The sequence below is a fragment of the Snodgrassella alvi genome, from assembly GCF_002777745.1.
GTDB lineage: Bacteria > Pseudomonadota > Gammaproteobacteria > Burkholderiales > Neisseriaceae > Snodgrassella > Snodgrassella alvi_D.
Genome location: NZ_MEIO01000055.1, coordinates 1 through 230,686, shown reverse-complemented (window position 1 = coordinate 230,686; position 230,686 = coordinate 1). Strand labels below are relative to the sequence as shown.

The following is a 230,686-nucleotide window of genomic DNA, read 5'->3' as shown; positions in this document are numbered from 1 at the left end:
AATTGATTGCCCTTCATGCAACATGTGTTCAATACGCAGAGGGTGCTCGGGTTTCTGACGCTGCTCCATAACATCCACTATATGCAGAAAAGCAGCACGTTCCAGACCAATATCAATAAAGGCGCTTTGCATGCCGGGCAGTACACGCCGGACAACACCCAGATAAATATTACCTACCAGACCATGGCCGCTGTTGCGTTCTATGTGAATTTCACACAGCCTGTTTTCTTCCATCACGGCCACTCTGGTTTCTTGCGGGGTAATATTTATTAATACCGTTTCTGCTGGCCGCTGAATATCCTTCGGCAGCGATATGTCGCTGTTATGCATGATGTGGCTTTCAATTTAATCAAATTACTTTGTGTAGTTTTTGTTTGTACATATAAAAAACTGAACAAAGTAATCTGGGCAGATATTTATATGATGACTGATATCATAGCGCAGGCGTGAGCTTACTGCCAAACGCATTCGCATAAAGTTGTACACCAGAAAATGGAAAGTAGGAAAACTGGCAAAATTAACTGATAGTAACGGAGAAAGTTGTCAAATTTTGTACTGAGTCAGGATGATGTATGATTAGTAAGAATACAATAATTTTGCTGTAAATTGTTGATATTTATTTATTATTTAAGGATGTTGTTTGAGTTGGCTACAGCTGTTGATGCACTCTTTAATTAACTGAGGACCGCGAAAGATCAGACCTGAATACAGTTGAATTGCAGTGGCACCAAGGCGAATTTTTTCGGCAGCATCAGTGCCAGACGTAATTCCGCCAACACCAATAAGTGGAATCTGCGAATTAAGGAGGGTAGATAGTTGGTGCAGTACATGGTTACTTTGTGTCTGTACTGGTAAACCAGATAGCCCGCCGACTTCCTGTGCCAATTTATGGTTACCCAGAACAGTTTTATCAATGGTGGTATTTGTGGCAATAATTCCGTCTATCTGTGTATTCAGGGCGACATCAGCAATAGCTGCAATTTGCTCTTCGTGCAAATCAGGTGCAATTTTAATGGCAATCGGTACATAACGGCTTTGCTGGGTTGCCAGCTGCGCCTGTCGGTTCTTCAGATGATTTAATAATCTGTCCAGTTCACTGGCACTTTGCAAACTGCGTAAATTACGCGTATTCGGTGAGGAAATGTTGATAGTGATGTAACTGGCATAAGGATAGGCTTTTTCCAAGCAAATCAGATAGTCATCTACTGCTTTTTCCATTGGAGTGGCAGCATTTTTGCCAATATTAATACCGAGTATCCCACGATACTGGCTGTTGGTGATATTGTTAATCAGGGTATCAATACCATAGTTATTAAAACCCATACGATTAATAATTGCCTGTTGTGCCGGTAATCTGAATAAACGTGGTTTTGGGTTGCCAGCTTGTGGTAAGGGGGTTACGGTTCCTACTTCTATAAAACCAAAACCAAGCATGGCTAGTGCATCAATATATTCACCGTTTTTATCCAGCCCTGCGGCTAAACCAACTGGGTTGGGTAAAGTCAGCCCCATCAGCGATATTGTACGGCTGCTGTCACTTTCAGACTGAGTACTGGCATGATTGTGTTTGCCTTTAAGTAAAAAACCGCAATGATAGCGATGCAGTAACTGCAAACATTTTAATGCCAGATGATGGGTAGTTTCTGGATCCAGTTTGAATAACAATGGTTTAATGATTGGATACATGATATTGAGGCTGGATGAGGAGGAAATATTATAACCAACAAATTTATCAAATCGAATGGAAAAACAATTAAATTCAGTATGTGTTGGTGAAATAAATCATTTGAGTAAAGGCAAGATAGCTTTGATAAATTCTTGCAGCTCAGTAATGCAGGCAGAAAAGCATATTTAATTTTGCGCGAGTAGTGATACTGAAGTATATAGCAATATGCCCATTTTTAATCCGCAACAGATTGTGGATAGATAAATGGGCATAATAGTCAGAAAATCAGGTTGATGATTGTAGGCAAGACCGGAAGTTACCAAGGCTTGCTTGCTATGCCCTGAATATTTTGTTGCAATGTACTGCCAATACTTTTGCCAAGGCGTTTACCCCAGCCGGTTTCGGCGGTGTAATCCACCAGCTCCGGTGCACCAATAACATCGCGTGCAACAGTGTAGATATTACCAAAATCATCTATTAAACCAACTGCCTTGGCTTCTTCACCTGTATAGGCACGACCGCTAAAGATGTCAGGATTGTCCGCAATTTTCAAACGCTTGCCACGTCCCTGTTGTACTGCCTGAATAAACTGCTTGTGAATACTGCTTAACATTTGTTGCCAGATTTCTGCCTGTTCCGGTGTTTCTGGTACAAACGGATCGCCCATATCTTTATTACTGCCAGCAATTTTTACCCGGCGCTTAATGCCCAGTTTGTCTATCAGCCCGGTAAAATCAAAGCTGCTGCCAATAACGCCAATACTGCCAACAAGACTGGACGGATCTGCATAAATTTTATCAGCGGCACTGGCAATGTAATAGCAGCCAGAAGCGCACATATCTTCGGTAACAACATACAGTGGTATACGTGGATGCTTTGCTTTCAGGTGGCGGATTTCTTCATAAGCGATACTGGAAATGACAGGCGATCCTCCGGGACTATTGGCACGAATAATAATACCCTTGACGTCGCTGTTTTTATAGGCTTCCTTCAGGCTCTTGCGTAATAAATCTGCCTGATTGTCGTCACTACTGATAACACCATTCAGATCTATAACCGCAGTGTGGGCACCGCTTGGTTTTGTGCTGTTAAGAGAGGTAAAGGCGATGATAATAATCAAAAGCCAGAACAGCCGCCTAAACCAGCGCCAGATTCGATTGCGCCGTTGCTCGCGATAGACTTCAAATAACAGCTTTTCCAACATATTGCGTTCCCAGTTGTTGTGTTCCCCAGAACTGCCATCTGTCAGGCCTGATCCTTTAATTTTCATTTTCATCTGGTTTATTCTCTGGTTTTAGTGTTGATATTTATGTATTAGCTGACTTATCAGGCAAATCTGTTTAGCTGAATTTTATCAGCAAAATAAGTCAGTCATGCTTAAAATTATATCTGAATTTGATTATATTGATGTAGCTGTTATTGTGGTGAAATTTCTAGTCAAACTTTATCCACTTTGGTGTCTACATTATAATAGTGCTGTTATCACCTTGCTAGCGCAAGCCAATCAGGCTGGCCGGATGTAAAAAATAATATCAGATAACGGGAATTATTAATGTATTACAGCCTATGTTGAGTACTGAAGAACAGGCTGTTTCTGCTGTAATGTTTAGCTAGTGATGTATACATAATCTTTTGTATTAATTATAACTTTGGAAAATCATGTCCAGATTCTTTTTTAATGACCGTAAGCAATTGGTTAATGAAGCTATTGAAGGTTTAGTGATTTCTGCGCCTCAGGGTAATCTTGTTAAACTAGATACTGACCCAGCGATACGAGTAGTTGTACGTAGTGATTGGGATAAAGGCCGGGTAGCAATTATTTCTGGTGGTGGTTCTGGGCATGAGCCTGCACATGCAGGTTTTGTAGGTAAAGGCATGCTAACTGCGGCCGTATGCGGAGACTTGTTTGCTTCACCTAGTGTTGATGCGGTATTTAACGCTATTGTTGCGGTGACTGGAGAGCATGGCTGTTTGTTGATTGTTAAGAATTACACTGGAGACAGGCTTAATTTTGGACTGGCAGCAGAAAAGGCAAAAAGTCATGGTCTGAATGTTGAAATGGTTATAGTTGCAGACGATATTGCGCTGCCAGATAACCGACAACCTCGTGGTATTGCTGGTACAGTGCTGGTGCACAAAATAGCCGGTTATGCTGCTGAAGAAGGCAAATCATTGATTCAGGTACGTGATCTGGCGCAGCAGGCGTGTGATAATCTGTGGAGCTTGGGCGTAGCCATGCAAACCTGTAATTTGCCTGACTATGAGGAAGAAAAGCGTATTAAAGATGGGCAGGTAGAGCTGGGTTTGGGTATTCATGGTGAGCCCGGTGCTTCGGTAGTGAGTACGCAAAATAGCAAGATACTTATTGATACTCTGGTTAATACATTGCAACAGTCAGCCGGGGAAGGTTGTTTTGCTGTTCTGATTAATAACCTCGGTGGTGTTTCTGCATTGGAAATGGCTTTATTAACCCGTGAATTGGCATATTCTGCCTTAAGTAAGCAGATTGAATGGCTGATTGGTCCTGCACCGTTAGTTACATCGCTGGATATGAAAGGCTTTTCACTGTCATTACTTAAGCTGAATGACTATTTCGAACAGGCGCTTAATGCTCCAGTCGAAACACAGGGATGGCAGAGACCGGTAGCATTAAAACCATTAAAAACACTTGCCTGTAAACTTATACAAAAACAGTCAGATTACGTTCCATCTGAAAATTCTCAGGTGGCTGCTTATATTACCGCTATAACAAATACCCTTATGGCGCAGGAAAGTCGCCTGAATGCGCTGGATGCAAAAGTGGGTGATGGTGATACCGGTACCACTTTTGCTCATGGAGCTCATGCTGTTGCTCAGCAACTGGCACAGCAGCAGTTGCCTCTGAATGATCTGCCGCAGTTATTACTGTGTATTGGAGAGCGGCTGGCTGTTGTGATGGGAGGTTCAAGTGGTGTACTGATGTCGATTTTCTTTACTGCGGCAGGCCAGAAGTTGCAGGCAGGAGAAACTACTCTGGTGGAGGCTTTGTTAAATGGGCTGGCGCAAATGAAGCATTATGGTGGTGCTGATTTGGGTGACCGTACTCTGATTGACGCTTTGCAACCGGCATTGCATGCATGGCAGAAACAGGGGATTCAGGCTATGGCAATCGCAGCCAGAGAAGGTGCAGAAAAAACGGCCACTATGCATAAAGCCGGAGCAGGGAGATCATCGTATATCAATGAACACAATCTGGCTGGAGTAGCTGATCCGGGAGCAGTTGCTGTCGCTGAGGTATTCGCCGCATTGAGCAGACTGGAAAATAAGCAGGCAGATTAAGTTTGTCTGATGTTGTTAAATAAAATTTTCATCATTCAGTAGAAAGAAATAGCTATGCCTGATAAGGCATATGTTGAATTGAGCTATGATTTGTTTTGATATTGTATTTATATATAAATCATATGGGTGCTTGAATAATCATTTTATCGGAACGAAACAAATTAAATGAAAGCTGTTATTCCTGTAGCTGGTTTTGGTACACGTATGTTGCCGGCAACAAAAGCTATCCCTAAAGAAATGTTAACTGTTGCCGATAAACCACTCATTCAGTACATCGTGCAGGAGTGTGCAGCAGCAGGTATTAATGAAATTGTTCTGGTTAACCATGCTTCTAAAACGGCGATAGAAAACCATTTTGATACCGCATTTGAACTGGAAGCACAGTTAATGAACAAGGGCAAAATTGATTTGCTCGCTGATACTCGTGCTGTTTTACCACCTGAAATGAAAATTATTCAAGTACGCCAAAGCGAAGCTAAGGGGCTGGGGCATGCAATGCTATGCGCACATTCTGTGATCGGTGATGAACCATTTGCCGTCCTGCTACCAGATGTATTGATAGATGACAGTACCTGTAGTCTGGCTACAGATAATCTGGCAGCAATGTTGAGGTATTTTGAAAAAACACAGCGTAGTCAAATTATGGTTGAACGCGTGCCGATGAGTGAAGTCAATAAGTACGGCATTGTAGACTGTAATAATCAGCAAGCTATTTCAGGCAGCAGTATTGCCATCCGCGCTATTGTTGAAAAGCCTCAGCTGGAACAAGCACCATCAGATATGGCGGTAGTTGGTCGATATGTGCTTTCAGCCAGTATCTGGCCTCTGCTGGAGAAAACATCGCCCGGTGCGGGGGGGGAGATTCAGCTTACAGATGCCATTGGGGCACTGATGCAACAGGAAGCCGTAGATGCTTTTGTTATTCAGGGCTATTCACATGATTGTGGAGATAAACTAGGTTATATGAAAACCTTTATTGAATATAGCCTGCGTCATGATAAATGTGGCGCTCAGCTCAAACAATGGCTACAGCAACAATCGTTTTAATTTTGAGTCCAACTGCATTCAGATTTAATTCTGTTGTGAAGAATTGTCTGCCATAACCGGCAAATTATGTAGAAACTGCTGTAATTCATCCGGTAAAGGGGCGGTAAGCTGTAAAATATCGCCACTAACCGGATGCGGTAATGTTAATTCTGCTGCATGTAAAAACATTCGTTTCAAACCGTTTTTGTGCAGGCGCCTGTTTATCTTGTAATCACCATAACGTTCATCTCCAGCAATCGGACATAGCTGTGATTGCATGTGCACGCGTATCTGGTGAGTACGGCCTGTTTTAAGTGTAGCTTCTATCAGGGTTAATGCTTTTATGCCTGCTGCGTGTAACCGATCACCTGCATACTGTTGCAGTACTCGAAACTGTGTATGTGCTCGTTGTCCTTCCTGAGCATTACTGGCAATGCGTACCATTTTTTCTCCCTGAGTACCAGTATATTTCAATAGTGGCAGCTTAACTTGATGTACTTTTTCCGGCCATGTGCCAACGGCCAGAGCCAGATACACTTTGTGTGGATGATTCTGGCGAATTGATTCATGCAGTTTAACCAAAGCACTGCGTTTTTTGGCAATCATAAGCAAACCGCTGGTGTCTTTATCCAGCCGGTGCACCAGTTCCAGATAACGTGCTTCAGGACGGGCACGACGCAACTGTTCAATAACACCGAAACTGACACCACTGCCACCATGGACTGCGACACCTGATGGCTTGTTAATCACCAGTAATACATCGTCCTCATATACAACAGCAAATTCCTGCGCAGGAATGACTGGAGTAGTTGCAGATGCATGTTTAGTGGCAACACGAATGGGCGGTAAACGAATCTGGTCATTGACTGCAATACGGTCTGTTCCTTTACAGCGTTTCTTGTTCAGACGTACTTCTCCACTACGGATAATGCGCTGAATATGACTTTTTGGCACCCCTTTCAACTCTCGTATCAGATAATTATCCAGTCGTTGACCGGCACTTTCCGCGCAGACAGATAAAAACTGCACTGAATCTTTGCTTAAAACCGTCATATTGCTTATAATCCGTAAGCTTTTATAAATAAATAGAAGTCATCAGTTATCATAGCCAGAAGCAATAGTGGCAGAGGATACTGAACCGAAAAAGGGCGCATTTTGCCCGGAGCTGAAGAAGCGCCTGAAAGCGCATTTTAGCTGCAAATAATGAAATGTTAACGTATTTACTGGAAAAACGCACTGTTGCAGGCGTATTTCCCCATGTTGTTGACCGGCCGTCAACAGCAAGGGTTAGTGATTAAGTTTGACTCCATCAGGTGGCAAGCCACGGCTTCAGACGTGATCTGGCAAGACAAAACCGGATAACGCAGCCGCAACTGAGCCCAAGCACCTGACAGAATACAGAAGAATGGCTACCCCAATTAAGTGCTGTGATTGTCTTTATATCAGAGATGGAGCACACGTTATTCAGCAGACATTGCGATGCTGAATAGCGAATATGATCTTTACACCTTCTTTATGATGAAAGCCTGCTTAATTTGCCGTGAATAATTCAATCTGGCAAGGCTGCGGGTGTCAAATACTAATTACAACGCCTCGTCAGTGCATATAACGAGGTTTTCATGAAACGAATGTTATTCAATGCCACGCAGGCGGAAGAATTGCGCGTGGCAATTGTGGATGGACAAAGTCTGCTCGACCTAGACATCGAAACACTGGGTAAAGAACAGCGCAAAGGTAACATCTATAAAGGTGTTATTACCCGCATCGAGCCTTCACTGGAAGCGTGTTTTGTTGACTATGGTACTGATCGCCATGGTTTCTTGCCATTTAAGGAAATATCCCGCAGTTATTTTCAGAATTATGAAGGTGGTCGTGTACGTATTCAGGATGTACTTTCAGAAGGCATAGAAGTCATTGTGCAGGTGGAAAAAGATGAACGTGGTAACAAGGGTGCAGCCCTAACCACTTTTATCAGTCTGGCCGGGCGCTATCTGGTACTGATGCCGAACAACCCCCGTGGCGGAGGTGTTTCCCGCCGTATTGAGGGTGAGGACCGGCAGGAGCTCAAGCAGGCCATGAGTGAGCTTGATACACCACGTGGAATGAGCTTGATTGCACGTACTGCCGGCATTGGTCGCAGTACAGAAGAATTGCAATGGGATCTGAATTATCTGGTACAGCTATGGCGCGCAATTGAGCAGGCGGCACACCAGCACAATGAACCTTATCTGCTGTTTATGGAAAGTTCGCTGCTTATTCGTGCCATTCGTGACTATTTTCAGCCAGATATTGGAGAAATTCTGATTGATTCGCAGGAAGTTTATAATCAAATCCGCGAATTCATGTCTTATGTTATGCCGGCCTATATCAATCGCTTGCGGCATTATACTGACCATACTCCGCTTTTTTCCCGTTTCCAGATTGAGCAACAGATTGAATCTGCCTTTTCCCGTGAAGTTGCCTTGCCATCCGGTGGTGCTATCGTCATCGATCACACTGAAGCACTGGTATCTATTGACGTTAACTCAGCCCGGGCAACGCGTGGAGCAGATATCGAAGATACTGCATTCAAAACCAATATGGAAGCTGCTGAGGAAGTTGCGCGACAGATGCGTGTGCGTGATCTGGGCGGACTGGTAGTTATTGACTTCATTGATATGGAGAACAGCAAAAATCAGCGCGATGTTGAAACCACTTTGCGTGAAGCCTTGAAAAAAGACCGTGCACGGGTACAAATGGCCAAACTGTCCCGATTCGGTTTAATGGAGTTGTCGAGACAGCGCCTGAAGCCATCCCTTGGAGAAAGCAGCCATACTATTTGCCCGCGTTGTGCAGGCACCGGTTTTATTCGCAGCATTGAATCAACGGCATTACATATCTTGCGCATCATTCAGGAAGAATCGATGAAAGACAATACTGCTGAAGTGAAGGTGCAAGTGCCTGTAGATGTTGCCACTTTTCTATTGAATGAGAAGCGTGCCGAATTGTTCGGGCTGGAAGAGCGGCTGGATGTTTGTGTATTGCTGATTCCCAATATTCATTTGGAAAATCCACATTATAGCGTTACCCGTGTACGTACAGATAATGTAGAAGAAAAAACTGTTCCCAGCTACCATCAAGTACAGGAACCTGAAAATATTGGCGAATTACCATTTTCTATTGGTCAGAACAAACCTGTTAAGCCTGAAGCGGCAGTTAAAGGTATTCATCATACCCAACCTGCTCCTGTAATTGAAAAGTTATCCACAGGCAAAACTGAACCAGCGCCAAGTATATGGAAAAAACTGGCTGGCTGGCTGGGTAACCTGTTAGGTAGTAAAACTGTCGAATCTGCTATAGAAAGCACCGCCATACCGGAAAAGGCAGTTAAAACCGTACCGCAGAAAAAAAATCAGAAAACCCAAACACACGAACGACGTCAATCGCGTGCTAACCGGTTGGCTAAAAATGCCGATTTTGCTAAAAAAGGTGAAGTTACTGAAAATAAAGCACCAGCTGATGCTGCAATGGCCATCCGGCCGGTAAATGAGCAACGTAACCGGCGTGAAGAAAAACGTACCGACAAATATGCGGCTGCACAAACAGATACAGCAACCGATACCAGTCAGGAGCAAGGCAGCCTCAAACAAGAACAAAATGCGACTCGTCGTCGCCGTCAACGGGCATCAGACAGAAATGAGATGCCAGTACAGCAGACAGACTTTATCAACTCGATTGAAGAAACTCAGGCTGGTGATCCACTGATTATTACTTTGTCTGGTGGTGAAGGAAAAAATGAGCGCCATAAAAATCGACATGATAAAAACAACCGTCGCCAAAATGGCAAGAAAAAGCGTAATTACATTATATCTGCCAGAAAGATCAGTCGGAATATTGATATCCACGCTATTGCCACACAGGTACAGCGGACTACTGAACATGTACTCAATCCGATACAGAACATCAACTGTGTTAATACTACCCAGTTAAATGCAACTCATGATGACATAGTGCAGCATGCAGTAATGCAGGCACAAATTGTCATTACCCATGTTCTGGGACAGTCAGAGCATAATCAGCAGATATCGACTGGTGATAAACCGGTTGCAATTAACCCTGAAACGACAGTACAAACTCAACCGATGGTTGTCACTCAGGTAGAATCAGTAACGACGGATACAGCAGCAGGTGCCAATCTGTGCCATATAGCTGAGCAAGGTGGAATGATATTGGTTGAAACCAATGCAGATAAAACAGTATCAAGCAGTGATACTACTGAGGTTGTACCAGAGCAACCTAAATTGCGGCGCAAGGATAAAGTATCTATCCAACCAGCTAGTGCAATAGTAGCGCCAGCAGCAATGGAACAAGTGGAAACAAGAATATAGAAATATCTATTCTATTAGTTAATATTTTCATTGTCAGCACTCTGCCCATATCCGTGAAATCTTTATTTCTGATACAGGCAGAGTGCTGAATTAAAGAGGATATTTACGAATTACTCATTACTATTGCAAAACGACATATGTATGGTAATAATATACAAAATTATTAATTGCACCTTGTATAGTAGATGTGTAGTAACCATATTGCAGTAACTGCTCAATATAATTATTTAATTCAGTTATTGTGTTGAAAAACTACAACACTTTTAAATACTGAAAATATTTTATTTTAATGTATTATTTTTTATATAATGCATTGAGTTTATTGATTAATATTGTTTTTTGGCTGTTGTTTGTTATAGTGGGGTTTGTCAAAAGTGTTGTGTGTTTGCAAATGAATTTGTTTTTTTGCAACTAAAGCATTATATTAACAGCCATGAAATCGCTAATGCGGCGATTAATGCAAAACTTTAAAAGCTCTTCATTAGGTTTTTGAAGTTTGTTTTTTCGACATAGAAAAGGAATACAGCAATGAAAAAAACCCTGATTGCTTTGGCTTTGACCACTTTGCCGGTTGCCGCTATGGCTGAGGTTGTTTTGTATGGCCAAATGAAAGCAGGCTATGAAGTTAATTCATCAAAAGTTACTGGCGATGATCGTTCTCCATACTTAAACGGTATTGCTGATTATGGTTCTCGTATCGGTTTCAAAGGTTCTGAAGACTTAGGTAATGGCCTGAAAGCTATTTGGCAGGTTGAATCTCGTATTCATTTGGGTCACAGCAATGGTGGATCTGATGGTTGGGCTGATCGTGATTCATTCATCGGTTTACAGCATGACCAATTCGGTACCGTACGTGCCGGTCGTATCAGCAATGCTATCAATGCTAACATGGACGTTGTTGATGCTTGGGAATACAGCAGCGAAACATTGGGTCTGGGTAAATTCACCCGTACCGACGCTCGTTATGTAGGTGTTGCCTATGACTCTCCAGAATGGGCTGGTTTCAATTTCAACGTATTGTACTCTCCACGTGATAACGTGAACGGTCTTGATCGTGAGGGTGAATACAATCGTGGTATCGGTGCTGGCGACAAATACAGTGTTGGTCTGAACTACCATAATTCTGGCTTCTATGCTAAATACGGTTTTGATTACCTGAAAAACTCTGCTATCAAATATGATGTTAATAACTTGGGTGTTGTGACCAAAGATCATAAAGATGGTCAAGTACATCGTGTTGAAGGTGGCTACGATGCTAACAACCTGTTTGTAGGTGTGGGTTATCAATACACCAAAAATACCTCTTCTTATAACCGTGCAGCAAATGATTATGCTGGTGCAGTTTTGAACCACTTTGGTGATGCTGGTGTGGGCGATCACAGCTTGACTTTGGATAACCAAGGTCAGGAAGCTGCGCTGACTGTTGGCTACCACTTTGGTAACATCTTCCCGAAAATTTCCTATGCTCATGGCTGGGATGTAAAAATTGAAGGTACCAAAGAGAAAAACACCAAATACGATCAGGTTGTGTTAGGTGCTGACTATGACTTCTCTAAACGCACTACTGCTAACGTACAAGCTGGCTGGTTGCGTGAAGGCTTAGGCGAAGACAATGGTAAAATTAAAACCACTGCCTTTGGTGTTGGCTTGAAACACACTTTCTAATTAGTGTTTAATCATTACTAATTAGTATTAGAAACTAATCCCAGCCTGAAGAATAGCTAGCCTATTCTTCAGGCTGGGATTGCTTTATATTGCGAATATCATTGAATTATATTAATAAAATCTTTGAGACAGAGAACCCTGCACATAACAGTAAGAACATAAATATTATTACTTATAAACATATTTTCTATTATTATAAATTCAGCTTTAAAAGCTGACCTGTACTGGAAAATAGATTAGTCAGAATCATTGAAAAATGACGAAACAGATTACAAGTAAGAAAGCATGTTTAATAACCTACTAAATATATCTATTTGATATTTATTAATACAATTATTTTATCGATAGTTGAAAACCATATAAACAAGCAACATCATAGGCACAGACAGCATCTATAATCATTATTTGAAGATGGTTTTGGTGTTATTGATTTATATATTGACAACACAGTTGCATGAAAATTTTTATTTTTTGGAAATATTCTTGTCTTGGTTGTTGTATACGACCATTCTGAATAATATTTTGCCTATATATAAAAATGTATTTCTAATAGTGGTTAATGTGAAAATACTGTGGCAAAAAGCCAGTCTAACGATAAAAAAAGTGACTTTTTTCGTCTTTTGAATACATTTCTGATGTTTATTTAACTTGTTCTTTAACATCAGAAATTATAAAAATCTGATATTCATAATCAGTGGTTTGCTTTTTTATAACCCGACCAGTATATTCCGCAGGCTCGTCGTGATGGCGATTGATGTAAAACTTCAAAAGCTCTTCATTTGGTTTTTGAAGTTTGTATTTTTGATGTTGAAACTAGGAATACTGTAATGAAAAAAACCCTGATTGCTTTGGCTTTGACTACTTTGCCAGTTGCTGCTATGGCAGAGGTTATCTTATACGGCCAAATGAAAGCAGGCTATGAAGTATCTTCTACTAAAACCAGTGGTGATAGCCATGGTCCGTACCAGAATGGTATAGCTGATTATGGTTCGCGGATTGGTTTTAAAGGTTCTGAAGATTTGGGTAACGGTCTGAAAGCCATCTGGCAGGTAGAATCTGCCATTCATCTCGGCAACAGTAATGGTAAGGCAGATGGTTGGGCTAACCGTGATTCTTTTATCGGTTTGCAAACTGATTTCGGTACGATTCGTGCTGGTCGCATCAGCAATGCCATGAAAGCCAATATGGACGTTGTTGATCCATGGGAATACAACAATGAAGTTTTGGGTTTAGGTAAATTTACCCGTACTGGTGAGCGTTATGTAGGTATTGCCTATGATTCACCAGAATGGGCAGGTTTCAAATTTAATGCGCTGTACTCTCCACGTGATAATGTAAATGGTGGCAATCGTAATAGTGAGTATGATTATGGTATGGGTGCTGGCGACAAGTATAGCGTTGGTCTGAATTACCATAATGCCGGTTATTATGCAAAATATGGCTTTGATTACCTGAAAAATTCAGCTGCCATGATTTCTGAATCTGGTTATACTAAACTTAAAGATGGTCAGGTACATCGTCTTGAAGGTGGCTATGATGCCAATAACCTGTTTGTAGGTGTGGGCTATCAATATAGCAAAAATACCAGCTCCTATTTCCGTGGACTGAAAGGTGCATCAATTTCCGTAGGCGAGCAGGGTACCATGAATGTTGGTGATCATAATGTGACCTGGGATAATCAGGGACAGGAAGCTGCTTTGACTCTTGGCTACCACTTCAACAATATTTTCCCGAAAATCTCTTATGCTCATGGCTGGAATGTAAAAATTAACGGTACCAAAGAGCAAAATACCAAATATGATCAGGTTGTATTAGGTACAGATTACGATTTCTCTAAACACACTACTGCTAATATACAGGCGGGCTGGTTGCGTGAAGGTAATGGCTATGATGAACTGAATCAAAGCAAAGGTAAAAACAAAACTACTGCCTTTGGTGTTGGTTTGAAACATAGTTTCTGATCAGGTTAAGTTAGCTGATTTTAGAAAACAATAAATCCCGCTTTGGCGGGATTTATTGTTTTTGTCTGTTTGTAAAACAAATCAGACTATTATTGAAGTTACCGCATTTATTAAAAACAAATATTTCTGTTTTGCTCTAAAAAATCAATTCAGGTATTGGCAATTAATTAATCACAGATATTGATCAGGGCAAGCTTTTCATTTTATCTGTTACGGCGGTGTTTGATATACCAGTATATGGACAATGTAATCACAGCTATCAGCAGAAGAATGACAAAAAGTAGTTTTGTATATTGTTGAAACTGTGCAAACAACCATTGCGCCGATTGTCCGAACAAGTAGCCAAAACTAATAATGATGGTGGCCCAGAATAAAGCGCCCAGAGTGTTCAGCACAAGAAAACGCGGGAAGGTTACTTTACTCATACCGATGGCAATAGGACCAGCAATCCGCAGACCATACATAAAGCGCACACCAATAATAATGATTGAGCTATGCCTGCACAGTAAGCGGTCGGTTTTTTCTACCAGCGGATCCAGTTTGGGAAAATGTTGCAACAGGCGTGTACCATAGTAACGACCAAGAAAAAAACAGACCTGATCACCAAACATTCCGCCAACAGCAGCACACAGAATGGATGGGATAAATAGCAGATAGCCTTTATGCACAAAAAAACCAGCCAGAGTGAGGATGGTTTCGCCTTCTAAAATACTGCCGATAAAGATGGCCAGATAGCCATAGTGATTAAGTAGCTGTTCAATATCCATCTGGTGCATACTAGGTAAAGGTAATTAATTCATAAACATAAGATTACCTGAAGCATTAAGGCAATCATTTTTGCCAGAACCGGACAAACTTTACACACCATATTGCTGGCGATAATCTGCTACCGGTTGATGATAGCTGGCCAGTGTCGGATCATTTTCCAGCAGGCGCAGTAAATCCTCTAGTGTGGCTATTGCGGTTACTGGTATGTGATATTGCTGTTGCACTTCCTGTACTGCTGATTGTGTTCCCTGACCTTTTTCCATGCGGTCAAGCGCAATGGCCACACCCGCAGTAATCGCGCCTTCTCGCTGAATAATGGATACTGATTCCTGCACAGAAGTACCGGCTGAAATGACATCATCAATAATCAATACACGTCCTTGTAGAGGTGCACCCACCAGTACTCCACCTTCACCATGATCTTTTGCTTCTTTACGATTGTAGGCGTATGGCACATTATGTCCTTCTTCGGCCAGCATCATTGCCGTGGCAGCGGCCAGAATAATACCTTTGTAGGCAGGTCCGAACAGCATATCAAATTCTATATTGCTGGCCAGAATGGAACGGGCATAGAAGCGGGCCAGCTGTAGAATACTGTAGCCGTCATTAAACAAGCCGGCATTAAAGAAATAGGGCGATTGTCTGCCAGCTTTAGTGGTGAACTGACCAAACTTTAAAACCTTCTGTTGCAGGGCAAATTGGAGAAAGTCCTGACGAAAATCAGACATAAATATCCTTGATGATAAAATGAAGTGTTAAAGAAATTAAGCTTTAAATTTTATCATTAAACGAAAGGACATGCGGATGCGCATTATCTCAGCCAATGTAAATGGTATACGTTCAGCCACCAGTAAGGGTTTTATTGATTATCTGGCACAGGCACAGGCTGATATTGTATGTGTACAGGAATTAAAAGCTCAGGAAGCTGATATGACTGATGAGATGAAGCGTCCGCAGGGCATGTATGGTGTGTGGCATACAGCAGTTAAACGTGGCTACAGTGGCGTGGCAATATACAGTAAACGACAGCCCGATGCTATTCAGATTGGGCTGGGCTGGGAAGATTTTGATCATGAAGGGCGCTATGTGCGTGCTGATTTTGATAAGCTGACGGTTATTTCAGTATATCTACCATCGGGTAGCAGCTCGGAAGAGCGGCAGCAGGCCAAGTTTTGTTTTCTGGACAAATTTCTGCCAGTGTTACGTGAGTTGCAGGCATTGCAGCGGGATGTGGTGATTTGTGGTGACTGGAATATCGCTCACCAGAATATTGATTTGAAAAACTGGCGCGGTAATCTGAAAAATTCCGGTTTTTTGCCCGAAGAACGACAGTGGCTAAGTCAGGTAATTGATGAACTGGGTTGGGTGGATATTTGGCGTACCTTGTATCCGGAAATACCTGGTTATACATGGTGGAGTAATCGCGGGCAGGCTTATACAAAAGATGTAGGCTGGCGCATTGATTATCAACTGGCAACACCTGATCTTGCCGCCTGCGCACAAACCGCATCTATCTATAAGGATGAAAAATTTTCTGATCATGCCCCTTTAATTGTTGATTATGCTTATGCATAACTTTTGATAAGTTATAAGGTGGTGCTTGCAGGTAGGCCTGCTCTTTAGCACCACACGCGTATATGACGATTAACTCAGATTATCGATTAGTGGCTGAGGCATTGTATGCGCGTTACAGTTGGGAGCCTTTGCTTTATTTCTGGTAGCTGAGATAAAGCAAACTGGCAAGTAAATCTGTCATACGTTATCAGATCGGTAAAGATATTTTCTTGCCGTTGGTTTTATTGTGTTTAATTAATGGTTTCTACAATTTCGTATTCCTGCATTTTATATAATAATGTTCTTTTACTGATGCCGAGTGAACGGGCGGTATTTTCCCGATGTCCGTGGTTGATTTTTAATTCATTAATAATTAGTTCTTTTTCATAAAATTTGACCTTTTCCTTTAGAGTAGCACCATGCTGCTCATCTTCGTCAAAACCGGGATTGAAATCAGGTGTTTTTTTATGGGCAACAATATGCGCAGGCAAATCTTGTGGATAAATAAACAGTCCATTGGACATCACCACGGCATGCTCAATAGCATTGGATAACTCACGTACATTGCCCGGCCATGCATATTGGTTAAGTACTTCTACGGCACTGATACTGAAATCGAGTAATTCCTTATTATTTTCATGACAAAACTGATTAGCAAAATAGCGAGCCAGCAGCATTACGTCATTTTTTCTGTTACGTAGTGGTGGTAAGCTTAGTTCCATCACATTAAGACGGTAAAATAAATCTTCCCGGAATTCACCAGTACTGATCATATCTTGCAGGCTACGATTGGTGGCAGCAATCAATCTGAAATCGGTTTTGATTAATCTGCTACCACCGAGTGGTTCAAATTCTCTTTCCTGAATTACCCGCAGAAGTTTTACTTGCAGGTTAGTCGACATTTCTGCTACTTCATCCAGAAAAAGTGTGCCCCGATGTGCACGTTCAAATAAGCCAATCTGGCGTTGATAAGCGCCGGTAAATGATCCTTTTTCATGTCCAAATAGCGTACTTTCCAGTAAGGTTTCCGGTAGTGCACCACAATTTACTTTGATAAAGGGGCCGGTTGAGCGGGTACTGTAGTAATGAATGGTTTTCGCCACTAATTCTTTACCGGTACCGCTTTCACCCGTGATTAATACGGTGGTTTTGGTTTGTGAGATTTTGGCGATATTGCGGCACAGTTCCATCATGTTCGGGCTGTTAGTGAGAATATGCCCTTGATTATCAGAATTCGATAATTGAATTTTGGGAGACAAATCAATTCCTTGTTTTTTCGCTTTGCTTAGCTCTAATGTGCGTTTTATCAGTGCTTTAAGTTCATTGAGATCAAAGGGTTTAACAATGTAATCAATAGCCCCCAGTTTTAATGCTTCAACAGCTGTATCAACACCAGCATAAGCTGTCATCAGTATGATAAACATCTCTGGATGAATTTCTTTAATTATTTTCAGTGCTTCCAGCCCTGTCATCTGTGGCAAACGGTTATCCATTAAAATTAAATCAATGGGCTGCTGCGCTAATAGTTCAATAGCTTCTTCCGCATTATCAACAGCAATAATCTGATACTGTTGTTGGGTTAAAAAAATGGATAATAATTTGCGCAGATTTAATTCATCTTCGACAATTAAGATTTTTTCCGACATAAGTCCCCGATTATTTGTTCAGTTGACAGGAAGTGCTATTTCAACCGTAACACCGCTGCTGTACTCATTATTTTTAATGCTGATTTGCCCTTTATGGGAAGAAACTATTTTCTGTACCATTGCTAGTCCAAGACCTGTACCAGAAATTTTAGTAGTAAAAAATGGTGTGAAGATTTTATCCATTAGTTCCTTTTTGATACCTTCACCATTATCTTTTATCCGAATTAACTGATACTTCTGGTTTGCTGACAATGATGTAGATATTTCAATTTTGCCGTGATCGCTGATTGCCTGAATAGCATTGATTAGTAAATTCAGTAATGCTTGTTTGATTAGCTCTTTATCCAGATACAATGGTGGCAATTGGCTGGCCAATGCAAGAATCAGGCTAATATTATTTGACCGGTGAGATGAGTTAATCAATACCAGTACTTCTTCAATCAGAGTATTTAGCTCCACAGAAACATAGTAGTTTTTGGAGGGTACCGAAAAGTCCAGGAGCTGCTGGATAACCTGATTGATTGAATCCACTTCTTTTAGAATAATTTCAATATATTCGTTCTGTTCTGTGTGTGGTAAATCATTTTGCAGGTACTGGACAAAACCGCGTACCGCTGCCAGAGGGTTGCGGATTTCATGTGCTATGCCAGCCATCAGCTCACCCAGTGCAACCAGACGTTCTGTCTGCTGGATTAACTTTTCTACTTCTTTGCGTTCAGTGATATCTTTAAAAATAACAACTGCACCAATTATCTGGCCTTGATGATTTTTCAGGTGGCTGGTGCTCGCAGAGATTCTGATAATCCGTCCGGTAACCGGAAAATCTACTTCAACCCCGACATGATCGATACCATTGTATAAGGTATCCAGTAACGGACTATGAAAATTTTTATCATCTACGATTGTTGAATAAGGCTGACCAAGGATTTGTTCAAGTTGATAACCGGTTATTTTTTCTGCTGCCGGATTTAACATGGTTATGGAGCCATTATTATCTACAGTAATAACACCATCCAGGGTATTTTCCAAAATCAATTCGTTCATGGTTTTGGTTTTTCTGAGCTTTTCAGCCAGACTGTTAATTCCATTCACAATTTCATTCAGTTCTCCGCGAATCAGTGGCAGACGAAAGTCAAGCGAATAGGGTAGCTTTTCCAGACCCTGCTTGATTATATTAATATCAGTATTCAGTTTTCTGGATAAAAAAGAAGCAATGCAGATACAGCTCAGCATACAGATCAGGCTGATGATTATGACATTTTTGTCAAATACAAATGCCTGCTTTTCAATATCATCCAGTGTTTCATTAGCCCAGATATAACCAAGTATCTGGTTATTGCGCACAATGGGAATCATAGCATTCATGATATTGCCTCTGACCTGTTCACCAGTATCAATCATGTGCCGGCCGCTATGCATCACTTCATGCCCTTTGTGTGTGGCTGCAATCGATTTACCCACATTCACACCATAGGCAGATTGTGGCGCATAGACTACGATAGCATCTAATTTTTTATGATAATAACCAGCAGCAATATCCGGCATATCCTTAAGTAACGGTTCAATTCTGGGAGACAGATACTGATTGAGTTGTGCGATCTGCTGTGTTCTGGACAAATTTTCATCAACTTGCTGATAGGCATCTCCTAACAGCAAATCCAGTGTTTTGGTAATAGCGTAAAGTTTTTGGCTTTTTTCCTGCCTGAGTAGTTCACGTCCTTCTTTATCAATTAATACAGCACATACACAAATTGAAAAACAGGACAGAAATGTTACCAGCAAGAAAATACGGGCACTGATCCTGTCTGGATATAGGCGCTGAAGAAAACGGGCGTTCATAAGTGCTCAGATATCCATAATTATCAATAAACTAATGTTGTGACATAAGTTCCGTTATCAGCCAGAATATCTATCTGAATTATTTTGAATAATCGGGTAAGATATGCAGATTAACAAGGCAGGCAATATCAGACAAATCTAATACCGCCTGACTGTACAACCTAATAACATACCCGATAATTAAATATAACAATTAATATTATTGGGTGAGTGTTAACAGCGTTCTAGAATTACTGTTGTACCTTGTCCGCCACCGATACATAATGTTGCCAGTCCCAGTTGTTTATCACGATGAAGCATGGAATAAAGCAGGGTAACCAGAATACGCGTGCCGCTGGCTCCAATAGGGTGACCCAATGCAATGGCTCCGCCATGAATATTGGTTTTGTCCATATCAAAATTCAGTTCGCGCCCGACACCGATAAACTGAGCAGCAAAAGCCTCATTTGCTTCAATTAAATCAATATCAGGCAATTCCAGTGCTGCTTTTTGCAAAGCCAGTCGGGTTGCCGGTACCGGTCCCAGCCCCATTACGCTCGGATCTACACCACCTGAGGCATAGCTGCGAATATACGCCAGTGGTTTTAAGCCTAACTCTTTGGCTTTGGTTTCCGACATCAGTACTATAGCTGCTGCACCATCATTAATGCCTGAAGAATTACCGGCTGTGACTGTGCCATCTTTTTTAAAGGCAGGTCGAAGTTTGGTCAGACCTTCCAGACTGGTATCTGCTTTAGGATATTCGTCCTGTTTAAAGATAATATCGCCCTTACGTGAACTGATGGTCACCGGCACAATTTCTTCGATGAATTCGCCATTATTAATGGCCTGAGTGGCAAGCTGCTGGGAACGCAGTGCCAGCTCATCCTGTTCCTGCCGGCTGATAGCATACTGTTCGGCAATATTTTCCGCCGTAATTCCCATATGATAATGATTGGTGGCACAAGTTAAACCATCATTCACCATTGTGTCATATAATTCTGCATTCCCCATTTTCAGTCCCCACCGTGCTTTGCTGCCAAGCAGATAGGGAGCCTGAGACATGTTTTCCATTCCACCGGCCACAACAATATCATTATCGCCAGTTAAAATGCTTTGTGTGGCCAGTACAACGGATTTAAGGCCACTACCACATACCTTATTAATGGTAAATGCGGGTACTGTACTGGGAATACCTGCACCTAGGGCAGCCTGACGGGCAGGGCTCTGCCCCAGTCCGGCCTGTAGCACATTACCCATAATAACTTCATTCACCAAACCGGCATCAAGTGCCGCACGTTTCAATGCTTCATCAATAACGGTTTTGCCTAAATCAATCGCACTCACCGTGGCAAGTGCACCATTAAAATTGCCGATGGCTGTGCGGGCAGCACTAACTATTACGGTTTTTGTCATCATAAACTCCCTTTTTATTTAGAAAAAGTACAGGCCAATCAGGAATATGGGCGTAGTGAAAATTAATGCCGTCATGCAATAACCCATAATGTCCCGCACCCCGAGCCCAGCAATGGCCAGTGCAGGTAATGCCCAGAATGGCTGCAACATATTCATCCACTGCTCGCCATAGGCAATTGCCATTGTGGATTTACCTAAATCAGCACCCAGAGCCTGCGCAGCAGGAATGACAAAGGGTCCTTGAATAACCCAGTGACCGCCGCCTGAAGGTACGGCAAAGTTGATAATGCCGGAGCTGAAGAATGTCCAGATAGGGAAAGTATCTTTACTGGCAATATTGATAAAGAATTCAGTAATCAGACCACCCAGACCGGAATGCTCCATCATTAATTGAATGCCCGCATAAAACGGGAACTGAATAATAATACCGGCTGTGCTTCTGGCTGCATTGGATACGGCACGCATATAGGCCATGGGCGTACGATGCAATAAAACACCAGCAGTCAGGAAAATCAGATTAACGGTATTAATCGTAATATTAAAACCACTGTGATAGAAGTAAATCAGCAGATAACTGATACCCAATGCACCTACCAGTAAAGAGAGCAGTTTACTTTCTTCCAGCTTTTCAGCTACGGTGGCCGTTTTCCGGTCAAGTTTACGTTGAAAATCAGGTTCTGGTGCCAGTAACTCAGGATCAACCACATTTACTTTACCATCGGTTCTGACCATAAAACGCACCAGCAGAGGTAAGCAGATAATCAGCATGGTGGTAATAAAAATATTACTGGCAGAAAACATCGTTTGTGAAATCGGCACAATGCCCTGTGGATTAGACTCACTAACCATAAGGTGTGCAACCGGATTGCCGGGAGTTGCAGCCATTAAAGGCATTGAACCGGACAAACCACCACCCCATGTCATAAAGGCAATATAAGCGCAGGCAATCAGTAAGCCATAATCAACATTTTTAACCTGTCGGGCGACTTCCTTGGCCAGCATCGCGCCTACAACCAGCCCGAAGCCCCAGTTTAGAATACAGGCAATACAACCCACAAAAGTTACCAGCATCGCTGCCTGAGTAGGTGTTTTGGCTAGTGAGGCAATAGAAACCAAAACAGATTTAACTGGTGGTGAGCTGGCTAAAGCATGGCCGGTAACCACAATCAACGCCATCTGCATGCCAAAGGCCAATAAGTTCCAGAAGCCATCCCCCCACATTTTTACCAGACCGAGCGGTTGTGAATCGGTTAAACCCCAGGCCATAAAAAAAATGATAAAGGTAAGCAGTAAAGCAAAAATCAAAGGATCGGGCAGGTATTTACTCACCAGATTGGTAGTATGTCTGGATAAACGTGAAATCATAAAGTCTGTGCCTCTGTTGCAATGGACATCGTTTGCAGATCATCCGCGACAATAAATTCTGCTGTGGTATGTGCTTTCACTGTATCAACATCCACTTCTTCAGCTGTTTCAATCAGATACAGTTGCTGATTTCTGAATTCAAATACTGCTAACTCAGTAATAATCATGCTCACTTTACCTTTAGCCGTAAGCGGCAAACTGCATTCAGGTAAGATTTTAGGCTCGCCGGTTTTAGTGCAATGTTCCATGGCAATAATGACCTTTTTTGCCCCCGTAACCAGATCCATTGCGCCGCCCATGCCCGGTACCATTTTGCCCGGTACCATCCAGTTTGCCAGATTGGCATGCTGATCAACTTCCAGTCCCCCGAGTACGCAGGCATCCACATGTCCGCCCCGAATCAGCGCAAAAGAAAATGCACTATCAAACATGGCTGCGCCGGGAACAACACCACATGGCTGTCCACCCGCATTGACAATATTGGGTTCATCCACGGTTTTCGGCCCTAACCCGAGAAAGCCATTTTCTGATTGCAGCGTAATATTGATACCTTCTGGCAAATAGTTAACCACCTGTGTTGGCAGACCAATCCCCAGATTAACAACATCACCATCACGCAGTTCCTGAGCAACACGGCGAGCAATTAATTCTTTTTTATCCATTGTCTTTTCCCTTAATCGTTAGTGCTAACCATAAAATCAACTAATGCTGCTGGTGTCATCACGGCATCAGGATGAATCTGACCAATTTCTACCAGCTCATCAACCTGAGCAATCACGGTATCGGCAGCAGTAGCAATCAGGGGGTTGAAATTACGGGCGGCATATTGATAAACCAGATTACCGTTATAATCAGCCTGATGAGCATGTATGATGGCTAAATCAGCCCGCAGCGGCAGCTCAAGCAAATATTCACGTCCATTAACCGATAAAACTTGCTTACCTTCAGCAACAATCGTACCGACACCGGTAGGTGTTAAAACACCACCCAATCCGGCACCGCCGCAACGAATGCGTTCAGCCAGCGTACCTTGAGGTACCAGCTCAACCTCAATCTCTCCGGCAATCATTTTTCTGCCTGTTTCACGATTGGTGCCAATATGGGAAGTAATCACTTTCTTCACTTGATTATTAGTAATCAGCGGGCCAACACCAGTATCAACAAAAGCTGTATCGTTACCGATAAGTGTTATGTCTTTAATACCTGATTCCAGAATCGCATTAACAATTTTTGACGGCGTACCACACCCCATAAAGCCGCCAAACATAATCGTCATACTGTCTTTAAGAAAATCCCGGATTTTATCGGTAGTGATTAATTTTTTTTGCATAACGACTCCTGGTTACATGTTAAAAATTCATCTTTACTTAAAAGTAAGCTGCTTTACTATTGCAATTCATGTACCAGTTTTTTTTATAAAAATAAAAATATAGTATATTGATTTTTAAATATAAATTTAATCTGTTAAATAGATTTGTTCTGTAGATAGTGCAGAAATCTGCACTTGAGCGCAAAAAAAATTGCATAAAGAAAACAAGATAATAATTATCAATCATTGATGAATAAGTGCGGTAGCCATAGCCCGCCATTCTAAGAAGCAAAATAAAATATTTTGCTGTCTGAGCTGTATCGGCTATTAATCATTTTTATAGTTACTGAAAAGCATTGCTGTTAATCTGAATAAACCCATCCACTATGCACTTGAGGTTAATGAATCGGGCAGTATGGTTCCAGACTGGCAGCAAACGGGCACAGCAGCAGAAGCAGATAATAGGGCAAATACGATATATCCAGCCGTGCAATTAATAAAGCAAAGCAATAATTGAAATTAAATATCTATAACTACCAAATATTTGCATTATTTATGGCCTGTTTTAGCATAGAAGTAGCCAAAAATGCTTGACGAGTTTAATAATGCTCCCTATAATGCGCTCTTCCTTTCCCTGATAGCTCAGTCGGTAGAGCGACGGACTGTTAATCCGCAGGTCCCAGGTTCGAGCCCTGGTCGGGGAGCCAAAGGGTCGTTAGCTCAGTCGGTAGAGCAGCGGACTTTTAATCCGTTGGTCGAGCGTTCGAATCGCTCACGACCCACCAAAAATCCTTACTTTTTATGGTAAGGTGAATTAAACCTCACATTGGTGAGGTTTTTTTGTATCTGCACTAATCTTAAATAATCTGGCTGTTTGTTGTTTTATAGTATTTGATGAGCTAATCAGAACTATCAGATTATGGTTGCCCCTAATGTATTTTGAAAATGATTTAAAGCCCATTTATGTCCAACCGGATCAAAGCTAGCTACTGCTTTTTGGTGGATAACAATTTTGTAACTCAGGTTATAGGCATCCACTGCGGTATGTAATATACAAATGTCGGTACATACACCGGTCAAATGTAGTTCTGTGATGTTTCTTTCACGCAGGCGTAAATCCAGATCAGTACCGCTGAATGCTGAATAATGCCGTTTATTTAGCCAGTAAACCTGTGGATTAGTTTGATTTATTGTGTACAGTTGTTTCAGTGAACCATATAAATCCTGCCCCTCTGTGCCGATGACATTATGTGATGGAAATAATTTATTTTCTGGATGGTATTTATCATCTGGTTCATGTGCATCAATGGCAAATACCACAAAATCGCCTTGTTCAATAAATGTTCTGGCCACATTCACTATTTCTTGCTCAATTAATTGTCCGGCTGATCCGGTTGTTAGCGCACCATCTGTGGCGATAAAGTCATTGGTGTAATCAATTGAAATTAGTGCTTTCATATTCCATCCACAAAGTAGTTTTGGTAGTTTGATCTTAATTAAGTTTTAATTTGTTGAATAATTTGTTTATATTTTAGCTTTAATTCATTGCTTATTATTCAGAGCCATGTACTAAGAGCTATTTAAAGGTTTCAGATGAAAATTGAGCTTTAGGGATCAATACCGGATAACTATAAGTATAGACTATGTTTTTAAATATATGTGGTTATTTATTTCGTTATAACTACTTAGATTTTAATAGGCAAGGAGGCTAAATTTATCGCTAAGCGAGATTTTTTTAGTCTTGCTGAAGCAAATTTAAAGGCTCTTTGGGTGGGAAATAAAATTTGAAAATATTTTTTATTTAAGCCAATTATATATGTATGTTTGTGTGTATGTATGACATAGCTTCGTCTGACTGATTAGAGTATTCAGTATGCTAAAGATGCCTTATCGTTAATTGCTGAATTTTTCTGGTGTTTCAGGGCGATTTGATTTTTAAAGCAGTATTTTATGGTTAAGTAGTTAGATGGTTAATAGTTCTGGCCATTGGGTGGTATAGCACGGGCTGAGCTGGGTACGGGTCATGTGCCAGTGGCTGGATTGCAGTTCGCTGCCAAGCTGGATGCTGTTGCGGCCGTAACGGCTGGTGATGTTGTCCCATGCATTCATGAGTTCGGGGCGGTGGTTGCGTTCGCTGGGGCAGAGTAAGTCCGGTTGCTGGAAAGTCTGTGCTGGTTCGATGCCGCTTAGTTCGATGCCACATTTTTTGTATTCATAGCCTGAGCGGTAGATGCTGCGTAGCAGATTCTGGGCGATATGGTTAAGGGTGAGGGTGTCGGCACTGGGCTGTGGCAGTTTGATAAACTGGTAGCCGTTATATTGGGATTGGTCGTGACGAAAGCGGTTGGTGTAGATAAAAACACCAAGGATATGCGCGTGGCTGTTTTGGTCGCGCAGTTTGGCTGCACCAGAGGTGATGTGGTGGCTGATGGCGGCTTGCAGGCCATCGAGACTGGTAATTATGTTGCCAAAGCTGCGGCTGCGCACGATGTGCTGGCGGCTGGCTTCGTTGATGATGAGTTCGCTACAGGGGATGCCCTGCATTTCGCGTTGGGTGCGTTCGAGTACAACGCCGAACTGTTTTCTTAGGGTGGGGGTATGGGCGTTGGTGAAGTCAAGGGCGGTGCGGATGCCCTGAGCAGCGAGTTTCTGGCCGATTCTGCGGCCGATACCCCAGATGTCGGTTATGGGTGAGCTGGCCAGGGCGCGTTGCTGGATGTTACGGTTCCAGTTTGTCCAGACAACGACGCCATTAAAGTGGTGGCGGTGGCGTTTGGCCAGATGGTTGCAGAATTTGGCTAGGGTGCGGGTGGGAGCGATGCCGACGCAGGTGGGGATGCCTACCCATTGCTGAATGCGGTTGCGGATGTTATGGCCGAGTGGGTGCAGGTTATTCAGGCCGTGCAGGTCGGCAAAGCATTCGTCGATGGAGTAGATTTCGATGGCGGGCACGAGGGAAGCGATGGTGTTCATCATACGTCGTGACAGGTCGGCATACAGTTCGTAATTGGAGGAAAAAACGGTTAATTTGCCCTGTTGAACGAAATGCTGAATCTGGAAATAGGGGACACCCATTTTGATACCGATATCTTTGGCTTCACTGGAACGGGAGATGACGCAGCCATCATTGTTACTCAGGACGATGATGGGCTGCTGTTTGAGTTCAGGGCGATACACTCTTTCACAGGAGCAATAGAAGTTATTGCCGTCAATCAGGGCAAACATGGGCAGGGTTCAGGGCTTGTAGTTGGTGTTTGTGTTGCTGGATGATTTGGTAGACATCGCGATCCAGTTGGCCTTGTGGCTGGCTGAGGATGGTGTGCAGTTCATCGCTGTTACTGGCGCTGCCCAGATAAATCCAATGGTGGAAGATGTGGTATTTTTGCCGTTCTTTGACGTAGGCATAGCTGTTAAATGGCCATGCAGCCAGTTTGATTTTTTGTAATGCCAGTGCTAGTTTCAGGTTGTGGGTGGCGGCGGTGATTTTGTTGATGCAGGCACCGCTGCACTGGTGTAGCTGGTGGCGGAAGCAGGGGCGGTTGCTGCTGCCTTTTTCGATACCGAGAGTTTGCAGGCATAAATCAGTATTATTGATGGTGTTTTTGATGGCTTTCTGGGCATCGCTTTTGCTGTGAAACAGGCCGTAGTAGCGCTGTTGCTGATTGAACTGGACATGGCGCATGGGCACGATATTCAGGGTGTCGTAGCCGTGTGTATTGGTACTGAGCTGGAAGCTGAACAAGTCTTTCTGACGGCGCAGGCGGCGGTTAAGGATAGGCTGGCGCTGTTTGATTTGTGCGGATTCGGTGAGCAGGGCATCCAGTTCGCCGCTACAGGGGATTACGTCGATTTTTTTGGCTTGTTGCGACAGGCTCATTTCTTTGCTGTTGTGTACATCCTGACCGAAATGGCTCAGCAGACGGGTTTTGACTTGTTTGCTTTTGCCGATATACAGAGGAAGGTCATTATCGCCGTATATAAGGTACACGCCATAATCATCGTTGATGTTTTTCAGGGCATCGTTATTGAGATGGGCAGGCAGGCTGGGGCGTTGCATGATGGTTTTGCAGGCATGATGCAGGGTGTCGGCTGGAAAGTTGTGTTTAAGTTGCTGCCAAAAATCGTAGATGGCACGTGCATCGGCAAAGGCTCTGTGGCGGTTGTGCATGTCGATGTGGTGACGGGCGATGATTTTGTCCAGTCCGTGGTGTTTGTGCTCAGGATAGAGCTGGCGTGATAGTTTGACGGTGCATAGCTGTTGTGGGTTGAATGTTCTGCCCAGACGTTTGAAGGCGGCTTTGATGAAACCATAATCAAAGCGTACGTTGTGGGCAATGAAAATACGCTCTTTGAAAATAGCGCTGAGCTGGTCGGCAATTTCGTCGTTGAAATACGGTGCCTGTTCTACCATCTGATTGCTGATACCGGTGAGTGCCTGAATGAAAGGGGGAATGCTGGTATCGGGGTTAAGTAGGGTATGGAAAACCTGTGGTTGTTGCTGGCCGGCCTCGGTGTAGACTACGGCGATTTCGGTAATGCGGTCAACGGTGGCGCGGCCACCGGTGGTTTCGATATCGATAAAGGCAAGTTGCTGGTCTGAGAACATGATTTCTGGGTTAGCGGATGTGTTTGATCACGTAGGTTACTACGCCAACGATGGCGAGGGTGTCGCCTTCTTTAAAGCTGAAATTGGGATAGGACTGGCTGCTGTTTTCGGAATGCAGTTCGATACGGTGGTTATCCAGTTTATGCAGGCGTTTGATGGTGAATTCATTCCCTAAATCAGCCATAACGATGTCACGGTGTTTGGGGATAAGTGAGCGGTCAATGATGAGCAGGTCGTTGCGGCTGATTCCCGCGTCGTGCATGGAATCTCCGCCGCAGCGTACGGCAATGGTGGCTGCCTGATTTTTTATCAGATACTGGTTGAAATCCAGATAGTCGCTGATGTAGGGCTCTGCCGGGCTGGGAAAACCAGCGGGAATGGTTTCTATAGCTAAGGGGATGTTTAGCTGGCTGAGATTGTCGGCTATTTTCCAGCAATCGGCAGGCAGATTTTGTGCAGGGCGCAGCGGGGTATTAGCTAGCTGGCTGATCAGGTGTTCTACTGCGGGTATCAGGCTTACGGGTATGCGTTTGACTATTTTCGGTCCGGCAATTTTGGCTTTGCGACCGGCACCAGCTCTGGCACCACCGTGTCCGCTGGATTTTGCTGCTGTATCAACCACTAGTATGCTCATCTTGATTAAGTTATTTAATCAAGAATGGTAGGATTTTGATTTTGCTGCGTCAATTATGCTGGCTGTGGATGGCTGGTAATGGTTTGTTTTTTTGTGCTTTATGCCGTTAGATATTACTTGTGTTGATGCAAGTTAACTTATTCTGTAATTAATTGTTTATTTTAAATAATTGTTATTTATTGTTGTTATGTAGGCAGGGTGTGGTTAAGCTGTGTATTTATTATTTATGCAAGAATAATTTGTTGCTGATAAATTAATATTCCAGATAATGGGCTTACTACTGTTGCAGGTGTGCTGAAGAAGCAGGTTGGGCTGAATGGCTGTGTGAAGCTGGTGTGCTGTTGGCCGAGGCTATGTGATCCGCAATCTGGTCGAGGGTAGTGGTGGCTTCCAGATGGGCTTTTTGTATGTCTGAAGCGGTGATGGCTGCGGCTTCACTGGCACTGAGATGATTTTCGTGATGTGAGCAGGCGGCTATGCAGGTGATGAAAACAGGCAGTAAAGATGAGATTTTCATGATTTTGTGCTGTTATGGGGCTGATTTATTATTTTATTATGTTTGCTTGAGTGGTGTACAGTTGCACTGGCTGAGCAGTTGGGTGGTTTCATATACGGGCAAACCCATGATGCCGGTAAAGCTGCCGCTGATGTGTTCGACTAACATTCCACCCAGTCCCTGAATGCCATAGGCTCCTGCTTTATCCAGTGGTTCGCCAGTGGCAATGTAGGCGGCAATCTGTTCATTTTGTAAGGGGGCAAATTGAACGGTGCTGGTTTGCAGGGTATGTCTGGTTTGGTTGTGCCAGTAAATGCAAACTGCGGTGTGAACCTGATGCTGGCGGCCTGAAAGTAGTTTGAGCATACGGAATGCATCGTTGGTACTGGCTGGTTTGCCCAGAATCAGGTTATTCAGGCTGACAGTAGTGTCGGCGCTGATAAGGGGAAATTCTGGTGGCTGCTGTTGGGTTTGTTGCCATGTGGTAAGTGCCGCGCTGTTTTTCATGCGTGCCATGCGCTGAACGTAATCTGTTGCGTTCTCGTCCGGATAGGGTGTTTCATCAATCTCTGCGGGTAAGCGCAGGACATGGTAGCCAAGATTGGTGAGGATTTCATGTCGGCGTGGGCTGCCTGAGGCCAGATAGATGGTTGGCGGATTCATGGATTATGGTGCGGATAATTGTGTGTTGTTGGGGGCTTGCTATGGTTATTTTAACATTACTTTAAGTTATGTTGTTTTCTATTGATAATGGGTTGCGGTAGGCATTTTATGTTTGCTGTATTGGTATATATGTTGTTAGGTTAACGATTAACGTCGACAATAAATCGGCCTTTGATTTTCCCCTTGATGATTTCTTGTGCAATTTCAGGACACTCATTCAGGGAAATGGTTTGAGCAATGTGTTGTAGTTGGTTGGTGTTCAGATGCTTCGCCAGAAAATTCCATGCGGCTATGCGTTTTGGATATGCAGCCATAACGCTGTCGATACCAGCCAGTGTGATGCCTCTGAGGATAAAGGGGGCAACTGTTGCCGGAAAGTCCATACCTTGTGCTAGACCACAGGCAGTGACAATGCCGCCGTACTGGATTTGAGCACAAATATTAGCCAGACTGTGTGAACCGAGTACATCTATGGCTGCTGCCCATTGTTCTTTTTGCAATGGTTTGCCTGCGCTGGCCAGCGTTTTGCTGTCGATGAAATGCTGTACGCCTAGTTGTTGCAGGTAATCTGTATTGTTGGTTTTGCTGGTGGCCGCGGTAATGGTGTAACCAAGTTGGGTGAGTAACATGATGGCGACTGAACCCACGCCGCCGGTTGCACCGGTGATGAGGATGTTGCCCTGTTCTGGGGTGATACCATGTTCGATTATGCGTTGAACACATAGGGCGGCTGTATAGCCGGCGGTGCCGATAGTCATAGCCTGTAGGGTGCTGATACCTGTCGGTAAAGGGATGAGCCATTCTGACTTGAGGTGGGTATACTGGCTCAGGCAGCCCCAATGTGTTTCGCCGCAGCCCCAGCCATTCAAAATAACGTTGTCACCAATTTGATATTGTTGGCTGTTACTGTGAATAACCGTCCCAACGCCGTCTATGCCGGGTACCATCGGCCACTGTCGCACTACAGGGCCGGTATTGGTGATGGCCAGTGCATCTTTGTAGTTTAAACTGGAATACTGTATCTGAATTAGGGTATCACCTGTTTGTTGTAACAGATCTTCTTCTGTGATGTTCTGGATGCTACAGGAAAATCCGGTTTGGTTTTTTTCTAATAATATGGCTCTGGATAACATGGTTGTATTCCTGTTGTTAATAACTAGACGGACAGTCTAATTTTTAGTATAGACTGGTTGTCTAGTTGTAGTTAATAGAAAGCTAAATAGCTGTTTAGATAGAGTTTAGCTAAATTTAAAGGAGGAGAGAAGTTGAGAGGTTATGCTGGTCTGTAAACTGTAGTAAGACTTATTTAACTGGGTTTTATTAAGCTAAAAATTTGTTCGGTGAACGTATCCAGCGGCGCTGAGTTTTTGATTAATTTGGCATGACTTACTGCACCCTTCCAACCAAGCCAGAAGAAGTTGGCTAGTTTTGCGCAGTCTAGTTGTGGATTTATTTCGTGCTGCTGTTGTGCTTGTTGTAAACAGTTAGCTATCTGGTTTTGCCAGTGGTGTAAGATGTTGTTGAGTAGTGAGGGATAATCAGGGGGTAGGTGTGATTCATTCTGCATTAGTTTGCCAACCAGACAGCCTCTGTTGAAATTGTATTTGGCCATGTTGGTTTTGGCTTCTGTACAGAATGCATGGATTCTCTCTAATGCTGAGGAGATATTTTCGTTTGATAGGTGTTGTTTTGGTTTTTCTGTAAAAAAATGGTTGTAGTATTCGAGTATGGTTTTACCGAATTCTTCTTTGCTTTTGAAGTAGTAGTAAAAGGAACGTTTTAGATAGTCAAATGGGATTTTGTGCAGCTGTTCCATAACGATACCCGTTGCCTTGATGCCTCAAATAAACTCACCAATTTTTCTTTTCACAGATTTTACCCATGATTCTAATTAGGATGTAAGTGGGGGCCAACAATACCTTGTGCTGAAGTAGCCATGCTGTGGCAAAATCAAACAGCAGATCACGACATTCATAACTGTGCTAGGTTCGGATATACAGCAAAGGACTTTTTTATAAAAAAGTGGCGGAAAAAACAGGAATATCTCCGGCCACGTACTATAGACTGAGAAAAGTTAACTTTTGCTACCCAGATCGCTGTCTTCAGATGGCCCTGTAATCATTCTTGTGAGTTCTTCACAGCAGATAATTTTTTCAGATGACAAAGTAAAGCAGGCAAAAACTTCAAACTTACTCTTCTCCTCCTGATTTTTTTCCACATTCACATAGTGATGAGTGAACACCGTATCATTTTCGGATACGACACTTTTAATAGAAATGCTCATTCGTTTAGTATGCGATTTAATGGCCTTCATATGCCTGACAAACCCATTGTAGTCTAATTGCTTACCATCCACCCTTTGTTGATAATCAGGAGCAAAAAATAGTGCAATTTTACTTTCGTCATGTAAGGGATCGGTGATTAGTGTTTGTAATGCTGCAATGACTGTTTGCTTAATACTTTGCATTTTGATTATTCTTTATGAATGATGGTAGGGAGTCTATTTTAGAGCCTGATTAGTATAATATCGATATCAGAATAACCTATACGGTTAGTCGGCCATGCAGATCAAAGCATCCAAAATTTAATATGACACTACGTATTCAATGGAGTGACATAAGTGCGTATCAGGCCAGTTATTCTGGCTCAACCAGGGAATTATAATAACTGAAATGTAATTTATTCAATTGGTTGTCACTATGGGGTGGTAGGGTGGTTTCTGGCGAATCTTTACCAAAGAGGCAGTAATGTAGGGAGGGTAAGCGGTAAATATCTTTACCTTAGACCATCATTCAGTATTCATTTACCCTCTGCTGTGGAAGGAGCAAAAAGATATTGCTGTATTGAATCAGAAGGGTGGCAGTGGCAAGACAACCATTGCCACATATTTAGCACGAGTGCTGCAATTAGAGGGTCATCAGGTTTTGCTGGTGGATTCTGACCCGTAGGGCCGTGCCAGAGACTGGGCAGCGGTCAGGGAAGACCATCCGTTGACGGTGGTGGTGGTCGGCATTGACCGGCCAACGATAGACAGGGATATAAAAAATCTGGTGGCCAAGATGGATTTTGTGGTGATTGATGGTGCGCCTCAAGCTGCTGATTTGGCGGTCTCTGCGATTAAAACAGCGGATATTATATTAATTCCGGTACAACCCTCACCTTATGACATTTGGGCGACATCTGATCTGGTCGAACTAGTAAAGACCAGATAAGAAATAACTGATGGTCGTTTATAAGCCGCTTTTGTGGTATCTAGAATAATCAAAGGAACCAGAATCAGTGAGGAGGTTGTAGAGGCATTGGCCGGTTATGATTTGCCCATTCTGGAAACCCGTATTACCCAACGTGTTGGTTATCCAGGCAGTGCAGCATCAGGCACAACGGTTCTTGAATCAGAACCGTCAGGCGAAGCAGCTACCGAGATACGCAACCTAGTCAATGAAATAAAAAAGAAATTTATTTGAGTAAATGAGTATTTGAATAAAAACAGAAATAAGTTAAGTGCAGGTAGGCCAAGCGAGCGAAATAAAGCCCTGACTTTTGCTCAGCTTTCAGATGATGCGCCAGACATGAAACGAGTAAATTTTCAGATATCTGCTGAATTACATGCAAAGCTGAAAGTTTATTCAGCAAAGACCGGAAAGAGCGTGAAGGAATTATTGACCGATTATATTGTTACATTACCGGACTAATGCTTAAATACTGTTTTGAGTAAATATGTTTATGAGTAAAGCAGTTTTTAAGTATTTATTAATAGCTGTTTGCAGAATTATAACTATGCAGACAGCTGTTGTTGTAGACGACCTTTCTGCAACCTTTCTGCAACCTTTCTACAACCTTTCTACAACCTTTCTACAACCTTTCTACAACCTTTCTACAACCTTTCTACAACCTTTCTACAACCTTTCTACAACCTTTCTACAACCTTTCTACAACCTTTCTACAACCTTTCTACAACCTTTCTACAACCTTTTTCCAATATTTCGAGAATCATTTTTATGGTTTTCTCTTTTCATGGCTTTTAACATGGCTTGGAATGGATAAAAAGACTGACTAAATTTGATGAAAAAGCTATTGGCCGGATAGCCTGCCGGCGTAAAAAGGTAGACCTTATGTTAAAAGAGTTAGTTGTCGGATAGCCTGTAGGTGTAAAAAAAGTTAATCTTTGGACCTACTTTTTTCAGTATGCTTTCAATATTGGCGCTGATGTAGCCATGTGTGGTCATTGCTTCTACACCGCTGCGGATAAGGGCAATTCTGGTGTTATGCTCTTTACGGGATAGGTGTTGTGTATCAGGTGATTCTGTCATTGCTCTTGGTTTTTTGTTTATAGGTAAGAGGATTAATGAGTTTGGGTTATTTTCCCTGCTTGCTTACGGCAATACGGCACAGCCAGTCCAGCCAGCTAATGGGTAAGAGTTTTTTTAAATACCAGAATAGATGTGCCGGTACGGTAACGGGATAGCGCGCTTTGGGTTTGCGAGCATTCAGGGCGCGCATACAGACGCTGGCACATTGTTCGGCAGTTAAGGTAAATGGTGCTACAGCACCAGCAGTTTGCAGGCGGTTGAGCTGTGCCTGATAGGCAGCACGATGTACGCTGTTTTCAACATCTATATACTGTTTGAATTTAACTAGGGCATTGGGGCGGAAGCGGGTGGCAATTGGACCGGGTTCGAGCAGACTGATGTGGATACCGCTGGCATGGATTTCTTGCCGCAGGGTATCGCATAATCCTTCTAGCGCAAATTTGCTGCTGGTGTAGGCACTGCGCCATGGCATGGCTGCATAACCGAGTATGCTGGAGTTGACCAGAATGCGGCCATATTGCTGGCGGCGAAAGATTTTCATTGCTGCATTGATGCATTGCCAAGTACCAAAGACATTGGTGTTGAACTGCTCCTGCAAGGCTTCCCGGCTGATGTCTTCTGCGGCACCAGTCTGGCCATAGCCAGCATTGCAGAATAAGGCATCCAATCGACCAAATTCGGTGATTACGGTATTGATAGCAGTCTGTATTTGTTCATCATTGGTGATGTCTAATTGCAGACTATGAAAACCTTCTGAACGCAAGCGTGCTACATCTTCTGCTCGCCGGCAGCTTGTATAGACACGCCAGTTGTCTTGTCGCAGAAGTTGTGCTGTGGCATAACCAATACCACTGGAACAGCCGGTAATCAGAATGGTTTTTTGCATGTTTGTACCTGATTGAGATCCGTTTAGGCGGTTGTAGTTTAACATGCTGGATGGCATGTATTTTCTAAGGTTATATATATAGCCTGTTTATATTTATAAATGATAAAAATGTTGTTTTCTTCATCATAAGAGATATATAAGCGTTCAAATATTGCTCTGAATGCATTGGCTTTATCGGTATAGTATTCGCAATTAACCTACCTCTGTACTAGCTGAGTCGTTACTGGGCTTGCGGATTTTAGATCATTAAATCCATTGAGTTTTTTTAAATTTCCATTTAAAGCTCAGAGGGATGGTAATTAAGTAATCCAATTATTTAGGTTAAATATTCGGGTTGTTTCGATAAACAATATTTAAAATTATTGTTCTTTTTCGGCCGCAGTATCATAAGCATCAACAATTTTCTGCACCAAAGGATGACGTACTACATCTTCGCTGGTGAAAACGTGAAAATAGATGCCATCAATGTTGTTGAGCTTTTCGCGTGCGTCTTTCAAGCCGCTTTTGATGTTTTTGGGTAAGTCAATCTGGCTGGTATCTCCGGTGATAACTGCTTTGGCTCCAAAGCCAATACGGGTAAGGAACATTTTCATTTGCTCTGGTGTGGTATTTTGTGCTTCGTCCAGAATGATATAAGCACCGTTAAGTGTGCGCCCGCGCATATAGGCTAAAGGGGCGATTTCAATCAGCCCTTTTTCCAGCAGCTTGGTTACGCGGTCAAAACCCATCAGGTCGTAGAGGGCGTCATATAAGGGGCGCAGGTAAGGATCGACTTTCTGTGCCAGATCACCGGGCAGAAAGCCCAGTTTTTCACCGGCTTCAACGGCAGGGCGTACCAGTACAATGCGTTCCACTTGATGTTTTTCGATAGCATCTACAGCCGCTGCTACAGCTAGATAGGTTTTACCAGTACCGGCAGGACCCAGACCGAATACGACATCATGTTTTAATAGTGCCTGTATATAGCCGTTCTGTCGTGGCGTACGGCCACCGATATTGCCGCGGCGAGTGCGCAGCGTCCAGACTTTGGGTTCGTGATGTTCTGTATCCTGATGAATGCTGGTTCTGGCTTCTACAGCGGCAAGCTGAATGTCGTTATCGTTCAACTCCCGCTCCCGTGCTATGCTGGCCAGATTTTCCAGTGCTTTGATTCCTTGTCTGATTTGTTCTCCAGTCAGAGTGAAATGGTCAAAGCGACGGGTAATTTCAAGATTCAGAGCTTTACCCAGACTGGTAATGTGCTGATCTAATACGCCGCATAGGCGTTGCAGAGCTGTGTTGTCTATTTGTTCTAGCTGATAATGATTGGTTTGGTTCATGGTTAGGTTGAATGAAATTAAATAAATATTGATATTATGTAGTCAAGCTGGTCGAAAGCAAGGGTAAATTTTCAGATTTATGTTATGTCTGGCTGTGGTGCTTTTTTAAGTCTATATGATGAGAAATGGTTGGGCTGTCTTGTCGGCAGGCATGAGTTGGTATAGATTGTGGCTGTAAATAGAGGAATGCTGCTGGCAGTTTACGCCAATAAGCATGTAAATGATTTTGTAAATGGATAAGGGCATGCGAACTGCAAAGATTACACGTAATACCAGTGAAACAAAGATACAGATAAGTATTAATCTGGATGGCACCGGCGTGGGAAATTTTGATACTGGGGTGCCTTTTCTGGAACATATGCTGGATCAGATTGCTCGCCATGGACTGATTGATCTGGATATCCGCTGTCGCGGAGATGTGCATATCGATGACCATCACACGGTTGAAGATATAGGTATTGCGCTGGGGCAGGCGCTGAGACAAGCTTTGGGCGATAAATGCGGGATTACACGTTATGGTCATAGTTATGTACCGCTAGATGAGTCGTTAAGCCGGGTGGTGATAGATTTATCTGGGCGGCCGGGGCTGGTGTATAACGTTGAGTTTACCCGTGCTTTAATCGGACGCTTTGATGTTGATTTGTTCAGTGAGTTTTTTCATGGTTTGGTGAATCATGCGATGATGACGCTGCATATTGATAACTTACGTGGGTTGAATGCGCATCATCAGGCTGAAACAGTTTTTAAGGCGTTTGGTCGCGCGTTGCGGATGGCCGTGGCTGTGGATGAACGTATGGCGGGGATGATGCCATCAACCAAGGGTACGCTGACTGCTTAATGTTTTAGGGTAAATTGACTATCCGTTAACTAGGTAAACGTTAACGGATAATTTTATTTTTACTGACGATAATGGCATGGTAGATATTGCTGTTGACTTTAGTCTGTATGGCTATGACTGATATGCGGATTGTTGCAAAAAAAATAAGTTATTCATGATTAACATAGATAAATAATATTTTTATTTATGTATTTATTTGTTTGTTTGTGATAATGTTCAATTTTGAAATTTGATGACTATATGAATATTCTTCATTATCAGTCTGACTGGTCTGGATAAGAAAAGCTGATTGAGAAATTTGAATACCTGATCTAGGTCAAGAGAAGCATATGAGTGATGATGTAATAGAATTTTGATGTTGAGTCTGTTCATGGCCGGCAATATGGCATCTTCACCTGAATATTTTAAATATCATTCTTTTTGCCAAGGTAATGCGGGTAGGATACACAATCATGTTTAATTGAGATGAAACAGCACTGGCAAGGCAGTGTTTGTGCTGCGCAGGTGCGTCTTGATGGAAAAATACTCAGGTAGTCATGTATGCAAATTTGTGGGCTGTTTCCCTATTTTTATCGATAATTTGACGTTGGTTGAGGTTGTTACGACTGGTGCGTGAAGAAGTACGAAACAGGATGATGGATTATCTGGTACAGGTGGTTTTGGGTGAGTAGACATTTACTGTCTGGCTGATTATACGGTAGCCAGCAATTACTGGTGGCTGTGGCGCGTACTGTATTGCATGCGGTCACAGGTAATAATATTTGATAGGCGTTGTAGAAGTAGGTAAAAGAAGATTTGCTGATAGGTTTCCTACAGGTTCAGGAATCATTACTAATGGATGGGTTGGTACTGTGGTAAGTGAGCTTGTATCACTTTCAGAGTCATAGCCAGATATAATGAGAATTCATTTGTTTTTGATTCTCAGTTGATTTTAATAAAGATGTGAAGATGAAAGTAGCCATTGTCAATTATGGTATGGGTAATCTGCACTCGGTTCTGCACTCGGTACAGGCAGCAAATCAGTTACAGCAGAAACCGGCGGAAATTATTCTGACGGCAGAACCGGACGAGGTGTATGCGGCCGATAAAATTATTTTTCCCGGTCAAGGAGCAATGCCGGATTGTATGTCTGCTTTACTTCAAAGCGGGCTGGCAGAGGCACTGACGGATGGTTTACGGCGTAAACCGTTTTTTGGTATTTGTGTTGGTGCTCAATTGCTTTTTGAATTCAGTGAGGAAGGTGATACTGCCGGATTGGGCTGGTTTCAGGGAACTGTATTGCGTTTTCAGTCTACTTCAGGTGCAGATGGACGGCCACTGAAAATACCGCATATGGGCTGGAATCGGGTACATCAGACTCAAAATCATCCTTTGTTTGCTGGAGTTGCACAGAATGAGTGGTTCTATTTTGTGCATAGCTATTATCTGTTACCGCACGATTCGTCCATTGTTATGGGTAAGGCGGACTATGGCAATGATTTTGCCTGTATAGTGGGTAGGGATAATGTTTTTGCTACCCAGTTTCATACTGAAAAAAGTCATATGGCCGGTTTGCAGTTGCTGGGTAATTTTTTGCGGTGGGATGGTACGCTTTAGTCTAATTTAATGGTATTGGTGTTTAACGCGTTAATGTAATGCGAATTTGATATGTTATTGATTCCTGCGATTGATTTAAAAGGCGGGCAGTGTGTGCGCCTGCAACAAGGGCTGATGGACAGAGCCACGGTATTTTCTGATGAACCGGCAAAGATGGCTATGCATTGGTGTCAACAGGGAGCCCGCCGTTTACATCTGGTGGATCTGGATGGTGCTTTTGCCGGTAAGCCTGAGAATATGATTTCCATCAAAGCGATACTGGAACAGGTGGCGGATAATGTGCCGGTACAGATCGGAGGCGGTATTCGTGATCTGCATACTATTGAACAGTATTTGCAGCTAGGGCTGAGTTACGTCATTATCGGCACGGCGGCGGTAAATAATCCACGATTGGTTCAGCAGGCATGTGCTGCCTTTCCTGGGAAGATTATTGTTGGACTGGATGCTAAAGATGGTATGGTTGCGGTCGACGGCTGGGCAACGGTGACTGATTTTCATGTGACCGAACTGGCTAAACGGTTTGCAGATGATGGTGTTAATAGCATTATCTATACTGATATTGGTCGTGACGGAATGATGAGCGGTGTTAATGTAGAGGCTACAGTGAGGCTGGCTCAGGAAACTTCTGTGCCAGTGATTGCATCCGGTGGTGTGACCAGTATGGCGGATGTGGAAGCGCTATGCGCGGTAGCTGAACAAGGAGTTATCGGTGCTATTGTTGGACGGGCTATTTATGAAGGCTCACTTGATCTGGCAGCAGCACAGCGCATGGCTGATCAAAATAAATGTTAATTTCTGATTTTTATGCATCCGGTAAGGTTCCTAATAATCTGATTATGGCAAAAATTATTGATAATAATGATGATGCTTGATAACTGGGATTTTCGGAAAGCTAGTGTGATTTATTTACTTAATAAGTACAGTAATTTTAGGGAGGTAGTGTGATGATTAGTGTATTTGGTTCGCTGATGCTGGCGTTATGGCTATTGTTAACGATGAATCGCTCACGGCAGATTTTTTTTGAGGCCAGTATATTTATTATCGTGATGATGGGGGTAAGTTGCATCATAGAACATGCATGGCCCAATGTGAACAATGCTTGGTTAGTGGAATGGATTGTTCAGTGGATTTATATTTTTATTATCATGTGGTTATTTGATATTGTTTGCCTCAGTAGCGTCAGTGCTGTGATTTATTCGATAATAGTAGGTGTTGCCTACTATTATTTACAGCTGAATGTATCTGCTCTGGTTGGGCATTGGCTGAAATAATTACCGCTATTGCATAGCTGAGAAAGATAGCATCATGGCTTTAGCCAAACGTATTATTCCCTGTCTGGATGTTGATAATGGACGTGTAGTCAAAGGCGTTAATTTTGTTTCCCTGCGTGATGCCGGTAATCCTGTGGAAATAGCCCAACGTTATAATGATGAAGGCGCAGACGAGCTTACTTTTCTGGATATTACAGCCAGTTCAGATAATCGTGATACGATTTTACATGTTATTGAGGCAGTAGCCAGCCGGGTGTTTATTCCTCTGACCGTGGGCGGTGGGGTGCGCAGTATTGAAGATATACGCCGATTACTCAATGCGGGTGCAGATAAAGTATCGATTAATACGGCCGCAGTGACAAATCCAGAGCTGGTTAACGAAGCCAGTGCATTTTTTGGCAATCAGGCGATTGTTGTTGCTGTAGATGCCAAGGCTGTAGATGCAGAAAATACGTGCTGGGAAGTTTTTACTCATGGCGGACGCAGGCAGACTGGTCTGGATGCAGTAGAATGGGCACGGAATATGGCGTTGCGTGGAGCTGGTGAGATTCTGTTAACCAGTATGGATCGTGATGGTACTAAAGCCGGTTTCAATTTATTCCTTACTCGGGCTGTAAGTGATGCTGTTACCGTACCGGTAATTGCATCTGGTGGTGTGGGTAATATTGAGCACCTGATTGAAGGAGTGCAGGTAGGTCATGCTGATGCTGTGCTGGCGGCCAGCATTTTTCACTTCGGCGAGGTACGTATTCAGGATGCCAAAATGGCCATGAAGCATGCAGGTATTGAAATGCGTGTATAGTTCAGGCTTGATGGTGGTTGTATGTTTACCTGAAAATAAGGACAATTGCTGTGGTGAATACACTTCTGGATGCGGTAAAGTGGGATGATAATGGTCTGGCTTGTGCCGTGGTGCAGGACAGACATACTTTGCGTGTGTTAATGGTAGCATGGATGAATGCAGAAGCCTTGCGCCAGACTATAACTACGGGCTTCGCTCATTATTATAGTCGTTCGCGTCAGCAGCAGTGGATGAAAGGTGAGCAGTCTGGTCATACGCAAAAAGTATATGAACTGCGTCTGGATTGTGATGGTGATGCTTTAGTGTTGCTGGTTGAACAGTATGGCGGTATTGCCTGTCATACTGGGCATGCCAGTTGCTTTTATCAGATTTACCAGAATGGTGGCTGGGAAAGTGTTGAACCAGTTATCAAAGATGAAAATGAAATTTATATCCGTTCTGCCCAGAAGCAGACGCATAATGATTAAAGAGGGAACGGGATGACACAGACGCCGGAAGCAGCAGATGTGGCTATGGTATTAAGTGAGTTGGCTGATGTGCTGGACGCCAGACGACAAGCCTCACCTCAAACTTCTTACGTTGCACAGTTATTGCATAGCGGTGAAGATAAAATCCTGAAAAAGGTTATAGAAGAGGCAGGTGAAGTGCTGATGGCATCTAAGGATGGTGACAAGCAGCATTTGGTTAAAGAAGTAGCTGATGTCTGGTTCCATATCATGGTGTTATTGACTTATCATCAGATACGGGTTGAGGATGTGTTACAGGAGTTGCAACAGCGACAGCATATTTCTGGTTTGACCGAAAAAGCCAGTCGTTAGCCGCTTTAATTACAACGTATTATAAATATGCGCTGCTGTGGATAAACAGCAGGCGCATGTTTTTTTTAGGCAGTTCAAGTAAAGGATAGTATTATGGGCAGTTTTTCAATTTGGCATTGGCTTGTAGTATTGCTGATTGTTGTACTGATTTTCGGTACCAAAAAGTTACGCAATGTTGGTAAAGATGTGGGCGGTGCAGTACATGATTTTAAGCAGGGACTGAAAGAAAGTGATCGGGAAAATGCAAAAAAGGATGCTGTAATCGAACATAATCAAGATGACAATAAAGCATAGAAGACGATTATGTTTGGTTTGGGTTTTGGTGAAATTTTACTGATTGCCGTAGTGGCACTGGTGGTACTTGGGCCGGAACGATTACCCAAGGTGGCGCGTAGTGCTGGTCTGTGGGTTGGGCGCATTCAGAATTTCATTAATAATGTTAAAACGGAACTGAACCAACAGGCCGGTGTGGCTGAATTCAGGCAGGCACGTGACAGTATTGAGGCGACCGCCCGTTCGTTTGAACGTGATGTTAACACTTATGTGCGCAATATTCGTGGTGAGGCGGATGCACTTAAGCACCAGCTTACTCAAGATAAACCGCAAGAGGATACAGACAATATGTCTGTATTAGAACCGTTGCATGACTATCGCACACAGATAGCGGAAGCACCATTGCTGCATCGGGTTTCATTACACCGGCAGGCTTTACAGCGCCGACGGGATATGCGGCCACGGCGTAGCATAACCCCGAAATTACGCGTTCGCCGACATTAATGGATGAGTGATTATGATGCCGGTTGATGAAAATACTGAATTGACATTAATTGATCACCTGCTGGAATTGCGTCGTCGTCTGATGTGGATTCTGGGTATTCTGTTGCTGTGTTTTGCGCTGATGGTGCCTTTCGCGCAGAAAATTTATACTTTTGTGGCTGAACCTTTAATGGCGAACTTACCGGCCGGGCAGCATATGATTGCTACCGAGGTAATTGCGCCGTTTTTTGTACCGTTGAAAGTGACATTAATGGCAGCATTTTTGCTCACGTTGCCACATACACTGTATCAAATCTGGGCTTTTGTTGCCCCCGGGTTATACAGGCATGAAAAACGCCTGATTTTACCTTTGTTAATTGCTAGTGTATTGCTGTTTGCTCTAGGAATGGCATTTGCCTACTATCTGGTTTTTCCGGTTATTTTCCGTTTCCTAACCGGTATTACCCCTGTTGGGGTCAGCATGGCAACCGATATTGATAAATATTTGTCTTTTATTCTAGGTATGTTTGTGGCATTTGGCGTAACATTTGAGGTACCGGTACTGGTAATTCTGCTCAACAGAATCGGGCTGGTATCAGTTATACAGTTGAAAAAAGCTCGAGCCTATGTCGTAGTAGGGGCTTTCGTAGTGGCAGCTGTGGTAACTCCACCGGATGTTTTGTCACAAACTTTGTTGGCCATTCCGCTGATCCTTCTTTATGAGGTTGGGATTTTGATATGTCGTTGTTTGGGGGGAGATAGAAAAGAGACAGCCTTATCTGTCCAGTCGCCGAGACAATAGATTTTTTATTACTTAATACTGAAATAAACAGGCTGCCTGAAAATTTTCAGGCAGCCTGTTTATAAATAAATGCGAAGCCAGTTAACGATATTGTTTATTGGAGAATTGTATGAATCAGCTGCAAATTGATTCGTGTCCAAATATTTACCGTTCATCTACTCTGGTCTGGTGGCTGGGGATGCTGACACTATGTATCGTGCCATTTATGTCGAGCTGGCGTGTTGGTACGCTGTCGAGTTTTTATCTGGAAGCAGGAACTTTATTTTTTACACTCTGTCTGTTTGGGCTAACGATGCTGACACGCACAACGCGATGTTCACTTCCTGCTACCAGTATCGGATTGTTATTACTTGCCGCTTTGCTGATGCTACAAGCACGAGTAATGCACCTTCCTTATGCCAGCCAGTCTGACTTGACGGCACTGGTGTTTGCAGTGCTTGCTATGTTGGCTTGGGCTGTACGTGACTGGGTAGTTCGCATTGGACAGACTCCGGCTGTGACGATTCTGGCGCTGGCTCTGGTTCTGGGGGTATTGTTGCAGTCAATGGTCTGTGTGATGCAGTTTACCGGTGTGACTAGCTGGATTCCGGGAGTATTGCGCGGCCCAGGTAACCATTACATTTATGGACAATTGGCGCAGCGCAATCATCTGGGGCATTACCTGATGTGGGGCGTGCTGGCTCTGTGTTTTTTATGGCAGCAGCGGCGCCTGCCTAACTGGCTGATATGGCCATTATTAATCTGGTTTACCGGTGTAATGGGGCTGATTGGTTCACGTACTATTATTGTGTATGTGTTGGTAATTGGCTTGTCACTATTTTTCTGGCGTTGGCGTGCAGGTGCCGCGGCGAACCGTTTGCTGCTGATGCTGGCTACAGCCATCGGACTGGTATTACTGTTTCAGTTGATATTAAGTCCTTTGTTTGAAATGTTATTGCATATCAATTTCCAGTCGGGTACAGCGCGGCTGGAGCAAGGTGGTTTTTCTCAGTCTGGACGCCAAATGGAATGGCATAAGGCATGGCTGATATTTAAAAGTGCGCCTTGGTTTGGCTATGGTTGGGGCAGTTATGCTTATCAGGGTTTTGCCATTGCAGATGTTTATCCAAATGGATTTCGACAATATGAAAATACAGTGCTGTTTACACATTGTCATAATCTGGTGCTACAGTTACTGGCTGAAACAGGAATAATAGGATTCTTAATTGCCAGTATCTGTTTTATATGGGCAATCAGGCCACATTTTTATAAGGGATTTAATCCAGCATCGATTGTACTGGTGAGTATGATTCTGGTGTCTTTATGTCACAGCATGCTGGAATATCCGTTGTGGTATAGTTATTTTCTCGCTGTATTTGTGCTGTTTATAGCATTGACACCACTACCACAGAAGCAGCAGGCAGAAGTTGGTCAGCCAGCTTCTACTTGGGTAAACCAGTTCTGGGCAGTGATGACGTTGCTATGTATGATATTGATATTATGGCAAATGTTGGCTTACCAACGTTTTTTAAAAGTTCGTGCTGATCGTAATCTGCCACAGGCTGAGCAAATAAATCATATACGCGATTTACGTAAGCATATGTACTTTATGCGTTATTATATTGATATGGCAGTTATCGAAAAACTTAATGTGACTGAATCTTTTTTACCTTTATGGGGGAAACAGGCTGCATTGCTCTCAGGTCGGTATCGACCATATAGCAACACTTTTATACGTGGCCTTTACTTAGAGCAGGAGCATCAGAGTGTGGCTGCGAAGCTGTGGTTTAGTCAGGTAAGTCATTATTATCCGGGATTGGTGCCTAATTTTATAAGCAGAATCAAGCAGCAACCTCAGGCAGTGGCAGTGATACCACAGTTACAGCAGGATTGTCTGAAATATCAGCAGCAAAGCGCTCAGAAAATGAAATGTTTATAGGGTTTAGACACATATTTAACATAGTGGTTTTTAATGAAAAAGTGAGCAAAAGCCTTGCCACTGTAAAGATAATTTCAACCTACATGTTAAGATACAAAGTGTAAATAAAGTAAATACGTTTGTAGTCAATACAAACTGTGCACTTCCATTTAGGAGGATTATATGAATCGTGTATTATTAATTGATGACGATAATTTGTTGACTGAGTTACTCACTGAATATCTGACAGCAGAAGGGCTGGAAGTGAGTCGTGTCGCCGATGGCGAGGCTGGTGTTAAAGAAATTTTAACAGGTCAGTACAATGTAGTGGTACTGGATTCCATGATGCCGAAAATGAACGGTCTGGATGTTTTAAAAACAGTTCGCGTACAAAGCAAGATACCGATTATCATGCTGACAGCCAAAGGTGATGATATTGATCGCATTATTGGTTTGGAAATGGGTGCGGACGATTACGTACCAAAACCTTGTCAGCCACGTGAGTTGCTGGCGCGTATTAATGCGATTTTACGCCGGACACACCAGAGTCATGATAACGACCAGAATGGCATTCCGAACAGCATTGCAGCCAGTGGTGTCGTACTTTATCCAGCCAAGCGTCAGGTTACCATCGAAGAAGAACCTCTCGAGCTGACCAGTACGGAATTTAATCTACTTGAAGTATTGATGCGCCATGCCGGTCAGGTAGTAAGCAAAGAAACCTTGTCATTGGAAGCGCTGGAACGTAAATTGGCCAAATTTGACCGCAGTATTGACGTTCATATTTCAAGTATCCGGCATAAGCTTGGCAATGCCAGTCTGATTCAGACCGTGCGTGGTCTGGGTTATTTGTTTGTTAAAAACTGAACCAGAATACAGGCTGTTAACAAACAGCCTGTTCTATCATATGAAACTGTTTCCCCGTATATTTGCTACGTTTCTCGCAGTAATCGTTTGTGCCATTTTTGTGGCCAGCTCTTCTTTCTGGCTGGTGCAAAACACACTTGCTGAAACCCGGTTCAAGCAACAGCGTAATTTTGAAGAAAATCTGCTCAGTAGTACCATGAATGCGTTTCAGGCGCGTGGCGATGCCGGTATACGAGAACAGTTAATAGAATGGGGTAATAGTCCTGGTGGTGAAAATCTGTATGTAATCACCGGTGACAACAAAAACGATATTCTCGGACGTCCTATTGACCCAGAAGACATCGACAAAGCACATGAATTTGCCCTGTCACATCCAAACTCAAAACTGGTACAGATTTCCTACAACTCACTTGGGGAAGAGTATCTGTTTATGATTCGGGGCTGGAGTCATGAGCGCACACCTCGTCCGCCAAGTCCTTTTTTTATTCCCGGCCTGCCGATTGCACCAGTCTGGCATGAATTTATTATTCTCAGTTTCATTATTATCGTTGGTTTACTCACTGCTTATATTCTGGCCAACAACATTACCCAGCCGATTCGTGTTTTGTGGCGAGGTATGGATCGTTTGGCACATGGAAATTTGCAGACCCGAGTATCCCATCAGCTATCAGAACGACGTGATGAACTGTATTCTCTGGCTGTACAATTCGATAATATGGCAGATAAATTGCAGAAGCTGGTTGAAAAGGAACGTCATTTATTGCATCACGTTTCTCATGAAATGCGTTCGCCGTTGGCACGTATGCAGGCCATTATCGGTTTGATTCATGTGCAACCACAAAAGCAGGAACAGCACCTGCAACGTTTGGAAAGTGAACTGGGACGCATGGATTTATTGGTAGGTGAACTGCTTACCTTATCGCGACTGGAAACCTCAGATTTACCAATTACGCTGGAACCGCTGGCACTGGTACCGCTAATCAAGCAGATTGTTGACGATAATCAGGCAGTAGCAATGCAGCACCAGCAAACTTTATTGTGGCAGTGTGACATTCCAGAAACTGCGATGGTAAAAGCCAATGAAAGCTATTTGTATCGCGCTTTTGACAACGTGGTGCGTAATGCAATTAACTATAGCCCTGAGGGCAGTGAAATCAAAGTTCATCTTTACGAGGGTGGCAGGCAGCAATGGCAGGTTGATATCAGCGACAATGGACCCGGTGTGGCAGAAAATCAGTTGCCGCATATTTTTACGGCCTTTTATCGTGCAGACAGCAGTGCCAATAAACCGGGTACTGGCTTGGGTTTGGCTTTAACCAAACATATTATTGATCGCCATCATGGCAAGATTTATGCAGATAATCAAGAACCTAAGGGGTTGAGTATGCATTTCTTGCTGCCTAAATTTACCCCGAGCAGGAACAGGAATCGCCAGAAAAACCAGAATTAAGCGCTATTCATCTGCTGGATAAAGTTATTGTCTTGATCCAGTTTTTCCAGTTCTGATTACAGACTAGCGTACCCGTAATGGGCACAAAACTGTTTGATTTAAAATCTGCATAGTCTGTAAATCACTCAGACCTGTAATAATAGCTACTGCTATAGCTGGAAAATTAATCGACGGTTTTCAGCTCTGGTATATCTGTTTCTATTACAGGTAGGGCAGTGTGTTGAGCGAACCAGTTAGCTACAATCTGATTTACTTCGTCTATACCGAGTTTTTTCAGACTGGAGAATAGCTGAACGGTGACTTGCTGCCGAGCAAAATATGGCTGAAGAGCTTTTTTAACATTAGCCAATGTTTTAATTTGTTCGTTCTTGGATAATTTGTCCGCTTTGGATAGCAAGATATGAACAGGTTGATTAGTTACCGCGAAAAAATCGAGCATCTGCCTGTCTAATTCCTTAAGCGGATGGCGTGCATCCATAATCAAAATCAGCCCGATTAATTGTGCTCTTGTTTGCAGATAATCCCCCAGTAAAGTTACCCAGTGTCTGCGTATTGCTTCAGGTACCTGTGCATAACCATAACCGGGTAAATCGACCATAAACCCGCCGTTCGTCAGTTCGAAAAAATTAATATGCTGGGTACGGCCAGGAGTTTTGGATACATAGGCCAAACGGGTGTGATTGGTTAAAGTATTAATGGCACTTGATTTACCTGCATTACTGCGGCCTACAAAAGCAATTTCTGCAGTTGTTGCAGGCAGGTCTTTCAAGTGATTAACAGTAGTATAAAAACGGGCGTGACGAAACAGATTCATGAGTAACTAAAAAAGATAATATAAGGTAGTAGCATACCATGTTTTCAAGCACAATCCTGATTTAGGAATATATGTTAACGCTAGTTTTAACGCATAGCACTTGATTTTTTGCTTCATGCTGCTAAACTGAAAAAAGGCTTATTTTAAGGAAACAGTCAGATGAAAGACGAGGTCTCGGGCAGTTGTATCGTGCATGTAGACATGTTTTTCACTGACTTCAGGCAGCTTTGCTCGCGTAGCAGGCTGCCTATTTTTGTTTAACGCATAGGAAAAGAAAATGGATTTAAGCTGGTTGGGAGAACCGGCCACATGGGTGGGGCTGATTACCCTGGTGATTCTAGAAATCGTTTTGGGTATCGACAATCTTGTATTTGTAGCTATTTTAGCGAATAAAGCCAGTCCGAAACAGCGCGATCATGCTCGTATAGTCGGCCTAACTCTGGCAGTACTCATTCGTATAGTAATGCTCGCACTGATGTCTTTTATCATTACCCTAACCAAACCGTTTGTACATATCAGTGGTTTTGCAATCTCAGTTAAAGACATGATTATGTTCGGTGGCGGACTGTTTTTACTCTATAAGGCCACCACAGAATTACATGAGCGCCTTGAAGGCCATACTGCCATGGCTTCAATTACCAATGTGGCTGTATATGCCAGTTTCTGGAGTGTGGTATTGCAAATCGTGGTATTGGATGCAGTATTTTCACTTGATTCAGTGATTACTGCAGTGGCCATGGTGCAACATATTACAGTGGCCATGCTGGCTGTGATTATTGCTATGGCACTGATGATCTGGGCCAGCGGACCGCTGACCGAATTCGTGAACCGGCATCCCACAGTGGTAATGTTGTGTCTGGGCTTTTTACTGATGATAGGGTTCAGTCTGATTGCCGAAGGATTGCATTTTGAAATACCCAAGGGGTATCTGTATGCAGCCATTGCTTTTTCAATTCTCATTGAAATTTTTAACCAGATTTCTACCCATAATACTCGTCGTAACGACATGATTGGCCGTTCATGGCGGTATCGTACTGCAGACAGCGTACTGGGTATGATGGGTCTGCGCGAAAAAGAGCTGGCCAAAAATGGTACACAAACTGAAGACGATGAACATTTTGAAGAAAATGAAAAATCCATGATACGTAGTGTATTAACTCTGGCAGAACGGCCAATAATGGGCGTAATGACACCGCGTAGCGACATTGAACGGTTGGATTTATCGCAATCACGGCAACAGCAGCATCAGCAATTACAAAACACACCCTTTTCCCGGCTGGTGGTAGTAGGTAAGGCCGGTATTGATGAGCCATTAGGGTTTGTTAATAAAAAAGACTTATTAAACCAACTATTAAAAGGCGAATCGTTAAATATTCAGGCAGCACTGCGGCAACCGCTGGTTTTACCTGACAGCAGTACTGTGCTTGATGCCATGGAGTTGTTTCGTTCACGAAGCGCGGATATTGCATTAGTTGTAGATGAGTTTGGTGCTGTACTCGGCTTGGTCAGCATGAAAGACTTAATGGAAACCATCGCTGGTGATTTCCCAGAAGAATATGAGCGCGCGGACGCACCCAGTATTCAGCAGAATGCCGACCATAGTGTTACCGTAGATGGCAGTCTGGAGTATGCTGTTCTCGCTCAGCATCTGCGTTTGCCTACACTGCCGGAAGATGCAGAATATCATACCGTAGCAGGATTAATCATGGAGGAAATGCAGGATATTCCCGATGTAGGTGATACTATTGATTATGCTGGTTATCGCTTTGAAGTATTAAGCAAAGAGGGCCATCGTCTGGAGCGTGTACGTATCAGCGAAATTGCACAGCCAGAAGCTGAATAACTCCATATAGTTAGCAAGCCAAAAAAAGCCTGCTGTTAGCAGCAGGCTTTTTTACATCTAATGGCTTAATTATCTAATCTGGCTGCCAATAACACCACCCAGTGCAGCGCCACCTAAAGTAGCACCAGTATCTTTACCAAGCAGATTACCGGCCACACCACCCACTACAACACCTGTCGCAGTATTGCGTTGAGCTGGAGTCATATCTGCACAGGCAGAGAGAGATGTAGCTATTACGGCTATTAATGCTAATGTTTTTATACTTGATTTCATGTTAATGCCTCTTTCAAATGTAATAGTGCAAAAGATTGATTGCGTTGTATCAACTTATATTTGCATTGCTAATAAACCGTCCAATAGCAAACATAGTATTGTTTCATAGTAATTATATACCTGTAGTAAACCAGTTTAGCAAAAAAACTGCAATTACAGCCATAAAGGCATTTATACAGGTGTAATTAAAATTTCTGCCAGTTATTCAGCTTCAGTTGTAATATCAGCCGGTATCTCCAGTGTTTGGCGTGAAGGTTGCTTTTTTTCCTTGTATTTAATCACAGCGCGATCTAGTTTATCCATCAGACAGTCAATCGCCGCATACATATCATTATCAACACAATCAATATGAATGTCTTTACCCGAAAGATGTAAATCAATTTCCACTTTTTTCTGAACTTTCAATACTGAAAAAGTAACAGTTGCATTGATTACCTGATCCACGTGTCGAATAATACGTTCCAGCTTACTCAGTGTATAGTCCTTTAAAGCTGCGGTAACATCAAGATTCTGTCCGACAAATTTCAGATTCATAGCCTAATTCCTTTTTTAATTTAAAGGGTTTTGGGAAAGATAGAATTAAAATTTATATAAGCTAACTGAAAATTAATTATTGTTGTGTTGTACTTTACGTTGGTGCGCCGGTGGAATTTTCAAGGCCTCACGATATTTTGCAACCGTGCGCCGCGCCAGATTGATACCCTGCTTGGCTAGCTGGCTGACCAGATATGCATCAGAGTAGGGGTGTTGCGGGTCTTCTTCGTTAATCATACTTTGCAGCAATGATTTAATTGCTGTCTGGCTGTTACCTGTACCATCATCCGTGGCGGCAACAGACTGGCTGAAAAAGTAGCGCAGAGGAAAAACACCTTGTGAACAGGTCAGATATTTCTGATTAATGGCGCGTGAAATAGTGCTTTCTGCCAGTTCAAGTACCTGTGCAGTTTCCTTAATTGTTAAAGGCGCCAGTGCTAACGAACCAAAACTGAAAAAATCCTGCTGTTGCTGCAAAATCCATTCACCTAGACGTTGCAAAGTAGTTTTACGCATCTGCAAGCTGTGAAGACAAGTATGCGCTTCCTGCCATTTACTTTTGCACATTGCATCCATTTCGGCGTTTTGTTGCTGTACCCAATCTTCAACACTAGGCTCTATTCTCAATTGTGGAAAAGCATCGCGCATGGTACGGACTTGCCAGCAACCACTATCATCAGCATATACCTCCAGATCTGGACGAATAGTCAGAATGCCATTGCGATCAGGTAAGCCATAACAGGGAAAAGGATTCAGTGTGCCAATCAATGTACAGGCATCTTCAATAATGGAGGCAGAAAACTGAGGAAGCTTCCGACACAGTTGCTTGAACTGATGAGTGCTGAGCCACTGACCAAAATATTCACTAATCAGCTGGCGCGCGCAGGTAAGAACCCTGTCACTATTTATAGTTAATGGCAGTGATAAATTATCCAGTTGCAGTAGCAGCGATTCCTGCAAATTGCGTGCACCAACACCGGTTGGTTCAAACTGTTGCAGAATAGTCAGCGCACGAGCCAGCTCTGTTTCATCTAGCCGCCATTCCAGCGGCACATTTTCTACCAGATCAGTTAAACTGCTATCCAGATAACCCTGTTCATTTAAATTATCAATCAGAAAATAAATCAGAGACGCCGTAGTATCGTCCAAATCGTATTCACATACCTGCTGGCGCAATAATGCATACATATCAGGGGCATCGGCCAGCGTATCCCAGATATCGCTTTCCCCTTGCAGAATGCCATGCTGTGGTGGTTGCACATACTGAGTGAAAGCCGTAGCATCCTCAGCTGCATTTTCTACTTCCTCGAGAAAAGGATTATCAGCCAGCCAGCCAGAAACCAATTCCTGTAATTCTAGCGTGGAGAGCTGCAACACTTGTAAAGATTGTTGCAGCTTAGGGCTGAGACGTGTTGTAAGATTGAGTTTGAGATGAGTAGCAGGTTTTTGCATACGCACTTAATACTCGAAATGCTCACCCAGATAAACAGCGCGTACCTGTTCATTATTAACCAGTTCCTCCGGTATACCAGAAGCCAGAACACTACCCTGATTAATAATATAAGCACGATCACAAATACGCAGAGTTTCACGTACATTATGATCAGTAATCAATGTGCCGATCCCACGTTGTTTCAGGAATGAAATCAGATTTTGAATATCAATCAGCGCAATCGGGTCAACACCGGCAAAAGGTTCATCCAGCAGAATAAAACGAGGATTCATTGCCAGTACTCGCGCAATTTCGGCGCGACGACGTTCACCACCAGACAGTGCTATCGCAGTATTATTGCGTATATGTTCGATATGCAGATCAGCCAGCAGTAACTCCAGCTGTTCAGCACGTTTTTCCGGTGGATAGCTGATTTCCAGAATAGCATTGATGTTCTGAGCTACTGTCATTTTCCGGAAAATCGAAGCTTCCTGTGGCAGATAGCCCAAACCCAGACGAGCGCGCTCATATATAGGAAGGTGGGTTATTTCCTGACCATCCAGCATGATGCAGCCACCATCGGCAGCAATCAGCCCCACAATCATATAGAAACTGGTGGTTTTACCAGCACCATTCGGCCCAAGTAAGCCGATTACCTCTCCACTATTTACTTCCAGAGCAACATCATTGACAACCTGACGCTGCTTAAAACTTTTTTGCAGGCCGCTGACACGTAGCTGGCTTTGCGGCGCAGTAGACATTCCATTCATGAGCTTGGCTTATTTCTTTTTCTGTTGTGGTTGGATGATGACATGTACCCGCCCTTTAGGCGCACTCTTAACCGTATAAACTTCAGTATTAGTGTTATATACAATCACAGCACCACGGGCCATATCGCCACCACGGTTTACCTGAGCATTACCAGTAATAGTAACAATGCCACTCAGACTTTCATAGTGTACATTATCACCCTGACCAAATACCATACCGTCTTTTTCCAGTTGCTGACCAAACTTAGCTGGTTTGCCGTCAGCAATAATTGTCTGATTGCCGGCATTATCCTTATGTGCAGTCACACGGGCAGCATTCATATACATAGAGCCTTGCCGCATTTTAACATTACCAGTAAACACTGTGGTCTGATTCTGCTTATCCAGTGAACCCTGATCAGCCTCAATCTGAATCGGCTGCTGCCGGTCACTATCCAGTGCCCATGCATGCACGCTGCCAGCAAGCAGTAACATGGCTACAAAAACTTTACCATTAGTGCGAATGCGGATCATAAATAATAGCCTTTACACGCGCGGGTAAATTCAGAAAACCGCGCTGTTTGTCATATTCAAAACCTTGCGAAGTACCACGCGATATACCATACTGGTATATGACCGGTGCATCCGTTTTAATTACCTGAGTCTGCGTATCTACATGTAAAATGCTGGTTTGCAGCTCACCTGCCGGCTCATGGCCCACCGGATTTTTAAACCATCTTACCTGCCCAAGCAAATCTACCTTACGGCTGTCAGTATAATACTGGCCGGTATTGGCCTTAATACGATACAGTTCAGCGCCATTTCTGTACAACCTCATATCAGGATTATCTATATAGATAACAGTTTGCTGCGGAAACTGCCGTGCAGCAGATGCATGGATAGCTTCACTTAACTGTCCATGCTCATCAAAGCGTTCACCATTAATCGTATTAATTACATATTTCGGCTCTTTCGGATTCAGCGGGATTTCTACCGTTTTCACTTCAGTAATACGATCGAGCCAGAAACTCACACCACCAAGTGCCACCGCCAGAACCAGTGGAAACGCCCAGTTACTGCGACTGCGTAACACATTCATGCCAGATACTCCGCCATTTCCGCAGCCAGAAAACCCTGTGCATCCAGTAACAAATCACATACCTCGCGTACCGCACCGGCTCCGCCCGGTGCCCGAGTAACATAATCAGCATGCTGTAATACCAGCGCATGCGCATTGGGCACCGCGACCGCCAGCCCGCAACGTTTCATTACCGGTAAATCTACCACATCATCGCCGATATAAGCACATTGCTGTTCACTCAGTTTCAGTTGTTTGAGCAATTGACAGTAACAGCTGCGCTTATCCGTAATACCTTTAAAATAATGTTGAATACCAAGCTGCTGAACACGAATTCCAACAGAAGGTGCATCACGTCCTGTAATAATTGCCGTTTGAATGCCATGACGATGTAGCATTTTCAAACCGTGCCCGTCCAAGGTATGGAATGCCTTGATTTCCTCACCATTATCACGGATAAAGATACGGCCATCAGTCAGCACACCATCTACATCCATAATAAACAGCCTGATTTGCTGTGCAGCCTGTAATAGCGCAGTAGCAGATATCATTGCATTCATCATCATACCTTTAAAATAACTTACCAACCCGTCTAAACAATACGTGCCTGTAATAAATCGTGCATATTCAGCGCACCAACCGGACGGTTATCTTCATCAATAACCACCAGACCATTTACCTTATTGGCCTGCATAGTTTTCAAAGCTTCCGTAGCCAGCCGCTCTGGGGTAATCGTTTTAGGCGCATGTCCCATCACATCAGCCAGAACCCAGTCTTTCAACTGCTGATTACTCTGAAACAGGCGGCGTAAATCACCGTCCGTAAACAAACCACTTAACCGCCCGTTACCATCTACCACTATCAGCATGCCCAAGCCTTTTTCGCTCATGGTCACAATGGCCTGACGCAATAGCGTATCTTCCTGTACCAGCGGCATATCCTGACCGCTATGCATCACATCGGCCACCGTTAACAGCAAACGCTTACCCAGACTACCAGCAGGATGGCTCAATGCAAAATCTTCCGGTGTAAACTGGCGTGCCCGCAACAAAGCAACTGTTAGCGCATCACCTAGTACCAGTACCGCAGTAGTACTGGATGTTGGCGCCAGACCTAATGGGCATGCCTCATGTGATACATGGGCGCATAAATGAATATCCGCATGTTTAGCCATACTGGAACTGGTTTTACCAGTGATACAAATTAGCTGAACATGTTTGCGCTTGATGGCTGGTATCAATGCCAGAATTTCCTCACTCTCACCAGAGTTGGACAGTGCAATCAATACATCACCATCAACAATCATACCCAGATCGCCATGTCCTGCTTCAGCAGGATGAACAAAATAAGCCGGTGTACCGGTGGAGGCCATCGAAGCAGCAATCTTGCGCCCGATATGGCCACTTTTACCCATACCAGTAACAATCACACGCCCGCGGCAATCCAGAATAGTAGCCACAGCCGCAGCAAAATGCCCATCCAGACTGGCAGCAACCTCGCGTACAGCCTGTTCTTCAATAGCAAAAACTTCCTTGCCCCAGTCCAAATATTTATCCTGTACGTTCATAGCACCATCAGTAGCAGTAATAAGCAAACAAAGACACAATAAATTTAACCCGATTATAACCTGATAACAGCCATTTTGTTTGTTTAAGGATCTTGTCAAAATACCCAAGCCTCGTTAGAGTAAACCATAACGCATGAGTAACCGGTTTAATTAATTGATTAACCTAAACAAAACATATCTAACATATATTTACCACAAGGAAATAACATGGCCGTATTATCACAAGTCAACACACTGGGACAGCAAATCTGGCTAGACAACCTCTCCAGAAGTCTGATTCAGTCGGGAGAGCTGGCACAAATGCTGGATGCTGGCATCAGTGGCGTGACTTCTAATCCGGCCATTTTTCAGAAAGCCTTTGCCAGCGATAGCTTGTATCAAAGCGATATCACCCGCCTAAAACAGCAGGTACTGACTCCGAAACAGCGTTACGAACAACTGGCCGTAGCGGATGTGCAGGCTGCATGTGATGTTTGCCTGCCATTATATGAACGCAGTCAAAGTAAAGCAGGCTTTGTCAGCCTCGAAGTTGCTCCCGATCTGGCTGACGATACACAGGCTACCATTACCGAGGCTGTACGCCTGTGGCACCTGCTTGACCGTCCGAATGTCATGATAAAAATACCCGCTACCGACAGCGGCATACAAGCCTTAACCACACTCGTGGCACAAGGCATCAACGTAAACCTTACCCTGCTATTTTCCAAAGCACAGCTACAAAAATCATGGCAGGCACATGCAGAGGGCATACGTCAGCGTCTGGCACAGAATCTGCCAGTTAACCGCATTCAGGTAGTAGCCAGCTTCTTTCTATCACGAATTGACAGCGCATTAGATATTACCCTGCCAGCTTCCTTACAAGGCAAAACCGCCATAGCATTGGCCAAGACCGCTTATGCTGACTGGCAGGAGTTTACCCAAAACCGCGAATTTACCGACTTGGCTGCGCAGCAGGCCGCACCGCTGCGTTTGCTCTGGGCTTCCACCGGCACCAAAAATCCTGCTTATTCCGATGTATGCTACATAGAAAACATTATTGGTGCAGATACCATCAATACCATACCAGCCAATACCCTCAACGCCTTTATAGACCACGGCAAAGCCGCTGCCACCTTAACTCAGGACGTACAACAGGCCAAAAGCGTACTGATTGAAATCGAACAACTGGGTATCAATCTTGAATCGCTAGCCAGCCGCCTGCAACAAGAAGGATTACAACAATTTGTAGATGCCTTTGATGCCTTATTACAGCCTTTAGCTTAACCAAGTTAGATTAAAACAATAACAGGTATGGATTGTATTACAATTAAAGCATACCTGTTATTTGTAATATTAAAATATAAAACGTATATCAAATTTAATTAACATCTATATTTTTCAAGTATAAATCTATTTTGAAATTAGAGTATACATCTTAAAATTATAAATTTAAATTACAATAAGAATTAATTAAATATAAACTATACATTATAAAAGTAGATTTTATTTAAGTTTAAAATTTAAATATATATTTAAAGGTTAAATATTAAAGATTTTTATAAATTTAAAACTAAATTTATACATAAATAGCTTAAATTTATACCTGAAAATTTAAATTTTACTTTATATAATCTACCAACCACGCTTCCTGCTCATTATAGTCAAATACAGTTACTGCTATATTTCTGTATATCATCTGTAGAGTTAGCCCTTCCACAGCATGAAATAGCAAATAAAAAAGCCACAGTAATATAACAAACCACTGTGGCTTTTCAGTATGCGTTAACACCAATTCCGATTAACAGCGCTAAGACAAAGACTAATGCAAGCCGACAATATTACCCTCAGCATCAACATCAATCTGCCGGTAAGCAGGTAAAGTACTCAGCCCCGGCATCGTCATCACATTACCAGCATACACCCGAATAAAACCGGCACCTGCCGATAATTGCAGACGCGTGATTTCAATATCAAAATCAGTAGGCACATTTTTCAGATTAGGGTCGGCACTGATAGACAACGGCGTTTTCACCATACACAAAGGCAGATGGTCGAGCTTAAGCTGCTGGATTTCCGCCAGATTCTGCTCAGCCTGTGCCGACAGATTAGCCTGACGCGCGCCATATTTTTTCGCCATCGTCTGAATCTTTTCCGCCAGCGGCATATTATCCGCATAGGGCAGAATAACCGCATTATCCTGAGCACATGCAGCTACTACATGCTGTGCCAGCGCTTGCGTACCCGCACCGCCCTGAGTAAATGCATCACTGATTTCACAGGCACAGGCACCATGTTCCAAAGCATATTGTTTAACAAAATCCAGCTCTTCCTGATGGTCGTAAGGGAAGCGGTTAATTGCCACAATCACCGGCAAACCATAACTTTTCGCATTCTGGATATGCCAGCCCAGATTGGCACTGCCTTCAGCAAGCAGTGCCACATTGCATTGCGTAACCTCCGCCGGTAACGCCTGCCCGGGCTTAATATTGAAGCGGCCACTGTTGGATTTCAAACTGCGTACCGTAGCCACCAGCACCACACAGGATGGCGCAACACCAGTCTGGCGATATTTAATATTAAAGAACTTCTCCATGCCCATATCCGAACCAAAACCAGCTTCAGTAACCACATAATCAGCCAGTTGCAAACCCACCTTATCCGCCAGCACCGAAGAATTGCCATGGGCAATATTGGCAAACGGGCCGGCATGAATCAGCACCGGTGTCTGTTCTGCCGTCTGCATCAGATTGGGATTAATCGCCTCTTTCAGCAAAACCGTCATCGCACCGGCTACTTCAAGCTGTTCCGCAGTAATCGGCTTACCCTGAGTATCATAAGCCAGAATAATCCGCCCGATACGCTGGCGCATATCCTGTAAATCAGTAGCCAGAGCCAGAATCGCCATCAGCTCCGAAGCTGCGGAAATCTCAAAACCATCTTCCCGTTCCACTCCATTAGCACCACCGCCCACGCCCACTTTAATCCGGCGCAGCGCACGGTCGTTATGGTCGATGACCCGTTTCCATACAATCCGGTTTTTATCAATATTCAGCCGTGGCAACTGCGTTTGCGCCGTAAACTCCTCACCCAGATGCTCCTCATGATATAAGCGCGCATCCAGTGCCGCAGAGGCCAGATCATGTGCTGCCGTAATCGCATGAATATCACCGGTTAAATGCAGATTAAGCTTCTCCATCGGCAACACTTGCGCCTTACCACCGCCAGCTGCACCACCTTTCACCCCAAACACCGGCCCCAGACTGGGCTGGCGAATACAGGCAATCGCTTTCTGCCCGATAAAATTCAGCCCCTGACTCAGCCCGATTGTCGTAACCGTTTTACCTTCACCCAGTGGTGTAGGCGTAATGGCTGAGACCAGCACCAGCTTGCCCTGTTTTGCATCCGGCCGAATCACCTGTAAATCTACCTTTGCTACTTCACGACCATAAGGAATAAGGTATTGTTCAGGGATGCCGCAGTTGCGGGCGATTTCTGTAATGGGCAGTAGTGTGGTGCTGGCTGTCATATAGAATTTCCTTATATATGGGATCTAAAGTATGGTTGTTAAATCATGATAATTGTAGAAGTATTTATATAAACCTAAAAGGTAAATTAGTTAATGCAGTTACTAAGATAAATCTCGTTACCTGATCAATAATAAAATTAATAAATTGTATAAAATTGTATGAAAAGACAAACTTTTAAAAAGTGTCGTTTCCATAATACATTTAAACATTATGCTAATGAATAAGGTAAAGCAATTATTTATAAAAAGATTTTGATTGAAATATATTTTTTTTACTATAAAAAAAAATAATTTTAGGACTTTAAAATAGATATCTATATACAAATAGATAAAAAATAATAAAATAATTAACATTTAGTAGATGTTTATGTTGTAAATAAGTCATTTTTGCATTTATTGATATCTTAATTATGAATACAAGTATCCACACTGAGAATAGAAATTTTGAAGGTCAAAAGTTAATAGGATTTGATTATCAATTTTATTATTTTACTTTGCTTGCTTTACAATTAAAAAAAGATGAAAGCATTGGTTATGAGGATAAAGATGATGTCCAGCTAGACAAAGGAGATGGTAGTACGATATTGTTTCAATTAAAACACTCATCTCAACGAAAAAAAAATGGGGAAATTATAAATTTATCTAGTTTGGATGATGATTTATGGCATACGCTTTATAACTGGGCGAAGCAAGTAAAATCGACAAAGAATTTTTTGGATAAACATCATTTTGTATTAGTCAGTAATAAGAATCATACTGATAATCAATTTATTAGTTTATATGACGATTTTAATAATGATAATGATTTAGACAATGTTAAGAATAGATTGAGCTTAATATTAAGCTCTACTAATTCAAAAACTATTTCAAAAAAGATTGAGGAAGTAATTAGTTTAAATGATGATAAGCTTAGTTTATTTTTGAAGAATATGAAAATCTTTCTTAATAAAGATGATATTGTTACCGAAATCAAAAGGTCTTTATATGATAATTTTCATATACCAGAGCAATTTATAGATAGATTTTTTAATGATTTATATGCACAGCTAAAAATTGCCTCATATGAAGCAATTAAGTCAGAAAAAAAATATATACTCACTAAAAATGAATTTGCTAAAATATATAATAGTTGTTTTAATGCTACTGTGAATAAAACAAGACTTCCTATAAGAACTTTCGAAGAAATAACTCCCCCAGCGAATTTAGAGCAATTGAATTTTGCTAGACAATTAATTGATATTAGAGCTGTGATGAGTGATTCTCAAAGAAAAGATAAGAGACTAATAAGATACTGTATTGAAATGTTGAAGGCAGATAAATATATAAAGTATTGGTTAAAGGAAACAGCAATTACAAGTGTTGATTTAAAATCTTATGAAAAGGATTGCTATGATAGGTGGAATAACATATTTGACAGTGTTTATAGAAAAATTGAAAATAAATTGTATAGTGGAGTGAAGATTGATGAATTGGAAGAGGAAATTATTGAGAATAGTATACAAGTTGTAGATAAAGTACGTGAAATAAATTCTTCTATGCCAGATTATGGTTCACAATTAGGAATAGAATTCAATAATGGTTTTTTTTGGTTGCTTTCAAATGAATTAAAAATTGGATGGCATTATGATTGGGAAAGGATGTATAAAAAACAATGAAAGAATTCTATTATATATATAACAATGAAGCTTTAGCGTGTTGCGTGTTTATTGCAGCATTACATCATTGTCAAACCATGGATATAGCACGGATTTGCTTAATATTGCCATTTGTTTTTGATGAAAGGACAGTTAATTACTTCACAAGAAAACAAAGAGACATATTTACATTACAGCAATTAATAGATGAAAAGCAAAAAATATTTTTATCTTTTAGTTCAAGATATGACATGTTACTGCCGGTATGTATAAATGCATTGCATATATTGTCAAAAAATAACTTGATTGAATTAGATATAAAAGTTACAAAAAAAAAAGAGATTACATTTGAAGATGAAGATTTGGGTAAACGTTTTGATAAAATCTATAAGGTGATTCCAAAACTTGTTCAAATGATGAATTATTACTCTACAGATGAATTATATAGGATTTTGAAAATAAAATTATGAAATTTACTCTTCATGAAATTAAATTATGGTTTAAAAATAAAAGTTTTGAGCCAAAGGCATATTATTTTTTACCAAATAAAGTAAATGTAATTACTGGTGATTCTAATACAGGTAAAAGCAGTTTTTTTAACATTATAGACTATTGTCTAATTTCTGATCAGGTAAAAATTGCAACGCCTATTACTAATGCCGTTGAATGGTTTGGTATAAAAATTTCTATTAATAATGAAAATTTGTTTATAGCACGTAAAAGCGCAAATAATGGTGCGCCATCATTTGATTTATTTTTAGACAAAACTTCTTTTCCAGAACTACCTTATAAAAATTCAAACCCGACTGAAATAATAAATTTATTAAACGAAGCACTTGATATAACTCAGGAATTAAAGAATGATTTTAATATTTCCTATAGAGATTTTTTATTATTTAATTCTTTAACGGAGAATATAATCGCATCTCAAGAAGTTTATTTTGATACTTCTTATTTTGAACGGGAGTACCCTAAAGGTAGTTATATAGATAAATTAAAAAAAATATTTAATCTTATGACTGGCATTACCACTTTTGAAGATCTAAAAACTCAATCAAAATTAAAGAAAACTCAAAAATATATAGAGAATACTGAAGAGAAAAAAAGGAAAAATGACGAAAATAATGTTAGATACAAAGAGAGTTTAAAAAAACTTTTGGATGAATGTAAAAACAATAAACTTTTGGATGAGTCTATTTCATTTGATTCAGCAGAAGAAATTGTTAATATTATTGAGAATATTATTCCTGATGTTAATAATATTGAAGATAGTAATGTTTTACAAGAAATAAATAGGTTAAAAAATCGAAGGAGTAATCTACAAAATAAGTTATTTTTAATTCGCAAATATGAAAAAGAATGTAATAATTATCACACTAGTTTGATTAAATTGGCGGATAGTATTCAACCTATTAATTTTTTATATAGAAATTTGCAAGATCAAATAATGTATCCATTAGAAGCTAATGAATTTTTGCAAAATTTAGAATATTCTTTAAAAAATATAAAAAATAAAACATATATAAAGAATGCTATTCCTGATAGCATAAAAAGCGAGATTAGTTTTATTCAAGAACAAATAAAATTAATAGATGAGGAAATAGCCCAGAGAAGTAATGTTACTTTATTAGAGAATAGAAATAATTGTTTTATTTTGGGTGAAATAAAGGAGAAATTAGAAAATATTAAAAAATCTTATAATCCTAAGACTATTAATGAAAAAAAATTGGCAGGTAATAAGGAACTAAAACAAGAATTATTAGATACTTTGGCATCAGTAAAAACAGTGCGACAAGACATAATTAACCAAATAAATAGTTCTATTCAGTCCTTTTATTGTTTAATTAATTCAATTCCTGTTTATAAGAATTATGCTATTAAATTTGACCTTGATGAAATGTCCTTGAGACTTTACCCACCAAATGATATGTTCCCGATTGGCAATTTAGGTAGCAAGTCGAATTTTATGTTTATGCATTTGTATCTTTATCTTGGGCTACATGCTTATTTATTTAGTGTTGTAAAATCTTATGTGCCACAATTTTTATTTATTGACCAGCCTAGTATTCCGTACTATCAAGGAGGAAATGATGATTTAAAGCTTACCGATGCTTTTCATTTGCTCAATGAATTTATTGATTTGATGGTGGGTGAAAAAAAAATTGATTTTCAGATATTTATGGTTGAGCATGCATCAATAGATAATTGGGAAAATACTCTTGAACATTTCCATACTGTTGAAGAGTTTATAAATGGTAATGCTTTAATTCCTCAACAATTGATTAAAGAATGATTGAATCAATGCATAATATTCATTTAGGTAAAATTGAACAACTAGTTATACATTATATTGGCAATAAAAATTGCTCAGACGGTGTACGCTTGTGTGATGAGTTAAGCAATTATACGAATGTGGAAGATACTCTTAATAAGTTAATCACTTCTAATTTCAAATTTGATGAATTGTATCAGTTTCATTGTTTTCCCGATTTGGAGCTTAATCCAGTTTATACCATTATCAATGCCATGTTTGAGAACACTGATATTGATAGTTTCATCAATCAGTCTAAAAATATGGGGCGCTATCTGTATGATAAAAGTAATCACCCGCAAATCAAGGCTGGGGAATTGGGGGTATTTTATCTTACTGATTGTACAGTTGATGATGAATTAGTGGATTGTATTGGTATCTTTAAATCAGAAAACAAGCAAAAAATTCTTAAAGTTGAAGACAAGCAAACCGGTTACGATTTGGCCGATATTGAAGGTTTAAGTATTCAGAAGCTGGATAAAGGTTGTTTGATTTTCAATCAGCATAGGGAGCAGGGCTATCTGGTTGCTGTTGTGGATAATACAAACAGACGTGCGGAAGCTAAGTACTGGACAGATGATTTTCTGAGTATTAAACCAATTAATAATGAATATCATCGGACAACACATATTATGGAAACGGCTAAGCAATTTATAGCTCAATCCATGGATGCTGATGATGAAGCCAGTAAGTCGGAAAAAATAGGTTTACTTAATCGTTCTGTGGATTATTTTAAAAATAATGAACAGTTTGATTTACAGGAATTTGAGCAGCAGGTATTTGCCAAAGATGACTTAATCAGAAAATATCAAGATTTTAGTCAGAATTATGCACAGGAAAATCAATTAGAACCGATTAACAATTTTGATATTTCTCCAAAAGCAGTAAAAAAACAAGAGAGGTATTTTAAGAGTGTAGTGAAGCTGGATAAAAATTTTCATATCTATATTCATGGTGGCAAAGATATGATTGAAAAGGGTAGAGATGGTGATGGGCGTAAGTTTTATAAGATTTATTATCAGGAAGAAAACTGATTATTCAGCGTTTAGTAACCAAGTCTGGTGAGATGGTCCCGCCGACAGGAATCGAACCTGTATCACACGCTTAGGAGGCATGTGTTCTATCCGTTGAACTACGGCGAGACTTTGAAAACAGGGCTATGGCTGATTTCAGCCATAGCCCTCTATTTTAAGAGATTCGGGCTAAAGATGCCAATGCTAAATCACGCATTGCTTGTGTGGCTTCATTATCTGGTAAATCATTCAGGCAGTTAACAGCCGCGTCTACCGCTTTTTTGGCCTGTGCGGTGCAGTAGGCCAGTGCATCTGAGTGGATAACGTGGTCGTGGATCTTATCGAAGTAGCTGCGGTCGGCATGTTCCAACGCATGGCGCACATCGGCTGCGGCAGTAGGGCTACCCTGATTAAGCAGGTAGATCAGTGGCAGAGTGGGTTTGCCTTCGGCCAGATCATCGCCAACATTTTTACCAATGGTGTCTACATCGCCGGCATAGTCCAGTACATCATCGATAATCTGGAATGCTGTGCCCAGATAGGTACCGTAGTTTTTCAATGCCAGCTCCTGCTTTTCGGTAGCCTTGGCCAGTATGGCTCCCACCTGTGCCGCGGCCTGAAACAGTTTGGCGGTTTTGTATTCGATTACTTGTATATACTGTTCTTCGGTTATATCGATGTTGCCAATGTTCATCAGCTGCATTACTTCACCTTCAGCGATGATATTGGTGGCTTCAGCCATTACTTCCAGAATACGTAAGCTGCCGGAACCTACCATCAACTGAAAGGCGCGGGTATAGAGAAAGTCACCTACCAGTACGGCTGCGGCATTGCCAAAAAGGTTATTGGCAGTTTCACGGCCGCGGCGCAGGTCGCTTTCATCTACTACATCATCATGCAGCAGGGTAGAGGTATGGATAAATTCCACCATGGCCGCCAGTGAAAACAGTGGATCCTCATTGTAACTCAGTGCCTTGCCGGCAAGTATGGTGATTATCGGGCGCAGGCGCTTGCCACCAGCACTGATAATATACTGGCCAATTTGTGAAATCAGGACAACTTCAGATTCGACAGCTCGGTTGATTACTGCATCAACTCGGCTTAGGTCTTCAGGCAGGTGTTTTTGGAAATAAGGCAGGTTTTCAAGCATGTGTTTAGCGTTTCTGCAATCGGTACAGGTGATGTGTTTTAATCGATATGTGCTCGTAACTGCTGAGCGCATTTGCGTATTATTATACTTGAAATCAATTTAGGAAAGAGAAAAGTTAGATTGGGTTAATGCAGATATGTTGTGGAATCTGTGATATGAGTAAAAGTAGTAGGAGCAGAATTCGCAGCAGAATTTTATGTCTGTGGCTGTGTGCTAATCAGTTAATTTATTAGATTGCAGTTTTTTGTATAAATAAACTCCTGCTTTTGCAGGGTATGCGGTTGCGGGATGGACGATTGCTGGACTTGCTGATTTTAATAAGTCAAAGCTGTGTGTATTTTTGCTGATAGGCTAAGGAATTTTAATGATGGATTTGGTATTACATCAGTCTGTGGTAACTGAAAACAGCATTTTTAGGGCAATGGATGATAATGCTTGCTATGGTTTTGAAACGGGCTGCTGTAATACTCTGTTTACTATGGGAATGATGAGTTGTGATTACTTCAATCTTTCTGTAAGCGAAGATGTTGTAGCTATATGGAGCAGGTTTACATTATGACTATGTTTCTGCCAGCGATGAATAGAAATTTCTGTTTACTGAAACATATACGGATTGGGGCGCGGGCAGGTGAGTGAGAATGTTGCTATGGATCTGTTACAAGCTGATATATCTGTGCTGATAAGTTGATTACTTGAATACCTGCATGTGTTTGGAGTTGTGGTGCTAAGTTATAGCTGTGTTGGATAATGGAGGAAACCGCCTCGACGGGCTGGAAAAGAGCACTTGGGCTGCGAGATGTTGCGAAAGTATTACGTGCTGGTTTGAATTCTGTGCAAATCTTCCTGAGCAAGCATGACGACTAAAAAGGGTTAGTTAGAGTTTAAAAGTCACTGTTACGAAAGAGGGAAATTAAATATGTTGGAAACGAATAAAGGTGTTGAGGGGACCTGGTTTGACGATCCGAGGAAGGGAAGCATCCCTATTCAACTTACCGATATCATAAACGATGTGTTATTGCCGGCAGGCCTCTGCATATCGCAACCCCGACGAGAAGCTGAGAGCGGTGAGTATGGTGCTTGTCAATTTGAGGTGGAAGGTAAACGAGTATTGTTCCGCGTCGCCAATACTACTCCAACTAAGATCGGACAATTTGTAGCCATTTGGAAAAGACCGAGTGCACAGGATGAAATCATGCCCATAGATTTTGATGATGGCTTTGAGTTCATATTGGTGAGCGTTTTTGACCACACTCATAGAGGGTTCTTTTTATTTAATAGACATGTGTTAGCGGAAAAAGGTGTAATGTCGATTAAATAAAGACTACTACAGATTAAGGGGAAAAATGGGAAAAGAGCTATTCGGGTATATGCTCCCTGGGTTAAAACTATTGAAAAACAGGAAATTACAACACAAAAATGGCAATTACAGCACTTTGTTTCTGCAATTGCAAATGAGGTCAATGTCAACAAACTCAAAGCACTTCTAACAATGAATAGACTTTTTTAATCTATTTGTTGGAATAGATTGTGGATTTTGGTTGTTGAAATCAAAAGCAGACAAATTTCGCACAAAGTAAATAATTTCGATGCTGCGATAGCACGTGATAACAATGGCGAATTACAACATAACATCTGTTGGCAACTGAAATATATGTTTACTTTTGAACAATACATCACTATATACGGTTTTATTAGCCAGCAGAGCTCTGGTTTTGTAAATTGTATGTGTATAACTATATAAATAGCTTTTGGCTGCAAAGTATGTTTTCAATTTTCCGTTACTGGATAAGTTGATGCCTGATTATCTGACTGTTTTTTATCAATAGAACATAGCGGTCTGGTACTTTGAGGATAAAAAAACTCCTTACGAATAAGGAGTTAAAGTGGAGGGTTTAGTTGTTGATTAGTTTTTGGGTCTGGTATAGATACAGCTTCCAATACCAAGATGTCTTTGTTTCTCGGTTTTGGTGGTGCCATCAATGCTAATGGTACTACGCTGCCAAGTACAAACGTACAGAATATGCAGAATAGGTTTTGACTCGACTAATAACCAAGGAGTGGTGATCTCAACTGGTTTCGTAATAATTGAATTACCATCACCAATAGGATGAGCTATGCCATTACCGGCAAAGCTGCTGGCAGGAAGGGTCAAAAGTAAAGAAGTAAAAAGTACGGCTAATTTTTTCATTTTATTTCCTAAATTTTATTGCTGAAGGAAAATTTATGTTATCACAGATAAAGTTAAAATTTTTCAATCAGTTGTTCTATTGCCGATAGTTTATAAGCTGTGATTGAAACTTAGATTGATACTAAAAGGTACTATATTGCTATTTTGTTAATATATTAATTTATTGTATTTATGTTTTTGTATTTTATGAATATTGATTGTTTATTTATTTTATCCTTTTACTAAGCTGTTTTTGGAATTACCTGATAATTTTATTATTTCACATTCTTTTATGAATGTTATTCAGATTGATAACTTATAATCAATACCTATTTACCATAAATGCTGATTGGCTGGTATGTTTATAATATTCTGTTTTGGATGGGTTATTTGTTGTTTTGTTGCCTGAATATGCTTTTGGTGATAATTGTTTAGTATTTTATGCTTTTTTTCTGGTATTAAATGGTTTTTTGTTGATTGGCACATTTATGTGTAGCCTAAAAATTTTTTTTGTGGTTTTTGTGTGTATTTATTGTGTGTTTATGTTTATTAAATTCTTAAAAATCTATATTAATTATTGATATAGTGATTTAAATGCTGTCTTAGATATTGTTGTTGTGGGGATATTTGATTAGGCGGGCTAGGGAATGATGCTGCGGATGTATACCCATTAAAACGTCTATCTGTATGGGGATTATTCTGGTACAGCAGGGTATTTATTTATTGTTTTGACAGTGAAATCAGTGATTGTTATAATTACAGATTCCGTTTTTGTGCGGAAATTTAATTTTTGTTTTTAATTGAATTCCTATTGGAGTTGAGTATGTACGCGGTCGTAAAAACCGGCGGTAAACAGTATAAAGTTGCCGTTGGCGAAAAATTAAAAGTAGAACAGATACCAGCAGAACTCGACAGCCAGATCGAACTGAATGAAGTTTTGATGATTGCTGACGGTGAAGCGGTGAAAGTGGGTACGCCTTTTGTTGAAGGCGCGAAAGTAACTGCTAAAGTGGTTGCTCATGGCCGTCATGATAAAGTACGCATTTTCAAAATGCGTCGTCGTAAACACTACCAGAAACGTCAGGGTCATCGCCAGAATTTTACCCAGATTGAAATCGTGGCGATTGCCTAATTGAGTGAAGGAATAACAGAATGGCACACAAAAAAGCAGGCGGTAGCTCCCGCAATGGTCGTGATTCAGAAGCCAAACGTTTGGGCGTTAAAGCCTTTGGTAATGAGTTGATTCCGGCTGGTTCAATTATTGTTCGTCAACGCGGTACTCGTTTTCACGCTGGTGAAAATGTAGGTATGGGTAAAGATCACACTCTGTTCGCTAAAGTGGATGGTTATGTGGAATTTGCAGTAAAAGGCGCGTTGAACCGTAAAACGGTAAGTGTGCGTCCGTACACTGGCGCTGACGAGTAAGTTTTTACTGATTTAAGCCCTGCCTGTCTGGCAGGGCTTTTTTGTTGTAAAGGCGGTTGTGGTGAATAGGCAGCACTATTATGCTGTAGTTTAGCTATAATCACGCTATGACGCTTTCACGTGGGCAGGATGGTTTTTGTCTGTCCGGGCATAAATATTGCAGACTGAGAATGATATGAAGTTTATTGATGAAGCAAAAATCGAGGTAGTTGCCGGCCGCGGCGGCAATGGTGCGGCCAGCTTCCGCCGCGAAAAATTTGTGCCCAAGGGGGGGCCGGATGGCGGTGATGGTGGCAAGGGCGGTAGTGTGTGGGCAGTAGCTGATGAAAACATCAATACTTTGGTGGAATATCGTTTTGTTAAACGCTATCAGGCCAAAAATGGTGAAAAAGGCCATGGCTCCGACCGCTATGGGCGTGGTGCTGATGATATTGAGTTGAGAATGCCGGTGGGCACGCTGATTCGTGATGTGGATACGGAGCAGGTGGTAGCTGATTTAACGCATCATGGTCAGCGGGTATGCTTGGCTAAAGGTGGTAAGGGCGGCTTGGGTAATATTCACTTTAAATCATCGATTAACCGTGCACCGAAGCAGGCTACTCCCGGTGAGGAAGGTGAGGCACGCAGTTTGCTGCTGGAGTTGAAGGTGCTGGCTGATGTGGGTCTGCTAGGTATGCCGAATGCCGGTAAATCTACGCTTATTAGTGCAGTTTCAGCAGCACGACCGAAGGTAGCTGATTATCCGTTTACTACTTTGCATCCTAATCTGGGCGTAGTACGTAGTGATGATAATCATAGTTTTGTGATGGCTGATATTCCGGGGTTGATTGAAGGTGCAGCAGAGGGTGCCGGTTTGGGGCACCGATTTCTGAAACATTTGTCGCGTACGGGATTGTTGTTACATGTGGTGGATTTAGCACCTTTTGATGAGGGTGTGAATCCGGCTGCTGAAGCTCTGGCGATTATTGAAGAATTGCGCCGCTTTGATGAGGCGTTACATGATAAGCCGCGCTGGCTGGTATTGAATAAAATTGATATGCTGGCTGATGATGAGCGTGCTGCGCGTGTGGCTCAGTTTCTTGACGATATTGGCTGGGATTATCCGCAGCCGAATGATGAGTTTGAATTTGACCTGACAACACCACGGGTTTTTGAAATCAGTGCACTGGCACATCAGGGCACGCAAGAGCTGATGCAGACTATTCAGCGTTATCTGGATGCACGGCATAAATTACTGGCACAACAGCAGGACGCAGAACAGGCTATACCGGAGGTATCGACGACAAACGGGTTGATTCAGCCTGAATGAATTTGGTTGTTGGTATTGTTTGTTTGGCCACCTGTTGCAGGTGGCTTTTTTGTGTCTGGATAAGTCAGGGTGCAGGGGTAAAAGAAATTTTACTTTGTTTTCTGGTGAGAATAGCGACGGCGCAGAAATCGATATAAAAATTGTAGGGATAGTACGCTGATTAGGGCTAGTACTGCTGCCATGGATATTTGGTCTACGGCATAGGCTGTGGATTTGATGGGTGTAACAGTGCTGGCTGTTGCCTGATATGTGGCTACTGTAATGCTGTGGGATGTGCGCAGGCTGGTCTGTATCAGTTGCTGTTGTGCTGTTTGTTGTACAACTTTGTAGCTAAAGGTGTCGCTGTCATTCTTCTGTTTGCTGCCGTTTGGATTTTTTGCCAGAAAAGTGATATTGGCCAGTGAGTGCTGCTGGACATATGAATAGGGTAAGGCTAGAAAGGAACCATTTGGTTCGAATGTTGCAATCGTGAAATCTGTATGCCAAGGTTTGTGGTTATCGGCCGTTCTGCTGTCCAGTCTGGCCAGCAGGAAGATAAATAGAATCAGAAAACCACAGAATAATACCAGTTTGAGTAGTCGCTGTTTAAATTGCCGAGGGCGTGTTTGAGGCTGGGTTGCTGCCGGATTATGCTGATTGTGCATGATGCTGTACCGCTGTTGATTAGTTGAGTTGATTTTAAATGTTGCTGATGATTTTACCCAAATTTTTCGGTTGTCGATGGTTAATATGTTTTTTATTGCCTCTGTAATGGGGGCTGACAGAAGCAGGTTGTATTGATTTGGGTCAGGTATTTGTATTTGTTTCTGATTAATAATGATTTTTTTTAGCCAGATGCTGACGGTTGTGCTGGTTACGATTGGAAATGTGGATTATAAATGGTATTTGAGTTTTCAGATGAAAATTATTATCATTAATTTTTGTGATGATTAATCTGATTTAGGAATGAATATATGAGCGAGCAACATGATGTAGCAGAACTTCAGGCAGCTGTAACACGATTACAGCAATTAAATTCTTTGGTTCTGGCTACGGTGGGGCAGGATGGAACGCCTCTGGCGAGCTATGCACCATTTGCTGAGCATGATGGCTGTCTGTATGTTTTGTTGTCTGGTTTGTCGTTACATACGCAGAATTTGCAGCGACAGCAGCAGGCAAATGTAATGTTGATTGAAGATGAGGCTTCTGCCCGCAATATATTTGCTCGTGCGCGGCTGAATTACACTGCGTTGGTATCGGCTATTGAAAAGGACACAACTGATGGTACGGCTGCATTGCAGGCAATGAAAGCCAAGCTGGGGAATACGGTGGATGTGCTCAGCGGGCTGCCGGATTTTATGCTGTTTCGTTTGCAGTTGGAAAAAGCGCGTCTGGTAACTGGTTTTGGGCGTGCTTATGTGTTTGTGCCTGATGATGTGGCTGGTGCTGTACAGTTAACGGAAAAGAATGCTAAATCAGTATGATACCGCTGTACGCAGCTATTGCTCGGTAAAAGGGAATAAAATCCCGTACAATAACTGCTTTATTCGGTAAACCGGAGCTGTGTGCATGTGGTGTTGGCCTAAACGAATTTGGGTGATTATCCATACGGTCTATGTGTATGGTCTGCTGGATTTGGTACAGGTGCATATACAGCCTTTATGGCTGCAAAGACTTATACGCCTGTTACCGCGTGGTCGCAAATACCGGCAGTTGGCAGTGGCAGTACGCTTGCGTCTGGCGCTGGAAAGTTTGGGACCGATTTTTGTTAAGTTTGGGCAGGTTTTATCCACGCGACCGGATTTAATACCAGCAGATTATGCCAGTGAACTGGCTATGTTACAGGATCGGGTACCTCCGTTTGACAGTGATGTGGCAATCAAGGTTATTGAAAGTGAGCTTGGTAAACCGCTGGAGGCAATTTATGCCCGTTTTAATCCGCAACCGGTAGCCAGTGCTTCTATTGCTCAGGTGCATGAGGCTTATCTGTTTGATGCTAATGGTGGCATTGGTCAGAAAGTGGCGGTGAAAGTGTTACGTCCGGATATTGCTCCGGTGATTGACCAGGATTTGGCACTGATGGCTGTGGGTGCGCGCTGGGTGGCATGGCTGTTTGCTGATGGTAAGCGGCTGAAACCACGGGAGGTGGTAGCGGAATTCAAGAATTATCTGCATGATGAGCTGGATTTGATGAGAGAGGCGGCTAATGCCAGTTTGCTCGGGCGTCAGTTCAGTAATAGTTCGATGCTGATTATTCCAGCAGTTTATTATGACTATTGTGCGCGTCGGGTGCTGACGATTGAGTGGATGGATGGTACGCCTATTGCCAGTCTGGACAAGCTGCGTGAGAAAAATATTGATTTACACCAGTTGGCTCGCTATGGGGTAGAGATTTTCTTTACTCAGGTGTTTGATAATGGATTTTTTCATGCAGATATGCACCCCGGTAATATTATGGTAGCGGATGATGGTCGCTATATTGCATTGGATTTTGGTATTGTAGGTACGTTGACTGATTATGATAAGCGCTATCTGGCGATTAATTTTCTGGCTTTTTTCAATCGCGATTATCATCGTGTGGCAACGGCGCATGTTGAGTCTGGCTGGGTACCGGCAGACACAAGGGTAGAGGAGCTGGAAGCAGCGGTGCGTGCGGTATGTGAACCGATTTTTAATAAGCCGCTGGCAGAGATTTCTTTTGGCATGGTGCTGATGCGTTTATTTGAAACCAGTCGCCGCTTTAATGTGGAAATTCAGCCGCAGCTGGTGCTGTTACAAAAGACATTGTTGAATATTGAAGGACTGGGACGGCAATTGGATCCCGAGCTGGATTTATGGGCAACGGCAAAACCGTTTCTGACTCGCTGGATGCATAATCAGATTGGTTTGAAGGCTTTGTGGAAAACGGTACGGCAAGAAGCACCGGACTGGGCGCAAATGTTGCCGGCACTGCCGCGGAAGCTGAATGCTTTGGTAGATGAAAAACGGCAGTTGGAATGGCGTGATGCTTATGTACATTTGCTACGTACGCAGAGGCAGCAGAATTTCTGGCTGGCGGTGATTGCGCTGGTGATGCTGGCTGTTTTGCTGTTTAAATGATTTTTGTTGTATACACAGTCTAAAGTTGTTGTGGGTTTTTATTTTAATATTGTTCGTATTGTGAAATCTGCTTATAGTTATATACAGTCTATTAAACTGCGGATTTCAGGTTATAATTTTGTCATTGTTTTTGCTAGCGGCCTGTCCGCAGTATCTCATCTGTAAAGGAGTAGCCTTGTGTCGCGTGTATATCCTTATCCATTGATTGCAAAGGAAGGATGGCCGTTTATTATCGGCAGTCTGGTGCTGAGCGTATTAACTGTTATCTGGTGCGGATGGTGGTCGCTGCCGTTATGGGTATTGACGGTATTTGTAGTGCAGTTTTTCCGGGATCCGGCGCGTGATATTCCTGCGGCTCCGGAAGATGTACTGAGCCCGGCAGACGGGCGTATTGTGGTGGTGGAAAAAACCACTGACCCGTATCGTGGTGTTAATGCTCTGAAAATCAGTGTGTTTATGAATGTGTTTAATGTTCATTCCAATCGCAGTCCGATTGATGGTAAGGTGGAACGGGTAGATTATTTTAAGGGCAGTTTTCTGAACGCTGCGTTGGACAAGGCCAGTGTGCAAAATGAACGAAATGCGGTACTGGCAGTAACAAAAACTGGCCGACCAGTGACTTTTGTACAGGTAGCAGGGTTGGTGGCACGGCGTATTTTATGTTATGTCAATGCGCATGATTTGTTGCACCGTGGTGACCGTTATGGTTTTATCCGTTTTGGTTCGCGCGTGGATGTTTATCTGCCTGAAGATGCCACTCCGCTGGTAGCAATTGGTGATAAGGTAAGTGCCAGCAGTACAGTATTAGCTACTTTGCCATTACATGCACCAACTGCCGGTTCTGCACCAGTGGAAAACAGCGCTGTAGAACAGTCTGATATGGTGCAAGAGGCCACTAATCGGGCAGCCGAAGCAGCGCAGCATGTTTTGTCTCAGGAATAAATATTATTTTTTGTTATACAGGCTGTTTGTCCCTTTTACGGGGCAGGCAGCCTGTTGTTATTCAATCCGGTAGTTTATGAGTGGATTTGCTAAAACCAATTTGTCTGCGCAACAAGTACCTGAGCGGGTGTTGCTGGTAGGCGTAATGCTGGATAAGGATTTTTCGGTTGCGGCCGAACGTCGTACTTCTCTGTTTCAATCTGCTCTGGCTGAAGCTCAGGAGCTGGTGCGTGCCAGTGGAGCCGAGCTGGTGGACGTGGTGACATGTAAACGTCAGCAGCCGGATAGTGCATTATTTGTGGGTAAGGGTAAAGCGGAAGAGCTGGCACAACAGGTGGTGGAGGTTGGGGTTGATCTGGTGGTATTCAATCATGCGCTAACGCCAACGCAGGAGCGCAATCTGGAACGTCTGTTACAATGTCGGGTATTGGATCGGGTTGGCCTGATTCTGGCTATTTTTGCCCGACGCGCACATAGTCAGGAAGGACGTTTGCAGGTGGAGCTGGCACAACTGGTGCATTTGTCCAGCCGGCTGGTGCGTGGTTATAGACATTTGCAAAGCCAGCGCGGTGGGATAGGCTTACGCGGGCCGGGTGAGACTCGTCTGGAAACGGACCGCCGCCTTATCAAGCAGAAAATCACTCGTTTACGCCAGCAGTTGCAACAGGTTCGGCGGCAGCGGATAACACAGCGCAAAAGCAGGAATCAGGGCATGCTGCCTGCTTTTGCGCTGGTGGGCTATACTAATGTGGGTAAGTCCAGCTTGTTTAACCGTTTAACTAAAGCACAGGTACTGGCAGAAGACCAATTGTTTGCTACGCTGGATAATACGGTACGTCGTCTGTATCTGAATGACGATACCAGTATATTGCTGTCGGATACTGTGGGCTTTGTGCGTGATTTGCCGCATGGTCTGGTGGCAGCTTTTGCCGCAACGCTGGAGGAAACGGCTCTGGCTGATGTGTTACTGCACGTGGTGGATGTTACTCATCCCGAATTTGAACGGCAGATCGATGATGTGAATGCGGTGCTGCGGGAAATTGACGCAGCAAATATACCACAATTGATTATTTATAATAAAATTGACAAACTGGCTGCTTCACAGCGACCACATGGTGTCATACGTGATATACAGGGCTGTCCTCAGGCTGTTTATATTTCAGTACAGGATGGTAGCGGTCTGGCTGATTTGCGTACGGCCATGATTGAGTTGGCTCAGATGAAGCATGCAATACATCATAAATAGGATAGTTGTTGATACTGCTATCGAGGATTTGACTAAAGATGATACAAGAACAAACTGATATAACTAAACATAACCGTCCTAATCGCCCGACCCGGCGGCGCCGGCTGCGGGACAATAGTATTTATCTCCTACCTAATGCGTTTACGCTGGCGGCTCTGTTTGCTGCTTTTTATGCGATTACTCAGTCCATGCATGGTCATTATGAAATTGCTGCAATTGCGGTATTTATTTCTATGCTGCTGGACGGGATGGACGGACGAGTTGCGCGTCTGACCAATAGCCAGAGTGCATTTGGCGAACAGTTGGATAGTCTGGCGGATATGGTAAGTTTTGGGGTAGCGCCGGCGTTGATTGCGTATAAATGGCAGTTATTTCATTTCGGTAAAATTGGCTATTCAGTGGCATTTATTTATTGTGCCTGTGCTGCTTTGCGGTTGGCACTTTTCAATACGCTGATTGGTAAGATGAGCAAAAAATGGTTTATTGGTATTCCCAGCCCTACGGCCGCTGCTCTGGTGATTGGTCTGATCTGGGTAAGCCATACATTTCAGGGCTTACCTCATTTAGATTGGCTTTGCCTGATTATTACTCTGTTTGGTGGTTTATCTATGGTGGTTCAGATACCTTTCTGGTCGTTCAAGGAAATCAATGCTTACCGTAAAGTCCCGTTTTTTGTGATGATTCTGGCTGTTATTGCTCTGCTGGTGGTGACATGGGAGCCATCGGTGGTATTGTTTGCCTTCTTCCTGCTTTATAGTTTGTCGGGTTATGTAATGTTTATCTGGCGTGTATTGACTAAACGTAAGTTTCAGCCAGAATAGTCTTGTAAAAAAATAAACTGATGTATTTATATAGATGTATTTATATAAAGGAGAATAGTTATGGCGGTTAATTTGTCTGTACCAAGTGATAAGCAGGTTTTAGCCATTGACGGAGTGCAGGTATTCGTTGGTCAGGCCGGAATCAAAAAAACAAATCATGATGATTTGACGCTGGTTGTGCTCAATGGTGTAAACAGTGTTGGCGCTGTATTCACACAGAACCGCTTTTGTGCAGCGCCAGTACAGATTGCCAAACAGCATCTGGCGACGAATGCTGGAGTGCGTGCACTGGTAATTAATACAGGAAATGCCAATGCAGGTACTGGACAGCAGGGGCAGGAAGATGCCGAGTATATTTGTGAAAAGGTCGCACAACAGATTGGCTGTAGTAGTTCAGAAGTACTGCCATTTTCCACGGGTGTGATTCTTGAACCATTGCCAGTAGATAAGATTGTGGCAGCATTGCCAAAAGTTAAGGTTGTGCACTGGCCGCAGGCTGCGGCTGCAATCATGACTACTGATACGGTACCCAAAATGGCCAGCCGAACTGTATATATTGATGGGCATAAAGTGCACTTTACCGGGATTGCTAAAGGTTCGGGCATGATTCATCCGAACATGGCCACCATGCTCGGATTTATATTTACCGATGTGGCCATTGCTCAGCCACTATTGCAGCGGATGGTAGCTGAAGTGGCCGCTACATCTTTTAATGCAATTACTGTGGATGGAGATACTTCTACTAATGACAGTTTTGTAGTGGTGGCTACTGGTAAATCTCAGTTAAACCGAATAGATTCTGTGGATAGTAAGGATTATGTTGCAGTGAAAACGGCGCTGGCTGATTTGGCGCTGGAGTTGGCACAAGCCATCGTACGAGATGGTGAGGGAGCCAGTAAATTTATTACTATTGATGTACGCAATGCGTTGACGCAAGCTGAGGCAAGACAAGTGGGTTATGCCGTTGCCCGTTCACCATTGGTAAAAACTGCTTTTTATGCCAGTGATCCGAATCTGGGGCGTATTCTGTGTGCAATTGGCTATGCGGGAATTGCTGACCTTGATGTAGCAGCCATTAAAGTGTATCTGGATGATGTTTTGGTGGTAGAAAAAGGCGGTCGTGCTGACAGCTATACTGAAGAGGCTGGTAAGCAGGTAATGACACAGGATGAAATAACGGTGACCATCGATTTGGCACGTGCCGAGGCGCAGGCAAAAATTTATACCTGTGATTTATCCAGAGAATATGTGGCGATTAATGCTGATTACCGTAGTTAAACTGTATTCCATTTAAACCAATAAACCCGCTGTTATGGCGGGTTTATGGTTTTAAACGGATTATTTCTGTACTGCGGTCAGTTTGATTTCCACTTTCCATTTCGGATTGGCCAAAGCAGCCTGAACACAGGCTCTTGCTGGGGCATTACCTGATGTAACCCAACTGTCCCAGGCCTGATTCATACCTGCATAGTCTTGCATATCGCTCAAGTATATAACTGCTTCGCAGATATGCTGCCTGTCACTACCACAGGCGGCAAGAATGGTATCTATCTGTGCAAGAACGTTGACAGTTTGTGCTGTGATGTCGGCATCTTCATTGGTGGGTACCTGTCCGGCGAGAAATATCAGGCCGTTGGCAATGGTGGCTTCTGCAAGGCGAGTGCCGCTCTGGTAAAATTCGATACTCATGTACTGGTTCTTGATAATAGTAAAACAATGATGTTAGCACAGTTGTCTTTACTTGAAGTGATGAGGTGAGTTGATGAGTAAAAGTAAATTTCCAGTAACACCTGCTATCCGTTTTTTGCGCGCCCATCAGATACCGTTTGAACCACGTGAATACGCTTATATTGAGCATGGAGGAACGGCGCAATCGGCATCAGCGCTAGGAGTGGATGAGCATGCTGTGATTAAAACCATTGTGCTGCAAAATGAGCACAAACAGGGCTTGATTGTACTGATGCATGGTGACAGGCATATTTCCACGCGCCAGCTGGCACGGGAGCTGGGTATGAAGCATATAGAACCAGCCAGCCCGCAGCAAGCCAGTAAATGGACGGGCTATCTGGTGGGTGGTACTAGTCCGTTTGGTAATAAGGCAGGGCTACCGGTATATGTTGAGGAAAGTATCTATGCTTTGCCGTTGATTTATATTAATGGCGGTAAGCGCGGTTTTCTGGTACAGATACAGCCACAGTATCTGGCTTGTTTACAGCCAGAATCAGTGCAGGTAGCAACTGAAACAGAGTAGTTAAGAGTATTTACTGTTGTTAAACAGACTGGATGATTTTATTTCAGTTGCCCGCGCTGATAAGAATTATTGAAAGGCTGATAATGATGGTCGTGCAACTGCTGAGCTGCATCGGCCAGCCAGTTGGTATTACGTAATAATACCCGTCCTTCTAGAATCAGGTCGGCCTGTTCTGTTTGCAGGATATATTCAGCCAAATCAGGACTATCCAGTAAGCCTACTGTAGCTACTGGAATTTTAACAGCCTGTTTCATGGCAGTAGCAAATGGTGTCTGATAACCGCCATGTATTGGCAAATCGGGGGCGTAATCCATGACACCGCCAGTGGATACATCAATGACATCAATACCATCACGTTCAAGCCACTGACACACTTGCTGCCAGTCGGCAATGCTGTTTTGCTGGCCGCTTTTATCGTAATCAGATAAAGACAGGCGTACCCATAGTGAGCCGGAAAAATGTGCGCGGATATCGGTAGTAATTTCATGCAGTAAACGATATCGATTGCTTAGTGCACCGCCATACTCATCATTGCGCTGATTACTCAGCGGTGACAGAAATTCACTGATTAGATATCCATGTGCACCGTGAATTTCAATAACATCCACACCAGCTTGCTGTGCACGCTTGCTTGCAGCCACGAAATCTGCCCGAATCTGTTTGATTTCGTCCACACTGAGTGCTTTTGGCATTTTAAAACTGGCGTTGAACGCAATAGCACTGGGTGCTACTGGTTGATGTGCATCTATGGCCTTACGTCCGGCATGTGCCAACTGTACGCCAACTTTGCTGCCTAAATAATGTAATGAATCTACCAGTTGGCTAAATTTCTCGGTCTGTTTATCGTTCCATAAACCTAAGTCATGTTTAGTAATGCGCCCGTCCGGTTGTACAGCAGTGGCTTCGATGATAATCAGGCCGACATTGGCAATGGCTCGTGCGCCATAATGAGCAAAATGAAACGGCGTAACAATTCCATCTTCCTTTTTTACTTCATACATACACATGGGAGCCATAACGACACGGTTTTTCAGCGAAAGGCTGCCAATGGTGATGGGTGATAAGAGTAATGACACGTTTTTTCCTTTTTATCTATTAAGCAATCTCGAAAATTTACTTAATTATCAGTATATTTTAAGGATTAGTCACGCCAAATGGAATATGTACCGAGGGAAGTATTTGTGCCACTTTTTCCAGATGAATCATCTGGTCATCGAAAAAAATGTGTGGCCGCATAATTTCTAATACTTTATTTTTTTCTACTCCACCAAGAAAAAAAGCTTCATTAATTTCTATTCCTAGTTTTCTTAAAGTATTAATAGCTCTTGTATGCGATGGTGCGTTTCTTGCTGTGACGAGCGCTGTTTTAAGAATTGGTCGATATTTAGGATTTTGAGAGAGCTCTAAATGCTCAATTTTCTGAATATGCGCTAGTCTGCAAATAAATTTATTTAACGGCCCTGGATTATGGAGAATATTTCGTTTTGAGTTTTCATTGTCATGAAAACTTTTTAAATCTTTGTTTTGCTGGTAGATTGCTTCAGCCTCATCATCAATGATTACACCATCAAAATCGAAAGCGATTCTTAGCTCATGGTCGTGAATATCGTCTTTTATATTTCCTTTCATCACCATACCAGCAGGATAGCCAGCTACTGTCGCTTGACGCACATCAACTTTGTTAGCTGATAGAAATAACTCAATATCGAAAGCAGGTATGTAAGGTAAAGGTGACTTTCCCTGCAAAAAAACAGCTCTGGTAATGTTCAATTTATAATACTCTATTGAGTTCATAACTCTCAGGCCAGTATCTGGATCATTCCTTGACAATAATATTACCTCTACAAGAGGCCCATTTTCATCATTTAGTGAATTTAATGACAAAAGTCTCTTTATAAAAGGGAATGCCACTCCTCTTTTGAGTGGTTCATTTTCATATGTCCTCTGGTGATTTCGGTAACTCTGTTCTCCCTTAGTTCTGAAAATTTGATCTGATTCTTCTAAATCAAATAATGCACTTGAAGCCAATCCTATTACAAGTCTTTTGGTTAAATCATAGGCCATTCTTTTCTATATACTCCTGCTGTTAGAATTAATTGTAGTTTGTAGATAATAAGGGTTTATAATATATGCATATTCTATATTATAAAAATAATCGTTTTTTATATGCTTGTAAGTAAAATTTATTTGTAATTAAGCTGTCTATAATTTGTGACACAAATCTCCATGAATGAATCCTTGCCAGTCAACATTAATGTCTTTGCCAAATGCGATAACTTTAAATAATTCGCCCATTTCATGTGCGTCTAGCAGGGTATGGCATGCTGAAGCTGCTTGAATATAGGCTGTATCTGCTGGCTGTCCGGTTTGTGCCAGTAATTCGGTTATACCCAGATTGAGCATAAATGTTGCCTGATTGGTGTAGCCAATTAAATCCAGATTATTATCGATACCGGCATCAGCAATGCGGGTGAAGTTGACGTGGGCGGTTAGGTCTGTTAAGCCCGGGTAATAAAAGGGGTTATGAATGGTGTGATGGCGGTAATGCCCGATTAACGTACCCTGCTGGCGCTGTGGGTGATAATACTGTGCTGCATCAAAACCATAATCAATCCAGATCATGGCTCCACGTTGCATTTTCTGTGCCAGTGTGGCGACAAATGCATATTGCTGAGGATGTAGCTCCGACTGATAGTATTCTGCTGTCGCCGGAAAAATATCCAGTACTTGCTGTTGTACAGCCGGATTGTAAACAGGACGAGGCTGCCAGTTTAATTGGCCGTCCAGCCAGCTGACCCCCATTTCTGTTACTTGATTTCCCTGACGCTGATAAACGGGTACGGCCATGGCATCCAGAATTTCATTGCCCAGCAGTATGCCATCAAATTGTGCTGGTAGCTGGGTTAAGTGGATAACTTTGTTTGCCTGAGCAGGGGCATGGGTGTGAATGTATTCGCGCTGGCGTTGTGCTAGTTCTGCTGATAATTCGATGATGTAGTAGTGCTGAAGCTGACTGCTGTGCAATGCTGGCAGAATAGATGCAGCCAGCTGACCGGTGCCGGCACCAAATTCGTAAATATTACCCGCAGTTTGTGGTAATAGTGCATTTAGTTGTTGCGCCAGTGTCTGTCCGAACAACGGTGTCAGCACTGGTGCGGTAATAAAGTCACCATCTTTTCCAAATTTTTGTGCCCCGCCGGTGTAATAACCATAACCAGGGGTATAAAGCGCCATCTGCATGTAATCGGCAAAAGACAGCCAGTTATCCTGTTGTCGGATTCTCTGCAAAATGAGCTCAGTTAGTGTCTGAGAGCTGGCCAGTGCGGCTTTTTCAGGACGAGGTATATTATCCATGGAACAGATGGGGAAAAATTGTTAAGAGGAAGTCATTATAAACGCTGATTTTCGCTTGTGCCTGTCTGGTTACAGTAGCTCAAAAGGTACAAATATGCTTATTTGGATAAATGATTAATTAATATATTGAATTATATGTTTTTTTATGCTTATGGTTGCTTTTCTTCGTGGGTAAAATTTGACTGGATTACATTGACCCTGCGTGCAAAATTGCCTTATAGTGTGAATAAGTGTGTAAAGGTGTGGCAGAGTGGGGGATAATCCCGTTACGGCGAATCGGAGCTGAAGATGTTTGGCGGCGCGTATGAATTAAGTATAGACAGTAAAGGGCGACTGGCCATTCCGGCCAAGTTTCGCGATTTGCTGGCGCGTCATTTCACTCCGGTACTGGTGGCTACACTGGAAAAACGCACACATTTATTGTTGTATCCCGAGTCATCATGGCGCTGTGTGGAAGCGCAGTTGTTGCAGCTTCCTGTGGCTGGTAACAGGGTATTGCAGGCATATCAGAATTTACTGTTGCATAACGCTGATACTATGGAGCTGGATGGTGCTGGCAGGGTATTGTTGCCGGCACATTTGCGTCGCTTGGTGAATTTTGAACGTGAGGTTTATGTGGTAGGTAGAGCCAATCGTATCGAGGTATGGGGTAGGGCACTATGGGAAGAACAGAATAATGCAGCATTGGATATGGATGAAGACATGCTGACAGCAGAGTTGGGCAAGACTCAACTGCAATTATGAGTGAACAGATTAGTAATAGCGGCCATGTGACCGTTCTTTTGAATGAAGCAGTTGCCGGTTTGCAGGTACAGCCTGCCGGCGTGTATGTAGACGGAACTTTTGGCCGTGGTGGTCATTCACGTCTGATTCTGTCGCAGTTGGGAAATGATGGTCGGCTGGTTGTTTTTGATAAGGACCCTCAGGCGATAGCTGTAGCACAGGAGCTGGCGCGGCAGGACAGGCGGGTGCAGGTGGTGCATGAAGGTTTTTCTGCATTAACCCGCTCGCTGCAACAGTTGGATATCAAACAGATAAATGGTGCACTGTTTGATTTGGGTATTTCATCCCCTCAGATTGATGAAGCGGCGCGCGGTTTCAGTTTTCGTTTTGATGCGCCACTGGATATGCGTATGGATACCACACGCGGACAGTCTGCATCCGAATGGCTGGCGATAGCTGAAGAACAAGCTATACACGAGGTGATTAGAAATTATGGTGAAGAGCGGTTTAGTCGCCAGATTGCACGGGCAATTGTGGCTCAGCGAGAAGAAATGCCGATTACCACAACCGGCCAGCTGGCGCGCCTCGTGGCGCAAGTCGTCCGTACTCGTGAGCGGGGGCAGGATCCGGCCACACGTACCTTCCAGGCCATTCGTATCTTTATTAACCGTGAACTGGAAGAAATAACAGGTGTGCTTCCGCAAGTGATGAACAGCCTAGTTGTTGGCGGTCGGCTGGCAGTGATTTCGTTTCATTCACTTGAAGACCGGATTGTTAAGCGTTTTATGCAGCAGCACAGTCGGCCAGCACCTTTACCGCGTTGGGCTGTGGTTAAGGAAACCGAGCGTGAGCAGCCGCCCCTGCGTCTGATAGGTAAGGCGCAAAAGCCTGGTTCTGCGGAAATTGAAGCTAATCCGCGTGCTCGTTCGGCGGTGCTGCGTGTGGCAGAACGCAGTTGTTAGATAAAGATTAATGGTTGATTAATTATGAATAAAATCAACATTATTTTGCTTTTGTGTGTGCTTGCTTCAGCTTTTGCTGTGGTCACGGTACAGGATCGTTCGCGCCAGTTTTTTATCGCATTAAGTAAGGCGCAAAAAGGGGAAAATCTTCTGAATGAAGATTTCAGTCGTTTGAAGTTAGCGCAGGCGCGGTTATCCAATCATCAATTGATTCAGGATGCTTCAGCCCGGCAGAGTCTGCATTCGCCATCACTGGCTGAAACGCAGATGCTGGCCGCACCCCGACCAGTTAAATGATGATATGAATCGGCAGAGAATAATGGAATGCTGCTTTCGGGCAGTAATATCCGGCAGTGGAACCAAGTTACTATGTTAATTAAAAACGATTATAAGCCGCGCATGCTGCCACGTGAGGTGAAACAGGCAAAGCCTGTGACAACCAACGGACGGATAGTGTTAGTGCTGGGCACTCTGGCTGTGGCATTTGCCATGCTAATCGGACGTGGTATTTATTTACAGACTGAAAAACACGAATTTCTGAAAGAGCAAGGTGATCAGCGCTTTGTCCGTACTCTGCCATTGGTTGCTACTCGCGGCACCATTACTGATCGTAATGGTGCGGCGCTGGCAATCAGTGCGCCAGCTGATTCTTTATATGCCGTGCCCTCAGCCATGGATCAGATGCCTGCTGATGCCCAGCTGCAAGAGTTGTCTGAGTTGATTGATGTACCTGTAGCAACGATTAAAAGCCGTCTTAGTCGCAATAAAGACTTCATTTATCTGAAACGGCAATTGCCGCCAGAGATTGCCGAGAAAGTGGCTGCACTGAATATTAAGGGTCTTGCTTTTCAGCATGAAAGTAAGCGTCATTATCCGATGGGACCGGTTTTTTCTCATATTATTGGTTTTACCAATATTGATGGTAAAGGACAAGAAGGGCTGGAACTGTCACGCGAGAATATTCTGCATGGGGTTGATGGGGGTAAGGTTGTGCTGCGCGACAATAAAGGTAATATTGTTGACAGTTTGGATTCGCCTCGTAATCAGTCACCGAAGAATGGCACCAATATGGTGTTGTCTATAGATCAGCGTATTCAGTCTATTGCGTATGAATCTTTGAATAAAGCGATGCAGTTTCATACTGCTTCGGCTGGTTCGGTAGTGGTGCTGGATGGTAAAACCGGTGAAATTCTCGCACTGGTCAATTCACCGGGTTATGATCCCAATAATCCGGGCGCTTCTGAAAGTGATGCTCGCCGTAACCGTGCTGTTACCGATATGATTGAACCGGGTAGTGCGATGAAGCCATTTACTATAGCTAAAGGGCTGGATAGTGGCAAAATCAGGCCGGGCAGCGGTTTCAATACTTTGCCGTATAAGATCGGGTCGGCTACGGTACGGGACACGCATAATTATCCTTATCTTGATGTACGCGGCATTATCCAGAAGTCATCTAATGTAGGTACAAGTAAAATTTCTGCTATGTTTACTCCGGAAGAAATGTACAACATGTATACTTCTATCGGTTTCGGTCACCGGATGCATTCTGGTTTTCCGGGAGAAACGCCGGGTGTAGTACGTGATTGGCATAACTGGCGACCAATTGAACAGGCTACTATGTCTTTTGGTTATGGTATTCAGATGAGCTTACTACAGCTAGCACGGGCGTATACTATTTTCACTAATAATGGAGAATTGTTGCCGGTTAGCTTTCTCAAGCTGAACAAAGCTCCGCAGGGCGAACGGATTATTAAGCCTCAAACCGCGCGCGAAGTACGCCATATGATGATTGCTGTTACTCAGTCTGGTGGTACTGGTTTGCAGGGGGCAATTGAGGGATATGATGTTGCGGCTAAAACAGGTACGGCACGAATGCTGGTAGACGGGCGTTATTCTGATTCTAAGCATATGGCCACATTTATTGGTTTTGCACCAGCGGATGATCCGCGTGTTATTGTGGCTGTCAATATCCAGAATCCTACTACTAATGGTTATTATGGTGGTCCGGTTTCTGGTCCGGTATTTCATGATGTCATGGCGGGTACGCTGAATGTGCTGGGTGTTGCACCTACAAAACCGGTGAAGACTGGTTTGCATATCGAAAGGCATTAATCTTCAGACAATCTGTGCTTGCACAGATTGTCTGTCTGTTTGTATCTGATGGAAATGTTTGAAACGGCTGTATTATGTTTTCCCTGAAAAATCCTTTACCTGAATATCATTTAAGTGCTCAAACGCGTGCACTGGTTGCAGGTCGTACCTTGCGGGTTGACAGCAGACAGGTACAGCCGGGAGATGTATTTGTAGCCTGTCAGGGTGAATATACTGATGGTCGTGATTTTATTCAGGCTGCTATCGATAATGGAGCAGCATTTGTGTTCTGGGATGACGACGGTCGCTTCAGATGGCAGGCCGGCTGGTCAGTAGCAAATGAGGCGGTAGTGGATTTGCGTCAGCGTGCTGGAATGGTGGCTGCGGCCTGCTATGATTATCCGGGCAGAGAGCTAGCCATCTGGGGTGTAACTGGAACTAATGGTAAAACTTCGGTTTCACAGTGGCTGGCACAGGCTGCTGATAGTCTAGGTAAAAAATGCGCCATTATGGGTACAGTAGGTAATGGTTTCTGGCAACAGCTACATGACAGTATCAATACTACTATGGATGCAGTTGCTAATCAGACATGGCTGTGCCGGTTTGTGAAAGAGAATGCGACTGCGGTGTCCATGGAAGTATCCAGCCATGGTTTAGATCAGAGCCGTGTAGTCGGTGTGCCTTTTACGAGTGCTGTATTCACTAATCTTACCCGTGATCATCTGGATTATCATCATAGTATGCGGAACTATGGGGCATGTAAAGCTTCATTGTTTTACTGGTTTGGCCTGCAACATGCTGTTATCAATATCGATGATGAATTCGGCTATGAGTTGTGGCAGGATTTGCGCCGTGCTCGTTCACATTTAACTATACTGGCTTATGGCTTTCATGCACAGGCCGATATTCATATTTATCAGTTTCAGGCCTCTGCCAGCGGCATGCAGGTACATTTGCGCACACCATGGGGCGAGGGCGTAGTGCATACTCGTTTACTGGGGCGCTTCAATGCTCAGAATCTGGCTGCCTGTGTTGGTGTATTGTGTGCCAACGGTTTTGCTTTTGATGATGTGCTTGCTGTTTGGCCGCAGATTCGTCCGGCTACCGGACGTATGGATTGCCTGATGGGGGATAAGCAACCGCTGGTGGTAGTTGATTATGCACATACACCGGATGCTCTGGAAAAGGCATTGGCTACCTTGCAGGAAATCAAACCCACCGGTGCACATTTGTGGTGTGTTTTTGGCTGTGGTGGCGATCGCGACGCAGGTAAGCGGCCTTTAATGGGTGCAGCTGCGGCCGCTGGGGCAGATTATGTGGTGGTAACCAGTGATAATCCGCGTACGGAGAATCCGCAGGCAATTATTGCCGATATTTTACCGGCTATTGCTGAACCGGTACTGGTTGAGGCAGACCGCAGTCGTGCGATTAATTATGCTGTGAGTCACGCAGCAATTGGCGATATTGTTCTGATTGCGGGTAAAGGTCATGAAACCTATCAGGATATTGATGGTCACAAGCAGCATTTTTCTGATTTTGAAGTAGCGCAGGCAGCTTTACGTCAACGCACCTGATGTCTATGTAACTGTTGGTAGAACATGCTGAATTTAGATTTAAATTTTATTTATCAAACTTTTGGACAAGTATTGTCTGACTATAATCAGCCGGTGAAACGGGTGGTTATTGATAGCCGTCAGATCCAACCGGGTGATGTGTTTGTGGCCATTCAGGGTGAACGCTTTGATGGTCATGATTTTATTGATGAAGTACTGGATCGTGGTGCTCAGTTGTGTATTGTCAGCCGAAATGACTGGCAAAATAAGGCACATTGTCTGGTAGTGGCAGATACAGAGAAGGCATTAGGAAAGCTGGCACATGCTTGGCGCATGGCGGTTAATCCGGCACTGCAGGTTTTTGGTATTACTGGTTCGGCCGGTAAAACCACTGTGAAGGAAATGCTGGCAGCAATTTTGCGTCATCATGCAGGTAATGATGCTGTTCTGGCGACTACAGGCAATTTCAACAATCATATTGGTTTACCATTAACGCTGTTGCAGCTAAAGCCACAACATCGCTATGCGGTGATTGAAATGGGTATGAATCATGCCGGTGAGCTGAAATATTTAACTGGTTTGGCCTGTCCGCATTTTGCGCTGGTTAATAATACCTTGCGTGCTCATATTGGTTGTGGTTTCGAGGATGTGTCCGATATTGCTTGCGCCAAAAGCGAAATTTATCAGGGGTTGAGCGCGGGGGGAATCGGTTTTATTCCTGCCGATGATAGTCAATCAGATGTTTATGCCGCGGCTTTGCAGGGTAAACGTTATATCCGTTTTGGCACAGAGCAGGGTGATGTGCATGCAGAAAATATTGTATTGCAACCTTTAGGTATCAGTTTTGATTTGCACAGTCCGCAAGGCGTAATTGATTTACGGATACCGGTGCCGGGTTTGCATATGGTGCACAATACGGTGGCTGCCTGTGCTCTGGCGCTGGCAGCCGGGGTGCCTTTAACGGCGTTGCGTGGATTGAATGGGTTTGAAAATGCCAAAGGTCGGTTGCAACAGAAACGCAGTGTTCATGGCGCTCTGGTGATTGATGACACTTATAATGCCAATCCGGATGCATTCAAGGCTGCTATTGATGTTTTGGCGGCATTTCCGGCTCCACGGATTATTGTTATGGGTGCCATCGGTGAACTGGGTGATAATGCTCCTGCTCTGCATGCTGAAGTTGGTGCTTATATGAGGGCGCGTGGCATAGATGCTGCATTTTTTATCGGTGACAATAGCCAGTATGCAGCAGAAGCCTATGGGGCAGCGGAAGCATTTTATCAGGACAGAAACAGGCTAATTGAAGATTTAAGTGCATGGGATCAGCAGACTGCTACTATTCTGGTAAAGGGTTCACGTTTCATGCATATGGAAGATGTGGTACAGGCATTAACGCAAAAATAAACTGGATATAACTATCGTTAAGCTGGGTTGAACGACTTAGAATAGCCGTTTTTATTCAGTTCAGGCTGTCTGAATGGCTGTTTTCATTCTGGTAGCAGTGATTATTTGATTAACCGTCATGGCTGTGGCTGTGGCAAGGGAAAACAACCATGCTGTTGTGGTTAGCAGAACTTTTTCATAACTGGGTAAATGGGTTCCATTTATTTCAATACACTACTTTTCGTGCAGTAATGGCGGCACTTACTTCCATGGGGTTTAGTTTGGCATTCGGACCGTGGATGATTCGTAAGTTAACTCAGCTTAAGGTGGGGCAGGCCGTACGTGATGATGGCCCTAAAACCCATCTGGTAAAAACCGGTACGCCGACGATGGGCGGAACACTGATTTTGCTGGCTATTACTGTTACAACTTTATTGTGGGCTAATCTGGCCAATCCTTATATCTGGGTATTGTTGTTAGTGATGCTAAGTACCGGCGCATTGGGTTTTTATGATGACTGGAAAAAAGTAGTCTATAAAGACCCTCATGGGGTTTCGGCCAAATTTAAAATGGTATGGCAATCTGCTGTGGCACTGATTGCCGGTCTGGTGCTGTTTTATGCCGCGCATTTAAGTTCAACAACTGCCTTTATAGTGCCGTTTTTTAAGGAAATTACTTATCCGCTGGGTGGCATTGGCTTTGTGGTTCTGACTTATTTTGTGATTGTCGGTACTTCCAATGCAGTCAATCTGACTGACGGTCTGGATGGACTGGCTGCTTTTCCAATAGTTTTGGTGGCGGCTGGTCTGTCAATTTTTGCTTATGTTAGCGGCCATGCTGAGTTTGCGCATTATTTGCAGTTACCCCATGTGCCCGGTGCTAATGAAGTGATGATTTTCTGTGCTGCAATTTGCGGCTCCTGTCTGGGATTCCTGTGGTTTAACGCTTATCCGGCGCAGGTGTTTATGGGAGACGTTGGCGCGCTGGCTCTAGGTGCGGCACTGGGTACAATTGCTGTGATTGTGCGTCAGGAAATTGTACTGGTGATTATGGGCGGATTATTTGTAGTTGAGGCACTTTCTGTCATGCTACAGGTTGGGTCGTATAAAATGCGGCGCAAGCGTATTTTTTTGATGGCACCGATTCACCATCATTTTGAACAAAAAGGCTGGAAAGAAACACAGGTTGTGGTACGTTTCTGGATTATTACTATGATTCTGGTACTGGTAGGTTTGTCTTCTCTGAAAATTCGTTAATGGTAGTAAGATAAACGGTGTTTTGCCATGATTGTGTAATTGAAAAATAAATGTAGGACTAAGCCATGATTGACTGGCGTAATAAAAAAGTTTTGGTTGGGGGATTGGGACGTACTGGTGTTTCAATGCTGGCATTTCTGACACAGGCGGGTGCTGATGTGGTCGTTTATGATGCACAGCCGGACGAAGAAACACGGCAGTCAGTCTCCGAGCACTATCAGGTTGATATACATACTGGTGAATTAGCTGCTGTGCTTGACCAGAATCAGTTTGATATTCTGGCTTTAAGCCCCGGAATCAGTCAGCGTCATGCTGCCATCGTTGCCTTTAAACGTGCCGGTGGTGTGGTGCTGGGTGATGTGGCGATTCTGGCTGATTTGCTTTCAGGTAGCGGTAGTAAAATTATTGCTATTACTGGTTCAAATGGTAAAACCACTACTACCAGTCTGGTGGGTTTTTTATGTGCACAGTGTGGGCTGGATACGGTAGTGGCTGGCAATATTGGTATGCCGGTACTTGAAGCCTATATGGAGCGCGCAGGAGGTAAAGCAGCCGATGTATGGGTACTGGAATTGTCGAGCTTTCAGCTGGAAACCACACCCTTTCTGAATGCAACTGCAGCCACAGTGCTGAATGTGTCAGAAGACCATCTGGATCGCTATGATGATTTGCTGGATTATGCCCATAGTAAAGACCGGATTTTTCGTGGGCAGACCATTCAGGTATTAAATATTGATGATGTATTCTGTCGTGCCATGCTGCGGCATGACCGTCCGGTAAAATGGTTTTCTTTACAGCAGGCTACTGATTTTTGGTTAAATAACGGTGTGCTATGCTCGGGTAAAGAACCATTACTGACCTGTGATGCACTGTCTTTACAGGGTAAACATAATGCGGCCAATGTATTGGCTGCATTTGCTTTATGCGAGGCAATAGGTTTGCCTCGGGCACAACTGCTCCAGCATGTGCGTGAATTTAAAGGTTTGCCTCATCGGGTAGAGAAAGTAGCTGAAATTAATGGTGTAACATTTATTGATGATTCCAAAGGAACAAATGTTGGTGCTACGTGTGCAGCTTTACTCGGACTGGATAAACCGATTGTGTTGATTGCCGGAGGGCAGGGCAAAGGGCAGGATTTTACTCCACTACAGGCAGCATTGCGTAATAAGGCACGTGCTGTTTTGCTGATTGGGGTAGATGGACATCAACTGGGGGCTGCTCTGACAGGGGCTGCATATCCGGTAGAATTCTGTAGTGATTTGCCGCAGGCCACTCAACAGGCCTTTGCGCTGGCTCAGCCGGGTGATATTGTGCTGCTAAGTCCTGCTTGTGCCAGTTATGATATGTTTAAAGGCTATGTACACCGCAGTGAAGTATTTATTGCTAGTGTTCAGCAATTGCAGGATAGCGCAGCATGATTACTGAATCACGTCTGCTGGATCGTAATCTGCTGCGACGCGGTGATACTTTTGACCAGTCATTGCTGTGGATGGTGGTATTGATGGCGAGTTTTAGCCTGATTATGGTGTACTCGGCGTCAGTTGCCTATGCAAAGCATGATGGTGGCAGTACCTATTTTTACCTGATTCGCCAGACAGTATTTCTCTTGTGTGGTGGTATACTTGCCTGTGTGGCAGCCCGTATCCCTTTGCGTACTTGGAAAAAACTGACACCTCTGGTGTTGCTGTTCAGTATTTTTTTGCTGATTCTGGTACTGGTAATGGGACGGGAGATTAATGGTGCCAAACGCTGGATTAATGTGGGGATGATCAATATTCAGCCTACTGAAGTCTTCAAGCTGGCCATTATTTTATATTTATCGAGTTTTTTTACTCGGCGCGCTGAAATACTAAAAGAATTCAGAAAAGTCTGGTTTGCCGGTATTCCGATAGGGCTCGGGCTCGGGCTGATTATGCTGGAACCAGATTTCGGTTCATTTGTGGTTGTTTCCGTTATTGCTGTTGGTCTGCTGTTTCTGGCCGGTTTGCCATTTCGGTGGTTTATGGCCGTAGTCGGATTTGGTTTGCTGGCCATGATTATGCTGGTGCTGTTTGAACCTTACCGTGTAGCTCGTATTGCTGGTTTTCTTGATCCGTGGGCAGATCCGCTGGGTAAAGGATATCAGTTGACGCATTCGTTAATGGCAATCGGGCGTGGTGGCTGGTTTGGGGTGGGGCTGGGTGCCAGTCTGGAAAAACGTTTTTATTTACCTGAGGCGCATACAGATTTTATTCTGGCAGTTATTGGGGAAGAATTCGGTTTCGCCGGTATTCTGGTATTGATGTTCTGTTATATCTGGCTGGTGATCCGTGCCTTTTCTATTGGTAAACAAGCGCGTGATCTGGAACTGTTTTATGGTTCTTTTGTAGCTAAAGGCATTGGTATCTGGCTGGGTATTCAAAGCTTTTTTAATATTGGGGTGAATATTGGCCTTTTGCCGACTAAAGGTTTAACCCTACCTTTACTGTCATATGGTGGGTCGGCCGCTATGATTATTTTAATCTGTGTGGGTTTGCTGTTACGGGTCGATTATGAGAATCGGCGGGTAATGCGTGGTTTTAAAGTTTAAATAATCACAGAATATTTTTAGCTTGGCGGAAAAATAATGATTGCAAAAACCTTTATGGTCATGGCTGGCGGCACGGGTGGGCATATTTTTCCTGCGCTCGCCGTTGCTCAGGCTTTGCAGGCGCAGGGACATCATGTTGTCTGGCTGGGGAGTGTTGGTGCGATGGAAACTCGTCTGGTTCCTCAATACAACATACCGCTGGAAACGCTGGCAATCAAAGGAATTCGTGGCAATGGGCTAAAACGTAAGCTGCTATTGCCATTTACTTTGTTAAAGACCATTGCAGCAGCACGGCAGATTATTCGTAAACATCATATAGACGCGGCCATTGGTTTTGGTGGTTTTGTCACTTTCCCGGGAGGGATAGCAGCCAAGTTATGTGGTTTGCCACTGCTTGTGCATGAACAGAATGCTATTGCCGGTTTATCTAATAAGGTATTGTCCCGTTTTGCCAATCAGGTAATGTATGCATTTCCGCAGGTATTTGCGAATCAGAACGGATTGGTTGGTAATCCGGTACGGGCGGATATTGCCGCTTTGCCAACGCCTCAACAACGATTTGCTGACAGGCAGGGTGTGCTGAATATTCTGGTGGTTGGTGGCAGTCTGGGCGCGGATGTTTTAAATCAGGTGGTACCGCAGGCAGTGGCTTTATTGCCGGCATCACAGCGCCCGCGGCTTATACACCAGTCAGGACGTAATAAATTGACACAATTGCAGCATAATTATGCCGAGTGTGGTGTAAAAGCTGAATGTGTTGAATTCATCACAGATATGGTTTCCGCTTACCGTGATGCTGATCTGGTGATTTGCCGTGCCGGTGCTTTGACTATTGCTGAGTTAACTACAGCCGGAGTAGGGGCAGTTCTTGTGCCTTATCCGCATGCTGTAGATGACCATCAAACAGCTAATGCGCAGTTTATGGTTAAAGATGGCGCTGCTGTGTTATTGCCGCAGAGCAGTCTGAATGCACAGGCGCTAATGAATGTACTGACAGGTTTATCGCGCGAACAATGTTTGCAGATGGCGATTAAAGCTCGTGTACTTGCACAGCCGGATAGTGCGGCTAAGGTAGCAGCGGCGGCAGTAGCCAGTGTCCATTAGATTATGATTGAGTCGGCAGAATGGCATCTGACTGATATTCAGCCGGAAGTCGGGGTTGGCAGAAAAGTTATACAGTATGAAAGAAAATATGAAAGATCGTATCCGACATATCCATTTTGTGGGTATTGGGGGTACTGGTATGTGTGGTATTGCCGAGGTGCTACACAATGAAGGTTATCAGATCAGCGGTTCTGATCTGGCTGATAATGCAGCTACCCGGCATTTACAGGCAATCGGTGTGCATATCTGCTCTGGTCACAGTGCAGAGAACATTACTGGTGCCGATGTGGTGGTTACCTCAACGGCAGTTAAAAAAGACAATCCGGAAGTTGTGGCGGCACTGGCACAGAAAATTCCAGTGATTCCGCGTGCCATGATGCTGGCAGAAATCATGCGTTTTGGCCGTGGTATTGCGATTGCTGGTACTCATGGGAAAACCACTACAACCAGTTTGACTGCTTCAGTACTGGCGGCAGCCGGATTGGATCCGACTTTTGTGATTGGTGGCCGGTTAACTGCTGCGGGAACTAATGCCAAGCTGGGTAAGGGAGAATATATCGTAGCCGAAGCGGATGAATCAGATGCGTCATTTCTGTATCTGACGCCTTTGTTTACAGTAGTTACTAATATTGATACTGATCACATGGATACCTATGACCACGATGTGGAGAAACTGCATCAGGCCTTTGTGGACTTTGTGCATCGAATGCCATTTTATGGTAAAGCCTTTCTGTGCATTGACAGCGAACATGTACGCCAGATTCTGCCGCAGATTCAGAAACCTTTTGTGACTTATGGGCTGGATGACAGTGCTGATTTGTATGCAACTAATATTGTTGCTTGTGGTGCGCAGATGCGCTTTGATGTGCACACCCGAAAAAAAGGTATTGAGCCGTTTAGCGTAACGGTTAATATGCCGGGACAGCATAATGTTCTTAATGCGTTAGCAGTGATTGGTCTAGCGTTGGAAATTGGTGTATCTGTACCGGCGATTCAGCTTGGGCTGGAAAGTTTTGCTGGTGTTGGACGCCGTTTTCAGCAATATGGCGATATTTCATTGCCGGAAGGAGGCAAGGCGTTGCTGATTGATGATTATGGTCATCATCCGGTAGAAATGTCTGCAACCATAGCAGCGGCACGTGGTGCTTATCCTGAACGTCGTTTGGTGGTGGCATTTCAGCCTCATCGCTATACACGCACACGAGACCTTTTTGAAGATTTTGTCCAGGTATTAAGTAAAGCCGATGGTGTAGTGTTAACTGAGGTGTATGCTGCAGGTGAAGACCCAATAGTGGCGGCAGACAGTAAAGCATTAATGCGTGCAATTAGAGTATTGGGCAAGGTTGAGCCAATTTATGTGGCAAATGTGGATGAAATAGCATCTACTTTATTAAATGTGTTGCAAGATGGTGATGTTTTGCTCAATATGGGTGCAGGCAGTATTAATAAAGTACCGGCTATGCTTACCGGTATGGCCGCTACGGTAGCGCGCTGAAAAACTACTTTTTATCTAGACTGTAGTCGCAAAAAGAAAAACAGGATTAATTACAGTAATGAATGATTTTGGTAAAGTTGCCGTGCTGATGGGTGGCTTCTCCAGTGAACGTAAAGTTTCACTTGCAAGTGGAGCGGCAATTCTGACTGCTCTGAAAAGTCGTGGTATCGATGCTCATGCTTTTGATCCGTCTGAGCGGCCATTGTCTGAGCTGGTCAGTGCTGGATTTACTCGGGCTTTTAATATTCTGCATGGTTCTTATGGTGAAGACGGAGTAGTGCAGGGTGCATTAGAAGCTTTGGGGATTCCTTATACTGGTTGCGGTGTGGCAGCCAGTGCTCTGGGTATAGACAAATTTCGCAGCCGTCTGGTCTGGCAGGGAGTTGGTTTGCCTTGTGTGCCGTTTATCGTATTACAGGATGACAGTAATTTTGCAGCAGTAGAAGAAGAACTGGGTTTGCCATTGTTTGTTAAACCTGCGGCAGAGGGCAGCAGTGTTGGTGTGATTAAAATTCGGCAGACTGGTGAACTGGCACAGGTTTATCAGCAGCTGAAACAGTATCATGGTGAAATTTTGGCAGAACGAGCAATTGAAGGTGGTGAATATACTTGTGGTATTCTTGGTGAACAGGTATTACCCAGTATACGTATCGTACCGGCAACAGAATTTTATGATTATGAAGCGAAATATCACCGTGATGATACTGAGTATCTGTGCCCATCAGACCTGACTCCGTCAGACGAGCAGTATATGCGTGATTTAACAGCTCGTGCCTTTAAAGCTCTGGGTGGTCGCGGTTGGGGACGTGTTGATTTTCTGCGTGATGTTGATGGTACTATCTATATTTTGGAAGTGAATACTCTGCCCGGCATGACCGGACACAGTCTGGTACCTAAGGCTGCACGTGAAATTGGCTTGAGTTTTGAAGATTTGTGTGTTGAAATTTTAAGTCATGCGACTTTGGGATAATGCGCAAGCCTTAAAACGGCTCTATCGTTGGTTGTATGTGTGTGTGTTCTTCTGTCTGCTGGCTGCGGGCGGGACTTGGCTGGTGCACTCACCTTACTTTCCGGTACGGCAGATTCAGGTAGTACAGCCATTGAAACATTTGCAGTCGGCTGAAATTGAAAAAATCAGCCGTCAGTATTTACAAGGTAATATTTTTACAGTGAATGTCAGTGCAGCGCATGCGGCACTGGTCAAACTGCCATGGGTAGCAAAAGTTCAGGTGAAACGAATATGGCCGGATACTGTACAGCTGGATATTCAAGAACGGGTACCGGTAGCGCGCTGGAATTCACAGCAGCTGGTCGATATGGACGGGCAGATATTTAATGCCTCAGCTCAAGAACAGCTTCCTTTGCTTGTTGGACCCAATAGTTCTGCTCGCTACATGACTGTACATTTGTTAACATTCGAGAGTTTGTTGCAACCGACTGGTTTGCATATTCAAAAATTGCAGTTAAGTGATCGTTCTGCTTGGCAGTTAAGATTAACTAACGGTATTACCCTGCGGCTAGGACGGGAAAAAGCGGAGCAGCGTCTGATTAATTTTGTCTGGGCATGGCAACAAGTTTTGCGAAATCAGGGCAGAAGTATTGATTATGTGGATTTGCGCTATCCGGATGGTTTTGCATTACGATACAGAAATAGAACTGTTTCAGCTCCTGCTGGCGTTAACGCAACAGATGCTGCCACAGCGATGGATCAGCATGAAGCTCCTTTGGATTGATCCAGAACGACCGATTGATTATTTGAATTTAAAGTGATGAGCATGGTTAAAGGAAAAAAATACATCAGTGCACTGGATATCGGCACGTCGAAAGTAATCGCCCTTATTGGAGAGTTACAAGAAGACAATCAGGTCCACATTGTTGGTTTGGGGCAGGCGACATCGCGTGGCTTGAAAGCAGGTATGGTGACCAATATTGAAACTACGGCACAAGCAATCAAACAGGCTATGGAAGAAGCGCAGATGATGGCTGATGTGCCGGTGGGCTGTGTCACAACTGGTATTGCTGGCAATCATATTCGCAGTTTTAATTCGCAGGGTGTGGTAAAGATCAAGGATGGTGAAGTCAGTCAGGCCGATATAGACCGTGCAATTGAGACTGCTAAGGCAGTGAATATTCCGCCAGATCACGATATTCTACACACAGTGGTACAGGAATTTATCATTGACAACCAGCCGGGGGTGCGTGAACCAATTGGTATGAGTGGTGTGCGTCTGGATACGCGTATTCACATTATTACTGGTGCGGTAACCGCCATGCAAAACATTCAGAAATGCGTCAATCGCTGCGGTTTGGAAATCAGTAAAATGATTTTGCAGCCGTTGGCCAGCGGTCAGGCAGTATTGACTGAGGATGAAAAAGATCTTGGCGTGTGTGTGATAGACATTGGCGGAGGCACAACAGATATTGCTGTGTATACTAATGGTGCTATCAGGCATACCGCAGTCATTCCTGTGGCCGGTGATTTAATTACTAAAGATTTAGCTCAGGCGCTGCGTACTCCTCATAGTGCTGCTGAATACATCAAAATCAATCATGGTGTGGCATTGGCCACCATGGATGGTTTAGATGACATGATTGAAGTGCCTAGTGTGGGTGATCGCAATCCACGCCAGATTTCGCGTCGTACATTGGCTAGTGTGATTGGTCCACGTGTGGAAGAAATTCTGGAACTGACATTGAATGAATTGCGTCGTTCCGGTTTCCCTGAAGACGTTCTGACTTCAGGAGTGGTTCTGACAGGGGGCGCATCATTATTGCCGGGTATGGTGGAATTGGCAGAGGATGTGTTTAATCTGCCAGCACGTATCGGTGTACCACAGGAAATGGGTGGTGTGTCAGAGAGGATCCGCAATCCCCGTTATGCTACGGCAATTGGTCTCTTGCAGGCAGCCTGTGAAGATGAAAACAAAACAGATATGCCGGTAGCTGCTGCTACCGAACCTAAAGAGTCATGGATTGGTAAATTACAGGCCTGGTTTAAGAACAATTTTTAACTTAACTCAAATATTAAATGACAGAATTTTTGCGCATTGTATATAAATGTCTATATAATGATAGTTATACAAAGGTCGATGACGTTTATGCACAGATTTTGTCAGGAGACATAAATGCAATTGGTATATGATGTTGTGGAGACAGTAGTCGGTGCTGCAGTTATCAAAGTAATTGGTATCGGTGGCGGTGGCTGTAATGCAATTAATAATATGGTTGAAAATGCAGTTGCCGGTATAGAATTTATCAGTGCTAATACTGACGCACAGTCTTTACAAAATAGTAAAGCTTCAAAACGCATTCAGCTGGGTAATAATTTGACTCGTGGTCTTGGGGCAGGTGCAGATCCAGAAATTGGTCGTAATGCAGCCATGGAAGACCGTGAAGCACTGTCGGATGCTATCCGCGGTGCCAATATGCTATTTATCACCACAGGTATGGGTGGCGGTACCGGTACGGGAGCAGCGCCAGTAGTGGCAGAACTGGCCAAGGAAATGGGCATTTTGACTGTTGCTGTTGTTACCCGTCCATTTGAATATGAAGGTAAACGCATTCAGGTAGCCAGTAACGGAATTGAAGTTCTGAAAAATACCGTTGACTCACTGATTGTGATTCCAAATGATAAACTGATGTCAGCACTGGGTGAAGACGTTAGTATGCGTGAAGCTTTCCGCGCCGCGGATAATGTATTGCGCAATGCTGTAGCAGGTATTTCTGAAGTCATTACTAATCCGGGTATTATCAATCTGGATTTTGCCGATGTGAAAAATGTGATGAGCATTATGGGCATGGCAATGATGGGTTCAGGTTGTGCACATGGTGTTGACCGTGCGCGTATTGCTACCGAGCAGGCTATTGCCAGTCCACTTCTGGATGACGTGACTCTGGATGGAGCGCAGGGTGTGCTGGTTAACATTACTACTGCACCGGGTTGCCTGAAAATGTCTGAATATAAGGAAGTCATGTGCATGATTGATGAATATGCACATGCTGACGCAGCTCTGAAATATGGAACATCTGAAGATGCAAGTATGGAAGAGGGTGAAATTCGGGTAACCATTATAGCTACCGGTCTGCAGGAGCAGAAGGTGTTACACCATCAGCAGCCAAGTAGTTTGCGTGTGTTGCAAACTGTACAGTCTACTGGTACAGAAGATGCTTATCCAGATATTGGTAGTGTGGTGCGTTCTGGACGCAGTGCGCGAAGCATGAATCTGGCTGCTGCTGATTTTTCCAATCAGTCTGTATTGGATGATTTTGAAATTCCGGCAGTTATCCGTCGACAGGCTGATTAATATTCCGATGGTATCAGGGCTGTCCAGAATAAATTCTGGACAGCTTTTTTCATTGTCTGAAAATAAAAACATTTTTTTCAGGCGATATACTATTTTTAAGAATCGAAAAAATATCTGTAACAATTAGAAAATTGTGCCTGTTACTCACATGCATAATCAGACTGTTTACAGAGTCTGTATGGCATAAATTTTGCCTGTAGTTTTAATGTATTAATATCCGCTTTTGGTGTTGCTGATGCCCAGACGCTACCATCTAGTCAAATCAGAAACAGGCAGTTGGGGAATAAGACGAAAATCCCTTACAATAGATTGCCTGAGTAATCTGTTTTAGATAAAAATTTAGTGAAGTCAGAATGATATGAGTGAAGTAATCCAACAATCAGACCGTGGTGACGATTATCTGTTATTGGGGCAGTATGCCGAACGTGCTTACCTTGCCTATGCCATGAGTGTGGTAAAAGGGCGGGCATTGCCTAATGTGGCTGATGGACAGAAACCAGTGCAGCGGCGCATTCTGTACGCAATGAAAGACATGGGACTGGCACATGGAACCAAGCCAGTGAAATCAGCGCGTGTTGTAGGTGAGATTCTGGGTAAATATCATCCACATGGTGACGCGTCTGCCTATGATGCTATGGTACGGATGGCTCAGGATTTTACTTTGCGCTATCCCCTGATTGACGGGATTGGCAATTTTGGTTCACGTGATGGCGATAGTGCTGCCGCAATGCGCTATACCGAGGCGCGGTTAACGCCAATTGCTGAATTAATGTTGTCGGAAATAGACTTGGGTACGGTTGATTTTATGCCCAATTACGATGGTTCTTTTGTTGAACCTACTGTATTGCCAGCGCGATTACCAATGATATTGCTCAATGGCGCTTCTGGTATTGCAGTGGGGTTGGCAACTGAAATTCCTTCACATAATTTACGTGAAGTCAGTGCTGCTGCTGTAGCGTTGTTGAAGCAGCCAGCTCTGGATACAGCTGCACTAATGCAGTATTTGCCTGGCCCAGATTTTGCTGGTGGTGGGCAGATCATTACTTCACCGGAAGATATTCGGGCAATTTATACTCAGGGTAAGGGCAGTATCAGAGTACGTGCACGTTACGAAATTGAAAAACTCGCACGCGGACATTGGCGTGCTATTATCACTGAGCTGCCGCCAGGCATTTCCGCACAGAAAATTCTGGCAGAGATAGAAGAACAAACCAATCCTAAACCCAAAACCGGCAAAAAAAATCTGACGCAGGAGCAGCAAAATACACGTACCTTAATGTTATCACTGCTGGAACGCGTACGTGATGAATCAGATGGACAGGCACCAGTGCGCTTGGTATTTGAACCTAAATCCAGTCGTATGCAACCAGAAGAGTTTATGAATACGTTACTGGCACAAACCAGCCTCGAAAATAACGTGCCGATAAATCTGGTTATGATGGGGCAGGATAATAAACCGGCACAAAAAAATCTATACCAGATTCTGCGCGAATGGCTGGATTTTCGTATCCTGACTGTTACCCGGCGCTTGCAATATCGATTGCAGCAGGTAGAAAAACGCATTCATATTCTGCAAGGTAGGCAGAAAGTTTTCTTGCATATTGATGAAGTGATTCAGGTTATCCGTGAGTCAGATGAACCAAAACATGAGTTGATGTCTACGTTTGGTTTGAGCGAAGTACAGGCGGATGATATTCTGGAAATCCGTTTACGCCAGCTAGCCAGACTGGAATGGATTAAGCTGGAAACAGAGCTGAACAAGTTACAACAGGAGCATGAGCAGCTAACTATATTGTTGCAGGACGAAAAAGCCAAAAAACGTCTGATTGTCAAGGAAATTGAAGCAGATACTAAAGTTTATGGTGATGACAGGCGTACTCTTATTCAACCTGCTGAACGAGCCACATTGACGCAGACTACTGCTGACGAACCTGTGACGCTGGTATTATCTCAGAAAGGCTGGTTGAAAACGCGAGTTGGGCATAATCTGGATCTAAGCCAGACTACTTTTAAGGAAGGTGATGCTCTATTGCAGGCGGTGGAAGGACGTACAGTATGGTCGGTCATATTACTTGATTCACATGGACGTGCTTACAGCGTGGATGCAGCCAGTATTCCCGGTGGACGTGGTGATGGTGTGCCAGCCAGTTCGTTGGTGGAACTGGGTAAAGGAGCGAAAATAGTGGCTATGATCAGTGCGTTACCTCAACAACACTATGTACTTGCCAATAGCGGCGGATATGGTTTTGTGGTTGCATTCAAGGATCTGGTTAGTCGCACTAAAAACGGTAAGGTAGTAATGACCATCAATGATGGTGAAACATTGTTGCCACCACTTCCAGTACTGGCCGACTGTCTGGCTACCACGAGTAATACACAGCTTATAGCCGTTTCCAGCGCTAAGCGTTTGCTGGCTTTTCCGCTGCATGAACTAAAAATTATGGCCAAAGGCCGTGGTTTGCAGATTATGAGTTTGCCTGCTGATGAAAGTCTGCATTATTTTGTGCTGACAGATTCAGCAGAATTTATGCTGGAAACACAGGGTAAACGCGGCGGGCGCTATCAGGAAATTTTACGCGTGCAGGATATCAGCAATAAGCGTGGACATAAAGGCAAAGAATTAAGCGTTACTGGTGATATTGTTGCTGTATATGGCAACTTGAATAACGGAAATTAAGCTGGTATGAATGCCCGCATAAATGGTTGGCCGCAATATCTGGACAGGCTTTCAGCCCTGCTCAATATTGCCCGCGTGAGCCTGCTGTTTTCCATCATGACGTTTTACGTGCTGACCCGAAGTATGGATGATCCGGATCTGGCCGTACCGATATTCAATAAAATTGAACTTTATAGCTGGGCAATACTGTATGGATTGCTGATATTGTTTTCCATGCTGGTGCCGCGCTGGCAGAACCAACCGGATGCGCTGCCAAATGTTAATGCGGTTGTAGACATCACTATGATTGCTTGGCTGATGAGCATGGGTGGCGGTGTTGATAGTGGTTTTGGTATTTTGCTGTTGCCATTTGTAGGTTCCGCCTGTTTATTCAGCCGTGGCCGTTATCCGATGATTTATGCAGGCTATGTAACTTTATTGATTATTATCATCACATGGTTGCAGATAAGTCGCGATGATTTTGAAAACATCAGTATGCGGGTATGTACCATCGCCATCATGCTGATAGCTGCTGTCTATTTTGTGGCCGGACTGACTGCTTATGTTGCTACTTCACTGGCGCGTTCGCAAGTCTTGCAATATCAGCAATCGCAAATGCTGGACAGTTACCGCCACTTGCTTGATCGTGCTTTTAATTATGTACAGGAGGGTGTGGTAGTACTGGATGAAAGTGGTCTGGTGTGGTTAATTAACCGTAAAGCGCAAAATTATTTCCCGATGCTGGTAGTGGATGCACGCACTGCATTATTTCGTCAGGTGATGCATTACTGGCACACGGAGCAGAAAAATATTTTTGAGATGAACTGTACGCTGAATGGATGGCCGATGCGGATACATGCGCGACTGCTACAGGAGGCCAATACTCCTTTATTGATGCTGTCGATGCGCTCACGTACGGAAATCGATCAGGAATCTATGGCAATCAAACTGGCGTCATTAGGACAATTAACTGCTAATCTGGCACATGAAATCCGTAACCCGATGTCTGCGGTACGTCAGGCCAATGAATTGTTGCAGGAAGAAGAACGCGATCCGGTACGATTGAAACTGTTTCATATTGTGGATAATAACATCAGCCGTATTGATAAAATGCTTGAAGATATCAACATGCTGAATAAGCGTGATAAAAAGAATAAACAGGCAATTGATTTGCATGTTTTCTGGTCTGCATTTGTGCAGGAATTTGTGCTGATTAAGCCACAGGCTGTAAATTGTATTCAGTTACAAGCTGACAGTGGTCATTTGATTGTCTGGTGTGACTCAGTACATTTACAACAGATTATGTGGAATTTGATGAATAATGCTTGGCGCCACAGCTTGAAAGATAAACAGGCTATTCGGGTTGTAATACACAAGCATGAGCAGCAGAAAATTTCGATTACGGTAATAGATAATGGTGCTGGTGTAAGTGCTGAAAACCAATTGCACCTATTTGAGCCGTTTTTTACAACTGAAGCCAGCGGTACTGGGCTGGGGCTATATGTAGCACGTGAACTTGCTCAGGCCAATCATGGCCAATTAAATTATCGCTCGCAGTTGAATGGATTTGAGCTGACATTACCAAGGATGGTTGATGAATAGTCACATTGATTTAAAAAAGCCGGTACTGGTGATAGACGACGAAGCTGATATTCGTGATTTAATGGAATTAACTCTGGTTAAAATGGGTTTATCCGTACAAACTGCTGCGGGTGTGGCTGAAGCCAAAAAGGCTTTACGTAACCATGCTTTTTCACTGGTACTCACGGATATGCGTATGCCCGATGGTTCAGGTCTGGAGATTGTTGATTATATTACAGCCCAGAATCTGGATATTCCGATTGCTGTGATCACGGCTTATGGCAATGCTGAACAGGCTGTAGAGGCACTGAAAAATGGTGCTTTCGATTATTTGCAAAAACCGATTACTCTGGCACAACTGCGTACTTTGGTTAAGTCTGTGCTTACAATTAATAATGAAGTTGCAGAAATCGAACCAACCAGCAAAATGGCAACGGCTCCAAAGCAGTCTGAGAAAAAACTGAAAAATGAAACAGTTTCTGACAAAATCTGCGAAACACCAGTATGTGAGCGCTTACTGGGTAATTCGCCCTTAATCGCTGAAGTGCGGCAACTTATCGGTAAACTGGCTAAAAGTAATGTACCGGTATATATCGCGGGGGAATCCGGCAGTGGTAAAGAACAGGCAGCACGTAGTATTCATGAGCAGTCGGAACGCAGAGATAAAGCGTTTGTTGCAGTAAATTGTGGAGCAATACCGGAAGCTCTGATGGAGAGTGAATTTTTTGGCTATAAAAAAGGCAGCTTTACCGGTGCCGATGCCGATAGAGTAGGTTTTTTTCAGCATGCTGATGGTGGTACCTTATTTCTGGACGAGGTAGCTGATTTGCCATTATCGATGCAGGTTAAACTGTTGCGTGCCATTCAGGAACGTGCAGTGCGCCGGATTGGCGAGATGGAAGAAAAGCATGTTGATGTCCGTATTATCTGTGCAACACATAAAGATTTAAATGCTTTGGTGGAGTCGGGGCAGTTTCGTCAGGACTTGTTTTACCGTCTGAATGTGGTATCAATTATCATGCCGCCTTTACGTGAATTACGTGATGATTTACCGCAGTTGATTCATGTTTTGTTACAACGGATTTTGCACGATGAAACCATGATATTGACTGCTGCTGCTGAAAAAGCACTGTTGCAATATAGCTATCCCGGCAATTTTAGAGAGCTGGAAAATATTCTGGAACGAGCCATTGCCCTATCAAAAAACCATGTTATAGAGGTTGATGATCTACAGATTCATAGCCACCAGCTGGATGCACAGTGTACTGCATCTATAGACAGTACCAGCAACTTATTGTCAGATAGTCATGGATTGTCACAGGATTTTCAGTTTGGACATACGCAGATACAGGATTATCTGGACGACGTGGAACGACAAATTTTACAGCAGGCATTAGTAAAAACCCGCTATAACCGCACGCAGGCAGCCAAATTGCTCGGTATCAGCTTTCGGTCTATGCGTTACCGGATGGAACGATTGGGTGTTGCCTGATGACACAACCACTGGTTTTAACTGGTCAGATAGCAAACATGGCGAATCTGCACATTTCCTTGAGAAACTTGTTTACTACTGAAAAGCTACAGTATCAACCGCAGCCACCTGCTCAGGGATTGTATCTGCTGTACGAAGACAACGGTCTTGCTCTGGCTAAAGCGGGACATAAGGGTGTGGTTCGTGTGGATTTTGTACAGGGTACGGCACGGCATCGGCGCCTGTTTGGCGGGGGGGAGTTATTGGCACGTGCGATTCAGGCTAAAAGTCAGCCAGTTGTATGGGATGCAACCGGCGGCTTAGGACGTGATGCGTTTGTAATGGCATCATTGGGCTTAGAGATTGTGGTGTTTGAACACAATCCCTATGTCCATGCCTTGCTGGCAGATGGTTTGCAGCGCGCACTGGCAGATGAGCAGACAGCACAGATAGCTCAGCGGATTAGTTTGCATTATGGCAATATTGTTTTGTTGGAAAAGGAGCAAAAGCAGATACCATTACCGGATGTGGTGTATCTGGACCCGATGTATCCGCAAAAGCAGAAATCGGCAGCAGTAAAAAAGGAAATGGTCTATTTTCATGATTTGCTTGGCACTGCTGATGCGCATAATGATCAAGCTTTACTGCTAGCCGCACAAAAATTTGCCCGAAAGCGGGTTGTGGTTAAACGGCCGGCTAATGGTGTAGTTCTGGCAGAAAAAACACCAGCATTTCAGTATTTAGGCAAAACCACGCGATTTGATGGGTATTTGCCTTTATAAATTAAGAAAAAATACTTTTTTGAATATCAGAATTATTTATCTGGCAATATATTTTGCGTGGGGAACAATTACAGATGGCTAGAAAAGTATGGGCATACGCTAAAGATAAGAATCATCAATTTATCTATGAAAAGCAATCAGAGCAGCTGAAAATCTTTTATATCTGGGATATTCTCAGATTAAAAGAACGAAATCCAGAGGAATATAAAGAACTTAAGTTTTATTCTACTGAATTTGATGAAATCAACCGACTAGAGTTAACTGTATCTGAACACGGTTTTTTTAGGTATAAATCTGAACAAATTGATGAAGAGACTAAAGAATCAATTTATCATTCTACAGCTATGCTGATATTAATGGAAATGTCTCAAATCAATTTCACTATTGATAATGATAACTATTATTTTACTTTCTCAAAATTTTTAGTTGAACCATGTCTGCGGTTTAAACATTTTGATAAGGATGAAGAAAAGTACTATCCGGATCTTGTTGGTTATTTTTCTGCTGATTGTGAATTATATGATAAATGGCATGGATGTTTGGCAATAGAAGTTGTTTTTACAAATAATTGTTATTCTAAAAAAATAAATTCATTTGAAAAAAATCATATTCCTATCATTGAAGTAAGTATGTCCAAAAAATTAAAGCTTGAAACGGAATTTTGTGGCGAAATAAAATTCTGCGTGGCAGATGTTGAAGCATATTATTATGCACTGAAAAAAATATTTGCTAAAAAAGTTTTTGGAAAAATTCGTTCTGATCCAGTATCAAATAAATTTTATAAAGATAAAGTAGCCAGTTTAGAAAATTCATTTGCACAGGAATTACTTGCACTGGAGAGTAGACAAGAATTATATAAAGAAGAAAAGCTGAAATTAGAAGGGCAGTTTAATCATTTAAATTTAAAATATGAAAAAATGAAAGCTGAAATGTCTAACCTGCAAAGCTTGCTGGAACAAATGAAACAAAGAGAATGGAGTTTGAATAATAAGTTAAATTTTTATAAAACAATGGGATTTTGGCAGAAGTTAAAACAGTTGTTTCAAATCTCAGTTGATTAAATGATAAGGCCGCTTACAGATAAAGCAGCCTTAATGATTTCTGATATATCAGACATGATTATATTATTCAAAAAGTGTAACCTATTTGAACTTCTTCTGCACCAATCAATTCAGTGATTAATTGCAGTAACGGGCGCAATTGATGATAACGGCGGCTGGTCTTACGCAAGTATTTCAGGAAACGATGAATTTCACCGCGGTATTTGTCTTTACCATCACGGTAATACAAGCGGGCAAAGATACCGGCTACTTTCAGATGACGCTGAACACCCATCCATTCAAAGTCACGGTAAAACTGGTCAAAATCAGTATGTACCGGCAGTCCGGCAGCCCGTGCTTTTTCCCAGTAGCGGATAACTATATCAAGGACGAATTCTTCGTCCCATTCGATAAAGGCGTCGCGTAATAACGATACCAGATCATAAGTGATCGGGCCATATAATGCATCCTGGAAATCCAGAATACCGGGACGGTCACGGGTGAGCATAATGTTGCGTACAATGTAATCGCGATGCACATAAACCTGTGGCTGCGCCAGAATAACAGGTAGAATGGCAGTAACTGTCTGTTGCCATAGTTGTTGCTGCTTTTCACTTAAAGACAAACCAAGTTCTTTCTGAACATACCACTCAGGAAAGAGTTGCATTTCACGCTTTAACACAGCTTCATCATACACAGGAAGCTGATCAGGAAGACTGGCTATTTGCAGTTTGATGAGTTCATCAATCGCTTCCAGCAATAATACTTTATGTACTTCAGGACGTTTATCAGCTTGTAATGCAGTCAGATAGGGGATATTGCCAAAGTCTTCCAGTACCATAAATCCCTGTTGTTCATCTGCATGATAAATTTCCGGAACATTGATGGCCTGAAAAAGCTTCTGTACTTTCATATAAGGTTGGATATTCATTTTGTCCGGCGGTGCATCCATACAGATTACTGTACGGCCATCGTTAAACTCGGCGCGGAAATAACGACGGAAATCGGCATCGGCGGCAGCGAAACTTAGAATAAAATTCTGTTGCGGATAGCAGGCATATAACCATTTTTTTAGTTCGAATTCTCGTTGCATGGCATTTTTCAGGTTAAAATAAACGCTATTTTAACTGGCAAAGCCGTTAAGGTGATACATTGTCCTACTTATTCTCTCCCAAACCATTGGTTCTGGCATTAACAACGGTTTTTTGTGTCTTACCCGGACTTGCTTTTGCAGCTTCTCCTTTGTCTATGGGCGAAGGCAATGTCTGTACAGCACCGCAGCGTCCTAAAAATTTTGTCAAACCAGTTAAGAACAGTGGCGAAGCCTACCCTGGCACCGATGTTACACGGGTAGTAGCTGATGATGTCAACGGCCAGTCACAGGTTCAGGTACATGCCAAAGGCAATGTCATTATCGAGCGTAATGATGTTACTCTGAATTCAGACTGGGCTGATTATGATCAGCAAACCCAAATTATTAAAGCCGGCGATCACTTTACGCTGGATAATGGTCAGGGGCGTGTTACCGGCGAGCATGTGACTTATGACATGGGTAAAAGTACAGGTGTTGGTGACGCTGGCCGCTTTGAGATGGAAAAGGATAACCGACGTCTGCAGGGTGTTGGTGATGAGATACAGATGGGGGGTAAAAATCGCTACCGTCTGCAAAGTGCTAAATTCAATACCTGTAATCCGGGTGACGACAGCTGGTATATCCGTTCTGGCAGTATTGATCTGGATTACGATAAAAATGTTGGTGTGGCGCGTAATGCAACGCTGGTATTTGGCGGGGTACCTCTGTTTTATACACCGTGGATTGATTTTCCGTTAAACGGCAGTCGTAAAAGTGGTTTTCTGGCACCTACCATCAAGGGTGGTTCTGATGGTTTTGAATTGATGACACCCTACTACTTGAATCTGGCACCGAACTATGATGCGACTATTCGTCCACATTTTATCAGTAGTCGTGGCATGCAGCTGGGTGGTGATTTTCGCTATCTTCAATCTAAATATCAGGGGCAGCTCAGTGCCGATTGGGTGCCGAGTGATCAGAAAAGCAGCCATAAAAATCGTGCAGAAGTTGATTTCACTCATACCCAGCAACTGGCAAAGGGTTTAACCGGAGGTATCGATTACCATCAGGTTTCGGATGATGATTATCGGCGTGATTTCTGGCATGGTGACAGTGGTAGCGTTAATCTGAACCGGCAGGCATGGCTGAATTATCAGCAGGATTTATGGGGTGGTATTTTTGATGGCAATTTAATGGTACAGAAATACCAAACTCTGGCTTCTACCAGTGGCTATAAAGATCAGCCCTATTCGCGTTTACCTCGCCTGTCTGCTAACTGGAGCCGTTATTTTGGCAATCATTACGCAGTTAATGTATATGCAGAGGCAACCCGTTTTGAAGGTCGAGAAACTGGTCATCAAGACTGGATGTTTAAATATCCCAACGGCACTCGTCTGGTATTATTGCCAACATTTACGGCCGACTATGCCAACAACTGGGGCTTCGTTCGGCCAAAACTGAGTTTTCATGCCACTCATTATGATATAAGCAGGCAAAATAATCAGGATAGTCGCAGTATGGATCGGGCTGTGCCAGTACTCAGTGTAGACTCGGGTATGACGTTTGAACGTTTGTGGAAAACCCACCGTTTGCATAAAGGCTTTATCCAGACACTGGAACCACGCCTGTTTTATACCTATATTCCAGAACGGAATCAGAACGATATACCGCTGTTTGATACTGCAGAAAACAGTTTTACTTACGACCAGCTATTCCGTGAAAACCGCTATTCCGGTCAGGACAGAATCAATGCGGCCAACTTTCTGACTACTGCACTGCAATCACGTGTGTACGACAGTACCAATGGTATTGAACGCTTTGCTGCCGGTATTGGTCAGCGTTTTTATTTCCATGATGATAATGTTAAACTGAATGACAATACCCCAAAAAATAAAGAACGTAAACGTTCGGATATAGTGGCTTTTGGTCGTGCTGCACTAAGTAATCACATTACGGCTGAATCCAATTGGCATTACAATCAGGATCTGAAAACATCTGAAAGTTATAATTTTGGTATCCGCTATACACCAAAACCGGGTAAAACCGTTAGCGTACGCTACAAATATGGTCGTGATGAAAATTTATATGATGATGTTTATGGCAAAATACGTGCAATTGATGTAGGCATGCAGTGGCCTTTAACCCATAATTACTATCTGGTTGCCAGACAAAACTACGATTTTAATCACAGTATCACCTTGAACCAAACAGTTGGTTTTGAATACCAGAGTCCATGTCAGTGCTGGAGTGCTGGTCTGGTTGGTACACGTTATACTGATGATTACAAGAAACGCAAAACCGCCGTATTATTTCAATTACAGCTGCGCGACCTGACAGGAGTAGGTAACGGGCCACTCAATCAGCTCAGCTCGCAAATTCCCGGTTACAGCAATACTTATGAGGTAAAACATTAATGAAACCCATACATTCCTGGCTGACAGCAACTATGCTGGCTGTAGCCTTACCATCAGCATTTGCGCTGGATATCAAACCAGTTGATCACATTATTGCTGTTGTCAATGATGATGTGATTACACGACAGGAGCTGGATCTGGTTACTGCCCAGATGCGTTCACAATTGCCAGCAGATAAAAATATCAACACTGCTAATTTGCAACAGCAGGCATTAGCACAGTTGATACGTAAAGATTTATTGGTGCAGGCAGCCAAACGTGCCAATATCCGCCTGAGTGACGCTGATATAAACGAAGCAATTGAACAGTTTGCAACACAACGGAACATGAGTGTTAAAGAGCTGATTCAGCGTATTGCTAAAGAAGGTATAAACGAAAATCAGTTACGTCGTACCATGACTGAAAACCTGCTGGCACAGAAAATTGAACAGAGTGAAGTAATGGGTAAAAGTCAGGTAAGTGATGCAGAAATTGATGATGCCATTGCCCGGGCACAGCAGGAAGGTCGGCAATTGCCGCCGCCAGTTACTGCCTATTCCTATCATGTACAACATATTTTGTTGAAAAACGATAACGATATCACGCGTAAATTGATTGAACAGATTGCGCAGCAAGCACGTTCTGGCGCTTCATTTGAACAGCTGGCACGGCAATATTCTCAAGATGGCAGTGCGCAAAATGGAGGTGATCTGGGCTGGATTATTGACGGTGAAACTGTGCCACCATTTGAAGCTGCAATGAAATCATTGCAGCCTGAACAGGTATCCTTGCCCGTACGTACCCAGTTTGGCTGGCATGTGATTCGACTGGTAGCCGTGAGAAGTAACGACAGCCCAGCAGAGCGCCAGCGTAATGGTATGCGGGCGGTGCTGGTACAGGAAAAGCGCGAAATTTTATTACAGAACTTCCTGAAACAGTTGCATGATCAAGCTTACATCAATATCCGTCCTCTGGACTAATGCTTCTGAAGTAGACTAGGTCACACAATTTGCAGTCAGTATCCGCAATCACGCTTTGAGGTCTGGCTGCAAACGATGTTTCTATATGATGCCCCAGTATCGAAGGCAGACAGAATACTGAATATGAATCACATGAATAACCAGCCAGTTATTGCTGTTACCAGTGGTGAACCAGCAGGCATCGGCCCTGACATTTGTCTGGATCTGGCAACCTGTGATTTACCGGTACGCATAGTGGTACTGGGGGATATGCAGCTATTGCAGGAGCGAGCAGCACTACTAGGTAAAAATATCACCATCCAGCCTTATCAGCCTGATTGTTGTAAACCTGTATCTGAGATACTCGAAGTATGTCATATTCCAGTTCAGATAGCAGCGCAAGCAGGAGTATTAAATGCGCACAATGCCACTTATGTATTGCAACTTCTAGACAGGGCGTACATCGGCATTCAGCAGGGTGAATTTGCTGCCATGGTGACTGCTCCGGTGCATAAGGGAATCATCAATGACAGTGGTATTCCTTTTAGTGGTCACACAGAATATCTGGCCGCCAAAAGTGCAACGTCACGGGTAGTAATGATGCTTGCTGGCGGTGGTTTGAAAGTGGCACTGGCTACGACTCACTTACCGCTACGAGATGTAGCAGATACCCTGACAGCAGAGCTGTTAACTGAAGTATTAACTATTCTGCATCATGATTTGCAACAAAAATTTGGCTTGCTACAGCCACGCATTCTGGTTGCGGGGCTTAATCCACATGCAGGTGAGGGTGGCCATCTGGGACATGAGGAAAACAGCATAATTACTCCGGTAATCTGCCGGTTACAGCAGCAAGGAATGAAAATTACCGGACCATTTCCGGCAGATACTCTGTTTCAGCCTTTTATGCTCAAGCAAACTGATGCTGTTCTGGCGATGTATCATGATCAGGGTTTACCAGTATTAAAATATGCAAGTTTTGGTGAGGGTGTGAATATTACTTTGGGATTGCCTTTTATCCGTACTTCGGTGGATCATGGCACCGCTCTGAGTCTTGCCGGTACTGGTAAAGCTACCAGTAGCAGCCTGTTTGCTGCTATTGATGTCGCAGCTGATATGATCCGGCACTGGAAGTCTGATTAGTATGGCCATCCGTATTTGATAAATACGGGCAGACATCATAAAATCTAAATTGCTATACGGCATGGGAAATCTCAATATGGCTACGCCGTTTATTGAAATGAAAGATGTGGTCTTCGCTTATGGCGATCGCCCCATTCTGAAAAACATTAATTTTAAACTGGATCAGGGTAGCTTCACTGCTATCATGGGTAGTTCCGGTAGTGGTAAAACTACACTGCTGCGACTGATTACAGGTCAGATTACCGCGCAGCAAGGACAAGTACTGATTAATGGACGCGATATTGCCAAATTTAGTCGTGAAGAGCTATATCATCACCGGCGCAATATGGGTGTATTATTTCAGTTTGGTGCCTTATTCACAGATTTATCTGTTTTCGATAATGTGGCCTTTCCGATGCGCGAACACACGGATTTGCCCGAGAGTATGATTCATGATCTGGTAATCATGAAGCTGAATGCAGTTGGTTTGCGTGGGGTAGAAAGTTTAATGCCATCCGAACTGTCTGGTGGTATGTCACGCCGGGTAGCTTTGGCACGTACAATTGCACTGGATCCAGCGTTGTTGTTATATGATGAACCATTTACCGGACTAGATCCGATTTCACTTGGCGTGATAGCCAGTCTGGTAAGTAAAATCAATAAAGCTTTGCAAACCACCAGTGTCATGGTCACACACGACATTCAGCAATCTCTGGAGATTGCCAGCCATGTAGTATTTCTGGCACATGGAGAGATTATTTTTTCTGGTTCGCCCCATGAGATGCGTGAACTGGATTCACCATGGGTAAATCAATTTATTCATGGTCAGGCTGACGGGCCGGTAGCATTTCGGTATCCGGTAACCACCACCTTACAACAGGATTTAGATATCGCGTGATGAAAGCAATCGAGCAACTGGGTGCAAAAACCCTGAGTTTTATCCAGCATCTAGGGTGTGCAACATTGTTCCTGTTTGCCGCCCTGTTGCGTAGTGGAACAGTTTTACGTCGCCCTGGCCTGATGGTTCGGCAAATGTATTTTTCCGGAGTTCTCTCCATCATCATTATTGCTGTATCTGGGCTCTTTGTCGGTATGGTGCTGGGCTTGCAGGCCTATACACAGCTGGCCAAATTCAAATCAGCCGATATCCTTGGCTATATGGTGGCTGCTGCTATGTTGCGGGAACTGGGGCCCGTTCTTGCGGCGATTCTGTTTGCCAGTAGTGCCGGTGGCGCAATGACTAGTGAAATTGGTTTGATGAAAACCACTGAGCAGTTGGAAGCAATGAATGTAATGGCTATTGATCCAGTGGCACGGGTAGTAGCGCCCCGCTTCTGGGCTGGTGTGCTTTCCATGCCCTTACTGGCCTCTATATTCAATGTGGCTGGTGTATATGGTGCTTATTTGATTGGCGTAAAATATTTTGGTATGGATACCGGTGTATTCTGGGGGCAAATGCAGAATAATCTGGATTTTTATTATGATGTAGTGAATGGTCTGATTAAATCCCTGGTGTTTGGCGTGGTAGTCACTCTGATTGCGGTTTATCAGGGCTTTTATGCAAAGCCTACTTCAGAAGGCATTTTGCGTGCCAATACACGTACCGTAGTATCCAGCTCCCTGACCATTCTGGCAGTGGATTTTATGCTGACAGCTCTGATGTTTACCAAATAAGATACGGATTAACAGGGTATTGATATGAAAAAAAACAGTCTGGAAATGCTGGTTGGTCTATTTGTTCTAATAGGCATAGCAGCAATTCTATTTTTATCTTTTCGCGTAGCTGGTGGTAATGGCATTGGCTCTTCCCAGCCAACATATACTTTATCAGCTTCATTTAGCGATATTGGCGGGCTGAAAGCACAGGCGCCAGTCAAAGCTGCCGGCGTGGTGGTGGGACGGGTAGACAAAATTGTGCTTGATCCCAAAACTTATTGGGCTAAAGTGACTTTAAAAATTGATAAGCAGTACCAGTTTAGTACTGATACTTCTGCGCAGATTCTGACTTCTGGCTTACTTGGCGATCAGTACATAGGGCTGGAGCAGGGCGGAGACCCAGATAATCTGGTGGATGGTGATACCATTACTATTACCAGTTCTGCTTTAGTACTGGAACAATTAATCGGCAAATTTATGACTAGCTTCGCCGAAGGCAATGCCAAAAGCGACAACAAAAAAATAGACAGTACTGCTGCTCCTGTCACTGAGTAACAGGGATGGCTGCTGCACAAACAATGAATTTAATTGAAGGACTACACAATGAAACTGAATAAATCTACACTACTTGGTGTGTTAAGCATTGGCATTATGAGTATTAGCATGGCATTTGCTTCGCCACAGCAGGCTGTAAGCCAGCTAAAGGATAATGCTACTCAGGTATTGGACATATTGAGTTCAGCTAATGGCAAAAATGACGACCAAGTGCGCCGTCAAGCAGAAAATTATGCCATTCCTTATTTTGATTTTGAACGTATGACTGCACTGGCTGTGGGGGCACCATGGCGTACAGCTACTCCCGCACAACAGCAGGCGTTAACTCAGGAATTTAAAACTCTGTTGATTCGTACCTACTCCGGTACTATGCTGAAATTCAGAAATGCCAAAGCAAACGTTTATAGTAATCCAGTAGTTAATAAAAACGGGCGTGAAATCATTGTGCGCGTGGATATTACTACACCAAACAGCAAACCGGTACGCATGGATTACACCATGTATCAGGCTGGTAGTATGTACCGTATTTACAATGTTGCAGTTGAAGGTGCCAGTCTGGTAACGGTATATCGTAATCAGTTTAATCAAACCATCAACCAAAAAGGTATTGATGGACTGGTAGCTGATTTGCGTGCCAAAAACAGTAAATAACTATGCAAACCACCGTGCAGGGTAAAACCCTGATGATTCACGACAAGGTCACCGTGAGTACAGTAAAAGAAATCGATTACAAACGATTTTGTGACTGTATCCAGAATGGGAACATTGAAAAAGTGGATGTCAGTGGTGTAATTGAAGCCGATTCAGCGTGTGTAGCCTTATTAGTGGCTGCGAAACGATTGGCGCACAGACAGAAATTCATGTTGCACATCGCCGGTGTGCCAGCAGGACTGATTACCCTGATGGCACTCTATGGTGTAGAGGAATCATTACAATGAGTAAAAAAAGGTTGCTGTCAGCAACACTGCTGTTATTCCTTAGTCAGGTGGGCTGGGCCGAAGAACAGTCCTATAAAGACCCGTACGAAGGATATAACCGAGTGATGTTCAATATTAACGATCATCTGGATCGTTATATCATGACTCCGGTGGCGCGTGGCTATCGGAAAGTGACACCGTCACCCGTACGTACAGGAGTAAACAACTTTTTCAATAATCTGCGTGATGTGGTGAGCTTTGGCAGTAATCTGCTGCGGCTGGATATTGAAAAGGCCAGTACAGATTTTGTACGCGTTGGCATCAATACCACTTTTGGTTTAGGCGGCTTGCTGAATATTGCTGATGCTGGCCAGATTCAAAATAACAAAAATACACTTGGTGATACTTTTGCCTCATGGGGTTGGAAAAACAGTAATTACTTTGTTTATCCGATTTTCGGGCCCTCAACTGTACGCGACAGCATTGGCAGCACCATTACAGATGTGTTTCCGATAGAAGATGCTATCTTCAAGGATAAGACTGTGCGCTGGAGTGTTGCCGGTTTAAATGGTATTGCTACACGTGAGGCGTTACTGGATGTAACCGACAGCCTGAATGATGCTGCGTTGGATCGCTATACCTATATGCGTGATGTGTATATGAAACTGCGTAACAAGCAAGTGGGTGGCACATTATTTCCTGATGATGATGACGATGATGATGATATCGATAGTCTGGTGGCACCGGATAATAATAACACCAGTGCACAGCCGGCATCGGTACCGACAGTCAAATCTGAAAGGGCAGCGGAAATAAACTCTGCGCTGATCGGCAGTACGCCAGTAACAACTGAACCTGCACCGACTAAATTTGCAGACACTACCCTACCTACTGAGGCAGCCTCAGCAAATCAGTCATACTGGAATGTCTATTAAGCACTAGTGCAGGCATAGTCTAAATTTAAGTCAGTAACTGAAATTCAAGTTGTATTACAAACAGGAATGCAATCATGTATGAAGTTAACCGCAGCGTATTTTTGCTTGTTCCGCTTGAGCCATTTTGGGCATGGTTGCAAAACTTGCCTGATATTGATTTGGAGCAATTATCACTAGAGGTTTTGCAGCAGGATGCCAATGCCTATCTGACTTCTGCCTGCGAAGATATTGATGAACTGTGGGCGGAAATTGAACAGCGTTATCAGGATATCTTTGCCGCTGAACTGGCAGACTGGTGCGAAGATGAAGGTTTATGGCCAACTTTAAGCTTTGATAATTTTAAGGATTGGTTTGGTGTACAGATTTCAACAGTGATAACTGATCTGGCACAGGAAGAACTGGCACGTGAAGCATTTGTACCAATCTCTCTGAATTAAACCTGTATTATTACCTTTGCCAAAAAAGCCAATGTTAAACATCGGCTTTTTTGTATTAAAAAGTTGTTTGATACATTTTTATTACTCTGCATTAAAAAATTATTCTGTTAAATTGCAAATTAACTGCATAATCTTTAATATTTATAACATTAATTAAAATATTAAACTACAATTGTATACAATCAACTTTAATACTAGTTATATGCCGTACATAATCGGAATTAATTCATATGCAGCACAGGAGTAAAACTGTATCGCGACGCCAATTGTTACTATCTGGCAGCGCCGCCGTACTTGGTGTAGCCATGCCATGTATGGTACAGGCCGGCGCACAACGTGAAGAAACCCTTTCTGACGATGTGGCTTCTATCATGCGCAATGCAGTCAATAGTGTTAATCCACCGCGACTAATTTTTGCTTCTCCAGCAGAAGCTAGTCGTTGGTTAAAAGCCATGTCGGCACGACTAACGCCATATGTCCCGGATGAGCATGCGCGGAAGCGTTTACTAACTAATATCCAGTATGAAGCAATGCGTGCTGGTCTGGATACACAGGTAGTATTAGGTCTGATAGAAGTAGAAAGCCGTTTCCGCCAATATGCTATTTCTGGAGTAGGAGCGCGAGGACTGATGCAGGTAATGCCATTCTGGGTAAGGCAGATTGGTCGACTAGAACATAACTTATTCGATATTCGCACTAACTTACGTTATGGCTGCACCATCCTGCGTTATTATCGAAACCGAGAGAATGGTAATATGGTAAGAGCACTGGCGCGTTATAATGGTAGCTTGGGTCGTACTACTTATTCAAATGCTGTTATCAGTGCTTGGCAACGGCACTGGCAATGGGCGTAACAAATACATCTTGTAACAAAGATAATCTTTTCAACACGGGTTGTCTGGAAAGACCACCTGTATTCATTATTAGGAAACCACCATGTCTGTTAATAAAGTCATCCTGGTTGGTCGTTTGGGTCGAGACCCTGAAACGCGATATATGCCTAGCGGCGATGCAGTAACAAACTTCTCCATAGCTACTGATGAACAGTGGCGTGACCGTAATGGTGAACGCCAGACGCGTACTGAGTGGCACAACATTACCTTGTTTGGCAAACTGGGTGAAATAGCTAGCCAGTATCTGCGTAAAGGTAGTCAGGTGTATATCGAAGGCCGTATTCAAAGCCGTAAATACAGTGGTAAAGATGGTATTGAACGCACTGCTTACGACATCATCGGCAACGAAATGAAAATGCTGGGCAGCCGTAATGATGGTGCCAGTGCCGGTGGTGGCTATGATCAGACGGGGGGTAGTGCTGATTATACTCAAGGCGGTAATTACAGTCAGGGCGGTTACGATGCTGCACCTGCTGCTTCCAATCCACCACCGGCAGCACCACGCCGTCAGGCACCACGGCCAGCACCCACACCGGCACCGGTGGATGATATCGATGATGATATTCCATTTTAATAATATAAAATTGATTAAGAATCAATTTCTGGCTGAATCAGCCGGATAAATTGATTTTTGGTAATCTTTCGCCTTTCAGATGTATATTTGAAGGGCGTTTTGTTTTATATGGACAGACGCTAATACTCAGATTAGAAATTTATGAACCTTTTTATTTACTGCAAACTGAACCCGAATCGTAACCGATTAGTATAGTAATTAGCTTTAATCATCATTTACTGGTATCTATGCAATATTGTTATACGCTAAAACCTGTATCTTGATCAGGCTGATTGTATCTAATATGTCACTATTCCCTAAAATAGTACAGTCCTTATAGGAGAATAAAGTAAACATTAAAACACAGCATTTTTATCCCAGATGAAATGTGCGACAGGAATCCATTTATGGTCTTTTTTTTCAAACCAAACAGTGAGATTTTCTTCGTTACTGCTAGCCCATGTTACTTCTCTAATTTTTATATCTCTGCTCCTTATTTCTTTTGGTGTAAATTGTTTGGATAGTCCTGCTCTGAATTCGGTAATAAAACCGTCTTTTTTACCCAGAATAAAAGTTTTATCCCCCAAGGGCGGATATTTTTTTATCAGACTATCTACCGGTGTTTGTTCTATCTGATTAAAATTCATAAATTTTTCTATAGTATCGCTATCAGCACTATTTAACTGTTTATTAACTGCTATGTGACTCTCCCGATTATTCTCTTCTCTTACTTTAATTTTATTGCACGAAGATAGTAGCAGAATAAATAATATAATAAATAAATATTTCTTCATAACTTTATATTAGATAAAAAGTTGTATTAGGTAACATGGTGTTTAGCTGATTCAGAATATAATCTAAATGACGTTTCCGTAATTCATTTCCTACATTCATTATGCTGGGGTAATCTTGTTTAAATCCTCCATTAATGCGGCTATCATCATGATATTCATCCGAATGTCCAATGATCGGAACATTTCCCACAGTGTGCCCAAATTCATGAGCAATAGGAAATTGATAATAATCTTTAAAACCAAAGTACCCCTTATAGTTTGATTTAATATCTTCAGTATCTAAGCTAATTATTCTTTGATCCCAGATTATATAACTTCTTTCAAAACCCCCCGGAGCTATTTTGATTACATTTACTGTCCAGTGAGGATTTGTTAATACCCATTTGATGTCAAAATTTACGGTGAAAATACTATTCTGATGTTTTACAGCAAAGTTAGATAGCCCCCTAATTTTTAACTTAAAATAATTTCCCCAAATTTTGCTAATCAGAATATCAGCCGATTGATGGAATTTTCTTTTTTCCCTTATGGTCCAAGGAGTAGCTCGGGTAGACCAGTTATATGGAAGTAATATTTTTTAATTGCAAAATGATGTGATAATTCCTTCATTAATTTGCATAGCTTGTTTTTGTAATTTTCCATTTTTATCAATAATCAAACTTTTTCCAATTCCAAACATATTACCTGTTTTTCCTATATAGTTAGATATAATCATGCCCATTTGGAATTTTTTTGCATACTGCTGGAGAAGTTTAATATCATGCTCAAAACCTTTTTTAGTAATAAGAGATGGGGCCAAACAGTAATTAACTCCCATTTTTTTAAGTGAATAAATGAACGTTTCTATTAATGAGTCAAAACAGATAGCTACTCCAAATTTTATTCCAGAATAGGAAAATATGCCTACTTTTTTACCATGTGAAAAAAAAGATTGTTCGGTTTCATGTAGATTTATTTTATGGCAAATTAAAGGGGCTTTGTCGGGGAAAAAAAGTATTGTGGCTATGTTAGGCTTTTCATTTTCTTGAGCAATAGGCATTCCAACACCAATGATCAAATTATTTTGGGTAGATAAAGATTGAAAAGGGAGATTATAAATAGAAGATTCAGAAAAACATAACTTTGAAGCCAGCTCTGGTTCATATCCAGTAAGGGATAATTCTGGAAAAATTATTATTTCAACATTTTTTTTTATGGCGCTTTCAATTAATTTAAGATGAATGGCAATATTATTTTCAATATCGTCTTTAAAAGGAGTAAATTGAGCTATAGCTATTTTAATTTCTGACATAAATTTGCATTCCTATATTTATAATTACCCAAGGTAAAAAACGAGGTAAAAATGCACAAAATGAAATTAATATAAATTGTTCCTAATCACCAGGGAATTTTGTGTGAAATAATTGCTACAATTCCAGCCACAAAAACTATGAAATAAGTTTTTTTATCTGTTAAGCAAGCTGCTAGCATAGCAATAAATAACGCCATCAATAGCCATTTCTTCTGAACAAGAATAGTATTTCTGTCTTCTTCTATGAAGATATCCATTCTTTCCGTTCTTTTAATAGTATTCATAAATAGAAGTTTAGGATCACTAAATAAATTTTAAAAAATCAGAATATATCTGACTTTAAAATCAATACTTACTTGAGTATATCTCTTAATTGGTTTTTTGTAAATTAATGAAATTGTTAGTATATTTTAACTAAATTCTTGTTTGGCTGGTTTGTCATTGAGCATCCGCAAAGTTAGGTATATTAATTTTTTTACAGGCTGGATAATGCATAAACTGAATAAGCAGATTATTTCAGTTGGGGAGCTTTTAGCAAAATCAGTGCTGATTATTCCTGATTACCGGCGATGGTATAAAGGGGAAGAAAAGAACCTGAATGAGTATATTTTAATGCAGCTCAGTGCACTGCATATTTCTACCTCAACTCTGGTTTATAACCACTGTCTTAGCGGTGCATTGTTTGCGCTTGATTTAATGTAGGAAAGCAATGCTGATAATTATTTGCAACAGCTAGAGCAGTTTGCCAATCAGTTCGTTTGTGGTTATTTTCTAAGAACATTTAGCCGGCACTTAGACAGATTAAGTATGGCATGATTGAAAACAATCTAGAGGGCAATTATCTGGATTATTTGTTTTGGCGAAAGGCAAGGGTAGAAAATAAGAGTGATAAAGTAATGGAAAATTTTAAGTTTGCCCTGCGTAACTGTGTTGAGTATTTCTCCCCGCAGCATCGCATGGATGAAGAAGATTGTTTACCGGATACAATAGATCAGTATGTTTGTTTAATATTATTGGTGATAGTGAAGAATAATTCTGCTATTCGTGGTTTTGGCTCATATGGAGCATAGCTGTATACCTGCATTGCAGGAAGGCTTGTAAGGGATTAAAAGTTTTGCAATCAATGATCTGGACTTAATTGAATAATTTGCTAATTTTTTACATATGATGCTGCTTTCTGGTGTTTTGCTTAAATTGTTGAAGTAGTCAGATTGCTCATCATCGGTACAAGAAAGCTTGCTATATATTAAAAATATAATATTGAGTTCATAGGTTAAATACAGTGTCGATATTAGACTGGAATCAGCAAATGGATTTGATGATGGCAAAAAGGTCACATCATCTTTAAGCAGGAGGTAAAAATGCTTGTCTCTGCACCTATAAAATAAGCATTGCTATTTTATACTGGTCTGATAAAATATCACTTATGGAACAGCGCAAGCCGCCAGAATCGGGCGGCTTGCTTTTTGTTATTAATACGAAATACCGTTGTAGCATTTAGCTGCGGTATCTTGGAGAAATATGATGCAAAAAATTCCGTTGACCGTAATTGGTGCCGATTTGCTGAAGCAGGAGCTGCAAGAACTGAAGAGTGTGGCTCGTCCTGCTGTGATTGAGGCTATTGCTGAGGCACGTTCACATGGCGATCTGTCGGAAAATGCAGAATACGAAGCTGCTAAGGAAAAACAGGGCTTTATTGAAGGCCGGATTGCTGAAATCGAGCACAAGCTTTCATTGGCGCACATTATCGACCCGAAAGAAACTAATGCTGATGGTAAAGTGGTATTTGGGGCAACAGTGAAAATGCAGGATCTGGAAACTGAAGAAGTGGTTAGTTATCAGATTGTGGGTGAAGATGAGGCCGATATTAAACAGGCAAAAATTTTTGTTGGTTCTCCGATAGCACGCGCGTTGATTGGCAAGGAAGAAGGCGACGTGGCCGAAGTTCAGGCACCAAGTGGTGTGCGTGAATATGAAATTCTTGAGGTTTTCTATATTTAAGTAGATGGTTTTTAATCAGTTGTCTGTTGCCTTGAGCTAAACCGCTAAAGGCAAAATAATTAAGCGATTCATGAAATGAATCGCTTTTGTTTATTCAGCTGTTTCAGCTTTTTGACGGTATAACACCAGTTGTTTGCCAATGTGCTGTATCAGCTCGGCGCCTGTAGCTGCGCACAATGCTTCAGCAATGGCAATACGTTGTGCACGTTCGTCACCGGCAACCTGTACTTTAATTAGCTCATGCGCATCGAGATTGCGGTTGGTTTCGGCGATTACTTCGGCTGTAAGTCCATGCTGTCCAATTAATACGACCGCATGCAGTTGATGTGCGCGTGCTTTTAATGCTATTTTATCTTTACTGTTTAGTTTATCAGTTGCCATTTTGGTTTCCATATTGCTAAAACCTGCTTATCCGGTTGACGGATACGCTGGTTGAATTCAGATTGAGCTATTTTAAATGAGGCAGCCGAATTTTTATAGTTAATATCAATCTGATTTTATGTAATACGTATAATATTTGTGTATGGCTGGTTAATTGACTCCGCCAGTATATGCTGTATTTATAAAATCAGGTGGTGAGTATATGTGATCAACTGGTAAGCAGAAGTTGTCTGTTGGGTATAACTGAATAGTTGTTTAAAATATGTGTTGATTTTATCTATTTTTGATAATATATGTTTAAATTATTGAAGTTGCTTCAGGCTGATTGCCATGTATGGGCTATTAACTGTTTCTGTTTCGAATATTTTAAACCTTGATTGATGCTGTTTTAAATTAATAATGATGAATTTTCAGCGTATATACAGTGGTACATTGTGGGTGCTGGACACCATTTTTTTCAGACTGTTTGCTTGGTACTGGTTAATGGGATTGTTTATACAGATTCTTTCCTATACCGAAGCCCGGGATAGTATGAGAAAAGAATCTATGTTCCCTTTTGAGGTGGCGGTGTTTCAAGCTGATGGTTCTTTTGAAGACATCAGTTATACGGCAGATAGGGATGTCAGGCCTGAAAATACCTCCTATCTGGCTCCTGTACCCAATGGGCATAAGAAGTATGGTGAATATAGTTCTTTTAGTTATCAGGTGATTAAGCAGCAGCCACAGCAGCAGTTAATCCAGACAGTTTCTAAAGATGATGAGCGCACTACATGGGCAACCTATGTGGCAACTCATGATTCGATTATGCCGTTAACCACTAGAATATATGCTTTTGATTATATGCCAGCTTCTGCCGCTGCGGCTTTTGTTGTGGTGCAGTTGTTGAAGTATTTCATCCGTTATCTGATTCGGAGAAATCAAATCAGGTTGAGCTGTAGTGCTGAGTATTAACGGCTGAATCAGTTCTGTATGCTGAGTAGATTTTTATACTTTTATTTTGTCAATCAGTATTTTTGCTTAAAACGCTGCTGGCAGTATGATGCAAAGAAGATAGATTCAGGTTTGAGGTAGAAGCGGCGAATTCAGACTGTTTTGGTGGCAGGTTAAGGTAATCTGCTGCTGTTTTAGGCTGTTAAATTTATCAGCTTTGCTACTGGTATACTCTGTATTCCACTTCGATTTCACGATACAATGTGAAGGTTTTTTCAAGAAATTGCATCATGGGTGTTCGTTCTAAATCTTCCAGTGCATGGCTCAATGAGCATGTTAACGATCATTATGTTCATCTGGCTCAGAAAGAAGGCTATCGTGCCCGTGCAGCCTACAAGCTGCTGGAAATCAATGATAAGGATCATCTGATACGGCCGGGTGCGGTGGTGGCAGACCTTGGCAGTGCGCCCGGAAGCTGGTCGCAGGTTGCTGCTAAACTGGCCGGTAAGCAGGGGCAGGTGTTCGCGCTGGATATTTTGCCAATGGAACCAGTGGCAGGTGTGCGCTTTATTCAGGGTGATTTTCGCGAGAATGAAGTCTTGGTGCAGTTTGAAACTTTACTGGATGGCTGTGAGTTAGATCTTGTAATTTGTGATATGGCACCCAATATGTCAGGCAATAACATTACCGATCAGGCGCGCAGTTTATATCTGGCAGAGTTGGGGCTGGAATTTGCGCAGGCACATCTGAAACAGGGTGGTGACTTTCTGGTGAAGGTGTTTCAGGGTAGTGGTCTGCAAGAGTTTCAGCAGTTAATGAAGGATAGCTTTGCACAGGTATTGATTCGCAAACCGAAAGCTTCCCGAGACCGTTCCAGTGAAATTTATCTGCTTGGTCGCGGTAAAAAATAGTTTTGATGGCCAATGTTCTTTGGTGATGTTGGCTATGCTAACTATTCTGAACAACAATTAATTAACCTCCTTAGGAGTTTCTGACAGTGCGGAATACCGTAAAGAATCTTTTTGTCTGGCTGGTGCTGGCGTTAATTTTAATGGCCGCATTCAACGCCATAACTGAGAAAAAAGAGAGTAAAAAGCAAATTGAATACTCTCAGTTTATTCAGCAGGTTAACAAGGGTGAGATTGCTAGCGTAAATATTGAAGGTTCGGTAGTTAATGGCTTTCAGCTCAAAGGTGTGCGCAATGATAAATCTTCTTTTGTCACTAATGCTCCTACACCACTGGAAAATAATCTCATTAATAATCTGCTGACGAAGAATGTTCGGGTTAATGTGATTCCGGAGGAAAAGCCAAGCTTTTTAACTAATCTGCTGTACAGTATGTTGCCGATGCTGTTGTTGATTGGGGTGTTTTTTTATTTTATGCGCTCGATGCAGGGTGGCGGCGGTAAGGGCGGTGCTTTCTCTTTTGGTAAAAGCCGTGCCCGTTTGTTGGATAAGGAAGCTAATAAAATCACTTTTGCCGATGTGGCTGGTTGTGATGAAGCCAAGGAAGAAGTACAGGAAGTGGTGGATTATCTGCGTGCTCCGCAGCGTTACCAGACGCTGGGTGGCCGTATGCCTCGTGGTATTCTGATGTGCGGCAGTCCGGGCACAGGTAAAACTCTGCTGGCCAAGGCTATTGCTGGCGAGGCGCAGGTACCGTTTTTCAGTATTTCCGGTTCAGATTTTGTGGAAATGTTTGTTGGTGTAGGTGCTTCACGTGTGCGTGATATGTTTGAGCAGGCGAAGAAGAATGCACCCTGTATTATTTTTATTGATGAAATTGATGCAGTAGGCCGCCAGCGTGGTGCTGGCTTAGGTGGTGGTAATGATGAACGTGAGCAAACCCTGAATCAACTGCTGGTTGAAATGGATGGTTTTGATAGCAATACGACAGTGATTGTGATTGCGGCCACTAACCGCCCCGATGTGCTTGATCCGGCACTGATGCGTCCCGGTCGTTTTGACCGGCAGGTAGTCGTGCCTTTACCGGATATACGTGGTCGTGAACAAATTCTGAAAGTACATGCAGCTAAAGTGCCTTTGGATAAGTCGGTCGATTTGCCGATTCTGGCGCGTGGTACTCCTGGTTTCTCTGGTGCTGATCTGGCCAATTTGGTAAATGAAGCTGCACTATTTGCCGGTCGTCGTAATAAGACCAAGGTTGATATGAGTGACTTTGAAGATGCCAAGGATAAAATCTATATGGGTCCGGAACGTCGGTCTATGGTGATGCATGAAGATGAGAAGAAAGCTACTGCATATCATGAATCAGGCCATGCAGTTGTTGCTGAAACACTGGACTTTACTGACCCTGTACATAAAGTTACGATTATGCCGCGTGGCCGAGCGCTGGGGCTGACTTGGCAGTTGCCTGAGCGTGATCGCATTAGTATGTATGAAGACCAGATGCTTAATCAGATTTCGATTATGTTTGGTGGTCGTATTGCTGAGCAGATGTTTATCGGTAGAGTATCTACTGGTGCATCAAATGATTTTGAGCGTGCTACTCAGCTTGCGCGTGATATGGTGACCCGTTATGGTATGTCTAAAAAGATGGGGCCGATGGTGTATGGCGAAAATGAGAATGAAGTATTTCTTGGACGTTCAGTAACCCAGTCGAAAAATATTTCTGAAAAAACCATGCAGGAAGTTGATGCTGAGGTGCGGCGTATCCTTGATGAGCAATATGCTATTGCTTACAAAATTCTGGATGAAAATCGCGACAAGATGCATACCATGGCTCATGCTTTGATTGAGTGGGAAACCATTGATCGTGATCAGGTGTTGGAAATCATGGCTGGTAAGCAGCCTAGTCCACCGAAAGATTTTAGTGAAAATGTGGTCAAGGATGCTGAAGTTGAGCAACCAGTTGCTGAGGTTGCTACTGCTTCAACTGATTCTGTAACAGAAGCTGTGAGTGATGCTGCAACTAAGTCGCCAGAATCGGAGCAGAAATCACAGAAATAATATAATTGAGTTTTCAACGGCAGCTAGAGCTGCCGTTTTTTATACCCGCTTTTGATGCATGAGAGAGATATGGAGTTAGAATGTTTTTTATTCATTATTTTTTTAATAATCTATATGCACTTTGTGAAATGCCTCAGGTAATTAAATAAGCTGTGAAAAGCAGACTGGCTGCTGAAAGATAGTCATCTTAAATCAGGTAATCATGAATGCTAAAAAGAAGCAATATGATTGTTTACAATCCAGATAAAGTCAGGTGATTTGGTTATATTGATCAATCAATATTTACCTGATTTTGTGATTCATGCTGCGATTTGGTTTGATTAAGCGTATGACGGTTGTATGGGTTAATGTAAGTGTTTGAATCTAGAAATCTAATGTTGTTTCGATATTGGGTATGATGCCAGAGCGATTATGGCTTCCAAGGCATGGTTTCTATTTAATTCTGTATATGCTGTGTCTGTATAGGCTATCTGGGGTGGTGTAGCTTTTGGCAATGCAAGTGGCAATAGGGTTATAGTAGCTGAAAGCAATATTGTTGCTGGGTTATTCTGATATTGTACTGTTTTTGTATTGGATACGGAATTCTGGTTGTTATGGAACAAAAGACAGGATATTTCTGGTGTCAGGCTGATGTTAATTGTTCTATAAAATAATGGACTGATGCTTGATGTTAAATGTCTAGTATTGCTCTTTTTCTGGATAACTGTTTGCATGTGGTTTTGACTGGGTTATGTTAATGCAAACTATTTATTGATATGGCTAATAACAGATTTTTTATTGTGAAATGCCATAGACTGGTCTGAGATACTTTACAGTTTAAGTCAGTGGTATCAGTTGTGAATACAGGCAAATTAACTGTATTGGCTATTGTTGAAAGATAATGATTGATTATGGATAGTTCTATGCAAACTTACTGGCAGTGTGGTCGGTTTCAGGTTGATCTCGCTGCTCCGAAGATTATGGGTATTGTCAATTTAACGCCGGATTCGTTTTCTGATGGTGGCCGTTACAATGCTTCGCTGACGGTGGCCTTAAATCATGCAGAGCAGCTGCTGAAAGATGGGGCTGATATTCTGGATATAGGTGGCGAAAGTTCACGTCCTGGTTCGGCTTTTGTGTCGCCTCAGGAAGAGTGGGCACGGATTGAGCCGGTACTGCGTGAATTGATAACTTGGAATGTGCCCTTAACGGTGGATACGCGGCGTACATGGGTAATGCGCCAATTACTGGAACAGCAGCTAGCAGACGGGATTAATGATATTCAGGCGCTAGAGGATGCCGACGCGGTAGCTTTGTTGGCGCAGCAGCAGGATGTGGGGGTGTGTCTGATGCATATGCAGGGGCAACCAGAGAATATGCAGCATAATCCTGTATATGAGGATGTGGTGACAGAGGTTGGCCAGTATTTACAGCAACGGGTGCAGGTATGTGAGCAGGCCGGTATTAAACGTACGCGTCTGACGGTAGATCCGGGGTTTGGTTTTGGCAAAACCCTTGAGCATAATATTGCTTTGATGCAGCATTTTGCTGCATGGCAGGTACTTGCGGGCTGCCCGGCTCTGATTGGTGTGTCACGTAAGACGATGATTGGTTTGCTAACTGCTGAAACAGACCCACGGCAACGGGTTACTGGCAGTGTGGTGGCTGCGGTGGCTGCGGTGGCGCGCGGGGCTGCGATTGTACGGGTGCATGATGTGCGTGAGACCCGCCAAGGATTGCAGGTATGGGCTGCTTTGGGTGCTGGTGTGCAATGAAAGTGAATTTGTTTTCTCTGCCAGAATTGCTGCTGTGCTTTTGTCATTGTGGCGCTGTTCGGGCATCTTCTGAATGTACAGGTATTCGGATATTAGATAGATGCGGTTTATGCATTGGCGGGATAAGCCTGTTCTTCAGGGCTTGACTTTAGGTTTTTAATGGAAATAGTAGGCTGTATTTTACGAATATTGGCCGAATAGGCTCGCAAATACTATTTTATTTACTGACTGGACAGCTATGCCTGTTCTAAAATAACAGTCTTGTTTTAATTGGTTGGAGTAGGTGATGGCAAAGAAATATTTCGGTACTGACGGGATACGTGGTGAAGTAGGCAAGTTTCCGATTACGCCTGAATTTGTACTGAAATTAGCTTATGCTGCTGGCCATGTATTGGTTCAGCACGGAACTGATCATCAGCCTACTGTGCTAATTGGTAAGGATACGCGCATATCTGGCTATATGCTGGAAGCGGCGATGGAAGCTGGTTTTACTGCGGCAGGAGTGAATGTACTGCTTACTGGTCCATTACCGACGCCAGGTGTGGCGTATTTAACCCGTGCGCTGCGTCTGGATTGTGGGGTGATGATTTCTGCTTCACATAATGCATATCACGATAATGGGATTAAGTTTTTCGCTGAGGGTGGGGTGAAGCTGAGTGACCATCTGGAGCTGGAAATTGAAGCAGAACTGGAAAAACCGGTGCAGACTGTGCCATCCAGCCAGCTTGGCCGTGCCCGGCGTATTAATGGTGCTGTGGACCGCTATATTGAATTTTGCAAGTCTACTTTTCCCAGCCATTTGAATTTGCGTGGTTTGAAGCTGGTGGTAGATACTGCCAATGGCGCAGCTTATGATGTGGCTCCTAAAGTTTTCCATGAATTGGGTGCTGATGTGGTATGCATTGGCGATAAGCCTAATGGTTATAATATCAATCAGAAAATTGGCGCAACTTATACTAAATCGTTGCAGGCTGCGGTATTACAGAATGAAGCAGATTACGGTATTGCACTGGATGGTGATGGTGATCGGCTGATGATGGTAGATAAGGTTGGCAAGGTTTATGATGGTGATGCGCTGATTTATGTTATCGCTAAGGCACGTGCCGCAGCCGGTTGTCTAAATGGTGGCGTGGTTGGAACGGCCATGACTAATCTGGCAATGGAACTGGCATTTAAACAGTTGGGTATTGATTTTGTCCGTGCCCGGGTGGGCGATCGTTATGTGTTGGAACAGTTGCATCAGCACCAGTGGTCGCTGGGAGGTGAGGCTTCCGGCCATATTGTTTGTCTGGATAAGCATAATACTGGTGATGGGATTATTGCAGCTTTACAGGTCTTTGCAGCTTTGCAAGGTTTACAGCAGGATTTGGCCAGTATACTTACTGACTGGCAGCCTTTTCCGCAAACCATGATTAATGTTCATATTGAGCCGGGTCAGGACTGGCAGAGCATTGCCACGCCGGTGGCTGATGAGGTGACGGCACAGCTGGGAGAAAATGGGCGCGTGGTACTCCGCCCATCAGGAACAGAACCAGTGGTGCGGGTAATGGTGGAAGCACGCCAGATTGAGACTGCGCAGCAGGCAGCTGAAAAAATTGCTAATGCGATTGTGGCGGGTTTGGCGGATTAAATCTGTTCGGTCAGAATGAGAGAAGAACGGGCATTTTATGTTTGCATTGCTGGAAGCTTTTTTTACTGAGTATGGCTATGCAGCGGTATTTCTGGTGTTGGTAGCCTGTGGCTTTGGCGTGCCAATACCCGAAGATGTAACGCTGGTTACTGGTGGTGTGATTGCCGGTCTGGGGCACGCGAATGTGCATACGATGTTTGTAGTAGGCATGGCTGGTGTGCTGGTAGGTGATGGCCTGATGTTTACCGCAGGGCGGGTGTTCGGCCATCGTATTCTGAAATTCCGTTTTGTGCAGCGGGTAATGACGCCAAAGCGTTATGCTCAGGTGCAGGATAAGTTTGATAAATATGGTAGTAGGGTGCTGTTTATCGCCCGTTTTCTGCCGGGATTGCGTACGCCGATTTATATTACGGCAGGTATCAGTGGTAAGGTTTCGATTCTGAAGTTTTTACTGATGGATGGACTGGCTGCGATGATTTCGGTACCTGTCTGGGTATATCTGGGTGAATATGGTGCGGAGAATATCGACTGGCTGATGCATAAGGTACATCAGTTTCAGGCAGTGGTGTATGTTGTTATTGGTGTTGGTGTGCTGGCTTTGGTGTATTACTGGTGGAAAAAACGTCAGCGTGTGCAGTTTTTTAAACGTAAGATTGCTGAAATTCGCCAGCGTCGCCGCACCCGCAAACAGCAAAAGCAAGGTTTGAAATAAACCTCGGAATTTTTGTATTAATAAAAAAGACAGTTGTGATAACTGTCTTTTTTATTGGCTATTACTGTGTGTTTTAGTTTTGGCCGATTTTGCTTTCACGCCCGCTGAACAGATTTTTAATATTGCTTTTATGCCGATACAGTACGAGCAAATCGATCACAATAATGGCAAATACCCAGCTTGTTTGCGGCATAAACCACCAGGCGATAAATGGGCTGATCAGGGTGGCAATTAAGGCTGCCAATGAGGATACTTTGAAGCCAAAGGCTATGATAAGCCAGACAGCAGTGCAAATCAGTGCAGTAGGCCATGATAAGGCCAGTAATACGCCCAGTGCAGTAGCTACGCCTTTGCCACCTTTAAATTTAAAAAATACCGGCCACATGTGCCCGATAAGAACCGCTACCGCCACTATGGCAATGATGCTGTTGTCTAGTTGCCATGTGGCCTGATAATGCTCTGCTAGCCAGACGGCCAGCCAGCCTTTGAATGCGTCGCCAAGCAGGGTAAGAGCAGCGGCACTTTTTCTGCCACTACGCAGGACATTGGTGGCGCCGGGGTTGCCGGAGCCATAGCTGTGTGGGTCGGGCATACCCATGCAGCGTGAAACAATAACAGCAAAAGACAGGGAACCTAACAAGTAGGCACCGATAATTGCAAAGTAGTTAGCCATAAAGTGGTTTCTTTGGTCTACAATCTTAGGGTTTGCATTTTAGCCCAGTGGGTTGGACATGGATACTATCTTTTTACATGGCATGAGTGCGCAAACGCTGATTGGGGTATATCAGTGGGAGCGGCAGCAGCAACAGACTTTGCTGCTGGATTTGGATATTGGTACTGATTTTCAGCAGGCGGCGCTAAGCGATAATATTGACGATACGATTCATTACGCCAGAGTAGCTGAGAACTTGCGCGAGGCATTAGCTGAACAGGAATTTTTGTTGCTGGAAGCGCTGGCTGAATATGTGGCGCAATTTATTCTGACGCGTTATGAGGCATTATGGGTGCGGGTGAAGGTGGTGAAGCCGGGGATTCTGGCTGGTGTCAAAGAGGTGGGTGTATCAATTGAGCGACAACGGGCTTAAAAAGTGATAATTGTTTGCCTTGCCTGGAAAAGGAAGAGATATGCATACGCCGGTTTGGACTGTGGCACGGATGAAAGCATGGGAAGATCAACAGAATCTGGCTGGTTTGAGCTATGCCAGAATGATGGAACATGCGGGTAGCCGTGCTGCAGAGGATTTAATGCGGCGTTTTCCGCATCCACAGCATACGCTGGTGCTTTGTGGTAAGGGTAATAATGCCGGTGATGGTCTGGTACTGGCACGGATATTGGCGCAACAGCACTGGCCGGTAACTATTGTGTGGTTGCAGGGGAGGCAATTGTCTGTTTTGGCGGCCGCTAATCAGGTACGTCTACCTGCTGCGATCAATTATGTGGATATGGCACAGCTGGACGTTGTACTGCCATCCATGCAGCTGGTGGTGGATGCGGTGTATGGTACTGGTTTTCATGGGGAGCTGCCACAAGCTGTAGGAGAATGTTTTGCTACGGTGGCTCAGGCTGATGTGTTTCGGGTAGCGCTGGATATGCCCAGTGGAGTGGCTGGAGATGGGGACACAGTGGCCAGTGGCAGTTTTCAGGCACAGCTTACTTATGCTTTTCAGGCATTGAAACCAGCTCATTGTCTGACGCAGGTTCAACAATTATGTGGTGAAGTGCTGTGTATTGATTTACAGGGCTGATGGCATTTGCCGATACCATACCTGATAGCATTGTGCCATGTGTAGCAACATACACGCGGTGGCGCCCCAGATGTGCCAGTGTTGGTAATATAAATGATAGACGGGAAGCCGGCGCTGCTGATAATAGATGATGCTTTGCTGATATTGGCTGCTATCCAGAGCGATGGACAGAGGAATAGCAAACATTTCGCTGACTTCAGCATGGTTGAGCTGCCATTGCAGGTGTGCATTGCTCCAGGCTAAAACTGGGACGACTTTAAAGCCGCTTGGAATATAGCATGATGGTAGTGTGCCGGCCAGATGCCACTGGTTACGAATCAAACCAGTTTCTTCTATGCTTTCACGAAATGCAGCTGTGATGCTGTTTTCATTTTCTTCCAGTTTACCACCGGGAAAGGCAATTTGTCCGCTGTGCTGACGCAGTTGTTTGCTGCGCTGGCTTAGCCAGATTTGGGTTGTACCATGATTCCAGTCGAAGGGCATGAGTACTGCTGCCTGCTGAAAGGTAACAGGTAGGTGTTGCAGTGATTCTCTGCGCTGACTGAGTATCACCGAGGTAGTGGTGGTACTGGCATAATGCAGAAACTGGTTCAGGCTATCTGGTGAGGTAAACATATTAATATGTAAGAATATTTTCTATTTGATGTCTTTATATATTGATTGAGCGTAAATGACCAGAATAATCTGTAGACATGGGGGAGTGTCTGAGAAAGATGTAGGCAGTAAATTAGATTATTCAGGCGCTGCTTAAAGATAAATTAAAACCAGTTCAATAAACTGCGAGGTTTATTATGGGAACTGGTTTAGTTTCAAATTATTGATATTATAGGTGAAGAAATATACTAATATAATGACTGGTTATACCATTTATTACTTTGCAATAGTATCTGTGGCTGTTTGACTCTGTCATTTAATTGTTATAGTGTGCGTGAATACTGGGCAGCAGTGCGTTTCTGACGCAAGTAATGATCAAATACCATAGCGATATTGCGAATCAGTAGACGTCCTTTCGGAGTAACCTGTAATTGTTGGTCGGTAAGGTGGAGTAGGCCAAGCTGTGCCAGTTGTTGTAAGTCGGCCTGTTCAGCCGCGAAATAGGTTTGAAAAGGCTGTTGCATTGCTGTGCTATAGTCGTGATAGCTGAGCTGGAAGCGACACATTAGGTCTTGTATCACCTGTCGGCGCAGTAAATCATCTGTGTTGAGCTGGTAGCCACGCATAACCGGCAGGCGGTTTTCATCCAGTGCCTGATAATAGGCTGTTAATTCTTTTTCATTCTGGCTGTAGATATTGGCTATTTTGCCGATGCTGGATACACCAATGGCAATTAAATCGCAGTCGGCATGGGTTGAATAACCCTGAAAATTGCGTTGCAGACGCCCTTCTGACAGGGCAATAGCCAGCTCGTCATGTGGTTTGGCAAAGTGATCCATGCCAATAAAGATATAGCCCTGCTGTAACAGGTAGTGTACGGTATTTTGGAGGATATCCAGTTTGACACTGCTGTCTGGTACCGCTGCTGTATCGATCCGCCGCTGAGGTTTGAACAGATGCGGCAAATGTGCATAGTGATACATGGCAATACGGTCTGGCTGCAATTCCAATACATGATCCAAGGTGCAGCGCATGGAAGCTTCTGTCTGGTGTGGCAGGCCATAGATTAAATCAACGCTGACTGATTGAAAACCATTATGGCGTGCTGCTTCAATCACGGCACGGGTTTCAGCTTCACTTTGAATGCGGTTGACTGCTTGCTGTACGGTAGGGTTGAAATCCTGAATGCCGATACTCATGCGGTTAAAGCCGAGCTTGCCCAGATGAGCAACTGTGCTGGCGGTAACTTTGCGCGGGTCGATTTCAATGGAGTATTCGCCCTGACTGGTCAGGGTAAAGTAGCGGCTGATGCTGGCAAAGATGTGGCTTAGCTGGTCGTCGTTAAGAAAGGTAGGTGTGCCGCCACCGAAATGCAGTTGTGCCAGCAGAGGCTTGCCCTGCCAGTTTTGAGCCAGAAGTGCCAGCTCTTTATCCAGATACTGGATATAGCGATCCGCACGGCTGGTATCTTTGGTAATGATTTTATTACAGCCGCAGTAATAGCAGATGGTATTACAGAAGGGTATGTGTACATACAAGGATACGGGCTGCTGGTTGCTGATATGCCGCTGTAGGGTAGTCTGTAACTGTGAAGCTGTAAAAGCGGAATTAAAGCGATCCGCAGTAGGATAGGATGTATAGCGTGGGCCTGAAGTAGGTAAGGAAGCAATAAGACTGCGGTCAAATTCTATGTTGATGCGTGGTGTGTTCATTGGGTAATAATGATTATTCTTGTTGAATGTCTTGGGAAAATAGATGGGAGTGATAACTATTTATGGTAGAATAAGCACATGCAGCAGTAAAGTAAAACAGTGACTATATAATAAGCCTATTTTGTATTAATAGCAGGGTCTGATAGAAAATTCAATTCACTTTGTCAATAATGGGTATGGTTGTCTAGAGAAAATTTGATTTGTATCAATATGTTTGTTATATGTTGTTCTTTGGCAAAGTGTAACAGGTAATTAATTAAATATATTATGATTAGATTGCATAAACAGGGTGAAGTAGTACAGAAATTGTGTGAGAAATGTTCTTTACATATTCTTTGTATGCCGGTAATGCTGAAGGAACGAGAATTAACTGAGCTGGGCGCGATTATTCGTCAGAGTCGTCGCCTGAAAAAGGGTGAATATCTGTTCCGAGCCGGTGAACCTTTTGGTGCAATATTTGCGGTGCGTACCGGTTTTTTCAAAACGATGGTAAATAGTCAGGACGGGCGCGATCAGGTGACAGGATTTTTCATGTCTGGCGAGCTGCTCGGGTTGGATGGTATTTGTAATAATATTCATGGCTGTGATGCAGTGGCTCTGGAAGACAGCGAGGTATGTGAGCTGCCGTTTAATAATCTGGAGGATGCTGGTAATCTGCTACCTTCATTACAAACCCATTTTTATCGTCTGATGAGTCAGGAAATCCTGCGTACACAGGAGCTAATGCTGATGTTGGGGAATATGCGTGCTGAAGAACGTCTGGCGGCCTTTCTGGTTAATCTGTCTCATCGTCTGAGCTTCCGTGGTTTCGCGGCCAATGATTTTATTCTGCGTATGTCACGTGAGGAAATTGGCAGCTATCTGGGGCTGAAACTCGAAACAGTAAGCCGTACTCTGTCCAAATTTCAGCATGAGGGCTGGATTAAGGTGGAACACAAGCACATACAGTTACTTCAACCATGGATGTTGCAGGAAATGGTGATGCATTGCCAGAAGGCGGCGAGTTAAATTTTGTCCGGATCTGAAGTAAGGCTGTAGAACAATTGTGCTACAGCCTTTTGTTTTCGCTAATTGCTTAGCTGTACTTGTATATAACCGTATCATTATTAACGTGTTATTATTCGGCTATATCAGGCATAATTGGCCATAGCTGCCAATTTGAGAGTGTCTTTGCCATAAAATCCGGCGGTTAAATAGCGCATCCAGCGGATTTTACGCAAACTGTTGGCTACGATGGTATGAACTTCATGGGGCTGATTATGCATCATATTGTCCCACAAGGCTTTGGCCTGACTGGCTACGCTATAATCTTGCATCAGGCGTGCGCCTGAGTGCAGGTAACACAGCCAGTCGCGGGCATGACATGCTGGTAAAGGCATCACTGACAGTGGGTCATCCTCAAAATCAATAAAGCCTATGCTGTTTTGATTGACGTAAATCATGTTGCGGGCAAAAGTTTCACTGAGGTACTGCTTGCGTTTGTGTACATCTTCGATAGCATTAAGACCAAGCTGCCAGCGTTGTAGCAGAATTTCTGGCTGGTATTGGTGCTGTTTCCATTCTTTTTCCAGATTGTGTTCACCAATATGGCTAATCATCAGTGCATTTGGCTGTTGTGCCAGAATGATCGGTACCTGAACGCCTGCTATGGATAGCGCATGCAGACGGGCTGCTTCTGTTTGCAGGGAAGGAATACCACCCAGATTGGGTACAGGCTGAAGCATGTGAATGCCACTGATTTGCTGAGCTAGTTTTAATAGATGATAACGCCAAGCGCTGTTGCGCGCGCCAGCCTTACGTACCCATACTCTTTCTCCATTTGCTAATGTATGGCTTTGCATCAGGTCAGTTTGTATAAGCAGGCATTGTTGTAAGGCATGTTGATAAAAGGCTGTGGAATCGGAAACAGTCATGTAGCTTGTTGTTAAAATTCAAAACAGAATATTGATTGTACTATAGTTGAGTTTATTGCTCTTAAATTTAAGGTAATAAATCTTTTAGACGGTAATAGCCTACGCCAAGCCATTGTGCAGGCAGGCGCAAAAGCTTGCCTCCCGGAAAATTGTGATGGGTTATTTTCTCAAACAGGCGCAGGCGACTGTCATCACCGCTGATGGCTTCGGCAATAATCTGTCCGCCCAGTCCGGTAGCAGCTACGCCATGTCCAGAAAATCCCTGTAAAAAGTATAGCTGTGGATTAAGGCGACCGAAATGGGGAATGCGGTTCATGCTGATGTCAACCTGACCGCCCCAGGCATAGTCAATATGTACATCTGCCAGTTGCGGAAAAACTTTTAACATATCTCGACGCATGCCTTGAATTAACTGCTGCTGACTGGGCTCGCGACCGGAATAGTTAACCTTGCCTCCAAACAACAGACGCTTGTCTGCACTAAGACGGTAATAGTCGAGCACAAAGCGGGTATCACATACGGCCATGTTATTTGGTATAAGGCGTTGAGCACGCTCGCCTAGTGGTGCTGTTGCAATCATATAAGTGCCTACCGGCAGAATTTTGGCTGCCAATGGCCGAATAGGTGCATGTTGCAGACTGCGGGTAAAGGTATTAACGGCAATGACAAGATTTTTGGCTGTAATATGGCCGTTCGGGGTGGTAATTCGGTAGCCATGTTGCCATGGTTCTAAGGTGAGCATGGGTGAGTGCTCGAATAATAATGCGCCAGCTTCGACTGCTGCGCGAGCCAGCCCCAGCGTGTAGTTGAGTGGATGCAGATGACCTGCCTGTTGGTCAAAAATTGCGCCTATATAGCGTTCACTTGCCAGCTGTTGTTGCAGTTGGTTTTGATTCCATATCTGATAATCGTGAAAATGATAATGTATGGCAGCTTCTTTCACCCATTCTGTTAGGGCATGCAGATGCCGTGGCCGGATGGCAACATGAGCATAGCCGCGCTGCCAGTCACAGGCTATCTGGTAGGTTTGAATCTGTTGCTCTACTAGAGCAACGGCTTCGCGGCTCCACTGCCATAGGGTTTGGGCATTTTTCAGGCCAATCATGCTGGCTATGCTGCTCATTTCGGCAGCATAGCCATAAATTACCTGGCCACCGTTGCGGCCAGACGCGCCGTAACCAATCTGTGCTGCTTCGATAAGCGCCACGCTGCGCTGTTGCTGTGCCAGTGGCAATGCTGTGCCGATACCACTCAGGCCACCACCGATAATACATGTTTCGACTTCTACGGAGCCCTGTAAGCGAGGGTAGTCGGTGTGCTCATTACGGCTGGCAGTATAATAGCTGTGAACGGGTTCAGTATGTGGAAATGGTGTAGACATGGGTGCTGTGAGAATCTGGACAAAAGGATAAAAAATTGGCAGTTATCGGAAATCAGATAACTGCCGTGGTAAAAATTTTATTTATTTGCCTCGAGTAACTGGCTTTGGCGGTAGGCTTCTGCCATTTCTCGTTCACGTCTGGTGTTCTGCCGCATCATGCAGTAGTTGATGCCAATAGCCAAAGTACCCACTAGTGCGATGATGATGGTGGCCAGTACATTCATTTGCGGATCTAACCCCAGTTTGATTTTGGAAAAAATAATCATGGGCAGGGTGGAAGAACCCGGGCCGGACAGGAACGAGGTAATCACCAAATCGTCCAGTGACAGGGTGATGGATAACAGGAAGCCGGAGGCAATGGCCGGTGCAATAGAAGGCAGAGTAATCAGAAAAAATACCTTTAATGGCCGTGCGCCAAGGTCTTTGGCTGCTTCTTCCAGCGACTGATTCAGCTCGGACAGGCGTGAGCGGATAATAACAGTCACGTAGGCCATGCATAGGGTGGTGTGCCCCAGCCAGATGGTAAAGAAGCCCCGTTCAAAATACAGGAAGCTGAAAGCGCTGTTTTGCAGCAGCATTTGCACCTGAATAATCAGCAGTAGCATGGACAGGCCAGTGATGATATCTGGCATAACCATTGGTGCAGACACCATGCCGGCAAACAGAGTATTGCCGCGAAAGCGCTTGATACGTGCTAATGCATAGCCTGCCAATGTTCCAAGAATAACGGCTGCTGCGGCTGAACACAAGGCAATGCGCACGGATAACCATGCTGCATCCAGTATCTGTTCGTTCTGTAGCAGCTTGCCATACCATTGGGTTGAAAAGCCTCCCCAGACAGTAACCAGACGCGAGCTATTAAACGAGTAAATAACCAGAATGACCAGTGGCATGTATAGAAAGGCCAGTCCCAGAATCAGCATGCCTCTGAGAAACCAGGATGATTTATTTTTATGCATGGTCGGCTCCTTCTTCGATTTCCCGGGTTTCGTAGCGATGGAACAAGGTAATTGGAATCACCAGTAACAGCACCATGATTACGGCTACAGCTGAAGCCAGTGGCCAGTTATTTTGGTCGAAAAATGCCTGCCATAATATTTTACCAATCATCAGATTTTCTGGTCCGCCTACCAGCTCTGGAATCACAAATTCGCCTACTGCCGGGATGAATACCAGCATTGAACCAGAAATAATACCTGCCTTGGACAGGGGTAAGGTAATGGAAATAAAAGTCTTAATCGGACCGGCACCAAGATCTGCTGCTGCTTCCAGCAGGCGGTTATCCAGCTTCACCAACTGAGTGTATAGAGGCAGAATCATAAAGGGCAGATAGGCGTATACCATTACCAGATTCAGAGAGAATGAGTTGTAGAACATATCCAGTGGCTGGTCGATAAGCCCCCATTTCAACAGATAGGTGTTAATGATGCCGTTATGGCCGAGCAGGCTCATCCACGCATATACACGCAACAGAAATGAAGTCCAGAAAGGCAGCATAATTGTGAGCAGCAAGCCATTACGGATTTTTTCTGGTGCCCGGGCAATGGCGTAGGCTATCGGATAGCCTGCCAGAAGGCAGATAAGTGTTGTGGTAAAAGCGGTTTTAATCGACAGCCAGTAAGTCAATAGGTAAATATTGTCGCCACGATTACCGATAAGCATTTGCCTGAGCGATTGCCAGAAATCGTTGAAGATATCTGCATAATTCTGATAGCTAACCAGTATGTTAACCCGTCCCAGATCGCCATCAATATGATACAGCGGGGTATAGGGTGGAATAGCGATATCCTGCTCGGCAAAGCTAATTTTAAGTACGATAAAAAACGGTACCAGAAACAGTACCAGTAGCCAGATGTAGGGAATGCCAACTACCAGCCCCTGAGTGGGGCGCAAACCTTTGAGGCGGTTAAACCAGTTCATGTTTAAGCTCCCACGGCTGTTAATGTGTCAGGGGGCTGGCCTGATTGTCCGGCCAGCTGATGTAAACTTTTTCTTCCCAGGTAGGCATGGGAATGTTGGATTGTTCCCAGTAGGAGGATAAAACCTGACTTTTAATGATTTTGCCTGAAGGGAGTTGAATATGAAAAATACCAAAGCTACCCAGATAGGCAATTTCTTTCACGATGCCTGCTGACCAGTTGTATTCTTGCTGTGGTTGTTCGCGATAGATGTTGATGTCTTCAGGACGAATGGACAGCCAGATGTTCTGGTCTTCCGGTCCGCTGATGCCATGACCAAGATAAACCATCTGTTGCAGATCAGGACACTGAATAATGGTATGGTCGGATCCATCTTCAGTAACTTTGCCGGCCAGAATATTGGTTTCACCCATAAATTCAGCTGTGAAACGGCTGTTCGGGTAGTCGTAAATGTCAGAAGGTGTACCTACTTGTTGCAATTGTCCGTCAGACATGATGGCAATGCGCGAGGCCATGGTCATGGCTTCTTCCTGATCATGGGTGACCATGATGCAGGTGGCGCCTACTTTTTCCAGTGTATTAACCAGTTCGAGCTGGGTTTGTTGCCGCAGTTTTTTGTCCAGTGCACCCAATGGTTCGTCCAGTAGCAGTAGTTTAGGACGTTTGGCCAGACTGCGCGCAAGTGCGACACGCTGCTGCTGCCCGCCGGAAAGCTGATGAGGTTTACGTTTGGCGTATTTACTCATTTGTACCAGACGCAGCATTTCTTCTACCCGAGCGCTGATCTCACCTTTAGGTAGTTTGTCCTGTTTCAGGCCGAAAGCGATGTTCTGTTCAACGCTCATGTGTGGAAACAGGGCATAACTTTGAAACATCATATTGATAGGACGGTCGTAAGGTTGCAGTTTGGTGATGTCTTCACCATCCAGAATAATTTGCCCCTGAGTGGGCGTTTCCATACCAGCCAGCATACGCAGCAGGGTGGATTTTCCGCTACCGGAGCTGCCAAGCAAGGCGAAGATTTCATTTTTTTTAATAGTAAGATTGACATGATCAACGGCGTAGTTGTCACCATAGGTTTTGACGATGTCTTTGATCTGTAGATAGTGTGCGGCGGGATCGGCGCTTGGCTTGGTGGTTGCGTTTTCGCTCATGATAAGGGTTACTCCAGAAAAATCGTTCCAGCCAATGCTCGGCATATGGATGTTTACTGTAATGTATAAAGAACGGTGCAAAAACGATTCTGCTCCTGCTTTAGGGGGGGCATTGTATGCAAGCATTTTGCGTGGGGCAATGAAATTTAAGTGTTAATACATTTAAATTCTCCTCTTTATCTATAAATATTCATATAATCATATGTTTATGTGTGCTTTCTAACTTGAATTAATTTTTGTTAGGAGCAGACTAAGGTGCGGTTTTTTAGGCTGTAGTCTGTCTGGCAAACTGAGTATTGCTTAGTGTACCATGTAATAATTGTCTGTTATATTCGTTCAGGGCTGACTTGCCGGTCTGGCTTTGTCTGATAACTGAACTGTGTTACTTGTCTGCATTGTGTCTGTTCACTAATGCAATACTGATTGATTATGCAAAAAAATTTCTATTTAATCAAATAGTTTGCATCATTTTACTGTGTTGGTGATATGGGTTGGATATGATTATCTGCTGCAGGCTGATTTTGGCTATCCTAGTAGCTATATAGATGGTATAGGTAATGAAAAAAAAGGTATTGCTGGGTATTTGTGGTGGTATTGCTGCATATAAAAGCTGTGAGCTGGTGCGGCTACTAAAAAAGTCAGGATATCAGGTAAATGTGGTAATGACGCGGGCCGCTGCTGATTTTGTGAGCCCGACTACCTTTCAGGCGCTGAGTGGAGAACCTGTGTTGCTGGATACGCATGATGGGTCTGGCGGTAATGGTATGGCACATATTAATTTAAGCCGTCAGGCAGATGTGATGCTGATTGCGCCTGCTTCAGCCAATACGCTGGCAAAAATAGCTCATGGTATGGCAGATAATCTGTTAACAACGCTGGTAGCCGCGCGTAGCTGTCCGCTGGCTGTTGCACCCGCGATGAATGTGCAAATGTGGAATAATCCGGCTAATCAGCGCAATCTGGCGTTATTACAGCAGGATCAGATAAAGATATTGGGGCCAGCAGTTGGAGAGCAGGCCTGTGGCGAAGTTGGCAGCGGGCGTATGCTGGAAGCGGCAGAGCTAGCTGATTTATTATGCGATGTCTGGGTACCATCTGTACTGGCGGGAAAAAGGGTGTTGATTACTACCGGAGCCACTTTTGAAGCCATTGATCCGGTACGTGGAATTACCAACATTTCCAGCGGGCAAATGGGAATGGCGCTGGCACGGGCATGTCGTGCTGCCGGAGCAAATGTGTCTCTGGTGTACGGTCAGATACAGACGATGCTGGCACCCGGGCTGGCTTATACTGAACAGGCCGTCAGCGCAGATGCGATGCTGGCAGCAGTGCAGCGTTTAATACCCGAACAGGATGTGTTTATATCGGTAGCTGCGGTAGCTGACTACAAGGTTAAAAATCGCAGTGAACAAAAGCTGAAAAAATTGGCTGGGCAAACTGTACCGACGATAGAACTTACTGAGAATGCCGATATTCTGGCAACCGTAGCCAGCCAGCCTAATGCGCCGTTCTGTGTGGGTTTTGCTGCTGAAAGTGAGCATGTGCTGGAGTATGCGCGTGCCAAACGAAAGAAAAAAGGTGTGCCGTTACTGGTAGCCAATGATGTGAGTCAGGCAATGGGTAAAGCTACTAATCAGGTGATACTGCTTGATGACGAGCAGGAAACTATCTTGCCGCAGATGAGTAAAGATGATACGGCCACTGCTATTGTTGCTCGGCTGGCACAATTGCTTGCGCAGCAGTAATTAAGGCTGTATTTGTGTATTTGGGGCTTATTGTCCTGATATTTTTTAATTGTAAATTATATAAAGACTGGTTTATGAGTGTTTCTGAGTTATCTGTACAAATTAAGGTATTGAATCCGTTAATGGCGGAACAGTTACCACAATATGCAACTATTGGTTCGGCTGGTCTGGATTTACGTGCCTGTATTGAAGCACCTGTTACTTTACAGCCGAGGGAAAGCTTTCTGCTGCCAACTGGGTTGGCAGTATATCTGGCAGACCCTGGCTACGCAGCTTTAATATTGCCACGTTCCGGTCTGGGACATAAGCACGGTATTGTGCTGGGCAATCTGGTAGGGCTGATTGATTCGGATTATCAGGGTGAATTAAAAGTATCGTTGTGGAATCGCAGTCAGGAAGCATATGTAATTGAACCATTGGCACGGATTGCGCAGATGATTATTGTGCCGGTGATGCAGGCGGCTTTTACTATTGTAGATGAGTTTGCGCAAAGTAACCGTGGAGAAGGGGGCTTCGGTAGTACTGGTCATCAGTAAGTTTTTGTATTGAATAAACGAAAAGCAAGGTATCCAGATGGATAACCTTGCTTTTTTTGCCATGGCACTGGCTAAACTGCTTATTACAAATTTACTTTAGCATTCTGACCGGCCGCATAGAGTGATGGTTGGTATCGCATTATTGTTGGCGATAGCGCTCAATCAGCATATTCTGCATATTGGTTACAGATTCATTTTCTGCTGCTTTAATACGCTGATATCGGCCATCAGGCTGCATCAGCCATGCGCATTGATTATCAGCCAAGGCGAGCATTAGAGTTTCTTTGATTATACGTTGTTTTAGCTCGGGCGTTTCAATTGGTGTGCAAATTTCTACACGGCGAAATAGATTGCGCCCCATCCAGTCGGCGCTGGATATCCATACTTTAGTGTCACCACCGTTTTCGAAATAAAAAACGCGTGCATGTTCCAGCAGACGGCCGACAATGGAGCGAACACGAATATTTTCCGATAAGTCTTTAACACCCGGGCGCAGCACGCACATACCGCGTACAATCAGCTCGATTTGTACACCGGCTTGGCTGGCTGCATACAGGGCATTAATTATAGAGGGTTCAACCAGAGCGTTCATTTTGGCAATAATACGTGCTGTTTTACCGGCTTTTGCCTGTTCGATCTCTCCGTCAATACTGTCGAGTAGCATTTTGTGCAATGTAAACGGGCTCTGAGCTATTTTATTCAGATGATTGGGCTGCCCCAGCCCGGTAATTTCCATAAATACAGTGTTGACATCAACACTGATGTCGGGGTTACAGGTCATTAGTCCAAGGTCGGTATAGATGCGGCTGGTACCCTGATGATAGTTGCCAGTGCTAACATGCGCATAGCGTTTCAGTTTGCCGTCTTCGCGGCGCACAATCAGCGCCATTTTGGCATGAACCTTGTAGCCGAATACACCATATACCACGTGAGCGCCGGCAGCTTCTAGCTGACTGGCCCAGTTCAGATTAGTTTCTTCATCGAAACGTGCCATCAGTTCAACCACAACCGTAACCTGTTTACCGGTCACTGCTGCTTTCATCAGTGCCTTCACCAGATCAGAATTACTACCGGTGCGGTAGATAGTCATTTTGATAGCAATGACCTGAGGGTCGTCTGCTGCTTCCTGAATCAGACGCACTGTTGGTTCAAAAGACTGATAGGGGTGATAGAGCAGAATATCGCGTTGGCTGATGATACTGAATAGGTCGCGATTTTTATTGAGTACGGCTGGCGTTCCGGGAATAAATGGCGGAAATTTTAAATCATTGCGTTCAACCATATCCGGTACGGCCATCAGGCGTACTAGATTTACCGGTCCGTTCACCCGATATAGCTCATCACGTCCCAGATGGAAATGACTGAGGAGGAAGTCGTAAACACGTGCCGGACAGTTGTCTGCTACTTCTAAACGCACTCCGTCTCCATATTGACGTCCTTGTAACTCACCGGCAATGGCGGTACGCAGGTTTTCCAAATCCTCTTCGTCAACGCTTAAATCGCTGTCGCGGGTAATGCGGAACTGGTAGCAGCCCTTGACACTCATACCTGTGAATAGAGTATGGACGTGAGCATGCAGAATTGAAGACAGAAATACGAAACCATCGTGTCCATTGCATAATTCTTTAGGCATCTTCAATACCCGTGGCAGAATACGCGGTGCCTGTACAATGGCCATGCCTCCGGTTCGGCCGAAAGCATCTTTGCCCTCTAGCTCTACCGCAAAATTCAGTGATTTATTGAGTAAACGCGGAAAGGGGTGAGATGGATCCAGTCCGATAGGTGTAAGAATAGGTAACAACTCATGCTGGAAATAATCAGCCACCCATTGGCGTTGTGCCTCGCTCCATGCACTGCGCGCATAAAACGATATGCCTTCACTGCGCAAAGCTGGAATCAGCTCGTTGTTAAACAGACGGTATTGTTCGGCAATAATGGCATGTGCTTGTTTGGTTACATGGGCGATAACGGTATCCGGCAGTTCGCCATTGGCCAACGGAATATGAGGTGAGAGCTGACGGGTACGTCGCAGCCATGCCATCCGTACTTCAAAAAATTCATCCAGATTGGAAGAAACAATACATAGAAAACGTAAACGTTCGAGCAGGGGCACCTGTGTATCCTGTACCTGTGCCAGTACACGACGATTGAATGCCAGTAGGCTAAGTTCACGGCAAAGTAGGTGTGGCTGAATTTCGGACATGGGACATACCTCTGACTGTCATTATGGGTAAGGGCGTGTCTGTTTGGTGTTAAGTTATTAACATTGGCATTGTTTTACACACAGGTCAAGCGTTATGAGTGTTTGCTGGCGGCCAGCGATTGTGAATAAACTGGCCTGGGTTTTGATAATTCAACACTTTAGCGTAATTGCCAGCAGCAGTTGCATTAACCGGAATATCTTTGGTTACAACACTGCCTGCGCCAATGGTGGCATTGTCACCAATGCAGACGTTTTCAACTAAATTACAGTTAGGGCCGATATAGACATTGTCACCAATAACGGCAGCCGATCCATTGTTGGCACCAATTACTGTATAGGGTGAAAGATTGACATTATTACCCAGCCGGGCACTGCTGTTAATAATCAACGGCCCGCCATGACCGATATATAGCCCGTAGCCAATGGGAGTATGCGGAGAGATAATGATTCCGCTACGGCGTTTTTGCCACACATACATTGGATAGGCTAGCTTACGCCATATTCCCGGTGCGGAAGCCAGTCTGAGCCAGCAGGAAAAGCGAAAGCCCCGGTTATAAAAATAGTGGCGTATGAATGTACGCCAGTCAGTACGGCCACTGTAACGAAATAAATCACTTTTAATAAGCTGTATAACCATAAAAGCTGTAACAAAGTATTGGGCAAATAAAATAGCTGTTCATCTGCATACAGTCGAACAGCTATTGGGTTTTATTCCTGTGGCGGAGTATAGCCGCTGATTTGGTCGGCTCCTTCTCCGAAGAAATAATTTTCCATTTGTTGGATAACATACTGGCGGGCACGCGGATCAGCCAAACTGAGACGGTTTTCATTAATAATCATGGTCTGATAACGTAACCAGCCGTCCCAAGCTTCCTGAGATACGTTATCGTAAATGCGCTTACCCAGTTCATTGGGAAATGGCGGAAATTTCAATCCGGGTGCTTCTTTGCCCAGTTTGACGCAATGCACCATATGACTCATGTGACTTCCTTTATGGCAATCAGGGAAAAGGGTAGATTGTAAAAGATTTTTTACTGGTTGCGTTCAAAGTTGGCGGCAAAATATTTTCGATTGGCGTTTATTGCTGGTGTATTGCTGCTGCCGTTTTGGCGGTAATTGCTCCAGTGTGGCACTGGTAAAGCCACGTTCGACAAACCAATCGCCGGTGTGGGTGCTCAGTGCAAACAGTGTCTGTAGCTGTAGCTGTTGTGCCTGTTTGATGACATGTGCCAGCAATAACTCTCCGTAGCCGCGTGCCCGCGCGTTCGGGGAAACAATCAGACAGGCCAGCTCACCAGCGTTATCCTTGGGATAAACATGCAGAGCTACACAACCGTAGACATAGCAATCCTGTTCCAGTACGGAAAATTCATGTATATGGTTTTCCATGTATTCACTGTCGCGCGGTAGTAATATACCGGCCGCCTCCAATGGGGCAATCAGTTGCAGAATTTCGCCAATATCCTTATTCTCAGCCCGACGGATGCGCATGAACGGGGCCTTGGCCATGGCGGTGCCACTGCCTTCGCGAGTAAATAATTCCTGTAGCAGGCTACCGTCTTGCAAGCCGGAAACAACGTGTACGCGCTGTACACCATGTTCGAGTACACGCGCCGCCGTTTGTAACAATTCAGTTTGACGTTTATCAGTAATGTTTCTGGCCAGAAGCTGACGGATTTCGATACAGTTCAGTTCACTGATGGTTTGCTGCTTCTCATCCAACAAGCCGTGCTGTGTGCCCAGAAAAATCAGTTTTTCCGCTCTGATCGCTTCGGCCACGGCCTGAGCAACTTCATTCACCTGTAAGCGGTAGGATTGGCCACTGAGTGAGTGGCCTATCGGGCTGATTAATACCAGCTGATTATGTGCCAGACGTTCTTCAATGGCCGCTGCATCTACTTTACGTACACAGCCACTGTAACCCATATCAATACCATTAATCACACCCAGTGGTTTGGCACGCAGAAAATTGCCTCCAGCGATACGTACATTGGGTGCGCTGTGTTCCATTACCTGTGTTGGTATCATAGATAACGTTGCTTCCAGATTGAAGCGTGCTATTCCACTGGCCTGTTTAACCAGTTCAAGAGCATTTTCATCAGTAATAGGATTTTCATCAATGCTGATGGCGGTGTTGCGCCCGGCAATGGCCTGGATAAACTGGCTGCAACCATGAATGATGACCAGTCGCATGCCAAGACTGGTGAGTAAAAGTATATCGGCAGCCAGTGCCGCCAGTTTGTCGCTTACCAGAACATGGCTACTGATGGCCAATACCAGAGTCTTGCCATTAAGATGGTGAATATAAGGGGAAGCCTGACGAAAATCGTGAATAAACTGGTTTTTGTGAAAAAATTCTTGATTACCTACAGGGAAGTTCATCTTACTGCCATTAAATAAAATAATTGCATCATCAGTACCGTTAACGCAACAATTGTCGCCAGAGTCCAGTTAAATTCTTTGGATAATTTGTCCTGCTGATGGTGCAGGAATTCTGTTTTGGCATGGATGGCATCAGTTTTTTCGATGGCATCATTGAGCAGTAATGGTACATCTGCCTGATTTGGGTTGTCATTAGGCAATAAGGTAAAAACAAGATTATTCAAGTTATTCACATTACTATTCATGGAAATATTGGTAGTGTTTTCCTCAGGTACATGTACCGGTATATTGGTAGTGGCTGGTTTTTCTTTTACTTGATTTTGTGCAGCAGCACGGTTGAGCAGCAGTTCACTGCTGGCTAGTTGTGGCTGCGGCGTTGATAAATGTTCAGGTTCCGGCTCAGCTACTGTAGGCAGGCGCATTTCAACTTTGTTGGCCACCTGATTTAACAGGGTATTCAGATTTGGCCGTTTGTCGATAGATGCGGTATTTTTTGGTGTGGGTGCACTGGTATAGATTTGTGTCTGCGTGCGTTTTGAGTTGTTGGTCTGATTCAGTACGCTGGTCAGCATATCCATAACTTCGTCGGCACTCGGTACCTGCTGGTCAGAAGCAGAAATACCATTTCTGCTGGCCGCAGCCTGCGGAGTAGCGTTTTTATTAGCGCGGATTTTCGATACAACGGTAAATCCGTGCTGACACTGACGACACACAACCCGTCCTCCATTGCATGGTGGTGTCGTTACGGTATTTTCTGCATGACATTTAGGACAAATAACAGTAATTGTTTTAGACATGATTATTTTAGCAAACCAAAATAGTTAAAGAAGGAGGAAATTTAATAGTGTCAAAAGTGGATAGCTGGTAGATTGCGTTAGTGTGTTTTATCAGTGCTGCCAGAAATTGGCAGCGCCAGATGATTATGCTCTTTTCCGACCACTAATACATACCCAGCCATCCAGTGTTTTGGGTGGATTCAAATCAAACCACTGGCGATAAATTTCACTCAGTTCTTCTGTCTGTTCAGCCAGAATTCCTGACAGAACAATTTCACCACCGGTGCGGGTACGTTCAGCAAGCATTTGGGCCAGCAGACGCAGCGGATTAGCCAGAATATTGGCAATAACAATATCGAATTGCTGTTCAGCAGGTAATTCGTCTGGCAGAAAAAACTCAGCATCTACCTGATTCTGTAGTGCGTTATCCTGACTGGCGCGTATGGCTTGCGGATCGATGTCTACACCACAAGCGCGGCCTGCACCCAGTTTCAGCGCTGCGATTGCTAAAATGCCTGAGCCACAACCATAATCAAGTAGGGTTTCGCCACCATGCACATGTTTATCCAGCCATTGCAGGCATAAATGGGTAGTAGGATGGCTACCCGTACCAAACGCCAGCCCAGGATCTAATTGTAGATTAATGATGTCCGGCTCGGTTGGCTGATTGTGCCACGACGGTGTAATCCACAAGCGAGAAGAAATCTGAATCGGATCAAACTGTGATTGCGTCAATCGTACCCAGTCCTGTTCAGGAATGGTTTCCAGATAATAATGCGGCATATCAATAGCGCAATCCCGTGCAGCAGCAGATACAATGGCTTCAATATCGGCATTCTCATCGAAAAGAGCCACGATATTGCTTTGTTGCCACACCTGCTCGGTAGGCATATCCGGCTCGCCAAAAATTGGCTGCTCATTATCATTACCGGCATTGGCGTCTTCAATAGCGGTACTTAATGCGCCGTTTTCAATCAGTGCATCAGAGAGTTTATCAACCTGATCCTGTGTAACTGTGATAACAACTTGTTGGTAGTGCATGGCTTTTTTACCGTATGTGGATGTTTTATAAAACTTCAGGCAGCCACTGCGGCTGCCTGTAAACAAAAGCGCAATGTATGCGTATTGTAAATTATTTTTTGTCTTCTTTGTGTTTTTGTAACCATTGTTCAAGGTAATGAATGCTTTCACCACCATGAATAAAGCCCGGATCAGCAAAAATGTCACGATGCAGGTTGATATTGGTTTTAATGCCAGTAATAGCCAGTTCCCGCAGTGCTACTCGCATTTTGGCAATGGCTTCTTCGCGATTACGACCGTGGGTACAGACTTTACCAATCATACTGTCGTAGTAAGGCGGTACTGTGTATCCTTGATAAATGTGGCTATCAATACGCACACCGTTTCCACCGGGCTGGTGGCAACTGGTAATCAGACCGGGGCTGGGTACAAAGGTGTATGGGTCTTCAGCATTAATCCGGCACTCGAAAGCATGTCCCTGCAAGCGGATATCATCTTGTGTATAGGACAATGGCAGACCTGAGGCAACACGGATCTGTTCCTGCACGATATCCACACCGGTAATCAGTTCAGTGATGGTATGCTCAACCTGTACACGGGTATTCATTTCAATGAAGAAAAATTCGCCGTCTTCATACAAAAATTCAAATGTACCCGCACCACGATAGCCAATCCGCTTACAAGCGGCCACACAGGCAGTACCGATACGTTCACGCTCTTCAGGTGTGATAAATGGTGCCGGAGCTTCCTCAACCACTTTTTGATGACGCCGCTGCATAGAGCAGTCACGCTCACCCAGATAGATGGCATTACCATGTTCATCACACAGTATCTGGATTTCAACATGACGCGGTTTTTGCAGATAGCGTTCCATATAGACAGCCGGATTGCCAAAAGCTGCACCAGCTTCTGTGCGGGTCATTTCTACCGCCGCCAGCAAATCTTCCGCCTTTTCTACTACACGCATACCGCGGCCACCACCACCGCCGGAAGCTTTGATAATCACCGGATAACCAACTTGTGCACCGATTTTTTCAATTTCATGCGGGTCTTCCGGCAATGCGCCGTCTGAACCGGGTACACAGGGTACACCCGCAGCCTGCATGGCCTTTTTGGCAGAAACCTTGTCCCCCATCTGGCGGATGGTTTCTGGGCGCGGGCCGATAAATACAAAACCAGACTGTTCCACCTGTTCAGCAAAACCATCATTTTCAGCCAGAAAACCATAGCCTGGGTGAATGGCATCAGCGTCGGTTACTTCAGCTGCGGAGATCAGAGCAGGAATATTCAGATAACTCTGAGCAGAACTAGCCGGGCCAATACACACAGATTCATCTGCCAGCTTCACATGTAAGGCATCACTGTCGGCTTCAGAATGCACAGCTACGGTTGCAATGCCCATTTCATGGCAGGCGCGCAAAATGCGCAGCGCAATTTCGCCACGATTGGCAATAAGAACTTTTTTTAGCATAAGGCAATACCTTGTAAGAAACGGGAAATATTACTGATACTGAGGATTACTCAATAATAAACAGCGGTTCACCGAACTCAACAGGCTGCCCATTGGATATAAGAATTTCTTTCACCACACCACTGTGGTCAGCTTCGATTTCATTCATCAGTTTCATAGCCTCAATGATACACAAGGTATCACCGGCATTAACCGTCTGACCCACTTCAACAAATGGTGCGGAATTAGGGCTGGCTGCCCGGTAAAATGTTCCGACCATCGGTGATTTTACTGCTTTGCTCAGGTCGGGGCCAGCCGCTGCCGGTGCTGCCGCAGGTTCTGCGGCCGCTGCCGGTGCAGTCACAACAGCAGGCTGTTGCTGCTGCATCGGTGCTGCATATATTGGCTGGGTTGCAGCAGTAGTGCGGGTAATGCGTACCTTTTCCTCTCCTTCGGTAACCTCGATTTCGGCAATACCCGACTCTTCTACCAAATCAATAAGTTTTTTCAGTTTACGTAAATCCATATTATGAACCCCTGTGTGATAGGACTTAGCCGCAATAGGTATTAGTGTTGGCGGCTGGTCTCTTGAATGTATTCAATTGCCCGATGTAATGCCGCTTCATAACCATATATGCCCAGACCACAGATTACTCCCATAGCAATATCGGACAGATAGGAATGGCGCCGGAAAGCTTCGCGGGCATGTACATTGGAAATATGCACCTCTATAAATGGTTTGCCTGCGGCAGCAAAAGCGTCGCGAATGGCCACACTGGTATGGGTAAATGCGCCCGGATTAATGATAATAAACTGAGTATCATCAGTTAAAGCCGCCTGAATGCGTTCGGTCAGAATATGTTCAGCATTGCTTTGCAGTGTTTCTAGTGTCATACCGGCTGCCTGTGCCTGTCCCAGCAGTTTCTGATTGATGTCTGCCAGTGTGGTGTGACCATATATATGCGGCTCACGTACACCCAAAAGATTAAGATTGGGGCCGTGTAAAACCAGAATAGAGGCACTCATAGATTGGTTGGTTATAGCAAAATTGCGTCATTTTTGCCGAAAATGCGTGCAGATGTCCAGTATTTTCGTATTTATTTCACTTTGTAAATAGCGTCTTTCTGTACTAGAGTACTCTGGCAGCCTTATTTTGCGTGCTTACCACTATCACTGCCACGTGGATACACATAATTCTTTAGGTTATAAACATTCAACGTTTTTATGGTTTAATAAATGTGCACATATTTTATCTTCGTGCCAAATAAAGCTTGAAGTTTCATCTTAACTAAAATCAATTAAATAATATTTAGCAATTTGAGGCTGATTCCGTAAAAACACACTAGCTAAATCAAAAAGTATCAGCTTGTTGACTGGCCGTATTGATATTTAGAAAAATTAAAAAATAAATGTTGTGTATTGCAATGCAAATCAAACATCTGGAAAAAACAGTAATATTAGTCACAGGCACTGGCAGTATTTGTTCCGCAACAATATAGCAACATCAAAATATTTTATTGACAGCATAATTGATTATTTGCAGGTATTTTTCACAGATGATTTAAAACAACAGTTTACTTAAAAGAATAAAAACAAGGGTAGATAAAATAAAGTTCTGATTTAATATTGCATTTAGTTATTGTAACTAAATTAATTATAAAATTTAAGATAACATTGATTCTCAATAAATCTGATAATTGATCTCTGTCCAGCGGTCTTTTATATACTGCTGCTTCGCAGCTTGCACCAGCAGGCATATAATATGTCTTTTGCCTTTTTCAGGCACTCGTACATGCATATTAATGATTTTGATTTTGATTTGCCGCCAGAACTGATTGCACAGCATCCGCCGGCAGAACGTGGTAGTAGTCGTTTGCTGGTATCTTTGCCCGGGCAACAGTTGGTAGATAGCAAATTTGCACAGTTGGCCGACTATGTTGAAGCAGGTGACGTGCTGGTGTTTAACAATACCCGTGTAATGAAAGCACGCCTGTTCGGTCACAAGGCCAGTGGTGGTCAGATTGAAGCGTTGATTGAGCGCGTGCTGGATGCACATACTGCTCTGGCGCATGTGCGTTCATCCAAATCCCCCAAACCGGGCACAGAACTGATTTTTGAAGGTGGCTTGCATGCACAGATGCAAGCTCGTCAGGGTGAACTGTTTGTGCTGCATTTTGCTGGTAGCCAGACGGTCTGGGAATTGCTGGCTATTCACGGCCATCTGCCTTTGCCGCCATACATTACCCGTTCGGCTGATGATGACGATGATGAACGTTATCAGACGGTGTATGCCAAACATGAAGGTGCGGTGGCTGCACCTACTGCCGGTTTGCATTTTACTGATACCATTTTGCAACAGTTGCAAACTAAAGGCGTGCATCTGGCTGAGGTAACCCTGCATGTGGGTGCTGGTACTTTTCAGCCAGTACGGGTAGAGAATATTGCCGAACACCACATGCACAGTGAATGGTATGACGTAAGTGAAGTGGTAGTCGCAGAAATTGAAGCTGCTCATGCACGCGGTAATAAAGTTTGGGCGGTGGGTACCACAGCAGTACGTGCACTGGAATCAGCGGCACGCAGTGGAAAATTGCAGGCTGGACAAGGGGATACTAATATATTTATTACACCCGGATACCAGTTTAAGGTCATCGATCGCATGATTACCAATTTTCACTTGCCTAAATCAACTTTATTGATGCTGGTGAGCGCCTTTAGTGGTTATGATGAAATCCGTGCCATTTACCAGCATGCCATTGCAGCACAATACCGTTTTTTTAGTTATGGCGATGCCATGCTGCTAGGTAATCTGGCGCAAGTAAAAACAAAATAAAGGAACAGACCATGAGAATGTTACATACTATGCTACGCGTAGGCGATCTGGATAAATCACTGGCGTTTTATCAGGATGTACTGGGTATGAAACTGTTGCGGCGCGAAGATTTTCCCGGTGGCCGTTTTACTTTGGCCTTTGTCGGCTATGGTGAAGAATCTGATAGCACTGTGCTGGAATTAACCTATAACTGGGATACTCATGCCTATGAATTGGGTACCGGCTACGGCCATATTGCCATTGAAGTTGATGATGCTTATGCTGCCTGTGATGCTGTGCGGGCTAAGGGCTGCCGAGTAACACGAGAGGCCGGACCTATGCAGCATGGCACAACAGTAATCGCGTTTGTGGAAGATCCGGATGGTTATAAAATTGAATTCATTCAGAAAAAGAAATCTGCATAATTAATTGCGCCGGCTGTGTTTTAGGCTAAAACGTTGCCATAAATGCTGATATTCCGACAGATGGCAGTGTTGCCATCTGTTTCTGTATAGCCATGGTATTTCCATGCTTGACGCTGGCTTTGTCTGCCTACTATGATGTGGTTTCACATGCTTATGCATCCGGTCTGGGACGGCCTAGCCGGTAAATTCTTATGCAGGACGGCCTGCATTAGCCTGTACAGGAACAATTATGGCTTGGCTGTCATTATTTCTGGCCGGATTACTGGAAGTAGTTTGGGCCATTGGTCTTAAATATTCACAGAATTTCACTAAATTTATTCCCAGCATTATTACTTTGGCAGCTTTAATAGGCAGCTTTCTGTTACTGGCACAGTCGATGCGCTCCTTGCCAGTAGGAACAGCCTATGCGGTATGGACTGGGATTGGCGCGGTGGGTGCAACAATTGTGGGCATTATCGTGTTCAGAGAGCCGGCCGGTGCCATGCGCTTGATTAGTCTGGGACTGATTATCATTGGTATTATTGGCCTGAAATTTGGTGCTCACTAAAGCATCACAGTATTCGGCTGCGTGCAGTGTCTGCTTAAAATCTTTTGTTATATCCATTAATAGCAATTAGCAGGCTAGACTTTTACCTTTTTATATTAAATAATAATAATTATCATTATTTAATATAAAAAGGTAATTTGTTATGAAAAAAATCTTAACAATGGCTGTTTTATCAGCGCTGGCTCTGGGATTGAGTGCCTGTCAAAGTGCACCGGTGCATGTTACTCAGGCCGGTGAAGAAATTAAGATGCCAGCGGCACCACAAAAAATTGTGGTGATGGATTTTGGTGCACTAGATACGCTGGACGCACTGGGTGTCGGCAATCGGGTGAAAGCGGCACCTGTAAGCAATATTCCTGCGTACCTGCAACAATATCATAATGATCAGGTACAGAATGCAGGCCAGATGAAAGAGCCGGATATAGCCGCTATTCAGGCACTCAAACCAGACCTGATTATTATGAGCGGACGCCAGAATGCTTTCTATAAAGATTTAAGTACCATTGCTCCTACCCTGAATTATTCAGTTAATGCCGCAGATGGGCATTATTATGAGGATGTGAAAAAGCAAATCCGTCTGCTGGGTAAAATTGCCGGCAAGGAAGCGCAGGTGCAACAGCAAGTGAAAGCATTAGATCTGAAAATGAGTGCGGCCCGCGAGCTGGCACAACATTCAGGCCAGAAAGCCATCGTGGTGTTGCATAATGACGGCCATGTCATGCTGATGAATCAGGGCACCTATCCGGCACTGATTTTCGATGAACTGAAAATTAAACGTGCTGTGGCCGCGGATGCACTGCCCACACCTGTTATCGGTGATAATGGCAGGCCTGCCCCTGTAATGGTGGATAGCCAGTTTATCAACCAATACCATCCAGATATTGTTTATGTTGTTGACCGCAGCAAAGCCATCGGAAATACGCCGATACGCAATGATTATTTTGATGACAAAGTATTGAAGCGTGCCGGTACAAAAATAGTCTATCTCAGTGCCGACTTATGGTATCTGTCTGGTAATGGACTGGAAAGCCTGAACCGGCAGATTGATGAAGTTGTGAAATCATTGAAAAAAAGTTAATTAACATTACATTTTGTTAAGCAATAACCAGTCATTAATTTTGATGGCTGGTTTTTTTTATCTGGTGCTTTTCCGTATGTCCTGGAGCGGATATTAATGACTTTTGTCTATGCCAATTTGATGTTATTGTTAAGTTTTTTAAATCAGGCAGAAATAACGCCATTATTGCGGCTTTATTGCCATGTTTTCGATACTATAACGGTTGTAAAGAAATCATAGAATATTGCTAATCTCGCCAGCCAGTGGCTTGATGGCATATCACTTACTGTCAAAAAATTATTTTTACGGCACCTTCCTCGGAAAGGAATAAAAATGAAGATAGGTATCCCACGCGAATCTCTTGCCGGTGAAACCAGAGTAGCGGCTACGCCGAAAACCGTTACCCAGCTGATTAAATTGGGGCATGAAGTTATTATTGAGCATGATGCCGGTAAAGCAGCCAGTCTATCTGACGGGTTGTATCAAGAAGCTGGTGCAACTGTGGCTGATGCCTCCACTGTCTGGCAGTGCCCGCTGATATTCAAGGTAAATGCCCCTAATGCAGATGAAATCACAGCCATGAATGAAGGGACGATTCTGGTCAGCTTTATTATGCCGGCACAACAGCCCAAACTGCTTGAACAGTTACAGGAAAAAAAGATAACTGTGTTGGCTATGGATATGGTTCCGCGCATTTCGCGCGCACAGGCGATGGACGCCTTGTCTTCGATGGCCAATATTAGCGGCTATCGCGCCGTTATCGAAGCTGCGGAAAATTTCGGCCGTTTTTTTACTGGTCAGATTACAGCTGCCGGCAAAGTTCCGCCAGCTGAAGTGCTGGTAATCGGTGCTGGGGTGGCTGGTTTGGCTGCCATTGGTACTGCGCGTCAGCTTGGTGCCATAGTCAATGCTTTTGATACCCGACCGGAAGTAGCCGATCAGATTGAATCCATGGGTGGTAATTTCCTGCATTTAGACTATCAGGAAGAGGAAAGCAGCAGTGGTGATGGCTATGCCAAAACCATGAGTGCCGCCTATATAGAAGCTGAAATGAAATTGTTTGCCGAGCAGGCAAAACAGGTTGATATCATCATTACTACAGCCGCGATTCCGGGTAAACCTGCACCAAAATTAATTACCCGCGAAATGGTAGACAGTATGCGCGAAGGTTCAGTAATTGTTGACCTAGCTGCTGCTACTGGTGGTAATTGCGAATATACAGAGCCGGGTAAAATCATCACTACTGCCAACGGAGTAAAAATAATCGGCTATACCGATATGGCCAACCGGCTGGCCGGCCAGTCCTCACAGCTTTATGGCACTAATCTGGTGAATCTGGCGCGCCTGCTCACACCTAATAAAGATGGTGAATTGGCTCTAAACTTTGAGGATGTGATTATTCGTAACATGACTGTTACCCATGAAGGCAACAGCATGTATCCGCCACCGCCTATTCAGGTATCTGCTGCGCCAAAAGTGGCACCAAAAGCCGTAGCGTCTGCCGCCACCACGCCGACAATACAGCCAGATACAACAAAGAAAAAAATTATCTGGGCGGCAATTGCAGTTATTCTGTTGTTATGGGTTGGTGCCGTGGCTCCGGTGGCATTTCTCAATCACTTTATGGTGTTTGTACTGTCCTGCGTAGTAGGCTACTTTGTGGTATGGAATGTTAACCATGCCCTGCATACACCATTAATGTCGGTAACCAATGCCATTTCCGGCATTATTGTGCTGGGTGCACTGCTGCAAATCGGGCAGGGACATGGTTTTGTGTCGTTGCTGGCCTTTATTGCAGTGGCGATTGTCAGTATCAATATCTTCGGCGGCTTTGCTGTTACCCGCCGGATGCTCAATATGTTTCGTAAGTAAGGGAGAAACAGGATGTCTCAAGGTATCGTAACTGCCGCCTACATTGTTGCTGCCGTATTGTTTATTCTGAGTCTGGCCGGACTGTCGCAGCAGGAAAGTGCCAGACGTGGCTGCTATATGGGGATAGCTGGCATGGCTATCGCACTGATTGCTACCATTTTTAGTCAGGATGCGCACGGGCTGGGCTGGGTGATTATTGCCATGGTGATTGGCGGCGCAGTTGGCTTGCAACAGGCTAAAAAAGTAGAGATGACCCAGATGCCGGAGCTGATAGCCATGCTGCACAGCTTTGTTGGGCTGGCTGCTGTACTGGTAGGCTTTAATAGCTACATCGACCCGCACGATGTAGATTCGGATATGTTCACCATTCATCTGATTGAAGTTTTTCTGGGTGTATTTATCGGTGCAGTAACATTTAGCGGTTCTCTGGTGGCATGGGGGAAACTGAATGGCAAAATTGCCAGTAAACCGTTGCAACTGCCACATCGCCATCTGCTTAATCTGGCTGCACTCGTATTGTCTTTCCTGCTGATGCTGTGGTTTGTGGGTGCGGACGGTTCCGGCTTTGCCCTGATTATGATGACCCTGATTGCACTGGCCTTTGGTTATCATCTGGTCGCCTCAATTGGCGGGGCGGATATGCCAGTAGTAATTTCCATGCTCAACTCCTATTCAGGCTGGGCTGCTGCCGCTGCCGGTTTTATGCTCGACAATGATTTACTGATTGTTACCGGTGCACTGGTGGGTTCTTCCGGTGCCATACTTTCGTATATCATGTGTCAGGCGATGAACCGCAAATTTCTGGCTGTAATCGGTGGCGGTTTTGGTTCCGCACCTATAGCTACCAGTAGCGACAATACTCCTGCCGGTGAAGTGCAGGAAATCAGACCGGAACAGGTAGCTGAAGCACTGAAAAATGCACATAGTGTTATCATCACTCCCGGCTATGGTATGGCGGTGGCACACGCTCAGAATGCTGTAGCCAGCATTACTGCCAAATTGCGTCAGCAAGGTGTGAATGTGCGTTTTGGCATTCATCCGGTAGCGGGTCGTCTGCCTGGGCATATGAATGTACTGCTGGCGGAAGCCAAAGTACCTTATGATGTAGTGCTGGAAATGGACGAAATCAATGATGATTTCAGTGATACTGATGTAGTGCTGGTGATTGGTGCCAATGATACGGTTAATCCGGCAGCAGTTACTGATCCGAATAGCCCTATTGCCGGTATGCCTGTACTGCATGTATGGGAAGCCAAAAATGTGATTGTATTTAAGCGCTCCATGCAATCTGGCTATGCGGGTGTGGATAATCCGCTTTTCTATGAAGAAAATGTCAAGATGTGTTTTGGTGATGCCAAAACCACATTGGACGAAGTAGATAAAAATATTTAAGTGATAGTTAAAAAAAACAGTCTGGAAGGCATCCAGACTGTTTTTTATTGCTGAAATAATCAACCTCAGCTACTGTGTTGTACTGCACCGTAATAGCTTTAAAGCGTTTGCACATAAGAAATATCTGTTTCCATGTGATTATTTTTAACGCATTCAATTATTAAACGGGCTTTGAGCCTATATAACCTTTGGTCTTGTCATGCACTTGCTGGTGTGTTGCAAAGGTAGGTATGACAGATTAAATGGTCTTTATTCTGTGCTAACTACATCAGAATAACGTTAGCTGGCATGTTTTTGATTGCATATTGGTGCAGATGCTGTCTGAAAATCAGCGCTTAGGCATCACTACGGGGCAGAAATCAGCATCAGTCTGAATCAGCGGGCCGCCAACAGCATCCACTGCAATCGGTATCGAAGCAAAAATCCCCGGAATCAGCGTTTTTCCCTGTTCATCTTTTACACCGCCCAATGTTTCAGCAATTGCAGATGGTTTACCGGGTAAATTCAGAATTAAACTGTTACCACGCAATACACCTACCTGACGCGATAAAATAGCTGTAGGCGTGAAGTGTAGACTAATCTGCCGCATCAATTCACCAAAGCCGGGAATCACCCGATCGGCTACTGCAAGCGTTGCTTCTGGTGTCACATCGCGCAGATAGGGGCCTGTACCGCCGGTGGTGAGGATAAGCGGACATGCTTCTTCATCGGCCAGCTGAGTCAGAATGTTTTCAATCAGTGCTTGCTCGTCTGGTATCAGATGCTCAACTAACTCCAGCGGATTCAATACTGCCCGCTGCAACCATTTTTTCAGTTCCGGCAGACCTTGATCAGCGTAGACTCCGGTAGAGGCTCGGTCACTAATAGAAACTAGACCGATTTTTAATAAAGGTAGTGTACTCATATTCAGACCATCCCCAGCATCAAAAAGGCAATTATTGTAATATAGACCTTTTAGCCTGTCAGTGAAGCAAGATGAATTCAGATGAATTAACCCATTTTAATAGCCGCGGTGAAGCACATATGGTTGATGTAGGTGACAAGCCTCACAGTAAACGTGTTGCTATTGCAACCGGCATGATTAGTGTCAATGATACTGCTTACAGTAAAGTACTTAGTGGAGACAGCAAAAAAGGTGATGTGCTTGGCGTAGCACGAATCGCAGCAATACAGGCGGCAAAACAAACCAGTAATTTAATTCCTCTGTGTCATCCCATAGCACTGACTAAGGTAAATGTGGATTTCAGTCTGGATGATGATAATCGCAGGATAGCTATCTGCGTACAAACAGAAAATACAGGCCAGACTGGCGTGGAAATGGAAGCTTTAACCGCAGCCAGTATTGGTTTGCTGACAATTTACGATATGCTTAAAGCCGTAGATCGCAGCATGGTTATCAGTGAGATATGCCTGCAACATAAAGAAGGTGGTCAGTCTGGCATCTGGCAGCGTCAGCCTTAAAAGATGTATCTTCTATTACAGCCAGTGTTTACCATTGGCTGTCTCCGTTGGTAATGATGCAGTTAATACAGATATTTTAGTGGAACTAACATGTTGTGCGACAGGAAAAACTGTTTAATCTTTTAGTTTTTGCTAAAAAGTATTGACTATTCTTGATTAATATTCAGCCCAATTTTTTTACTTTTAAATATTAATTTTTAGTATAAATGAAGATAGGTACTAAGTCTGTATTACTAGTATGATAAACAGATTTTATAATTAATTTATTGATTTATATTGTGAATATTCATTCTATGGCATTGGGTGGCTGTGAAAATGGATTTGATTCAAAAGTAAATATTTATAGTTATACCTATAAATATTTGTATAAGGAATAATAACTAAACCTTAAAAATATATTTAACTTTATGTCAATGACATTAAGATGGCTGAAAATTTTGATAAAAAATTAATGAGATTGTGCCATGTATTTACAAATTAATTTATATAACTAAATTTATGGTTTTTATGGTATTAATTGAATTTATATTTGAAATATCGTAAAATTTTATGAACTGAAAGGAGACTTATCACCAAAAGAAAACTCATAAAAGTAGTTTCAAATGAATAAATGTTAATTAAACCAGTGAACTATTAAGGTTTAATTATAGGAATTACTTATGTTCGTTTTGTTTGAAAAAGCTATAAACTTAACACAAGTTCACATATAATATGTTCACACCTTGTCTTTTTGGATAAAAGATAAATTACCAATAATTGTTATATTACTTGTTAACTTGCAAATTTCTGATCACATATGCTGTGATTCAGACGCAATTTAACTCATGTTCAAGCATTTCATTGCACATGACGACATGGTATCATCAACGCTTACCCGATAGTGATATCGGATTGAGCAGTTGTAGTATAACCCTAGTAGTTAATGCCACACGAGTAAGCTTAAATAGCAACTTTGGATTAATTTTATAATGTTAGCTTGAAATATGTTTAATGTGTTGAGTTACAACTCCTAATATATTCACCTGCTAAATTATATATCAAAAGTTATTTTTAGCAAGGTTTAATTTAATTTTATGTAGGTAATTGTTGTATTTTTTAAGTTTTGAATTGTAAATGATTGTTTAATAATAAATTTTAAATTAGACCTTATATTATTTTTATTTGAAGGTAATTCAAATATGGAAAATTTTAATGTTGGCTTTGCCTCAAGAATGCAGGAAGTTGTGGATATTCTTGGAAGTGTTTCTGAGTTGTCCAGAAGAGTGGAGGTAGCTTACCCAACGGCGTCAAAATGGGTTAAAGAAGGAGCTGAGCCTAGTACTACCAATCTGATTAAAATAGCTCATGTTGCACAGGTAGAAATAAAATGGCTTGCAACCGGCAAAGGACCAAAATTTAGCCAGAAAAGCGCAAATGGAATAGTCAACTATCATGCAGAAGTGTCTAATCCGCAGGCTACAAATACCAATGACATTGGTGAAGCCATTGGTGGTTATAACAATCCTCTCCATACGGTTTATGTTGGTGATTATGCCTTTATTCCAGTCTATTCAACACAAGATCCGAATGATATTGCAGCCACTGAAGGTAAAGCGATATGTACCATTGCCTTTAACCGCAACTGGCTGGAAAATTCTTTGAATGTAGATCCACAAAAACTTAGTACCCTGATTGTCAAAGATGACAGTATGACCGGCGTGCTTAATGATGGTGACCATGTGCTGATTAATCACAGTAAAAAAGCTGGCGGTGATGGTTTGTATGTTTTGCGTATTGGAAAAAATATTCTGATAAAACGCACACAGCTCAAACCAAATAATCAGTTGCTGATAACATCAGCTAATAGTGTGTATGAACCATTCACTATCGATTTAGCTGATACCGAACAGAATTTTGAAATTATAGGCAAAGTAGAGTGGTTTGGTCGTAAAATTTGAGCTAAACAGCATAACCTGAAGGAATAAGATAAGATATATCTGGCTGTGTATATCGCAGCTAGTAAAACTAAAACCGTTAATACCGGTTTTAAAGCGATTTTTATACCAGTATTAAAAATACGCTAAGTGGTATGATTAGTGATGATAATCAAGTTGATTTTTTATCAGGCTGATTTACTGGTTTCGGTATATCGAACTAATTATGTTGAGTAAACTTCTAAGATCTAAATACAAAAATAACGATTACAAACTGGTTTTGAACCTAAATACCCATACTGAATTCAAAGCGCTAAATTCATGCCGTTTCAGCGGCTTTTCCAATAAGTATTTATCATTTACCTTGAAATTACATCAATCTTTACATGGCGTAGACCATTCAATCTGTGCTGGATAACCTAGCGCAACTGGCTATCCTTACTGCCACGCCGGTTATATAAACTAAATGTTTTCTGCATTTGCTTATCGCGTTCTGTTTGACAACTCACACAAAAGCGTACGCCTTGGATTGCCTGACGGCGTGCTAATGGAATAGCTTCACCACATTCTTCACAAAATTCTGCACTTTCTGCTGCCTGATCCATTTGCTGGCGCACATGATTGAGGGCATCTGCTATCGTGCTCTCTATTTGTTGATTCACAGCATCATCTGAAGCCCATCCACTAGCCATAATAAATTCCTTCTAATATCAGGATGTTGAAATGGGGGTTATTCATTGAATTTTCAATATGCTGCTGAAAAACATGATTATTTTAGGACTAGATGACTAAATACACTGGTTGTCTCAATTATGTAGAAAAAAACATAAGCTAAGCGTGAATGCTGGTAGTAAGAACAGAGGACGTTCATTATTTTAATGACTGGTGATGATGAGTATAAAATTATTGAAATAGAGACACAAAAACAACTATTGTTATAGTTGAAAGCAACGAGGGCGAAACGCATTTGTGCGAAATTTAAGGTCGTGTACCAGCTATATAGAATAGAGTTTGATATAAAGATGCTAAACCATATTTTTTACTGACTATCGTATTACTGTTTTACTTTATACAGAAACAGTGTCTGTGAATTATGTAATCCATTGATAATAGGTCAGGTTAATCAGACAAATATAATATATTTCTAAAATCATCATTCAATCAGAAAATTTAAAATCATTGCTGAGTTTTTGCTGCCTGATTTACGGTAATAGGTAGCTATTATTAGTTATTTGGAATATATTGATTATTTACTATCTAATATTAAATTAATATAGCAAAATCATGTATTTATTTACATCTGACTAGATTGCAATATGCGCTATGGTTTTATAGACTGATTTTGATTTCTCTTGTTAAATCAAAATATTGTTAAAAAGGATGCGAATCATGGATGCGCTGAAATTTAAGGAATGTGTAGAAGCATGTAACTGTTGTATAGCCTTGTGTCAGTATTGCTCAACAGCCTGTCTACAGGAAGATGATGTCAAAATGATGGCTAAATGTATCAGTCTGGATCTGCAATGTGCTGAAATGTGTGCCCTTGCAGTTAATTTTATGTGTAAGAACAGTGCTTTTGTTCCACAGGTATGCCAGCTATGTGCTCAAGTATGCCGTGCTTGTGCGCAGGAATGCGGGCGCTTTGATATGGGGCATTGCCAGCGCTGTGCCGAAGCCTGCAATGTCTGTGCAGACAAATGCATGGCCATGGCTGCCTGAGTATTTTAGAAATTATGCAGCCATTATTACAGAAAATGGTTTTCGGAAATAAATCAGCCTGCGATCTTAATTGGTTAAGTTCTGGTAATAGCGGCTTGTATAAGTGATAAAGCATTACAAGGTTAGCTGGATTAATGACTAACCTTGTATAAAGATGTTCTGGTTATGCTTATTTCAGGCCGAGTACATCTTGCATATCAAATAGTCCCTGTCGGTGCTGGCGTAGCCAGACTGCTGCTCGGACGGCTCCATTGGCAAAAGTGGCACGGCTGGAAGCTTTATGACTAATTTCTACGCGTTCGCCATCTGTAGCAAACAGGGCAGTGTGGTCACCTACAATATCACCAGCACGAATAGTGGCAAAGCCGATGGTTTGCGGATCACGGGCACCGGTATGACCTTCGCGGCCGTAAACAGCACAGGTTTTCAGATCGCGACCAAGGGCATCGGCAATTACTTCGCCCATACGCAGCGCAGTGCCAGAAGGAGCATCTACTTTGTGTCGGTGGTGCGCTTCTATGATTTCAATATCGTAGCCTTCGTTTAGCACACGTGCAGCAGTATTAAGCAAGGCAAAGGTCAGATTCACGCCCACGCTGAAATTAGGGGCAAATACAACACCGATTTTTTGCGCTGCTGTAGCAATGCGCTGTTTACCTGCATCATCAAAACCAGTAGTGCCGATAACATCGTTAACACCAAGCTGTTCACAAATAGCCAGATTGCTGAGTGTGGATTCTGGTTTGCTGAAATCAATTAGTACATCAGTGTTATCCAGCACTTTTTCAGGGTCGTGACAAATGCTGACACCGAGTTCCAGTCCGATGGCAAAGCCGGCGTCCAGTCCGATAGCTGGCGAAGCATCATGTGCCAGTGCACCACTTAATACACAATCATGCCGCTGGCTGATACTTTGAATGAGGGCACGACCCATGCGTCCATTGGCACCGGCAACAGCAACTCTCAAGCGAGATGTAGACATAGGGTTACTCCGTTTTACTGGGAACAGTAGCAGATATGGGTTGCGGTTGCGCGGTCAGAGCGTCGCCTTCGGCATGAATCAGTTTACCGTTGACATCAAAATAAAGAGTGAGTTTTCTCTCTTCCTGAATCTCACCGGCACGCGTAACCACAAACAAATAATCCCAGCGGTTGGCATGAAACGGATCGCGTAGTAATGGTGTGCCAAGCAGCATTTGCACCTGCTCACGGCTCATGCCGGGTTGTAATGAGTTCACCACATTCTGGTCAAGTTCATTACCCTGAATGATTTTCAGTTTGTACGACGGAATTTGTGCCAGTTTGGCTGTAGAGCAGGCACTCAGGCCTAGAACGGCCACTGCCAGCAGGCAGTATATTTTTTTCATGCTGATACCTCGGAGCTGGGACGAAATAGTAAGCAATGGCGATGGCGACATTGTATGACACCCAGTGGGCAATTGCCTTAAAAGTGCGTATTATAGCGAGTATTATCATCTAGTGGTGAAATAAGCATCATGAATAACAATGTAGCTCAGCTGAAAGATAACGGTTTAAAGGTGACAGGCCCCAGATTAAAGATTCTGGAGCTATTTGAATCTCAGCCCGAGCAGCACCTGAGTGCAGAAGACGTATACCGGCGCCTGCTGGATGAAGGGGTTGAAATCGGTGTAGCCACCATTTACCGTGTACTTACCCAGTTTGAACAAGCCAATATTCTGCTGCGCCATCATTTTGAAACCGGTAAGGCAGTTTATGAACTGAATCGTGGTGGTCATCATGACCATCTGGTTTGCATTAAATGTGGCAAAGTAACAGAGTTTTGCAGCGAAGAAATTGAAAAACTGCAAAAGAAAATTGCCGATGATAACGGCTACCGTATTGTTGACCATGCGCTGTATATGTATGGTGTATGTAGTGAGTGTCAACAGTTTGACAGTAAATACCTTTGAATAGCGAGTAGGGAATACGCGCATGAGTCAGGCTGAATATCTGCCGTGTATTCCAGTACTGAGCTGCGAAAGTCTGGATTTTCCAGACATTGTGCAGGCACAGCGTCAGCGTGATGGGCTGGTAGCCATTGGTGGTGACTTGTGTCCGGCAAGAATACTGGCAGCTTACCAGCGGGGTATTTTTCCGTGGTACGCGCCTGATGAACCAATCATGTGGTGGGCTTTTGCGCGGCGGATGGTTCTGTTTCCGGCCGAATTGAAAATCAGCCGCTCACTGGCGAAAAATCTGCGCAATAAGCCGTATGCGGTAACGATGAATTACGCTTTCGGGCAGGTGATTGCCTGCTGTGCGCATACGGCCCGTAATGGGCAGAACGGCACATGGCTGGTACCAGAAATGCAACAGGCGTATTACGCGCTGCATCAGCAACAGCATGCATGTTCATTTGAGTGCTGGTATCAGAATGCAGACGGACAAACCTTTCTGGCCGGCGGTTTATACGGCGTAGTGCTCGGACGGATATTTTATGGTGAATCCATGTTTGCTCAGGCTGGCGATGCTTCCAAAATAGCCTTTGTACACGCTGTGCGTTATTTGCAACAGCAGGGTGTACCGTTGATTGATTGTCAGGTTTATACCAGTCATTTGGCCAGTTTCGGTGCACGGGAAATCCCGTTCACTGATTTTGCTGCCAGCCTGTATCAGTTTAATGCACAGCCGCTGCCGCAACCTCTTAAGCCACAGATACTTGCGAGTCATGGCGTTGTTCCCTTACCCTGCGATAATATTCACCTGAATCATTGATTATAGGAATACTTTATGTCTTTACAACAAGTGATTGAAACTGCTTTTGAGAATCGTGCTGAAATTACTCCGGCTTCTGTAACTGCTGAAGTAAAAGAAGCAGTAGCAGAAACTTTGCAGCAACTAGATAGTGGTTGTCTGCGTGTGGCTGAAAAACAGGGCAATCAGTGGCAGGTAAACGAATGGGCAAAAAAAGCAGTATTACTGTCATTCCGAATCAGTGACAATGTAATTACCGATGACGCAGTAAACCGCTATTTTGACAAAGTGCCCACTAAATTTGCCAACTGGGGGGCAACTGAATTTCAGCAAGCTGGTTTTCGTGCCGTACCGGGTGCAGTGGTGCGTGCAGGCAGCCATATAGGTAAAAATGTAGTGCTGATGCCTTCGTTTGTGAATATCGGTGCATTTGTTGATGAAGGCACTATGGTAGATACATGGGCGACTGTGGGTTCCTGTGCTCAGATTGGTAAACATGTTCACCTCAGTGGAGGCGTGGGTATTGGTGGCGTACTGGAACCTTTACAGGCGGCACCAACCATTATTGAAGATAACTGCTTTATTGGTGCCCGTTCGGAAATTGTTGAAGGGGTGATTGTTGAAGAAGGCAGTGTAATTTCCATGGGCGTGTTTATTGGTCAGTCCACTAAAATTTACGACCGTGAAAGCGGTGAAATCACTTATGGCCGCGTGCCAGCTGGTTCTGTAGTTGTATCTGGCAGTCTGCCAGCCAAAGATGGCAGCCATAGCCTGTACTGTGCTGTGATTGTGAAAAAAGTGGATGCCAAAACCCGTGCCAAGACAAGTGTGAATGAATTATTACGTGGCATTTAAACTTTAATCTGTATGAATGGATAAAAGCCTCTTACTGCGAGTAGGAGGCTTTTATTTTTGAATGCAGCAGATTGAGTATCTGGAAGAATTCACAGTATTTAGTATACTAATTTAAGGGCGGCGCATGGATTGATTGATTTTACTGGCTATCAGAGTGGCAGTGGTTAATAACGCACCTACCAAGAGCTTATTACGCCAACGTTTCGGTTTGTTGGCCAGTTTAAGCGCTAAACCACCTGCAGGAATTTTGTCCACAATATTTAGTGAACGCTGCCACAGGTTTGATTTAGTAACATTCTTACCATTTTTAAGCTGTTCAGCTAATAGTTTTAATCGTGCACTCTGCGCCTTTAAGTCAAGCAGCTCGCGTTGCTGTGCTATATTCAGTTTACTGGATTTACTCATATTTTGTGTTCTCCATTAGCTTTAGCATTGTTACTACGTTTAAGATAGCCTATATCTTCATTTATAGCGGTCAGTGTTTCTGTCATAAACTGGCTTTGTTTGCGCAATAATTTAATAATCAGAACCGTCATAAGCAGAATTAAAAGCAGAAACAGAATGGCAATGCCAAAAAATACCCATACTTTGGTCTGTGGTGTGAGCAGGGTATTCAGGCCGAATAATAGGCTGATAAATCCCAGAAAAAACATCACTCCAGCCAGCACCACAAGCACCATCAATACAACAATACTTTGCAGTTGGGCAATGGCATCCAGACGCAGCATACGTACACGAACCCACAATAACTCGCTGCCGTATGTCAGCCAAATTTTTAGCTTGCGCAAATCACGGCCAAGATTACCTATACTCATGCAATGGTATCCGTTAAAGAGTGAATCATATTCAGGCAATTATTCAGGCAATCTGTATATCTGCCGGATTGCCTGAATATAACCTGTACAGATAACGTTCAGTGTTTGCAGCGTCCCAGCATCAGTCCGGTAATAAAGCCAGCCGCAGCGGCAATACCCATAGCGTAATATGGCTGTTCACGTACCAGCTCATCAGTGCGCTCGGCTGTAGCACGGGCTTTGTCGGCCAGTGTGCTTTCCAAGTCGCTCAATTTAGATTTGGTATTACCCAGTTTTTTGCGTAGCTGGTCTTTCAATTCTTTAGCCTGTTCAGAACCGTTGTCACCGGCACTTTCATATAAATCTTCAACTTCATCCAGCACAGAGCGTACTTCTTTCATCAAATCTTTTTTTTGTGAATCAAAATCAGCCATGGTAATTCTCCTTACAATTGGCATCAAAATATCAACGATATCAAAATCAGCAGCCAATTTAACCCATATCGTGCAGCAAAACAGATTATCTGCCGTGTTGCAATATCGGTTAAAATAATTATTGACTGCTAACATCTGTTACACAAAAACAACCTTAGCACAAGGATATGTTTTTGCACAGATATTAATAATTTGGCAATTGGCCGTTTAATGGGAATGGATAATGAGTGAGTTGGCATTAAAGAAAATATATTCGGGTAAAGTACGGGATTTGTATGCAATTGATGAACAGCGCATGCTGATTGTAGCCACCGATCGCTTATCCGCTTTTGATGTAATTTTACCTGAACCTATAACAGAAAAAGGCGAAATTCTCACCCAGATATCTAATTTCTGGTTTAAAAAACTGCAACATATCATGCCAAACCATTTTACCGGTGATACAGTTTATGATGTGCTGCCGCGCCAGCAGGCTGATAAAATTGCCAAACGTGCAGTAGTAGTAAAGAAGTTGACACCACTGAAAATCGAAGCCATCGTACGCGGCTATCTTTCTGGCAGTGGCTGGCACGATTATCAGCAAACTGGTGCTGTTTGTGGTATTCAATTACCAACTGGTCTGCGCGAAGCCGAAAAATTGCCGCAAGTAATTTTTACTCCGTCCAGCAAAGCTGCTGTAGGCGACCATGATGAAAACATCAGTCTGGCACAATGCGCCGCGCTACTGGGAGAGGAACTCACCAGACAAGTAAGTACCAAAGCCATTGAGCTTTACTCTGAAGCAGCAGCTTATGCTCGCAGCAAAGGCATTATTATTGCTGATACCAAATTTGAATTTGGTCTGGATGAAAATGGCACATTAACCTTAATGGATGAAGTGCTTACTCCGGATTCTAGCCGTTTCTGGTCAGTAGATAATTATCAGGTCGGTACCAATCCGCCTTCATTTGATAAACAGTTTATCCGCGACTGGCTGGTAGCATCCGGTTGGAACAAACAGCCGCCAGCACCGCATATACCGGCAGAAATTATCGCTAAAACACTGGCAAAGTATCAGGAAGCACTGCATTTACTCGCAGAAGTATAAATATTAATTATAGAATTGCAGGTAAACTGCCCAGCCAGTAACTGTTTGTAATCTGAAATAGTTTTAATCAGAAATAGCAAAAGAAATATACTGGCTGGACTATATCCGTATCAGTACGCAAACACAGCGCACACAACATTAACAGGCAGCGGTTAGAATATAATGCTTGCGCATATTATATGCCGGATAAATTAACAGCTATAACAGCCAATCAAACATTACAGATTTTTCAGAAGGAAACATCACTGTAATCCAGACAGGCATCATCACTATTTCAAGCACCGATTGTTCACAACCGTGCAATATATATTCGTTGGAAATAGCGCATTGAGCATCTATATCAGATTTTTACAGCAATGTTTAATTATCCCCATTACCGATCTGTAATTGAGAGATTACGCCATCAGTCAGCTAGAGTATGAAAATGCTCATGGCGATTTACTCTTTCATATTGACATATATCGCAATCATTACATCTATGCCCAGCTTGGTTTGGCCGGTGATGATTAACTAATACCGATATTTTTATTTAGGGCATGGAAGATACCATGATTGCAATACAAAGCATCGATTGCAATACAAAGCATCAGATAAAGTAATACATATCCGGGTAGCATTCAAAATGATAGTTTCCCGATTATTCTGATATTGTATCTGCCCAAGCTGATTTTTCCATTGGTAGCCATCCAGATTGGCTTTCCCGCACATCTGCCTGATATGGCAATCTAAAACACTCATTCAAAAGCCATTATCAGTACACCTTTAATCTGGCTGATTTTGCAGAATACGATGAAATTGTGCCGGCCAATTATAATCAGCATAACAGTAACCAGCGTATACCCAGATAGCCAGCGTTATCACAGAAATATTACAAATATAATGATTATTGACCACTATTCACAAACAGGTTTTTTGTGACTGCTAAACAAAACATAAATCCTGCCATACATATATAATACGCCTGTACAGGGTTCATTATTGGTATTGTTAATACCGTCTGCCCTGTGAAGCTTATATTTTTGCCAGCACTTCTATACAGGGCTGGCTTATTTATCCACAATACAGTTTATTCAGCAGCTTCCTGATGCTTTGTAGCCTAAAAGCCATTGTGGACAAACACATATAGTCAGGCGCTTATTCTGTAATCAAGCAGGCGCCGGTAACCCATGTTATCTGATGATGGAAACCACCATGCCACAACATCCTTATCGCCGTTTACGTCCTGCACGCCATGAATTACCGGAAGTAGGTATATCTGAATCAGGTAACATCCGTTCCTTGCATCTAGGTACGCCAATCATTCAAAGCTCAATGAATGTAGATAATCCGGCCGAACTGGTACTCTCATACAGCCATGCCATGATGGCTTGGCTGCTGTTTGTTGATGAGCTGCCACAGCACATTACTCAGATTGGGCTAGGCGGTGGTTCATTTGCGCGCTGGATTGATGCCTATTTGCCAGATACCAGTCAAACAGCCGTCGATATCAACCCTCAGGTTATCAGCATTGCTCGCAGCATGTTTGAACTGCCGTTTGAAGGTGAAAAATTTGAAATTATCGAAGACGATGGTGCCGAATACATCAAAGTATTACGTAGCAATACTGACATTATTTTAGTAGATGGCTTCGATGGCGAACAGATTATTGACAGTCTGGTAGCTGAACCATTTTTTGCTGATTGCCGTCAGGCACTCAGAGAGCATGGTATCTTTGTTACCAACTGGTGGCAGAATGACAAACGTTTTCAAACCTTTGTACGGCGCCTACGCGAAGTATTTGAAAACCGAGTACTGATGGTACCGGCAGAAACACATGGCAATGTGGCGGTTATGGCTTTTCAGCAGCCACCAGCCCTGCGCGACTGGGATAAGCTGAAAAAACGTGCTGAGCAACGCGCAACCCAGTTTGCTCTGGATTTACCTGCCATGCTGGCTGCGATTAAAGCTCAGCAGACACACAGTAATCGTCTGTTAACATTTAATGATAATGATTAAGTAACCTCACGCTGGCTCGACAATCCTCATGGCCAGCGTATACAGGCAAAAGAATAAAGGAAACCCCGTGAGTTATTATGCCAAACACTTGTTTGTTTGCACCAATCGTCGTGATAATCCTTGCCGCCAGAGCTGTGGTGACGACAGTGTTGGTGCCGATGCTGTGGATTATCTTAAATGCCATGCCAAGGCAATGGGATTAATGGGTATAGGTAAACTGCGTATCAGCAGTGCAGGCTGCCTCGGACGCTGTGATGAAGGACCAGTTATGGTGCTGTATCCACAGGGACGCTGGTATACCTATGTGGATGAAAATGATTTACAGGAAATTCTTGAGGAAGAACTGGCTAACGATCGTGTCGTTACCCGTTTATTAATGGATAAACCTGAAAGTAGTGAGTAAACACGATGTTAAAACAACAACCAAATATCTGGATTAATGGGCCAGTGGGACGGCTGGAAACCATCTATTTACCCGCGCAGGGCACTGCCCGCGGAGTGGCTGTGATTAATCATCCGAATCCGTTACAGGGTGGATTGAATACCAATAAAGTAGTGCAAACTGCGGCCAAGGCGCTTACTGGGCTGGGTTTTCACTGTTATCTACCTAATCTGCGCGGTGTAGGTAACAGTGATGGCGAGCATGATTATGGTCGTGGCGAAGTAGCAGACTGCCTTGCCGTTGTTGATTTTGCCCGTGCTCAGCATCCAGAAGTAAACAAACTGGTATTATCCGGCTTTTCTTTTGGCGGCTATGTTGCCTTATTCAGCGCCTTAACAGCCCGTCCGGATGCATTGCTCCTGATGGGGCCTGCGATTGGTATGTATCCTGTCGATGTGCCCAATGCCTATAATCCAGCCACAACCTTACTGATTCATGGTGAAAAAGACGAAGTCGTACCACTGCAAAACAGCATGAACTGGGCAGAAGCGCAGGACTTGCCGGTACTGGTTGTGCCGAGTTCCGGGCATTTTTTCCACGGTAAGTTGATTTTGCTGCGCCAGTGGATAGAGCGGCTGTTTCCTGCGTTATTGCGGGAATAATAAAATATTATTGCCCTGAATAGTTAGTAAATATAATTTTGTACATTTTTACAATGCTGTTCAGGGTAAATTAGAATTTACTTGCTATGAATATAACATTAGCAAGAGCACCGATTCAACGATATAGCAAATAGTTCAAAATGGGCAAGTCAATATACAACCAGAAAAGCGCAAGCTGCCAGTTTATTCCAGATTTATAAAATCAGATTTAAAATGATAAATTACAGGTTTGGATGAATAAAGCCTTATTGGCTATTTATAAATTAGCATTACTAATATCATCAATAATATTATAAATATAATTTTTTTCTCTTTCAAAATCCTGATTTTCAATACCAAAAACCGACGTGTAGGAAATCATGCCCTCAAGTATTAACATAATCAGGCCGGCTGCCTGTTCACTTGATTGGGTTCCTCCCAAACATTGAGAAATTGAATCTTGAATCCATTGTTTGTGTTCTCTAACAATAGAGCATATCTCTTCACTTCTATTACCATATTCAGCCTGAGCACGTACAAACATGCAGCCACGATAATTGACATCATTAAACCATCTGATATGCCATGAAATTATTGCATTGATTTTATCTTTTTTCTCCGAAAATACGGCAATCACATCTGTAAGTGATTTTTTAAAAAAAGCATTTCTTCTATGTAATACTTTACTGATAAGTCCGTTTTTATCACCGAAATATTTATATAACGTTCTTTTCGATACGCCTGCACTTTCTGCCACGAGCTCTAAGCTAACAGGACAGTAACCATGTTCATTAAACAATGTTTCAGCAGCCACAAGTATCTTATCAATAATTTCAGATTTCATTTTTTTTAATGTTTTTAGCAAATATTATAATTTTATCACAATAATCTATAATGGTTAATTATTAATAATATTTGACTATATATGGGTTTAAAAATACAATAAGTAAACGTTTTCGTTTACTTATTGTATTTATTTAAACAATCATGTTTATTTATTCATTATCATTATAGGAAAAACTTATGCTAAAAAAAATTAAAGGGGGAGAAACTATGCTGCCTAGACCTGATGCTGTAGCAATATTAAGAGGTTTTGTTGGTGGCACTTTAGGAATCTTCGTATTGCTATTGATAAGCGATTGGAGTGGTACTTTGCTAATTATGGCTCCATTTGGTGCAACATGTGTGTTGCTATTTGCAGTACCTAAAGCACCGTTAGCACAGCCAAGAAGTGTTATAGGAGGGCATTTTATCTCCGCTTTAGTAGGGATTTTGTTCATCAATTTATTTGGTAATGGAATCCTATCCATAGCATTAGCGGTTGGAATATCCATTGCTTTAATGCAATTTTTACGGGTAGTTCATGCCCCTGCGGGTGCAAATCCCATTCTTATTATGATATCAGGAATCACTGATTATTCATTTTTGTTGACACCCGTACTGATAGGTTCAGTTCTGTTAGTTCTTGTCGCTTTAATAGTCAATAATATCGGAACCGGAACCCATTGGCCCTGTTATTGGCTGGGCTATCGTTCAGGTATGGATAACAAACATATAAAATCAAAAGGGGATTAGCGTGCCTGTATGATTTGGCAGAGTGGTTAATAATATATTACATCAATTGAAGATAGGGAAATGAAACACATAGCGAATTTTATAATTGATTTATGTGCCAGGTATGTGATATTAACAATTGAGCACTAAAATAATTCATATTTGTTCGGGAAATCCACAGCCTGAGAAGGAGGGGCTGATTTGCCAGAGCACAGGTAAGTAATCAGATCACCTGCTGCTGATTCACTACTCTGTGTACAGCATATATTACCTGCCATGGTTCAATCGTCCGTGGCTGATAGTAATCACTAGCAGCAGGCTGGTTCTGGATGATTTTGAATACCATATAATTTAAGGTCCGTATTGTTTGTTGGATATTTATCAGGTGAAATAATAGGGAATTATCTAAAAGCAAAGCCACGACTATTAACATTAGGTGAGATGGCAATGGTGACCTCGGTATTTAAAGCGGCGATTACGCTGACAGAAGTACGGATTCGCAAAGGTCCTATCCTGCCTCTTCAAGGCGAATATGCAGTAACTCCAATGGGTGAAATATACTGGCCGACAAAATATTCTTTAGTAGATTATTCTACGGCACCTGTTCGACACTAAGCGTTTTTTTATGCATGAAATAGCTCATATCTGGCAATATCAGATGGGCATGTGGGTGGTTGCCCGGGGAGCGTGTAGTTTATTTGCAGGTTATCACTATGCATTAACAGGCGACAAAGTATTATCAGATTATGGTATGGAGCAACAGGCATCAATTATTGCTGATTATTATATTCTAAGAGATTTTGGTTATGACGATTGGTTTAGAAAAACAAAGCAGAAATACTACAAAGGAGGTGATGCTAAAAATAAATATCTCGTACAAGATTTGTGGCTAAAAATGTATGAAAATACCCTGCATTTATTTTTAAAGAATCCAAAAGATAAAAAGGCGTTATTCGGATGAAACAAAAATATATTCACTGGCTGCTGATAACTTTGCATTTAAGCACAATAACAGGGTGTTTTGTACATCGTGATGTGTTTGACACACCTGATATTATTCTAAAAGACAGTGGTCAACCATGTATCAGTATACCATCGAAGAAAGATTTTTTTAAGAAAAATAAAAGGTTTAATGTCATGGCAACAGAGGTGGTTCAGATTGGTGTTGGACAATTATCGTCGAAATATTATTATGACCCCTCAAAGCCATATTATGTTAAAACCCAAGAATGCATTTACTTTAACTATAATTTTCAAAATAATATTCCCTATGCGATCAGTTTTACATCAACAGAAAATATAAATGATGAATGGAAATCATGGGTTAGACATATGCGTATTAAAAAAAATACAGATGGAACTTTGCAATTACTACTTGATGAAAATGCCATAGATGTAGCTCAATAATGTTTCGAAAGAATAGGGTGATGATTTTTGACATACAATAGCAAAGCAGAAATACAAGGGAGCTGAAATCCAAAAACAAACAACTCGTACAAAACCTCTGAAAAATGTATGAAAATACGCTGCTTAGCCATTTCTTATATTTAAATGCTCTTTGGAGACTGTACTGCTTTAAGGGGTAGTTATGTTCTAGACAACAGTGCTTTTTACTCCAAAGTTGATTAGTTATCAGTATTATTTGACCAGATTAATTTGAAAAAAGCCCAGAAATTAGCGGAAGCTGATACTGGGCTTTTGATTTGTATTCTGTAGATGTAACTTTTCAGCCTATTTGTGTTTGATGTTCATCACTCTGACGTGTACGAATGGTACCAATCTGGTAAACAGTTTCGCCCTGCTGTTGTAGAAAGTGCTGTACCGCAACAGCGTCTGCGGCATCTACAATCACTACCATACCAATACCGCAATTAAAGGTGCGGTACATTTCCTGCATATCTACTTGTCCTGCCTGTTGCAACCATTGAAAAAGTTTTGGCAGTGGCCATGACTGAGTATCAATTGCTGCTACGGTGTTGTCCGGCAGGATACGGGGTACGTTTTCACTAATGCCACCACCGGTAATGTGTGCCATACCCTTGATGGTAAATTGTTTTAATGCAGCCAGAATGGGCTTAACGTATAAACGGGTAGGGGCGATGATGGCCTGCCGCAGGGTTTTGCCATTTTCAAATTCCGCGTCCAGTTCTGGCTGAGTACGCTCAATAATTTTGCGCACTAATGAATAGCCGTTGGAATGAATACCATTAGAGGCTAGTCCCAGTACAATATCACCGGCCACAATACTGCGTCCGTTGATGACCTGTTCTTTTTCAACTACACCTACAGCAAAGCCAGCCAGATCATATTCGCCATCTGGATACATGCCGGGCATTTCGGCGGTTTCACCGCCAATCAGGGCGCATCCTGATTGTTCACAACCGGCGGCAATGCCTTTAATTACTGCTGCTGCACGTTCGACATCCAATTTGCCGCAGGCAAAGTAATCCAGAAAAAACAATGGCTCTGCTCCTTGTACCAGAATGTCATTGACACTCATGGCCACGAGATCGATACCAACTGTATCGTGCTGATCCCATTCAAAAGCCAATTTTAGTTTAGTACCCACGCCATCAGTACCTGATACCAGTACTGGCTGGCGGTATTTCTGGCTGATTTCCACCAGTGCGCCAAAACCACCCAAGTCGCCTAATACTTCAGGCCGCATGGTGCGTTTGGCAAATGGTTTGATCTTTTCGATCAGTGAATCGCCAGCGTCAATATCAACACCGGCATCACGATAACTCAGGGACTGGCTCATTAGTGCGCTTCCTTTGGACAAGAACTAAGCTAATTGAGATGGAATAGACAAAAACTGGGCAATTTTAACATTTTTCATCTTTTTTCGGTGTTTAAATTGGCGAGCTTTATTATTGGAATATAGTCTGGCTGATATTTTTCTTACAGCTTTAAGCAGGTAAATATTTGCCCAATTATTAACTTAATATTTGATAGAAGAGGGGGGATTTCTGAAGATGGCTGGCTGAAATTTCTAGATATTTATGATTTGCTGCGGGGTTTGATATGACTGTGGCAGATACAAATTCTGTGTGGTTTAAGGTTATGATCAAAGAAAAAGGCCGAATCAGTAAATTCGGCCTCAGGATTAGTCTGCGATGAGCAGCTAATGTATGTGTATACTGCTTAGGCTTTACGAGCAGGCAGTTTTTCACGAATGCGGGCAGCTTTACCAGTTAAGCCACGCAGGTAATACAGTTTGGCACGGCGTACATCACCACGGCGTTTAACTTCGATTTTTTCAACGGCTGGAGAATATAATTGGAATGTACGTTCTACACCTTCACCGCTGGAAATTTTGCGAACGATGAAGTTGCTGTTCAGGCCACGGTTGCGACGGGCGATTACGATGCCTTCATAGGCTTGCAAACGGGTACGGCTACCTTCAGTAACGCGTACAGAAACAACCACGGTATCACCTGGCGCAAAGGCTGGGATTTCTTTATTCAGACGAGCGATTTCTTCCTGCTCTAATTGTTGAATCAAGTTCATGTTAAGCTTCCTATTATAATGGGATATCCCGTTCCTCTTGTCGGATGGTCTGCAAGAGTCTGGATTCCTCTGGGGTTAATACACGGTTAGCCAGTAAATCCGGGCGACGTGTTAGTGTGCGCCTGAGCGCTTGGGTTAATCGCCATTGTGCGATTAAGGCATGATTACCGCTACGTAAAACATCGGGAACAATTTGCTGACGAAATTCTACCGGACGTGTGTAATGCGGGCAATCAAGTAAACCATTGGCAAATGAGTCTTCTACTGCTGAGCGTGCATCGCCGAGTGTGCCGGGTAATAGGCGGATAACTGCGTCCATTAACATCATGGCCGGTAATTCACCACCGGAAACCACAAAGTCGCCGATACTGATTTCGGTTACTTCGTTACTGGTAAGAATACGTTCATCAATACCCTCATAACGACCACACAGTACAATCAGAGCCGGTTCTTTGGCCAGACTTGCTGCCTGTGCATGATTCAGTGGCTTACCCTGCGGACTCATGTAAATCACTCGTCCACGTGGACAGTTTTGTCTAGCCATATCTATGGCTGCCTGTAAAGGCGGAGCCATCATAATCATTCCCGGGCCACCGCCAAACGGGCGGTCATCAATGTGCCCCAGTGGATTATCGGCAAACTGCCGTGGGTTAATTGCGGCAAACTGCCAGATGCCCTGCCGTAATGCACGTCCGGTAACGCCACTGTCGGTGAGGGCAGTAAACATTTCCGGAAATAGGGTAATGGCCTGAATCTGCATTAGTAATCACTGCCCCAGTCGACATCAATCTGCCGCTGTGACAGGTTTACTGCGTCAATATACTGGGCGACAAAGGGAATCAATTTGCGGCCAAAAGCACCATCTACTACCAGTACATCGTGTGCACCGGTTTGCATTAATGAGCTGACAGTGCCCAGATTTTCCTGAGTACGGTTAAGTACGTTCAGGCCAATCAGATCTGTCCAGTAATATTCATTATCATCGGTTTCGGCAAAGCTGGCACGGTCTATTTCGATGGTAAAGCCACGCAGGAGTGCTGCGCTATCACGATCGTTTATTCCATCAAACCTCACTTGTAATTCATCACCGACGATTTTGCTTTCGGCAATGTTTACGGTTTTGGTCTGGCCATCTTTACTCAGCTGCCATTGCGGATAGTCAAGTAGGCTGTCGGTATATTCGGTATCGGAATGAATTTTCACCCAACCTTTTACGCCAAATACGCCTTTAATATAGCCCATTGCTACCCATTGTGGCTGTGTACTATTCATTTGCTTTACTGCTGAATTAGGCCGCAGCCTTTTGCTCTTTAACCAGTTTGGCAACGGCTTCGCTTAATTGCGCGCCTTGACCAATCCAGTGGTTTAAACGGTCTGCGCTCAGACGTACGCGTTCCTGTTTTTCATTGGCAACTGGGTTGTAAAAGCCAACGCGTTCGATAAAGCGGCCATCACGACGGTTGTGAGAGTCTGCAACAACGATGTTATAGAAAGGACGGTGTTTAGAACCACCGCGAGCCAAACGGATAACTACCATAGTGTATTCCTTAGTGAAAAAATCGAAGTAATTTTATTCTGCCAAGATAACAGAAAATCGCTAATTTTAGTTGGTAATTCCCAGTCTTGGCAAGCTGTTAATGCATATTTGTTGTATATATACTGCTATGGATTTGTTTGTTACCAGATATTTGTTTTCTGGTGTTTTGAATGATGTTGTCAGGTTAAGCTATTGCTGTATATGGTTAAAAATTTAATGGAATGTGGTTATGTTATCAGGATGTGTTGCCGGTTATTCAGGTATTTTTTTATAATTATTCTTATAAAATTCCAGTGTTTATGTTAATTTTCTTGATATAAGACATTAGGTTTTTGCTATTTGGGGCTGCATAGCTTCACTTCTTCGCGTATCATAGCTGCCACATGTTTTTGCGGATATCTTAACAATGAAACAGATTTTTTTGGATTTTGAACAACCTATAGCCGAATTGGTACAGAAAATTGATGAGCTGCGTTTTGTGCAGGATGAATCGGCTGTGGATATTTCCGAAGAAATCGCGCGCCTGAAAAAGAAAAGCGATGATTTAACCAAAAATCTTTTTGCTAAGCTGACGCCGGTGCAGATTTCGCAGGTATCCCGTCATGCACAGCGTCCGTATACTTTGGATTATATTGATGCGCTGTGTACAGATTTTGAGGAATTGCACGGTGATCGTGCGTTTGCTGATGATGCTGCTATTGTAGGTGGTCTGGCACGCTTTAATGGTGAAAGTGTCATGGTAATCGGCCACCAGAAAGGCCGTGATACCAAGGAAAAAATTCGCCGTAATTTTGGTATGCCCAAGCCAGAGGGTTATCGCAAGGCTTTGCGTTTGATGAAGCTGGCAGAAAAATTCCAGATTCCTTTACTGACTTTCATCGATACACCGGGAGCCTACCCCGGTATCGGGGCTGAGGAACGTGGTCAGTCTGAGGCGATTGGCCGCAATCTGTACGAGCTGGCACGACTACGGGTACCGGTGATTTGTACAGTAATTGGTGAAGGTGGTTCTGGTGGTGCTCTGGCTATTGCTGTGGGTGATTATGTCAATATGCTGCAATTTTCTACCTATTCAGTAATTTCTCCGGAAGGCTGTGCTTCAATTCTGTGGAAAACAGCTGAAAAAGCACCGGAAGCTGCTCAGGCATTGGGTATTACTGCTAAACGCTTACATGATCTGAAGCTAATTGATACTGTGATAGAGGAACCATTGGGCGGAGCGCATCGTAATTATCCGGAAATTATGCAGCGGGTTAAAGCTGTACTTACCCGGCAGTTGCATGAAGCTAAAGGTAAGCAGTTGTCTACTTTATTGACGCGTCGCTTTGATCGTTTGATGAGTTATGGTCAGTTCAACGGTAAATAAATTATGTGTCAGTTTATGTGACAGTATTGCGCAACAATGGTCAGCCACTATGGCTGACCGTTGTGTTTTGGCTGTAGGCTTAAGCGGTGGGCTGGATTCGGTGGTACTGCTGCATGCTCTGACTCTTTTGCGCAACAGTTTACCGGTGGAGCTGTCTGCTATTCATGTGCATCATGGATTAAGCCCATATGCAGATGAATGGGCTGCTTTCTGCCATGAATTGTGTGCATCTTGGTCGGTGCCGCTAAGGGTAGTTAAGGTAAATGTGTGTGCCGCTGGCGAGGGCGTTGAAGCGGCAGCACGTAAGGCGCGTTATCAGGTTTATGCTGATAGTGAGGCGGATGCAGTGGTGCTGGCACATCATCGGGATGACCAGATAGAAACTTTCTTTTTGGGGGCATTGCGTGGTGGTGGTTTACGTGCGCTTTCGGCCATGCCATCATTGCGGAAATTAAATAAACACACAGTGCTGTGGCGGCCGTTGTTGCATTTTTCGCGGCAGCAGCTACAGGCTTATGCTGATGCGGTGCAGCTGAAGCATGTTGAAGATGACAGTAACAGCGACTGTGCCTATTTGCGTAACTGGCTGCGACTGGAAGGGTTGCCTCATTGGCGCGAGCATCTGCCGCATCTGGATACGCAGATTGAGGCTGCGGTAGGACGGTTACAGGATGAGCTGTCTTTGTTGGATGAGGTGGCTGAAGCTGACTGGGCAATGTTGCATGCACAACAGCAGGGATTTCAGATACCTTTGTGGCGCACTTTGAGTTCGGCACGGCGCCGGCAGCAGTTACGTTTGTTTGCACATAAAAATTGTCTGGGGATGTCAAGCGCGGCAGCACTAACAGAATTTGCACGACAGTTGATGGAAAATAAAAGTGGTGCACAATGGTCTTTGCCCCGCGCATGTGTCATCTATTATGATTCCAGATTATGGATAGATAAACATGAGGCAAACAGTCAATGGTTGTGGCTCGGGTTGCTGCCTGCCACTTGTCAGCAATTGACTGCTGCCCACTATCTGCAATGGAACCGGCATGGTTTAGGCTTGGCTGAAATTGCTGCTGAGTGGACGGTGCGTCAGGTGCACGTTCAGGATACAATTGTTTTGCAGGGAGGAAGAAAAAAGGTTAAGAAACTATTACAGGAGCGGAAAATCCCTCCTTTTATGCGTGCAGTCTGGCCGGTTTTATGTGATTCGGACAATCAGTGTGTTGCGGTTATTAATGTGGCTGTGGCAACTGATATTGGTGTGGTTGATGGCTGGATGCCGTTTATGGAGAATTTGCCCATCAGACTTTAAAAAGCCGGTAGATTGATACTATGATTTATCGCAGATTCAGCTGCTGATTAATGCAATAACAATAACTAGAGGATGGCAGTATGCACGATAACCGTACACGACAGGTTGAAGAGCAGATGTTGGTGCGTAAAGCTCAGCAGGGTGATGCGCAGATTTTTAGCTTGCTTGTCAATAAATATCAAAATCGCTTGAATCATTTTCTGCATCGTTTTACCCATGATGAGCAAATAACGCCGGATGTGGTGCAGGAAACGTTACTCAAAGCTTATAAGGCTTTGCCACAGTTTCGTGCCGGTAGTCAGTTTTATACGTGGTTATGTTGTATTGGCATGAATACAGCCAAATCGATGGCCGCTGTTTACGGTCGGGAACCTCAGATGATTACTGAAATTGTGGACGATGATGGGGAACAGATTGATATACTGGAATATTTGTCTGATTATCAAACGCCGGAAGCACAACTGCTAAATCGCGAACTGATTGATGCAGTGGATGAAGCGATTAATCAATTACCGGCTAATCTGCGTCAGCCGATTATATTGTCGGAAGTCAATGGTTTGACGTATGAGGAAATTGCTCAGGTAATTGGTTGTCCGGTTGGTACGGTGCGTTCACGTATTGCGCGAGCCCGGGAAGTTTTATCGGCACAAATTAAAGCAAGATTCGACCGTGAATAAATACTGGTTTCGAAATATTCTGGGATAGCCGGCATTTGTCTGTAGGGAATAGGGCGGCTGCTGATTATCGATATTGATTCTGATTGGATTGGTGCTATTTGCAACTGGCCTATTCATCTGGAAAACAGCAATATTGTTCTGGAAGTTGGCGTCATATATGAGCTGAACTGATTTTGCTGGCACAAATATATCTGGATTGAAATTTTTGCTAGATGGCTGTAATAACAGAGTTAATCTGTCAATTTTGCTAAGCGTATGTAAGAATTGGGAAAAAAATTATTCTACTTACTCTTGAATTGTGAGCAGCTAACCTTACCTTATCTACCTAATTGAATTTTACGCCCCGCAGGAAATGCGGGTTTGTATTGACCAACTTTGCAGTGCAGCGAGCACTAAAGATGTGGAGAAGATAATTATGACTATTCGTCCTTTGAATGACCGCGTTGTCGTGAAACGTTTGGAAGCTGAAGAAAAAACTGCATCTGGCATTGTGTTGCCAGGTTCTGCTGCTGAAAAACCTGATATGGGTGAAGTAATTGCTGTAGGTAATGGCAAAGTGCTGAAAAATGGTGACCGTCAGAAACTGGATGTTAAAGTTGGCGATAAAGTGATTTTTGGCAAATACAGCGGCCAGACTGTTAAAGTGGATGGTGAAGAACTGCTGGTAATGCGCGAAGAAGATATTTTCGGTATTGTTGAATAAATTATTTATCCAGATTTCAGATTTTAATTGGTAATTAATTATTAAAGATTAGGAGTTACAAATGGCAGCAAAAGAAGTGAAATTCTCTGATGAAGCCCGTCAGAAAATGGTTGCTGGTGTCAATGTATTGGCTGAAGCAGTAAAAGTAACTTTAGGCCCTAAAGGCCGCAATGTGCTGTTAGACCGTGCCTTTGGCGGACCGCACATCACTAAGGATGGTGTGTCTGTTGCTAAAGAAGTGGAATTGAAAGATAAATTCGAAAACATGGGTGCACAGCTGGTTAAAGAAGTGGCTTCTAAAACCAATGATGTAGCTGGTGATGGTACAACTACCGCTACTGTACTGGCTCAGGCGATTGTAACTGAAGGCATGAAATATGTTACTGCCGGCATGAACCCAATGGATTTGAAACGCGGTATTGATAAAGCTGTTGAAGCTGTGATTGCTGAACTGAAAAGCATTTCTAAACCAGTACCGGAAAAATCTAAAGAGATTTCTCAGGTTGCTTCTATCTCTGCCAATGCTGATGAATCTATCGGTGAAATCATTGCCAAAGCCATGAATGAAGTAGGCAAAGAAGGCGTGATTACCGTTGAAGATGGCAAATCACTGGAAAACGAAGTGGAAGTGGTTAAAGGTATGCAGTTTGACCGTGGCTACCTGTCTCCTTACTTTGTTACCGATGTAGAAAAACAGATTGCTGGTCTGGATAGTCCATATATTCTGTTGTTCGATAAAAAAATCTCTAATATCCGTGACCTGTTGCCAGTTCTGGAACAGGTGGCAAAAACCAGCCGTCCATTACTGATTATTGCTGAAGATGTTGAAGGTGAAGCTCTGGCTACGCTGGTGGTAAACAATATTCGCGGTATTCTGAAAACTGTTGCTGTTAAAGCTCCGGGATTCGGTGACCGTCGTAAAGCCATGTTGCAGGATATTGCTATCCTGACCGGTGGTACTGTTATTGCTGAAGAAGTTGGTCTGTCTCTGGAAAAAGCTACTCTGAAAGATTTGGGTCAGGCTAAACGTGTAGAAGTTGGTAAAGAAAATACCACTGTAATTGATGGTTTGGGTGACAAGGCTGCTGTTGAAGCTCGTGTTGCTGAAATACGCAAACAGATTGAAGTGGCTACCAGCGACTACGATAAAGAAAAATTGCAGGAACGCGTGGCTAAACTGGCTGGCGGTGTAGCGGTAATTAAGGTTGGTGCTGCTACTGAAGTTGAAATGAAAGAGAAAAAAGACCGCGTTGATGACGCCCTGCATGCTACCCGTGCTGCCGTAGAAGAAGGTGTGGTAGCTGGTGGTGGTGTTGCGCTGTTGCGTGCACGTGCTGCGATCAAAGATCTGAAAGGTGCCAATGCTGATCAGGAAGCTGGTGTGAAAATCGTTCTGAAAGCAGTTGAAGCTCCTTTGCGTCAAATCGTTGCCAATGCTGGCGATGAACCAAGCGTTGTGGTGAACAATGTGTTAAATGGTTCTGGTAACTACGGTTACAACGCTGGTACTGGTGAATACGGCGATATGCTGGAAATGGGTGTACTGGATCCAGCTAAAGTTACCCGCACTGCCTTGCAGCATGCTGCTTCTATCGCTGGTCTGATGTTGACTACTGATTGCATGATTACCGAATTACCGGAAGACAAACCAGCTGCGCCTGATATGGGTGGCATGGGCGGTATGGGTGGTATGGGCGGCATGATGTAATGTTGCTTTAAGCACTCTGCTTAGTAAGGCAAAAGCCGGATATATTTGATATCCGGCTTTTGTGTTAGTTAACAGAAGTATTGATTTAAGCATCGAAATAGCCAGTGTGAGGCGGTAAATATTGGAACTGGCTGAAGTATTTAGCTATTATGATGTGCTGGGGCTATTCATTGCAAAAAATTTAATGCTGAGATTGGTATATGTCCGATATCAGTAATTTTTCTGTAGCTTTATTCCTCTAAACAGACGATTTGCTGTTGGAAATATTGTAGATATTGATGAATATTTTCAACACTGATTTGAGTTAAAGTCTACTCAGTGCAGAATTATTGCAAATTATGGTCTCTTTTCATGACCCTTCAGTTCACACAAGGCAGCACAGGTTTGAATCTGGCCAGTTTGATGATTTCAAAAAGGATGCTTCTGTGCATCAGTGCCAGCCAGATAGGTTACCAGAGTGTACTGCTAATGGAACTGCATGACCCAAGACTGAGGAGGGCATCGCTGGATTTTCTTGTCAGGGGAAAGAGTTGATTTGATGATGGCTATTCTGTCCTGCGTGGAACACAAATGAGGATGGTGAGTGCAGGTTCAATTGAAATAATCAAAATAGTTAGAAAATAATTGTAAATACCTCAAAGTTAGTACAAGATTCAGGTAGAAAATTAGGCTGCTTATTTTAGGGTTTTATATTCACTCGGCGTCATATTATTTAATGCTTCATGAGGTCTTTTAGTGCTATGAATGGTTACCACATTCTCCGGTTACCTTTCTTGCCTGTTCCAGATTATTAAATAGATATAAATCTAGTACCTCTGTGCGATAGATGCGATTAAATCGTTCAATATATCCGTTTTGATATGGGCTACCTGGTTAAATATAATCTATGCTTATACCATGTGATTTTGCCCAGTCGATGAATGTTTTTCCGGTAAATTCCGGTTCATTATCCACTCGTATTTTGAGTGGAGAGCCATGATATTCGGCCAGTTTATCCGGATAACAAGTAACCCTGCCAGCCGGCAAACTGACCGCAATATCAATGCCTATGAAATAATCAAAATAGTTAGAAAACAATATGCCTCACGATTAAAGTCATTGATGACATTGAAAGTTCTAAACCTGCGTTGATTGCGACTGCTGTCACTCATAAAATTCATTGACCAGCATTCACCTTGTTTATTGGGTGCTGATAGCCTTTCTGGGCTTCGTGGAGGAATGCGTTGTTTACGCTTTACCCTGAGATTAAGCTTTAATTCACAATACACCCGATACACACGTTTATGATTCCATTTATAGCCGAGCTTTCTGATGCGATTAAAACATTTAGGAAAGCCCCAGCGTAAATGCTTATCGGTAATAGCACTTAGTACCGACATAATCACTGAATCATCCGGTAATTTAGGTTGATAATAGTAAGCGCAGCGACTTAAGCTAACAATAGCGCAGCTCATGGCAATAGTAACAGAATGACTTTCTTGCAGTTGTACAGCCCAAGCTTTACGTGCTTGAGTAGGCACTATAGCTTTTTTATGATTTCCTCCTGAAGCTGAGATTTTAAACTGAGCTCAGCAAACATCTGCTTAAGCTTACGGTTTTCAGCCTCTAGCTCCTTTAAACGTTTGATATCGGAGTTTCCATACCACCGTATTTATCACGCCATTTATAAAAAGTTGAATTGCCGATGCCATATTTACGGCAGAGTTCTTTGACGGGGATACCGGCTTCGGCTTCTTTTAAAATAGATACGATTTGATGTTCAGTCATTTTTTTCATGTTTAAATCCTCGGTGGGTTAATAAAGAGAATTTTCAACTTTTATGCTGTACTATTTTAGGGGATGGTGCCAATTATGATGGAAATTAATATTTTAAGCGATCAGTGGAAAGACACATAAGGTAAGCAATTAAGTTATGAAAGTTAGTTTATATCTGTCCTTAATATGGATAGTAAAGCAGTTTGCTGTAATGACAATTATATAATTATTTAACCAGTTCTACACCGCGGTTGGCCAGTTCATCGGCTTTTTCGTTACCCGAGTGGCCGGCATGTCCTTTTACCCAGTGCCAGTGTACTTGATGTTTATTCACTTCAGCATCCAGCGCCTGCCACAATTCAACATTTTTAACTGGCTGGTTGGCCGCTGTTTTCCAGCCGCGTGCTTTCCAGTTATGGATCCATTCCTGCATGCCTTTTTTAACGTATTGGGAATCCGTGTAAATATTGACGATGCAGGGGCGTTTCAGTGCGGCCAGTCCCTGTATCACTGCGGTAAGTTCCATGCGATTATTAGTGGTATTGGCTTCGCCACCAAAGAGTTCTTTACTGTGGTGGCCGGATTGCAGAAAAGCACCCCAACCACCCACGCCGGGATTACCTTTGCAGGCACCATCGGTATACAGGGTAACTTCGCTCATATTCATAGGCTGTTTTAAAAAGTGCTGACTATATCATGTCTGAGGTGGTAAAACTTTACCGGGGTTAAGTATACCCTGTGGATCGAGGTTTTGTTTTTGTGCCCACATCCATCTGATTTCTGCATTGCTGCGTACTCGTGGCAGCCACTGGTTTTTTAACTGACCAATGCCATGTTCGGCAGCAATGCTGCCATGATAGTGTAACACCTGTTCATACACTAGTTGGTTGATGCGGTTTTCGTAGTGATAGATCTCATTGTTCAGAATGTTGTTAATAAAGACATTGTAATGCAGGCTGCCGTCTCCAAGATGGCCAAAGAGGATGGTTTGGGTTTGCGGAAAGGTATTAGACAGTTGTTGCTGGCAGTTTTCGATAAAATCAGCAACATGTTCAATCGGTACAACGATATCATGTTTGATGCTGGCTCCCAGATTGCGCTGTGCGGCGGATATGTTTTCGCGTAATGTCCATAAATGCTGACGTTCATTTTCTGATTGAGCAATTACGGTATTGAGCCAGTTGCCTTGTTCGAGTACGCTGATTAAAGGTTCGGTTAAATCCTGTGTAGGCAGGCTGTCACTCAATTCTAGCAGGATATGCCAGTTGGCGCTGGTGGGTTCGCGTAACTGGCTATAGCTGGCCGACAGGCTGAGGGCAGCCTGACTGATTAATTCATAGCTGGAGAGGCGCTCGGCAAAGTGGTTTTTCAAAGCAGATAGCAGACTGGTGGCTGCGTGGATATTTTCTACGCCTACCCAAGCCGTTAATATGCTTTGTGGAGGAGCAAATAGTTTCAATGTTGCAGCGGTGATGATGGCCAGTGTGCCTTCACTACCGATGATTTGCTGGTGCATTTCGTAACCGCTGGTATTTTTATGTAGTGGGTACAAGTGGCTTACCAGTTCGCCATCGGCCAGTACATATTCCAGTCCCAGTACCAGATCGCGCATGGTGCCATAACGCACTACATTCAAGCCGCCAGCATTACAGGCAATGTTGCCACCTATCTGGCAGGAGCCTTCGCTAGCCAGACTTAGTGGAAAGTAGCGGTTGGCCTGACGGGCTGCGGCCTGAACTTCAGCTAATATCATGCCTGCTTCTACAGTGATGGTGTTATCAGCCAGATTGAGCTGGCGCATGCGATTAAGTTTACTTAGTGACAGGATAATGCCTTTACCGGCAATAGAGGCATGAGGTGTAGCGCCGCCACACAATCCGGTATTGCCGCCCTGCGGAGTAACGGGAATACGCTGTTGCTGGCAATAACGCAGGATATTCTGTACACCACTGACGGAATGGGGTTGTAATACGGCAAATACCTGTCCATGGTAGCGTTTGCGCTGGTCAGTGCAGAATGGGGCAATGAGTTCGTTATCTGTGAGGATTTCGTATGGTGTCAGTATCTGCCGTAATCGGGCAAGGTGTGTCACGGTTGGCATAGTGATTATCTTATTGGCGAGATAAGCTGATTGTACGGCAATTGGCACAGCTGGCATGGTAAATATACGCTAACAGGCAATGTTTACAGTACAATATTGCTATTGAGTTATATTAGTAAGGAAGTGGCATGTATTTTGTTGATCGCAGTGCAGTGGTGCTGAAACCTGCTCAGGCTTTTCTCGACTGGCTGCAAAATACCAGTGATGATTTGCCCGAGTTAACTTTGTCACAACTACAGAGTAATTGTACTACGTTGCTGGTGCCGGAATTTGAAACGCCGGAACAGGTTATTGGTTATATTGGCGAGCGCTTTATGCTGATTTTTGAAGCAGAGCTGTCTGCCTGGGAAGTTGATCGTAAGCTGTGGCCTGCAATGGATATTAATCAATTCTGGAATTTTTTCACGGTTGAAGTACACGATATGGTGCTGGATCTTGTTGATGATGATTTACAGATATCGCCGGTTTATGGGGAAGCATAAGCGCACTTTCTGATGTTTGCTTGTGTTGTGCGGCTGCGACCGTCTTTGGGTGCTCAATGTCTGGCTGTAGGTATGCACGGGCTGGCATTGTGTGCCATTGCATTGTATAGCGCTGGCTGGCAATGTTTATTGTGGGTACTGGCGTGGATATTTTCTGTTTTGTGGGCATGCAGTGGTCTGCGTCAGACGAAGGTGAAAAAAATTGAAATCAATCAGTATGGACAGGCCAGTCTGGTGGTTATGCACTGGAAAACTGCTGTACCGGCTATTTTGTGCCCAGACAGTATGGTTAGGGCAAAGCTGATGGCTTTGCATTGGCAAACGGCCAAAGGTAGTGTATATCAGCTTTTATTACCCGATATGATGGATGCGCAGGCATGGCGACGTTTGCAGGTATGGGTGCGCTGGTGTCAGCCGAATAAGGTAGAACCTGTTTTAAGGCAATCAATTTTGAATAAGGTAATCCATTGGCTCAGGCTGAAGGATAATAATTAGAATAATGACAGAAAAGTTTGATGCAACTGAGTTGGCTCAATGGCTGCAATATCTGGAAAATGGTGTTGCTGGCGGACAGATTGAAATGGGACTGGCACGGGTAGATGCTGTTCGTGAACGCATGGATTTACGGTCGCAATGCCCGTTGATTGTCGTCGCTGGAACTAATGGTAAAGGTTCGGTATGCTCCTATCTAACCCAGATTTATCATGAAGCTGGCTATCGGGTGGGTACGCTGACCAGTCCGCATTTGTTGCGTTTTAATGAACGTATTGCCATTAATGGGCAGGCAGTTACTGATGAGCTGATTGTAGGTGCGTTTAAACGCGTTGAGGCGGCACGGGCAGAAACAGTATTAACCTATTTCGAATTCAATACATTGGCTGCGGTGGATATTTTTATGCAGCAGCAAGTAGATGTAATGGTGCTGGAAGTAGGGTTAGGTGGTCGGCTGGACGCGGTAAATATATTTGATGCTGATGTTGCGGTGATTACCAGTGTCGATCTGGATCATGAGGCATTTCTGGGCGATACGGTTGAAAAAGTGGCGTTTGAAAAAGCAGGGATTATGCGTTGCGGTAAACCGGTGGTATGTGGCCAGTTGCCGTTGCTACAAAGTCTGGCAGCACAAGCTGATGCAGTGGGGGCGGATTTACTTTTACTTGGGCGCGACTTTAATTACCAAAAATTGGAAATGCAGCAGTGGTCGTATCGTTTTCATCCGCAGTACAGCCGTTTGTATACAGATGGACATGCTCGCCATGCTTTACCGATACCAGTATTGCGTGGTGATTTCCAGCTTAACAATGCAGCCTGTGCATTAACAGTGCTGGAATGTCTGTCTGAACGTCTGCCGCTGGACATTGGTGCGATTAAGCGTGGTTTGTTGCGTGTGCGCCATCCGGGACGGTTTCAGATATTGCCCGGCCAGCCGCTTACTGTGCTTGATGTGGGACATAATCCTCATGCGGCACGTGCATTGCGCAGCAGTTTGATTGCTTTACCCTATGCAGAAAAACGCATGGCTGTATTCAGTATGCTGGCAGATAAGGATATTGATACGGTTCTGGAAATTGTTAAAGATCAGTTTGATTGCTGGCTGATTGCACCACTGGCTTTACCGCGCGGTATGACTATAGAGGCATTACAGCAGAAGTTTACCCAGCATACCATTACCGCTGTAACTGCATACTCTTCAGTTCAGAATGCATATAAGGCAGCTTTATCACAAGCGGGTAAGAATGATAGAATTGTGGTATTTGGTTCGTTTCATACCGTAGCAGAAATGATGGATATATCGCGGCAGTAAAATTTGAAAATAGAAATGAATGGGACAAAGGAGTAAGTGATTAATGAATGTACAGGAAAATTATGAACAGTTGAAGCGGCGTAATCGACGCCGATTGGTAGGTGCATTAATCATGGTGGTCATTGCTGCCATTTTGCTGGCTATTATGTTGAGCCGCCGTACACCACAGCCGGTATCAGCTCCGCAACTGGATATTAGGGCTGCTGGTGCAAGTAGCGCGGCCAGTGAGGATGCTTCGGCTAATGCCACGATGGATTCACAATCCACTTCTGCGGTAGTACTGGAGCCGATAGCCAGTACGCCAGCATCCGCTGTAACATTACCTGCTACCAGTATAACTACTACACCGGCACCTTTGGCCGGGGTTGAACGTAAACCTCAGGGTACTGTATCTGGATCAGTATCGGCACCGAACGCAATCCCGGTAAGAACACCTGTTCGTGCACAAGCTACGCAGCAGAATGGTGCAAATTCTGCACATAACAAGCCATCAGCAGACAACAGAGTGGTGACCAGTGTGCCTGTTGATAAAAAGAATATAGAAAAAAATCAGCAGCATAGTGCGCATTCTGTACCGGACTCTAGAGCTAATGCAGCCATAACCAAACCGGCAGAGACGGTAGAAAAAAATGCAGTGGCGAAGCCAGCCAAAAAGGCGCCTGCGGCCGCTGAAAGCAGAAAAAACAGTGAGGCTGTGAGTACTTCCAGAAGTGCGACAGCCAAAACCGGTATTGCCGAAAATGATAAGAAAACCATAACAGCACCCAAAACTATAAATAAAACGCCGGCACCGGTAAAACCGGCTAATACTGACAAACCAGTCAATAATGCAACTGATGCAAAAAGCAGCACCAGAGCAGGCAGGCTGACACCGCAGCAGATATTGGAAAATAAAGCCGCCGGCGCTGTGACCAAAAATTCTGCATCAAATCAGAAAGGCACCAGTGCTACTTCCACCAGCAACAGTAAAGCAACTGTGGAACGCACAGTGATTCAGATCGGCGCTTATACCACTGAAGCACAGGCCAATTTGGTACAGCAAAGACTGGCTGTTGCTGGTGTGCCCACTAGTATAAGCACGAGTCAGACCAGCAAGGGTACACTGTATCGGGTGCGTAGCCGTGTTTATAATAGCCGCAATCAAGCTTTGCAGAATCTGGAGAAAGTGCATGCAGTGGGATTGGATGGGCTGGTAATTGGTTTATAGGAAGTTGGTATTGGTATGACCCTATTTGATGTATTAGCGCTTGGCCTGATTCTGTTAACTACGCTGGTTGCGATGATGCGCGGACTAATAGGTGAAATAGCTTCATTACTATGTTGGGTGGTAGCCTTCATCGGGGCAAAGTTACTGGCTGCACCAGTGGCCGATATGGCCTTTACCAGCATGCAGCCGCGAGTATTGGCTGTTTCATTGTCTTTTGTGCTGGTATTCGTGGTTTTATGGATAGTGCAACGTCTGTTGCGTACTCTGATTACCTCGGCGTTGCAAACCTTGGGGCTGGGTGGGGTCAACCGTATTCTTGGTGCCTGTTTTGGAGCTATTAAGGGCACTATTATCGTTTCTTTGGTAGTGCTGATATGTGCTTTTACCGATTTACCGAAATCTCCGATGTGGCGTAATTCAGCTACTGCGGGCATGTTTGAGCAACTGGCGATGCTGGCCGTGCCCTATTTGCCGCCTTTATTTGCTGATAAGCTGAACTCACCACTGGTATAAGGGTATGATAAAGGTAATCAGATACAACGCGCGTTTTTAATTATAAAAACGCGCGTATTTATTTGTCTTGAATGGAGTGAATGATGTGTGGTGTATTGGGTATTGTTGCGCATGAACCGGTAAATCAGCTTTTATATGATGGCCTGCAAATGCTGCAACACCGTGGACAGGATGCGGCTGGAATTGTTACCGCTGAAGGCACAATGTTTCATATGCACAAAGGCCGTGGTATGGTGCGTGATGTATTCCGTACCCGTAATATGCGGGAATTGGTTGGTAATATTGGTATTGCTCATGTGCGCTATCCGACTGCTGGCAATGCCAATTGTAGTGCCGAGGCACAGCCATTTTATGTTAATTCTCCTTTTGGTATTGTGCTGGCACATAATGGTAATTTAACCAATACCGAAGAATTATTCAAGAATGTTTGTTTTACTGATTTACGTCATGTCAATACTCGTTCTGATTCGGAAGTATTGCTTAATGTACTGGCGCGCGAGCTGGAAAATCAAGTAGGTAATCGCACTGCACTGACACTGGAAGATATTTTTTCAGCGGTGACCACACTGCATAAACGTGTGCATGGTGCTTATGGAGTAGTAGCACTGATTGCGGGCTATGGTTTGCTGGCTTTTCGCGATCCATTCGGGATTCGGCCACTGTGTCTGGGCAAGAAAGTACAAAACGGACATACTGATTATGTGGTGGCCTCGGAATCTGTAGTGTTCCCGAGTCTGGATTATGAGCTGGTACGTGATGTGGCGCCCGGTGAAGCCATTTTTATCAGCAATGAGGGACAACTGTTTTCACAGCAATGTGCTCAGAATCCACGCCTGATGCCTTGCCTGTTTGAATATGTATATTTTGCTCGTCCGGATTCAGTGATTGACGGGGTATCTGTGTATCAGGCACGGCTGAATATGGGGGTTACACTGGCGGAGAAAGTAAAACAGACGCTGGATTTAGAGGATATTGATGTGGTTATGCCAGTGCCGGATACCAGCCGTCCCAGTGCTATGGAATTGGCACTGCATTTGAATAAACCTTATCGCGAAGGGCTATTTAAAAACCGCTATATTGGTAGAACATTTATTATGCCCGGGCAGTCCGTGCGTAAAAAATCTGTACGACAGAAGCTCAATCCGATGAATTATGAATTCAGCGGTAAAAAAGTCTTACTGGTGGATGACTCGATTGTACGTGGTACCACCAGCCGTGAAATTGTGGAGATGGTGCGTGAAGCAGGGGCAACTAAAGTCTATTTTGCATCTGCGGCACCGGCGGTATTGTTTCCCAATGTTTATGGTATTGATATGCCTACCCGTGAAGAGTTGATTTCCTACCAGCGCGATGCAGAGCAGGTGGCGGCTGAAATCAGTGCAGATGCGGTGGTATTTCAGGATTTAAGTGATTTAAAAACAGTTGTGCTAAAACTGAATCCTCAGATTGAAGGCTTTGATAGCTCGTGTTTTGATGGGTGTTACATCACTGGTGATGTGGATGAAGCTTATTTGCAACGCCTTTCTGCGGATAAAAATACATTGGATACTTCTTTTGTAGTACCGAGTCTGATTGAACACAATGTCAGTGTGCAGGAAAATGAAGATGAAGAGGAATGAGCAGACGCCAGCATCTGAACTCGGTTTGATACTTTACTGCTTTCAGATGGTTTAATCATATGCAATTGTTTATTCAGTCAAAGTAATATCTGTGTTATCCAGCTAACTGATTAAATTGCCAATAAACTAACTCATATTAATATAATAGTAAAATAAACAATAGATAGACAATTGAAAAGCAGCCGTTGCGGCTGCTTTTTTGGTGGATATCAGATATAACTATTATGGCTTGCCTGATTCTGCTTAGTAATCAATAATAACTTTCATGGCCTTTTCATCTGCGGCATGCTTAAACACATCATAAGCCTTTTCCAGCTCATTAAAATGGAAATGATGAGTAGCCAGTTTTTCCATAGGCAGCTTGCCTGAACAGCAGCTTTTCAGCAACATACCGGTAGTATTAGCATTAACCAGACCAGTGGTAATGGTGAGATTTTTAATCCATAGTTTTTCCAGTTCAAAATTAACTGATTGACCATGTACACCAACATTGGCCAGATGACCACCTTCTTTTACAATTCGCTGGCAGATATCCCAAGTGGCACTAAGTCCAACTGCTTCCATGGCGCAGTCTACTCCACGGCCACCAGTTAATTCTAGTACACGTGCCACTGCATCTTCGCGGGCAGAATTGATAATCTGGGTTGCTCCCAGTTCTTTGGCCATATGCAAACGGTTATCGTCCATATCAATCATGATAATCTGGCTGGGCGAATACAATTGTGCTGTTAATAAACAACTCATTCCTACCGGACCAGCACCAATAATGGCTACTGTATCACCAGGTTTCACATCACCATATTGCACACCGATTTCATGCGCAGTGGGCAGGGCATCTGATAACAACACAGCAACATCTTCATTCAAATCCGTCGGTAATCGGTAAAGAGAATTATCTGCAAATGGTGTGCGCACATATTCAGCTTGTGTCCCATCAATCATATAGCCCATAATCCAGCCGCCACCACTCTGACAGTGAGCATAGAGCTGCTTCTGGCAATTTTCACAGGTACCGCAGCGACTGACACAGGAAATGATAACTTTATCACCTTTTTTGAAATTTTTAACGGCACTACCTGTTTCTTCCACAATGCCGATACCTTCATGCCCCAGAATACGACCGTTGAATTTACCCTCTTTTTGGCTTGCAGTTTGTTCAATTTCTGGATTTTTTCCTTTCCAGATGCCCAAATCTGTGCCACATATTGTGGTTTTGGTTAGGCGGATAACTGCATCAGTAGGCTCGATAATTGCTGGTTTGGCGCGCTCTTCGAATCGTATGTCGCCAGCACCGTAGTACACCATTGCTTTCATACTCTTTACTCCTTAAAATTATTAAAAAAATCATTCAGATGTCTATACTAACAGAATTATCACGTTCTTTACTGATTGTAGTGTAAAGATACCTGTATAACGATTTTATTGTTGGCTATTGCAGCCAGTTTGAGTAAAAATTTTGTTTGATCTTTAATCTGCCTCAAATTTTGGCCATTTACAGCTATTGCTATGTATATTTTTTCACATAATGAACGGTTTGCAGTGATGGTCAGGCTATTGTTGCTTAAGTAGATGTACTACTGTGGTTGGTTTGACCATAAAAAATATCCGTGGGTTGAACACGGATATTTTTTACAATTAGATGATTTTGTTTGACACTGGTTTGCCGTCCAGACCTTCCATCATGTCCGATAATTCATCTGCATGGTCTTCTTCTTCAGCCAGAATATGTTCAAGCATGCGTTTGGTTGTGGTGTCATAATCGCCAACATACATAATGGTCTGCCGATACAGATCAATGACGATGCGTTCTGCAATTAAGTCTGATTCCACCATATCACGTAGGGTTTTACCTTCTATATACTCAGTGGGTGAGCGCTGAATGAAAATATCAGGATTTAAATCAGGTTCGCCGCCTAGCTGGGTGATGCGCTCAGCCAGCATGGCCGCATGTTTCTGTTCCTGTTGTGCATGTTCCATAAACTCTTCTTTTACTGCATCCATAAACAGGCCGGTGGCCATATAGTAATGACGCAAATAACGCAGAACACATACCCATTCTGAAGCTAAAGCAATATTAAGCAGTTCGATTACTCTCTCTACATCCAGTTCATAGGTTGATGTTACTGACCCGTCTTCATAATTTTTGCGCGCATTGGCTCGCAATTCTTCGGTAGTACTGAATTTAATGTCACGTTTTAGTGGTTTGCGTTTGTTCATGTTTATCTCCTTGGTTTATTTGAATAGATCTCGGTTTGTTGTCAAATGTTCCATTTGTAAGGTAGCTGATGACGTAAATTGTTGTCTATGCAATTATTTTTAATGTAAGTAATAGTTGGATGAATATAATTGCATAATGTATATTTAGATGCTTTTAATTTTAATATTTAATATTTATGGTGAAATAAGATTAATTATTTTGGTATAAATGTTTCTAATATAAGCAAAATATCTCACAGAATTATTGTTTTATTTGTATATATGCTCTGATTTCTAATCATAAGTTTAGCGCAAGGACATTCAGAATTTCAGATAGAACCAAGCTGATATAAAGTATCAGAATAAAGTTGTAATGCACTTTTTAGATGTAAGTTTATAATTTATCAATACAAGTAAATATACTTAATACCGCAGGGTATTAGATATTATGAATAAAATCTTATTGTACTAATGTACATAAATGAGTAGAGCAGCTATTTAGCAAATGTATTCTGCTTAAGTGTCAAATTCCGAGTCGAATAATATAGGCAGCGTTTATTATGGGGATCAGAATAATAAGATATGAATTTAATACTTTTTATTGATTTATTTTAATAAAAACATAAATTTATAAGATATCAGTCTTAATGTCTAAATCGATGGTGATTGCTGTTTATGTTGCTTTAATGACCTGCAGTGGCAAAGGTGTACTTGTGCAGTAATAACGTGGGCAAGTTTAGTTTATTATAATGCGCGAAGTCACATACTTGAAATAATAAATACTGATTTCGTGCCATCAATGCAGGTCATTGTTTATATTGTTTTATTATGTTAGTGATTGTTTAAATTATGTTCAGCATTAGGCTTATCATAAACACCAAAATGGTCAACAATTGTACTACTGGCTTTATTCAGTCCTAAAACTTCTACTTGTGTGCCTTGTTTGCGGAATTTGATAACAACCTTATCTAAGGCTGCTACAGCTGTTATATCCCAAAAATGTGCTTGAGTAAGATCAATTGTTACTTTTTGTATAATTTCTTTAAAATCAAATGAATTTATAAATTTTGAAGAAGATGCAAAAAATACTTGTCCGCACACTGTATAAATACGCTGTTCTTTAGTTGGTTCTTCAGTGTTAATTTGAAGGTAATGGGCTACTTTATTGGCATAAAACAATGATGCCAGTAATACGCCTACAAATACGCCGTAGGCTAAGTTATGGGTAAATACGACCACAACCACTGTTGCGATCATTACTATATTGGTTGAAAGTGGATATGATTTGAGGTTTTTAACTGAGTCCCAGTTAAAGGTGCCAATTGAAACCATGGTCATGACAGCAACTAATGCTGCCATAGGTATCTTGCTTACCCAGTCTTGTAAAAAGACAACTAACAATAAAAGTACTGTTCCGGCTATCAGTGAGGATAAACGCGTCCGCCCGCCTGATTTCATATTAACCATTGACTGACCAATCATTGCGCAACCAGCCATACCGCCAAAGAAGCCAGTGACAATATTGGCAATACCTTGCCCCTTGCACTCTCGATTTTTATCACTTTGTGTATCGGTAATATCATCTACAATCGTTGCGGTCATCATCGACTCTAATAAGCCGACAATTGCCAGTGAAATGGAGTAGGGCAAAATAATTAATAGGGTATCAAGGTTAAAAAGGACATCAGGGAGTAAAAACGTAGGTAAGCTGGTGGGGAGTGTGCCCATATCACCGACCGTTCGTATATCCATACCAAAGTACATGTAGATGCCCGTGAGGATAAGAATACAGAGGAGCGGTGAAGGAATAATTTTTCCTACTTTGGGAATATAAGGGAAGAGATAAATGATACCGAGCCCTGCAATAGTCATTGCATAGACATGCCATGTTACATTGGTTAGTTCAGGAAGTTGTGCTAAAAAGATTAAGATAGCTAATGCATTGACAAAACCGGTTACTACGGAGCGGGAGACAAAGCGCATCAGGTTTCCTAATTTAAGAAAACCCGCAATAATCTGAAAAACACCACATAGGATGGTTGCGGCCAGTAAATACTCAATTCCATGTGTTTTAACCAGACCTGCAATTAATAAAGCCATGGCACCGGTAGCTGCCGAAATCATACCAGGACGACCGCCCGCAAATGCGGTAATTACCGCTATACAAAAAGCCGCATATAGTCCTGTTTTGGGGTCAACACCCGCAATAATTGAAAAAGCAATTGCTTCTGGAATAAGAGCAAGAGCCACAACGATCCCGGACAGAACGTCATTTCTGATATTTGAAAACCATTCTTTACATAAAGATTGCATTGATTTTAATCACCACTGATAGAAAAAGAAAATTACAGCGTGAAGCAATGCATTTAGAAATTTATCAAAATTTGATAGGAGACAACACAACCACTGTGCATCACGCGAGTAAGTATAATTATTGTTAATAGAAAACTCGCAAAACCCTACACAGCTATACTCCAGAATTAAATTTATTCTTTTATAATAATAAATCTTACGTGATTGTACAAGGTTAATTTCCTGATTTTTTTTGAGTGTGGAAATGATTCATTCTGAACACAATACAAACAATAGTGTATTTTAATGAATTGTAGTCAAAAATTTCTGGACAGTAGTAAAAGCCTGTTTTCTGCAATAAGGGGGAAATGACTTGATTATGAGTATGTGGTCGCCAGTCGAAGTTGGGATTTGTTAACTCGTCCGCGATTTCGGCTTAAGTCTGTGGTGTATTGTGGTAATTATTTTGCGGTCTATATTTGGTCTTTAACATTGTGTATTACAGCTCAGTAGACGCTTTGTCCCATAATCTCAGTTCATTCTTTATTTTCCCGCAAAATATCTGTGAAACGATTTATGCCTCTATTGCTATGTAATACTTCATGCTCTTCAAGAAGTGCATGTCTGCTCAAGTGATGATGTGATAAATATCATGAATGTGGGTAATGCCGACTTTTGGATGGAGAAGTTGAATAAATCAATTTATTTAAAATTTAATGTCAGTATTAACTGGTAGCTGTAAAAATATAATATACAAAATATTAGATTAAGTGATAGCTTGATATAAATAAAACTCTATACAAGTAAGTTTTATTATATTTTGAATAATTTATGGTTAATTCTATATTAATATACGATATTTATGTTTATTTTATTTATAAATATTAAATATATGTATATTTATTAAGTTAAATGTTAATTTGATTATTGAAATTAATATTAAAGTGTTGGGTTGTCCGGTTTTGTACTGTAATTTCATATTATAAATATTGTGTTTGTTATATTTCTATTATGCTTGGTTGAAGACTAAAGTGATTGTGGGCACAGGTATGGACATGTTGATGGTCATTTTAGGGTTAATTTTCAGTATGATTTATTTTGTGATTTGTTGAAAGAGGGAAGGTTCTGCAAACATTTCATAGAGATTACTTCAAAATCTGTGAATGAAAAAACAGACTGGAATAATACGCGCTATGAATGGCCCGGCATATATGTATTCACAAAGATAAATAATGCAATATTTTTGTTTTTGAAAAAAGAAAGTTTTATACCTATGCAAAATGTTTGATCTGAGAAGGAATTTGCCAGTTAGGATGAGTTTGAAGTGTATATTGAAGTTTGTGGTACTTATTTAGAGCAATCGAAATTTACTGTATCTGATTACTGGAAATGGGTTAATAGGTAAAGTAAATGATGGAGTTCACAATAATTGGAATAGGCGAAGTTAAGTTGCTAATTTTTTCAGCTTAAGATGGAATGGCTAAGTACAGATTGCGATTTGGTAGATTAGCCAGTTTTTTAATGTTCGGTTTTGGTATTAGTACAAAAAAAGAACTTGCAATTAAGAATTTATGAGTCTGAATAGAAGGTAAAGTTTAAATATAAATTAATTAGTTATGAGAATGTATGGCTTAGATATTCGGATAAGAATATTGATAGTTAATTTTTTAGAATTATACAAATATTTCCTTAATTTAACTTAAATATGCATTATATATTATATATACATTTGATTTTTATTAATATTTTTGATTTCATAGTTCAGAATGCAGTGTCGTAATAATATTCAGACTACTTTCTAATGAGTGGTTTCAGATAATTATTTAGCCAGTTTGAGAAATTTAAGAAACAGTTACAGATGAAAATTTTGATGTAGGTAAGGCTATGATGATGCAGTTTTAAGTTAAAATTGGTGGGCCAAATAGGTTGAATGGTGTTGGCAAGAGAGTGGTAATTTTTATGATTTTGGTGGATTTGTTATTGTTTTATTTGCTTTTTATAGGAAATTGTTCTTTGCTATGTGTTAAGGGTAGTTGCTGCTGTTTGTCTATGTGCGGTCTGAATAGATTAAACTAACTTTTACATATGGGATATGAATAGGTAGTTATTGCCATAATATGATGATTATTTGATATAAAAATTCATTATATATATAGAAAGCTAAATTTTATTTTTATTTTGTTGTTGTTTTTAAATTAATATTGATTGTAATACATTATGCATTTAAATTTATTTTGGTTATACTAGTTAAATGTATTTTATAATTTATTTGGAATTGTGAATGTATGGCTATTTTGTCTGGAACGAAGACAGTTAAGAAAGTAGCTAGAGAACACAGGCAAAGTATTCTGGCATTTAGCACAGGTAAGAATGCAGTTGCTGCTTATCTGGCGATTAAGGACAGCTTTGCTCATGTTTATCCTTATTATTTGTATCTGGTACCAGAACTGGAGTTTGTGGAAGAACAGCTTGATTTGTATGAGCGTCAGTTTGGTATCAGGATTACCCGTTTGCCGCATCCCGCTCTGTATCAGATGCTCAGGACGCATGTCTTTCAGCCACTATGCAATGTGGCGGTAATTGATGAGGCAAAACTGGTAGATTTTGATTATTCCGATATTCGAAAGGTAATGTGCGGGATGTTTGATTTACCGCTGGATACGCTGGTGGCGAATGGCACCAGAGTGGAGAAAAATCCAAAGCAGCGGTTGAGTATGTTGCGACATGGCTCAATTGTGAAAAGCCAGTGTCAGTATTATCCAGTATGGGATTGGAAAAAGTCGGATTTGCTACGCTGTTTTACGCAGCATAATGTCAAGCTTGGAAGTGATTACAAGGTATTTGGCTGTTCTTTTGATAGTTTGGATCTGCGTTTCTTACTACCCATCAGGAAATTTTATCCGCGTGATTATCAGAGAATTCTGGAGTTCTTTCCGTTGTGTGATCTGGAAATTTATCGTTGGGAGTGTGCTCATGGAAAAAGATAAGAACGGTGTAAAGACTGAAATGTCTGCGCAATCTGATTTGGGTAGTAATACACAGAATATTTCTGAACCGGTGTCATTTCCGGCATGTTCTGCTCGTGCCGGACACCGTTCGGATAAGGAAGCATTAGCGCAGCTGGGAGCGCTGAAGCAGGAATTTGAACAGGTTAAACAAGTACCTCAGCAGTTACGCCAGCGGGTTATGGATAGTGAATACTGGTGTACAATTTGTTTTCAGACACAGGAGCAGCTGATGTTTTTTTTCAATGCACTGGCTATGTCGCCTTATGAGAATAAGTATGTTGATGGACAGTTGCTGGCACAAAAACTGGGGATTACGCTGCCACCAGCTGAGGTAAGATTTCGTTTGTTTAAACATATTGATAAGGATTTTCAGAAGCTGGTAGATAATTAAAATACTGGCTTGTAGTGGTTAGGTGAATAAAATAATAGCCCCGTTCTGATGAACGGGGCTATTATGGTTTATGGGTTTTATAGGGCTGTACGTTTGTCCCACTCTTTGCTCAGCCGTTTGGCGGAAACAGGATAAGGGGTTTTCAGTTCTTGTGCAAACAGGGAAACACGCAGTTCTTCGAGCATCCAGCGAAATTCGGCTATGGGCGCAGGTACTGGCTGGTTTTGTTGCTGATATTGCTGTACTTTTTCATGCCATGTATTGGTAAGTGTCTGAATGTCGGCTTCACGTGCACTGTCTCGTGCAGGATTGCTGCCATATTTGTCCATACGTCTGAGCATGGCTTGCAGATACACAGGCAGCCGTGGCCATTGCTGCCACGGGGTAGCGCTAGCGAAGCCGGGATAAATTAAGCTGTTAAGGTGCTGGCGCAAAAGCTGTGTTAAGGGATGTTTGCCCAGATGGCTGTTGACTTCGGCATAGGCCTGAGCGGTTTGTAAAGCATAGTGATTGACGGCTTCTTTTACCGCAGGCAGGCGGCTGCGCGCTCGCTTGAGCTGTTCTTTGAAGGATTTTTCGTCACGTGGCAGTTCGTCTTCGCCAATCAAGGCACGGTCGAGTACTGCGTGGGTAAGGTCTTCGCGCAGGATATCGGCACCAAGATGTTTGAGCAGCATGGCGATTTGGGTGAAGTCTGGCAGGCCTTTGTTGAGATCTTTAACTTGTTCTTTTAATTGCAGGCTCATAAGGGCAAGAATGCCGCTGTGGTGTGCCTGTTCAGCTGCTGGGGCTGTATCAAACAGGCGTAAGGAGATGCTGCCATTTTTTTGCTGTTGCAGCCCCAGATAGCCGGTAAGCTGTTGTTTGGCGCGGGCAAATTTGATGCTTTCCGGCAGTTTGCCGATATCCCAGTTGGTGATGTTGTCGCGCTCAAATTCGCTGCTGTTGTCACGGAAGGTTACTGCCGCCGCTTGTCCGAGCTGTTGTTGCAGGATATTGAGATCGCGACCGCTGGCCAGTTCTGTACCGCTGTCATCAATTACCTGAATGTTGAAATAGCAATGTGCTGGTAATTGCTGTGTATGCCAGTGTTCGATGTCTATCTGGCTGAGCAGACGCATGTCGCCGGCATGCCGGGCAATGGCGTGTGCTAGCTGCGGCAACAGCGGGGCATTGATGTCGGGATTGTTGCTGAGAAAGGTGGTGATGAAATCAGGTACGGGTACGCAGATGCGACGGATTTGTTTGGGCAGGGCTTTGATAAGTAATTGCAGTTTTTCGCGAATCATGCCGGGTACGAGCCACTCAAGCCGCGCCATGCTGATGCGGTTGAGTAGTGGCAAGGGTACTGCTACGGTCACACCATCAAGTGGATGATGGGGTTCGAAACGATAGCTGAGGTTGCAGCGGCCATCTTTGGTGTCAAGATATTCGGGAAACTGACTTTCGGTAATGTTGCTGGCCGCATGTTGCATGAGGTCATCTCGGCTCAGGTATAGCAGCTTGGGATTTTCTGCTTCAGCCTGTTTGCGCCATGCTTCAAAGGTACGGATATCGGCCAGTGGCAGATTGCGGCCTTTGTTTTCTATATTGGCAGGCAGGCGTTGGTCGTAGAAGCTGAACAGGGCTTCTTCGTCTACCAATACATCCTGCCGGCGAGATTTGTGTTCTAGCTCGGTGATTTCTTCTATCAGTTTGTGGTTATGCAGGAAAAAAGCTGCTTTTAGGTTGCATTCTTGCGCTACTAATGCGCTACGGATAAAAATTTCGCGGGCTTCTTTGGGGTTGATGCGCCCATAGGCCACAGGTCGGCGCGGCAGGACGGTGAGACCGTACAGTGTGATGCGTTCGCTGGCTACAACTTCGCCACGTTTCTGTTCCCAGTGTGGTTCGAAGTAGTGATAGCGCAGTAGATGAGGTACTTCGTTTTCAATCCATTCTGGTTCGATTTTGCCAACATCACGGGCATACAGACGGGTGGTTTCGGTGAGTTCGGCAGCGATAACCCATTTGGGCTTGCTTTTGAACAGTGAGGAGGCGGGAAACAGATGAAAATGAATGCCACGCGCACCGGTGTAGTCATGCCCTTCAGGGCTTTTCAGGCCGACATTGGCTATTAGGCCGGTGAGCAGTGCGCGGTGAATCTGTTCGTAGCTGGCTTCTTTGGCCTGTTGCCGGTTCTGGCGTTGCTGGCGGCGGGCAATTTGCTGCTGTTTGAGTTTGGCTGCCAAATCCTGATCGCCGCTATTGCCGGGTGCTGGCTGGATGGCGTGGTTGTCTGGTGTTTGCCGATAGGCGCTGGCCTTGTCGGTAAGCCCCATGTCGATGGCAATCTGTGCTAGCTGGTGGTGCAGTTCACGCCACTCGCGCATGCGCAGGTGGGAGAGGAAGTATTGATGACACCATTGTATCATCTGCCGATTGGACAGGCCTTTATCACGTTCGTGCTGGTAAGAATCCCAGATATTCAGGTAGGCAAGAAAGTCGGATTGTTTGTCATTGAAACGTTCGTGCGCTTTGGCCGCAGCTTCGCGTGCTTCCAGCGGTCGTTCACGTGGATCCTGAATCGACAGGGCGGCTACGATAACCAGCATTTCGGCAACGCATTGCAGGCGTTTGCCGGCCAGCAGCATGCGACTGATGCGCGGGTCTACCGGCAGGCGTGCCATTTGTTCCCCCAGTTTGCTGAGCTGGTTATGTTCGTCTACTGCACCGAGTTCGAGCAGTACTTGATAGCCGTCATTGATATAGCGTTGGTCGGGAGCTTGCAGAAAAGGGAAGGCGTTTACATCGCCCAGTTTGAGGCTAATCATGCGCAGGATAACGGCGGCAAGATTGCTGCGGATAATTTCGGGATCAGTAAAGGCTGGTCGCTGATTGAAATCCTGTTCGCTATACAGGCGGATACAGATACCAGCAGCAACGCGGCCGCAACGACCGGCACGCTGGCGCGCGGCAGCCTGACTGATGGGTTCGATGTGTAATTGCTCTACTTTGGCACGGGCTGAATAGCGTTTTACCCGAGCCAGTCCGGTATCAATGACATAGCGGATTCCGGGTACTGTAAGTGAGGTTTCGGCAACGTTAGTGGCCAGTACGATGCGTCGCTGACGGCCATTTGGATGAAAAATTTTATGTTGTTCGGCAGCAGACAGGCGTGCAAACAGGGGCAGGATTTCGTCGTTGCGCCGCAATGGTGATTGCTGTAATGCATGTGCTGCTTCGCGGATTTCTCGTTCTCCGGGTAGAAAAATCAGGATGTCACCATTGCCTTCACGTGCAAGCTCGTCGGCAGCATCGACAATGGCGTCGTTGATTTCTATTTCGGCTTCGTCTTCATCTCTGGTGTGCAAGGGGTGATAACGGATTTCTACCGGATAAGTGCGGCCGGATACTTCGATTACAGGAGCTGGTGTGCCATGCAGGGTGAAATGCTGGCTGAAGCGTTCGGCATCAATAGTAGCCGAGGTGATAATAACTTTCAGGTCAGGTCGCCGAGGTAGTAGCTGCTTGAGATAGCCAAGCAGGAAATCGATGTTCAGGCTGCGTTCATGTGCTTCGTCGATGATGATGGTATCGTAAGCACTGAGAAAGCGGTCGGTTTGGCTTTCAGCCAGCAGGATACCGTCGGTCATCAGTTTGATATAGCTTTCGGGTGCAGTTTTGTCGTTAAAGCGTACTTTATAGCCTACGCTTTGACCAATCTGGCTATGCAGTTCTTCGGCAATGCGCTCGGCTACTGAACGGGCTGCTAGCCGTCGTGGCTGAGTATGGCCAATCAGTCCGGCCACGCCGCGCTCTAGTTCGAGGCAGATTTTCGGCAGCTGGGTGGTTTTGCCTGATCCGGTTTCACCACAGACGATAATTACCTGATGCTGGCTGATGGCTTGTTTGATTTCTGCGCGTTTTTCATGTACGGGCAGGGTGTTGTCGTATTCGGGTACCGGTAGTTTGGCCAGTCGTTGCAGATAGGTCTGATGGGAGCGCTGATAACGGCTGTTTATTTTCTCGTCACCGCCATAACGGGCGGGATTTTTACAGGCTCGTTGCAGATAAAAGCGGTCTTTAGTCAGGATTTGATTAAGTTCGTATGCAGACATGGCACAGATATTGCCGGAAAATTAGTAGATATGCGTATTATAACAAATCTATTCAAAATGCTTTTTGTTGGCATTTCGTGGTGGGTTTATGTGGTTGGTTGGAAAATTCAGAATACAAACAAGCTGATAATTGACAGCTTGGTTTGTTGGTCAATGGATGAATGGCCATTATGCAGAAAATGGCCTGATAATTCGGTTGGATGGTAGGTCAGTGCTGAACTGGTGTGTTTAGGCAATTTTGTGTGAATTCTGGTACCGTGTTGTGCTGGAAATGTATGAAATCTTCAGTTATGCGGGTGTTGCTGACGCCAGATTTTAAGACCAACCATGATGAATATGCCAAACAGGAATGTGCACACCAGTCCAAAAAAAATAAACATGATACGTGCCATGGACATGCGTACTGCGGCGTTATCTCCCATAAACAGCCAGATAAACCAAGAGGCCAGTATGACAAACAGGATAACAGCAGCTGTAATCAGAGAGGTATGTTTGCGGGGTTGGGGAGGATTGTTGTTTTGCATGATATAACCTGTCAGAGATGGTGGATAACGAGAGGTCTATCTTTGTGGCTGACAACTTCGGTATCCAGATTAAATATGGTTTGTATATTGTTTATGGTAATAATGTCTTTAGGACTGCCCTGCATGATAACCTGTCCGTTTTTCAAGGCAACAATATGGTCGGCATAGGCGGCGGCCATATTGATATCGTGGACAACCATGATGGTCGACAACCCCTGTTCGGTGGTGAGCTGGCGCAACAGGCGCATTAGCTCGCGGGCATGATACATGTCCATATTGTTGAGCGGTTCATCTAGAATAACATGTTTGGTTTGCTGGCAGAAAGTCATGGCCACAAGTGCGCGCTGGCGCTGGCCGCCGGAAAGGGCACTCAGATAGCGTTGTTGCAGTGGTTCCAGCTCAAAGCGCTGTAATGCCTGATCGACTATCTGCTGGTCTTCAGGAGTTAGCCGTCCCTGAGTATGTGGATAGCGACCAAACAGCAATAAATCGCGTACGGTAATGCGACTTTGAATGTTGTTCTCTTGTGACAATATCGCCAGTTTTCTGGCAATGTCGGTGGATTTGCTGTGGCTGACATCAAGTTCGTCAATATGAATGCTGCCCTGTTGTAGTGGCTGTAGCCGTGCAATCAGGGAAAATAGGGTGGATTTACCTGCACCATTGGGGCCAATCAGTGCGGTAATGCTTTTATCAGGTAAGTTGAGATTGATATCGCGCAGAATTGCTGTGCCGTTGATGTTGTGGTTAACATTTTTTATGGTAATCATAATGCTGTCAGGTTAGATCGGTAGGCGGAAAAACAGTTAATATAATAAGCAAATAGCTGTATGCTTTAGTGTTTGCGCTTCAATACCAGCCACAGAAAGACTATGCCGCCGCAAAATTCAATGACGACACTCAATACTCCTTGCATGCCAAGTAAGTGTTCAAATACTAGCTGGCCGCTGACCAGTACCAACGCAGCCATCAGAAATGTAGCTGGAATCCGCAGCTGGTGCTTCATATTGGGAACACAGGTATTGACCAGTGCGCATATCAGTAAACCAAAAAAGCTCACAGGCCCAACCAGTGCAGTGGAAACAGAAACCAGCAGGGCAATCCACAGCAGGATGCTGCGATTTAAGCGCGCATAGTTTAGCCCCAGTGCAATTGATGCATTGCGTCCAAGCATAAGGACATCTAGCTGATAGCGTAGCTGCCATATCCATAAGGTGCTGATAAGCATTACTGCCATGCCGATTATCAGCATGCTGATGTTCACTGAGGTAAATTGGGCAAAATAGCTGGTTTGGGCAACGGAAAACAGGGTAGGGTCAATCAGGCGTTGTAACAGGCTGTTAAAGCTGCGAAACATTACTCCAAAAATCATACCAGTGAGTATCAGGCGCGCAAGGTCACCATTGCTGTTTCTGGTTAGTGTGCGAAACAGCAATAAGGACGCAACCATCATTAATGGTGCTTCGATAATAAATTTACTCAGTGCACTGATGCTGGTGTAGCCCACTGCACCAAATATAAATAGGATAACGGTTTGCAGTAGCAGATAAAGTGAATCATAGCCAAGTAATCCCGGGGTTAGTATGGGATTATGGGTAAGAGTCTGAAAAAGAAGTGTGGATACGCCAACGGCATACGCTACGGTAAGCAGCATCAGCAGTTTCTTGCCACGCAACTGTAGAACAAAATCCCAGTCTCCCTTTACTCCGTAGGTCATAAACAGGATACTGGCAATGATTAATAGAATACCAAGCACACTGAGAAAATGTGCACCGGAACGAAATGACGGCATGGTAGGGTTAAGCTGCATGTATGGAAGGCTTTCTAAACAGCAGATACAGAAAAATCATGGTTCCGACGATACCAAAAATCAGGGATACCGGTATTTCATAAGGCGGATCAATAGTACGGCCAATAATGTCACATATTAGTAAGGCATTGGCACCCAGAAATGCAACTGAGGGCAGATTCTGCCGTAAACGGTCACCTGCCAATCGGGAAACGATATTGGGTACCACCAGTCCGATAAACGGAATCTGGCCAACGGTTACCACAACAATGGCGGTAATCATGGCTACTGTAATCAGGGAAATCCACATCATTTGTGCATAGTTGATGCCCAGACTGGTACTGATATTCTGTCCCAGCCCGGCAATGGTAAGCCGGTCGGCCAGAAAATAGATAAGCAGAGCCATCAGTCCGGTGAGCCACAACAGTTCATAGCGACCTGCCAGCACAGCGGAAAAATCACCGGCAAACCACACAGCCAGCAATTGCAGGGTATTGGTTTCCACACCAATGAAATTTACCAGTGCTTCAATGATACTGCCGTAAATAATACCGATTAACGGAATCATCATCTGTCTGTGAGATGGCAATCGGCGAAACAAAAGTAAAAACAGGGTCATGCCCAGCAATGCGGCAATACTGGCACAGCTCATTTTGGTCAGCTGAGTAGCTTGTGGCAACCAGATGGATACCAGTAATACGCCAAGTGCTGCACTTTGGGTAGCACCGACCATATTAGGTTCGAGGAAACGGTTGCGCAATACAATCTGTAATACCATGCCGGCCACCGCCAGAGTGGCACCGGTAAGGATAATAGCCAGAGAGCGTGGTAATCGGCTATACAGCAATAGGGAGCGTGTATCGCTGCTGCTGAACAGGTCGCTCCAGTGAAAAGTGGCTGCACCGATGCTAATACTGATAATCAGTAATAATGGCAACAGCAACAGATTGATTGCATTAATCTGGGAAGAACGAAACATAAGGCAGAAAAGGATACAGACAACAGGTTTACGCTATTGCCACAAATTTGTGTGGCAAAGCGAAACCTGATTACTGTGGGTGGATAATGCGCAGTTTAGTGGGCGAAAGCAGCCTTGATATTGGTTAGGTCGGTTTTCATTTGTTGTACACCACCGGCAGCGAGATAGGAAGCACTGCTCAGATAGATAATATGATTTTCTTTCCATGCTTTAGACTGGCGTACTAAATCGTTATTAAGTACGGCCTGAGCAGTTTTACCTTCTTCACCAATTGCTGCTGTACGATCAATAACAAATAACCAGTCTGGATTGATTTTCTGTACATATTCAAAAGATACAGACTGGCCATGCGGAGAGGCCGGTATATTGGTATCTGCTACCGGTACGCCTACCTGAGAATGAATCCAGCCAAAGCGTGAAGAGGCTCCGAAAGCAGAAAGTTTACCAGCGTTTACCATCAGAATCAGGCCGGTACCTTTTCCTTTAACAGCTTGCTGAGTTTCAGTCAGTAGATTCTGGATATCATCATGCAGTTTTTTGGCTTCTGTTTCTTTCTTGAACAGCTTGCCATAGTTATCGAGCATTTTCAGCCCATCACCAATCAAATCTTGCCCGCTGTCAGACATATCCATAGTAGGAGCCAGCGCAGCCAGCTCATCATATTTTGGCGCAGTACGACCTGAGATGATAATCAACTGCGGTTTCAGGGCATTAAGTGCTTCCATATCCGGTTCAAACAGTGTGCCAACATTGTTTACTGTTTCCAGAGTCTGTTGTAGATACGGTATCAATACTTTTTTCGGTGCTCCGGCAACGGGCACTTTCAATGCCTGTAAATCATCCAGCGTAGCCATATCAAATACCACAACTTTGGATGGATTTTCCGGTACTGTCATATCACCACGGGCTGTATTTACAGTAACTGTTGATTCGCTAACCGCAGCTGTGGAAACAGCAGCAGAAGCACTACTGGTATTATTGTTTTCGTTACTTTTCTGACCGCAGGCAGAGAGTAAAGCCAGTGCCATCACGGACAGAGTAAGAGGTTTCCAGCAAAATTTAATCATTTTTAGAATTTCCTATCATTATCGTTTGCAATAATTATACTGCCTTAGCAAAGGTAAGGTCACTTTTCTGGAGTACAGTGTTTATTTTTCGATGAATTTGTGCCGCGCCTCATGATAACTTTCTTCATTTTCTCCCTGACGCCAATAGGGAACAGCATAGTGGCGCTGAGGTGGTAATTGCCATTGTGTACGCAGTAATTCACGTAGTGGCTTAACTAGTGTAGCTTCGCCCGCAATCCAGGCAAAATCATCACAAGCAAGTGGTGTAAGGTTGGTGATAAACTTCACCAATGCCGGAATCAGGCTTAAATCACCGTAAAAGGTATGCAGACGCATTCCGGCGGGCAGAGAAAGGGTGACTGGTAAATCTTCTGCCTGGGGCAGCAACAGCACCACATTGCCACTTGCATCCGGCTGGATAGTGGCAAGTAGTGATTCAATGGCTGGTAGGGCGGTGATATCACCTACAAATAAATAACGCGCAGCCGTTTTCAGCATCGGATTCGGACCGCCGGGTGAGGAAATACCGAGTACATCTCCTTGCTGAGCCTGCTCAGCAAAGGCGGAAGCTGGGCCATTGTCACCATGTTTTACAAAATCAATGCTAATCGTGCAGGCCTTGGCATCATAATCACGGATAGTGTATGTGCGCACAATTGGTTTATTATCTGGTTCGACCCAGTTAAATCCATGATTTGAAAATTGGGGTAATTGTGGTGTTGTCTGCCCTGAGCGTGCCAGAAAAATCTTAATATGAGCACCATTAAACTGGTGCGGATAATCGGCCAGTTCTGCACTATGCATGACCAGCCTGCGCAGGTTGGGGCTTAAATCAATGATGTCGTGTACGCGTACCAGATACGCGTGATGTGGTGAACGTTTATTCATTATTATTGCCTGACTATGGGGTGAAAGAGTGCCAGTTGTAAACTCTTGCCAAACATACTGCCATGATTTTCCTCAGGGAAATTTTCATGTTTAATAGTTAAATTAGTATGTTGCTGTAGTTCATAAACCAGTTTTTTCCCCAGACTGTCTTGTTTCGCAGTAAGCTCATTACGTATTCTGATTCGTGCCGCTATCTGGGGATTTTTGGGAATTTTACCTGCCTTAAGCTTGCTGTTTAGTATCCATAAACTACTGCCGGACAAAGCAATCTGATGTTTGAGCATATCAGTTGCTTCCTGTTGTAACAAATCACCGTGTAACCATATAGATGGGTCAGCAGCAATATAGTGCTGAAAAAGATTAGGCTGGGTAAACAGGGTATGTAATACCATGAGTCCGCCATATGAATGTCCCCACAGTGTTTGTGCATTAATATTTATCGGCACCATCTGCTGTACTGCGGGCATAATCTGATGTCGGATTAAATTCAAAAATATATTGGCACCACCGTTTATTCTGCTTGAATCCAGTGGGTCGATATTGTCATTATCTGGTGCAATGGTGTAATCATAGGCACGTGCCTGTGCATTAAAACGTTTATCTGTAGCATAGCCAAGCAACACCAGCACCGGAGGGTAAGGCTGTTTGGCCAAGATTTGCATATTTGCCGGAGTAAGGAAATCCAGCACAGCATTGCCATCCAGTGCATAAAAAGCAGGAAAACCACCGGCGGGTGCTTTCTGGTCTGGAATCGCGATATAAATGCGGTAAGAGCGTTGCCCGTCTGCTGATATAAGCGGTAAAGTAGTAAAGTGATAACCGCTGTGCTGCTGTTGTAGGACAGCAAGATTGGCAGTTGCATTAAGATTTGGTTGGGCTTTGGCTGTGTTGTGCAAGATTAAGGCCGTAAGAAACATTAATAAAAAAATAATAATCTGGCGCATTTTTAATCTTTCCATCAGTTGACTGGTTCTACAGAACATATGGAGACAACAGGACGACAGTGAGGTAAGGTTTTGTTGCTGCATTGCAAAAAACGATGAAAGAGCTGTTAAAAAATTTGCCAAATCAGCCGCATTAGTTAAAGCATATGACCAATAAATAAATCATGTTTAATCTGTTTGATGCCGTTATTTGGATTTTATGTGAATAATAATCATTCCTATTTATTACTATAACTGATTTTTGCGTTTAAGTCACGGTAAAAACATCATTATCGTTACCTAACAGGTTGCCAGAATGGCAACCTGTCTGAACAAAATATCAGAAAGATACTTTCATATTGCCCCAGACTGCGCGGCCACGTTCGTTATAAGTATAGGCAGTACCACGTAAGGTAGAAGCGTAAATACGTTTATTAAAAATATTCGACATTCCTGCCCGAACATTAACATTTTTATTGACGGCATAACCAGCAGAAATACCCCAGATACCATAGCTGCCGATTTCCTCTCCGCTCAGACCTGTTGTACCTTGTCCACCATTACCATTTCCGGCTTCAACAGGATTGACTGGGACAGTACGTGGCTTTTGACGACCATAATAAGTATAAGATAGCAGAGTGTCCCATTTTTCAGTTGGAGTCCATGCAAGAGATGAATTTATCGTATATTTAGGAATAATAGATAGAGGGTTACCGGTTTCCTTGTTTTTAGAGCTAAACATATACGTAAAATTGTTTACCCATTTCCATTCTTTAGAAAACGGCAGCGTCAAATTACCTTCCATCCCTTCTACTAATGCCTTGCGGGTATTGGTCCACTCAAAATAGTCGTAGCCACCTGAGCGTGCTGTTGTATCAGTACTACCGGTAAAAATAATCTGCCGGCCAGCCTCAATCTTGTTTTTATAATCATTACGGAAATAAGCCAGTGATGCCAGATAACCATTTTTATTGAATTCAAAGCCTAATTCTTTATTAATACTGGTTTCCGGTTTCAGCTTACTGTTACCAATCAGGTAACAGCCACGACCACTGCCGGAAGAAGTGGCGCAACCATTACCTTTGCTGTACAGCATATAACTTTCTGTACTCTGATACAGATTCGGAACCTTGTATGCGCGCGCAATGCCGCCCTTGATCAGCCAGTTCGGATGCAACTGCCAGGCTATATTGACACCGGGACTAACATTTCCACCAGTTTTGTTATTGTGGTCGTAGCGCAGCATCGGCACCAGATTAAACCGGTCAGTGAGGCTGATGTTGTCCTCCACATAACCAGCCCAGCTGCTTAACGAGGGCGTATGATTGGCAGGTGCCGGATAAACAGCATTGGGTAAAGGAATGCGGCGCAGGCCGTCTGGGTCATCCAGCTTATCGTGCTGATAATCTGCACCCATAGTCAAGACATGCGGCACACCCAGAGTGAAAGGGACGTGTATTTCACCTGCCAGACGTTTAGTGATTAGTGTACTGTCAGCATAGGTAAGCTCCTTACTGCCTAAATCCTGACACAGACCTTCCGGTCCGCCAGACAATGCTTCTGAACAATGGCTATTGGTGGTTTTATCATATTGTGCTACCACCTTGCTGTCGCCCCAGTCCCAGACTCCTTCATGTGTCAGCGCAAAACTCTGGCGGTATACCCGGCGGGTTTCCTTACCATATAAGCTTTGAGTGTAATCGGTCTGAACATTATTCGGACCGTCACCGTTGTAGCGATTGCCTTGCCGACTGTAAGTGGCATCCAGCGTCAATGTCTGAGCCGGAGACAGGCGCCATGCCAAACGTCCGGCCACATCCTTATTTATCAAACCTTCCTGTCCGGCAGCCAGAGATTTACTGCTTTCATCATTTGAACGCTGGTTGATGAACGGTGAATCGGCATCAGTACTGTTTACATTTCCATATAGCCGAAACCCCAGAATATCTTTAATGATTGGTCCGGTTAAATCAAAACCTATACGGTGAGTATCGCCTTCTTTTTTATCAGCTGGTAAGTTCGTAAATGCATTGATGGCACCGTGAAACTGATTACTGACCTTTTTTGTCACAATATTAACCACGCCGCCGGCAGCACCGGAACCATAGCGCGCTGCTGCTGGCCCACGAATCACCTCAAGCGACTGAATTTCTGCTGCCGGTACCCAGTCACTGTCGCCAATAGTGTTACGCTCACCGCGCCAGCTCATGCGCGCACTATTGCGTGAAGTGACCGGCCGGCCATCAATCAGAATCAGGGTATTTTCCGGCCCCATCCCGCGAATATCAATCTGGCGTTTATTACCATGCTGACCGGAAGCAGTATTGCCGGTGAGATTCACCCCCGGCATAGTACGCACCAGTTCGGAAATATCATTCACCGGCGCTTTACGTTCAATATCTTTACTATCAAGTTTAGAAACACCAAGAGACTGTTTAACCTGCTGCTCAGCCGTCACATAAATATCTTCCAGTCTGGCAGTGCCATCCTGAGCATATGTAGTGCTAGCAGCGAAAATCAACGGAAATAAAGTCAGTTTAAAAGCAGGAATAGGGTGTTGAGGCATATCAATCAGAATATCAAAGAGAGTTTGTTACTAATATTAATGATAATTAAAATGGTTATTACTTTCAATTGTAGCTGCATTTAACTAACTAAAAAATACAAATAAATACCTATTTAGTATAATACTTCCCTATAGTTACATAATTAAGTTCAATGTGACAAAAATTGACACATTCAGCAAAATATTAGATCTCATCAAATATTAGCAGCGGTTTAACTATAAAATAAGTATTTTATTTAAAATGAAATTCTGCTAATTAGCTTTTTTCCTGTATCTGTAGTTCAATAATGATTAATTAAAAGGTAAAAGAACGACAATTCAGCGTATTGGGCAAGTGAGTATATAAAACTTAATTAAAACAGGTAATAAACATCATGAAGAAAAAAATAACTCTTTATCTTTATCCATATATCGCGCTATTGTTGGTATTTGTAAGTACACTACCGGCTGATGCAGCAACTTTAGCTTCAGGCATTCCGGTTTCTGATAGCCCAATAATGGCATTACCGGTCACTCAGACTTGCGCAGGCACACCATGGAAAAATATTGTATGGGTACATCTGCATGATAATGAAGAAACCGCCCGCCAGACCGCTCTGCAAGCCCTGAACCAAATCCAGCAGGGATGTTTACTGGATTTGCGTCATAGTGGCAGCAGGGAAATCAAGGTGCAAAACAATCAGATAAACTATCAATTTGATCCTAATAGGATTTTCACTTCGCTGGGGCGCGAGGCTGCACTAAAATGCCACCAAGGTAGCTGCGCTTTTGCTCTGGAACAGCTAGGTCAGGCTGCTGCCAATTTTCTAAATCAATATATGATTCATGCTCAGCTTATTGTTGCTGTACATAATAATCATCCGGATGGTCTGTCTGTACGTAACTATATGGCTGACGGCACTATGGCACCGGCGATGAGCCAGATTGCCATCAGCTCGGACAGCAACCCACACGATTTCTTCTATGTCACTACTCAGCAGGCTTTTAATTTTCTGGCCAGCCATAACTTCAATGTGGTATTGCAGAATAATCAGCAGGTTCACGACGATGGTTCATTGTCTGTATGGGCGGCACAGCAGCATATTGACTATATCAATGTTGAAGCAGGGATAGAACACTCAGCTGCTCAGATAGCCATGCTGGCGGCGGTGTGGGCGTATATACAGGAATATTATATATAATTATTGAGGTGGAATTGTGATAAGAATTAATTATATATCAGTAACTTATATCTATGGGTATATGAAATAAAGCTACTATTTGAAAACAATTGTTATTGAAATTTATAATTTTTTTATTTGGTAAATAAAGTATTGTAGAAAGGTTATTACGTAAAAATAATGGTACAGAAGAATGCGGTGGGATAAGTAAATATTATTTGAAAAGTAGCGGAAATTTACTTAGATACAAGCTTGGTACATATTGTTTGATTATGTAAAATCTTTTTTATAAGTACCATACCACTGAATATCAGAAATTCTTAATCTTAATTCTAGGCATAGTTGGGTTATTAAGATGATAAAGATTGATATTTATAAAATATAATTAAAATTCAATTATATATGTTTTTTAAGTGTTAAGCATAAATAAATATATAAATTTGATTTTGCTGTATGCAGATTGATATTTTGTATCAAGAAATATATTGGCTTTAATGGGCAGTACACAAAAAAAGTATACAAGCGCTTTACAAAAAGAGTTTAATTTAATTAATGTATGTTATTAGTATATTAGCTGATATTGGAGTGACAACATAGGCTAAGGTTGCTGCTCGTTATCAGATAACTGAAGTATCCAATTTAACTGAAAATATAAAAATACTGATTTTTGACAATCTACACAGCAATACCTGTATTGCTATTGCTTTGAATACTTTAAATAACAATATTAATGTACAAAATGGTAAATATAGGACAGCGATAATTGCGTGCTCACCAATACACAATTCAGGCACATCATCTTATTCAGTAACAGGTTGTCCGATTACCTATCAGGTTAATAGTACTCATGTATCACCGCTTATTGCCAATACCAAAGTTGTTTCAGAGATACTCAAAAATGGATCATTACGTAGAAATTCCACTTGCAACACACCTAATAGGTATATAGCCGAAGCGTTTATGTAAAGTGTTATGAAAATTAACAGAGTAATCTCTTTTGTGACGAGTAATCGGGTTCATTGGCATTGAAATTATATAATTGAAATTAGATTCAGTAAGTTTAATAAAAACTGGCACGGTAATTGCTTATGTACATTATGTAACTCTTCCACAGTTTTTTAACAGGAGATTAAAATGAAAGCATTACAAAAAGGTTTTACATTAATTGAGTTGATGATCGTTATTGCGATTATTGGTATTCTGGCAGCTATTGCGGTACCTGCATACTCTGACTACATTGCACGTTCACAGGCTTCTGAAGCATCTAGCCTTGCTGCTGGTCTGAAAACACAAGTTGTTGATAATATGCAGAACAATCAATGTACTTCTGATACTGTTAATGGTGGTGTCAATACTATTGATCAACAAGAAGGTAAGTATGGTACTGCTGTAATTGGTGGTAATCCAGTTCCGAACCAAGGTACTCTTCAGCCTAATACCCCTACCGGATGTACAATTACATACACAGTAAATACTACTGGTGTATCTTCATCAATTTCTGGCCAAACACTGGTGTTGGATGTCTTGAAAAATGGTTCAGTTCACAAGAATGATACATCCACAATGCAAGACAAATACATTCCTAAAGCATATCTGTAATCATTATTTCTATACAGTTATTTGATTTTTAAATAAAATAGAAGCCACCTTGTGTGGCTTCTTCTGTGTCAAGTAAAGTTTATTATTATCATGCTTATATCTTGTTATTATAAAAGGAAGTTGTTGTGATGTATTTTACTTTTAATAACTATAGTCATATCAATTTATTAATGATGAATATAATATAAAAGTAAAATATATTCCTGATGACAGTAAAATGCCCATGAATTTTGGTGAATCTTGTTGCAAAAGAAATTTTATATGCAGGTTATCCATGTCACATAGAAGAAAACAAAAGCCATAAAGTTGAAAGTTTAAAAGCTAAGATGGATAACAATACATTACGATCGATAGGCTTTTTTCTCCTCTACATCCGTTATGTTTATTTTAATTAATGAGCTTTGAGCCTAATATTTTGGAAAATATTCGCCCTATATGTTGAATATTTGGGTTGGGTAAATAAGATGAATTATCAGTTGGTTATCTACTAAATATTTCTGAATCAAATATCGCTTAATTTTTTATATATAACCTGTGCTATCCGTTCACTTGCTCCCTGATGTTGCTGAATAAAAGCCTCTGCATTGTCTGACATGTATTGTCTTCGCTGCGGACTGGCAAGTAAGGCCAGTGTTGTGCTTGCCCACTCATCGGCGGAGTGGATTTGTTGCGCAGCACCCGCAGCGACTGCTCTAGGGGCGGCGTCGGCAAAGTTATAGGTAGATGGGCCAAACAGGGTAGGGAGTTTGCAGGCAATGGGTTCAACAATGTTGTGGCAGCCACTATCCACCAGGCTGCCGCCTACAAAAGCAATATCGGCACACAGATAGTAGGCAAAGAGTTCGCCGATGCTGTCGCCAACCCATATCTGCGTTTCTGCTGCAATATCCTGATTATCACTGCGTTTCTGGGTAATAAAATTCAATTTTTTAGCATATTCATAAGTAGGCTGAAAACGTTCTGTGTGGCGCGGGATGATTACCAGCAAAGTATTACCAAATTTTTGTTTCGCCCATGCATCTAAGAGTAATTGTGCTTCGTCTGTACCGTGGTAAAAACGAGTGCTCGCACACACTGCTACTGGCCGGTTGCCAATGCGCTGTTTAAATGTCTGTGCCAATGTATACATTTCTTCTGGCGGTGATATATCGTATTTGGTATTGCCGCAAACCTGTATATTGGCGGCACCGATGTTATTTAGCCGCTGTGCATCGGCATCGGTTTGTGCATAACAGCCAGTTAGGGTGGTCAGTGGTGGTGCAACCAGTGAGCGTACTTTCTGATAACCATGCAGGGATTTTTCTGATAAGCGTGCATTGGCCATAAATAAAGGGATGTGATTCTGCGCACAGACATTCATCAGATTAGGCCAGATTTCTGTTTCCATTAAAACACCGAATAAGGGCTGGTGTTCGCGGATAAACTGGCTAACCCACGATTTTTTATCATAGGGCAGATAGCGGCATTGTGCTTCAGGGAAAAAATGTTGTGCAGTAGCCCGGCCGGTAGGCGTGGTTTGGGTCATTAATAATGGGGTATCTGGAAAAAGATGTTGCAGGGCACGGATAAATTGCAGGGAAGCGCGGGTTTCACCTACTGATACCACGTGAATCCAGATTGCGTGTTTTACTGGATTGGGATAAGGTTTGCCAAAGCGTTCAGGCCAGTTGAGTGCATAAGCTGGTGCCAGTTTGGCTCGACGGCGCAGATATCTGCGTAAAAAGGGTGGTGCCAGCAGCCATAAAAATTGATATAAGAGATTCAGTAGCATATGAATTAACTGTAGAAGCCTGTTTCAAGGCGATTATAAATTAAAAATCTGGCTTGATTATCAGTATTTATTGCCGGGCTGCATAAGCAGCCGCGCAGATATATTGGTAAGTGTGCTGTAAAGAAACGGATATGCCTGTTTACGCTTACGCTTCTGCCATATCGAGTGCCTGACGGATATTCACTTCAACAATACGCGATACGCCTTTTTCTTGCATGGTCACGCCTACCAGTTGTTCGGCCATTTCCATGGTCAGGCGGTTATGCGAAATATACACAAACTGGGTGTGTGCCGACATTTGTTGTACCAGATTACAGAAGCGGCTGGTATTGGCATCATCCAATGGTGCATCCACTTCATCCAGCAAACAGAATGGTGCCGGATTGAGGCTGAACAGGGCAAAGACCAGGCTCATGGCGGTTAGAGCTTTCTCGCCACCGGAAAGCAGATGAATGGTGCTGTTTTTTTTGCCGGGCGGTCGTGCCATGATAGACACACCGGCGCTGAGTAAATCATCGCCCACCATATCCAGCCGCGCTTCACCACCGCCAAACAGGGTAGGGAAATAGCTTTGTACTTTTTCGTTTACTGCATCAAAAGTGGTTTTAAAGCGGGTTTTGGTTTCTTCATCAATGGTGCTGATGGCCTCTTCCAAAAGGGCAATGGCAGCCTGTACATCAGTGGTTTGTTGCTGATAATATTCGGCGCGCCCGTGCGCTTCTTCCAGCTCCTGTAATGCAGCCAGATTTACTGCACCCAGTGCATTGATTTTCTGTGCCAGTGTAGCGATTTGCCCGCTTAGTTCCGGTACTGTCTGGGCAGAGTGGGCGAATTGTTCGGCCAATGCAGTCAGATTGGCATTATTCTGCAGTAGCGTTTCATGAAAGCGTCTGGCATTGAGTAAGGCTTCTTGTTGCTGTAGCAGGGCTGTCTGGGTATCAGCCTGTAATTGCGGTAGGCGGCTATTTAAAGTGTGTTGCTGCTGCTGCGCCTGTTGTAATTGCTGCTGAAGCTGCTGGAGCTGTTGCTGTGCGGTGGCACACTGCTCACTGGCCATGTCAATCTGTGCATTCAGTTCTTCAGTTTGCAGGGTTTGCTCATCGTTCATTTCCTGCTCGGCAATGCCCAGAGCCAGCTCACTCTGGCGCTCCTGCCAGCGTTCGGTTTCGCGGGCAATGCGTTGGCGTTCCTGAGTGGCACTCTGGATGCGCTGTTGCAGACGTACAATGGCCATTTCAACTAGACCCTGCTGCCGCCGTGCTTCTAGTAATGCCAGTTGGCTTTGTTTTAATGTTTGCTGCTGGTTTTGCTGGCTGGTAGTGTAAATCTGTAGTTGCGGACGTAGCTGCTCAATAGCCAGAGTTAAGTTTTCAATATCGGCCTGTGTCTGTTGCTGTAAATGCTGCTGTTGTGTTAATTCGTTGTTTATCTGCGCGCTTTCCTGCTGGATATGCTCACGCCGTAACTGCCCCTGACTGGTGCGTGCCATTAATTCAGTGGCATGAGCTGAGGCTGTTTGCCTGCGCTGTTGCTGTTGTTTGAGTTGCTGTTGGCATTGATTTAGCTGAGTTACGGTATTTTCTAGATTGTGCTGTGCCAGTTGCACAGCTTCTGCTGCCAGTTGCAACGGTTTTTCCAGCGCTGTCAGTGCCTGCTGTTGCTCTTGCAGTTGTTGTTGCTGTTGTAGCAGGCTGATGCCATTGTCTTCTGTATATAAGGTTACGCTAACCGCATCAACACAGTGGCCTTCCGGTGTGATAATCAGTTGTTGTGCCTGTAAGCCTGTTTGTAGCAGCATGGCAGCTTGCAGTGTTTCTGCACACAATACTTGCCCAAGCCAATAGTGTATGGCCTGAGTAAAAGGTGCCTGTGCTTCTATGTGCTGCAACAAGGAGTTAGTGGCGAGAGGCTGTTTTTCTGCCTCACTGGTTTGATTTACCCATACTGTTGTGCATTCGGGTTGGCTATCGGCTAGTTGTAGTTGTTCGGTATGCTGTGCTTTTAGTTTGTATCCCAGAACAACGCTGGTGGCATGTTGCCATTGTGGTGCAACCTGTATGTGCTGCCATAGTAATGGAATATCTGTATCGGTAATGCCTGCTATGCTGCTGCGCTCTGCCTGCGGGAGCATGGCTGTTAAGGTGGCTACCTGTGCGTTCAGCGTGAGCTGCTGTTTGTCTAGTTGCCGGTGCTGTTGCTGTGCCAGAATAAGCGCTTGTTGCGTACTTTCACGCTGCTGCTCATATTGCAGCAGGTTTTCTTCCAGTGTGACCACAACTTGCTCCAGCTCTGCCGCGGTTTCCTGTGCCTGTTGCAGTTCTTCATTTTGCGGTAAAGCCAGTTGTGCCAGTTCTGCTTGCAGGCGCTGCTGGCGTTGTTGTAACTGGGTGATACTGCCGGTTGCATGTTGTTGTTGCTGTTGTTTGATTGCCAGTTCGCGTTCTAGCCGTGCCAGCTCGTTTTGCTGATTCTGGCGCGTGCGTTCACTCTGATGAGCCAGCTCTTCTAGCTCAGGCATACGTGCTTCGTGTTCGGCAGCCTGTAAGCCCCATTCTTCGCGCTGTAGTTGCTGTTCTTCCAGCTCTATACTGGCTGTTTCGAGCTGTTCCTGCTGCTGCTGGTCTTCATTATGCAGTCGTTGCAGCTCTGTTTGTGCCTGTGATTGCTCACGTGCAATGCGCTGCTGCCAGTCACGCCGGTGGCGAATTTGCTCTTCTAGCCGTGCCCATTGTTCACGCAGTCCGGCACGTTGCATTTCAGCTTCGCGTACCTGCTGCTGCTGCTGCTGTTCTTGTTCGCGTAATTGTTGCAGTATTTCTTCCAGCGCTTCTAACTGCTGCTTGAGTGTTTCCTGTGCGCTGTCATGCTGCTGATACAGAAGAGTAGCATTGTCGGCCTGATGCAGTGCCTGTTGCCACTGACTATAATCAAATAAATCCTGTTTATCAGCTATCTGGGCTTTCAGCTCCTGATAGTGCCTGGCAGTATTGGCTTGCCGCTGTAATTTTTCTACTTGTCTGTCTAGCTCGCTTTGTAAATCGGCCAGCCGCTGTAAGTGTTCGCGCGTATCAGCCAGCCGGTTTTCAGTTTCACGCCGGCGTTCCTTGTATTTGGATACGCCTGCGGCTTCTTCGATATGGGCGCGTAGTTCTTCCGGCCGCGCTTCAATAATGCGCGAAATCATGCCTTGTTCAATTACCGCATAACCACGCGCACCCACACCAGTGCCGAGAAACAGATCGGTAATATCACGGCGGCGCACTACCTGATTATTAATGTAATAAGTGGAATCACCCTGACGAGTAAGCTGACGTTTTATCGCTACTTCGGCATATTGTCCCCATGCGCCCTGAAGCTGGCCGTCACTGTTGTCAAACACCAGTTCTACGCTGGCACGCGGAGCTGGACGGCGGGTATTGGCACCATTGAAAATCACGTCCTGCATACTTTCGCCGCGTAACTGTCTGGCCGAGGCCTCACCCAATACCCAGCGTACTGCATCTATTACATTGCTTTTACCACAGCCGTTTGGTCCGATGACAGCAACCAGCCTGCCCGGTACCGCAATGGTGGTGGGGTCAACAAAAGATTTAAAACCGGAAAGCTTGATGTGGGTTAGACGCATAGCAACAATAAACACAGGCAGGAGTGCCAAAAAGCGACTATTTTAGCCGGTTTTAAACAAAAAGCCAGTTTTAGTTACAAGTTACAACAGCCTGTTACACTTTGATACAGTTAATGGTGAACGGGTTTAATATCTGCTATTGATATGGCTGTGTTTATCCAGTCCGTCAATAATTGCACATTGAGGTGAGGCATTGCCATCGCAGAGGTTATACCAGCTTTCCAGCGTATTCTTCATATTGTTCAAATCCACGATTTTCTGATTCAGGCGCTGAATATGCACACCAACCAGCGCCTTGACATCTGCGCTGGCACGCTGCGGATTATTGCGTAACGTCAGTAGCTCGGCAATTTGTGCTAGTGAAAAATCCACTTCTCGCGCATGTTTAATAAAACACAGAGTTGCAATATCTGCTTCGCTGTAACTGCGATAACCATTATGCTGCCGCAGTGGCTGGATTAAACCGGCGACTTCATAATCGCGGATTGTTTTACAGGATAAATCGGATAATTTTGCTGCTGTACTAATATTCATTGCATTTTTAGAGATATTGTTAATCTGAATAAAACTTGACTCTATTACAGTGTTAAGGTTTAAGCTGTGCTGTGTAGATTTTTGATTAAACCACAAACTAATAGGAGGCAAAAATGCAAATGGTTCAATTTAAAATTGACGGCATGTCTTGCGAAGGCTGTGCCAAAAGTGTTACCGCAGCATTACAGGGCAGCCCGGGTGTAGAAACTGTGGCCGTTAATTTTGCCACCAGCATTGCTGATGTTGGCTTTGATGACAGCCTTACTAATGTAGATACCCTTAAAGCCGCAGTAGAAGCTGCCGGCTTTGATGTGGTTTAGCTGTCAGGCGGTGCGGTTGAACAGGCGGAGGACAGGACAATGGACGAAAATCAATTTGTAAACGGCAACAAAACCGCAACAGCGCGCTTTGCCATTGAAGGTATGGACTGTCAGGCCTGTGCCAGCCGCATTGAAAAAGTATTGCGCCGGCAGCAAGGTATTATTGCTGCCGATGTTAATTTTGCCAGCGATGAATTACAGACCCGTTTTGACAGCAACCTTCTAAATACAGATGATATTGTGCAGATGGTGGCCAGAACTGGTTTTAAAGCCACAGCAGCCAGCAATGCCAGTATCGAAGCGCTGGCCGATGCTCACACTGTTGAACATACAGGCATAATATGGCGTTTAATTATCATCTGGATAATTGCCGTTCCGTTTATCATTGGCATGCTGGGCATGTTACTGGGGCAGCAGTGGATGCTGCCACCGTTATGGCAGTTTGTTCTTGCTTCTGTTATCCAGCTTGGCTTTGCATGGCCGTTTTACAATAGTGCTATCAAATCCCTACAGGGCGGTGTAGCAAATATGGATGTGCTTGTGTCTCTGGGCACTATTGCCATCTGGCTTTACTCCAGTGTAATGCTGTTTAACCATCATAACCAAGCACACCAATACATCTACTTTGAAGCCAGTGTGATGGTGATTGCTTTTGTGTCGCTGGGTAAATATCTCGAACAGCGCACTAAAAAACAAAGTTTAAACAGTATGAGCATGTTGCTGCAACTCACCCCGAAAATGGTACGCAGACAGACTGCTGATGGCTGGCAGGAAGTACCGCTGAGCCAGATACAGACGGGCGATATCCTACAAACCAACGCCGGTAACCGCATTGCCGCCGATGGTGTCGTATCCAGCGGTGAAGCGTGGTGTGATGAAAGCTATCTCACCGGCGAATCTAAACCATTATTAAAACAGACGGGTGATAAAGTACTTGCCGGTGCTCTGCTCAGTAATGGCAGCATTACCTATCAGGCACACACCTTAGGCAGCCAAACTCTGCTGGGTGATATGATGCAGGCACTGGCGCAGGCACAAGGCAGCAAAGCACCAATCGCACGACTGGCTGATAAAGTATCCATGATATTTGTGCCCACCGTGGTCGCTATAGCTATATTAACTTTTATCCTCAACTGGTGGTTTACCAGTAATTTTAATGAAGCCATTACCCGTGGCGTAGCAGTACTGGTTATCGCCTGTCCATGTGCTCTTGGGCTGGCCACACCGGCTGCCATAATGGTAGGTATGGGACGCTCAGCACGTTATGGTGTATGGTTTAAAGATGCAGCTTCGCTTGAGCGTACCAGTCAGGTAAATACTGTTGTGCTGGATAAAACCGGCACTCTTACCACTGGTAAACCACAGATTGTTGCGCAGTGGTGTGTCCCAGACAGTAAATTTGGCAGCCAGCAAATTCTGCAATTAGCCGCAGCCGTTGAACAGCTCACCACCCATCCGCTGGCACAGGCCATCATACAGGCTGCTCAACAGCAGCAACTGCCCGCATTAGCTGCCAGTAACAGCCATAGCGATATCGGGCAGGGTACACAGGCACAGGTAGCGGGTTATGGTAATGTTAGGGTGGGTAATCCGGCCTATTGTGGCTTTAGTATCCCGCGGGAACTGATGGAACAGGAAATCTGGCAGATTGCCAGTATTGTGGTTGTGTCTATCAATGAAAATGTGGTCGGTGCATTGGCCATTGCTGATGCATTAAAAGAAGATACCATTAGTGCCATTGAACGTTTACAGCAGCAAGGTATCGACATTCAGATGATGAGTGGTGATCAGTACAGTGTAGTTGAACATATTGCCAGACAGCTGGGTATCAGCCATTATCAGGCACAAATGAATCCGCGCGCCAAAGCCGATGCAGTTAACAGGCTGATGCAGCAGGGGAAAGTAGTTGCAATGGTGGGTGATGGGATTAATGATGCACCAGCACTGGCGGCAGCCGACGTTAGCTTTGCAATGTATGGCGGCGCAGATATCGCCACCAATACCGCTTCTGTCACCTTAATGCGCCATTCCGTAACCCAAGTAGCCGATGCCCTTGCCTTAGCCCATGCCACCGTACGTGTGGTGAAACAAAACCTGTTTTTCGCCTTTTTCTACAATATTCTTGGGATACCCTTGGCCGCTATTGGCTGGCTTAGCCCGGTTATCGCCGGCGCAGTCATGGCGATGAGTTCCATCTCTGTGTTACTCAATGCTTTGCGATTGCGTACAAGTAAACTAAATTGACAATCTGGCTGCTGGCAGACAGACACATTTGCTGTAATCGCTGGTAGCCAGTCATCTATAAATCATCAAATCGCTGTAATAAATTCACCAGAATGTAACCAGATAAATTTTTAATAGTACTTCTGACACAAAAATTCAGCCATTTTGTGATTTAAACTAAATATATTCATATATAAGTAAATATAATATAATTTTAACTAAATTAGTATTAAATCTGTAAAATCTATCTCTGAATAACTTGGTCTATTGATAGCCAAAGCAAACGTTCAATTTAAAAGAGGAAAGAATGACTACATACGGGCTTAAACTTACAACACGTATCGGATTATTTCTTATCGCTTATACACCGATGTTTCTATGCCTTTCAATCTGGCAATTTTGTGAATATAGCAACTATCTGAGCTGGGCTGGCTGGAGTGCAGATTATATCACTGACACTTATCTGCACTATTTTGGCTTGGCTACCATTCTGCTATTTCTTGCGGTGATTGGTAGCCTTAATACTTATTCTTATCTGAAAAAACTAAGCTATAAAAAAGAGTATTTCCAGAATAAAGTAACAATTTTGCAGATAAAAAAATCATTCATGGCTGATCCCTCAATATTAATACTTATTTTTTGTTTTTATTGTGAAATTTTTAACGATACAAAATCAAAGCTACCATCTGTTCTTTTTTTTGCATTAGTATGCATACTTATATTTTATTACTGGCCATTGTTCAAAAAAGCTAAAAAAGATGTTCAAACAGATGCAGAAGTTAAATCAGAAAAAAAGCATATACCGTGGATATTTCGGATATGGCCTAAAAAAACGGATAAAGAACATGAAATAAAATCAGAATTTGAGCGAAAAATAGTCATTTGGGAATTTGTATATCTAATATCATATGCTGTATTTACGCTACTATTTATGTCGTCTTTAAATGCAAAATACATGTTTATGTATGTAATTGGTATGCTGGGATTCATGCTGATTTATTGTCATAGCAAAATGCTGTTAATCAATCCGGTACTTTTTTCAAAATATAATCTTTTTCAGGTTAAATATATAGATAGTAGGACTAGTATAGAAGGCACTCGTTTACTAATAACTACTAAAACTAATCTGAAAGAAAAAGACATTGTATATATAGAAGATATCAGTAGTGAAATAGCCTATATTCCGTCGGGTAGCGGATTTGATAACTGGCATGATTCAGATATGCACAAATAAATAGTATTTAAACAGCCATGTACATTTGCATAATTCATACCTTGCACACTAATTCGCTTCGGTTGAGTAAACCAAAGTTACATGGCCTTGTTTTTATCAAATCACTAAAACAATAGCAGCATGTAACCGGTATTGGTAGTAAGCTTCTGCCAGAAAATCAAAAATAAAACTGCCTTAAACAAATGGCTAGCAAAAACATTTCCTAAATGTTCAGGATTTAAGCGCATTTACAGCTATATTAGACACAAATAAATTGCAGAGCAGAGTAGGGGGCTCCGAAAAAAATTGCCATACTGAAAGAAATTATCAACAGTATTTAGTACAGTAGCTGAATTACTTCATCCGGCCGGCAAAAGCATCCCCCTGCCAGCCTCAGAACTTAAACCAGCCAGCTTTCCAGCACACGAACCATCAATTGCAGGCGGTGTTGCGGCAAAGACTGGAATTCAGCCGGAACCTGCCCGCTGCGCAGCTGCTGTAGTAACTGCGCAATCTCAGGCTGGCTGCGGTTGGCAATATTTTCCGGCAAGAATTCATTCAGCTCCAGCTCCTGCATACCCAGCCTATCAAGCGTAGTTCTGCTGATGTTATTTACCGCCTGATCCGCAATATCACCCTGCGCATTGCGATAAAATACCTGCGCCAGCGTCTGCGGATCATCAACACCTTCTTGCAGCATAGACATCGCAGATGCCGTTTGCTGTTGCAGATTCTGCTGATAATCACTGATCTGCGCACGCAAATAATCAGCCATTGACTGAGGATTAATATCCGCCAGCTGCTGCCGAACAGGCAGTATATGCGCCTGAATGCCCGATATCTCCGCCACAGCCCCATTGCCACCAGAAGCCAGCGCATTCACAGGCAGGCTTGGCTGCCCAGCAGCAGCATTAAGCCAATTCTGACCACCAGCCGGCTTAATATCCAGCTGTGCCAGCAGATTCTGCGCCCGTGCCGCCACACTACCATCACCAATCTGCGTGGCCGGATCCAGCGCGGCCTGTAGCTGCTGAATCCTCGCCTCAACATTTTTCAATATGGCATCCAACTGCCGCTCCATTGCCATTGCCGTTTCAGCGCCGCCAGCTTCAGCCACAGACGCACTGGCTTCATCAGCAGCAGCCATACTGGCTGCCTGAGAGCTGGTGCTGGCACCGGCAGTAGCCGCCTGCGCTAATTTAGCCAGCTGCTGCTTCTGCTGGAGCAACATTTCCCGGATTTGCTCCAGATTCTTAATCGTTTCATCCCCATTTTTGGCAATTTCCTGCAATATCTTGTCTGTAAACTCACTGCCTTCCCACGGCTGCACCTTATTCAGCGAATCCTGTAGCTGCTGCATGGCTTTCTGCGAATTTTTTAACAGCTCAGCAAGATTTTTGAGATTTTTACCATCCATCAACACCTTGCCCGTATCCGGATCAATCACAATAGCATCAAAACCGCCTTTAAGCCCTTCCATAGCCTTACGATCAGCATCAGTAACAAACAGCTCCGGATTATTCAGCCCCAGCAGAATATAGGCTGGATTACCATACCGCACCGACATATAGGCACTGCGCGCAATCCCGGTAAGACCCACCAGATTATCCTGCAACATCATCGGCGTAAGCGGCTTATTCGAGAAAGAACCACTAAATATCAACCGGTGGGCAAAATAACTGGTAAACGGCTCACGGTCGCCGAGCAGCGTATGCATATATTTAGCGCGCGAATC

At 43.4% G+C, this 230,686-nt stretch carries 220 protein-coding genes, 3 tRNA genes and 3 pseudogenes (1 of these 226 cut by a window edge); 126 read left to right on the top strand and 100 right to left on the bottom strand.

The window, feature by feature from the left end; genetic code table 11:
• The 3 genes from rng to BHC51_RS09450 form a co-directional block, all read right to left on the bottom strand.
• Positions 1 to 330, bottom strand: the start of a protein-coding gene (gene rng / locus BHC51_RS09460; protein ID WP_100099512.1) for a ribonuclease G. The gene continues 1,167 nt to the left of window position 1, outside the view; only the first 330 of its 1,497 coding nucleotides appear in the window; the start codon lies at positions 328 to 330; its stop codon lies beyond the left edge, outside the window.
• Positions 331 to 627: 297 nt separating this feature from the next.
• Positions 628 to 1,686 (bottom strand): quinone-dependent dihydroorotate dehydrogenase, encoded by a 1,059-nt coding sequence (locus tag BHC51_RS09455; RefSeq protein WP_100099513.1) that lies wholly within the window; start codon positions 1,684 to 1,686, stop codon positions 628 to 630.
• A 296-nt stretch (positions 1,687 to 1,982) separates the two neighbouring features.
• Entirely contained in the window at positions 1,983 to 2,942 is a 960-nt protein-coding gene (locus tag BHC51_RS09450; protein WP_100099514.1) for a S49 family peptidase, read from the bottom strand.
• 383 nt (positions 2,943 to 3,325) lie between these two features.
• Here BHC51_RS09450 and BHC51_RS09445 point away from each other — a divergent pair, with 383 nt between their 5' ends.
• Positions 3,326 to 4,984: a dihydroxyacetone kinase subunit DhaK gene (locus BHC51_RS09445; RefSeq protein ID WP_100153871.1), complete on the top strand. Its 1,659-nt coding sequence runs from the start codon at positions 3,326 to 3,328 to the stop codon at positions 4,982 to 4,984.
• A gap of 165 nt (positions 4,985 to 5,149) precedes the next feature.
• Positions 5,150 to 6,031, top strand: coding sequence for a UTP--glucose-1-phosphate uridylyltransferase GalU (galU, locus tag BHC51_RS09440; protein ID WP_100153870.1), 882 nt, complete (start codon positions 5,150 to 5,152; stop codon positions 6,029 to 6,031).
• A 24-nt stretch (positions 6,032 to 6,055) separates the two neighbouring features.
• On the opposite strand, the gene BHC51_RS09435 is transcribed toward galU, so the two are convergent.
• Entirely contained in the window at positions 6,056 to 7,063 is a 1,008-nt protein-coding gene (locus BHC51_RS09435) for an RluA family pseudouridine synthase (RefSeq protein ID WP_100153869.1), read from the bottom strand.
• A 566-nt stretch (positions 7,064 to 7,629) separates the two neighbouring features.
• Between BHC51_RS09435 and BHC51_RS09430 the strand changes: the two genes are divergently transcribed.
• From BHC51_RS09430 to BHC51_RS09415, 3 genes are all read left to right on the top strand, one after another.
• The gene (locus BHC51_RS09430; RefSeq protein WP_180296474.1) at positions 7,630 to 10,377 is read left to right on the top strand and encodes an Rne/Rng family ribonuclease; all 2,748 of its coding nucleotides are present in this window, start codon (positions 7,630 to 7,632) and stop codon (positions 10,375 to 10,377) included.
• Positions 10,378 to 10,905: 528 nt separating this feature from the next.
• On the top strand, positions 10,906 to 12,042 hold the full coding sequence (locus BHC51_RS09425) for a porin (RefSeq protein WP_100153867.1): 1,137 nt from the start codon (positions 10,906 to 10,908) through the stop codon (positions 12,040 to 12,042).
• An 827-nt stretch (positions 12,043 to 12,869) separates the two neighbouring features.
• Entirely contained in the window at positions 12,870 to 14,003 is a 1,134-nt protein-coding gene (locus BHC51_RS09415; protein WP_100135539.1) for a porin, read from the top strand.
• Between the two features lie 203 nt (positions 14,004 to 14,206).
• Here the strand turns inward: BHC51_RS09415 and BHC51_RS09410 are convergent, their stop codons facing one another.
• On the bottom strand, positions 14,207 to 14,770 hold the full coding sequence (locus BHC51_RS09410) for a DedA family protein (RefSeq protein WP_100153920.1): 564 nt from the start codon (positions 14,768 to 14,770) through the stop codon (positions 14,207 to 14,209).
• Positions 14,771 to 14,860: 90 nt separating this feature from the next.
• The gene (gene pyrE, locus BHC51_RS09405) at positions 14,861 to 15,499 is read right to left on the bottom strand and encodes an orotate phosphoribosyltransferase (protein ID WP_100153866.1); all 639 of its coding nucleotides are present in this window, start codon (positions 15,497 to 15,499) and stop codon (positions 14,861 to 14,863) included.
• A gap of 76 nt (positions 15,500 to 15,575) precedes the next feature.
• On the opposite strand from pyrE, the gene BHC51_RS09400 reads away from it, so the two are divergent.
• Entirely contained in the window at positions 15,576 to 16,346 is a 771-nt protein-coding gene (locus tag BHC51_RS09400) for an exodeoxyribonuclease III (RefSeq protein WP_100099523.1), read from the top strand.
• Between the two features lie 230 nt (positions 16,347 to 16,576).
• Here BHC51_RS09400 and BHC51_RS09395 read toward each other — a convergent pair whose 3' ends face one another.
• The 6 genes from BHC51_RS09395 to atoD form a co-directional block, all read right to left on the bottom strand.
• Positions 16,577 to 17,971, bottom strand: coding sequence for a sigma 54-interacting transcriptional regulator (locus BHC51_RS09395; protein ID WP_100153865.1), 1,395 nt, complete (start codon positions 17,969 to 17,971; stop codon positions 16,577 to 16,579).
• 18 nt (positions 17,972 to 17,989) lie between these two features.
• Positions 17,990 to 19,810: a two-component system sensor histidine kinase AtoS gene (gene atoS, locus BHC51_RS09390; protein ID WP_100099525.1), complete on the bottom strand. Its 1,821-nt coding sequence runs from the start codon at positions 19,808 to 19,810 to the stop codon at positions 17,990 to 17,992.
• A gap of 213 nt (positions 19,811 to 20,023) precedes the next feature.
• Positions 20,024 to 21,205, bottom strand: a complete 1,182-nt coding sequence (locus BHC51_RS09385; RefSeq protein WP_100153864.1) for an acetyl-CoA C-acetyltransferase — start codon at positions 21,203 to 21,205, stop codon at positions 20,024 to 20,026.
• Between the two features lie 18 nt (positions 21,206 to 21,223).
• The gene (locus tag BHC51_RS09380) at positions 21,224 to 22,570 is read right to left on the bottom strand and encodes a TIGR00366 family protein (RefSeq protein WP_100102672.1); all 1,347 of its coding nucleotides are present in this window, start codon (positions 22,568 to 22,570) and stop codon (positions 21,224 to 21,226) included.
• Positions 22,567 to 23,232, bottom strand: coding sequence for a 3-oxoacid CoA-transferase subunit B (locus BHC51_RS09375; RefSeq protein WP_100153863.1), 666 nt, complete (start codon positions 23,230 to 23,232; stop codon positions 22,567 to 22,569). Before BHC51_RS09375 ends, BHC51_RS09380 begins: the two co-directional genes overlap by 4 nt.
• Before the next feature lie 11 nt (positions 23,233 to 23,243).
• Entirely contained in the window at positions 23,244 to 23,900 is a 657-nt protein-coding gene (gene atoD / locus BHC51_RS09370; protein WP_100099529.1) for an acetate CoA-transferase subunit alpha, read from the bottom strand.
• A 610-nt stretch (positions 23,901 to 24,510) separates the two neighbouring features.
• Here atoD and BHC51_RS09365 point away from each other — a divergent pair.
• Both BHC51_RS09365 and BHC51_RS09360 read left to right on the top strand, forming a co-directional pair.
• Positions 24,511 to 24,586: transfer RNA gene (locus BHC51_RS09365), tRNA-Asn, on the top strand.
• A gap of 2 nt (positions 24,587 to 24,588) precedes the next feature.
• A tRNA-Lys gene (locus BHC51_RS09360) sits at positions 24,589 to 24,664 on the top strand.
• A gap of 127 nt (positions 24,665 to 24,791) precedes the next feature.
• On the opposite strand, the gene BHC51_RS09355 is transcribed toward BHC51_RS09360, so the two are convergent.
• The 9 genes from BHC51_RS09355 to BHC51_RS09315 form a co-directional block, all read right to left on the bottom strand.
• Positions 24,792 to 25,337 (bottom strand): cysteine hydrolase family protein, encoded by a 546-nt coding sequence (locus tag BHC51_RS09355; protein ID WP_100099530.1) that lies wholly within the window; start codon positions 25,335 to 25,337, stop codon positions 24,792 to 24,794.
• 504 nt (positions 25,338 to 25,841) lie between these two features.
• Positions 25,842 to 27,104: a Y-family DNA polymerase gene (locus BHC51_RS09350; protein ID WP_100099531.1), complete on the bottom strand. Its 1,263-nt coding sequence runs from the start codon at positions 27,102 to 27,104 to the stop codon at positions 25,842 to 25,844.
• Positions 27,088 to 28,485, bottom strand: a complete 1,398-nt coding sequence (locus BHC51_RS09345) for a 3'-5' exonuclease family protein (RefSeq protein ID WP_100099532.1) — start codon at positions 28,483 to 28,485, stop codon at positions 27,088 to 27,090. The genes BHC51_RS09350 and BHC51_RS09345 overlap by 17 nt, the downstream gene beginning before the upstream one ends.
• 10 nt (positions 28,486 to 28,495) lie before the next feature.
• Positions 28,496 to 29,107 (bottom strand): LexA family protein, encoded by a 612-nt coding sequence (locus BHC51_RS09340; protein ID WP_257384801.1) that lies wholly within the window; start codon positions 29,105 to 29,107, stop codon positions 28,496 to 28,498.
• Between the two features lie 289 nt (positions 29,108 to 29,396).
• Positions 29,397 to 29,636, bottom strand: a complete 240-nt coding sequence (locus BHC51_RS09335) for a hypothetical protein (protein WP_100123458.1) — start codon at positions 29,634 to 29,636, stop codon at positions 29,397 to 29,399.
• 36 nt (positions 29,637 to 29,672) lie between these two features.
• Complete coding sequence (locus BHC51_RS09330; protein ID WP_100123457.1) at positions 29,673 to 30,278, bottom strand: Maf family protein; 606 nt, start codon at positions 30,276 to 30,278, stop codon at positions 29,673 to 29,675.
• A gap of 140 nt (positions 30,279 to 30,418) precedes the next feature.
• Positions 30,419 to 31,411, bottom strand: a complete 993-nt coding sequence (gene acuI, locus BHC51_RS09325; protein WP_100153862.1) for an acrylyl-CoA reductase (NADPH) — start codon at positions 31,409 to 31,411, stop codon at positions 30,419 to 30,421.
• Positions 31,412 to 31,584: 173 nt separating this feature from the next.
• The gene (locus BHC51_RS09320) at positions 31,585 to 32,094 is read right to left on the bottom strand and encodes a TetR family transcriptional regulator C-terminal domain-containing protein (RefSeq protein ID WP_100153861.1); all 510 of its coding nucleotides are present in this window, start codon (positions 32,092 to 32,094) and stop codon (positions 31,585 to 31,587) included.
• A 258-nt stretch (positions 32,095 to 32,352) separates the two neighbouring features.
• Entirely contained in the window at positions 32,353 to 32,745 is a 393-nt protein-coding gene (locus BHC51_RS09315; RefSeq protein WP_100153860.1) for a nuclear transport factor 2 family protein, read from the bottom strand.
• A gap of 304 nt (positions 32,746 to 33,049) precedes the next feature.
• Here BHC51_RS09315 and BHC51_RS13190 point away from each other — a divergent pair, with 304 nt between their 5' ends.
• The 3 genes from BHC51_RS13190 to BHC51_RS13115 are packed head-to-tail and all read left to right on the top strand — an operon-like array spanning position 33,050 to position 33,742.
• Positions 33,050 to 33,226: a nucleotide-binding protein gene (locus BHC51_RS13190; RefSeq protein ID WP_306807530.1), complete on the top strand. Its 177-nt coding sequence runs from the start codon at positions 33,050 to 33,052 to the stop codon at positions 33,224 to 33,226.
• Positions 33,227 to 33,274: 48 nt separating this feature from the next.
• Positions 33,275 to 33,490 carry an AAA family ATPase gene (locus BHC51_RS13120; protein WP_257384804.1) on the top strand — a complete coding sequence of 72 codons (216 nt, stop codon included), beginning with the start codon at positions 33,275 to 33,277 and terminating at the stop codon, positions 33,488 to 33,490.
• A 33-nt stretch (positions 33,491 to 33,523) separates the two neighbouring features.
• The gene (locus tag BHC51_RS13115) at positions 33,524 to 33,742 is read left to right on the top strand and encodes a hypothetical protein (RefSeq protein WP_257384800.1); all 219 of its coding nucleotides are present in this window, start codon (positions 33,524 to 33,526) and stop codon (positions 33,740 to 33,742) included.
• 660 nt (positions 33,743 to 34,402) lie between these two features.
• Here the strand turns inward: BHC51_RS13115 and BHC51_RS09300 are convergent.
• The 3 genes from BHC51_RS09300 to BHC51_RS09290 all read right to left on the bottom strand — a co-directional run bounded on the left by BHC51_RS09300 (position 34,403) and on the right by BHC51_RS09290 (position 36,793).
• Positions 34,403 to 34,588: a hypothetical protein gene (locus BHC51_RS09300; protein WP_100153859.1), complete on the bottom strand. Its 186-nt coding sequence runs from the start codon at positions 34,586 to 34,588 to the stop codon at positions 34,403 to 34,405.
• A gap of 46 nt (positions 34,589 to 34,634) precedes the next feature.
• Complete coding sequence (locus BHC51_RS09295; protein WP_100135526.1) at positions 34,635 to 35,474, bottom strand: SDR family NAD(P)-dependent oxidoreductase; 840 nt, start codon at positions 35,472 to 35,474, stop codon at positions 34,635 to 34,637.
• Positions 35,475 to 35,833: 359 nt separating this feature from the next.
• Entirely contained in the window at positions 35,834 to 36,793 is a 960-nt protein-coding gene (locus tag BHC51_RS09290) for a PhoH family protein (RefSeq protein WP_100123112.1), read from the bottom strand.
• Between the two features lie 247 nt (positions 36,794 to 37,040).
• Between BHC51_RS09290 and hisB the strand changes: the two are divergent.
• The 13 genes and pseudogenes from hisB to BHC51_RS09225 all read left to right on the top strand — a co-directional run.
• A pseudogene (gene hisB / locus BHC51_RS09285) lies at positions 37,041 to 37,631 on the top strand (imidazoleglycerol-phosphate dehydratase HisB); the annotation flags it as partial.
• 948 nt (positions 37,632 to 38,579) lie between these two features.
• The gene (gene hisH / locus BHC51_RS09280) at positions 38,580 to 39,227 is read left to right on the top strand and encodes an imidazole glycerol phosphate synthase subunit HisH (RefSeq protein ID WP_100153858.1); all 648 of its coding nucleotides are present in this window, start codon (positions 38,580 to 38,582) and stop codon (positions 39,225 to 39,227) included.
• A gap of 51 nt (positions 39,228 to 39,278) precedes the next feature.
• Positions 39,279 to 40,019 carry a 1-(5-phosphoribosyl)-5-[(5-phosphoribosylamino)methylideneamino]imidazole-4-carboxamide isomerase gene (hisA, locus tag BHC51_RS09275; RefSeq protein WP_100123114.1) on the top strand — a complete coding sequence of 247 codons (741 nt, stop codon included), beginning with the start codon at positions 39,279 to 39,281 and terminating at the stop codon, positions 40,017 to 40,019.
• Positions 40,020 to 40,171: 152 nt separating this feature from the next.
• On the top strand, positions 40,172 to 40,498 hold the full coding sequence (locus BHC51_RS09270) for a hypothetical protein (protein WP_100153857.1): 327 nt from the start codon (positions 40,172 to 40,174) through the stop codon (positions 40,496 to 40,498).
• Positions 40,499 to 40,532: 34 nt separating this feature from the next.
• A complete protein-coding gene (gene hisF, locus BHC51_RS09265; protein WP_100153856.1) occupies positions 40,533 to 41,300 on the top strand; it encodes an imidazole glycerol phosphate synthase subunit HisF in 768 nt (255 codons plus the stop codon).
• Positions 41,301 to 41,350: 50 nt separating this feature from the next.
• Complete coding sequence (hisI, locus tag BHC51_RS09260) at positions 41,351 to 41,767, top strand: phosphoribosyl-AMP cyclohydrolase (protein ID WP_100123115.1); 417 nt, start codon at positions 41,351 to 41,353, stop codon at positions 41,765 to 41,767.
• Between the two features lie 45 nt (positions 41,768 to 41,812).
• A complete protein-coding gene (locus tag BHC51_RS09255) occupies positions 41,813 to 42,118 on the top strand; it encodes a phosphoribosyl-ATP diphosphatase (protein WP_180296483.1) in 306 nt (101 codons plus the stop codon).
• Between the two features lie 93 nt (positions 42,119 to 42,211).
• The gene (gene tatA / locus BHC51_RS09250; protein WP_100135522.1) at positions 42,212 to 42,412 is read left to right on the top strand and encodes a Sec-independent protein translocase subunit TatA; all 201 of its coding nucleotides are present in this window, start codon (positions 42,212 to 42,214) and stop codon (positions 42,410 to 42,412) included.
• 9 nt (positions 42,413 to 42,421) lie between these two features.
• The gene (gene tatB / locus BHC51_RS09245) at positions 42,422 to 42,895 is read left to right on the top strand and encodes a Sec-independent protein translocase protein TatB (protein WP_100153855.1); all 474 of its coding nucleotides are present in this window, start codon (positions 42,422 to 42,424) and stop codon (positions 42,893 to 42,895) included.
• Positions 42,896 to 42,908: 13 nt separating this feature from the next.
• Positions 42,909 to 43,676 (top strand): twin-arginine translocase subunit TatC, encoded by a 768-nt coding sequence (gene tatC / locus BHC51_RS09240; protein WP_373885690.1) that lies wholly within the window; start codon positions 42,909 to 42,911, stop codon positions 43,674 to 43,676.
• Between the two features lie 109 nt (positions 43,677 to 43,785).
• On the top strand, positions 43,786 to 45,594 hold the full coding sequence (locus BHC51_RS09235) for a PglL family O-oligosaccharyltransferase (protein ID WP_100153854.1): 1,809 nt from the start codon (positions 43,786 to 43,788) through the stop codon (positions 45,592 to 45,594).
• A 162-nt stretch (positions 45,595 to 45,756) separates the two neighbouring features.
• On the top strand, positions 45,757 to 46,440 hold the full coding sequence (locus BHC51_RS09230) for a response regulator transcription factor (protein ID WP_100099553.1): 684 nt from the start codon (positions 45,757 to 45,759) through the stop codon (positions 46,438 to 46,440).
• A gap of 40 nt (positions 46,441 to 46,480) precedes the next feature.
• Positions 46,481 to 47,890, top strand: a complete 1,410-nt coding sequence (locus BHC51_RS09225) for a sensor histidine kinase (protein WP_100135563.1) — start codon at positions 46,481 to 46,483, stop codon at positions 47,888 to 47,890.
• A gap of 163 nt (positions 47,891 to 48,053) precedes the next feature.
• Here the strand turns inward: BHC51_RS09225 and yihA are convergent, their stop codons facing one another.
• Positions 48,054 to 48,704, bottom strand: coding sequence for a ribosome biogenesis GTP-binding protein YihA/YsxC (gene yihA, locus BHC51_RS09220; protein WP_100153853.1), 651 nt, complete (start codon positions 48,702 to 48,704; stop codon positions 48,054 to 48,056).
• A gap of 277 nt (positions 48,705 to 48,981) precedes the next feature.
• On the opposite strand from yihA, the gene BHC51_RS09215 reads away from it, so the two are divergent.
• Positions 48,982 to 50,547 (top strand): TerC family protein, encoded by a 1,566-nt coding sequence (locus BHC51_RS09215; protein ID WP_100153852.1) that lies wholly within the window; start codon positions 48,982 to 48,984, stop codon positions 50,545 to 50,547.
• 69 nt (positions 50,548 to 50,616) lie between these two features.
• Here the strand turns inward: BHC51_RS09215 and BHC51_RS09210 are convergent, their stop codons facing one another.
• The 8 genes from BHC51_RS09210 to BHC51_RS09175 all read right to left on the bottom strand — a co-directional run bounded on the left by BHC51_RS09210 (position 50,617) and on the right by BHC51_RS09175 (position 56,180).
• Positions 50,617 to 50,820: a glycine zipper 2TM domain-containing protein gene (locus BHC51_RS09210; protein ID WP_100099557.1), complete on the bottom strand. Its 204-nt coding sequence runs from the start codon at positions 50,818 to 50,820 to the stop codon at positions 50,617 to 50,619.
• A gap of 201 nt (positions 50,821 to 51,021) precedes the next feature.
• Positions 51,022 to 51,354, bottom strand: coding sequence for a ribosome hibernation-promoting factor, HPF/YfiA family (hpf, locus tag BHC51_RS09205; protein WP_100099558.1), 333 nt, complete (start codon positions 51,352 to 51,354; stop codon positions 51,022 to 51,024).
• Positions 51,355 to 51,426: 72 nt separating this feature from the next.
• On the bottom strand, positions 51,427 to 52,806 hold the full coding sequence (gene rpoN / locus BHC51_RS09200; protein ID WP_100153851.1) for an RNA polymerase factor sigma-54: 1,380 nt from the start codon (positions 52,804 to 52,806) through the stop codon (positions 51,427 to 51,429).
• A gap of 6 nt (positions 52,807 to 52,812) precedes the next feature.
• Positions 52,813 to 53,547, bottom strand: a complete 735-nt coding sequence (lptB, locus tag BHC51_RS09195) for an LPS export ABC transporter ATP-binding protein (protein WP_373885691.1) — start codon at positions 53,545 to 53,547, stop codon at positions 52,813 to 52,815.
• Between the two features lie 18 nt (positions 53,548 to 53,565).
• Entirely contained in the window at positions 53,566 to 54,069 is a 504-nt protein-coding gene (gene lptA / locus BHC51_RS09190; protein WP_100099561.1) for a lipopolysaccharide transport periplasmic protein LptA, read from the bottom strand.
• Entirely contained in the window at positions 54,050 to 54,634 is a 585-nt protein-coding gene (lptC, locus tag BHC51_RS09185; RefSeq protein WP_100153849.1) for an LPS export ABC transporter periplasmic protein LptC, read from the bottom strand. Before lptC ends, lptA begins: the two co-directional genes overlap by 20 nt.
• Positions 54,631 to 55,164, bottom strand: a complete 534-nt coding sequence (gene kdsC, locus BHC51_RS09180; RefSeq protein ID WP_100123126.1) for a 3-deoxy-manno-octulosonate-8-phosphatase KdsC — start codon at positions 55,162 to 55,164, stop codon at positions 54,631 to 54,633. Before kdsC ends, lptC begins: the two co-directional genes overlap by 4 nt.
• Positions 55,165 to 55,205: 41 nt before the next feature.
• Positions 55,206 to 56,180 (bottom strand): KpsF/GutQ family sugar-phosphate isomerase, encoded by a 975-nt coding sequence (locus tag BHC51_RS09175; RefSeq protein WP_100153919.1) that lies wholly within the window; start codon positions 56,178 to 56,180, stop codon positions 55,206 to 55,208.
• Between the two features lie 207 nt (positions 56,181 to 56,387).
• Here BHC51_RS09175 and tal point away from each other — a divergent pair, with 207 nt between their 5' ends.
• Positions 56,388 to 57,443 carry a transaldolase gene (tal, locus tag BHC51_RS09170; protein WP_100153848.1) on the top strand — a complete coding sequence of 352 codons (1,056 nt, stop codon included), beginning with the start codon at positions 56,388 to 56,390 and terminating at the stop codon, positions 57,441 to 57,443.
• Positions 57,444 to 57,978: 535 nt separating this feature from the next.
• On the opposite strand, the gene BHC51_RS09165 is transcribed toward tal, so the two are convergent.
• Positions 57,979 to 59,685, bottom strand: coding sequence for a formate--tetrahydrofolate ligase (locus BHC51_RS09165; RefSeq protein ID WP_100153847.1), 1,707 nt, complete (start codon positions 59,683 to 59,685; stop codon positions 57,979 to 57,981).
• Between the two features lie 410 nt (positions 59,686 to 60,095).
• Here BHC51_RS09165 and BHC51_RS09160 point away from each other — a divergent pair, with 410 nt between their 5' ends.
• From BHC51_RS09160 to BHC51_RS09145, 4 genes are read left to right on the top strand one after another with little or no spacing between them, the layout of a single operon-like run.
• Complete coding sequence (locus tag BHC51_RS09160; RefSeq protein ID WP_100153846.1) at positions 60,096 to 61,340, top strand: ABC-three component system protein; 1,245 nt, start codon at positions 60,096 to 60,098, stop codon at positions 61,338 to 61,340.
• Complete coding sequence (locus tag BHC51_RS09155) at positions 61,337 to 61,789, top strand: three component ABC system middle component (RefSeq protein WP_100153845.1); 453 nt, start codon at positions 61,337 to 61,339, stop codon at positions 61,787 to 61,789. Before BHC51_RS09160 ends, BHC51_RS09155 begins: the two co-directional genes overlap by 4 nt.
• Positions 61,786 to 63,612, top strand: a complete 1,827-nt coding sequence (locus BHC51_RS09150; RefSeq protein ID WP_100153844.1) for a DUF3732 domain-containing protein — start codon at positions 61,786 to 61,788, stop codon at positions 63,610 to 63,612. The genes BHC51_RS09155 and BHC51_RS09150 overlap by 4 nt, the downstream gene beginning before the upstream one ends.
• Positions 63,609 to 64,664 carry a nucleoid-associated protein gene (locus BHC51_RS09145; protein WP_218966404.1) on the top strand — a complete coding sequence of 352 codons (1,056 nt, stop codon included), beginning with the start codon at positions 63,609 to 63,611 and terminating at the stop codon, positions 64,662 to 64,664. Before BHC51_RS09150 ends, BHC51_RS09145 begins: the two co-directional genes overlap by 4 nt.
• A gap of 33 nt (positions 64,665 to 64,697) precedes the next feature.
• Here BHC51_RS09145 and BHC51_RS09140 read toward each other — a convergent pair.
• Together BHC51_RS09140 and BHC51_RS09135 are read right to left on the bottom strand one after the other, a co-directional pair.
• Positions 64,698 to 64,772, bottom strand: a tRNA-Arg gene (locus BHC51_RS09140).
• Between the two features lie 46 nt (positions 64,773 to 64,818).
• Positions 64,819 to 65,793, bottom strand: coding sequence for a polyprenyl synthetase family protein (locus BHC51_RS09135; RefSeq protein ID WP_100136360.1), 975 nt, complete (start codon positions 65,791 to 65,793; stop codon positions 64,819 to 64,821).
• Positions 65,794 to 66,157: 364 nt separating this feature from the next.
• Between BHC51_RS09135 and BHC51_RS09130 the strand changes: the two genes are divergently transcribed.
• Positions 66,158 to 66,352 (top strand): hypothetical protein, encoded by a 195-nt coding sequence (locus tag BHC51_RS09130; RefSeq protein WP_100153843.1) that lies wholly within the window; start codon positions 66,158 to 66,160, stop codon positions 66,350 to 66,352.
• Between the two features lie 357 nt (positions 66,353 to 66,709).
• Positions 66,710 to 67,300: pseudogene (locus BHC51_RS09125) on the top strand (MepB family protein).
• Between the two features lie 396 nt (positions 67,301 to 67,696).
• On the opposite strand, the gene BHC51_RS09115 reads toward BHC51_RS09125, so the two are convergent.
• Positions 67,697 to 67,981, bottom strand: coding sequence for a hypothetical protein (locus tag BHC51_RS09115; protein WP_100153841.1), 285 nt, complete (start codon positions 67,979 to 67,981; stop codon positions 67,697 to 67,699).
• Positions 67,982 to 68,783: 802 nt separating this feature from the next.
• Between BHC51_RS09115 and rplU the strand changes: the two genes are divergently transcribed.
• The 3 genes from rplU (at position 68,784) to obgE (ending at position 70,694) form a co-directional block, all read left to right on the top strand.
• Positions 68,784 to 69,092: a 50S ribosomal protein L21 gene (gene rplU, locus BHC51_RS09105; RefSeq protein WP_100089455.1), complete on the top strand. Its 309-nt coding sequence runs from the start codon at positions 68,784 to 68,786 to the stop codon at positions 69,090 to 69,092.
• Positions 69,093 to 69,112: 20 nt separating this feature from the next.
• Positions 69,113 to 69,385, top strand: a complete 273-nt coding sequence (gene rpmA / locus BHC51_RS09100; RefSeq protein ID WP_025331257.1) for a 50S ribosomal protein L27 — start codon at positions 69,113 to 69,115, stop codon at positions 69,383 to 69,385.
• A 175-nt stretch (positions 69,386 to 69,560) separates the two neighbouring features.
• Complete coding sequence (gene obgE / locus BHC51_RS09095; RefSeq protein WP_100099672.1) at positions 69,561 to 70,694, top strand: GTPase ObgE; 1,134 nt, start codon at positions 69,561 to 69,563, stop codon at positions 70,692 to 70,694.
• Between the two features lie 89 nt (positions 70,695 to 70,783).
• Here obgE and BHC51_RS09090 read toward each other — a convergent pair whose 3' ends face one another.
• Positions 70,784 to 71,338: a hypothetical protein gene (locus BHC51_RS09090; RefSeq protein WP_100153840.1), complete on the bottom strand. Its 555-nt coding sequence runs from the start codon at positions 71,336 to 71,338 to the stop codon at positions 70,784 to 70,786.
• A gap of 309 nt (positions 71,339 to 71,647) precedes the next feature.
• Here BHC51_RS09090 and BHC51_RS09085 point away from each other — a divergent pair, with 309 nt between their 5' ends.
• From BHC51_RS09085 to argJ, 6 genes are all read left to right on the top strand, one after another.
• Positions 71,648 to 72,157: a HugZ family pyridoxamine 5'-phosphate oxidase gene (locus tag BHC51_RS09085; RefSeq protein WP_100099574.1), complete on the top strand. Its 510-nt coding sequence runs from the start codon at positions 71,648 to 71,650 to the stop codon at positions 72,155 to 72,157.
• A gap of 85 nt (positions 72,158 to 72,242) precedes the next feature.
• Complete coding sequence (ubiB, locus tag BHC51_RS09080) at positions 72,243 to 73,772, top strand: ubiquinone biosynthesis regulatory protein kinase UbiB (RefSeq protein WP_100153839.1); 1,530 nt, start codon at positions 72,243 to 72,245, stop codon at positions 73,770 to 73,772.
• Positions 73,773 to 73,949: 177 nt separating this feature from the next.
• Complete coding sequence (locus tag BHC51_RS09075) at positions 73,950 to 74,714, top strand: phosphatidylserine decarboxylase (RefSeq protein WP_100099576.1); 765 nt, start codon at positions 73,950 to 73,952, stop codon at positions 74,712 to 74,714.
• 76 nt (positions 74,715 to 74,790) lie between these two features.
• A complete protein-coding gene (hflX, locus tag BHC51_RS09070) occupies positions 74,791 to 75,960 on the top strand; it encodes a GTPase HflX (protein WP_100153838.1) in 1,170 nt (389 codons plus the stop codon).
• A gap of 38 nt (positions 75,961 to 75,998) precedes the next feature.
• Positions 75,999 to 76,781 (top strand): CDP-diacylglycerol--serine O-phosphatidyltransferase, encoded by a 783-nt coding sequence (gene pssA, locus BHC51_RS09065; protein WP_100099578.1) that lies wholly within the window; start codon positions 75,999 to 76,001, stop codon positions 76,779 to 76,781.
• A gap of 60 nt (positions 76,782 to 76,841) precedes the next feature.
• A complete protein-coding gene (argJ, locus tag BHC51_RS09060; RefSeq protein ID WP_100153837.1) occupies positions 76,842 to 78,059 on the top strand; it encodes a bifunctional glutamate N-acetyltransferase/amino-acid acetyltransferase ArgJ in 1,218 nt (405 codons plus the stop codon).
• Positions 78,060 to 78,119: 60 nt separating this feature from the next.
• On the opposite strand, the gene BHC51_RS09055 is transcribed toward argJ, so the two are convergent.
• A complete protein-coding gene (locus BHC51_RS09055; protein WP_100153836.1) occupies positions 78,120 to 78,470 on the bottom strand; it encodes a RidA family protein in 351 nt (116 codons plus the stop codon).
• Between the two features lie 73 nt (positions 78,471 to 78,543).
• Here BHC51_RS09055 and ybaK point away from each other — a divergent pair, with 73 nt between their 5' ends.
• Positions 78,544 to 79,032 (top strand): Cys-tRNA(Pro) deacylase, encoded by a 489-nt coding sequence (gene ybaK, locus BHC51_RS09050; protein WP_100099581.1) that lies wholly within the window; start codon positions 78,544 to 78,546, stop codon positions 79,030 to 79,032.
• A 38-nt stretch (positions 79,033 to 79,070) separates the two neighbouring features.
• On the opposite strand, the gene BHC51_RS09045 is transcribed toward ybaK, so the two are convergent.
• From BHC51_RS09045 to BHC51_RS09035, 3 genes are all read right to left on the bottom strand, one after another.
• Positions 79,071 to 80,108 carry an NADH:flavin oxidoreductase/NADH oxidase gene (locus BHC51_RS09045; protein WP_100153835.1) on the bottom strand — a complete coding sequence of 346 codons (1,038 nt, stop codon included), beginning with the start codon at positions 80,106 to 80,108 and terminating at the stop codon, positions 79,071 to 79,073.
• Between the two features lie 58 nt (positions 80,109 to 80,166).
• Positions 80,167 to 81,096, bottom strand: a complete 930-nt coding sequence (locus BHC51_RS09040; RefSeq protein ID WP_100153834.1) for a 5'-nucleotidase — start codon at positions 81,094 to 81,096, stop codon at positions 80,167 to 80,169.
• A 138-nt stretch (positions 81,097 to 81,234) separates the two neighbouring features.
• The gene (locus BHC51_RS09035) at positions 81,235 to 82,386 is read right to left on the bottom strand and encodes a class I SAM-dependent methyltransferase (protein ID WP_100153833.1); all 1,152 of its coding nucleotides are present in this window, start codon (positions 82,384 to 82,386) and stop codon (positions 81,235 to 81,237) included.
• 288 nt (positions 82,387 to 82,674) lie between these two features.
• Here BHC51_RS09035 and mraZ point away from each other — a divergent pair, with 288 nt between their 5' ends.
• The 20 genes from mraZ (at position 82,675) to BHC51_RS08935 (ending at position 107,377) form a co-directional block, all read left to right on the top strand.
• A complete protein-coding gene (mraZ, locus tag BHC51_RS09030) occupies positions 82,675 to 83,130 on the top strand; it encodes a division/cell wall cluster transcriptional repressor MraZ (protein WP_100099584.1) in 456 nt (151 codons plus the stop codon).
• The gene (gene rsmH, locus BHC51_RS09025) at positions 83,127 to 84,071 is read left to right on the top strand and encodes a 16S rRNA (cytosine(1402)-N(4))-methyltransferase RsmH (RefSeq protein ID WP_100099585.1); all 945 of its coding nucleotides are present in this window, start codon (positions 83,127 to 83,129) and stop codon (positions 84,069 to 84,071) included. The genes mraZ and rsmH overlap by 4 nt, the downstream gene beginning before the upstream one ends.
• A gap of 24 nt (positions 84,072 to 84,095) precedes the next feature.
• Positions 84,096 to 84,368, top strand: a complete 273-nt coding sequence (gene ftsL / locus BHC51_RS09020; RefSeq protein WP_100099586.1) for a cell division protein FtsL — start codon at positions 84,096 to 84,098, stop codon at positions 84,366 to 84,368.
• Between the two features lie 72 nt (positions 84,369 to 84,440).
• Entirely contained in the window at positions 84,441 to 86,183 is a 1,743-nt protein-coding gene (locus BHC51_RS09015; RefSeq protein ID WP_100153917.1) for a peptidoglycan D,D-transpeptidase FtsI family protein, read from the top strand.
• A 74-nt stretch (positions 86,184 to 86,257) separates the two neighbouring features.
• Positions 86,258 to 87,736 carry a UDP-N-acetylmuramoyl-L-alanyl-D-glutamate--2,6-diaminopimelate ligase gene (locus tag BHC51_RS09010; RefSeq protein ID WP_100153832.1) on the top strand — a complete coding sequence of 493 codons (1,479 nt, stop codon included), beginning with the start codon at positions 86,258 to 86,260 and terminating at the stop codon, positions 87,734 to 87,736.
• Between the two features lie 24 nt (positions 87,737 to 87,760).
• The gene (locus BHC51_RS09005) at positions 87,761 to 89,119 is read left to right on the top strand and encodes a UDP-N-acetylmuramoyl-tripeptide--D-alanyl-D-alanine ligase (RefSeq protein WP_100153831.1); all 1,359 of its coding nucleotides are present in this window, start codon (positions 87,761 to 87,763) and stop codon (positions 89,117 to 89,119) included.
• Between the two features lie 149 nt (positions 89,120 to 89,268).
• On the top strand, positions 89,269 to 90,354 hold the full coding sequence (mraY, locus tag BHC51_RS09000; protein ID WP_100136347.1) for a phospho-N-acetylmuramoyl-pentapeptide-transferase: 1,086 nt from the start codon (positions 89,269 to 89,271) through the stop codon (positions 90,352 to 90,354).
• A gap of 68 nt (positions 90,355 to 90,422) precedes the next feature.
• Complete coding sequence (gene murD, locus BHC51_RS08995) at positions 90,423 to 91,772, top strand: UDP-N-acetylmuramoyl-L-alanine--D-glutamate ligase (RefSeq protein ID WP_100153916.1); 1,350 nt, start codon at positions 90,423 to 90,425, stop codon at positions 91,770 to 91,772.
• Positions 91,769 to 92,923 (top strand): putative lipid II flippase FtsW, encoded by a 1,155-nt coding sequence (ftsW, locus tag BHC51_RS08990; protein ID WP_100123587.1) that lies wholly within the window; start codon positions 91,769 to 91,771, stop codon positions 92,921 to 92,923. Before murD ends, ftsW begins: the two co-directional genes overlap by 4 nt.
• 36 nt (positions 92,924 to 92,959) lie before the next feature.
• The gene (gene murG, locus BHC51_RS08985; RefSeq protein WP_100099591.1) at positions 92,960 to 94,027 is read left to right on the top strand and encodes an undecaprenyldiphospho-muramoylpentapeptide beta-N-acetylglucosaminyltransferase; all 1,068 of its coding nucleotides are present in this window, start codon (positions 92,960 to 92,962) and stop codon (positions 94,025 to 94,027) included.
• An 88-nt stretch (positions 94,028 to 94,115) separates the two neighbouring features.
• On the top strand, positions 94,116 to 95,522 hold the full coding sequence (gene murC / locus BHC51_RS08980) for a UDP-N-acetylmuramate--L-alanine ligase (RefSeq protein WP_218966403.1): 1,407 nt from the start codon (positions 94,116 to 94,118) through the stop codon (positions 95,520 to 95,522).
• A gap of 58 nt (positions 95,523 to 95,580) precedes the next feature.
• The gene (locus BHC51_RS08975; RefSeq protein WP_100099593.1) at positions 95,581 to 96,492 is read left to right on the top strand and encodes a D-alanine--D-alanine ligase; all 912 of its coding nucleotides are present in this window, start codon (positions 95,581 to 95,583) and stop codon (positions 96,490 to 96,492) included.
• The gene (locus BHC51_RS08970; protein WP_100136344.1) at positions 96,476 to 97,255 is read left to right on the top strand and encodes a cell division protein FtsQ/DivIB; all 780 of its coding nucleotides are present in this window, start codon (positions 96,476 to 96,478) and stop codon (positions 97,253 to 97,255) included. The genes BHC51_RS08975 and BHC51_RS08970 overlap by 17 nt, the downstream gene beginning before the upstream one ends.
• A 42-nt stretch (positions 97,256 to 97,297) precedes the next feature.
• Entirely contained in the window at positions 97,298 to 98,533 is a 1,236-nt protein-coding gene (ftsA, locus tag BHC51_RS08965) for a cell division protein FtsA (RefSeq protein WP_100099595.1), read from the top strand.
• A 114-nt stretch (positions 98,534 to 98,647) separates the two neighbouring features.
• Positions 98,648 to 99,826 (top strand): cell division protein FtsZ, encoded by a 1,179-nt coding sequence (ftsZ, locus tag BHC51_RS08960; RefSeq protein WP_100099596.1) that lies wholly within the window; start codon positions 98,648 to 98,650, stop codon positions 99,824 to 99,826.
• Between the two features lie 358 nt (positions 99,827 to 100,184).
• Positions 100,185 to 102,503, top strand: a complete 2,319-nt coding sequence (gene parC / locus BHC51_RS08955) for a DNA topoisomerase IV subunit A (protein WP_100153829.1) — start codon at positions 100,185 to 100,187, stop codon at positions 102,501 to 102,503.
• Positions 102,504 to 102,509: 6 nt separating this feature from the next.
• Entirely contained in the window at positions 102,510 to 104,084 is a 1,575-nt protein-coding gene (locus BHC51_RS08950) for a two-component system sensor histidine kinase NtrB (RefSeq protein WP_100123590.1), read from the top strand.
• On the top strand, positions 104,077 to 105,555 hold the full coding sequence (locus tag BHC51_RS08945) for a sigma-54-dependent transcriptional regulator (RefSeq protein ID WP_100099599.1): 1,479 nt from the start codon (positions 104,077 to 104,079) through the stop codon (positions 105,553 to 105,555). The genes BHC51_RS08950 and BHC51_RS08945 overlap by 8 nt, the downstream gene beginning before the upstream one ends.
• Positions 105,555 to 106,316 (top strand): class I SAM-dependent methyltransferase, encoded by a 762-nt coding sequence (locus BHC51_RS08940; protein WP_257384799.1) that lies wholly within the window; start codon positions 105,555 to 105,557, stop codon positions 106,314 to 106,316. Before BHC51_RS08945 ends, BHC51_RS08940 begins: the two co-directional genes overlap by 1 nt.
• A gap of 74 nt (positions 106,317 to 106,390) precedes the next feature.
• Complete coding sequence (locus tag BHC51_RS08935; RefSeq protein ID WP_143558823.1) at positions 106,391 to 107,377, top strand: hypothetical protein; 987 nt, start codon at positions 106,391 to 106,393, stop codon at positions 107,375 to 107,377.
• Positions 107,378 to 107,444: 67 nt separating this feature from the next.
• On the opposite strand, the gene amgK is transcribed toward BHC51_RS08935, so the two are convergent.
• Positions 107,445 to 108,449 (bottom strand): N-acetylmuramate/N-acetylglucosamine kinase AmgK, encoded by a 1,005-nt coding sequence (gene amgK / locus BHC51_RS08930; RefSeq protein ID WP_100123593.1) that lies wholly within the window; start codon positions 108,447 to 108,449, stop codon positions 107,445 to 107,447.
• A gap of 59 nt (positions 108,450 to 108,508) precedes the next feature.
• On the opposite strand from amgK, the gene BHC51_RS08925 reads away from it, so the two are divergent.
• The 12 genes from BHC51_RS08925 (at position 108,509) to BHC51_RS08870 (ending at position 118,869) form a co-directional block, all read left to right on the top strand.
• Positions 108,509 to 110,842, top strand: a complete 2,334-nt coding sequence (locus BHC51_RS08925; protein ID WP_100153827.1) for an LPS-assembly protein LptD — start codon at positions 108,509 to 108,511, stop codon at positions 110,840 to 110,842.
• Positions 110,842 to 111,801, top strand: coding sequence for a peptidylprolyl isomerase (locus tag BHC51_RS08920; RefSeq protein WP_100099603.1), 960 nt, complete (start codon positions 110,842 to 110,844; stop codon positions 111,799 to 111,801). Before BHC51_RS08925 ends, BHC51_RS08920 begins: the two co-directional genes overlap by 1 nt.
• A 123-nt stretch (positions 111,802 to 111,924) precedes the next feature.
• Entirely contained in the window at positions 111,925 to 112,923 is a 999-nt protein-coding gene (pdxA, locus tag BHC51_RS08915; protein ID WP_257384798.1) for a 4-hydroxythreonine-4-phosphate dehydrogenase PdxA, read from the top strand.
• A gap of 76 nt (positions 112,924 to 112,999) precedes the next feature.
• The gene (locus BHC51_RS08910; protein WP_100099604.1) at positions 113,000 to 113,800 is read left to right on the top strand and encodes an ABC transporter ATP-binding protein; all 801 of its coding nucleotides are present in this window, start codon (positions 113,000 to 113,002) and stop codon (positions 113,798 to 113,800) included.
• The gene (mlaE, locus tag BHC51_RS08905; protein ID WP_100099605.1) at positions 113,800 to 114,576 is read left to right on the top strand and encodes a lipid asymmetry maintenance ABC transporter permease subunit MlaE; all 777 of its coding nucleotides are present in this window, start codon (positions 113,800 to 113,802) and stop codon (positions 114,574 to 114,576) included. The genes BHC51_RS08910 and mlaE overlap by 1 nt, the downstream gene beginning before the upstream one ends.
• A 24-nt stretch (positions 114,577 to 114,600) precedes the next feature.
• Positions 114,601 to 115,113, top strand: coding sequence for an outer membrane lipid asymmetry maintenance protein MlaD (gene mlaD, locus BHC51_RS08900; protein ID WP_100099606.1), 513 nt, complete (start codon positions 114,601 to 114,603; stop codon positions 115,111 to 115,113).
• A gap of 48 nt (positions 115,114 to 115,161) precedes the next feature.
• Positions 115,162 to 115,764, top strand: coding sequence for an MlaC/ttg2D family ABC transporter substrate-binding protein (locus BHC51_RS08895; protein ID WP_373885656.1), 603 nt, complete (start codon positions 115,162 to 115,164; stop codon positions 115,762 to 115,764).
• A 2-nt stretch (positions 115,765 to 115,766) separates the two neighbouring features.
• Positions 115,767 to 116,051, top strand: coding sequence for an STAS domain-containing protein (locus BHC51_RS08890; RefSeq protein WP_100099607.1), 285 nt, complete (start codon positions 115,767 to 115,769; stop codon positions 116,049 to 116,051).
• Positions 116,048 to 116,965 (top strand): MlaA family lipoprotein, encoded by a 918-nt coding sequence (locus BHC51_RS08885; protein WP_100153826.1) that lies wholly within the window; start codon positions 116,048 to 116,050, stop codon positions 116,963 to 116,965. Before BHC51_RS08890 ends, BHC51_RS08885 begins: the two co-directional genes overlap by 4 nt.
• 74 nt (positions 116,966 to 117,039) lie before the next feature.
• A complete protein-coding gene (locus BHC51_RS08880; RefSeq protein WP_100099609.1) occupies positions 117,040 to 117,402 on the top strand; it encodes a VacJ in 363 nt (120 codons plus the stop codon).
• A gap of 230 nt (positions 117,403 to 117,632) precedes the next feature.
• A complete protein-coding gene (locus tag BHC51_RS08875; protein ID WP_100123596.1) occupies positions 117,633 to 118,256 on the top strand; it encodes a lytic transglycosylase domain-containing protein in 624 nt (207 codons plus the stop codon).
• Positions 118,257 to 118,338: 82 nt separating this feature from the next.
• Positions 118,339 to 118,869, top strand: coding sequence for a single-stranded DNA-binding protein (locus BHC51_RS08870; RefSeq protein ID WP_100099611.1), 531 nt, complete (start codon positions 118,339 to 118,341; stop codon positions 118,867 to 118,869).
• 335 nt (positions 118,870 to 119,204) lie between these two features.
• On the opposite strand, the gene BHC51_RS08865 is transcribed toward BHC51_RS08870, so the two are convergent.
• The 3 genes from BHC51_RS08865 to BHC51_RS12480 form a co-directional block, all read right to left on the bottom strand.
• Positions 119,205 to 119,642: a lipoprotein gene (locus tag BHC51_RS08865; protein ID WP_100153825.1), complete on the bottom strand. Its 438-nt coding sequence runs from the start codon at positions 119,640 to 119,642 to the stop codon at positions 119,205 to 119,207.
• 577 nt (positions 119,643 to 120,219) lie between these two features.
• Entirely contained in the window at positions 120,220 to 120,933 is a 714-nt protein-coding gene (locus BHC51_RS08860) for a carbon-nitrogen hydrolase family protein (RefSeq protein WP_100153824.1), read from the bottom strand.
• An 86-nt stretch (positions 120,934 to 121,019) separates the two neighbouring features.
• The gene (locus BHC51_RS12480) at positions 121,020 to 121,217 is read right to left on the bottom strand and encodes a hypothetical protein (RefSeq protein ID WP_143558822.1); all 198 of its coding nucleotides are present in this window, start codon (positions 121,215 to 121,217) and stop codon (positions 121,020 to 121,022) included.
• Between the two features lie 205 nt (positions 121,218 to 121,422).
• Between BHC51_RS12480 and BHC51_RS08855 the strand changes: the two genes are divergently transcribed.
• The 3 genes from BHC51_RS08855 (at position 121,423) to greA (ending at position 122,934) form a co-directional block, all read left to right on the top strand.
• Complete coding sequence (locus tag BHC51_RS08855) at positions 121,423 to 121,635, top strand: hypothetical protein (RefSeq protein ID WP_100099614.1); 213 nt, start codon at positions 121,423 to 121,425, stop codon at positions 121,633 to 121,635.
• A gap of 110 nt (positions 121,636 to 121,745) precedes the next feature.
• Positions 121,746 to 122,003 carry a hypothetical protein gene (locus tag BHC51_RS08850; protein ID WP_100153823.1) on the top strand — a complete coding sequence of 86 codons (258 nt, stop codon included), beginning with the start codon at positions 121,746 to 121,748 and terminating at the stop codon, positions 122,001 to 122,003.
• A gap of 454 nt (positions 122,004 to 122,457) precedes the next feature.
• Complete coding sequence (gene greA, locus BHC51_RS08845; RefSeq protein WP_100089410.1) at positions 122,458 to 122,934, top strand: transcription elongation factor GreA; 477 nt, start codon at positions 122,458 to 122,460, stop codon at positions 122,932 to 122,934.
• 90 nt (positions 122,935 to 123,024) lie between these two features.
• Here the strand turns inward: greA and yhbY are convergent, their stop codons facing one another.
• Positions 123,025 to 123,315 carry a ribosome assembly RNA-binding protein YhbY gene (gene yhbY, locus BHC51_RS08840; protein WP_100136369.1) on the bottom strand — a complete coding sequence of 97 codons (291 nt, stop codon included), beginning with the start codon at positions 123,313 to 123,315 and terminating at the stop codon, positions 123,025 to 123,027.
• A gap of 399 nt (positions 123,316 to 123,714) precedes the next feature.
• Between yhbY and BHC51_RS08835 the strand changes: the two genes are divergently transcribed.
• From BHC51_RS08835 to BHC51_RS08810, 6 genes are all read left to right on the top strand, one after another.
• Positions 123,715 to 124,266, top strand: a complete 552-nt coding sequence (locus tag BHC51_RS08835; RefSeq protein WP_100153822.1) for a hypothetical protein — start codon at positions 123,715 to 123,717, stop codon at positions 124,264 to 124,266.
• Between the two features lie 269 nt (positions 124,267 to 124,535).
• A complete protein-coding gene (locus tag BHC51_RS08830) occupies positions 124,536 to 125,156 on the top strand; it encodes an RlmE family RNA methyltransferase (protein ID WP_100099616.1) in 621 nt (206 codons plus the stop codon).
• Between the two features lie 86 nt (positions 125,157 to 125,242).
• Entirely contained in the window at positions 125,243 to 127,216 is a 1,974-nt protein-coding gene (gene ftsH / locus BHC51_RS08825) for an ATP-dependent zinc metalloprotease FtsH (protein ID WP_100153821.1), read from the top strand.
• 890 nt (positions 127,217 to 128,106) lie between these two features.
• On the top strand, positions 128,107 to 128,970 hold the full coding sequence (gene folP / locus BHC51_RS08820; protein ID WP_257384797.1) for a dihydropteroate synthase: 864 nt from the start codon (positions 128,107 to 128,109) through the stop codon (positions 128,968 to 128,970).
• Between the two features lie 286 nt (positions 128,971 to 129,256).
• Positions 129,257 to 130,600 carry a phosphoglucosamine mutase gene (gene glmM, locus BHC51_RS08815; protein WP_100153820.1) on the top strand — a complete coding sequence of 448 codons (1,344 nt, stop codon included), beginning with the start codon at positions 129,257 to 129,259 and terminating at the stop codon, positions 130,598 to 130,600.
• Positions 130,601 to 130,637: 37 nt separating this feature from the next.
• Positions 130,638 to 131,312 carry a DedA family protein gene (locus BHC51_RS08810; RefSeq protein WP_100099620.1) on the top strand — a complete coding sequence of 225 codons (675 nt, stop codon included), beginning with the start codon at positions 130,638 to 130,640 and terminating at the stop codon, positions 131,310 to 131,312.
• A 73-nt stretch (positions 131,313 to 131,385) separates the two neighbouring features.
• Here BHC51_RS08810 and plsY read toward each other — a convergent pair whose 3' ends face one another.
• Complete coding sequence (gene plsY / locus BHC51_RS08805) at positions 131,386 to 131,985, bottom strand: glycerol-3-phosphate 1-O-acyltransferase PlsY (RefSeq protein ID WP_100099621.1); 600 nt, start codon at positions 131,983 to 131,985, stop codon at positions 131,386 to 131,388.
• Positions 131,986 to 132,043: 58 nt separating this feature from the next.
• Between plsY and folB the strand changes: the two genes are divergently transcribed.
• Together folB and BHC51_RS08795 are read left to right on the top strand one after the other, a co-directional pair.
• Complete coding sequence (folB, locus tag BHC51_RS08800; protein WP_100099622.1) at positions 132,044 to 132,397, top strand: dihydroneopterin aldolase; 354 nt, start codon at positions 132,044 to 132,046, stop codon at positions 132,395 to 132,397.
• A gap of 40 nt (positions 132,398 to 132,437) precedes the next feature.
• Positions 132,438 to 133,058 carry an NAD(P)H-hydrate epimerase gene (locus tag BHC51_RS08795; RefSeq protein WP_100099623.1) on the top strand — a complete coding sequence of 207 codons (621 nt, stop codon included), beginning with the start codon at positions 132,438 to 132,440 and terminating at the stop codon, positions 133,056 to 133,058.
• Here the strand turns inward: BHC51_RS08795 and BHC51_RS08790 are convergent.
• Both BHC51_RS08790 and hemN read right to left on the bottom strand, forming a co-directional pair.
• Entirely contained in the window at positions 133,047 to 133,673 is a 627-nt protein-coding gene (locus BHC51_RS08790) for an NUDIX hydrolase (protein WP_100099624.1), read from the bottom strand. The genes BHC51_RS08795 and BHC51_RS08790 overlap by 12 nt on opposite strands.
• A gap of 302 nt (positions 133,674 to 133,975) precedes the next feature.
• Complete coding sequence (hemN, locus tag BHC51_RS08785) at positions 133,976 to 135,364, bottom strand: oxygen-independent coproporphyrinogen III oxidase (RefSeq protein WP_100136332.1); 1,389 nt, start codon at positions 135,362 to 135,364, stop codon at positions 133,976 to 133,978.
• Positions 135,365 to 135,631: 267 nt separating this feature from the next.
• Between hemN and fnr the strand changes: the two genes are divergently transcribed.
• Positions 135,632 to 136,372: a fumarate/nitrate reduction transcriptional regulator Fnr gene (gene fnr, locus BHC51_RS08780; RefSeq protein WP_100153819.1), complete on the top strand. Its 741-nt coding sequence runs from the start codon at positions 135,632 to 135,634 to the stop codon at positions 136,370 to 136,372.
• A gap of 122 nt (positions 136,373 to 136,494) precedes the next feature.
• On the opposite strand, the gene BHC51_RS08775 is transcribed toward fnr, so the two are convergent.
• The 5 genes from BHC51_RS08775 to BHC51_RS08755 form a co-directional block, all read right to left on the bottom strand.
• A complete protein-coding gene (locus BHC51_RS08775) occupies positions 136,495 to 137,277 on the bottom strand; it encodes a hypothetical protein (protein WP_100153818.1) in 783 nt (260 codons plus the stop codon).
• A gap of 67 nt (positions 137,278 to 137,344) precedes the next feature.
• On the bottom strand, positions 137,345 to 138,658 hold the full coding sequence (locus BHC51_RS08770) for an NAD(P)/FAD-dependent oxidoreductase (protein WP_100153817.1): 1,314 nt from the start codon (positions 138,656 to 138,658) through the stop codon (positions 137,345 to 137,347).
• Between the two features lie 77 nt (positions 138,659 to 138,735).
• A complete protein-coding gene (locus BHC51_RS08765; protein ID WP_100136329.1) occupies positions 138,736 to 139,617 on the bottom strand; it encodes an ABC transporter permease subunit in 882 nt (293 codons plus the stop codon).
• Positions 139,610 to 140,578 carry an ABC transporter permease subunit gene (locus BHC51_RS08760; protein WP_100136328.1) on the bottom strand — a complete coding sequence of 323 codons (969 nt, stop codon included), beginning with the start codon at positions 140,576 to 140,578 and terminating at the stop codon, positions 139,610 to 139,612. The genes BHC51_RS08765 and BHC51_RS08760 overlap by 8 nt, the downstream gene beginning before the upstream one ends.
• Positions 140,579 to 140,597: 19 nt before the next feature.
• Positions 140,598 to 141,731, bottom strand: coding sequence for an ABC transporter ATP-binding protein (locus tag BHC51_RS08755; RefSeq protein ID WP_180296473.1), 1,134 nt, complete (start codon positions 141,729 to 141,731; stop codon positions 140,598 to 140,600).
• Between the two features lie 557 nt (positions 141,732 to 142,288).
• On the opposite strand from BHC51_RS08755, the gene coaBC reads away from it, so the two are divergent.
• Positions 142,289 to 143,476: a bifunctional phosphopantothenoylcysteine decarboxylase/phosphopantothenate--cysteine ligase CoaBC gene (coaBC, locus tag BHC51_RS08750; protein ID WP_100153816.1), complete on the top strand. Its 1,188-nt coding sequence runs from the start codon at positions 142,289 to 142,291 to the stop codon at positions 143,474 to 143,476.
• Positions 143,477 to 143,550: 74 nt separating this feature from the next.
• Complete coding sequence (gene dut, locus BHC51_RS08745) at positions 143,551 to 144,012, top strand: dUTP diphosphatase (RefSeq protein WP_100153913.1); 462 nt, start codon at positions 143,551 to 143,553, stop codon at positions 144,010 to 144,012.
• Between the two features lie 139 nt (positions 144,013 to 144,151).
• Here the strand turns inward: dut and ppk1 are convergent, their stop codons facing one another.
• The 9 genes from ppk1 to aroQ all read right to left on the bottom strand — a co-directional run bounded on the left by ppk1 (position 144,152) and on the right by aroQ (position 152,869).
• Positions 144,152 to 146,215 carry a polyphosphate kinase 1 gene (ppk1, locus tag BHC51_RS08740; RefSeq protein WP_100099633.1) on the bottom strand — a complete coding sequence of 688 codons (2,064 nt, stop codon included), beginning with the start codon at positions 146,213 to 146,215 and terminating at the stop codon, positions 144,152 to 144,154.
• Positions 146,216 to 146,300: 85 nt separating this feature from the next.
• Complete coding sequence (locus BHC51_RS08735) at positions 146,301 to 146,852, bottom strand: serine acetyltransferase (protein WP_100099634.1); 552 nt, start codon at positions 146,850 to 146,852, stop codon at positions 146,301 to 146,303.
• A 71-nt stretch (positions 146,853 to 146,923) separates the two neighbouring features.
• Positions 146,924 to 147,196 carry an oxidative damage protection protein gene (locus BHC51_RS08730; RefSeq protein ID WP_100099635.1) on the bottom strand — a complete coding sequence of 91 codons (273 nt, stop codon included), beginning with the start codon at positions 147,194 to 147,196 and terminating at the stop codon, positions 146,924 to 146,926.
• Positions 147,197 to 147,259: 63 nt separating this feature from the next.
• The gene (gene argA / locus BHC51_RS08725) at positions 147,260 to 148,597 is read right to left on the bottom strand and encodes an amino-acid N-acetyltransferase (protein ID WP_100123611.1); all 1,338 of its coding nucleotides are present in this window, start codon (positions 148,595 to 148,597) and stop codon (positions 147,260 to 147,262) included.
• Positions 148,594 to 149,394, bottom strand: coding sequence for a hypothetical protein (locus tag BHC51_RS08720; RefSeq protein ID WP_143558142.1), 801 nt, complete (start codon positions 149,392 to 149,394; stop codon positions 148,594 to 148,596). Before BHC51_RS08720 ends, argA begins: the two co-directional genes overlap by 4 nt.
• Before the next feature lie 123 nt (positions 149,395 to 149,517).
• Positions 149,518 to 150,414 carry a 50S ribosomal protein L11 methyltransferase gene (prmA, locus tag BHC51_RS08715; RefSeq protein ID WP_100099680.1) on the bottom strand — a complete coding sequence of 299 codons (897 nt, stop codon included), beginning with the start codon at positions 150,412 to 150,414 and terminating at the stop codon, positions 149,518 to 149,520.
• A 91-nt stretch (positions 150,415 to 150,505) separates the two neighbouring features.
• A complete protein-coding gene (gene accC, locus BHC51_RS08710; RefSeq protein WP_100099638.1) occupies positions 150,506 to 151,864 on the bottom strand; it encodes an acetyl-CoA carboxylase biotin carboxylase subunit in 1,359 nt (452 codons plus the stop codon).
• A gap of 46 nt (positions 151,865 to 151,910) precedes the next feature.
• Positions 151,911 to 152,369, bottom strand: coding sequence for an acetyl-CoA carboxylase biotin carboxyl carrier protein (gene accB / locus BHC51_RS08705; RefSeq protein WP_100099639.1), 459 nt, complete (start codon positions 152,367 to 152,369; stop codon positions 151,911 to 151,913).
• 41 nt (positions 152,370 to 152,410) lie between these two features.
• The gene (gene aroQ / locus BHC51_RS08700) at positions 152,411 to 152,869 is read right to left on the bottom strand and encodes a type II 3-dehydroquinate dehydratase (RefSeq protein WP_100099640.1); all 459 of its coding nucleotides are present in this window, start codon (positions 152,867 to 152,869) and stop codon (positions 152,411 to 152,413) included.
• A 766-nt stretch (positions 152,870 to 153,635) separates the two neighbouring features.
• Here aroQ and queA point away from each other — a divergent pair.
• From queA to pntB, 6 genes are all read left to right on the top strand, one after another.
• Positions 153,636 to 154,676: a tRNA preQ1(34) S-adenosylmethionine ribosyltransferase-isomerase QueA gene (gene queA / locus BHC51_RS08695; RefSeq protein WP_100099641.1), complete on the top strand. Its 1,041-nt coding sequence runs from the start codon at positions 153,636 to 153,638 to the stop codon at positions 154,674 to 154,676.
• A gap of 11 nt (positions 154,677 to 154,687) precedes the next feature.
• Positions 154,688 to 155,080 carry a lactoylglutathione lyase gene (gloA, locus tag BHC51_RS08690; protein ID WP_100099642.1) on the top strand — a complete coding sequence of 131 codons (393 nt, stop codon included), beginning with the start codon at positions 154,688 to 154,690 and terminating at the stop codon, positions 155,078 to 155,080.
• A 229-nt stretch (positions 155,081 to 155,309) separates the two neighbouring features.
• The gene (gene sugE, locus BHC51_RS08685; RefSeq protein WP_100099643.1) at positions 155,310 to 155,627 is read left to right on the top strand and encodes a quaternary ammonium compound efflux SMR transporter SugE; all 318 of its coding nucleotides are present in this window, start codon (positions 155,310 to 155,312) and stop codon (positions 155,625 to 155,627) included.
• Positions 155,628 to 155,769: 142 nt separating this feature from the next.
• On the top strand, positions 155,770 to 156,705 hold the full coding sequence (locus BHC51_RS08680; RefSeq protein WP_100123613.1) for a siderophore ABC transporter substrate-binding protein: 936 nt from the start codon (positions 155,770 to 155,772) through the stop codon (positions 156,703 to 156,705).
• A gap of 312 nt (positions 156,706 to 157,017) precedes the next feature.
• On the top strand, positions 157,018 to 158,556 hold the full coding sequence (locus BHC51_RS08675; protein ID WP_100099645.1) for a Re/Si-specific NAD(P)(+) transhydrogenase subunit alpha: 1,539 nt from the start codon (positions 157,018 to 157,020) through the stop codon (positions 158,554 to 158,556).
• Between the two features lie 12 nt (positions 158,557 to 158,568).
• Positions 158,569 to 159,948: a Re/Si-specific NAD(P)(+) transhydrogenase subunit beta gene (pntB, locus tag BHC51_RS08670; RefSeq protein WP_100099646.1), complete on the top strand. Its 1,380-nt coding sequence runs from the start codon at positions 158,569 to 158,571 to the stop codon at positions 159,946 to 159,948.
• 328 nt (positions 159,949 to 160,276) lie between these two features.
• Here the strand turns inward: pntB and mog are convergent, their stop codons facing one another.
• On the bottom strand, positions 160,277 to 160,852 hold the full coding sequence (gene mog / locus BHC51_RS08665) for a molybdopterin adenylyltransferase (protein WP_100136322.1): 576 nt from the start codon (positions 160,850 to 160,852) through the stop codon (positions 160,277 to 160,279).
• A gap of 71 nt (positions 160,853 to 160,923) precedes the next feature.
• On the opposite strand from mog, the gene moaC reads away from it, so the two are divergent.
• Both moaC and BHC51_RS08655 read left to right on the top strand, forming a co-directional pair.
• Positions 160,924 to 161,409, top strand: a complete 486-nt coding sequence (moaC, locus tag BHC51_RS08660; RefSeq protein WP_100136321.1) for a cyclic pyranopterin monophosphate synthase MoaC — start codon at positions 160,924 to 160,926, stop codon at positions 161,407 to 161,409.
• 1,178 nt (positions 161,410 to 162,587) lie between these two features.
• Entirely contained in the window at positions 162,588 to 163,346 is a 759-nt protein-coding gene (locus tag BHC51_RS08655; protein WP_100153815.1) for an XRE family transcriptional regulator, read from the top strand.
• A 395-nt stretch (positions 163,347 to 163,741) separates the two neighbouring features.
• Here BHC51_RS08655 and BHC51_RS08650 read toward each other — a convergent pair whose 3' ends face one another.
• Positions 163,742 to 164,014 (bottom strand): DksA/TraR family C4-type zinc finger protein, encoded by a 273-nt coding sequence (locus BHC51_RS08650; RefSeq protein ID WP_100123617.1) that lies wholly within the window; start codon positions 164,012 to 164,014, stop codon positions 163,742 to 163,744.
• 697 nt (positions 164,015 to 164,711) lie between these two features.
• Between BHC51_RS08650 and BHC51_RS08645 the strand changes: the two genes are divergently transcribed.
• Positions 164,712 to 165,041: a four-helix bundle copper-binding protein gene (locus BHC51_RS08645; protein WP_100099651.1), complete on the top strand. Its 330-nt coding sequence runs from the start codon at positions 164,712 to 164,714 to the stop codon at positions 165,039 to 165,041.
• Positions 165,042 to 165,210: 169 nt separating this feature from the next.
• Here BHC51_RS08645 and dapB read toward each other — a convergent pair whose 3' ends face one another.
• Both dapB and BHC51_RS08635 read right to left on the bottom strand, forming a co-directional pair.
• Entirely contained in the window at positions 165,211 to 166,023 is an 813-nt protein-coding gene (dapB, locus tag BHC51_RS08640; protein WP_100099652.1) for a 4-hydroxy-tetrahydrodipicolinate reductase, read from the bottom strand.
• 4 nt (positions 166,024 to 166,027) lie between these two features.
• Positions 166,028 to 166,408, bottom strand: a complete 381-nt coding sequence (locus BHC51_RS08635; RefSeq protein ID WP_100099653.1) for an outer membrane protein assembly factor BamE — start codon at positions 166,406 to 166,408, stop codon at positions 166,028 to 166,030.
• A gap of 129 nt (positions 166,409 to 166,537) precedes the next feature.
• On the opposite strand from BHC51_RS08635, the gene fur reads away from it, so the two are divergent.
• The 3 genes from fur to dapD are packed head-to-tail and all read left to right on the top strand — an operon-like array spanning position 166,538 to position 168,611.
• Positions 166,538 to 166,972 carry a ferric iron uptake transcriptional regulator gene (fur, locus tag BHC51_RS08630; RefSeq protein WP_100099654.1) on the top strand — a complete coding sequence of 145 codons (435 nt, stop codon included), beginning with the start codon at positions 166,538 to 166,540 and terminating at the stop codon, positions 166,970 to 166,972.
• Positions 166,973 to 166,994: 22 nt separating this feature from the next.
• Positions 166,995 to 167,777 carry a leucyl/phenylalanyl-tRNA--protein transferase gene (gene aat / locus BHC51_RS08625; protein WP_100153814.1) on the top strand — a complete coding sequence of 261 codons (783 nt, stop codon included), beginning with the start codon at positions 166,995 to 166,997 and terminating at the stop codon, positions 167,775 to 167,777.
• Between the two features lie 15 nt (positions 167,778 to 167,792).
• The gene (gene dapD, locus BHC51_RS08620; RefSeq protein ID WP_100123619.1) at positions 167,793 to 168,611 is read left to right on the top strand and encodes a 2,3,4,5-tetrahydropyridine-2,6-dicarboxylate N-succinyltransferase; all 819 of its coding nucleotides are present in this window, start codon (positions 167,793 to 167,795) and stop codon (positions 168,609 to 168,611) included.
• A gap of 111 nt (positions 168,612 to 168,722) precedes the next feature.
• Here dapD and BHC51_RS08615 read toward each other — a convergent pair whose 3' ends face one another.
• The 3 genes from BHC51_RS08615 to BHC51_RS08605 form a co-directional block, all read right to left on the bottom strand.
• A complete protein-coding gene (locus BHC51_RS08615) occupies positions 168,723 to 169,016 on the bottom strand; it encodes a hypothetical protein (protein WP_100136319.1) in 294 nt (97 codons plus the stop codon).
• Positions 169,013 to 169,426: a phage holin family protein gene (locus tag BHC51_RS08610; protein ID WP_100153813.1), complete on the bottom strand. Its 414-nt coding sequence runs from the start codon at positions 169,424 to 169,426 to the stop codon at positions 169,013 to 169,015. The genes BHC51_RS08615 and BHC51_RS08610 overlap by 4 nt, the downstream gene beginning before the upstream one ends.
• A 98-nt stretch (positions 169,427 to 169,524) precedes the next feature.
• Entirely contained in the window at positions 169,525 to 169,839 is a 315-nt protein-coding gene (locus BHC51_RS08605; protein ID WP_100123621.1) for a DUF883 family protein, read from the bottom strand.
• A gap of 223 nt (positions 169,840 to 170,062) precedes the next feature.
• On the opposite strand from BHC51_RS08605, the gene BHC51_RS08600 reads away from it, so the two are divergent.
• The 4 genes from BHC51_RS08600 to BHC51_RS08585 all read left to right on the top strand — a co-directional run bounded on the left by BHC51_RS08600 (position 170,063) and on the right by BHC51_RS08585 (position 173,965).
• Complete coding sequence (locus BHC51_RS08600; RefSeq protein ID WP_100136317.1) at positions 170,063 to 170,926, top strand: phosphoribosylaminoimidazolesuccinocarboxamide synthase; 864 nt, start codon at positions 170,063 to 170,065, stop codon at positions 170,924 to 170,926.
• 1,191 nt (positions 170,927 to 172,117) lie between these two features.
• A complete protein-coding gene (locus tag BHC51_RS08595; RefSeq protein ID WP_100153912.1) occupies positions 172,118 to 172,921 on the top strand; it encodes a polyamine aminopropyltransferase in 804 nt (267 codons plus the stop codon).
• 67 nt (positions 172,922 to 172,988) lie between these two features.
• Complete coding sequence (locus tag BHC51_RS08590) at positions 172,989 to 173,324, top strand: (2Fe-2S) ferredoxin domain-containing protein (protein WP_100136316.1); 336 nt, start codon at positions 172,989 to 172,991, stop codon at positions 173,322 to 173,324.
• 5 nt (positions 173,325 to 173,329) lie between these two features.
• Entirely contained in the window at positions 173,330 to 173,965 is a 636-nt protein-coding gene (locus tag BHC51_RS08585) for an alpha/beta hydrolase (RefSeq protein ID WP_100153812.1), read from the top strand.
• 256 nt (positions 173,966 to 174,221) lie between these two features.
• Here the strand turns inward: BHC51_RS08585 and BHC51_RS08580 are convergent, their stop codons facing one another.
• Positions 174,222 to 174,788: a TetR/AcrR family transcriptional regulator gene (locus tag BHC51_RS08580; protein WP_100153811.1), complete on the bottom strand. Its 567-nt coding sequence runs from the start codon at positions 174,786 to 174,788 to the stop codon at positions 174,222 to 174,224.
• Between the two features lie 179 nt (positions 174,789 to 174,967).
• Here BHC51_RS08580 and BHC51_RS08575 point away from each other — a divergent pair, with 179 nt between their 5' ends.
• The gene (locus tag BHC51_RS08575) at positions 174,968 to 175,519 is read left to right on the top strand and encodes an HPP family protein (protein WP_100100797.1); all 552 of its coding nucleotides are present in this window, start codon (positions 174,968 to 174,970) and stop codon (positions 175,517 to 175,519) included.
• A 202-nt stretch (positions 175,520 to 175,721) separates the two neighbouring features.
• Here BHC51_RS08575 and BHC51_RS13110 read toward each other — a convergent pair whose 3' ends face one another.
• Positions 175,722 to 175,844: a hypothetical protein gene (locus tag BHC51_RS13110; protein ID WP_257384796.1), complete on the bottom strand. Its 123-nt coding sequence runs from the start codon at positions 175,842 to 175,844 to the stop codon at positions 175,722 to 175,724.
• Between the two features lie 17 nt (positions 175,845 to 175,861).
• Here BHC51_RS13110 and BHC51_RS12475 point away from each other — a divergent pair, with 17 nt between their 5' ends.
• Genes BHC51_RS12475 through BHC51_RS08565 form a run of 3 tightly spaced genes read left to right on the top strand, consistent with a single transcriptional unit; the run spans position 175,862 to position 176,905 of the window.
• On the top strand, positions 175,862 to 176,113 hold the full coding sequence (locus BHC51_RS12475) for a hypothetical protein (protein ID WP_143558821.1): 252 nt from the start codon (positions 175,862 to 175,864) through the stop codon (positions 176,111 to 176,113).
• 10 nt (positions 176,114 to 176,123) lie between these two features.
• Positions 176,124 to 176,459 carry a hypothetical protein gene (locus BHC51_RS08570; protein WP_100153810.1) on the top strand — a complete coding sequence of 112 codons (336 nt, stop codon included), beginning with the start codon at positions 176,124 to 176,126 and terminating at the stop codon, positions 176,457 to 176,459.
• Positions 176,456 to 176,905: a putative T6SS immunity periplasmic lipoprotein gene (locus tag BHC51_RS08565; protein WP_100153809.1), complete on the top strand. Its 450-nt coding sequence runs from the start codon at positions 176,456 to 176,458 to the stop codon at positions 176,903 to 176,905. The genes BHC51_RS08570 and BHC51_RS08565 overlap by 4 nt, the downstream gene beginning before the upstream one ends.
• A gap of 319 nt (positions 176,906 to 177,224) precedes the next feature.
• Here BHC51_RS08565 and purM read toward each other — a convergent pair whose 3' ends face one another.
• The 5 genes from purM to rpsP all read right to left on the bottom strand — a co-directional run bounded on the left by purM (position 177,225) and on the right by rpsP (position 180,545).
• Positions 177,225 to 178,259, bottom strand: coding sequence for a phosphoribosylformylglycinamidine cyclo-ligase (gene purM / locus BHC51_RS08560; RefSeq protein WP_100100801.1), 1,035 nt, complete (start codon positions 178,257 to 178,259; stop codon positions 177,225 to 177,227).
• Between the two features lie 383 nt (positions 178,260 to 178,642).
• Positions 178,643 to 179,008, bottom strand: coding sequence for a 50S ribosomal protein L19 (gene rplS, locus BHC51_RS08555; protein ID WP_025331156.1), 366 nt, complete (start codon positions 179,006 to 179,008; stop codon positions 178,643 to 178,645).
• 13 nt (positions 179,009 to 179,021) lie between these two features.
• Positions 179,022 to 179,768 carry a tRNA (guanosine(37)-N1)-methyltransferase TrmD gene (gene trmD, locus BHC51_RS08550; RefSeq protein ID WP_100100802.1) on the bottom strand — a complete coding sequence of 249 codons (747 nt, stop codon included), beginning with the start codon at positions 179,766 to 179,768 and terminating at the stop codon, positions 179,022 to 179,024.
• Positions 179,768 to 180,280 (bottom strand): ribosome maturation factor RimM, encoded by a 513-nt coding sequence (gene rimM, locus BHC51_RS08545; RefSeq protein ID WP_100123636.1) that lies wholly within the window; start codon positions 180,278 to 180,280, stop codon positions 179,768 to 179,770. Before rimM ends, trmD begins: the two co-directional genes overlap by 1 nt.
• A 16-nt stretch (positions 180,281 to 180,296) precedes the next feature.
• On the bottom strand, positions 180,297 to 180,545 hold the full coding sequence (gene rpsP / locus BHC51_RS08540) for a 30S ribosomal protein S16 (RefSeq protein WP_025331153.1): 249 nt from the start codon (positions 180,543 to 180,545) through the stop codon (positions 180,297 to 180,299).
• A 406-nt stretch (positions 180,546 to 180,951) separates the two neighbouring features.
• Between rpsP and BHC51_RS08535 the strand changes: the two genes are divergently transcribed.
• The 5 genes from BHC51_RS08535 (at position 180,952) to groL (ending at position 186,302) form a co-directional block, all read left to right on the top strand.
• Entirely contained in the window at positions 180,952 to 181,911 is a 960-nt protein-coding gene (locus BHC51_RS08535) for an acetyl-CoA carboxylase carboxyltransferase subunit alpha (RefSeq protein ID WP_100100804.1), read from the top strand.
• Positions 181,889 to 183,214 carry a tRNA lysidine(34) synthetase TilS gene (tilS, locus tag BHC51_RS08530; protein WP_100153808.1) on the top strand — a complete coding sequence of 442 codons (1,326 nt, stop codon included), beginning with the start codon at positions 181,889 to 181,891 and terminating at the stop codon, positions 183,212 to 183,214. Before BHC51_RS08535 ends, tilS begins: the two co-directional genes overlap by 23 nt.
• 80 nt (positions 183,215 to 183,294) lie before the next feature.
• Complete coding sequence (locus tag BHC51_RS08525; RefSeq protein WP_100100806.1) at positions 183,295 to 183,891, top strand: sigma-70 family RNA polymerase sigma factor; 597 nt, start codon at positions 183,295 to 183,297, stop codon at positions 183,889 to 183,891.
• A 415-nt stretch (positions 183,892 to 184,306) separates the two neighbouring features.
• On the top strand, positions 184,307 to 184,594 hold the full coding sequence (gene groES, locus BHC51_RS08520) for a co-chaperone GroES (RefSeq protein WP_100100807.1): 288 nt from the start codon (positions 184,307 to 184,309) through the stop codon (positions 184,592 to 184,594).
• Between the two features lie 61 nt (positions 184,595 to 184,655).
• The gene (gene groL, locus BHC51_RS08515) at positions 184,656 to 186,302 is read left to right on the top strand and encodes a chaperonin GroEL (protein ID WP_100153807.1); all 1,647 of its coding nucleotides are present in this window, start codon (positions 184,656 to 184,658) and stop codon (positions 186,300 to 186,302) included.
• A gap of 738 nt (positions 186,303 to 187,040) precedes the next feature.
• Here the strand turns inward: groL and BHC51_RS13370 are convergent.
• From BHC51_RS13370 to BHC51_RS08490, 6 genes and pseudogenes are all read right to left on the bottom strand, one after another.
• A pseudogene (locus BHC51_RS13370) lies at positions 187,041 to 187,163 on the bottom strand (integrase core domain-containing protein); the annotation flags it as partial.
• A gap of 12 nt (positions 187,164 to 187,175) precedes the next feature.
• Positions 187,176 to 187,328, bottom strand: a complete 153-nt coding sequence (locus BHC51_RS13365; RefSeq protein ID WP_144353367.1) for a transposase family protein — start codon at positions 187,326 to 187,328, stop codon at positions 187,176 to 187,178.
• Between the two features lie 20 nt (positions 187,329 to 187,348).
• Positions 187,349 to 187,822, bottom strand: coding sequence for an IS3 family transposase (locus BHC51_RS13360; RefSeq protein ID WP_100153806.1), 474 nt, complete (start codon positions 187,820 to 187,822; stop codon positions 187,349 to 187,351).
• 94 nt (positions 187,823 to 187,916) lie between these two features.
• Positions 187,917 to 188,078 (bottom strand): transposase, encoded by a 162-nt coding sequence (locus BHC51_RS13355; protein WP_100153805.1) that lies wholly within the window; start codon positions 188,076 to 188,078, stop codon positions 187,917 to 187,919.
• Positions 188,079 to 188,283: 205 nt separating this feature from the next.
• Entirely contained in the window at positions 188,284 to 188,718 is a 435-nt protein-coding gene (gene rnhA / locus BHC51_RS08495) for a ribonuclease HI (protein ID WP_100100811.1), read from the bottom strand.
• Positions 188,719 to 188,751: 33 nt separating this feature from the next.
• Positions 188,752 to 190,158, bottom strand: a complete 1,407-nt coding sequence (locus BHC51_RS08490) for an FAD-binding oxidoreductase (protein WP_100153911.1) — start codon at positions 190,156 to 190,158, stop codon at positions 188,752 to 188,754.
• A 128-nt stretch (positions 190,159 to 190,286) separates the two neighbouring features.
• Between BHC51_RS08490 and BHC51_RS08485 the strand changes: the two genes are divergently transcribed.
• From BHC51_RS08485 to purF, 6 genes are all read left to right on the top strand, one after another.
• The gene (locus BHC51_RS08485; RefSeq protein WP_100100812.1) at positions 190,287 to 190,640 is read left to right on the top strand and encodes a hypothetical protein; all 354 of its coding nucleotides are present in this window, start codon (positions 190,287 to 190,289) and stop codon (positions 190,638 to 190,640) included.
• Between the two features lie 12 nt (positions 190,641 to 190,652).
• Positions 190,653 to 191,135, top strand: coding sequence for a protein YgfX (locus BHC51_RS08480; RefSeq protein ID WP_100100813.1), 483 nt, complete (start codon positions 190,653 to 190,655; stop codon positions 191,133 to 191,135).
• 4 nt (positions 191,136 to 191,139) lie between these two features.
• The gene (folC, locus tag BHC51_RS08475; protein WP_100153804.1) at positions 191,140 to 192,444 is read left to right on the top strand and encodes a bifunctional tetrahydrofolate synthase/dihydrofolate synthase; all 1,305 of its coding nucleotides are present in this window, start codon (positions 191,140 to 191,142) and stop codon (positions 192,442 to 192,444) included.
• 43 nt (positions 192,445 to 192,487) lie between these two features.
• A complete protein-coding gene (locus tag BHC51_RS08470) occupies positions 192,488 to 193,651 on the top strand; it encodes an SPOR domain-containing protein (protein WP_100153803.1) in 1,164 nt (387 codons plus the stop codon).
• 15 nt (positions 193,652 to 193,666) lie between these two features.
• Entirely contained in the window at positions 193,667 to 194,164 is a 498-nt protein-coding gene (locus tag BHC51_RS08465; protein ID WP_100100816.1) for a CvpA family protein, read from the top strand.
• A gap of 83 nt (positions 194,165 to 194,247) precedes the next feature.
• Entirely contained in the window at positions 194,248 to 195,783 is a 1,536-nt protein-coding gene (gene purF, locus BHC51_RS08460) for an amidophosphoribosyltransferase (protein WP_100153802.1), read from the top strand.
• Positions 195,784 to 196,026: 243 nt separating this feature from the next.
• Here purF and BHC51_RS08455 read toward each other — a convergent pair whose 3' ends face one another.
• The 3 genes from BHC51_RS08455 to BHC51_RS08445 all read right to left on the bottom strand — a co-directional run bounded on the left by BHC51_RS08455 (position 196,027) and on the right by BHC51_RS08445 (position 200,292).
• Positions 196,027 to 197,097 (bottom strand): zinc-dependent alcohol dehydrogenase family protein, encoded by a 1,071-nt coding sequence (locus tag BHC51_RS08455; protein ID WP_100100818.1) that lies wholly within the window; start codon positions 197,095 to 197,097, stop codon positions 196,027 to 196,029.
• Positions 197,098 to 197,418: 321 nt separating this feature from the next.
• Positions 197,419 to 198,000, bottom strand: coding sequence for a ferritin-like domain-containing protein (locus BHC51_RS08450; protein WP_100100819.1), 582 nt, complete (start codon positions 197,998 to 198,000; stop codon positions 197,419 to 197,421).
• A gap of 810 nt (positions 198,001 to 198,810) precedes the next feature.
• Positions 198,811 to 200,292 (bottom strand): SulP family inorganic anion transporter, encoded by a 1,482-nt coding sequence (locus BHC51_RS08445; RefSeq protein WP_100153801.1) that lies wholly within the window; start codon positions 200,290 to 200,292, stop codon positions 198,811 to 198,813.
• A 2,264-nt stretch (positions 200,293 to 202,556) separates the two neighbouring features.
• Between BHC51_RS08445 and BHC51_RS08440 the strand changes: the two genes are divergently transcribed.
• Both BHC51_RS08440 and BHC51_RS08435 read left to right on the top strand, forming a co-directional pair.
• The gene (locus BHC51_RS08440) at positions 202,557 to 203,258 is read left to right on the top strand and encodes a phosphoadenosine phosphosulfate reductase (protein WP_100123642.1); all 702 of its coding nucleotides are present in this window, start codon (positions 202,557 to 202,559) and stop codon (positions 203,256 to 203,258) included.
• On the top strand, positions 203,245 to 203,670 hold the full coding sequence (locus tag BHC51_RS08435; RefSeq protein WP_100123643.1) for a hypothetical protein: 426 nt from the start codon (positions 203,245 to 203,247) through the stop codon (positions 203,668 to 203,670). The genes BHC51_RS08440 and BHC51_RS08435 overlap by 14 nt, the downstream gene beginning before the upstream one ends.
• A gap of 77 nt (positions 203,671 to 203,747) precedes the next feature.
• On the opposite strand, the gene hrpA is transcribed toward BHC51_RS08435, so the two are convergent.
• The 9 genes from hrpA to BHC51_RS08390 all read right to left on the bottom strand — a co-directional run bounded on the left by hrpA (position 203,748) and on the right by BHC51_RS08390 (position 216,506).
• Positions 203,748 to 207,770 (bottom strand): ATP-dependent RNA helicase HrpA, encoded by a 4,023-nt coding sequence (hrpA, locus tag BHC51_RS08430; RefSeq protein ID WP_100153800.1) that lies wholly within the window; start codon positions 207,768 to 207,770, stop codon positions 203,748 to 203,750.
• 284 nt (positions 207,771 to 208,054) lie between these two features.
• A complete protein-coding gene (locus tag BHC51_RS08425) occupies positions 208,055 to 208,294 on the bottom strand; it encodes a hypothetical protein (protein ID WP_100153799.1) in 240 nt (79 codons plus the stop codon).
• Positions 208,295 to 208,305: 11 nt separating this feature from the next.
• On the bottom strand, positions 208,306 to 209,064 hold the full coding sequence (locus BHC51_RS08420) for an iron ABC transporter ATP-binding protein (RefSeq protein WP_100100825.1): 759 nt from the start codon (positions 209,062 to 209,064) through the stop codon (positions 208,306 to 208,308).
• Positions 209,065 to 209,129: 65 nt separating this feature from the next.
• Positions 209,130 to 210,086 (bottom strand): iron chelate uptake ABC transporter family permease subunit, encoded by a 957-nt coding sequence (locus tag BHC51_RS08415; protein ID WP_100153910.1) that lies wholly within the window; start codon positions 210,084 to 210,086, stop codon positions 209,130 to 209,132.
• 7 nt (positions 210,087 to 210,093) lie between these two features.
• A complete protein-coding gene (locus tag BHC51_RS08410) occupies positions 210,094 to 211,062 on the bottom strand; it encodes an ABC transporter permease (RefSeq protein WP_100100826.1) in 969 nt (322 codons plus the stop codon).
• Between the two features lie 95 nt (positions 211,063 to 211,157).
• Complete coding sequence (locus BHC51_RS08405) at positions 211,158 to 212,129, bottom strand: siderophore ABC transporter substrate-binding protein (protein WP_218964677.1); 972 nt, start codon at positions 212,127 to 212,129, stop codon at positions 211,158 to 211,160.
• 81 nt (positions 212,130 to 212,210) lie between these two features.
• Entirely contained in the window at positions 212,211 to 213,017 is an 807-nt protein-coding gene (locus BHC51_RS08400) for a siderophore-interacting protein (protein WP_100153798.1), read from the bottom strand.
• A gap of 2 nt (positions 213,018 to 213,019) precedes the next feature.
• Positions 213,020 to 213,913 (bottom strand): alpha/beta hydrolase, encoded by an 894-nt coding sequence (locus BHC51_RS08395; protein ID WP_218966402.1) that lies wholly within the window; start codon positions 213,911 to 213,913, stop codon positions 213,020 to 213,022.
• A gap of 367 nt (positions 213,914 to 214,280) precedes the next feature.
• Positions 214,281 to 216,506: a FepA family TonB-dependent siderophore receptor gene (locus BHC51_RS08390; RefSeq protein WP_100153796.1), complete on the bottom strand. Its 2,226-nt coding sequence runs from the start codon at positions 216,504 to 216,506 to the stop codon at positions 214,281 to 214,283.
• 374 nt (positions 216,507 to 216,880) lie between these two features.
• Between BHC51_RS08390 and BHC51_RS08385 the strand changes: the two genes are divergently transcribed.
• Together BHC51_RS08385 and BHC51_RS08380 are read left to right on the top strand one after the other, a co-directional pair.
• Entirely contained in the window at positions 216,881 to 217,687 is an 807-nt protein-coding gene (locus BHC51_RS08385; protein ID WP_100153795.1) for a hypothetical protein, read from the top strand.
• A 1,113-nt stretch (positions 217,688 to 218,800) separates the two neighbouring features.
• Entirely contained in the window at positions 218,801 to 219,265 is a 465-nt protein-coding gene (locus BHC51_RS08380) for a pilin (protein WP_100153794.1), read from the top strand.
• A gap of 502 nt (positions 219,266 to 219,767) precedes the next feature.
• On the opposite strand, the gene waaA is transcribed toward BHC51_RS08380, so the two are convergent.
• The 3 genes from waaA to BHC51_RS08365 all read right to left on the bottom strand — a co-directional run bounded on the left by waaA (position 219,768) and on the right by BHC51_RS08365 (position 225,195).
• Positions 219,768 to 221,036 (bottom strand): lipid IV(A) 3-deoxy-D-manno-octulosonic acid transferase, encoded by a 1,269-nt coding sequence (gene waaA, locus BHC51_RS08375; protein ID WP_100153793.1) that lies wholly within the window; start codon positions 221,034 to 221,036, stop codon positions 219,768 to 219,770.
• Positions 221,037 to 221,181: 145 nt separating this feature from the next.
• Positions 221,182 to 224,661 carry a chromosome segregation protein SMC gene (gene smc / locus BHC51_RS08370; RefSeq protein WP_100153909.1) on the bottom strand — a complete coding sequence of 1,160 codons (3,480 nt, stop codon included), beginning with the start codon at positions 224,659 to 224,661 and terminating at the stop codon, positions 221,182 to 221,184.
• A gap of 126 nt (positions 224,662 to 224,787) precedes the next feature.
• On the bottom strand, positions 224,788 to 225,195 hold the full coding sequence (locus tag BHC51_RS08365) for a MerR family DNA-binding protein (RefSeq protein ID WP_100153792.1): 408 nt from the start codon (positions 225,193 to 225,195) through the stop codon (positions 224,788 to 224,790).
• 113 nt (positions 225,196 to 225,308) lie between these two features.
• On the opposite strand from BHC51_RS08365, the gene BHC51_RS08360 reads away from it, so the two are divergent.
• The 3 genes from BHC51_RS08360 to BHC51_RS08350 all read left to right on the top strand — a co-directional run bounded on the left by BHC51_RS08360 (position 225,309) and on the right by BHC51_RS08350 (position 228,972).
• The gene (locus BHC51_RS08360; protein WP_100100836.1) at positions 225,309 to 225,515 is read left to right on the top strand and encodes a heavy-metal-associated domain-containing protein; all 207 of its coding nucleotides are present in this window, start codon (positions 225,309 to 225,311) and stop codon (positions 225,513 to 225,515) included.
• Between the two features lie 39 nt (positions 225,516 to 225,554).
• The gene (locus tag BHC51_RS08355; protein WP_100153791.1) at positions 225,555 to 227,759 is read left to right on the top strand and encodes a heavy metal translocating P-type ATPase; all 2,205 of its coding nucleotides are present in this window, start codon (positions 225,555 to 225,557) and stop codon (positions 227,757 to 227,759) included.
• A 286-nt stretch (positions 227,760 to 228,045) separates the two neighbouring features.
• Positions 228,046 to 228,972, top strand: coding sequence for a hypothetical protein (locus tag BHC51_RS08350; RefSeq protein ID WP_100153790.1), 927 nt, complete (start codon positions 228,046 to 228,048; stop codon positions 228,970 to 228,972).
• A 379-nt stretch (positions 228,973 to 229,351) separates the two neighbouring features.
• Here BHC51_RS08350 and BHC51_RS12800 read toward each other — a convergent pair.
• Positions 229,352 to 230,686, bottom strand: a 1,335-nt coding sequence (locus tag BHC51_RS12800) for a T6SS phospholipase effector Tle1-like catalytic domain-containing protein (RefSeq protein ID WP_180296471.1), incomplete at its 5' end; no start/stop codon positions are given.

What these genes read in the sequence shown, in the direction of transcription:
- BHC51_RS08355 (WP_100153791.1), top strand. Translation starts at nt 225,555, where the DNA reads ATGGACGAAAATCAATTTGTAAACGGCAACAAAACCGCAACAGCGCGC.
- BHC51_RS09410 (WP_100153920.1), bottom strand. Translation starts at nt 14,770, where the DNA reads ATGGATATTGAACAGCTACTTAATCACTATGGCTATCTGGCCATCTTT.
- amgK (WP_100123593.1), bottom strand. Translation starts at nt 108,449, where the DNA reads ATGCAACGAGAATTCGAACTAAAAAAATGGTTATATGCCTGCTATCCG.
- BHC51_RS09040 (WP_100153834.1), bottom strand. Translation starts at nt 81,096, where the DNA reads ATGGCCTATGATTTAACCAAAAGACTTGTAATAGGATTGGCTTCAAGT.
- yhbY (WP_100136369.1), bottom strand. Translation starts at nt 123,315, where the DNA reads ATGGCAACTGATAAACTAAACAGTAAAGATAAAATAGCATTAAAAGCA.
- BHC51_RS09015 (WP_100153917.1), top strand. Translation starts at nt 84,441, where the DNA reads ATGTTAATTAAAAACGATTATAAGCCGCGCATGCTGCCACGTGAGGTG.
- BHC51_RS09230 (WP_100099553.1), top strand. Translation starts at nt 45,757, where the DNA reads ATGAATCGTGTATTATTAATTGATGACGATAATTTGTTGACTGAGTTA.
- BHC51_RS08470 (WP_100153803.1), top strand. Translation starts at nt 192,488, where the DNA reads ATGAATGTACAGGAAAATTATGAACAGTTGAAGCGGCGTAATCGACGC.
- folC (WP_100153804.1), top strand. Translation starts at nt 191,140, where the DNA reads ATGACAGAAAAGTTTGATGCAACTGAGTTGGCTCAATGGCTGCAATAT.
- argJ (WP_100153837.1), top strand. Translation starts at nt 76,842, where the DNA reads ATGGCGGTTAATTTGTCTGTACCAAGTGATAAGCAGGTTTTAGCCATT.
- coaBC (WP_100153816.1), top strand. Translation starts at nt 142,289, where the DNA reads ATGAAAAAAAAGGTATTGCTGGGTATTTGTGGTGGTATTGCTGCATAT.
- ybaK (WP_100099581.1), top strand. Translation starts at nt 78,544, where the DNA reads ATGAGTAAAAGTAAATTTCCAGTAACACCTGCTATCCGTTTTTTGCGC.
- BHC51_RS09165 (WP_100153847.1), bottom strand. Translation starts at nt 59,685, where the DNA reads ATGACAGCCAGCACCACACTACTGCCCATTACAGAAATCGCCCGCAAC.
- BHC51_RS09455 (WP_100099513.1), bottom strand. Translation starts at nt 1,686, where the DNA reads ATGTATCCAATCATTAAACCATTGTTATTCAAACTGGATCCAGAAACT.
- BHC51_RS08385 (WP_100153795.1), top strand. Translation starts at nt 216,881, where the DNA reads ATGAAGAAAAAAATAACTCTTTATCTTTATCCATATATCGCGCTATTG.
- hrpA (WP_100153800.1), bottom strand. Translation starts at nt 207,770, where the DNA reads ATGTCTGCATACGAACTTAATCAAATCCTGACTAAAGACCGCTTTTAT.
- BHC51_RS08480 (WP_100100813.1), top strand. Translation starts at nt 190,653, where the DNA reads ATGTTTGCTTGTGTTGTGCGGCTGCGACCGTCTTTGGGTGCTCAATGT.
- lptB (WP_373885691.1), bottom strand. Translation starts at nt 53,547, where the DNA reads ATGTCTACTGCGCCGCAAAGCCAGCTACGTGTCAGCGGCCTGCAAAAA.
- prmA (WP_100099680.1), bottom strand. Translation starts at nt 150,414, where the DNA reads ATGCACTACCAACAAGTTGTTATCACAGTTACACAGGATCAGGTTGAT.
- rplU (WP_100089455.1), top strand. Translation starts at nt 68,784, where the DNA reads ATGTACGCGGTCGTAAAAACCGGCGGTAAACAGTATAAAGTTGCCGTT.
- BHC51_RS08790 (WP_100099624.1), bottom strand. Translation starts at nt 133,673, where the DNA reads ATGTTTACCTCACCAGATAGCCTGAACCAGTTTCTGCATTATGCCAGT.
- BHC51_RS08610 (WP_100153813.1), bottom strand. Translation starts at nt 169,426, where the DNA reads ATGAGTATAGGTAATCTTGGCCGTGATTTGCGCAAGCTAAAAATTTGG.
- kdsC (WP_100123126.1), bottom strand. Translation starts at nt 55,164, where the DNA reads ATGATATCTGCTACTGCGCTATTACAGGCTGCACAGCAAATCAGGCTG.
- ftsA (WP_100099595.1), top strand. Translation starts at nt 97,298, where the DNA reads ATGGTTAAAGGAAAAAAATACATCAGTGCACTGGATATCGGCACGTCG.
- murG (WP_100099591.1), top strand. Translation starts at nt 92,960, where the DNA reads ATGATTGCAAAAACCTTTATGGTCATGGCTGGCGGCACGGGTGGGCAT.
- tatB (WP_100153855.1), top strand. Translation starts at nt 42,422, where the DNA reads ATGTTTGGTTTGGGTTTTGGTGAAATTTTACTGATTGCCGTAGTGGCA.
- mlaE (WP_100099605.1), top strand. Translation starts at nt 113,800, where the DNA reads ATGAAAGCAATCGAGCAACTGGGTGCAAAAACCCTGAGTTTTATCCAG.
- accC (WP_100099638.1), bottom strand. Translation starts at nt 151,864, where the DNA reads ATGCTAAAAAAAGTTCTTATTGCCAATCGTGGCGAAATTGCGCTGCGC.
- BHC51_RS09415 (WP_100135539.1), top strand. Translation starts at nt 12,870, where the DNA reads ATGAAAAAAACCCTGATTGCTTTGGCTTTGACTACTTTGCCAGTTGCT.
- argA (WP_100123611.1), bottom strand. Translation starts at nt 148,597, where the DNA reads ATGAACTTCCCTGTAGGTAATCAAGAATTTTTTCACAAAAACCAGTTT.
- mraY (WP_100136347.1), top strand. Translation starts at nt 89,269, where the DNA reads ATGCTGTTGTGGTTAGCAGAACTTTTTCATAACTGGGTAAATGGGTTC.
- smc (WP_100153909.1), bottom strand. Translation starts at nt 224,661, where the DNA reads ATGCGTCTAACCCACATCAAGCTTTCCGGTTTTAAATCTTTTGTTGAC.
- rimM (WP_100123636.1), bottom strand. Translation starts at nt 180,280, where the DNA reads ATGAATAGTACACAGCCACAATGGGTAGCAATGGGCTATATTAAAGGC.
- purM (WP_100100801.1), bottom strand. Translation starts at nt 178,259, where the DNA reads ATGAGCCAGTCCCTGAGTTATCGTGATGCCGGTGTTGATATTGACGCT.
- BHC51_RS09330 (WP_100123457.1), bottom strand. Translation starts at nt 30,278, where the DNA reads ATGAATCCGCCAACCATCTATCTGGCCTCAGGCAGCCCACGCCGACAT.
- BHC51_RS08455 (WP_100100818.1), bottom strand. Translation starts at nt 197,097, where the DNA reads ATGAAAGCAATGGTGTACTACGGTGCTGGCGACATACGATTCGAAGAG.
- BHC51_RS08975 (WP_100099593.1), top strand. Translation starts at nt 95,581, where the DNA reads ATGAATGATTTTGGTAAAGTTGCCGTGCTGATGGGTGGCTTCTCCAGT.
- BHC51_RS08810 (WP_100099620.1), top strand. Translation starts at nt 130,638, where the DNA reads ATGTTTGCATTGCTGGAAGCTTTTTTTACTGAGTATGGCTATGCAGCG.
- BHC51_RS08940 (WP_257384799.1), top strand. Translation starts at nt 105,555, where the DNA reads ATGACACAACCACTGGTTTTAACTGGTCAGATAGCAAACATGGCGAAT.
- BHC51_RS09235 (WP_100153854.1), top strand. Translation starts at nt 43,786, where the DNA reads ATGAATCAGCTGCAAATTGATTCGTGTCCAAATATTTACCGTTCATCT.
- gloA (WP_100099642.1), top strand. Translation starts at nt 154,688, where the DNA reads ATGAGAATGTTACATACTATGCTACGCGTAGGCGATCTGGATAAATCA.
- BHC51_RS09090 (WP_100153840.1), bottom strand. Translation starts at nt 71,338, where the DNA reads ATGCACAATCAGCATAATCCGGCAGCAACCCAGCCTCAAACACGCCCT.
- hisA (WP_100123114.1), top strand. Translation starts at nt 39,279, where the DNA reads ATGTTATTGATTCCTGCGATTGATTTAAAAGGCGGGCAGTGTGTGCGC.
- BHC51_RS08735 (WP_100099634.1), bottom strand. Translation starts at nt 146,852, where the DNA reads ATGGTTATACAGCTTATTAAAAGTGATTTATTTCGTTACAGTGGCCGT.
- BHC51_RS09380 (WP_100102672.1), bottom strand. Translation starts at nt 22,570, where the DNA reads ATGATTTCACGTTTATCCAGACATACTACCAATCTGGTGAGTAAATAC.
- BHC51_RS09150 (WP_100153844.1), top strand. Translation starts at nt 61,786, where the DNA reads ATGAAATTTACTCTTCATGAAATTAAATTATGGTTTAAAAATAAAAGT.
- BHC51_RS08675 (WP_100099645.1), top strand. Translation starts at nt 157,018, where the DNA reads ATGAAGATAGGTATCCCACGCGAATCTCTTGCCGGTGAAACCAGAGTA.
- BHC51_RS09210 (WP_100099557.1), bottom strand. Translation starts at nt 50,820, where the DNA reads ATGAAATCAAGTATAAAAACATTAGCATTAATAGCCGTAATAGCTACA.
- BHC51_RS09425 (WP_100153867.1), top strand. Translation starts at nt 10,906, where the DNA reads ATGAAAAAAACCCTGATTGCTTTGGCTTTGACCACTTTGCCGGTTGCC.
- BHC51_RS08795 (WP_100099623.1), top strand. Translation starts at nt 132,438, where the DNA reads ATGCATACGCCGGTTTGGACTGTGGCACGGATGAAAGCATGGGAAGAT.
- hisH (WP_100153858.1), top strand. Translation starts at nt 38,580, where the DNA reads ATGAAAGTAGCCATTGTCAATTATGGTATGGGTAATCTGCACTCGGTT.
- BHC51_RS08465 (WP_100100816.1), top strand. Translation starts at nt 193,667, where the DNA reads ATGACCCTATTTGATGTATTAGCGCTTGGCCTGATTCTGTTAACTACG.
- BHC51_RS08755 (WP_180296473.1), bottom strand. Translation starts at nt 141,731, where the DNA reads ATGAGCGAAAACGCAACCACCAAGCCAAGCGCCGATCCCGCCGCACAC.
- BHC51_RS08835 (WP_100153822.1), top strand. Translation starts at nt 123,715, where the DNA reads ATGATGAATTTTCAGCGTATATACAGTGGTACATTGTGGGTGCTGGAC.
- BHC51_RS08525 (WP_100100806.1), top strand. Translation starts at nt 183,295, where the DNA reads ATGCACGATAACCGTACACGACAGGTTGAAGAGCAGATGTTGGTGCGT.
- BHC51_RS09430 (WP_180296474.1), top strand. Translation starts at nt 7,630, where the DNA reads ATGAAACGAATGTTATTCAATGCCACGCAGGCGGAAGAATTGCGCGTG.
- mraZ (WP_100099584.1), top strand. Translation starts at nt 82,675, where the DNA reads ATGTTTGGCGGCGCGTATGAATTAAGTATAGACAGTAAAGGGCGACTG.
- hpf (WP_100099558.1), bottom strand. Translation starts at nt 51,354, where the DNA reads ATGAATCTGAAATTTGTCGGACAGAATCTTGATGTTACCGCAGCTTTA.
- BHC51_RS09335 (WP_100123458.1), bottom strand. Translation starts at nt 29,636, where the DNA reads ATGAAAATCTCATCTTTACTGCCTGTTTTCATCACCTGCATAGCCGCC.
- BHC51_RS08380 (WP_100153794.1), top strand. Translation starts at nt 218,801, where the DNA reads ATGAAAGCATTACAAAAAGGTTTTACATTAATTGAGTTGATGATCGTT.
- waaA (WP_100153793.1), bottom strand. Translation starts at nt 221,036, where the DNA reads ATGCTACTGAATCTCTTATATCAATTTTTATGGCTGCTGGCACCACCC.
- lptC (WP_100153849.1), bottom strand. Translation starts at nt 54,634, where the DNA reads ATGAATGTGTTACGCAGTCGCAGTAACTGGGCGTTTCCACTGGTTCTG.
- rsmH (WP_100099585.1), top strand. Translation starts at nt 83,127, where the DNA reads ATGAGTGAACAGATTAGTAATAGCGGCCATGTGACCGTTCTTTTGAAT.
- BHC51_RS09160 (WP_100153846.1), top strand. Translation starts at nt 60,096, where the DNA reads ATGAATACAAGTATCCACACTGAGAATAGAAATTTTGAAGGTCAAAAG.
- BHC51_RS09010 (WP_100153832.1), top strand. Translation starts at nt 86,258, where the DNA reads ATGTTTTCCCTGAAAAATCCTTTACCTGAATATCATTTAAGTGCTCAA.
- BHC51_RS08970 (WP_100136344.1), top strand. Translation starts at nt 96,476, where the DNA reads ATGCGACTTTGGGATAATGCGCAAGCCTTAAAACGGCTCTATCGTTGG.
- BHC51_RS08445 (WP_100153801.1), bottom strand. Translation starts at nt 200,292, where the DNA reads ATGCAATCTTTATGTAAAGAATGGTTTTCAAATATCAGAAATGACGTT.
- BHC51_RS08650 (WP_100123617.1), bottom strand. Translation starts at nt 164,014, where the DNA reads ATGGCTAGTGGATGGGCTTCAGATGATGCTGTGAATCAACAAATAGAG.
- yihA (WP_100153853.1), bottom strand. Translation starts at nt 48,704, where the DNA reads ATGAATCTGTTTCGTCACGCCCGTTTTTATACTACTGTTAATCACTTG.
- BHC51_RS08575 (WP_100100797.1), top strand. Translation starts at nt 174,968, where the DNA reads ATGCTAAAAAAAATTAAAGGGGGAGAAACTATGCTGCCTAGACCTGAT.
- BHC51_RS08600 (WP_100136317.1), top strand. Translation starts at nt 170,063, where the DNA reads ATGAGTGAGTTGGCATTAAAGAAAATATATTCGGGTAAAGTACGGGAT.
- rpoN (WP_100153851.1), bottom strand. Translation starts at nt 52,806, where the DNA reads ATGCAAAAACCTGCTACTCATCTCAAACTCAATCTTACAACACGTCTC.
- pyrE (WP_100153866.1), bottom strand. Translation starts at nt 15,499, where the DNA reads ATGTCTGATTTTCGTCAGGACTTTCTCCAATTTGCCCTGCAACAGAAG.
- aat (WP_100153814.1), top strand. Translation starts at nt 166,995, where the DNA reads ATGAGTCAGGCTGAATATCTGCCGTGTATTCCAGTACTGAGCTGCGAA.
- rpsP (WP_025331153.1), bottom strand. Translation starts at nt 180,545, where the DNA reads ATGGTAGTTATCCGTTTGGCTCGCGGTGGTTCTAAACACCGTCCTTTC.
- groES (WP_100100807.1), top strand. Translation starts at nt 184,307, where the DNA reads ATGACTATTCGTCCTTTGAATGACCGCGTTGTCGTGAAACGTTTGGAA.
- BHC51_RS09450 (WP_100099514.1), bottom strand. Translation starts at nt 2,942, where the DNA reads ATGAAAATGAAAATTAAAGGATCAGGCCTGACAGATGGCAGTTCTGGG.
- moaC (WP_100136321.1), top strand. Translation starts at nt 160,924, where the DNA reads ATGAATTCAGATGAATTAACCCATTTTAATAGCCGCGGTGAAGCACAT.
- BHC51_RS08770 (WP_100153817.1), bottom strand. Translation starts at nt 138,658, where the DNA reads ATGTCTACACCATTTCCACATACTGAACCCGTTCACAGCTATTATACT.
- BHC51_RS09355 (WP_100099530.1), bottom strand. Translation starts at nt 25,337, where the DNA reads ATGAAAGCACTAATTTCAATTGATTACACCAATGACTTTATCGCCACA.
- BHC51_RS09255 (WP_180296483.1), top strand. Translation starts at nt 41,813, where the DNA reads ATGGTATTAAGTGAGTTGGCTGATGTGCTGGACGCCAGACGACAAGCC.
- BHC51_RS08945 (WP_100099599.1), top strand. Translation starts at nt 104,077, where the DNA reads ATGAATAGTCACATTGATTTAAAAAAGCCGGTACTGGTGATAGACGAC.
- BHC51_RS09115 (WP_100153841.1), bottom strand. Translation starts at nt 67,981, where the DNA reads ATGAAAAAATTAGCCGTACTTTTTACTTCTTTACTTTTGACCCTTCCT.
- BHC51_RS08885 (WP_100153826.1), top strand. Translation starts at nt 116,048, where the DNA reads ATGAGTAAAAAAAGGTTGCTGTCAGCAACACTGCTGTTATTCCTTAGT.
- BHC51_RS08435 (WP_100123643.1), top strand. Translation starts at nt 203,245, where the DNA reads ATGGAAAAAGATAAGAACGGTGTAAAGACTGAAATGTCTGCGCAATCT.
- BHC51_RS08580 (WP_100153811.1), bottom strand. Translation starts at nt 174,788, where the DNA reads ATGAAATCTGAAATTATTGATAAGATACTTGTGGCTGCTGAAACATTG.
- BHC51_RS09215 (WP_100153852.1), top strand. Translation starts at nt 48,982, where the DNA reads ATGGATTTAAGCTGGTTGGGAGAACCGGCCACATGGGTGGGGCTGATT.
- BHC51_RS09085 (WP_100099574.1), top strand. Translation starts at nt 71,648, where the DNA reads ATGAGCGAGCAACATGATGTAGCAGAACTTCAGGCAGCTGTAACACGA.
- BHC51_RS09225 (WP_100135563.1), top strand. Translation starts at nt 46,481, where the DNA reads ATGAAACTGTTTCCCCGTATATTTGCTACGTTTCTCGCAGTAATCGTT.
- BHC51_RS08765 (WP_100136329.1), bottom strand. Translation starts at nt 139,617, where the DNA reads ATGCATAAAAATAAATCATCCTGGTTTCTCAGAGGCATGCTGATTCTG.
- aroQ (WP_100099640.1), bottom strand. Translation starts at nt 152,869, where the DNA reads ATGAGTGCCTCTATTCTGGTTTTACACGGCCCCAATCTTAATCTTTTG.
- lptA (WP_100099561.1), bottom strand. Translation starts at nt 54,069, where the DNA reads ATGATCCGCATTCGCACTAATGGTAAAGTTTTTGTAGCCATGTTACTG.
- BHC51_RS09005 (WP_100153831.1), top strand. Translation starts at nt 87,761, where the DNA reads ATGCTGAATTTAGATTTAAATTTTATTTATCAAACTTTTGGACAAGTA.
- ftsZ (WP_100099596.1), top strand. Translation starts at nt 98,648, where the DNA reads ATGCAATTGGTATATGATGTTGTGGAGACAGTAGTCGGTGCTGCAGTT.
- atoS (WP_100099525.1), bottom strand. Translation starts at nt 19,810, where the DNA reads ATGAACGCCCGTTTTCTTCAGCGCCTATATCCAGACAGGATCAGTGCC.
- rnhA (WP_100100811.1), bottom strand. Translation starts at nt 188,718, where the DNA reads ATGAGCGAAGTTACCCTGTATACCGATGGTGCCTGCAAAGGTAATCCC.
- BHC51_RS09130 (WP_100153843.1), top strand. Translation starts at nt 66,158, where the DNA reads ATGATGGATTTGGTATTACATCAGTCTGTGGTAACTGAAAACAGCATT.
- greA (WP_100089410.1), top strand. Translation starts at nt 122,458, where the DNA reads ATGCAAAAAATTCCGTTGACCGTAATTGGTGCCGATTTGCTGAAGCAG.
- hisF (WP_100153856.1), top strand. Translation starts at nt 40,533, where the DNA reads ATGGCTTTAGCCAAACGTATTATTCCCTGTCTGGATGTTGATAATGGA.
- BHC51_RS08775 (WP_100153818.1), bottom strand. Translation starts at nt 137,277, where the DNA reads ATGACTGTTTCCGATTCCACAGCCTTTTATCAACATGCCTTACAACAA.
- BHC51_RS08950 (WP_100123590.1), top strand. Translation starts at nt 102,510, where the DNA reads ATGAATGCCCGCATAAATGGTTGGCCGCAATATCTGGACAGGCTTTCA.
- BHC51_RS12480 (WP_143558822.1), bottom strand. Translation starts at nt 121,217, where the DNA reads ATGAATACTATTAAAAGAACGGAAAGAATGGATATCTTCATAGAAGAA.
- BHC51_RS08870 (WP_100099611.1), top strand. Translation starts at nt 118,339, where the DNA reads ATGTCTGTTAATAAAGTCATCCTGGTTGGTCGTTTGGGTCGAGACCCT.
- ubiB (WP_100153839.1), top strand. Translation starts at nt 72,243, where the DNA reads ATGTGGTGTTGGCCTAAACGAATTTGGGTGATTATCCATACGGTCTAT.
- BHC51_RS13110 (WP_257384796.1), bottom strand. Translation starts at nt 175,844, where the DNA reads ATGGTATTCAAAATCATCCAGAACCAGCCTGCTGCTAGTGATTACTAT.
- atoD (WP_100099529.1), bottom strand. Translation starts at nt 23,900, where the DNA reads ATGCAAAAAAAATTAATCACTACCGATAAAATCCGGGATTTTCTTAAA.
- dapD (WP_100123619.1), top strand. Translation starts at nt 167,793, where the DNA reads ATGTCTTTACAACAAGTGATTGAAACTGCTTTTGAGAATCGTGCTGAA.
- BHC51_RS09295 (WP_100135526.1), bottom strand. Translation starts at nt 35,474, where the DNA reads ATGCAAAAAACCATTCTGATTACCGGCTGTTCCAGTGGTATTGGTTAT.
- pssA (WP_100099578.1), top strand. Translation starts at nt 75,999, where the DNA reads ATGATACAAGAACAAACTGATATAACTAAACATAACCGTCCTAATCGC.
- ftsL (WP_100099586.1), top strand. Translation starts at nt 84,096, where the DNA reads ATGAATAAAATCAACATTATTTTGCTTTTGTGTGTGCTTGCTTCAGCT.
- ftsW (WP_100123587.1), top strand. Translation starts at nt 91,769, where the DNA reads ATGATTACTGAATCACGTCTGCTGGATCGTAATCTGCTGCGACGCGGT.
- rplS (WP_025331156.1), bottom strand. Translation starts at nt 179,008, where the DNA reads ATGAACTTGATTCAACAATTAGAGCAGGAAGAAATCGCTCGTCTGAAT.
- acuI (WP_100153862.1), bottom strand. Translation starts at nt 31,411, where the DNA reads ATGTTATCCAGAGCCATATTATTAGAAAAAAACCAAACCGGATTTTCC.
- BHC51_RS09445 (WP_100153871.1), top strand. Translation starts at nt 3,326, where the DNA reads ATGTCCAGATTCTTTTTTAATGACCGTAAGCAATTGGTTAATGAAGCT.
- BHC51_RS09155 (WP_100153845.1), top strand. Translation starts at nt 61,337, where the DNA reads ATGAAAGAATTCTATTATATATATAACAATGAAGCTTTAGCGTGTTGC.
- BHC51_RS08935 (WP_143558823.1), top strand. Translation starts at nt 106,391, where the DNA reads ATGGCTAGAAAAGTATGGGCATACGCTAAAGATAAGAATCATCAATTT.
- BHC51_RS09375 (WP_100153863.1), bottom strand. Translation starts at nt 23,232, where the DNA reads ATGGATAAAAAAGAATTAATTGCTCGCCGTGTTGCTCAGGAACTGCGT.
- obgE (WP_100099672.1), top strand. Translation starts at nt 69,561, where the DNA reads ATGAAGTTTATTGATGAAGCAAAAATCGAGGTAGTTGCCGGCCGCGGC.
- tilS (WP_100153808.1), top strand. Translation starts at nt 181,889, where the DNA reads ATGGTCAGTTCAACGGTAAATAAATTATGTGTCAGTTTATGTGACAGT.
- hemN (WP_100136332.1), bottom strand. Translation starts at nt 135,364, where the DNA reads ATGAACACACCACGCATCAACATAGAATTTGACCGCAGTCTTATTGCT.
- BHC51_RS09300 (WP_100153859.1), bottom strand. Translation starts at nt 34,588, where the DNA reads ATGACAGAATCACCTGATACACAACACCTATCCCGTAAAGAGCATAAC.
- BHC51_RS08920 (WP_100099603.1), top strand. Translation starts at nt 110,842, where the DNA reads ATGAAACCCATACATTCCTGGCTGACAGCAACTATGCTGGCTGTAGCC.
- BHC51_RS08760 (WP_100136328.1), bottom strand. Translation starts at nt 140,578, where the DNA reads ATGAACTGGTTTAACCGCCTCAAAGGTTTGCGCCCCACTCAGGGGCTG.
- BHC51_RS08490 (WP_100153911.1), bottom strand. Translation starts at nt 190,158, where the DNA reads ATGCCAACCGTGACACACCTTGCCCGATTACGGCAGATACTGACACCA.
- fnr (WP_100153819.1), top strand. Translation starts at nt 135,632, where the DNA reads ATGATTAGATTGCATAAACAGGGTGAAGTAGTACAGAAATTGTGTGAG.
- BHC51_RS08410 (WP_100100826.1), bottom strand. Translation starts at nt 211,062, where the DNA reads ATGTTTCGTTCTTCCCAGATTAATGCAATCAATCTGTTGCTGTTGCCA.
- BHC51_RS08350 (WP_100153790.1), top strand. Translation starts at nt 228,046, where the DNA reads ATGACTACATACGGGCTTAAACTTACAACACGTATCGGATTATTTCTT.
- ppk1 (WP_100099633.1), bottom strand. Translation starts at nt 146,215, where the DNA reads ATGTCCGAAATTCAGCCACACCTACTTTGCCGTGAACTTAGCCTACTG.
- BHC51_RS08655 (WP_100153815.1), top strand. Translation starts at nt 162,588, where the DNA reads ATGGAAAATTTTAATGTTGGCTTTGCCTCAAGAATGCAGGAAGTTGTG.
- BHC51_RS08360 (WP_100100836.1), top strand. Translation starts at nt 225,309, where the DNA reads ATGCAAATGGTTCAATTTAAAATTGACGGCATGTCTTGCGAAGGCTGT.
- BHC51_RS08420 (WP_100100825.1), bottom strand. Translation starts at nt 209,064, where the DNA reads ATGATTACCATAAAAAATGTTAACCACAACATCAACGGCACAGCAATT.
- queA (WP_100099641.1), top strand. Translation starts at nt 153,636, where the DNA reads ATGCATATTAATGATTTTGATTTTGATTTGCCGCCAGAACTGATTGCA.
- sugE (WP_100099643.1), top strand. Translation starts at nt 155,310, where the DNA reads ATGGCTTGGCTGTCATTATTTCTGGCCGGATTACTGGAAGTAGTTTGG.
- BHC51_RS09400 (WP_100099523.1), top strand. Translation starts at nt 15,576, where the DNA reads ATGCGCATTATCTCAGCCAATGTAAATGGTATACGTTCAGCCACCAGT.
- BHC51_RS08615 (WP_100136319.1), bottom strand. Translation starts at nt 169,016, where the DNA reads ATGAGTAAATCCAGTAAACTGAATATAGCACAGCAACGCGAGCTGCTT.
- BHC51_RS09135 (WP_100136360.1), bottom strand. Translation starts at nt 65,793, where the DNA reads ATGCTTGAAAACCTGCCTTATTTCCAAAAACACCTGCCTGAAGACCTA.
- glmM (WP_100153820.1), top strand. Translation starts at nt 129,257, where the DNA reads ATGGCAAAGAAATATTTCGGTACTGACGGGATACGTGGTGAAGTAGGC.
- BHC51_RS09290 (WP_100123112.1), bottom strand. Translation starts at nt 36,793, where the DNA reads ATGAACCAAACCAATCATTATCAGCTAGAACAAATAGACAACACAGCT.
- BHC51_RS08400 (WP_100153798.1), bottom strand. Translation starts at nt 213,017, where the DNA reads ATGAATAAACGTTCACCACATCACGCGTATCTGGTACGCGTACACGAC.
- BHC51_RS08855 (WP_100099614.1), top strand. Translation starts at nt 121,423, where the DNA reads ATGCATAAACTGAATAAGCAGATTATTTCAGTTGGGGAGCTTTTAGCA.
- BHC51_RS08405 (WP_218964677.1), bottom strand. Translation starts at nt 212,129, where the DNA reads ATGATTAAATTTTGCTGGAAACCTCTTACTCTGTCCGTGATGGCACTG.
- murC (WP_218966403.1), top strand. Translation starts at nt 94,116, where the DNA reads ATGAAAGATCGTATCCGACATATCCATTTTGTGGGTATTGGGGGTACT.
- BHC51_RS08830 (WP_100099616.1), top strand. Translation starts at nt 124,536, where the DNA reads ATGGGTGTTCGTTCTAAATCTTCCAGTGCATGGCTCAATGAGCATGTT.
- BHC51_RS08450 (WP_100100819.1), bottom strand. Translation starts at nt 198,000, where the DNA reads ATGAACAAACGCAAACCACTAAAACGTGACATTAAATTCAGTACTACC.
- mog (WP_100136322.1), bottom strand. Translation starts at nt 160,852, where the DNA reads ATGAGTACACTACCTTTATTAAAAATCGGTCTAGTTTCTATTAGTGAC.
- folB (WP_100099622.1), top strand. Translation starts at nt 132,044, where the DNA reads ATGGATACTATCTTTTTACATGGCATGAGTGCGCAAACGCTGATTGGG.
- rpmA (WP_025331257.1), top strand. Translation starts at nt 69,113, where the DNA reads ATGGCACACAAAAAAGCAGGCGGTAGCTCCCGCAATGGTCGTGATTCA.
- tatC (WP_373885690.1), top strand. Translation starts at nt 42,909, where the DNA reads ATGATGCCGGTTGATGAAAATACTGAATTGACATTAATTGATCACCTG.
- BHC51_RS08365 (WP_100153792.1), bottom strand. Translation starts at nt 225,195, where the DNA reads ATGAATATTAGTACAGCAGCAAAATTATCCGATTTATCCTGTAAAACA.
- tal (WP_100153848.1), top strand. Translation starts at nt 56,388, where the DNA reads ATGGCCGTATTATCACAAGTCAACACACTGGGACAGCAAATCTGGCTA.
- BHC51_RS08605 (WP_100123621.1), bottom strand. Translation starts at nt 169,839, where the DNA reads ATGGCTGATTTTGATTCACAAAAAAAAGATTTGATGAAAGAAGTACGC.
- BHC51_RS08895 (WP_373885656.1), top strand. Translation starts at nt 115,162, where the DNA reads ATGAAACTGAATAAATCTACACTACTTGGTGTGTTAAGCATTGGCATT.
- BHC51_RS09175 (WP_100153919.1), bottom strand. Translation starts at nt 56,180, where the DNA reads ATGAACGTACAGGATAAATATTTGGACTGGGGCAAGGAAGTTTTTGCT.
- accB (WP_100099639.1), bottom strand. Translation starts at nt 152,369, where the DNA reads ATGGATTTACGTAAACTGAAAAAACTTATTGATTTGGTAGAAGAGTCG.
- groL (WP_100153807.1), top strand. Translation starts at nt 184,656, where the DNA reads ATGGCAGCAAAAGAAGTGAAATTCTCTGATGAAGCCCGTCAGAAAATG.
- pntB (WP_100099646.1), top strand. Translation starts at nt 158,569, where the DNA reads ATGTCTCAAGGTATCGTAACTGCCGCCTACATTGTTGCTGCCGTATTG.
- BHC51_RS08585 (WP_100153812.1), top strand. Translation starts at nt 173,330, where the DNA reads ATGTTAAAACAACAACCAAATATCTGGATTAATGGGCCAGTGGGACGG.
- trmD (WP_100100802.1), bottom strand. Translation starts at nt 179,768, where the DNA reads ATGCAGATTCAGGCCATTACCCTATTTCCGGAAATGTTTACTGCCCTC.
- parC (WP_100153829.1), top strand. Translation starts at nt 100,185, where the DNA reads ATGAGTGAAGTAATCCAACAATCAGACCGTGGTGACGATTATCTGTTA.
- dut (WP_100153913.1), top strand. Translation starts at nt 143,551, where the DNA reads ATGAGTGTTTCTGAGTTATCTGTACAAATTAAGGTATTGAATCCGTTA.
- BHC51_RS08890 (WP_100099607.1), top strand. Translation starts at nt 115,767, where the DNA reads ATGCAAACCACCGTGCAGGGTAAAACCCTGATGATTCACGACAAGGTC.
- mlaD (WP_100099606.1), top strand. Translation starts at nt 114,601, where the DNA reads ATGAAAAAAAACAGTCTGGAAATGCTGGTTGGTCTATTTGTTCTAATA.
- BHC51_RS08680 (WP_100123613.1), top strand. Translation starts at nt 155,770, where the DNA reads ATGAAAAAAATCTTAACAATGGCTGTTTTATCAGCGCTGGCTCTGGGA.
- BHC51_RS09435 (WP_100153869.1), bottom strand. Translation starts at nt 7,063, where the DNA reads ATGACGGTTTTAAGCAAAGATTCAGTGCAGTTTTTATCTGTCTGCGCG.
- BHC51_RS08415 (WP_100153910.1), bottom strand. Translation starts at nt 210,086, where the DNA reads ATGCCGTCATTTCGTTCCGGTGCACATTTTCTCAGTGTGCTTGGTATT.
- BHC51_RS08425 (WP_100153799.1), bottom strand. Translation starts at nt 208,294, where the DNA reads ATGCAAAACAACAATCCTCCCCAACCCCGCAAACATACCTCTCTGATT.
- BHC51_RS08635 (WP_100099653.1), bottom strand. Translation starts at nt 166,408, where the DNA reads ATGAAAAAAATATACTGCCTGCTGGCAGTGGCCGTTCTAGGCCTGAGT.
- BHC51_RS08440 (WP_100123642.1), top strand. Translation starts at nt 202,557, where the DNA reads ATGGCTATTTTGTCTGGAACGAAGACAGTTAAGAAAGTAGCTAGAGAA.
- BHC51_RS09395 (WP_100153865.1), bottom strand. Translation starts at nt 17,971, where the DNA reads ATGTCGGAAAAAATCTTAATTGTCGAAGATGAATTAAATCTGCGCAAA.
- BHC51_RS08570 (WP_100153810.1), top strand. Translation starts at nt 176,124, where the DNA reads ATGCATGAAATAGCTCATATCTGGCAATATCAGATGGGCATGTGGGTG.
- BHC51_RS08565 (WP_100153809.1), top strand. Translation starts at nt 176,456, where the DNA reads ATGAAACAAAAATATATTCACTGGCTGCTGATAACTTTGCATTTAAGC.
- dapB (WP_100099652.1), bottom strand. Translation starts at nt 166,023, where the DNA reads ATGTCTACATCTCGCTTGAGAGTTGCTGTTGCCGGTGCCAATGGACGC.
- BHC51_RS09145 (WP_218966404.1), top strand. Translation starts at nt 63,609, where the DNA reads ATGATTGAATCAATGCATAATATTCATTTAGGTAAAATTGAACAACTA.
- BHC51_RS08645 (WP_100099651.1), top strand. Translation starts at nt 164,712, where the DNA reads ATGGATGCGCTGAAATTTAAGGAATGTGTAGAAGCATGTAACTGTTGT.
- fur (WP_100099654.1), top strand. Translation starts at nt 166,538, where the DNA reads ATGAATAACAATGTAGCTCAGCTGAAAGATAACGGTTTAAAGGTGACA.
- BHC51_RS08730 (WP_100099635.1), bottom strand. Translation starts at nt 147,196, where the DNA reads ATGAGTCATATGGTGCATTGCGTCAAACTGGGCAAAGAAGCACCCGGA.
- BHC51_RS08910 (WP_100099604.1), top strand. Translation starts at nt 113,000, where the DNA reads ATGGCTACGCCGTTTATTGAAATGAAAGATGTGGTCTTCGCTTATGGC.
- BHC51_RS09345 (WP_100099532.1), bottom strand. Translation starts at nt 28,485, where the DNA reads ATGTTCTCAGACCAGCAACTTGCCTTTATCGATATCGAAACCACCGGT.
- pdxA (WP_257384798.1), top strand. Translation starts at nt 111,925, where the DNA reads ATGAATCACATGAATAACCAGCCAGTTATTGCTGTTACCAGTGGTGAA.
- BHC51_RS08850 (WP_100153823.1), top strand. Translation starts at nt 121,746, where the DNA reads ATGATTGAAAACAATCTAGAGGGCAATTATCTGGATTATTTGTTTTGG.
- plsY (WP_100099621.1), bottom strand. Translation starts at nt 131,985, where the DNA reads ATGGCTAACTACTTTGCAATTATCGGTGCCTACTTGTTAGGTTCCCTG.
- BHC51_RS08860 (WP_100153824.1), bottom strand. Translation starts at nt 120,933, where the DNA reads ATGTCAGAAATTAAAATAGCTATAGCTCAATTTACTCCTTTTAAAGAC.
- BHC51_RS08875 (WP_100123596.1), top strand. Translation starts at nt 117,633, where the DNA reads ATGCAGCACAGGAGTAAAACTGTATCGCGACGCCAATTGTTACTATCT.
- tatA (WP_100135522.1), top strand. Translation starts at nt 42,212, where the DNA reads ATGGGCAGTTTTTCAATTTGGCATTGGCTTGTAGTATTGCTGATTGTT.
- galU (WP_100153870.1), top strand. Translation starts at nt 5,150, where the DNA reads ATGAAAGCTGTTATTCCTGTAGCTGGTTTTGGTACACGTATGTTGCCG.
- BHC51_RS08880 (WP_100099609.1), top strand. Translation starts at nt 117,040, where the DNA reads ATGTATGAAGTTAACCGCAGCGTATTTTTGCTTGTTCCGCTTGAGCCA.
- purF (WP_100153802.1), top strand. Translation starts at nt 194,248, where the DNA reads ATGTGTGGTGTATTGGGTATTGTTGCGCATGAACCGGTAAATCAGCTT.
- BHC51_RS08720 (WP_143558142.1), bottom strand. Translation starts at nt 149,394, where the DNA reads ATGTCTAAAACAATTACTGTTATTTGTCCTAAATGTCATGCAGAAAAT.
- BHC51_RS08485 (WP_100100812.1), top strand. Translation starts at nt 190,287, where the DNA reads ATGTATTTTGTTGATCGCAGTGCAGTGGTGCTGAAACCTGCTCAGGCT.
- hflX (WP_100153838.1), top strand. Translation starts at nt 74,791, where the DNA reads ATGAGTGGATTTGCTAAAACCAATTTGTCTGCGCAACAAGTACCTGAG.
- BHC51_RS08535 (WP_100100804.1), top strand. Translation starts at nt 180,952, where the DNA reads ATGAAACAGATTTTTTTGGATTTTGAACAACCTATAGCCGAATTGGTA.
- BHC51_RS13355 (WP_100153805.1), bottom strand. Translation starts at nt 188,078, where the DNA reads ATGAAAAAAATGACTGAACATCAAATCGTATCTATTTTAAAAGAAGCC.
- BHC51_RS09315 (WP_100153860.1), bottom strand. Translation starts at nt 32,745, where the DNA reads ATGCAAAGTATTAAGCAAACAGTCATTGCAGCATTACAAACACTAATC.
- BHC51_RS09035 (WP_100153833.1), bottom strand. Translation starts at nt 82,386, where the DNA reads ATGGATAATATACCTCGTCCTGAAAAAGCCGCACTGGCCAGCTCTCAG.
- BHC51_RS09270 (WP_100153857.1), top strand. Translation starts at nt 40,172, where the DNA reads ATGATTAGTGTATTTGGTTCGCTGATGCTGGCGTTATGGCTATTGTTA.
- BHC51_RS08595 (WP_100153912.1), top strand. Translation starts at nt 172,118, where the DNA reads ATGCCACAACATCCTTATCGCCGTTTACGTCCTGCACGCCATGAATTA.
- BHC51_RS09350 (WP_100099531.1), bottom strand. Translation starts at nt 27,104, where the DNA reads ATGTTTGCCCTGATTGACGGCAATAACTTCTATTGCTCCTGTGAAAGA.
- BHC51_RS09385 (WP_100153864.1), bottom strand. Translation starts at nt 21,205, where the DNA reads ATGACAAAAACCGTAATAGTTAGTGCTGCCCGCACAGCCATCGGCAAT.
- folP (WP_257384797.1), top strand. Translation starts at nt 128,107, where the DNA reads ATGGATAGTTCTATGCAAACTTACTGGCAGTGTGGTCGGTTTCAGGTT.
- BHC51_RS09055 (WP_100153836.1), bottom strand. Translation starts at nt 78,470, where the DNA reads ATGAGTATCGAATTTTACCAGAGCGGCACTCGCCTTGCAGAAGCCACC.
- BHC51_RS08865 (WP_100153825.1), bottom strand. Translation starts at nt 119,642, where the DNA reads ATGAAGAAATATTTATTTATTATATTATTTATTCTGCTACTATCTTCG.
- BHC51_RS09320 (WP_100153861.1), bottom strand. Translation starts at nt 32,094, where the DNA reads ATGGAACAGCTGCACAAAATCCCATTTGACTATCTAAAACGTTCCTTT.
- BHC51_RS08390 (WP_100153796.1), bottom strand. Translation starts at nt 216,506, where the DNA reads ATGCCTCAACACCCTATTCCTGCTTTTAAACTGACTTTATTTCCGTTG.